The sequence below is a fragment of the Rufibacter soli genome (genome assembly GCF_054781795.1).
In genome coordinates, this window is sequence record NZ_BAAGTS010000002.1 from 400842 (window position 1) to 631527 (window position 230686).

General features: G+C 51.4%; 186 protein-coding genes, 1 tRNA gene, 1 pseudogene and 1 riboswitch (2 of these 189 only partly in view). Of the genes and pseudogenes, 76 read left to right on the forward strand and 112 right to left on the reverse strand.

The genetic code is table 11. The features are described from left to right. From ACYVJQ_RS03700 to ACYVJQ_RS03710, 3 genes are all read right to left on the reverse strand, one after another. On the reverse strand, nt 1-770 hold the 5' portion of the coding sequence (locus tag ACYVJQ_RS03700) for a TIGR01777 family oxidoreductase (RefSeq protein WP_460891709.1). It extends 145 nt beyond the left edge of the window; the window shows 770 of its 915 coding nt (coding positions 1-770); the start codon lies at nt 768-770; its stop codon lies off the left edge, out of view. Nucleotides 771-916: 146 nt separating this feature from the next. Beyond that, complete coding sequence (folE, locus tag ACYVJQ_RS03705; RefSeq protein ID WP_460891710.1) at nt 917-1582, reverse strand: GTP cyclohydrolase I FolE; 666 nt, start codon at nt 1580-1582, stop codon at nt 917-919. Then, nucleotides 1575-1982, reverse strand: a complete 408-nt coding sequence (locus ACYVJQ_RS03710; protein WP_460891711.1) for a 6-pyruvoyl trahydropterin synthase family protein — start codon at nt 1980-1982, stop codon at nt 1575-1577. Before ACYVJQ_RS03710 ends, folE begins: the two co-directional genes overlap by 8 nt. Before the next feature lie 128 nt (nt 1983-2110). On the opposite strand from ACYVJQ_RS03710, the gene ACYVJQ_RS03715 reads away from it, so the two are divergent. Next, a complete protein-coding gene (locus ACYVJQ_RS03715) occupies nt 2111-2869 on the forward strand; it encodes a DNA repair ATPase (protein ID WP_460891712.1) in 759 nt (252 codons plus the stop codon). A 107-nt stretch (nt 2870-2976) separates the two neighbouring features. Here the strand turns inward: ACYVJQ_RS03715 and ACYVJQ_RS03720 are convergent, their stop codons facing one another. The 6 genes from ACYVJQ_RS03720 to ACYVJQ_RS03745 form a co-directional block, all read right to left on the reverse strand. Next, on the reverse strand, nt 2977-3831 hold the full coding sequence (locus tag ACYVJQ_RS03720; protein ID WP_460891713.1) for a pirin family protein: 855 nt from the start codon (nt 3829-3831) through the stop codon (nt 2977-2979). Nucleotides 3832-3921: 90 nt separating this feature from the next. Then, nucleotides 3922-4746, reverse strand: a complete 825-nt coding sequence (locus tag ACYVJQ_RS03725; RefSeq protein WP_460891714.1) for a Cof-type HAD-IIB family hydrolase — start codon at nt 4744-4746, stop codon at nt 3922-3924. A 372-nt stretch (nt 4747-5118) separates the two neighbouring features. Then, nucleotides 5119-5634 carry a YdeI/OmpD-associated family protein gene (locus ACYVJQ_RS03730; RefSeq protein ID WP_460891715.1) on the reverse strand — a complete coding sequence of 172 codons (516 nt, stop codon included), beginning with the start codon at nt 5632-5634 and terminating at the stop codon, nt 5119-5121. A gap of 102 nt (nt 5635-5736) precedes the next feature. Then, nucleotides 5737-7395, reverse strand: coding sequence for a glucose-6-phosphate isomerase (gene pgi / locus ACYVJQ_RS03735; protein ID WP_460891716.1), 1659 nt, complete (start codon nt 7393-7395; stop codon nt 5737-5739). Between the two features lie 154 nt (nt 7396-7549). After that, entirely contained in the window at nt 7550-8170 is a 621-nt protein-coding gene (locus ACYVJQ_RS03740; RefSeq protein WP_460891717.1) for an inorganic diphosphatase, read from the reverse strand. A 282-nt stretch (nt 8171-8452) separates the two neighbouring features. Then, nucleotides 8453-11395: a M1 family metallopeptidase gene (locus tag ACYVJQ_RS03745; protein WP_460891718.1), complete on the reverse strand. Its 2943-nt coding sequence runs from the start codon at nt 11393-11395 to the stop codon at nt 8453-8455. 201 nt (nt 11396-11596) lie between these two features. Here ACYVJQ_RS03745 and ACYVJQ_RS03750 point away from each other — a divergent pair, with 201 nt between their 5' ends. After that, nucleotides 11597-12910 carry an amidohydrolase gene (locus ACYVJQ_RS03750; RefSeq protein WP_460891719.1) on the forward strand — a complete coding sequence of 438 codons (1314 nt, stop codon included), beginning with the start codon at nt 11597-11599 and terminating at the stop codon, nt 12908-12910. A gap of 144 nt (nt 12911-13054) precedes the next feature. Beyond that, complete coding sequence (locus ACYVJQ_RS03755) at nt 13055-13924, forward strand: ATP-grasp domain-containing protein (protein ID WP_460891720.1); 870 nt, start codon at nt 13055-13057, stop codon at nt 13922-13924. Between the two features lie 196 nt (nt 13925-14120). Here the strand turns inward: ACYVJQ_RS03755 and ACYVJQ_RS03760 are convergent, their stop codons facing one another. From ACYVJQ_RS03760 to ACYVJQ_RS03785, 6 genes are all read right to left on the reverse strand, one after another. Continuing rightward, nucleotides 14121-14894: an SDR family oxidoreductase gene (locus ACYVJQ_RS03760; RefSeq protein WP_460891721.1), complete on the reverse strand. Its 774-nt coding sequence runs from the start codon at nt 14892-14894 to the stop codon at nt 14121-14123. Between the two features lie 301 nt (nt 14895-15195). Continuing rightward, the gene (gene rplS / locus ACYVJQ_RS03765) at nt 15196-15549 is read right to left on the reverse strand and encodes a 50S ribosomal protein L19 (RefSeq protein WP_460891722.1); all 354 of its coding nucleotides are present in this window, start codon (nt 15547-15549) and stop codon (nt 15196-15198) included. Nucleotides 15550-15621: 72 nt separating this feature from the next. Further along, nucleotides 15622-16320, reverse strand: a complete 699-nt coding sequence (trmD, locus tag ACYVJQ_RS03770; protein ID WP_460891723.1) for a tRNA (guanosine(37)-N1)-methyltransferase TrmD — start codon at nt 16318-16320, stop codon at nt 15622-15624. Further along, nucleotides 16307-16900, reverse strand: coding sequence for a ribosome maturation factor RimM (gene rimM, locus ACYVJQ_RS03775; RefSeq protein WP_460891724.1), 594 nt, complete (start codon nt 16898-16900; stop codon nt 16307-16309). The genes trmD and rimM overlap by 14 nt, the downstream gene beginning before the upstream one ends. A gap of 11 nt (nt 16901-16911) precedes the next feature. Next, complete coding sequence (locus ACYVJQ_RS03780) at nt 16912-17478, reverse strand: 30S ribosomal protein S16 (RefSeq protein ID WP_460891725.1); 567 nt, start codon at nt 17476-17478, stop codon at nt 16912-16914. A gap of 292 nt (nt 17479-17770) precedes the next feature. Next, entirely contained in the window at nt 17771-19414 is a 1644-nt protein-coding gene (locus tag ACYVJQ_RS03785; protein ID WP_460891726.1) for a sulfatase-like hydrolase/transferase, read from the reverse strand. A 36-nt stretch (nt 19415-19450) separates the two neighbouring features. On the opposite strand from ACYVJQ_RS03785, the gene ACYVJQ_RS03790 reads away from it, so the two are divergent. Further along, nucleotides 19451-20599, forward strand: a complete 1149-nt coding sequence (locus ACYVJQ_RS03790; protein ID WP_460891727.1) for a DUF418 domain-containing protein — start codon at nt 19451-19453, stop codon at nt 20597-20599. A 35-nt stretch (nt 20600-20634) separates the two neighbouring features. Here ACYVJQ_RS03790 and ACYVJQ_RS03795 read toward each other — a convergent pair whose 3' ends face one another. The 4 genes from ACYVJQ_RS03795 to ACYVJQ_RS03810 form a co-directional block, all read right to left on the reverse strand. Further along, entirely contained in the window at nt 20635-21369 is a 735-nt protein-coding gene (locus ACYVJQ_RS03795) for an acyl-CoA desaturase (RefSeq protein ID WP_460891728.1), read from the reverse strand. Nucleotides 21370-21548: 179 nt separating this feature from the next. Continuing rightward, entirely contained in the window at nt 21549-22232 is a 684-nt protein-coding gene (locus ACYVJQ_RS03800) for an RluA family pseudouridine synthase (RefSeq protein ID WP_460891729.1), read from the reverse strand. A 120-nt stretch (nt 22233-22352) separates the two neighbouring features. Further along, nucleotides 22353-23171: a 3-methyl-2-oxobutanoate hydroxymethyltransferase gene (gene panB, locus ACYVJQ_RS03805; protein ID WP_460891730.1), complete on the reverse strand. Its 819-nt coding sequence runs from the start codon at nt 23169-23171 to the stop codon at nt 22353-22355. Between the two features lie 174 nt (nt 23172-23345). Further along, nucleotides 23346-26060, reverse strand: coding sequence for a putative LPS assembly protein LptD (locus tag ACYVJQ_RS03810; RefSeq protein WP_460891731.1), 2715 nt, complete (start codon nt 26058-26060; stop codon nt 23346-23348). Between the two features lie 67 nt (nt 26061-26127). Between ACYVJQ_RS03810 and ACYVJQ_RS03815 the strand changes: the two genes are divergently transcribed. From ACYVJQ_RS03815 to ACYVJQ_RS03835, 5 genes are all read left to right on the forward strand, one after another. Next, nucleotides 26128-26904 (forward strand): N-acetylmuramoyl-L-alanine amidase family protein, encoded by a 777-nt coding sequence (locus ACYVJQ_RS03815; protein ID WP_460891732.1) that lies wholly within the window; start codon nt 26128-26130, stop codon nt 26902-26904. A gap of 14 nt (nt 26905-26918) precedes the next feature. Continuing rightward, on the forward strand, nt 26919-27920 hold the full coding sequence (locus tag ACYVJQ_RS03820; protein ID WP_460891733.1) for an MlaD family protein: 1002 nt from the start codon (nt 26919-26921) through the stop codon (nt 27918-27920). A 193-nt stretch (nt 27921-28113) separates the two neighbouring features. Next, nucleotides 28114-29742, forward strand: coding sequence for an acyl-CoA carboxylase subunit beta (locus ACYVJQ_RS03825; RefSeq protein ID WP_460891734.1), 1629 nt, complete (start codon nt 28114-28116; stop codon nt 29740-29742). A gap of 250 nt (nt 29743-29992) precedes the next feature. Then, nucleotides 29993-30919, forward strand: coding sequence for a transglutaminase-like domain-containing protein (locus ACYVJQ_RS03830; RefSeq protein WP_460891735.1), 927 nt, complete (start codon nt 29993-29995; stop codon nt 30917-30919). Between the two features lie 258 nt (nt 30920-31177). Then, the gene (locus ACYVJQ_RS03835; protein ID WP_460891736.1) at nt 31178-32401 is read left to right on the forward strand and encodes a pyridoxal phosphate-dependent aminotransferase; all 1224 of its coding nucleotides are present in this window, start codon (nt 31178-31180) and stop codon (nt 32399-32401) included. A gap of 83 nt (nt 32402-32484) precedes the next feature. Here the strand turns inward: ACYVJQ_RS03835 and ACYVJQ_RS03840 are convergent, their stop codons facing one another. Next, the gene (locus ACYVJQ_RS03840) at nt 32485-33726 is read right to left on the reverse strand and encodes a M16 family metallopeptidase (protein ID WP_460891737.1); all 1242 of its coding nucleotides are present in this window, start codon (nt 33724-33726) and stop codon (nt 32485-32487) included. A 231-nt stretch (nt 33727-33957) separates the two neighbouring features. Here ACYVJQ_RS03840 and ACYVJQ_RS03845 point away from each other — a divergent pair, with 231 nt between their 5' ends. Then, nucleotides 33958-35199 carry a DUF2254 domain-containing protein gene (locus ACYVJQ_RS03845; protein WP_460891738.1) on the forward strand — a complete coding sequence of 414 codons (1242 nt, stop codon included), beginning with the start codon at nt 33958-33960 and terminating at the stop codon, nt 35197-35199. A gap of 103 nt (nt 35200-35302) precedes the next feature. Here the strand turns inward: ACYVJQ_RS03845 and ACYVJQ_RS03850 are convergent, their stop codons facing one another. Together ACYVJQ_RS03850 and ACYVJQ_RS03855 are read right to left on the reverse strand one after the other, a co-directional pair. Next, nucleotides 35303-36430: a glycosyltransferase family 4 protein gene (locus tag ACYVJQ_RS03850; RefSeq protein WP_460891739.1), complete on the reverse strand. Its 1128-nt coding sequence runs from the start codon at nt 36428-36430 to the stop codon at nt 35303-35305. A 219-nt stretch (nt 36431-36649) separates the two neighbouring features. After that, nucleotides 36650-38170 carry a S8 family serine peptidase gene (locus ACYVJQ_RS03855; protein WP_460891740.1) on the reverse strand — a complete coding sequence of 507 codons (1521 nt, stop codon included), beginning with the start codon at nt 38168-38170 and terminating at the stop codon, nt 36650-36652. Between the two features lie 188 nt (nt 38171-38358). Here ACYVJQ_RS03855 and ACYVJQ_RS03860 point away from each other — a divergent pair, with 188 nt between their 5' ends. Both ACYVJQ_RS03860 and ACYVJQ_RS03865 read left to right on the forward strand, forming a co-directional pair. Further along, nucleotides 38359-39648: an aminopeptidase P N-terminal domain-containing protein gene (locus ACYVJQ_RS03860; protein WP_460891741.1), complete on the forward strand. Its 1290-nt coding sequence runs from the start codon at nt 38359-38361 to the stop codon at nt 39646-39648. Nucleotides 39649-39754: 106 nt separating this feature from the next. Beyond that, nucleotides 39755-41302 (forward strand): TolC family protein, encoded by a 1548-nt coding sequence (locus ACYVJQ_RS03865; RefSeq protein WP_460891742.1) that lies wholly within the window; start codon nt 39755-39757, stop codon nt 41300-41302. A gap of 326 nt (nt 41303-41628) precedes the next feature. Here ACYVJQ_RS03865 and ACYVJQ_RS03870 read toward each other — a convergent pair whose 3' ends face one another. The 5 genes from ACYVJQ_RS03870 to ACYVJQ_RS03890 all read right to left on the reverse strand — a co-directional run bounded on the left by ACYVJQ_RS03870 (nt 41629) and on the right by ACYVJQ_RS03890 (nt 45807). Beyond that, complete coding sequence (locus ACYVJQ_RS03870) at nt 41629-42552, reverse strand: aspartate carbamoyltransferase catalytic subunit (protein WP_460891743.1); 924 nt, start codon at nt 42550-42552, stop codon at nt 41629-41631. Continuing rightward, entirely contained in the window at nt 42539-43111 is a 573-nt protein-coding gene (gene pyrR / locus ACYVJQ_RS03875) for a bifunctional pyr operon transcriptional regulator/uracil phosphoribosyltransferase PyrR (protein ID WP_460891744.1), read from the reverse strand. Before pyrR ends, ACYVJQ_RS03870 begins: the two co-directional genes overlap by 14 nt. Nucleotides 43112-43277: 166 nt before the next feature. Then, nucleotides 43278-44882, reverse strand: coding sequence for a hypothetical protein (locus ACYVJQ_RS03880; protein WP_460891745.1), 1605 nt, complete (start codon nt 44880-44882; stop codon nt 43278-43280). A 55-nt stretch (nt 44883-44937) separates the two neighbouring features. After that, entirely contained in the window at nt 44938-45342 is a 405-nt protein-coding gene (locus ACYVJQ_RS03885; protein WP_460891746.1) for an EVE domain-containing protein, read from the reverse strand. A gap of 69 nt (nt 45343-45411) precedes the next feature. Next, the gene (locus ACYVJQ_RS03890; protein ID WP_460891747.1) at nt 45412-45807 is read right to left on the reverse strand and encodes a hypothetical protein; all 396 of its coding nucleotides are present in this window, start codon (nt 45805-45807) and stop codon (nt 45412-45414) included. A 560-nt stretch (nt 45808-46367) separates the two neighbouring features. Here ACYVJQ_RS03890 and polX point away from each other — a divergent pair. Next, entirely contained in the window at nt 46368-48077 is a 1710-nt protein-coding gene (polX, locus tag ACYVJQ_RS03895; protein ID WP_460891748.1) for a DNA polymerase/3'-5' exonuclease PolX, read from the forward strand. Nucleotides 48078-48242: 165 nt separating this feature from the next. Here the strand turns inward: polX and ACYVJQ_RS03900 are convergent, their stop codons facing one another. Continuing rightward, entirely contained in the window at nt 48243-49115 is an 873-nt protein-coding gene (locus ACYVJQ_RS03900; RefSeq protein ID WP_460891749.1) for a helix-turn-helix domain-containing protein, read from the reverse strand. A gap of 65 nt (nt 49116-49180) precedes the next feature. After that, on the reverse strand, nt 49181-49585 hold the full coding sequence (locus tag ACYVJQ_RS03905) for a DUF983 domain-containing protein (protein ID WP_460891750.1): 405 nt from the start codon (nt 49583-49585) through the stop codon (nt 49181-49183). Between the two features lie 397 nt (nt 49586-49982). On the opposite strand from ACYVJQ_RS03905, the gene ACYVJQ_RS03910 reads away from it, so the two are divergent. Further along, nucleotides 49983-51320 carry a M16 family metallopeptidase gene (locus tag ACYVJQ_RS03910; RefSeq protein ID WP_460891751.1) on the forward strand — a complete coding sequence of 446 codons (1338 nt, stop codon included), beginning with the start codon at nt 49983-49985 and terminating at the stop codon, nt 51318-51320. Between the two features lie 64 nt (nt 51321-51384). Beyond that, nucleotides 51385-53484: an insulinase family protein gene (locus ACYVJQ_RS03915; protein ID WP_460891752.1), complete on the forward strand. Its 2100-nt coding sequence runs from the start codon at nt 51385-51387 to the stop codon at nt 53482-53484. A gap of 191 nt (nt 53485-53675) precedes the next feature. Here ACYVJQ_RS03915 and ACYVJQ_RS03920 read toward each other — a convergent pair whose 3' ends face one another. Next, on the reverse strand, nt 53676-54797 hold the full coding sequence (locus tag ACYVJQ_RS03920; protein WP_460891753.1) for a hypothetical protein: 1122 nt from the start codon (nt 54795-54797) through the stop codon (nt 53676-53678). Between the two features lie 248 nt (nt 54798-55045). Between ACYVJQ_RS03920 and ACYVJQ_RS03925 the strand changes: the two genes are divergently transcribed. Together ACYVJQ_RS03925 and ACYVJQ_RS03930 are read left to right on the forward strand one after the other, a co-directional pair. Then, nucleotides 55046-56455 carry a high affinity choline transporter 1 gene (locus tag ACYVJQ_RS03925; protein WP_460891754.1) on the forward strand — a complete coding sequence of 470 codons (1410 nt, stop codon included), beginning with the start codon at nt 55046-55048 and terminating at the stop codon, nt 56453-56455. 151 nt (nt 56456-56606) lie between these two features. Continuing rightward, nucleotides 56607-57605 (forward strand): NADP-dependent oxidoreductase, encoded by a 999-nt coding sequence (locus tag ACYVJQ_RS03930; RefSeq protein ID WP_460891755.1) that lies wholly within the window; start codon nt 56607-56609, stop codon nt 57603-57605. A 314-nt stretch (nt 57606-57919) separates the two neighbouring features. Here ACYVJQ_RS03930 and argH read toward each other — a convergent pair whose 3' ends face one another. The 9 genes and pseudogenes from argH to ACYVJQ_RS03975 all read right to left on the reverse strand — a co-directional run. After that, nucleotides 57920-59251, reverse strand: coding sequence for an argininosuccinate lyase (gene argH, locus ACYVJQ_RS03935; RefSeq protein ID WP_460891756.1), 1332 nt, complete (start codon nt 59249-59251; stop codon nt 57920-57922). A gap of 1 nt (nt 59252) precedes the next feature. Further along, nucleotides 59253-60317: a M20 family metallo-hydrolase gene (locus ACYVJQ_RS03940; RefSeq protein ID WP_460891757.1), complete on the reverse strand. Its 1065-nt coding sequence runs from the start codon at nt 60315-60317 to the stop codon at nt 59253-59255. Between the two features lie 151 nt (nt 60318-60468). After that, nucleotides 60469-61290, reverse strand: a complete 822-nt coding sequence (proC, locus tag ACYVJQ_RS03945; protein ID WP_460891758.1) for a pyrroline-5-carboxylate reductase — start codon at nt 61288-61290, stop codon at nt 60469-60471. A 318-nt stretch (nt 61291-61608) separates the two neighbouring features. After that, nucleotides 61609-62406 carry an acetylglutamate kinase gene (gene argB / locus ACYVJQ_RS03950; protein ID WP_460891759.1) on the reverse strand — a complete coding sequence of 266 codons (798 nt, stop codon included), beginning with the start codon at nt 62404-62406 and terminating at the stop codon, nt 61609-61611. Between the two features lie 299 nt (nt 62407-62705). Further along, nucleotides 62706-63662, reverse strand: coding sequence for a Rossmann-fold NAD(P)-binding domain-containing protein (locus ACYVJQ_RS03955; RefSeq protein ID WP_460891760.1), 957 nt, complete (start codon nt 63660-63662; stop codon nt 62706-62708). 85 nt (nt 63663-63747) lie between these two features. After that, the gene (locus ACYVJQ_RS03960; protein WP_460891761.1) at nt 63748-64875 is read right to left on the reverse strand and encodes an aspartate aminotransferase family protein; all 1128 of its coding nucleotides are present in this window, start codon (nt 64873-64875) and stop codon (nt 63748-63750) included. Between the two features lie 418 nt (nt 64876-65293). Further along, entirely contained in the window at nt 65294-66283 is a 990-nt protein-coding gene (argC, locus tag ACYVJQ_RS03965; RefSeq protein WP_460891762.1) for an N-acetyl-gamma-glutamyl-phosphate reductase, read from the reverse strand. Then, a complete protein-coding gene (gene argG / locus ACYVJQ_RS03970; RefSeq protein ID WP_460891763.1) occupies nt 66273-67469 on the reverse strand; it encodes an argininosuccinate synthase in 1197 nt (398 codons plus the stop codon). The genes argC and argG overlap by 11 nt, the downstream gene beginning before the upstream one ends. Before the next feature lie 130 nt (nt 67470-67599). Beyond that, nucleotides 67600-68145: pseudogene (locus tag ACYVJQ_RS03975) on the reverse strand (GNAT family N-acetyltransferase); the annotation flags it as partial. Nucleotides 68146-68929: 784 nt separating this feature from the next. On the opposite strand from ACYVJQ_RS03975, the gene ACYVJQ_RS03980 reads away from it, so the two are divergent. Next, entirely contained in the window at nt 68930-72145 is a 3216-nt protein-coding gene (locus ACYVJQ_RS03980; RefSeq protein ID WP_460891764.1) for a SusC/RagA family TonB-linked outer membrane protein, read from the forward strand. A 10-nt stretch (nt 72146-72155) separates the two neighbouring features. After that, nucleotides 72156-73586, forward strand: a complete 1431-nt coding sequence (locus ACYVJQ_RS03985; RefSeq protein ID WP_460891765.1) for a SusD/RagB family nutrient-binding outer membrane lipoprotein — start codon at nt 72156-72158, stop codon at nt 73584-73586. Nucleotides 73587-74103: 517 nt separating this feature from the next. Here ACYVJQ_RS03985 and ACYVJQ_RS03990 read toward each other — a convergent pair. The 7 genes from ACYVJQ_RS03990 to ACYVJQ_RS04020 all read right to left on the reverse strand — a co-directional run bounded on the left by ACYVJQ_RS03990 (nt 74104) and on the right by ACYVJQ_RS04020 (nt 83819). Continuing rightward, the gene (locus tag ACYVJQ_RS03990; protein ID WP_460891766.1) at nt 74104-75924 is read right to left on the reverse strand and encodes an ABC transporter ATP-binding protein; all 1821 of its coding nucleotides are present in this window, start codon (nt 75922-75924) and stop codon (nt 74104-74106) included. Between the two features lie 149 nt (nt 75925-76073). Beyond that, nucleotides 76074-77573 (reverse strand): sodium:solute symporter, encoded by a 1500-nt coding sequence (locus ACYVJQ_RS03995; RefSeq protein WP_460891767.1) that lies wholly within the window; start codon nt 77571-77573, stop codon nt 76074-76076. A 216-nt stretch (nt 77574-77789) separates the two neighbouring features. Next, nucleotides 77790-79262 carry a sodium:solute symporter gene (locus ACYVJQ_RS04000; protein WP_460891768.1) on the reverse strand — a complete coding sequence of 491 codons (1473 nt, stop codon included), beginning with the start codon at nt 79260-79262 and terminating at the stop codon, nt 77790-77792. Between the two features lie 180 nt (nt 79263-79442). After that, entirely contained in the window at nt 79443-80057 is a 615-nt protein-coding gene (locus ACYVJQ_RS04005) for a hypothetical protein (RefSeq protein ID WP_460891769.1), read from the reverse strand. Between the two features lie 546 nt (nt 80058-80603). Further along, complete coding sequence (locus ACYVJQ_RS04010) at nt 80604-82436, reverse strand: M61 family metallopeptidase (protein WP_460891770.1); 1833 nt, start codon at nt 82434-82436, stop codon at nt 80604-80606. Between the two features lie 69 nt (nt 82437-82505). Beyond that, the gene (locus ACYVJQ_RS04015) at nt 82506-83225 is read right to left on the reverse strand and encodes a class I SAM-dependent methyltransferase (protein ID WP_460891771.1); all 720 of its coding nucleotides are present in this window, start codon (nt 83223-83225) and stop codon (nt 82506-82508) included. A 99-nt stretch (nt 83226-83324) separates the two neighbouring features. Continuing rightward, nucleotides 83325-83819 carry a CinA family protein gene (locus ACYVJQ_RS04020; protein ID WP_460891772.1) on the reverse strand — a complete coding sequence of 165 codons (495 nt, stop codon included), beginning with the start codon at nt 83817-83819 and terminating at the stop codon, nt 83325-83327. A gap of 161 nt (nt 83820-83980) precedes the next feature. Here ACYVJQ_RS04020 and ACYVJQ_RS04025 point away from each other — a divergent pair, with 161 nt between their 5' ends. The 4 genes from ACYVJQ_RS04025 to fabV all read left to right on the forward strand — a co-directional run bounded on the left by ACYVJQ_RS04025 (nt 83981) and on the right by fabV (nt 87206). Next, nucleotides 83981-84700: a phosphatase PAP2 family protein gene (locus ACYVJQ_RS04025; RefSeq protein ID WP_460891773.1), complete on the forward strand. Its 720-nt coding sequence runs from the start codon at nt 83981-83983 to the stop codon at nt 84698-84700. Between the two features lie 216 nt (nt 84701-84916). Continuing rightward, nucleotides 84917-84998: transfer RNA gene (locus ACYVJQ_RS04030), tRNA-Leu, on the forward strand. Nucleotides 84999-85147: 149 nt separating this feature from the next. Beyond that, nucleotides 85148-85858 (forward strand): phosphatase PAP2 family protein, encoded by a 711-nt coding sequence (locus tag ACYVJQ_RS04035; RefSeq protein WP_460891774.1) that lies wholly within the window; start codon nt 85148-85150, stop codon nt 85856-85858. A 154-nt stretch (nt 85859-86012) separates the two neighbouring features. Further along, nucleotides 86013-87206 carry an enoyl-ACP reductase FabV gene (gene fabV / locus ACYVJQ_RS04040; protein WP_460891775.1) on the forward strand — a complete coding sequence of 398 codons (1194 nt, stop codon included), beginning with the start codon at nt 86013-86015 and terminating at the stop codon, nt 87204-87206. 850 nt (nt 87207-88056) lie between these two features. Here fabV and ACYVJQ_RS04045 read toward each other — a convergent pair. The 8 genes from ACYVJQ_RS04045 to ACYVJQ_RS04080 all read right to left on the reverse strand — a co-directional run bounded on the left by ACYVJQ_RS04045 (nt 88057) and on the right by ACYVJQ_RS04080 (nt 99171). Next, a complete protein-coding gene (locus tag ACYVJQ_RS04045) occupies nt 88057-88590 on the reverse strand; it encodes an O-acetyl-ADP-ribose deacetylase (protein ID WP_460891776.1) in 534 nt (177 codons plus the stop codon). 207 nt (nt 88591-88797) lie between these two features. Further along, nucleotides 88798-91125 carry a GAF domain-containing protein gene (locus tag ACYVJQ_RS04050; protein WP_460891777.1) on the reverse strand — a complete coding sequence of 776 codons (2328 nt, stop codon included), beginning with the start codon at nt 91123-91125 and terminating at the stop codon, nt 88798-88800. 165 nt (nt 91126-91290) lie between these two features. Further along, a complete protein-coding gene (locus ACYVJQ_RS04055; protein ID WP_460891778.1) occupies nt 91291-91863 on the reverse strand; it encodes a fasciclin domain-containing protein in 573 nt (190 codons plus the stop codon). A gap of 227 nt (nt 91864-92090) precedes the next feature. Then, nucleotides 92091-93707, reverse strand: coding sequence for a M16 family metallopeptidase (locus ACYVJQ_RS04060; RefSeq protein ID WP_460891779.1), 1617 nt, complete (start codon nt 93705-93707; stop codon nt 92091-92093). Further along, nucleotides 93707-95068 (reverse strand): M16 family metallopeptidase, encoded by a 1362-nt coding sequence (locus ACYVJQ_RS04065; RefSeq protein ID WP_460891780.1) that lies wholly within the window; start codon nt 95066-95068, stop codon nt 93707-93709. Before ACYVJQ_RS04065 ends, ACYVJQ_RS04060 begins: the two co-directional genes overlap by 1 nt. 712 nt (nt 95069-95780) lie before the next feature. After that, complete coding sequence (locus tag ACYVJQ_RS04070; protein WP_460891781.1) at nt 95781-96941, reverse strand: MFS transporter; 1161 nt, start codon at nt 96939-96941, stop codon at nt 95781-95783. Nucleotides 96942-97136: 195 nt separating this feature from the next. Next, on the reverse strand, nt 97137-97709 hold the full coding sequence (locus tag ACYVJQ_RS04075) for a thioredoxin family protein (protein WP_460891782.1): 573 nt from the start codon (nt 97707-97709) through the stop codon (nt 97137-97139). A gap of 82 nt (nt 97710-97791) precedes the next feature. Further along, complete coding sequence (locus ACYVJQ_RS04080) at nt 97792-99171, reverse strand: dicarboxylate/amino acid:cation symporter (RefSeq protein ID WP_460891783.1); 1380 nt, start codon at nt 99169-99171, stop codon at nt 97792-97794. 396 nt (nt 99172-99567) lie between these two features. Here ACYVJQ_RS04080 and ACYVJQ_RS04085 point away from each other — a divergent pair, with 396 nt between their 5' ends. The 5 genes from ACYVJQ_RS04085 (at nt 99568) to ACYVJQ_RS04105 (ending at nt 103521) form a co-directional block, all read left to right on the forward strand. Further along, complete coding sequence (locus ACYVJQ_RS04085; protein ID WP_460891784.1) at nt 99568-100569, forward strand: enolase C-terminal domain-like protein; 1002 nt, start codon at nt 99568-99570, stop codon at nt 100567-100569. A 398-nt stretch (nt 100570-100967) separates the two neighbouring features. Beyond that, nucleotides 100968-101420, forward strand: coding sequence for a hypothetical protein (locus tag ACYVJQ_RS04090; RefSeq protein WP_460891785.1), 453 nt, complete (start codon nt 100968-100970; stop codon nt 101418-101420). An 86-nt stretch (nt 101421-101506) separates the two neighbouring features. After that, nucleotides 101507-102037 carry a hypothetical protein gene (locus ACYVJQ_RS04095; RefSeq protein WP_460891786.1) on the forward strand — a complete coding sequence of 177 codons (531 nt, stop codon included), beginning with the start codon at nt 101507-101509 and terminating at the stop codon, nt 102035-102037. A 110-nt stretch (nt 102038-102147) separates the two neighbouring features. After that, nucleotides 102148-102768, forward strand: coding sequence for a dihydrofolate reductase family protein (locus tag ACYVJQ_RS04100; RefSeq protein WP_460891787.1), 621 nt, complete (start codon nt 102148-102150; stop codon nt 102766-102768). Between the two features lie 369 nt (nt 102769-103137). Next, nucleotides 103138-103521: a hypothetical protein gene (locus tag ACYVJQ_RS04105; protein ID WP_460891788.1), complete on the forward strand. Its 384-nt coding sequence runs from the start codon at nt 103138-103140 to the stop codon at nt 103519-103521. Nucleotides 103522-103619: 98 nt separating this feature from the next. On the opposite strand, the gene ACYVJQ_RS04110 is transcribed toward ACYVJQ_RS04105, so the two are convergent. Beyond that, nucleotides 103620-104201 carry a DUF6799 domain-containing protein gene (locus tag ACYVJQ_RS04110; RefSeq protein WP_460891789.1) on the reverse strand — a complete coding sequence of 194 codons (582 nt, stop codon included), beginning with the start codon at nt 104199-104201 and terminating at the stop codon, nt 103620-103622. 71 nt (nt 104202-104272) lie between these two features. Beyond that, the gene (locus ACYVJQ_RS04115; RefSeq protein WP_460891790.1) at nt 104273-104920 is read right to left on the reverse strand and encodes a DedA family protein; all 648 of its coding nucleotides are present in this window, start codon (nt 104918-104920) and stop codon (nt 104273-104275) included. Nucleotides 104921-105079: 159 nt separating this feature from the next. On the opposite strand from ACYVJQ_RS04115, the gene ACYVJQ_RS04120 reads away from it, so the two are divergent. Both ACYVJQ_RS04120 and ACYVJQ_RS04125 read left to right on the forward strand, forming a co-directional pair. Further along, nucleotides 105080-105523 carry a MarR family winged helix-turn-helix transcriptional regulator gene (locus ACYVJQ_RS04120; RefSeq protein ID WP_460891791.1) on the forward strand — a complete coding sequence of 148 codons (444 nt, stop codon included), beginning with the start codon at nt 105080-105082 and terminating at the stop codon, nt 105521-105523. 49 nt (nt 105524-105572) lie between these two features. Beyond that, nucleotides 105573-106283 (forward strand): YceI family protein, encoded by a 711-nt coding sequence (locus ACYVJQ_RS04125; protein WP_460891792.1) that lies wholly within the window; start codon nt 105573-105575, stop codon nt 106281-106283. 136 nt (nt 106284-106419) lie between these two features. On the opposite strand, the gene ACYVJQ_RS04130 is transcribed toward ACYVJQ_RS04125, so the two are convergent. Next, the gene (locus tag ACYVJQ_RS04130; protein ID WP_460891793.1) at nt 106420-106647 is read right to left on the reverse strand and encodes a hypothetical protein; all 228 of its coding nucleotides are present in this window, start codon (nt 106645-106647) and stop codon (nt 106420-106422) included. A gap of 165 nt (nt 106648-106812) precedes the next feature. After that, nucleotides 106813-106910, forward strand: a riboswitch (TPP riboswitch). A gap of 60 nt (nt 106911-106970) precedes the next feature. Between ACYVJQ_RS04130 and ACYVJQ_RS04135 the strand changes: the two genes are divergently transcribed. Next, nucleotides 106971-109406, forward strand: a complete 2436-nt coding sequence (locus ACYVJQ_RS04135; RefSeq protein ID WP_460891794.1) for a TonB-dependent receptor — start codon at nt 106971-106973, stop codon at nt 109404-109406. Nucleotides 109407-109711: 305 nt separating this feature from the next. After that, complete coding sequence (locus ACYVJQ_RS04140; protein ID WP_460891795.1) at nt 109712-110890, forward strand: acyl-CoA dehydrogenase family protein; 1179 nt, start codon at nt 109712-109714, stop codon at nt 110888-110890. A 250-nt stretch (nt 110891-111140) separates the two neighbouring features. Here the strand turns inward: ACYVJQ_RS04140 and ACYVJQ_RS04145 are convergent, their stop codons facing one another. The 3 genes from ACYVJQ_RS04145 to ACYVJQ_RS04155 all read right to left on the reverse strand — a co-directional run bounded on the left by ACYVJQ_RS04145 (nt 111141) and on the right by ACYVJQ_RS04155 (nt 113827). Next, entirely contained in the window at nt 111141-111755 is a 615-nt protein-coding gene (locus tag ACYVJQ_RS04145; RefSeq protein WP_460891796.1) for a YceI family protein, read from the reverse strand. A gap of 83 nt (nt 111756-111838) precedes the next feature. After that, nucleotides 111839-113170, reverse strand: coding sequence for a hypothetical protein (locus ACYVJQ_RS04150; protein ID WP_460891797.1), 1332 nt, complete (start codon nt 113168-113170; stop codon nt 111839-111841). A 45-nt stretch (nt 113171-113215) separates the two neighbouring features. Further along, the gene (locus ACYVJQ_RS04155) at nt 113216-113827 is read right to left on the reverse strand and encodes a YceI family protein (protein WP_460891798.1); all 612 of its coding nucleotides are present in this window, start codon (nt 113825-113827) and stop codon (nt 113216-113218) included. A gap of 652 nt (nt 113828-114479) precedes the next feature. Here ACYVJQ_RS04155 and ruvB point away from each other — a divergent pair. Both ruvB and queG read left to right on the forward strand, forming a co-directional pair. Then, nucleotides 114480-115523 carry a Holliday junction branch migration DNA helicase RuvB gene (ruvB, locus tag ACYVJQ_RS04160; RefSeq protein WP_460891799.1) on the forward strand — a complete coding sequence of 348 codons (1044 nt, stop codon included), beginning with the start codon at nt 114480-114482 and terminating at the stop codon, nt 115521-115523. Nucleotides 115524-116341: 818 nt separating this feature from the next. Next, on the forward strand, nt 116342-117313 hold the full coding sequence (gene queG, locus ACYVJQ_RS04165) for a tRNA epoxyqueuosine(34) reductase QueG (protein WP_460891800.1): 972 nt from the start codon (nt 116342-116344) through the stop codon (nt 117311-117313). On the opposite strand, the gene ACYVJQ_RS04170 is transcribed toward queG, so the two are convergent. The 3 genes from ACYVJQ_RS04170 to ACYVJQ_RS04180 form a co-directional block, all read right to left on the reverse strand. Then, entirely contained in the window at nt 117278-117472 is a 195-nt protein-coding gene (locus ACYVJQ_RS04170; RefSeq protein ID WP_460891801.1) for a hypothetical protein, read from the reverse strand. The genes queG and ACYVJQ_RS04170 overlap by 36 nt on opposite strands. Before the next feature lie 177 nt (nt 117473-117649). After that, the gene (locus ACYVJQ_RS04175) at nt 117650-118501 is read right to left on the reverse strand and encodes a ferritin-like domain-containing protein (RefSeq protein ID WP_460891802.1); all 852 of its coding nucleotides are present in this window, start codon (nt 118499-118501) and stop codon (nt 117650-117652) included. Between the two features lie 19 nt (nt 118502-118520). After that, nucleotides 118521-119282: a ferritin-like domain-containing protein gene (locus ACYVJQ_RS04180; RefSeq protein WP_460891803.1), complete on the reverse strand. Its 762-nt coding sequence runs from the start codon at nt 119280-119282 to the stop codon at nt 118521-118523. A gap of 274 nt (nt 119283-119556) precedes the next feature. On the opposite strand from ACYVJQ_RS04180, the gene ACYVJQ_RS04185 reads away from it, so the two are divergent. Then, complete coding sequence (locus tag ACYVJQ_RS04185) at nt 119557-120984, forward strand: hypothetical protein (protein ID WP_460891804.1); 1428 nt, start codon at nt 119557-119559, stop codon at nt 120982-120984. After that, nucleotides 120981-122063, forward strand: coding sequence for a chorismate synthase (gene aroC, locus ACYVJQ_RS04190; protein ID WP_460891805.1), 1083 nt, complete (start codon nt 120981-120983; stop codon nt 122061-122063). Before ACYVJQ_RS04185 ends, aroC begins: the two co-directional genes overlap by 4 nt. Before the next feature lie 160 nt (nt 122064-122223). On the opposite strand, the gene ACYVJQ_RS04195 is transcribed toward aroC, so the two are convergent. Beyond that, nucleotides 122224-123600 carry a sodium:proton antiporter gene (locus ACYVJQ_RS04195; RefSeq protein WP_460891806.1) on the reverse strand — a complete coding sequence of 459 codons (1377 nt, stop codon included), beginning with the start codon at nt 123598-123600 and terminating at the stop codon, nt 122224-122226. Nucleotides 123601-123809: 209 nt separating this feature from the next. Between ACYVJQ_RS04195 and ACYVJQ_RS04200 the strand changes: the two genes are divergently transcribed. Then, complete coding sequence (locus tag ACYVJQ_RS04200; protein ID WP_460891807.1) at nt 123810-124427, forward strand: NifU family protein; 618 nt, start codon at nt 123810-123812, stop codon at nt 124425-124427. A gap of 87 nt (nt 124428-124514) precedes the next feature. Here ACYVJQ_RS04200 and ACYVJQ_RS04205 read toward each other — a convergent pair whose 3' ends face one another. The 6 genes from ACYVJQ_RS04205 to ACYVJQ_RS04230 all read right to left on the reverse strand — a co-directional run bounded on the left by ACYVJQ_RS04205 (nt 124515) and on the right by ACYVJQ_RS04230 (nt 129156). Next, complete coding sequence (locus ACYVJQ_RS04205; protein WP_460891808.1) at nt 124515-125444, reverse strand: YitT family protein; 930 nt, start codon at nt 125442-125444, stop codon at nt 124515-124517. A 186-nt stretch (nt 125445-125630) separates the two neighbouring features. After that, on the reverse strand, nt 125631-126038 hold the full coding sequence (locus ACYVJQ_RS04210) for a hypothetical protein (protein ID WP_460891809.1): 408 nt from the start codon (nt 126036-126038) through the stop codon (nt 125631-125633). Nucleotides 126039-126201: 163 nt separating this feature from the next. Next, entirely contained in the window at nt 126202-127476 is a 1275-nt protein-coding gene (locus ACYVJQ_RS04215) for a NupC/NupG family nucleoside CNT transporter (protein WP_460891810.1), read from the reverse strand. Nucleotides 127477-127496: 20 nt separating this feature from the next. Then, complete coding sequence (locus ACYVJQ_RS04220) at nt 127497-127895, reverse strand: ExbD/TolR family protein (protein WP_460891811.1); 399 nt, start codon at nt 127893-127895, stop codon at nt 127497-127499. Then, nucleotides 127876-128562: a MotA/TolQ/ExbB proton channel family protein gene (locus tag ACYVJQ_RS04225; RefSeq protein ID WP_460891812.1), complete on the reverse strand. Its 687-nt coding sequence runs from the start codon at nt 128560-128562 to the stop codon at nt 127876-127878. Before ACYVJQ_RS04225 ends, ACYVJQ_RS04220 begins: the two co-directional genes overlap by 20 nt. A 216-nt stretch (nt 128563-128778) precedes the next feature. After that, nucleotides 128779-129156 carry a hypothetical protein gene (locus ACYVJQ_RS04230; protein ID WP_460891813.1) on the reverse strand — a complete coding sequence of 126 codons (378 nt, stop codon included), beginning with the start codon at nt 129154-129156 and terminating at the stop codon, nt 128779-128781. A 235-nt stretch (nt 129157-129391) separates the two neighbouring features. On the opposite strand from ACYVJQ_RS04230, the gene ACYVJQ_RS04235 reads away from it, so the two are divergent. After that, the gene (locus ACYVJQ_RS04235; RefSeq protein ID WP_460891814.1) at nt 129392-130804 is read left to right on the forward strand and encodes an APC family permease; all 1413 of its coding nucleotides are present in this window, start codon (nt 129392-129394) and stop codon (nt 130802-130804) included. Nucleotides 130805-131099: 295 nt separating this feature from the next. On the opposite strand, the gene secDF is transcribed toward ACYVJQ_RS04235, so the two are convergent. From secDF to ACYVJQ_RS04255, 4 genes are all read right to left on the reverse strand, one after another. Beyond that, nucleotides 131100-134081 (reverse strand): protein translocase subunit SecDF, encoded by a 2982-nt coding sequence (gene secDF / locus ACYVJQ_RS04240; protein ID WP_460891815.1) that lies wholly within the window; start codon nt 134079-134081, stop codon nt 131100-131102. 173 nt (nt 134082-134254) lie between these two features. Beyond that, nucleotides 134255-134614, reverse strand: a complete 360-nt coding sequence (locus tag ACYVJQ_RS04245) for a hypothetical protein (protein ID WP_460891816.1) — start codon at nt 134612-134614, stop codon at nt 134255-134257. Between the two features lie 104 nt (nt 134615-134718). Next, on the reverse strand, nt 134719-135348 hold the full coding sequence (locus ACYVJQ_RS04250) for a uridine kinase family protein (RefSeq protein WP_460891817.1): 630 nt from the start codon (nt 135346-135348) through the stop codon (nt 134719-134721). A 76-nt stretch (nt 135349-135424) separates the two neighbouring features. Next, nucleotides 135425-136021, reverse strand: a complete 597-nt coding sequence (locus tag ACYVJQ_RS04255) for a non-canonical purine NTP diphosphatase (RefSeq protein ID WP_460891818.1) — start codon at nt 136019-136021, stop codon at nt 135425-135427. Nucleotides 136022-136447: 426 nt separating this feature from the next. Between ACYVJQ_RS04255 and ACYVJQ_RS04260 the strand changes: the two genes are divergently transcribed. The 3 genes from ACYVJQ_RS04260 to ACYVJQ_RS04270 are packed head-to-tail and all read left to right on the forward strand — an operon-like array spanning nt 136448 to nt 139155. Next, nucleotides 136448-137260 carry an MlaE family ABC transporter permease gene (locus ACYVJQ_RS04260; RefSeq protein WP_460891819.1) on the forward strand — a complete coding sequence of 271 codons (813 nt, stop codon included), beginning with the start codon at nt 136448-136450 and terminating at the stop codon, nt 137258-137260. Nucleotides 137261-137274: 14 nt separating this feature from the next. Beyond that, nucleotides 137275-138048, forward strand: a complete 774-nt coding sequence (locus ACYVJQ_RS04265; RefSeq protein WP_460891820.1) for an ABC transporter ATP-binding protein — start codon at nt 137275-137277, stop codon at nt 138046-138048. Further along, on the forward strand, nt 138049-139155 hold the full coding sequence (locus tag ACYVJQ_RS04270) for an MlaD family protein (RefSeq protein WP_460891821.1): 1107 nt from the start codon (nt 138049-138051) through the stop codon (nt 139153-139155). Nucleotides 139156-139231: 76 nt separating this feature from the next. Here the strand turns inward: ACYVJQ_RS04270 and ACYVJQ_RS04275 are convergent, their stop codons facing one another. Beyond that, nucleotides 139232-139741: a phosphoribosyltransferase family protein gene (locus ACYVJQ_RS04275; RefSeq protein WP_460891822.1), complete on the reverse strand. Its 510-nt coding sequence runs from the start codon at nt 139739-139741 to the stop codon at nt 139232-139234. Nucleotides 139742-139912: 171 nt separating this feature from the next. Here ACYVJQ_RS04275 and ACYVJQ_RS04280 point away from each other — a divergent pair, with 171 nt between their 5' ends. From ACYVJQ_RS04280 to ACYVJQ_RS04330, 11 genes are all read left to right on the forward strand, one after another. Beyond that, nucleotides 139913-140155 carry a type B 50S ribosomal protein L31 gene (locus ACYVJQ_RS04280; protein ID WP_460891823.1) on the forward strand — a complete coding sequence of 81 codons (243 nt, stop codon included), beginning with the start codon at nt 139913-139915 and terminating at the stop codon, nt 140153-140155. Nucleotides 140156-140224: 69 nt separating this feature from the next. Beyond that, nucleotides 140225-141436 (forward strand): GlmU family protein, encoded by a 1212-nt coding sequence (locus tag ACYVJQ_RS04285; RefSeq protein WP_460891824.1) that lies wholly within the window; start codon nt 140225-140227, stop codon nt 141434-141436. Nucleotides 141437-141588: 152 nt separating this feature from the next. Then, nucleotides 141589-142713 carry a DNA polymerase III subunit gene (locus tag ACYVJQ_RS04290; RefSeq protein WP_460891825.1) on the forward strand — a complete coding sequence of 375 codons (1125 nt, stop codon included), beginning with the start codon at nt 141589-141591 and terminating at the stop codon, nt 142711-142713. A gap of 9 nt (nt 142714-142722) precedes the next feature. After that, a complete protein-coding gene (gene hemC / locus ACYVJQ_RS04295; protein WP_460891826.1) occupies nt 142723-143667 on the forward strand; it encodes a hydroxymethylbilane synthase in 945 nt (314 codons plus the stop codon). 75 nt (nt 143668-143742) lie between these two features. Then, nucleotides 143743-144363: a peptidylprolyl isomerase gene (locus ACYVJQ_RS04300; protein WP_460891827.1), complete on the forward strand. Its 621-nt coding sequence runs from the start codon at nt 143743-143745 to the stop codon at nt 144361-144363. A gap of 7 nt (nt 144364-144370) precedes the next feature. Further along, nucleotides 144371-145270, forward strand: a complete 900-nt coding sequence (locus ACYVJQ_RS04305) for an SDR family oxidoreductase (protein WP_460891828.1) — start codon at nt 144371-144373, stop codon at nt 145268-145270. Nucleotides 145271-145407: 137 nt separating this feature from the next. Further along, on the forward strand, nt 145408-146361 hold the full coding sequence (locus ACYVJQ_RS04310) for a ComEA family DNA-binding protein (RefSeq protein ID WP_460891829.1): 954 nt from the start codon (nt 145408-145410) through the stop codon (nt 146359-146361). Between the two features lie 432 nt (nt 146362-146793). Further along, a complete protein-coding gene (locus tag ACYVJQ_RS04315) occupies nt 146794-149859 on the forward strand; it encodes a sensor histidine kinase (protein WP_460891830.1) in 3066 nt (1021 codons plus the stop codon). A gap of 355 nt (nt 149860-150214) precedes the next feature. Beyond that, on the forward strand, nt 150215-154213 hold the full coding sequence (locus tag ACYVJQ_RS04320; RefSeq protein WP_460891831.1) for an AAA domain-containing protein: 3999 nt from the start codon (nt 150215-150217) through the stop codon (nt 154211-154213). Beyond that, the gene (locus ACYVJQ_RS04325; RefSeq protein WP_460891832.1) at nt 154203-155129 is read left to right on the forward strand and encodes a hypothetical protein; all 927 of its coding nucleotides are present in this window, start codon (nt 154203-154205) and stop codon (nt 155127-155129) included. Before ACYVJQ_RS04320 ends, ACYVJQ_RS04325 begins: the two co-directional genes overlap by 11 nt. A gap of 292 nt (nt 155130-155421) precedes the next feature. Then, nucleotides 155422-156291 carry an SDR family oxidoreductase gene (locus tag ACYVJQ_RS04330; protein WP_460891833.1) on the forward strand — a complete coding sequence of 290 codons (870 nt, stop codon included), beginning with the start codon at nt 155422-155424 and terminating at the stop codon, nt 156289-156291. Nucleotides 156292-156598: 307 nt separating this feature from the next. Here ACYVJQ_RS04330 and ACYVJQ_RS04335 read toward each other — a convergent pair whose 3' ends face one another. From ACYVJQ_RS04335 to ACYVJQ_RS04350, 4 genes are all read right to left on the reverse strand, one after another. Next, on the reverse strand, nt 156599-158572 hold the full coding sequence (locus tag ACYVJQ_RS04335) for a hypothetical protein (RefSeq protein ID WP_460891834.1): 1974 nt from the start codon (nt 158570-158572) through the stop codon (nt 156599-156601). 660 nt (nt 158573-159232) lie between these two features. Continuing rightward, entirely contained in the window at nt 159233-160333 is a 1101-nt protein-coding gene (locus tag ACYVJQ_RS04340; protein WP_460891835.1) for an endonuclease/exonuclease/phosphatase family protein, read from the reverse strand. Between the two features lie 155 nt (nt 160334-160488). Then, entirely contained in the window at nt 160489-160971 is a 483-nt protein-coding gene (locus tag ACYVJQ_RS04345; RefSeq protein WP_460891836.1) for a gliding motility lipoprotein GldH, read from the reverse strand. Next, nucleotides 160972-162732, reverse strand: a complete 1761-nt coding sequence (locus tag ACYVJQ_RS04350) for a PSP1 domain-containing protein (protein ID WP_460891837.1) — start codon at nt 162730-162732, stop codon at nt 160972-160974. 669 nt (nt 162733-163401) lie between these two features. On the opposite strand from ACYVJQ_RS04350, the gene ACYVJQ_RS04355 reads away from it, so the two are divergent. Further along, a complete protein-coding gene (locus ACYVJQ_RS04355; protein WP_460891838.1) occupies nt 163402-164106 on the forward strand; it encodes a hypothetical protein in 705 nt (234 codons plus the stop codon). A gap of 44 nt (nt 164107-164150) precedes the next feature. Then, nucleotides 164151-164699 (forward strand): GNAT family N-acetyltransferase, encoded by a 549-nt coding sequence (locus tag ACYVJQ_RS04360; RefSeq protein ID WP_460891839.1) that lies wholly within the window; start codon nt 164151-164153, stop codon nt 164697-164699. Between the two features lie 163 nt (nt 164700-164862). On the opposite strand, the gene ACYVJQ_RS04365 is transcribed toward ACYVJQ_RS04360, so the two are convergent. After that, the gene (locus tag ACYVJQ_RS04365; protein WP_460891840.1) at nt 164863-166932 is read right to left on the reverse strand and encodes a T9SS type A sorting domain-containing protein; all 2070 of its coding nucleotides are present in this window, start codon (nt 166930-166932) and stop codon (nt 164863-164865) included. Between the two features lie 391 nt (nt 166933-167323). Between ACYVJQ_RS04365 and ACYVJQ_RS04370 the strand changes: the two genes are divergently transcribed. Together ACYVJQ_RS04370 and ACYVJQ_RS04375 are read left to right on the forward strand one after the other, a co-directional pair. Then, on the forward strand, nt 167324-167989 hold the full coding sequence (locus tag ACYVJQ_RS04370; protein WP_460891841.1) for a YdcF family protein: 666 nt from the start codon (nt 167324-167326) through the stop codon (nt 167987-167989). A gap of 168 nt (nt 167990-168157) precedes the next feature. Further along, nucleotides 168158-169246 carry a WG repeat-containing protein gene (locus tag ACYVJQ_RS04375; RefSeq protein WP_460891842.1) on the forward strand — a complete coding sequence of 363 codons (1089 nt, stop codon included), beginning with the start codon at nt 168158-168160 and terminating at the stop codon, nt 169244-169246. Nucleotides 169247-169386: 140 nt separating this feature from the next. Here ACYVJQ_RS04375 and ACYVJQ_RS04380 read toward each other — a convergent pair whose 3' ends face one another. After that, the gene (locus ACYVJQ_RS04380) at nt 169387-169890 is read right to left on the reverse strand and encodes a hypothetical protein (RefSeq protein ID WP_460891843.1); all 504 of its coding nucleotides are present in this window, start codon (nt 169888-169890) and stop codon (nt 169387-169389) included. A 12-nt stretch (nt 169891-169902) separates the two neighbouring features. After that, the gene (locus ACYVJQ_RS04385) at nt 169903-171060 is read right to left on the reverse strand and encodes a zinc-dependent alcohol dehydrogenase (protein WP_460891844.1); all 1158 of its coding nucleotides are present in this window, start codon (nt 171058-171060) and stop codon (nt 169903-169905) included. Nucleotides 171061-171455: 395 nt separating this feature from the next. Between ACYVJQ_RS04385 and ACYVJQ_RS04390 the strand changes: the two genes are divergently transcribed. After that, nucleotides 171456-171998, forward strand: a complete 543-nt coding sequence (locus ACYVJQ_RS04390) for a GNAT family N-acetyltransferase (RefSeq protein WP_460891845.1) — start codon at nt 171456-171458, stop codon at nt 171996-171998. 709 nt (nt 171999-172707) lie between these two features. On the opposite strand, the gene ACYVJQ_RS04395 is transcribed toward ACYVJQ_RS04390, so the two are convergent. From ACYVJQ_RS04395 to ACYVJQ_RS04405, 3 genes are all read right to left on the reverse strand, one after another. Next, nucleotides 172708-173487, reverse strand: coding sequence for a LytR/AlgR family response regulator transcription factor (locus ACYVJQ_RS04395; protein ID WP_460891846.1), 780 nt, complete (start codon nt 173485-173487; stop codon nt 172708-172710). Continuing rightward, nucleotides 173487-174548 carry a sensor histidine kinase gene (locus ACYVJQ_RS04400; RefSeq protein ID WP_460891847.1) on the reverse strand — a complete coding sequence of 354 codons (1062 nt, stop codon included), beginning with the start codon at nt 174546-174548 and terminating at the stop codon, nt 173487-173489. The genes ACYVJQ_RS04395 and ACYVJQ_RS04400 overlap by 1 nt, the downstream gene beginning before the upstream one ends. A 136-nt stretch (nt 174549-174684) precedes the next feature. Next, entirely contained in the window at nt 174685-175314 is a 630-nt protein-coding gene (locus ACYVJQ_RS04405) for a hypothetical protein (RefSeq protein WP_460891848.1), read from the reverse strand. Between the two features lie 160 nt (nt 175315-175474). On the opposite strand from ACYVJQ_RS04405, the gene sugE reads away from it, so the two are divergent. Beyond that, nucleotides 175475-175801 carry a quaternary ammonium compound efflux SMR transporter SugE gene (gene sugE, locus ACYVJQ_RS04410; RefSeq protein WP_460891849.1) on the forward strand — a complete coding sequence of 109 codons (327 nt, stop codon included), beginning with the start codon at nt 175475-175477 and terminating at the stop codon, nt 175799-175801. Nucleotides 175802-176499: 698 nt separating this feature from the next. Here sugE and ACYVJQ_RS04415 read toward each other — a convergent pair. The 5 genes from ACYVJQ_RS04415 to rsfS are packed head-to-tail and all read right to left on the reverse strand — an operon-like array spanning nt 176500 to nt 181306. Continuing rightward, entirely contained in the window at nt 176500-177321 is an 822-nt protein-coding gene (locus tag ACYVJQ_RS04415; RefSeq protein ID WP_460891850.1) for a hypothetical protein, read from the reverse strand. Beyond that, nucleotides 177302-178081 carry a UDP-2,3-diacylglucosamine diphosphatase gene (locus ACYVJQ_RS04420; RefSeq protein ID WP_460891851.1) on the reverse strand — a complete coding sequence of 260 codons (780 nt, stop codon included), beginning with the start codon at nt 178079-178081 and terminating at the stop codon, nt 177302-177304. The genes ACYVJQ_RS04415 and ACYVJQ_RS04420 overlap by 20 nt, the downstream gene beginning before the upstream one ends. Next, nucleotides 178065-178715: a LutC/YkgG family protein gene (locus tag ACYVJQ_RS04425; protein WP_460891852.1), complete on the reverse strand. Its 651-nt coding sequence runs from the start codon at nt 178713-178715 to the stop codon at nt 178065-178067. The genes ACYVJQ_RS04420 and ACYVJQ_RS04425 overlap by 17 nt, the downstream gene beginning before the upstream one ends. 36 nt (nt 178716-178751) lie before the next feature. Then, nucleotides 178752-180860, reverse strand: a complete 2109-nt coding sequence (gene ftsH / locus ACYVJQ_RS04430; protein WP_460891853.1) for an ATP-dependent zinc metalloprotease FtsH — start codon at nt 180858-180860, stop codon at nt 178752-178754. 47 nt (nt 180861-180907) lie between these two features. Continuing rightward, entirely contained in the window at nt 180908-181306 is a 399-nt protein-coding gene (gene rsfS / locus ACYVJQ_RS04435) for a ribosome silencing factor (protein WP_460891854.1), read from the reverse strand. A gap of 91 nt (nt 181307-181397) precedes the next feature. On the opposite strand from rsfS, the gene ACYVJQ_RS04440 reads away from it, so the two are divergent. From ACYVJQ_RS04440 to ACYVJQ_RS04460, 5 genes are all read left to right on the forward strand, one after another. After that, complete coding sequence (locus ACYVJQ_RS04440; protein ID WP_460891855.1) at nt 181398-182114, forward strand: biotin--[acetyl-CoA-carboxylase] ligase; 717 nt, start codon at nt 181398-181400, stop codon at nt 182112-182114. A gap of 176 nt (nt 182115-182290) precedes the next feature. Beyond that, nucleotides 182291-182926, forward strand: coding sequence for a T9SS type A sorting domain-containing protein (locus ACYVJQ_RS04445; RefSeq protein ID WP_460891856.1), 636 nt, complete (start codon nt 182291-182293; stop codon nt 182924-182926). 122 nt (nt 182927-183048) lie between these two features. Beyond that, complete coding sequence (locus ACYVJQ_RS04450; RefSeq protein WP_460891857.1) at nt 183049-186051, forward strand: glycosyltransferase family 117 protein; 3003 nt, start codon at nt 183049-183051, stop codon at nt 186049-186051. 288 nt (nt 186052-186339) lie between these two features. Further along, nucleotides 186340-187155, forward strand: a complete 816-nt coding sequence (gene rlmB, locus ACYVJQ_RS04455) for a 23S rRNA (guanosine(2251)-2'-O)-methyltransferase RlmB (RefSeq protein ID WP_460891858.1) — start codon at nt 186340-186342, stop codon at nt 187153-187155. A gap of 192 nt (nt 187156-187347) precedes the next feature. After that, complete coding sequence (locus ACYVJQ_RS04460; RefSeq protein ID WP_460891859.1) at nt 187348-187758, forward strand: hypothetical protein; 411 nt, start codon at nt 187348-187350, stop codon at nt 187756-187758. An 83-nt stretch (nt 187759-187841) separates the two neighbouring features. On the opposite strand, the gene ACYVJQ_RS04465 is transcribed toward ACYVJQ_RS04460, so the two are convergent. Beyond that, a complete protein-coding gene (locus ACYVJQ_RS04465; RefSeq protein WP_460891860.1) occupies nt 187842-188918 on the reverse strand; it encodes a mannose-1-phosphate guanylyltransferase in 1077 nt (358 codons plus the stop codon). Between the two features lies 1 nt (nt 188919). Continuing rightward, nucleotides 188920-189888 carry a KpsF/GutQ family sugar-phosphate isomerase gene (locus tag ACYVJQ_RS04470; RefSeq protein WP_460891861.1) on the reverse strand — a complete coding sequence of 323 codons (969 nt, stop codon included), beginning with the start codon at nt 189886-189888 and terminating at the stop codon, nt 188920-188922. Between the two features lie 73 nt (nt 189889-189961). Between ACYVJQ_RS04470 and recQ the strand changes: the two genes are divergently transcribed. From recQ to ACYVJQ_RS04485, 3 genes are all read left to right on the forward strand, one after another. After that, complete coding sequence (gene recQ, locus ACYVJQ_RS04475) at nt 189962-192139, forward strand: DNA helicase RecQ (RefSeq protein WP_460891862.1); 2178 nt, start codon at nt 189962-189964, stop codon at nt 192137-192139. 171 nt (nt 192140-192310) lie between these two features. After that, the gene (gene purD / locus ACYVJQ_RS04480; RefSeq protein WP_460891863.1) at nt 192311-193615 is read left to right on the forward strand and encodes a phosphoribosylamine--glycine ligase; all 1305 of its coding nucleotides are present in this window, start codon (nt 192311-192313) and stop codon (nt 193613-193615) included. A 129-nt stretch (nt 193616-193744) separates the two neighbouring features. Continuing rightward, nucleotides 193745-195034 carry an acetyl-CoA hydrolase/transferase family protein gene (locus ACYVJQ_RS04485; protein ID WP_460891864.1) on the forward strand — a complete coding sequence of 430 codons (1290 nt, stop codon included), beginning with the start codon at nt 193745-193747 and terminating at the stop codon, nt 195032-195034. A 175-nt stretch (nt 195035-195209) separates the two neighbouring features. Here ACYVJQ_RS04485 and ACYVJQ_RS04490 read toward each other — a convergent pair whose 3' ends face one another. Then, on the reverse strand, nt 195210-195626 hold the full coding sequence (locus tag ACYVJQ_RS04490; protein WP_460893582.1) for a BrxA/BrxB family bacilliredoxin: 417 nt from the start codon (nt 195624-195626) through the stop codon (nt 195210-195212). Nucleotides 195627-196207: 581 nt separating this feature from the next. Here ACYVJQ_RS04490 and rpsT point away from each other — a divergent pair. Next, a complete protein-coding gene (gene rpsT / locus ACYVJQ_RS04495) occupies nt 196208-196465 on the forward strand; it encodes a 30S ribosomal protein S20 (protein ID WP_048919543.1) in 258 nt (85 codons plus the stop codon). 383 nt (nt 196466-196848) lie between these two features. Here rpsT and pyk read toward each other — a convergent pair whose 3' ends face one another. Both pyk and ACYVJQ_RS04505 read right to left on the reverse strand, forming a co-directional pair. Further along, complete coding sequence (gene pyk / locus ACYVJQ_RS04500) at nt 196849-198279, reverse strand: pyruvate kinase (protein ID WP_460891865.1); 1431 nt, start codon at nt 198277-198279, stop codon at nt 196849-196851. A gap of 3 nt (nt 198280-198282) precedes the next feature. Next, a complete protein-coding gene (locus ACYVJQ_RS04505; protein WP_460891866.1) occupies nt 198283-198708 on the reverse strand; it encodes an IPExxxVDY family protein in 426 nt (141 codons plus the stop codon). A gap of 177 nt (nt 198709-198885) precedes the next feature. On the opposite strand from ACYVJQ_RS04505, the gene ACYVJQ_RS04510 reads away from it, so the two are divergent. The 5 genes from ACYVJQ_RS04510 to ACYVJQ_RS04530 all read left to right on the forward strand — a co-directional run bounded on the left by ACYVJQ_RS04510 (nt 198886) and on the right by ACYVJQ_RS04530 (nt 204186). Further along, nucleotides 198886-199122 carry an acyl carrier protein gene (locus ACYVJQ_RS04510; RefSeq protein ID WP_048919546.1) on the forward strand — a complete coding sequence of 79 codons (237 nt, stop codon included), beginning with the start codon at nt 198886-198888 and terminating at the stop codon, nt 199120-199122. 78 nt (nt 199123-199200) lie between these two features. Further along, nucleotides 199201-200454, forward strand: a complete 1254-nt coding sequence (gene fabF, locus ACYVJQ_RS04515) for a beta-ketoacyl-ACP synthase II (RefSeq protein ID WP_460891867.1) — start codon at nt 199201-199203, stop codon at nt 200452-200454. A 74-nt stretch (nt 200455-200528) separates the two neighbouring features. Beyond that, entirely contained in the window at nt 200529-201209 is a 681-nt protein-coding gene (gene rnc, locus ACYVJQ_RS04520) for a ribonuclease III (protein WP_460891868.1), read from the forward strand. A gap of 251 nt (nt 201210-201460) precedes the next feature. After that, a complete protein-coding gene (gene nadE / locus ACYVJQ_RS04525; RefSeq protein WP_460891869.1) occupies nt 201461-203326 on the forward strand; it encodes an NAD(+) synthase in 1866 nt (621 codons plus the stop codon). 227 nt (nt 203327-203553) lie between these two features. Next, nucleotides 203554-204186, forward strand: coding sequence for an HD domain-containing protein (locus ACYVJQ_RS04530; protein WP_460891870.1), 633 nt, complete (start codon nt 203554-203556; stop codon nt 204184-204186). A gap of 144 nt (nt 204187-204330) precedes the next feature. Here the strand turns inward: ACYVJQ_RS04530 and ACYVJQ_RS04535 are convergent, their stop codons facing one another. The 6 genes from ACYVJQ_RS04535 to ACYVJQ_RS04560 form a co-directional block, all read right to left on the reverse strand. Then, nucleotides 204331-206871, reverse strand: coding sequence for a TonB-dependent receptor (locus tag ACYVJQ_RS04535; protein ID WP_460891871.1), 2541 nt, complete (start codon nt 206869-206871; stop codon nt 204331-204333). A 697-nt stretch (nt 206872-207568) separates the two neighbouring features. After that, nucleotides 207569-210154, reverse strand: a complete 2586-nt coding sequence (locus tag ACYVJQ_RS04540; RefSeq protein WP_460891872.1) for a TonB-dependent receptor — start codon at nt 210152-210154, stop codon at nt 207569-207571. A 416-nt stretch (nt 210155-210570) separates the two neighbouring features. Further along, entirely contained in the window at nt 210571-211338 is a 768-nt protein-coding gene (locus ACYVJQ_RS04545) for a LuxR C-terminal-related transcriptional regulator (protein ID WP_460891873.1), read from the reverse strand. A 936-nt stretch (nt 211339-212274) separates the two neighbouring features. Beyond that, nucleotides 212275-213042 (reverse strand): LuxR C-terminal-related transcriptional regulator, encoded by a 768-nt coding sequence (locus ACYVJQ_RS04550; protein WP_460891874.1) that lies wholly within the window; start codon nt 213040-213042, stop codon nt 212275-212277. A gap of 459 nt (nt 213043-213501) precedes the next feature. Further along, the gene (locus tag ACYVJQ_RS04555) at nt 213502-213825 is read right to left on the reverse strand and encodes a 2Fe-2S iron-sulfur cluster-binding protein (protein ID WP_460891875.1); all 324 of its coding nucleotides are present in this window, start codon (nt 213823-213825) and stop codon (nt 213502-213504) included. A gap of 3 nt (nt 213826-213828) precedes the next feature. Next, nucleotides 213829-214842, reverse strand: a complete 1014-nt coding sequence (locus ACYVJQ_RS04560) for an NAD(P)/FAD-dependent oxidoreductase (protein WP_460891876.1) — start codon at nt 214840-214842, stop codon at nt 213829-213831. A 215-nt stretch (nt 214843-215057) separates the two neighbouring features. Here ACYVJQ_RS04560 and lgt point away from each other — a divergent pair, with 215 nt between their 5' ends. After that, a complete protein-coding gene (gene lgt, locus ACYVJQ_RS04565) occupies nt 215058-215897 on the forward strand; it encodes a prolipoprotein diacylglyceryl transferase (protein ID WP_460891877.1) in 840 nt (279 codons plus the stop codon). A 91-nt stretch (nt 215898-215988) separates the two neighbouring features. On the opposite strand, the gene ACYVJQ_RS04570 is transcribed toward lgt, so the two are convergent. The 7 genes from ACYVJQ_RS04570 to yidD all read right to left on the reverse strand — a co-directional run bounded on the left by ACYVJQ_RS04570 (nt 215989) and on the right by yidD (nt 220702). Beyond that, the gene (locus ACYVJQ_RS04570; protein ID WP_460891878.1) at nt 215989-216792 is read right to left on the reverse strand and encodes a hypothetical protein; all 804 of its coding nucleotides are present in this window, start codon (nt 216790-216792) and stop codon (nt 215989-215991) included. Nucleotides 216793-217063: 271 nt separating this feature from the next. Continuing rightward, nucleotides 217064-217633: a metal-dependent hydrolase gene (locus ACYVJQ_RS04575; protein WP_460891879.1), complete on the reverse strand. Its 570-nt coding sequence runs from the start codon at nt 217631-217633 to the stop codon at nt 217064-217066. 219 nt (nt 217634-217852) lie between these two features. Next, nucleotides 217853-218293, reverse strand: coding sequence for a nucleoside deaminase (locus ACYVJQ_RS04580; RefSeq protein ID WP_460891880.1), 441 nt, complete (start codon nt 218291-218293; stop codon nt 217853-217855). Nucleotides 218294-218527: 234 nt separating this feature from the next. Then, a complete protein-coding gene (locus ACYVJQ_RS04585; RefSeq protein WP_460891881.1) occupies nt 218528-218932 on the reverse strand; it encodes a hypothetical protein in 405 nt (134 codons plus the stop codon). Nucleotides 218933-218938: 6 nt separating this feature from the next. After that, a complete protein-coding gene (locus ACYVJQ_RS04590; protein WP_460891882.1) occupies nt 218939-219313 on the reverse strand; it encodes a globin family protein in 375 nt (124 codons plus the stop codon). 523 nt (nt 219314-219836) lie between these two features. Beyond that, nucleotides 219837-220250, reverse strand: a complete 414-nt coding sequence (locus ACYVJQ_RS04595) for a hypothetical protein (RefSeq protein ID WP_460891883.1) — start codon at nt 220248-220250, stop codon at nt 219837-219839. A 221-nt stretch (nt 220251-220471) separates the two neighbouring features. Continuing rightward, nucleotides 220472-220702: a membrane protein insertion efficiency factor YidD gene (yidD, locus tag ACYVJQ_RS04600; RefSeq protein ID WP_460891884.1), complete on the reverse strand. Its 231-nt coding sequence runs from the start codon at nt 220700-220702 to the stop codon at nt 220472-220474. 69 nt (nt 220703-220771) lie between these two features. Here yidD and ACYVJQ_RS04605 point away from each other — a divergent pair, with 69 nt between their 5' ends. From ACYVJQ_RS04605 to ACYVJQ_RS04615, 3 genes are all read left to right on the forward strand, one after another. Continuing rightward, nucleotides 220772-223078, forward strand: a complete 2307-nt coding sequence (locus tag ACYVJQ_RS04605) for a S46 family peptidase (RefSeq protein WP_460891885.1) — start codon at nt 220772-220774, stop codon at nt 223076-223078. 249 nt (nt 223079-223327) lie between these two features. Then, complete coding sequence (locus ACYVJQ_RS04610; RefSeq protein ID WP_460891886.1) at nt 223328-224125, forward strand: hypothetical protein; 798 nt, start codon at nt 223328-223330, stop codon at nt 224123-224125. 44 nt (nt 224126-224169) lie between these two features. Further along, nucleotides 224170-226203 (forward strand): ComEA family DNA-binding protein, encoded by a 2034-nt coding sequence (locus ACYVJQ_RS04615; RefSeq protein ID WP_460891887.1) that lies wholly within the window; start codon nt 224170-224172, stop codon nt 226201-226203. A gap of 30 nt (nt 226204-226233) precedes the next feature. Here the strand turns inward: ACYVJQ_RS04615 and ACYVJQ_RS04620 are convergent, their stop codons facing one another. The 4 genes from ACYVJQ_RS04620 to ACYVJQ_RS04635 all read right to left on the reverse strand — a co-directional run. Further along, on the reverse strand, nt 226234-226674 hold the full coding sequence (locus ACYVJQ_RS04620) for a hypothetical protein (RefSeq protein ID WP_460891888.1): 441 nt from the start codon (nt 226672-226674) through the stop codon (nt 226234-226236). A 1120-nt stretch (nt 226675-227794) separates the two neighbouring features. Continuing rightward, entirely contained in the window at nt 227795-229378 is a 1584-nt protein-coding gene (locus ACYVJQ_RS04625; protein WP_460891889.1) for an NAD(P)/FAD-dependent oxidoreductase, read from the reverse strand. Nucleotides 229379-229599: 221 nt separating this feature from the next. Further along, entirely contained in the window at nt 229600-230223 is a 624-nt protein-coding gene (gene sigZ / locus ACYVJQ_RS04630) for an RNA polymerase sigma factor SigZ (RefSeq protein WP_460891890.1), read from the reverse strand. Between the two features lie 80 nt (nt 230224-230303). Then, nucleotides 230304-230686, reverse strand: partial view of a GNAT family N-acetyltransferase gene (locus tag ACYVJQ_RS04635; protein WP_460891891.1) — the 3' portion only. The gene runs 127 nt beyond the window's last position; 383 of the gene's 510 nt are visible here — the last part of the coding sequence; the start codon falls outside the window, past its right edge — the gene reads right to left on this strand; the stop codon is at nt 230304-230306.

A 230686-nucleotide genomic window follows, 5' to 3' on the forward strand; every position in this document is an offset into this window, starting at 1 on the left:
CCAAATGCCGGAATGTTAGGGAAAACCAAAGGCTTGTTCATTACTTTGGCCAGGGTTTTGGTAACCTCCTCATTGGTGGCTGGGTGGGGCGCCACCGCATTGTAGACGCCCTGCATGTGGCGGTCTTCAATGGCTTTGATAAACAGGCGGCACATGTCATCAATATGTATCCAGGACATGTACTGCTTTCCAGAGCCCAAGGCAGAGCCAGCCAGCATTTTAATAGGTTTGGCAATCTGGGGCAGCGCACCGCCTTTGTTGCTTAACACAATACCAATCCGGAAGATAACGGTCCTGATGCCCAGGCTATGCACCTGCCAGGAAGCGTTCTCCCAATGCTTGCAGACCTCAGCCAGGAAGTCAGAGCCGTAGCTGCTTTCCTCCATCATGAGTTTATCTCCGGAGTTGCCATAAATACCCACCGCCGACGAGGCCAGATAGCCTTTCACGTGGTGGGGCGTTTTCTCCAGGTATTGGCATAAGAGGTTGGTGCTTTGGACCCGGCTATTTAAAATATCCTTCTTGCGGGCAGCCGTCCATTTCTCACCGGCCACACTGGTGCCGGCCAAGTTAATGATGTAATCTGCGTATTTAATGGCATTTTCATCAATCTGCGCTTTGCCAATATCCCACTTAAAAGTTTTATAGGAAGCGTACTTATCAGGGGTTCGGCTCAGGTGGGCCACTTCATACCCGCTGTCAATCAGCATCTCTGATAAACGTGATCCCAAAAGTCCGGTACCACCGGCAATCAATATCCTTTCTGACATGCTGCTTTCTCTACAATCTAGGCGTGACCTACTTATACGGTTTTCTCTAAGAGGGGATGAAATGGCCCCGGCCCATTATAAAGTAGTGAAAAAGGAAACACCTGCCGCGTCTGAAAGATTCATCTGTCGCCTTGTTACTGCCGCTTTCATTTTTGGTTTCTGATGGCCTGCAGAAACTCCAGCCGGTAGGCTTCCTGCTCAAACAACCCAGAGTACTCAGAGGTGATGGTGCTGCTGGTTACGTCATTTACGCCCCGGCTCATCACGCACAGGTGATCTGCCTCTATGAGCACGGCTACGTTGTCTGAGTGGAGCACGTCACGCAGTTCCTGGGCAATCTGGCGGGTAAGGCGCTCCTGCACCTGCGGCCGGCGACCATAGTACTGAACAATGCGGTTCAGCTTGGAGAGGCCAATCACATGCTCATTTGGAATATAGGCCACGTGGGCTTTGCCAATAATAGGAACAAAATGGTGCTCACAGCTGGAGTACAGGGTAATATTACGCTCTACCAGCATCTGGCGGTACCCATACTTGTTCTCAAAAAGGCGGGCCACCGGACGGTTCTTGGGGTTGAGGCCGTCAAAGATTTCCTTCACGTACATTTTAGCCACCCGGCGCGGGGTTCCCTTCAGGCTGTCATCTTCCAGGTCAAGGCCCAGCAGCTGCATAATGTGGGAGAAATGGTGGGCAATGCCCTCTATTTTCTGGTCATCTGTGAGGTCAAACGCATCTGGGCGCAGGGGTGTATCTAAAGAACCAGCTACGTGCTCTTCTTCGGGATCTTCCTCATTCCAATCCCTTCTATCCATGGTATTCAACAAAGTTTCTTTCGGTTTCAAATAAGGTAACGGACAAGGCAAAGCTTTCCGGTAAGTGGGGGCGTAAACGCTGCCAGGTAATGATGGCTATATTCTCAGCGGTGGGATTCAGGTTTTTAAACTCCTCAGTGTCCAAATTTAGGTTTCTGTGGTCAAATTTATCTAAAATTTCGGCTTTTATCAGCAGGCTCAGCTTTTTCATATCATAGACATAGCCCGTGTCTGGGTCAACGGGCCCCGTTAGCTTAACCACCAGGGTGTAGTTGTGCCCATGGTAGTTGGGGTTGTTGCAAAGCCCAAAAACCTTCTGGTTCTGCTCCTCACTCCAGGCGGGGTTATGCAGCCTGTGCGCCGCGTTGAAGTTTTCCTTTCTACAGATGGTAACGTTCATGCAGGTTAAACCCTTAAGAGGGCGTTTTGGTTTTCAGACTTTTGCCGGCGGGTAAGCGATAGGCGCTGGAACCCGGCTACTTCTGTTTTTTTGCCTAATTTAGCGGTCTAATTACAGAGTAGCTTACCATGCGCGTAAAACGTACTAATTTTTGGGCCATCGCCCTGCTGATGGCTTTTTTGGGGTTTACCTCCAGTGCTCAAGCCCAACGGGCGAACGTAGAAGAAACTGAGCAGGAAGTCAATGCCATTAAATACAAAGGCCAAAGCCTGCTTATCCAGCTGGACACTAAAACCGTGGAGAAAGCCTGGGCTGCTTACCTGAAAGAGAAATCTGGCGGGGCGGTGAAAGGACCTTCCTTGCTGCCTACCGCCAAGGGGCAGGCCACCAAAGGCATTTACACCGTAGAGCAGGGCAAAATAGACACCATCACCAGTAACAACATTCGCATTGTTTCCAAAATTGAAGGAACCCGCGAGGGGACCAGGGTTTGGTGGACCTTTGACATGGGCAACGCTTACCTCAGCAAAAAGGAAACCGCCAAAGAGTGGGGCGCCGCTGAAGCACTCTTGCAGCGCTTCGCCCGCAATCTGTACCTACAGGATGTGCAGCAACAGATCTCAGACGCTGAAAAAGTAGTGGCCAACACCCAGGCAGAAGCAGACCGTGTGGTGCGACAAGCCGATGACCTTAAAAGCAAGGTGGCCAAAAACCAGCAGAAGAAACTGGACCTGGAGGCCGCCCTGGCCGCGAATGCCCAGGAACTGGAACAACTGAACAAAGACATTGAGAACAACCTTGCCCAACAGAAAGCCGCCCAGAAAGAGGTGGAGAAAATGCGCCACGCCGTAGAATTGGTGAAAGGCAAGCTGGACAAGGTGAAGTAAATTTTCTTTCTATAAAATGAAACAGCGGGGTCTGATGTTCCAAAACATCAGACCCCGCTGTTTTGAGGGTGTTTTTCTAAAAACGGGCTTAAAACGCCAGCGCGGGATTAATGCTTCCAGGAACCGAATTTGCCTGCCTGGTAATCTGCGTAAGCCTGGTGGATCTCGGCCTGGGTGTTCATGACAAACGGGCCCTGCGCCACCATTGGTTCTTTAAACGGCACCGCGTGCCCAAAAAGTAGAATACTGTCTTCAGAAGCCTCTACCGTAAGGTCCGTACCGTCATTATTAAACTCCACCAGGTTGCGGAACGCTACGGGCTGGCCGTTTACGGTAAGGGTGCCTTTAATAATATAGAAGAAGATGTTCCGCTCAGCGGGCACGGGTATGGTCAGTTTTGCGCCGGGCTGGAAATAGATAGTGCTTAGCAGAATATCAGAGAGGGTCTCAAAGGCGCCTTGTTGGCCGTTCCAGCTGCCAGAGACCAGATTCACGGTGACTTTGCCTTCGTCTACCGTGAAGCTGGGGATCTGTTCTTTCTGGAGGCCCTCATAGCGGGGCTCGGTCATTTTGTGTTTGGCCGGCAGGTTTACCCATAACTGCAGAATCTCCAGCGGACCGCCGTTTTGCTTGAACTCCTCAGAGGAGACCTCGGCGTGGATCAACCCGCGGCCGGCCGTCATCCACTGTACCCCGCCGGCCGTAATCACGCTCTCATGACTGCCCGAGTCTTTGTGCATGATGTCACCGGCCAGAATAAAGGTGACGGTTTCCATGCCGCGGTGCGGATGCGGCCCAAACGGCAAGCCCCGGTTATGGGGTTTGTACTCCTGATAGCCGTGGTGGTTGAGAAACAGAAAGGGGTCTATCTGTTGCAGGCTTCGGCTGGGTAGCGGTGAATAAGTGACCAGATCCGCGATAGGGGAATATTCGGCTTTATGGACTTTCTTGATGGTTCTCATGTAGGTGTTATTGGTGCCTTGCTATATACGCAGACAGACGAAGATGTGTAAACCGCGGTTTCCTGTAGGAAAGTGACTCCCGCCAATTTGCTATAAGAGGTATTTCTCTATGGCCAAAGCCACCCCGTCTTCCACGCTAGGGGTGGTCACTTCCTGAGCTACGGCTTTTACCTCTTCTCGGGCGTTGCCTACGGCTATACCCAGCCCCACGGCCTGCAGCATCTCAATGTCATTGTAATTATCCCCGAAGGCCATCACTGCCTCCAGCCCGAAATCATATTGGTGGGTAAGCAGTTTCTCCAGTGCCGAGGCCTTGGAAATGGATTTTGGGGCAATCTCCAGGTACGTGTTTTTAGACCGGTACACATGCAGCTGGTCATCAAAGGTCTGGGTGAGGTTTTGGTAGATGCGCTGGATTTCCTCTTCGGGGCCCATGCACATGACCTTGTGCGCCCCGGTGGCGTGGCGTTGCCACTCCTGCACCACCTGCTCAGTGGCGCCAATGGTGGGAGTTACTTTGGTGTTCCTGATTTCGCGCTGGGTCCAATGGTCATCTTGCGGGGCATGCCAGGCATCATTCTGGTAAAGGCTCACGTGCACGTCTGTGTTTTTGGCTAAGTCCTGAATATAGCTACACACCGGGGCCGGAATCTGGACCGTGTCCAGCACCTGCGGTTCCTGGGTGCTGTCCTCAAAGAGGAGCACGTACCCACCGTTAAAGCAGATCATGGGGTGGTTTAAAATGCCTAGCTGTTCCTGCAAATGCCGCATGGCACTGGGCATTCTTGACGAAGCCAGAATAAACGGCATGTGTTGGGGCAGGCGTTTAACGGCGGCAATGGTCCTTTCGGAAAGCTCACGGTTGCTGTCTAGCAGCGTACCGTCAATATCAGTGCAAATAGCGCGAATGTTCATCTTTGTAAGGGGAAGCGTCATGTTATTCAGCCAAAGGTACGGCAGTTGCCGCGTGATTTAGCAAAGAGGAAAGTGAAATGCGTTTTAGGCACGTTTTTCTAAAAACAGGCTCAAAACGCATTTTGTGTAAGACAGCCGCAAGATGTATTTTCTGTTAAACAGCCTCAAAACGAAACTCCGCTGAATAACCGCAGACTCCCCCCCTTGAGGGGGGCGGAGGGGGGTGTTTACAACGGAGAGCACGCATTGAATGGGTATCGGCACAGACGCTAGTAGGAGCTGCGCACACTACGAGGTCTTTTGAGCTAGCAGTATAGCGCTATTTTCCAAATTCCAACTCAGGACTCAAGACTCGGAACTCAGAACTCCCTTTCAAATTTCCCGCTTCTCCATCCCCAGAATCTCCCTGAAGGTTTCCTGGCCGGGAGTAAGGCGTTTCAGGTTTTCCAGGAGGGTAATGGACCGGTCAATTCTCAGTTGCGAGCTTTTCACGGCACCCACGTGCTGGATAATGTAGCGCTTCATGCCCGGCTTGAGTTGGTCAAAGCGGGCCTTACCCGCCTCATCCTGCTTAAACAACTCAGTGAGTTCCTCGGGTACGGGCGTTCCGTACTGGCTTTGGTCCTTGGCCAGAGACACGGCCACCGGACTGCCTAGTTGCAGGCCCAACTGTTTCAGGCGCTGTTTGGTAAGGGTGATGTAGCCCCGGCCCTGGCCCAGTGCTACAATACCGCCCTGGTAAGTGAGGGTATTGTTGACTGTTACCAGTAGCCGCACATTGAACTTGCCGCCCAATTCCTGCACTACCTCCGCCGGTATCTCAAGGTAGTGGGTGCCCATAAGGTATTCCAGCTTTCCTATGTGCGTGTTGAAGTGAAGGGGAGTCATGGCAGTTAGGTTAAGGTTAGGAAGGGAAAAATCCGTTTTGAGGCTGTTTTCTGAAAAACGGACCCAAAACGGATTTTAGATATTCATGCAATAATAATAGTTCTATGCTTCCTGCCGGAACGCTTTGAACTGGTTAATGAGTCCGTTGGTAGAGCTATCATGGCTGGTCACCTGCTCTCCCGAGGTCAACTCCGGAAGGATTTTCTTGGCCAGTTGCTTACCTAGCTCCACGCCCCATTGGTCAAAGCTGTACACGTTCCAGATCACGCCCTGCACAAAGATCTTATGCTCATACATGGCAATCAGGCTACCTAAGGTTCTAGGGGTCAATTGCTTAAACAAAATAGAGTTGGTAGGCCGGTTTCCTTCAAAGACTTTAAAGGCTTTCAGGTTTTCAATGTCCTGCTGGGTAGCGCCCTGCTGCTCCATTTCCTGAGTGACTTCTTCCTCGGTTTTGCCGTTCATGAGGGCCTCTGTCTGCGCGAAGAAGTTGGCCATCAATTTGGCATGGTGATCACCTATGGGGTTATGACTGAGGGCCGGCGCCAGGAAGTCACAGGGGATAAGCTTGGTGCCCTGGTGGATGAGCTGGTAAAACGCGTGCTGGCCGTTGGTGCCGGGCTCGCCCCAGATGATAGGTCCGGTTTGGTAGGTCACGGCCTCGCCGTTGCGGTCTACGTACTTGCCGTTGCTTTCCATATCGCCCTGCTGGAAGTACGCGGCAAAGCGGTGCATGTATTGGTCATAAGGCAGCAGGGCGTGGCTCTGCGCGCCATAGAAGTTATTGTACCAGATACCAAGTAAGGCCAGAATTACGGGCAGGTTCTGCTCCAGCGGGGCCTTTCTAAAATGATTGTCCATGGCGTGGGCACCGGCCAGCAATTCCTTGAAATTTTCAAAACCCACGGTGCAGGCAATAGACAAACCAATGGCAGACCACAGCGAGTAACGGCCACCCACCCAGTCCCAGAACCCGAACATGTTCTGGGTGTCAATCCCAAACTCGGCCACGGCCGATGCATTGGTGGAAAGCGCTACAAAGTGTTTTTTGATGTGCTCCTCATCACCGGCCTGCTCTAGGAACCAGCTGCGCGCGCTGTGGGCGTTGGTCATGGTCTCCTGGGTGGTGAAGGTCTTGGAGGCGATCATGAAGAGCGTAGTCTCCGGGTTGATCTTTTTGAGGGTCTCGGCAATGTGTGTGCCGTCTACGTTAGAGACAAAATAGGTGGTGATGTTTGGTTTCTGATAGGCTTTGAGGGCTTCAGTGACCATGACCGGGCCCAGGTCAGAGCCGCCAATGCCTATGTTCACAATGGTGTTAATGGGCTTGCCGCTGTAGCCTACCCAGGCGCCGTTCACTACGGCATTGGAGAATTTCTCTACCTGCGCCAGCACCTCGTTCACCTGGGGCATCACGTCTTTCCCGTCTTCCAGAATAGGCGTTCCCGACAGGTTGCGCAGGGCCACGTGCAACACGGCGCGATCTTCGGTGAAGTTGATTTTCTCGCCGGTGAACATGGCCTCTATGGCCTGCTGCAAACCGCACTCTTCGGCAAGCTGCACGAGCAGTTGCACCGTCTCCTGGTTGATTCTGTTTTTAGAGTAATCCAGCAGAATGTCTTCAAAAGTGACGCTGAATTTCTCAAACCGCTGCGCGTCTGCCGCAAACGCATCTCTTAAGTGCTGGTCTTTGGTTTGCGCGTAATGCTGCGTCAGTTTTCCCCAGGCTTGGGTGGTGGTAGGATCTATAGATGGAAACATGCGTGAGTTCTTTAAATCAATAATAAGAAGGGCGAAGATAGGGATTGTGCGTAGTTTAGGAAACCGTTGGCGAAAGTATGGCCATACCAAAAGGAATGGAGTACCTGTTTTAGGCCCGGTTTTTATAAAACAGGCTTAAAACGCCTTTACCTGTTTACAGTGCCCATTTCTGGATCAGTTGATCAGCGTAGGCTTCGTCTTTCCAGCCTACCAGGCGCGTGGGTGTGCGGGCATCTACATTCAGATACCACTGTTGCAAAATGCTCTTGACCGCCGGGTAACGCGCTGAGAAATCACTGTAAGAGTTAGGCGAAATGGTCTGCTCACTGGGCCGGGCCGGCACACTTACCACCACATGCCGTAGCTCCCCACCGCTTTCTAGAATCAAAACGCCCACGGGCAGAATCTCCAGCACCGTGCCTGGCTCTTTCTGGTTGCACAGCACCATTACGGGCACCGGGGCGGCGGGTCTTCCGGTCACGGAGTCAACCAGGGTAGAGGGAATAAAGCCTTCATTGCCGGGGTAAGGAAGGAACTCTAATTTGCGGGGTTGTCCGGCTTCCAGTTGCGGCACAAACTTCTTTTCCTGCTGGTCATACACCTGCGGAAGCGTAGACCCAGAGGGTGTTTCTATGACTGCCTGCCACTGCTTGCTTTCGGCAATGGCCGGTAACTCCTGATAACTGGTGGAACAGCCTGCAGCGGAAAAAAGCGCCAAAAGCACCAGCAAAGGGCGCCAGGCTTTGAAGAGGGTCGGTAGCAAGAACGTGGACATGAGAAAAGGACGTGTTTTGAGCCTGTTTTCTCTAAGTTAGGCTAAAAACAGCACTTCATACCAACCAAATCAGGAGAATCAGCTTCAATTTTTAAGGCTAAGACCAGAAATATTTTCAAGGGCCTTTAGGAAGACTACCTATCCTTCCTGACCACTCCCAAAGAACTCCGAAATCAAGCCGTCATGGCCTTTACTCCTACCATTAAAACCTTCGTTCCTCAGGGAACATATGAAACCGTCTCATTCTCTCAATCTCTCAATCATTCAATCACTCAATGTTATCTACTGCATCTCGTCCAGTAACCGGAAAGGATTTAGTTTCTGCAGGTTCACGGAGTACCGGATGCTGCGGGTAAAGTCTTTAAAGCTTTTGGGGAGGTTATCTGCGTAATTGCTGCCGGCCACCGGGAAGAACACGCGCACTGCCTGGTTCAGGAAGGTCCATTGCAGGCCAGTACCATAAAACAGTCTGTCTTGTTCCTGCACACGTCCCAGGTCCAGATAGGCCGCCAACGGGATGACCGGCAAATCGGCGGTGAGGTTAAGGGTGGCCATCCATTCTTTGCTCACTATCGGCACGCCGTTGCGGAAACCACCGTCCTGGCGGTCAGTTTGCCGAATAGTGGCCGGGTTGCCGGAGCTGGGCGTGAACATGTCCTGGCGGTTGAAGAATGGCGTCTGTTTCAGGTAATCGGGGCTGCCGGCCAGGCCCAGCACAAAGAGGTCTTGGGGCGGTTGGTTACCCGTCATCATCCCCCAGAAGCCGCGCACCCTTATTTCCTTGTCTTCTTGGTATTTCCGCCAGGTCTCCACAGCAAAACGAAGCCTTAGAGGGTTATAGGAAGTGAAGCCCTTTTCAAAAAGGATTACCGGAGAGGAGGGAATCAACCGGTACCGGAACATGGTGGCGTCTACATTAACCTGGGTTCCAGTCAAAGCGTTTTCCGCCAGAAACTGGTAGGCTACGCGGGGCGCCTCCAGGTCTGGCAACTGGTCATCTAAAACAATGTGGTAGGCCAGGGAAAGCTGCTGGCGCGGCGTTTCTGGGGTGTGCAACCGGTTGTGAAAAGTAAGGCTGGGCGTGTAAACCTTGAAGGAAGCAAACCGTTGGGCCTGCACCCCCAGGTCTACTTTCCTGAGGAAGCCCTGCGAAGGAATCCGGAACCGGACATCGGCTAGACCCGTCAGGCGCTTACTCCCGAAGCCGTACATAGGCATGACCAAGTAATTGAAGGTATGCTCGGTGAGGAAGGAATTATAGAAGGCGGCGCCCACCTGCAACTTGTCTATGCTATTATAGCCAGCCGTAGGAGCCCAGAAAAGCTGTTTGCGGTCGGTGCGGTCCACGCCGGCCAGCGGCTGCAGGTGCAGAGGCTCGGCTTTGGGGAACAGGCGGCCCAAGCGGTATTGGTTGTCACGGCGGTCCAACTCCGGGAACAGGTAGGCGGGGTCCAGTACTATGCGGTCAATGCCCGGGGCGGTAAAGCTGACCGTCTGCTCCCGTTGGCCGGGCTTGGTCCAGTGAGATTCCAGAACTTGCCCCTCGGCGTTGAGCGTGGCTACCTGCACGGGCAAGGCCAGCTTTCCGGTCTGCGTGACCACCACCTGCGTTTCATGGGCAGAAGGATAAACCGCCTTCAAATGCGCATCAGGAATGGTGGTGGATGGCAGCAGCTCCTGGAAAAACCAGCCCAAAGGCTCTCCAGTAGATTTTTCCAACGCCGCCTGCAAGTCCTTGGGGGCCGGGTGCCGGAACTGCCATTGGCGGTAATATTGGTGCATGGCACTATCCATTCGGGCCGTGCCTAGGTACTGCTCCAGATACAAAAACAGCTGGGCGGTCTTCAGGTAAACGCCAGTACCGTAGTTTAAGGTTCTGAACTGGGCAGCCGGGGAGGTAATAGGTTGGTCCAGCCCACGGCTCGCCGCCGAGAGATAGGCCGGGGCATCAATAGCGCTGGGCGGAAGGTCATCCACGGAAAACAGTTTGCCAAAAAAGTTCTGGTTCACCTCACTGGAGACCATGCCCGCATACGGGTTGCGCTTGGCCTTGGTCCTGAACTCATAGTAAGAATTGATGCCTTCGTCCAGCCAGGGATGCTCGCGCTCATTGCTGCCCAGGATACCGTAAAACCAGTTGTGCCCTACCTCATGGATAATAGCGGCCGGTTCGGTCACGGTCACCATGGGGTACTCCATGCCCGCGCCCGCGCTTAAGGCCGCATCTACGGCCGTGGCCTGGCTGTAGGGATAATCTCCTAGCCACAGGGAGTACTGGTACACCGCGTCATTGATGTCTTGCACAGATTTCACCCATTCATTGGCGTCTTTGTTGGTGAACAGCAGCCAGGTAGTCACCGCCCGCTTTGAGTAGGGGAGCGTTACCTCGCTTTTGAGCACGTTAAAGCGCTTGTCAGCGAACCAGGCAAAGTCATGGATGCGGTCTTGCTTGTAGTGCAGGGTCTTGGTGGCCGTGGCCGAGGGCGGAAAGGCCAGATCCTCCGGGTTGAATTCTTTTCTGGCGGCCGTAACCTGAGCCAGGCTATCCAGGCGAGCCTGTTCAGAGGCGTTTTGCAATACCCCGGTAGCGCCTACGGTGTAGTTAGCGGGCAGGGTAATGCGCACGTCAAAACTCCCGAACTCAGAATAGAACTCGCCCTGGTCCAGGTACGGCATGGGGTGCCAGCCGTCCTTATCAAACACCGCCGGCTTGGGGTACCACTGCGAAATCTGATACGATTGCCCCACGTGCCCCAGCCGGGAGAAAGAATCTGGCAACTTCACCTGGAACGGCGTGCTGATCATGATGCGGGCACCCGGCGCCAGGGGCTGGTTCAAGGTAAGCTTCATGATGTCTGGGTTCTTGGGGTCCAGCGCCCATTTCACCGGCTGCCCGTTTACCTTGAAATCCAGGCCTGAGATAGAACCCCGGGCCTGCTTAGGGGCGAAGTGGAATTCAGTTTCGTTGTTCAGTAACTGTTGTTTGGCAAAGGCAGTAGTGCGGTCCGGATACGCGTTGGGCCACAGGTGGAAGTACAGGAACGTGAGCGTCTCGGGGGAATGGTTCACGTATTCCAGCTGCTCAGCGCCCGTGAGGGTATGGTTCTGGTCGTTGAGGGCGACTTCAATTTTGTAATTCACTTCCTGCTGCCAGTATGGTTGCTGGGCTAAGGCGAAAAACGGAAACAGGATCAGTAGAGAAAGAATAAACCGGCGAGGCATCATCAGCAGAAAGATTTGCCTGAAATTACGATTATTAGAGCTAGGGGCAATCCCTTGTGGTTGCCCTTTGCATTTATTGCCGCCAAAGGGCCTGGAGAAAAGAGAGGCCAAGCACGGCCCGGTTTGAAGTGTTTTTGCCCTGTTTCTCAGAAATAATGCTTAAAATAGGATGGCGAAACTTCCCACTCATCCTAACCAAACAACATGAACGCATTCCAAAAATGGGCATCGGCGGCAGCGCTGTTGGCTCTTACCCATACTGCTCAGGCCCAAACCAACAACCTGCACGCCCAGATTGACTTAATGGCGAATAAATTGGAGCCTAAGGTCATCCAGTGGCGCCGCGATTTCCACCAGAACCCTGAGCTTAGCAACCGTGAGGTCAAAACGGCCGAAAAGATTGCCAAACACCTCAAAAGCCTGGGGCTGGAGGTGAAAACCGGCGTGGCCAAGACGGGCGTGATAGGTATTCTCAAAGGCGGCCAGCCAGGGCCCGTAGTAGCTCTGCGCGCCGACATGGACGCTTTGCCCGTGACCGAGCGCAACAGCCTGCCGTTTGCCTCTAAAGTGCGCACCACCTTCAACAACCAGGAGGTAGGGGTGATGCACGCCTGCGGCCATGATGCGCATGTGGCCATGCTCATGGGCGTGGCCGAGGTGCTGAGCAGTATGAAGAAAGACCTGAAAGGCACGGTCAAATTCATCTTCCAGCCCGCTGAGGAAGGCTCGGCTCCCGGGCAGGTGGGCGGCGCGAAGCTCATGGTGCAGGAAGGCGTGCTGGAAAGCCCCAAGGTAGACGCTATTTTTGGGATGCACATTCGGTCAGATGTGGAAGTGGGCACCATCACCTACCGCCCGCAGGGCATGATGGCCAGCTCAGATAATTTCAAGATTACCGTAAAGGGCCAGCAGGCGCACGGCGGTACCCCCTGGATGGGCGTGGACCCTATTGTAACCTCCGCCTATATTGTGACCGCCCTGCAGACCATTGTGAGCCGCCAGTTGGACGTAACTAACGCCGGCGCGGTTGTGACCGTGGGGGCCATCAACGGCGGCGTGCGCGCCAACATCGTGCCCAGCCAGGTAGAGATGATTGGCACTATCAGGGCCCTGGACGTGCCCATGCAACAGCAGATCCATGAGCGCCTGAAGAAAACCGTCACCAGCATTGCCATCGGGGCCGGGGCTACCGCCGAGGTACAGATCCAGGAAATGACCCCGGTCACCTATAACCACGAGAAACTCACCGCACACATGCTGCCCGCGCTCCAGCGCGTGGCCGGGCAAAACCAGGTAAAACTGACCAAGCCCGTGACCATTGCCGAAGACTACGCTTACTTCCAGCAGAAAGTGCCGGGGCTATACTTATTCCTAGGCGGCATGCCCAAAGGGCAGGATCCCGCCAAAGCGCCCTCGCACCACACCCCAGATTTCTACATTGACGAAAGCGGCCTGAAGCTGGGTGTGAAAGCCATGTCGGCTTTAGCTCTGGAATATTTAAATAACCCCCTGAAGTAGCGTTTTGAGGCCATTTTCATGAAAACGGCCTCAAAACACAGGACCGCCTTACAGGAAGAGACTTTTTTTTGTAGCTCCGGCAGAAGTCCGCTTCAGGCGTATTACCCATAGAGTTAACGTATTTACTTATACCCGTTCCCAATTTTGAAACTAGCATTAGTTACCTATGAGGCCATCAACAGCTATGGCTCAATAAGCAGCGCCGAAGATGGCCTGCTCACCGATTTCTTAAAAGCCAAAGGCCTGGATATTACCCCTGAGGTGTGGGATAACCCAGACGTGAACTGGCAGCAGTATGACCTGGCCATCTTCAAGTCGCCCTGGGATTATTTTGACAAGTTTGAGGCGTTCCGGGCTTGGTTGGACCAGATGGAAGCCCAGGGCCTCCGCTCCTTGAACCCCCTCTCCATTGTGAAATGGAACGCAGATAAGCATTACCTGCTAGAGGTGGCTGCGGCCGGCCTGCCCATAGTGCCCACCGCCTTGCTGAAGAAAGGAACTACCGTGCACCTCCATGAGTATTTTACCCAGTTCCAGACCGAGAAGCTGATTATCAAGCCCAGCGTGAGCGGCGGCGCGAAGAATACCTTTATCGTGCCCCGGGAAGAAGAAGAGCTCGCCATTCCCAGGCTGCAGGAATTACTGGCGTCAGAGGATTTTTTGGTGCAGCCGTTCATGCCGCAGATTCAGGAAGAAGGGGAGTGGTCTTTCCTTTTCTTCAACGGCAAGTACAGCCACTGCCTGCTCAAGTCTGCCAAGCCCGGGGATTTCAGGGTGCAGCATTTCTTCGGGGGAACCATTCACCCGCAGGAGGCGCCGGCGCACTTGTTGCCCCAGGCCCAGCAACTAGTGGACCAGTTCGCCAAAGGCTGCCTCTATGCCCGCGTAGACGGCGTGGCGGTAGGCCAGGAACTGCAACTGATGGAGCTGGAACTGATTGAGCCCTTCCTGTTCCTTCACACCAACCCCAACGCCCTGGAAAACTATTACCAGGCCCTGACGGAGTTAATGTAAGGATTTGCCATTAGCAAAAAAGGAGCTTCCGTTTTAGGCCTGTTTTTTGAAAAACAGGCCTAAAACGGAAGCTCCTTTTTTGCTGGGGATTCTTGAAGTAGAGGCAATCCCTTGTGGTTGCCCAAAAGCTTAAGCAAACGTATCAGGGCAACCACAAGGGATTGCCCATACATTTCCCGCAGGACTTTGCTCAGGTTTACCCAAACAGGTTAATGCTCATGCCGCCGTCTACGGCAATGCACTGCCCGGTAATGTAGGCCGCCGCCGGCATGCACAGGAAGGCCACCGCAGCCGAGACATCTTCGGGGTTACCGATGGTGCGGGTAGGCGTGCGGCTCAACACGCTTTCCAGGTATTCTGTGTTCTGAAGCACCTGCTCCGCCAGGGGCGTTCTGATGTACCAGGGAGCCACGCAGTTCACCCGTATGCCGTCAGGAGCCCACTCGCCGGCCAGGTTCTTGGAGAGTTGGATTAAGGCCGCCTTGGTCATGCCATAGATGGCGCCCGTGCGCACATGCCCCAATCCCGCCACCGACGACACATTCACCACGTTGCCCTGCACGGAGGCCTTCAAGAAAGGGTGCGACAGCCGGCAAAGCTCGAATGCCGAGGTGAGGTTGGTCTGCAGTAGGTAATGATATTCCTCGGGGGTATACTCGCCTATTTTACGGCGGATGTTGGTGCCTACATTGTTCACCAGAATGTCCAGCGCGCCCCAAGTGTTTTCCACCAACTGGAGGAGGTTGTGGCGGTCGGCGGGTTGGCTTACGTCTGCCACCATGCCCGAGGCCAGCAAGCCGCGGCCGCGCCATTCGGCTACCGCCTGGTTCACTTCCAATTCTTTGCGCGCCACTATCAGGACCTCGGCGCCCAGGTTTAATAACTCTTCCGTTATAGCGGCCCCTATGCCTTTGGTTCCTCCGGTCACCAAGGCCTTGCGGCCCTCTAAACTCCAACGGTTATTCTGCATTTGTTCTTAATAGAAGAAGGTAGAATGAAAAAACAAGTGTACGCAAAAATTGAGAGATTGCTCATTGGGTTATTGCTGATTGTTCAATTGCTGATTGCTCCAGGGTTATTTACTGATGAGAAAAGTAGGAGGGAGCCTGCCTTACTGTTAGAGCCCAAATTTCTTTGGTAAGTTGGGTTACACCTGAAGAAAAAATAACAATCAACAATAGAGCAATCAACAGTCTGCTAAGGGAAACGAAAAAAGCCGATCGGTGAGGATCGGCTTTTTGAAACTATAGGAAAAACTGTCTTTTAAAAGACTAGCTTCTTTTTTCTTTGATACGGGCAGCTTTACCAGAAAGGCCTCTCAGGTAGAACAGACGGGCTCTTCTAACTTTACCTCTGCGGATTACCTCAATTTTCTCAATGTTTGGAGAAAGAAGTGGGAAAATACGCTCGGTCCCGATTTGGTTAGACACTTTTCTTACAGTGAAAGTCTCGCTTACACCAGAGTTTCTGCGTTGCAATACCACGCCTTGGAATTGCTGGATACGCTCTTTGTTACCCTCACGGATTTTAACGTGAATGTTCACGGTATCGCCAGCAGCAAAAGTAGGAATAGAGGCACGCTTATCTGTGTATTCCTGCTCTACTAATTTAATTAAATCGCTCATGACTATAATATAGTGTCTATTTATCTGCAAAATTCGGAGTGCAAATATAGACGTTATTTTTGTAATTGTAAATCAGTCAGTACTTTTTTTATTGTCGGCCAGTAAATCTGGCCGCAAATGCTTGGTCCGCTTAATGGCCTGCTCAAATCGCCACTCCTCTACTTTAGGCGTATTGCCAGACAAAAGAATGTCTGGTACGGTATGCCCCTCAAAGTCAGCGGGTCTTGAATAAACCGGAGGCGCCAGCAGGTTGTCCTGGAACGAGTCTGAAAGCGCACTGCTCTCGTCATTCAACACACCCGGTATAAGCCTGATCAAGGAGTCTGCCAAGACCGCCGCGGCCAGTTCACCGCCAGACAAGACATAGTCACCTATGCTGATCTCATGGGTGATGAACATGTCCCGCACGCGCTGGTCCACGCCTTTGTAGTGGCCGCACAGAATGATCACGTTCTCTAGCAGTGACAGCCGGTTGGCCATAGGCTGATTCAGCGTCTGGCCGTCTGGGGTCATGTAGATTACGGCGTCATAGGTACGCTCGGCCTGTAGTTCCCGTATGCAGGTGGCAATAGGCTCAATCATCAAGACCATACCGGCGCCTCCGCCGAAGGCGTAGTCGTCTATCTGGCCATGCTTGTTGATGGCGTACTTGCGTAGGTCATGCAGGTGCACTTGCACCAGGCCTTTGTCCTGGGCTCTTTTTAGAATAGAGTGGTCAAAGGGGCCGGTGAGCAGGTGCGGCTGGCAGGTGATGATATCAAACCGCGTCATCGTCCTCTTCTTCCTCGCCGGGCAGGGGCGGTTCTTCCAACTGGCGGTTAGAGGGTTGGGTATAGACTTCCAGCAGGCCCTCAGGCAGGTTCACGTAGATCTTGCGCTCCTCTTTGTTGGTGCGCAGCACAATCTCGTCCTGCACCGGAATGAGCACCTCATGGCCCTGGTAGTCCATAGCCAGCAGATCCTGGTTAGGCAGGTCAAAGAAGGTCTGCACCGTGCCCAGTTCGCCCAGGTTCTCGTCTACCACCGTGTAGCCAATCACCTCATGGAAGTAGAATTGATCTTCTTCCAGCTCGGGCAGTTGGTTTAATGGGAGGTAAATAGCGGTGCCTTTGAGTTTCTCGGCATCGGCCACGGTTTTCACATCTTCAAACCTGATGATGCTGCGGCCGCGGTCTTGCGGGTTGAGGTCATCAATGAAAAAAGGAACCAGCTTCCCGTTGATTAACAGGAAAACTGATTCCAATTCATCGTACTCTTCCGGAAAGTCAACGTCAAAAAACGCGACTACCTGGCCTTTGGTGCCATGCGTCTTCATTATGTACCCCAGCTGAAAGCAGGCGTCTAACGTCATGGCCGGTAAAATTAAGCTTGAGCTTCTTCAGTAGCGTCAGCGGCAGGAGCCTCAGCAGCACCTTCAGTGGCTTCGCCTTCGGCAGCCGGAGCTTCTTCTTCTACTGCTGCAACTGGCTCAGGCGTGTTTTTCAAACGGATAGCCTCTGCACGGGCAGCGTTTACTTTAGACTCAGCCTCCAAAGCAGCTTTTTGCTTAGCAGCTTTGTCAGAACCTAATTTCTCTACTTTGCCAGTGATTTTAGCGTCTTTGGCAGCTTTCCACTCTTGGTAACGGCTGTCAGCCACTTCCTGAGTGATAGCACCTTTGGCAACACCAATCTGCAAGTGTTTTCTGAACATAACACCGGTGTAAGAAAGCATGGCTTTCACGGTGTCAGTTGGTTGCGCGCCTTTCAATACCCAATCCAACGCTTTGTCTTCGTTGAAGTTGATAGTGGCAGGGTTGGTTAATGGATTGTAAGTACCCAGTTTCTCAATGAAACGACCATCACGTGGTGAGCGGGCATCTGCAACTACGATATCATACATCGCAGCTTTCTTGCGGCCTCTGCGGGCCAGTCTGATTTTAACAGCCATAGTAAACTTTGTTAAAGCGCCGGAACCCGTCCGGCATTGGGGTGCAAAGGTACAGCAATAATTTTGAATCTGCCAATGGTTTGTGATGTGAAGATTTGAAAATGAGGGGATTTGGGATTTGGAAGATCTGAAAATTTGGGAAGGAGGAGATTTGGAGAGAAGGAAAGACTTTACGTTTTAAGCCCGTTTTTCTGAAAACAGGCTTAAAACGCAGGGAAGTTATCCGGAAATTCCTTGTGGCCAGAGCCGTTTTGGGCCTGTTTTTGAAAAAACAGGCCCAAAACGGCAGGCATTACTTGAAAGGAACCAGGCTGTAGGAACCGCGCCCAAATACATCGCCGGCCAGGAAAAACCTTTGGGGAGGGGAGGGCGGCAGGGTGTCTAGCAAGGAGAGACCGTATTTTTCCTTTACCCAAGCGGGGGCATAGCCCTGAAGCCGCAGCAAAGTGGGGAAGATGTGCTCATGGCTGAATCCCTTCTGAGGACGGGTCGTAGCCCCGGAAAACCGGGAGGGATCCCAGATCCATAGGGGCACGGCCGCCTCCTGCGGTGAGGTCTCATGCACCGAGGCGTGTGTGAGGCTAAGGCCGGCCTGGGTCAGGTTCTGGCCGTGGTCTGAAGTGTAGACAATGACAGTGCTATCTGCTACGGCAATAGATGTCATCAATTGGCGCCAGAAGTGGTCTACGGTCCAGCGCAAGGCGTTGTGGTAGGTGTTAAGCGTGCGCTCAGGGTCTTTGTAGATGCTCCGTGCCGAGAGTACCGGGGTGAAAAAGGCCGAGTCTGCCGGATAAGTGCGGGCATAGGGCCAATGGGCGCCCACCTTCACTACGTAGGCAAACACCTTCTCAGGACTTTTGGCCAGCTGTGCCAGGCGCCGGGCCACCCACAGGTCCTGCTCATGATAAGGCGCCGCGGGTTGCAGGTTGGCCGGGCGCTCCACATGGTCAATGTATTTTAGATCTTCGGGAGACATAAAGTTCTGTAGCACCTGGCCGCCCTGCTGGGCATCTATGTAATATGTGGTGTAACCAGCCCGCTGCGCGAACTGAAAGATGCTGGTGCGGGAAAGGGTGGCGTAGGTTTTATCTGGCAGCTCGTGCAGGCGCGTGCCGCTCATCAGGGCAATGTTGGAGCCACCGCTCTGGTTGGTCATGGAACTGGCCACCCCAAAATCCAGCAGCTGGCCCCGCACCGAATATAGAAATGGCGTGGTATCCAAACAGGGGTTCTGCAGCGTGAGCTCGGTGGCGGTGATGCTCTCATCCACCACCAGGAACAGGTGCGGTACGCCTCCGGTCACGGGGGGCACCGGCACGGGCATGCGCACTGGCTGCGGCAGCTGATCCGTGACGGCCGCCAGGATAGTCAGCGGTACCCGGTAGGCCGCCGGGAAATCATCCACCACGCCAGTAGTGTGCTTGATCTGGAAGAAAATGGCTGCCGCCGCTATCAGGAAGAGAAGGGCTGTCCTGGGTGCTGCCCGCCAGGCTATTTTCCTGCGGGCCCAGACTACCAATGTAACAATAGCTATAGCTGAGGCAAGGGCGGCTGCCACCTGCCAGCTATAGTTTTGAAGCGCGGTTTGTGCCAGGGGGAGATTGTTCCAGGCCAGCACCGCATCTGTGTACATGAAGTTATAGCCCGTGACTAACCGGAACGTAAGACTAACCCATAAGCAAGGGAGAAGCAGCGTCAACAGGCAAAAAAACAGTGTTTGGCTTCTGTTGAAGAGCAGCGCCAAAAGCCCGGCCAGGGAGGTGGTAAGTAGAAGGAAGTAGAAGGCCAGGTGTGCCACACTATCCTGAAACAGCAGGAAGGAAGTGATGAAGTAGAAACGGCCGGGCCGCATCTCCACCAGCAGCACAAACAAAGCCAGCACGCACCCCAATATGAAAGGAGTATACCACAACAAGCGGCGCCTCCCGGATTTCATGTAACTTGCTCTCTCAACCATCAAGAACCGAAGGTAATGGAACTCACGCAATCTGCCAATCTAAAGGACTCATCGGCTAGGCGCATAGACGCCTTGGATGTGCTGCGTGGCTTCGCCTTGTTAGGTATTGGCCTGGAGAACGCCTTTTCCATGCACACCCCCAATTCCATTTTTGGCCAGTACGCTGTTACCTACGGGCAGGGCTTGAACCACTTTCTTCTGCTGGGGCTCATGGTGGTGGTGAGAGGCAAGTTCTACCCCATCTTTTCTTTTCTGTTCGGGGCATCGGCCGCTTTGGGTCTGCCAAGCCAGGGCACCGGATTTTTCCTAAGGCGGCTTGCTGGGCTTTTGCTGTTAGGCCTGCTGCAGGTTTTTTTCATCTGGGAGGGAGATGTGTTGGTGCAGTACGCCGTAATGGGCTGCCTGCTACTCCTTCTGAGAAACTGGACCTCTAAGTCGTTGGTGGTAACAGGAGCTATGTTCTCACTTTTTAGCTTTATTGGCAAGGCATGGGAAATCTCCTTGGAGCCCACTGCTCCAGAAAACCTTGCCCTGTTGGAGAACGGTACCTTTTGGCAGATAGCGTCTTTTAGATGGTTGGAATACCAGAAGCATATCTTCACCTGGGGCGCCCTGCTGTTTTATAGCCGCATCTTTGGGTTCATGTTGCTGGGCTTTGCCTTCGTCAAGGGCAAAAGCCTTCAATGGCTTGCCTTGCCCGGCCAGATGAGAAAAATCTTTCTGGGACATTTAGCCTTGGCAGTCACAGTGGCCTTGGTGATGCAGGTGGCCGGTTGGCGGGGAGAGGCCGGGCAACTTTCTTGGTTGAAAGACCTAAGTCTGGGGCTGTATTTTTATGCCTCCGTTATTTGCCTGGCAGCTTTACCCGTGATGCTTTGGCATCTGCCCTGGTTGCAAGCACGACTGGAGCCATTAAAATACCTGGGCAAGCTTACCCTCACGCATTACCTGTTCCAGAACCTGTTGTTCAGCCTGGTGTTTTACCCATATGGTTTGGGGTTGTTTGGGAAACTAGAACCGTGGCAACTGGTCCTTCTTTATGGGGTGGTGATCACCCTGCAACTCACTATATCAGGTTGGGTATTGAGAAAGTGGAAGCAAGGGCCCGCCGAACACCTGCTCAGGTGGGTGGCCGGAAAAAAGAAGAAGGCGCCCCTTGGGTAAGAGACGCCTTTCTGTTGTATAGGTAATTTCAGCGGTTACGCCCGGGCTTTCTTCAGTTTAATAATGCCAATTTTATCTAAAGTCCAGATAACCGGGTAGGTTGGGTCTACTTCCCACCATTTCACCCCGAAGTTCACGCGGTTAGGCAGTTTGTGGTGGTTGTTCTGGAACAGCTCGCCGCCAGTTAAAAAGTCAAAGAACAACGAGTTGCGTGACTTGTCATGGTTGTCAAAGTTCTGGTAGCCGTATTTGTGGCCAGACCAGTTCACAATAGCACCGTGTAGCGGGCCCATTAAGAAGTGCAACGGCAACAACAGGTACATCCACCACTCGGTGGCAAAATTGATGTAGAAAAGCACGTACCCTACGCCCCAAGCCAGGCGGGAACCCCAGTGGTCACCAATGTTCTCAAGGGAGCGCCAGGTAGGATAGTTGCCATCAAAGCGCATCTCGGGTTCCACGCGCTTGTTGAGGAAATCATTGTAGATGTTTTTGGTCTTCCACATCATGGAAAACGCGTTGCCGGAAAAATGCGGGGAGTGCGGGTCCCGCTCTGTGTCTGAGAAGGCGTGGTGCATGCGGTGCATGATGGCATACGCCCTAGGTGACAGGTAAGAGGACCCCTGGCTAAGGTAGGTAAGCAGGAAGAAGAATTTCTCCCAGAACATGTTCATGGTGAACATCTTGTGGGCGGCGTAGCGGTGCAGGTAAAAGGTCTGTACAAACAACGACAGATACCAGTGCGCTACAAAAAAGAGAAGGATAATCATGCTGGGTGATCCAATTAATTAGGTGAAGTCACAAGAAGTGCGGTTGTAAAACAAACAGCCATTCAGTGAATAAGTTCACAAAGCTACAACGTTGGCGGCAAACCCTGCAAAAACAGGCCGTAGAAAAACCAGTTTAATGATGAAAATCATTTTTTGGTTCAGATATGGACTTGCTGGAGCTACGGTTGGAAAGGCCGCCAAATAGATAGGGAAGGGAGCGGGGCCTCCACCAAAATCCAGGTTTTAAGAATAGGGTGCTCAAAGCCCAGGGCCCTGGCGTGCAGGCAGATGCTTTTGTCTGGGTTAGGCGCTGGCGCACCGTATTTAAGGTCTCCCACAATTGGGCACTTGAGCGAGGCCAGCTGAACGCGTATCTGGTGGGGCCGTCCGGTCACGGGCCTTACCTCCACCAGGTGGTGGCTCCCTATGCTCTTCAGCAAGGAGTAGCTGAGTTCGGCGCGCTGGCTACCGGGCTTTTCCTGGGTGAGGGCCTTTGTGACGTTGCGTTCCGCGTCTTTCAGGAGCCAATGCACCAAAGTTCCGCTTTCTGGCTGCGGGGCACGCTGGGTGATAGCCCAGTAGACTTTCTCCGTCTTGCGGGTCTTGAATTGCTCGTTGAGCCGGGTGAGAGCCTTAGAGGTTTTGGCCAGCAGCACCACCCCACTTACCGGGCGGTCCAGCCGGTGCACCACGCCCATGAACACGTTGCCCGGCTTCTGGTACTTCTCCTTCACGTATTCCTTGGCCAGCTCTGAGAGCGGCTTGTCGCCGGTTTCGTCTCCCTGCACCAACACCCCGCTCGGCTTGTTCACCACCAACAGGTGGTTGTCTTCAAAAAGAACGTCAAGCTTTGGGAGGGGCATAAGGCGTTTTAAGGCTGTTTTTACGAAAAGAGGGCTAAACCAGGAAGTAGGCCCATAGGGGATTGCTGATTGTTGATTGCTGATTGTTCTTTCTGATAAAAAGCAATCAACAATCAGCCATTAATATGCTTCCTCAGCGGAAGGGAAGTCCTGTGATTTCACGTCTTTAATATAGCTGGTCACGGCCTCGGTGATGGTCTCGTGCAGTTCGGCGTAGCGGCGCAGGAAACGGGGCTTGAACTCCTTGGTGATGCCCAGTAGGTCATGGATCACCAGCACCTGGCCGTCTACGTGCGGACCAGCGCCAATGCCAATGATGGGGATGTGCAGCTCATCGGCCACACGTTTGGCCAGGGCCGCCGGAATCTTCTCCAGCACAATGGCAAAGCAGCCCAGGTCTTGCAGCAGGCGGGCGTCCTCCAGTAATTTCTCGGCCTCAGCTTCTTCTTTGGCGCGTACGGAGTAAGTCCCGAATTTATAGATGGACTGCGGGGTAAGGCCCAGGTGACCCATCACGGGCACGCCAGCGCTCAGGATGCGGGTCACAGATTCTTTGATCTCCAGGCCGCCTTCCAGCTTCACGCCGTGGGCCCCAGATTCTTTCATGATCCTAATAGCAGAGCGCAGGGCCTCTGAGGAATTGCCCTGGTAAGAACCGAAGGGTAAATCCACTACTACAAAGGCGCGTTTCACGCCCCGCACCACGCTGGAGGCATGGTAGATCATCTGGTCCAGGGTGATGGGCAGGGTAGTCTCATGGCCGGCCATCACGTTAGACGCTGAATCGCCTACCAGTAAAACGTCTGTTCCGGCGGCGTCCAGCAGGGTGGCCATGGAGAAGTCATAGGCCGTGAGCATGGAAATTTTCTCGCCGCGGGCCTTCATGCTGTGCAGCTGGTGGGTGGTAACTATCTTGACTTCGCTTTTGTGAACCGACATAACAATTGATATTGGGGCTGGGCAAAGGTAAGGAGTGCGGGAATAGGAAGTAAGGATTAAGAATCAGAAATTCTGAATTTCTGGCGTACGGCAACTAGTTTCTGTTTTAGGCCCGTTTTCACCAAAACAGGCCCAAAACAGAAAGACCACCGGATTGCGGTGGTCTTTCTGTTGCTAGAACTGGCGCCCGGTGGCGCTTTCGCTCCTTCTTATGCGTAGGTCCTGCAGGATAGAGGACTTGGCGTTGATGTTGATGGAGTACCGCTGCAGAGCACCAAAAGGCACCCAGTCAATGGACATCTGCCAACAGTGCAGGTCACGGGTAATACCTATGTTGGTGTAGCTCAGCAATTGGTTCTTAAAGTCATAGGTGGTGGTATAGGTAAAGGCCCATTTGTCTGTGAGCGTGACCGAACCGTTGAAACCCGCCGAGGTGGCATTGTTCATGAGCTTATCCGTGAGGTTATCCCGGGTGAAGTTAGAGGTAAGGTCCACGGAAAGGGTCCAGGGAATGTCAAACTCCACGTAGTCTGCGGCAGTGAGGTTACGCTGCAAGGCTGGCAGGTTGGTGGTAGGCGCCGCCCCAGACTGGGCTTGCTGCTTGCGGGCGGCGGGATTGAACTCGAAACCGGTATTGAAGAAAACGTTCATGAGTCGGGCGACTTTAAAACCGCCTCCGTTTATCAAGAACTCGTTGCGGCGCTGGCCATTCACGTAACGGTAGGGGTCAAAGGTGGCCCCGGTGGTAAAGGAAAGCGTGTTGAACAGGCGGGTACTCAGGTCAATGTTGATGTTAGACATCTTAAAGGAATCTGCGGCGAAGTTGTAGGCAGACCGGATGGCAAAGCGATCAATCAGGCTTACCTTCTTGTACACCCCGGCGCTGTCTGTTTTCACCTTCATCTCAATGTTGTTGTCAATCCCGAAGGAGAGGGCGCTACTCAGGCCTGCGCCTGGCACGTTTCCTTCCAGCCCCTGAAACCGGGATAGCAGTTGGGTTCTGCCCAGGCTGTCTTGCTGCACCCGCTGGTAGAACCCAAACTCCTCCCGCCCAAAATCTGGCCGGAAGTTATAGGAAACGTTAGGGGTCATGGTGTGCCTGATGGCCTGCACCTTCTTGCCATTGATCTGGGCAATGCCGTACAGGTTGGTGGTTAAGGAAAGGCCTCCGCTGTATTGGTAGGCTCGCTGCAGACCGCCTGTGGTGTCTACTGCCAGCAGGGCAGACCCAGGAATGCTTCGGTACGTATATTTCTTGAAGAACCAGCTCTCACTGTAGTTGGCGCCCGGGGTCAGCTTGAAGTACTTGAACAGACTAATAGTAGGCAAAGTGAGGGGAATGTCATGGTTGATGCTGCGGCGGGCGTTCCTGAAAATCTCAGACAGGTTTCCTCCGTTAATGGCCAACACCGTATCACGCCCCCTGGCCGCCGAAAAAGGGTAGCCCAGACCTTGCGCCCCAGAAAGCCTATTGGACACGTACTGCCGCGAATTAAGGTTATAGCCTATCCGGATGCCTTCAATCCAGCGGCCTGTCAATGTTCCGCCAAACCACTCTATGGGGCTTTGGCTGGCCACGCCAAAACTGAAGTCGGGTAGCGTGAAACTCATTTCCTGTACTGGTACCTGTTTTCCGGCCTCATCTAGCTGCAGGGCTTGCTTTTGCTGCTGGGAAATGGAAATTCCGTAGGTAATAGGCGAGTTGGGGCTGCTTTTTCTATAAGAAAGGCTGGAGTTGAAGTTGGGCGAAAGCGATTGCCGCGGGTCTAAGGAATTACGTTGGTTGTAGAACTGGCTACCGGCGTTCACGCTAGCTGAGAATTGTCCTTTTCCGGGCCGGGTCACGGGGCTGTGGCTCCAGCTAATCCAAATATCACGGGAGTCTGAGGGGTAATTGTAAACCTGGTCTGTGCTTCGGCCTATGTTTACGTCATCACTTCCTTTTATATAGGAGTGGCTGAGCGAGAAATTACCGTTGAATTTATAACGCTTGGTATAGGTAGACTGTACGCGGGCACCGTACCCGCCCAATGAATAGATATCACCGGTTATGCGCAGGTCCATGTAGTCATTCACCGCCCAGTAAAAGCCGCCCTCACGCAGATAGAAACCCTGCTGGGCAGACTCCCCGAACGAAGGAATTATAACCCCAGAACCTCGCTTGCGGGGCGAGGGAAAGAAACCAAACGGCAAGCCGATGGGTGTGGGTACGTCTGCGAACACCAGATGGAAAGGCCCGGCAATGACCCGGTCATTAGGAATCACCTTCATCTTGGTGGCCTTGATGTAAAAGTGCGGGTGCTCCAGGTCACAAGTGGTGTAGCGGGCGTGCTTCCCGTAAATATTGCCTATGGAGTCGCGCTTAATGGTTTCGGCGTGAATATAGCCTTCGCCCTGGGTGGTCACGGCGCCAATCACGCGGCCCTTCTTTGATTTGTAGTTGTAGGCAATGCGCTCGGCCTGGTAGGTTTCGGCACCGTTTTTGAACAGGGGCTTTTTCTGCAGCACGCCGGCAGAGTCCAGAATACCGTCGGCGGTAAGAATATTGGTTTTCCAATTAATCTGGATGAGGGCCGCGTCCAGGGAGATCTCGCCGTAGTCTATGTGGGCATCACCGTACAGGTACATGATCTGGTTGATGGCATCATACCTGATGGAATCTTTGGCGTTATAATTGATAGTGGTCTCAATAGCACCGGTAGGCTTTCTTTTGACGGTATCTTGGGTAACGGCAGAAGATGTTGTGGGCTTACTGCCGGCGGGGAGCGTACCCGCGCCGGTGGGGGCACGCTTGGGCACTACCTGGGCAAATCCCTCCTGGACGGAGAAAAAGGCAGCCACGTAGAAAAGGGCAATTGCCAAATACTGGAGGGATCTCTTCTGATTCAAGTAAAATTTTTGTTATTTTGTTAATTAGGACAAAGTTATTAACAATAGCTTTTAACTAACGCATCTCGTGAAAAATATTGTCTCTCTCTCCGTGTTTGCTTTTTTATTGTTTACCTCTTTCACCACTTTTGAGCGGAAGGAGGTAAGGGTACGCACCATAGTGATTGATGCTGGCCACGGCGGAAAAGACACGGGGTGTAACGGGGTTTCTGCCCGGGAAAAGGAAGTAGCCCTTAAAGTAGCCTTACAACTGGGTGAGCTGATTGAAAACAACCTGCCAGACGTAAAAGTGATCTTCACCCGTAAGACTGATACGTTTGTAGAGCTGATTGATAGGGCTGGCATCGCAAATAAAAACCACGCCGACCTTTTTGTCTCCATTCACTGCAATTCTGGCCCCAGCGCGGCATACGGCACAGAGACCTACACCATGGGTCTGCACAAGTCCAGCGGCAACCTGGCGGTGGCCACCCGTGAGAACTCCGTTATCTTGCAGGAAGACAACTACAAAGAAAAATACAACGGCTTTAACCCTAACTCGCCTCAGAGTCACATCCTTTTCAGTTTATACCAGAGCGCCTACTTAGACAACAGCCTGCGGTTTGCCCAAAAGGTAGAGGAGCAGTTCAAGCACAAGGTGGGCCGCAGCAGCCGCGGGGTAAAGCAGGCTGGCTTTCTGGTACTCTGGAAGTCGGCTATGCCCAGCACCTTAATTGAGATTGGTTTCCTGACTAATCCGCAGGAAGAGCGTTTCCTGAACGATAAGACCAACCAATCGTATATGGCATCAGGCATCTACCGCGCTTTCAAAGAGTACAAGCAGGAGCTGGAAGCCATGAACTAAATAACCTTACCTCTGTGAAATTTTCCAAAGAACTCAAAGTGGCGCTACTGGGCATTGTGGCTCTGGTGGCGCTCTACGTGGGCTTCATGTTCCTGAAAGGAACCAATATACTTTCCTCCAACAAAACCTATTATGTGGTCTATGACTCAGTAGAGGGCTTGGCGGTGTCTAACCCCGTGCTGGTGAATGGGTACCGGGTGGGTCTGGTAAAGGAAATGAAGCTGGACCAGAAGAAAGGCAACAAGATCCTGGTCACCCTGGACATTGAGCAGGACATAGCCATAGGAGACTCCACCATTGCCATGTTGGTCAGCTCAGATTTACTGGGGAGCAAAGCCATTGACCTGTACATGGGCCGCAACAACAAGCGCTACGAGGGCGGCGAATTCCTGATCCCATATGTAAAGCAAAGCATCACCGACATGCTTTCAGCCAGGGCAATGCCGGTTCTTGGAACGGTAGATTCCACTCTTCAGCGCCTGAACATGTTCCTGGACAAAGACGCCAAAAAAAGCATCCAGTCTATCTTGCTGAACGCCGAGGCCACGTCTGAAACCCTGCGGGCTATCATGTTGGCTAACCAGGGAAACATCAATGAGATTACGGGTAACCTGGCACAGCTTACCGCCGCGCTGCGCGGTACAGAGGCTAAGTTCAACCAGTTGGCCGGCAACCTCAACACCATTACAGACACCCTGGATGTGAATTCCATGAACAGCGCCATTAGGGGGTTGGATAGCACCATCTATCAGGCGCAGATGACCATGCAGCGCCTCAACCAGAACAACGGTAGCCTGGGCAAGCTCATGAACGACGACTCCCTTTACAGCAACCTGAACGCCTCAAGCGCCAGCCTGAACGCCCTGTTAATGGACCTCAAAGCCAACCCTAAACGCTACGTACATTTCTCGCTCATAGGCGGGGGTACCAAAGTAAAGGAAGCTGATACCGTAAAAGAGGCCACTAAAGTTAAAAAGGCGAATACCGTGGAGAAGGCAGGCACCGTAGACCAATAGTGCCAACCTCTTCTGTGTAAAACCCGTTTTACCCCTGTTTTAGAGAAAGCAGGCGTAAAACGGGTTTTTCGTTTTAAGGGCCTTGGAAATATTTGCCTAACACTTGTTAGGCAAGGCTTGGTTTTCCTATATTTGTACAGTACGCATACCACTCCAACCTAACCTAACCTAACCTAACAGCAAATTCTCCCGCATGGATTTAGAATTCAACAAAAACGAAGACAGCCTCAAACAGCTTTGTTTCCAACTCAAAAGCAGGCACAGCAAGGTAGCCCTGGGCGGCGGTGAGAAAGCCATTGCCAAGCAGCACGAAAAAGGCAAGCTCACTGCCCGCGAAAGAATAAAGTACCTGCTGGATGAAGATTCTGAGTTTCTGGAAATTGCCACCTTCGCCGGGGAGGGCATGTACCAAGAGTACGGCGGCTGTCCGGGCAGCGGGGTAGTGGCCGGTATTGGCTACGTGAAAGGTCGGCAGTGTATGGTAGTGGCCAATGACGCCACCGTGAAAGCGGGCGCCTGGTTTCCTATTACCGCCAAGAAAAACCTGCGCGCCCAGGAGATAGCCCTTGAAAACCGTTTGCCAGTTATTTACTTGGTAGACAGCGCTGGGGTATTCCTGCCTATGCAAGATGAGATCTTCCCAGACAAAGAGCATTTTGGCCGCATGTTCAGAAATAACGCCATCATGAGTTCCGAGGGCATTGTGCAGATCTCGGCTATCATGGGTTCCTGTGTGGCGGGTGGTGCGTATTTGCCCATCATGAGCGATGAGGCCATGATTGTGGAAGGCACCGGCTCCATCTTTCTGGCGGGTTCTTACCTGGTGAAGGCCGCCATTGGCGAAACCATTGACAATGAAACCCTGGGCGGCGCCTCTACCCACTCAGAAATCTCAGGCGTAACTGACTATAAATTTGAAACCGACCAGGAGTGCCTGGACCACATAAGGAACATCTTTGACAAGATGGGTGAGAATCCCAAGGCCGGTTTCAGCCGCACGGCCCCTGCTGTGCCCAAGCTCGACCCCAAAGAAATCTACGGTCTGCTGCCACAGGACCGCGTAAAGCCCTATGACATGATGGACATCATCCTGCGCATGGTAGACCACTCTGAGTTTGAGCCTTACAAAGACCTTTACGGCCAGAGCCTTATCTGCGGTTTGGCGCGCATTGACGGCTGGGCCGTGGGCATTGTGGCCAACCAGCGCAAGATTGTGAAAAGCAAGAAAGGCGAGATGCAGATGGGCGGCGTGATCTACTCAGACAGTGCAGACAAAGCCGCGCGCTTTATCATGAACTGCAACCAGAAAAAGATTCCATTGGTGTTCCTGCAAGACGTAAGTGGGTTCATGGTGGGCAGCAAAGCCGAGCACGGCGGTATTATCAAGGACGGCGCCAAAATGGTGAATGCCATGAGCAACAGCGTGGTGCCCAAGTTCACTATCTTAATAGGTAACAGCTACGGCGCGGGCAACTACGCCATGTGCGGCAAGGCCTATGACCCGCGCCTGATCTATGCCTGGCCCACGGCCCAACTGGCAGTGATGAGCGGCGCCTCGGCGGCCAAAACGTTGCTCCAGATTCAGGTGGCCTCGCTAAAAGCCAAGGGCGAAGTGATTACTCCAGAAGCCGAGAAAGAACTATTGGACAAGATCACGGCCCGTTATAATGAGCAATTGAGCCCCTATTACGCCGCGGCCCGCCTTTGGGTAGACGGCATCATTGACCCCCTGGAAACCCGCAAGGTCATTTCCATGGGCATTGAGGCGGCCAACCACGCGCCTATCACCAAGCCCTTCAACGTGGGCGTAATCCAAACGTGATGGTGATTAAGAATTAAGAGGAGCGATGCTGTCGTTCCGGAAGGAGGGCCGCGCTCAGTCCAAGTTCATTCTTACCCGGTGTTCAATGTCAAAGCGTTTCGGGCCTGTTTTCCCAAAAACAGGCCCGAAACGCTTTGGTGCTAATTCCCGTTTTCAGGAAAGGGAAGGGAGAAACCGGCCGTGGTGGTATAAAATTGATAGGGCAGTTTCAATTCTTAATTCCTACTTTTAAATTCTTAATTACCCTACCTTGACCAATAAAGAATTAAAGGCGCTTATTTCACTGCTGGACGATGAAGACCCGGATGTGGTGGCGCATGTGCAACAGAAAATAGTAGAACTGGGAGAAACCATTACTCCCTTTCTGGAAGAGGCCTGGGAAGAAAGCTTGGACCCCGAGCACCAGAAAAAGCTGGAAGACCTCATTCATGACCTTCAGTTTGAGGCGCTGCTGCGCCGCCTGAAAGCCTGGAAAGAAGAAGGCGCCGAAGACCTGCTCTACGGCATGTGGCTGGTGAACACCTACCAGTACCCAGACGTGAGCCTGGAGCAACTCAAGCAAACCCTAGCCGAGATCTATTATGAGGCCTGGGTCAACGTGCGCCCCGAGATGCACCCCTATGACCAGGTAAAAGCCCTTAACCACGTGCTCTTTAAGCTGCACCATTTCGGGGCCAATACCAAGAACTTCCATGCGCCGGCCAACTCCATGCTCAACCAGGTGCTGGAAAGCAAGCGCGGCAACCCGCTCACCCTGTGCGTTATCTACATGACTCTGGCGCAGAAACTGGGTTTGCCGGTGTACGGCGTGAACCTGCCCAACCTGTTCATTCTCACCTTTAAGGGAGACATCTTGCCGCAGTTTTACATCAATGTGTACAACCGGGGCCTCATTCTTTCTAAAAGTGATATTGACAATTACCTGCTGCAGCTCAACCTTAACCCCATTGACATCTTCTATGAGCCTTGCGCGCCCATAGACATTGTACGACGGGCCCTGCGCAACCTCTCCCTGTCCTATGAAAAGCTGAACGAACTGGAGAAAGCCACCGAGATAGAAAAACTGTTGGATGTGTTAGGCGTGGAACCCACCACCTCCAACAGAACCAGTGAAGACGACGAGGACGGAGACGAAGAAGGTTCTGTGGGCGATGATTTCACCGATGAGGACGAATAACGTTTTGAGGCTGTTTTAGCAAAAACGGCCCCAAAACAGAAATAGACCCTACCGTAGCAGCAGGCCACCCAAAAAGGGTGGCCTGCTGCTTTTTTATACAACCCTGTTTAGGTACTAAATAGGAGTAACGCCCTGCCTGAATGCGCACGCTTCTGATTTTCCAATTCACCCGTTTTGAGCCTGTTTTCCCAAAAACAGGCTCAAAACGGGTGGAGCATTCGCGCATCTTTCTATCTTTAGCGCTTCATTTACAGCAGCATGATACAGAAGAGTACCCGCTTAGAGAATGTTTTCTACGAGATCAGGGGGCCCATCTTTGAGAAGGCCATGGACCTAGAAAAGCAAGGCTACCGCATTACCCGCCTTAACATTGGCAACCCGGCGCCCTTCGGGTTTGATACCCCAGATGAGATTGTGCATGACATGATTGTGAACCTGCGCAACGCCCAGGGCTACACAGACTCCAAAGGAATATTTGCCGCCCGCAAGGCCGTCATGCACTACGCGCAAAGCAAATACATAAAAGACGTCACCGTAGACGATATAATCATTGGCAATGGCGTGAGCGAGCTTATCCTTATGGCCATGCAGGCGCTGCTCAACCCAGACGACGAGATCCTGATCCCATCGCCGGATTACCCGCTCTGGACCGCCGCCGTGACGCTGTCTGGGGGCAAGCCAGTGCACTACGTCTGTGACGAAGCCTCAGGCTGGTACCCAGACCTAGCGGATATAGAAAGTAAGATCACTCCGCGCACCAAAGGCCTGGTGCTCATTAACCCCAATAACCCCACCGGCGCCGTGTACCCCGCAGAGGTGCTGGAAGACTTGGTGCGGTTAGCCGAAAAGTACCAATTAATCGTGTTCTCAGACGAGATCTATGACAAGATTCTCTATGACGGCACAGTGCACCATTCCACGGCCGCTTTCTCCAATGAGGTGTTGTTTCTTACGTTTGGGGGCTTGTCCAAGAATTACCGCGCCGCCGGGTTCAGAGCAGGGTGGGTGATTATCAGCGGCAAAAAACACGTGGCCAAATCTTACATTGAAGGCTTGAACGCTTTGGCAAGTATGCGCCTGTGCAGCAACGCGCCGGCGCAGTTCGCTATCCAAACCGCCCTGGGCGGCTACCAGAGCATCAATGACTTGGTCTTGCCCAGCGGAAGGTTGCACAAGCAGCGCGAAGTATGTTATGAGAAACTGACGGCCATACCCGGTATCACCTGCGTGAAGCCTACGGGGGCGTTCTACATGTTCCCCAAAATTGATACCCGTAAATTCAACATTGTCTCAGACGAGAAACTGGTGCTGGACTTGCTCATTGACCAACACGTGCTGCTGGTGCAGGGCTCGGGCTTTAACTGGAAACAGCCCGACCACTTCCGGGTAGTGTACCTGCCTACGGTGGAAGAACTAAGCACCACGCTTGGCAAACTCCGGCACTTTCTAACCGATTATAATCAAAGTCTGCTAGACGAGTAAAAGGTGGTGTTTTGGGCCTGTTTTTTCAAAAACAGGCCCAAAACACCACCTTTAAAATTAATCCTAAGGCACGTTTTCAGCCCTTACGCCGGCACATACTGCAGAAAGCTAAGGTTTTCTTCGCGCAGCGTGTCATGAGCCATTTCTGAGAGGTTGTTGGCAGTCACGGCCCTGATTTGGCTAAAGATGTCATTGAGGCCTTCTACGGTGTTCAGGTCCAGAATGCTTTTACCCATCATCATCATAAAGCCCATGTTGCTTTCCTCAGCCATGGCCAGTTGCCCCATCAATTGCTCTTTGGCTGTGTGCAGCTGCACTGAGCCCATGGGTTTCTCTCGGAGCAGTTTCATCTCTTTCAAGACCAGCCCAATGGTGCGTTTGAGTTGCTTTTTCTCGGTGCCAAAGTAAATCCCGAACAACCCAGTGTCTATATAGGTAGAATAGTTGGCGTCAATAGTGTACACCAGGCCATGCTTTTCCCGCACGGCCAGGTTCAGGCGGGAGTTCATACCGGGCCCGCCCAAGATATTCACCAGCATGAAGAAGGTAAGCCGTCGTGGGTCTGAGAGCGGATAGGCGGGGCAACCAATCACACAGTGGGCCTGCTGAATGGCCTTTTCCACCTCCAGCGTCTGGGGAGTATAATTGTCAAAGGTAAGTCGCTGCCGGGGCTGGATCTTCTCTGGTATCTGGCCCAGGTACTTCTCAGCTAGCTTTACCACCCGCTCCAGAGGCCAGTTGCTCACCGAACAGAAGACCAGTTTATCGGTGCTGAGATTGCGGGCAATGAAGGCCTGGAAGTCTTCGCGGGTGAAGCCACTCACGCTCTCGCGGGTGCCCAGAATGTTATAGCCCAGCGGGTGGTTTTTGAAGACCACGCTGTCAAACTCGTCAATGATGGCGTCCTCAGGAGTGTCCAGGTACATGGCCATCTCCTCCAGAATCACGCCGCGCTCTTTCTCAATCTCCTTGGTAGGGAAGGTGGAGTGAAAGGTAATGTCGGTGAGCAGTTCAAAGGCCTTCTCAAAGTGGTTTTCCAGGACCGAGGCGTAGAAGCTGATCTTCTCTTTGGTGGTATAGGCATTGAGCTCGCCGCCCACGCTTTCCAACCGGTTTAAGATATGGAACGACTTCCGCTTTTGGGTGCCTTTGAAGGCCATGTGTTCCCAGAAGTGGGCCAGGCCCTGTTCATGCGGTAATTCGTCACGGGAGCCAATGTCCATCATGAAACCGCAATGCGCGATCTTGGTGTGGGGCACCTGCTTGTGCAGCACCCTGATGCCGTTGGCTAAGGTATGGATATGGTAATCAGGTAATTTCGTCAAAGTCAATCTGTTTTATCAAGGGATAAACCCACTTGCCTATGGTTTGTTTTTAAACCGCGGCAAGCAGCCTGCAAAGGTACGGAGGAATCAATTAAGAATTACGAATTAGGAATTGGCGCCGAAGAAAGGGGGCTTTTGTTTTAAGCCTGTTTTTACAAAAACAGGCTTAAAACAGAAAGGGTATTCTTCTGCCCCTTGCTAACCCTTCCTGAAGTCTGCGTATAGTTGGTTATGAGAAAGAGGGTACTGCAGTATGTGCGCAAGTATTACAATTTGGTGATCAACAGTATTGCCCTTTATCCTGCGCTTATCTCGCTCGCGTTTCTTTTGGTATCTTACCTCATGCTCACCATTGATTTTTCCCCCTACGGGAAATCCATAAAGAGCCAGTGGGATTTCCTGACCCTGAAAGACGCCAGCACGGCCCGTACCATTGCCGCCACCATTGCCGCCGGCATTCTGTCTTTGACGGTTTTCAGCTTTTCAATGGTCATGATTCTGCTAAACCAGGCGGCCTCCAACATGAGTAACCGGGTGCTGGATAGTATGATAGGAAACCGGTTTCAGCAATGGGTACTGGGGTTTTACATAGGAACCATTGTGTATGCCCTGTTTCTGTTAAGCACTATCCGTGACCTTGATACGGGCATCTACGTGCCTGCCCTGAGCGTGTATCTGCTCATTCTGCTCACCGTGGTAGATATTTTCCTGTTTATCTATTTCCTGCATTACGTGACCCAATCTGTGAAATATGAGGTCATCATAGAGCGCATCCACAGGCAGACTCGACAAATATTAGAACAGCAGTTTCCGCTGCCTCAAGCCCCTGGTGAGGATCTGCCGCCCTTAGAACAGGCTCATGATGTGAAAATGCAGGCCTCTGGATACTTTCAGGGGTTTGACCAAAAACAACTGCTTGCCTACTGTACCCAAAAGAACTGGACCTTTGTGTTTCTGTACCCAGTTGGCTCGTTTATCTTGCAGGGCAGACCCTTTGGGAAAGTCCTTTCCCCGCAGCCAATTACCCAGGAGGAATACAAGCAAATTCAGTTGCTGGTAGATTTTTACCGAGGCGAACCCATTGAGAAAAACCCTTTTTATGGGTTTAAACAGTTGGCGGAAGTGGCCATTAAAGCCCTAAGCCCCGGCATTAATGACCCTGGGACGGCTATCCTGAGTTTGCATGTGCTGGGCGACCTGCTATCCTTTTACCTTATCCATTTTGCCCATCAGTTTTTTTATGACAAGGAGCAGGTGCTACGTATTGTCACCAGGGAGACAACCTTTCAGGAGCTTATCCAGGCTACCCTGCTCCCTATCTGGGACTATGGCAAAGAAGATAGACTACTAAGAGAGGCTATAGATAAAACCTTAAGCCAACTGCAGCAGCTGGAGTTAGGCTCAGAAGAAAACAAAGAGGTTTTGAGTGCGCTGTTACTGCGGGTGAGGGCGCAAAAGGAAACCAGTACCTAGAAAAAGAAAAGCCAGAAAAGCAGTTAACGCGAAGGTTATACTGTGCGGCAAGCATAAGATATGAGGTTGGTATAGGCAGCACCACTTATGTTTGTCCCTTAAATTATCCCTTCAATACCTGCTCATACACCCCATGCAACTGCGGAATGGTTACCTCAGGCCGGAAGATCTGGGCATGTTCCAGTCCCTGCTGCACCATTTGCTTCTGTAGGTCTGTGGTGGAGAGAATTTCCTGGATTGCCTGGGCTAGAACATCTACATCCGTAGGTGACACATAACGAGTAGCGGGGCCGCCGGCTTCAGAGAAGCAGGAACCGGTAGAGGTAATCACGGGTACGCCGCTGTTCAGGGCCTCTACAATAGGTATCCCGAAGCCTTCAAAGATAGACGGATACACAAACAGCGTAGCCAACTGGTAAATGACAGGCAGCTCCTGAAACGGGATGTAAGGCAGAAACAGCACCTTCTCCTGTAGGCGATGCTGGGCAATAAAGGCCTGCATCTCTTTGTAATACTCGGTCTTGCGGCCAATGAACACCAGCGGCGCGGGAGCCCCGGCGGCATGCCAGCCTTTTAGCAGGTGCAGTTGGTTCTTGCGGCGTTCCAGCGTGCCTACGCACAGGATAAACTCTTGGGGCAAGGCATACTTTTCCCGAATGGCTTTCTGGGCCTGTTTTTCGGGAATCAATTGAAAAACGGGATCACAGTCCTGGTACACCACCTGTACCTTATTGCGGCCCACGCCAAAGAACTCTTCCAAATCCTGCGCAGTCTGCTCACTAATGGCCACAATCTGATGCGCCATATCACAAGCGTCTTTGAACTTCTTGCGGTAAATGTAGCGGTCAATGGTAGGGTAGAGCTCCGGGAACCGCAAAAAGATCAGGTCATGGATAGTCACTACCAGTTTGGTACGGTTGCGGTCCAGGCCGTAGGGAAGTTCATTGCTGAGGCCGTGGTAGACCTGCACGCCGTGTTTGGGCAGGGCAGCCCGCAGCCCGAAGGTGCGCCACAGAGAGGAGAAGCGCTTGCCCAACCCATCTGGCTGCACTACCTGCGTCTTGGCCACCGGCGGAAAAAAATCCTGGAACAACGCGTTCTTGCGGGGCGTGAACAAGGCATACTCTTCCTGGGGGAAGTGCGTCATCATGCCTGAGATGACAAAGCGGCTGTAATTGCCCAGGCCAGAGGTATTAGTAAAGGCGCGCTTGGCGTCAAATCCTATCTTCATATAACAGACTGCAAGGTAGGCTTAATTCTCTTTTTCTGCCACTTTTAGGAGAAGCGTGTCGCCTTCAGGAGGTAGTCTGCCTTGATGACCTTTACCCGGGCTAATGAGTTTTTATCAGCTAATGCTAGAGCAGTCTACTTTTTGATTGTTCGCTCTGGGAAATAATTCCAGGATTGAAGACTGCCTTTCTAAGATAAGTTTCAGTTGCTTAAGAAAAGCCTACCGCCACACCAATTCCATGACCGTGGTGCCCACCTGCACCGTAGTGTAGGCCTCGCCGGGCAAGCGCTTTACTACTATCCTTTTCACGCGGGAAGAAAGCTTCTGCTGGGCCATGACCAGGGTAGGAGATTCTTTCCGGAATAGCACAATGCCGCCGTTATCTGCAATGTTGGTCCTTGATTTGGGCTTATAGATAAACCGGGAGCCGTGCACTTCCAGGGGCACGGCGGTGGGGAAGGCGGAGAGGTTGTGTGCCAGCTCCAGGGCCTTGCCGGCATTGGGTACCCCGTAGCCCACGTAGTTATTCCCGAAGGGGTAAAGGTGGCTGCTGCGGTGCAGGATATGGGTGAGTTGGGCAGGGGTCAGGCGTGGGTTCTCTTCCAACAGGCAGGCAATGAGGCCCGTGATAATGGGCGCTGAAAAAGAGGTGCCCGAACTGGCAAAACAGGCCACGTCTGGTTTGAGGTACGGCAGAAAACCGGGTCCGATACCGCTGTAGCCTTGTTTAGCCCAGGTAAAGTAATCGGTGGCGCCAACGGTGATAACGCCGGGGGCATCAGCGGGGGTGTTCAGGATTTGCCATTTTTTGTTGCCGCCGTCATTGCCAGCCGCAATCACCAAGAGCATACCTTTCTGTTCCACGGCCATCTGCACGGCCCGAGCAATAAAGCTGCCCCCATTCATCTGGTCTGGCCGGTAATTCTCGGCGGGGTTATCAAAGCCGGTTCCGTAGCCTAGGGAGGAATTTACCAGGCGCACGCCCAGACTGTCCATCCATTCCAGGGCCCGTACAAAATACTCTTCCTCCACCCGGGACTCGCGGCTGCCGTGGTCGGTGCGGGCCAGGTAATAGTCGGCCTCGGGGGCCAGCCCACTGATTACTTTTTCATGGGGATCGTTCCCGCCCAAGCAGAGCAGCACCTCGGTGCCATGGTCATCTAAACTGCTCTCCTTTTCGCCGTACAGGTCTTGGCGGGCGGGGTTGACAAAGTCTCTGTAAAGTTTTATGCGCCCGCTCTCAAACAAAGGGGCCAGGCCCGGCTTTTGGGGCGCCTCATAGAACCCGGCGTCAATCACCCCAATCTTCACGCCTCGGCCAGTAAGGCTTTGCACAAAAATTGCTTCAGACTTTAACTGAGACAGGGCTTTGGCTATGTAGTTGGGCTGTAAGGGAGCCGTGGCGGCAGCTTGAAAGTAACCGGTGATAGGTTGAATCTCTTGCACGTAAGCAGCCTGCTGCAAGGTAGATGCCTGACCGGGTTGGGCGGTGACTACAGCAGCATTGAGCCACTTGGAAACAGAAGAGACCGTGAAGCCGCGCCGGGCCAAACTGTCCAGGTAGGGTTGGTGCACCGGCGCATCTGTTTCCTGGGTAGGCGGAAGGTGCTGCAGACGGCGCTGGGCGGCCGTGGCTTCACTTACCCATTGCCCGGCCGCAGCCGCTGGTTTGTCTTTGAAAAGGACCCAGTACCGTTGTTGCGCCAGGGCCGCCGGAGAGAAAAACCCGGAGAAAGCCAAGACACACAGAAAAATTAATTTAGTACCAGTACCCACGTGGGAAAGATTAAATGAAGCCTTTTACCCTGCAAATTACCATTTAATATCATACATTTAAGCTTTCAAAAGGTACCTGTTTTTCGCTCGTTTTCTGAAAAACAGGCTCAAAACGCCTGCTGCCCGCCGGGTGGCACACAAACGCTACTGCCATGAAATACGAGTCTATCGGGAAAGACCTCTACATCCACAACCGCCAGAAGTTTGTTCCTTACCTCAAGCCCCAGTCGCTGGCCATTTTCCACTCCAATGACGTGATGCCCACCAACGCAGACGGTACCATGCCCTTCCGGCAGAACAACGATCTGCTCTGGCTTAGTGGTATAGACCAAGAGGAAAGCGTGCTCATCCTTTTCCCCGATGCCCGCGAGGAGCGCCTGAAGGAAATCCTGTTTGTGCGGGAAACCAATGACCATATCCTTACCTGGGAAGGCTACAAACTCACCAAGGAGCAGGCCCGCGAAGTGTCTGGTATTGAGACCATCTTCTGGACCCATGAGTTTGACAGCATCTTAAACTCGCTCATGCCCTACGTGGAGAACGTGTACCTCAATTCCAACGAGCATCTGCGCGCTGTGGTAGAGGTGGAAACCCGTGACGCCCGCTTCATAAAGAAAATACAAGCCAAATATCCGCTGCACAACTACTGCCGCAGCACCCAACACCTGCATTACTTGCGCTCTATCAAGCACCCGCGGGAGATTGAGCTTATGCGCACCGCCTGCAACATCACCGAGAAAGCGTTCCGGAGGCTGCTCAAGTTTGTGAAGCCTGGGGTGATGGAGTATGAGATTGAAGCCGAGATAAGCCATGAGTTCCTGCGCAACCGCTCCCGCGGACCAGCCTATGGGTCTATCATCGCCTCTGGTGCCAACGCCTGCATCCTGCATTACGTGGACAACTTCAGGGAGTGTAAAGACGGTGACGTGCTCTTGATGGACTTTGGCGCCGAGTATGCCAACTACGCCGCAGACCTTACCCGCTCCATACCGGTGAACGGCAAATTCACCCCGCGCCAGGCCGATGTGTACAACTCTGTGCTGCACGTCATGGACACGGCCAAAAAGATGCTGGTGCCTGGCAACACCCTGGACCAATACCACAAGTTTGTAGGTAAGGTGATGGAAAATGAGCTTATCAAACTGGGGCTGCTGAACGAGAGTGACGTGCACCACCAGAACCCAGACGCCCCGCTTTACAAGAAATACTTCCCGCACGGCACCTCGCACTTCCTGGGCTTAGACGTGCATGACGTAGGTGATAAATACCGTCCGTTTGAGGAAGGCATGGTCTTTACCTGCGAGCCTGGTATCTACATCAGGGAAGAAGGCCTGGGCATACGCCTGGAGAACGACTTCCTGGTAACCCACAACGGGGCAGTAGACCTGATGGGGAACATACCATTGGCGCTGGAAGACATTGAGCGCGAGATGCGCAGTTAAGCAAAAGTTTAGTTAACCTGTTTTGGGGCTGTTTTCTAAAAAACAGCCCCAAAACAGTATGTGCTTTTACCAAGGGCCCCTACCCTTAAAGTTTTTAAGAGTGAACGTGAGTACCAAACAACAAGTAGCCAAAACCAGACGCACCGTTGCCTTTTTCTGGGTCTGGAGTTTCTTTTGGGTGGCCTTTTCTGCGGCCGGGCAAACGAAAGCACTTCCGTTAGCAGAGGGCCAGGAAGACCCAAACACCCGCCGCCTGAGCCTGGTGGAAGTCATTAAAATGGCCAAGGAACAATCGCCCAGCTACCAGCAGGCATTGACCCAACTGGAGAACCGTACCTGGCAGTACCAGACCTACAAAAGCAATTACCTGCCCCAGCTCAAGCTGAACGCCACCCTGCCAGACTATACCAAAAGTATTAACCCCATTGTGCAGCCTTCCGGTAACATTGAGTTCCGGCGCCAGCACGTGGCCACTACTTACACTGAACTGGCCCTGAGCCAGAACATTGGCCTGACCGGCGGCGTGGTCTCCGTGAACTCCAACCTGAAAAGGATTGACGACTTTATGCGCCCCAGCAACGTAAGCCGTCACTCGTATTCTTCGGCCCCGGCGGTGATTACCTTGAGCCAGCCCATCTTCCGGTCTAACTACCTTAAGTGGGACCGCCGCATTGAGCCCCTGCGCTATGAAGAGGCCAAGCGTAGTTTCTGGGAGGAGATGGAGCGCATCGCCATTCGGGCCACCGACCTGTATTTTTCCCAGCTGCAGAGCCAGATAGGGTTTGATATTGCCTCTAAAAACGTAGCCACCAATGACACGCTTTTCAAGATTGCACAGAACCGGTTTTACCAGGCCAAAATCAGTGTAAACGAGTTGTTGCAACTGGAACTGAGTTTATTGACGTCGCGGCAAAGCCTGGAACAGGCCAAACTGGATATTGAGACCAGTACCCTGCGCCTGAGGTCGTATTTGGGCATTACAGATGATTACCCCATCAGGCTTTCTACACCAGACGCTATTCCGCAATTTGACGTGAACGAGGAATTTGCACTGCAACAAGCCAAGGAAAACCGGTCCAGAGTGGTAGGCCTTAAACGGGAGGAATTAGAGGCAGACCGAAACATGGACCAAGCCGAAGGTGACGCCGGCGTCAATGCTAATCTGTACCTGCAATACGGTCTTGTACAACAGTCTAATGCCATAGGCGAAGTGTACCAGGACCCCTCTGAGCAGCAACGGGTAGTGATGACCGTGAGTGTGCCCATCATGGACTGGGGCCGCACCAAGTCTAAGCTGGGGACTGCCCGTGCCAACCAGAAACTGGTGAAAGCCAACCTGGAGCAGCAACGCGCCAACTTTGAACAGGACGTGTACCTGCAGATCAAGCGCTTTAAGATGCTTCGCGAGCAGATGAAAATTGCCCAGCAAGCCAACGGCTTGGCTGAACGCCGTTTCCTGGGGGCCAGAGACCGTTACCTCACGGGTAAGATAGGGATTCTGGAGCTGAACCAGGCTGCCACGGAGCGGGATTCGGCCCGCCGAAGCTACGTGAGTAACCTCCGCAATTTCTGGGACGCCTATTTCAACGTGCGCCTGCAAACGCTCTATGACTTTGAGATGAACCAGCCGCTGGTGCTGCCGCTGCCGTTTTAAGTAAGGTTGTTGTTGATGACAGGAGGTGAGGCTTTTCTTGGAAGGATGCGGAAGTGTTTAAGTTGAAAGTAAAGACGCATTTTTAGTAGGGGCAATCCCTTGTGGTTGCCCTATTACGTTTGCATCCGCATTAGGGCAACCACAAGGGATTGCCCCTACCTCTGGAACGCTTGGCTGGCAGTCTATATCATTCCAATATCCTTTAAAAGAAATGCGTTTTAGGCCTGTTTTTAGAAAAACAGGCTTAAAACAGAAATCCCCGCAAGATTCCTTGCAGGGATTTCTGTTTTATAGGAAGGTCCTTAAACAATACTTTAAAACAAGACTTACCCTTTACTGGCCAACAGATATAAGACCGCCATTCTAATGGCTACTCCATTTTCTACTTGGTCCAGAATAATGGAATGGTGCGAGTCTGCCGCATCTGAGGTAAGCTCTACGCCGCGGTTAATGGGGCCTGGGTGCATGAGCACTATTTCCTTGTTCAGTTCATCCAGCATCTTTTTGTTGATGCCAAAGTACAAGGCATATTCGCGCAAAGACGGGAACAGCTTGCCTTGCTGGCGCTCCAACTGGATGCGCAACACGTTGGCCACATCACACCATTGCAGGGCCTCGCGCACATTCCAGAAAACCTTTACTCCTAGCTCGCCAATGAACTTGGGCAGTAGGGTAGGAGGCCCGCAGACGGCTACTTCTGCACCTTGCATCTGTAGCGCGAAAATATTGGAAAGGGCTACGCGGGAGTGGGTGATATCACCAATGATGGCTATTTTCTTGCCGGCTACTTCGCCTAGTTTCTGCCGGATGGAAAAGGAGTCCAGTAAAGCTTGGGTGGGGTGCTCGTGGGTGCCGTCGCCGGCGTTGACGATGTTGGCGTTGATCTTGCGGGAAAGGAAATGCGGGGCGCCGGGGCTGCTGTGGCGCATCACAATCATGTCTACCTTCATGGCCAGGATGTTGTTGACCGTATCCAGGAGCGTCTCGCCTTTCTTTACAGAGCTGCCCGAGGCCGAGAAGTTGATCACATCCGCCGAGAGGCGTTTTTCTGCCAGCTCAAAGGAAAGCCGGGTGCGGGTGGAGTTCTCGAAGAAGACGTTGGCAATGGTGACATCGCGCAGCGAGGGTACTTTCTTAATGGGACGGTTCAGCACCTCTTTGAACTGATCAGCGGTCTCAAAAATCAACTGAATGTCCTGGGGGGTAATCTCTTTGATGCCCAACAGGTGCCGGACGCTAAGCTGTTGCATGAGGTTGTTCTTGGTCTGGGGTAATATCTAAAAGCCAAATGGCGTCTTCACCGGATTCTGGGCCTTGCCAGGTGACTTCTACCCGCTGGGAGTGCTGGGAGTCTACCTGCTGCCCAATATAATTGGCCTCAATGGGAAGGTCGCGGGTATACTGGCGGTCAATGAGCACCAGCAGCTCTACCTGCGCGGGGCGGCCGTAGGAGATCATGGCATCAAGGGCGGCCCTTACGGAGCGGCCGGTATACAGCACATCATCTACCAGAATCACGCGCTTGCCTTCCAGGGAAAAGTCTACGTGGGTGGCGTTGGGGGCCAGGGGTGTGGCGCGGCGCCGGAAATCATCACGGTGGAAGGTGATGTCCAGGTAGCCGGTCTGCACAGTCACGCCCAGAATGTCCTGGAGGGTTTGCTTGAGCCGGTCGGCCACGTAAATGCCGCGGGGCTGCAACCCCAGGATCACAGAATCAGAGAAATCATGGTGCGTTTCTATCAACTGGTGCGCCAGCCGCCTGATCATGATCTGGAACAGCGCGTGCGGAACAATGAGGCGTTTATGCATGACCCGGGTTTTGGGCAAATATAAAGACTTACCATTTGCCGCGGCACTAAAAAATGATTTATCTGCGCAGGCAGGGCGCTACCGGTCAGGTGGAATTTGGTTAATTGAACAGGGGTGGTTTCCCACCTCTGGGTGGAGACCCGCCCCAGAGCCTAAGGAATACTTTCTATTTTACAGCCGCTGCCTCACCCCCGGCTGCGGGTGGCTCAAAGGAAATGTTTTGCAAATAAAACACTGTACGGCCGTCTCCGTTGGCAGGCTTGATGCGCTGAAACCCGAAGGCTACGAAATTGCCGCCGTACCAGTGGCTAATGCCCTCATGGTTACTGGAGACCATTTTCTCGGCTTCTTCGCGGACCCGTACTTCTACTTTCTCCTTGTCTGAGTAGGTGGTGTTGGGGCTTAGCGTCTTATACCAGAGGAATTCATCTTCGGGGTAAAGGAGGGCAATGGAGCCATCTGGGGCTACGCCGGCCTCTACGGTGGGGCCCAGGGTGGGGTAGGTCTTGTTCTGGAGCTGGTAAGAATTATCCCAAAGCAGTTTTCCCTCTTTGTCAAAAACGGCGGCAATCACATGGCTAAACCGGTACCCCTGGGCGCGGTCCAGGTCTCTCCTGGACTCAGGGGCTATGCCATAGGGCAACTGTCGGCCGTAGTTCAAATAGGCGTTATTATCGCCGCGGTACTGCGGGTAGTAGATCTCGCCCACCAGGGCATAGCCTTGTGGGTGGGGCATGACAGGGTGCAACAGCATTCTATACCTTAGCACCAGCGGTTTTTCCTTGGCTTCCTGGCGGGCTAGTTTCGCTTTCATGCGGCGCTGGGCCCGTGGCCCCAGGTAATCAAAGAAATGGTTTAGTTTGCTGAAATCATGGTAGTTGATATCGCCGGTAAGGCCACTGGTATACAAACCTTTCGCAAAAACAGAGGTACGGTAGCCAAAGGTGCCCACCAGGAGTTTACTTAGGGTGTCACCGGGGGTAAGGCGGGCCGCCTGCAGCACGTTGTCTACGCGTTTCTGCGGTTCGGGCTGAATGAAATAGGTACCCATGACCTCTCCCTTGGTGTTCATGCGCTTGGCCTGCACTCGAGATCTAATGCCGTTAGACTCCGCCACCACAAACTCAACGGCGTTGGTGAGGGTGTCTACCCTAAACTCGCCAAGGTCTTCCTCCATGCCAAAGACGGCGGGCAGTATTTTGATGTCCTCCTGCGCAGGGTCCAGTTGTAGCATGTTCAGGCTGAATTTCTCTACGCCGCTAATAAACACCTGACCGTTTAGGGCCTTTATCTCATTGATATTGATATAGGTGGAGGGCAGCACGTGCTCACTGGACGTAATGGCACCGGTTTTGGTGTTTACCTGGTAGAGCAGCAGCTTTTTGTTGGAGGAGGTGGTAAAGAGCAGGTAGGCTTTGTTGCGCTCGGCCGTCACCAGGAACAGGTCATGGTAGGGTTTGTGCTCCTGCTTGGCCTGCCAAACCTGTTTCAACTGCCGGTCATACCGGGTTAAAACAAAGTCATTCTTGCCAAACCAGCTGTTCCGTTTGGTGGTGATCAACAGCAGGGTGCTATCTGGCAAGGGTTGTACCCAGTGCTCTTCGTCAAAGGAGTCGCTCTCTATCTCGGCCCGGTACGTTTGGGCAGGGGGTGCCGGCTTCTCCTTGTCTTTGTCTTTTTTCCTCTGTTGGGCATAGGCAGCAGAGGCCACTCCCCAGCAAAGCAGGAGCAGAAGCAACTTTCGGATTTCTCTTTTGAACAGGACAGACATAAGGCTCTTTTAGGAGGTTCAATGAAACGCCCGCTGCTGCCCCAATAGTACCCGATTACTGGCCCAGGGCCATCAGAATATCAAATTCTTCTGGCGTTAGGGGCATAACAGATAAGCGAGACTGGCGCAGCAACGCGATATTCTGTAAACGGTCATCTTTCTTGATTTGGTCCAGGGTCACGGGCCGGGCAAAAGGCTGCTCGGGTTCCAGGGTGACCGCTACCCAACGCGGGTCATCGGCGGAAGGGTCTGGGTAGGCCTCCTGGCTTACCCGGGCAATACCCATGATGGCCTTCTCTGAAACGCTGTGGTAATACAAAACCAGGTCACTGGCCTGCATTTGCTGTAAGTTGTTTCGGGCCTGATAATTACGGACGCCGTCCCAGGTGGTTTTGCCATCGCGGGTCAAGTCCGTCCAGGCGTATTTCTCAGGTTCAGTTTTTACTAGCCAATACTTCATATACGGGTGAAAAGCAGCGCAGGTCCAGCTGGTCTGGGCTGTAAGAGGTTTGGGTAAAAAGGTAAAGGGTTAAAGCAGGTCTTTTTTTACACGAAGCGTGATTTTATCTTCTGTAACGGAGATAATCTCCAGGGTCTCTGGTGCATTGGAAGGGTTGTCATACTGCACCTGGATCTCGTTTTTGCCATGGGCTTTCCAGCGGCCAGGCTGTTCTTCCAGGCCATCTGTGGGGGCAATGCCGTAGCGTACAAACGTGCCGTTCTCCAATAATGAAAAACCGGTGCGGCCCCTTGACGGCGGAAAATCAAAGGTGTTGGGCCGGTAAGAACGCACTTCGGCAGAGTCTTCCTCATAGGAATGTAACCACGTCTTGCCATATACCGCGGCGGGAAGGTTGGCCGTAGACCCACACTTTGCCGCCACCAGAAGAAGGACCACCAGGCCCAGCCAGAAATAATGTTTCATGCTCTGTAAGACGTACCTCTGCATTCACTCAAAGGCTATCCAGGCCCAATATACAAAAAAGAGTCCTGACTTCAGAGGGTTGTCGTTTTGGAGGTGTTTTTGGAAAAACGGGCTGGAAACGGTTAAGTGATGGTGATTCCTGAGTTGACCTGCAGAAGATCGTCATCCCCCTACCCCCTTCAAAGGGGGACGAAATGCGTGGGGTGAGGCCAAGGCCTCAGGGAAGTTGGAAACTTCCCGAATAGTAGGTCCAAGTTGGAAACTTGAACCAGGAAAGACCTACTGGTGTAAACACCCCCCTTCGCCCCCCTCAAGGGGGGAGTCTGATGTTATTTATTGTTATTGGGGATTTTGAGGAAATAGGGCGTTTTGAGAGCGTTTTCTGAAAAACGTGCCTAAAACGCAAAAGCGCGGTTCCTTCTCCCTGAGGGAGAAGGGTAGGATGAGGGGGACGTCTCCAACTTCATCAGCCTAAGCCGCAAGCAGATTAGAAAATAGAGAAGCGGCACAACTCAAAAGGATGTTCTTATCTTTGTTCAAACCACAATCCCTAACGCCCCGTGGAGAACAAAGACCTCATTCGTATGTTCCGGCTTACGGCTTCCTTGATGGAGCTGCATGACGAGAACCCGTTTAAAATAAGATCCTATACTAACGCTATTGCGGTGTTGGAGCGCCTGGAGTCGCCTATTCACCAGATGAGCCAGGCCCAGCTGGAGAAGCTGGACGGTATTGGCAAAGGCATGGCCGCCAAAATCATGGAAGCCATCCAGACGGGTGGCTACGCCGATCTGAGCCGACTACTGGAAACCACCCCCGAAGGCGTGGTGCAGATGCTCAACATCAAGGGCATCGGGCCCAAGAAAATACGCACCATCTGGAAAGACCTGGGCGTGGAAACGTCAGAAGGCTTGCGCGAGGCCTGTGAGAAAAACGAGTTGTCCAAGTTGAAAGGCTTCGGGGCGAAAACGCAGGAAACTATTCTGCAGGCACTGCAGTACTCAGACGCCAGCAAAGGCAAACTGCTCTGGGCCGAGGCCGAGCCTCTGGCGCTGGATTTGCTTCAGTTTCTGAAAAACAGGCCCGAAACGGTAGCTGCCGAAATGGTGGGCGATCTGCGCCGCAACCTGGAGGTCATCGACACCCTGCAATACCTCATCAGCCTGAAAGACGACAGCCACTGGCCGCTTTTCCTAGAGGAACTTCCGGGAGTAACGCCGGTGGCTGCCTTCTCGGGGCCATTTGTGTGGCGCGGTCAATTAACAGAAACCGGGCTTAAGCTGGAAGTTAGGCTGGTGCCGGAGCGCCGCTTCGCCAACCAGGTGCTGCTGTACTCGGCGGCCCCGCAGTGGCTCACGCAGCTCCTGAACGCCGCCGGCGATACCCTCATGGCTGAAGCCTACGGGGAACCGGCCGCCTCTGAGGAGGAGATCTTTGCCCGGGTGAATCTGCCGTTCATTGCCCCGGAGCTTCGGGAAAGCGTTCGTGTGCTGGAACTGGCCCAGGAAAACAAGCTGCCCACTTTGCTGCAAGACCAGGACCTCAAAGGCATTCTGCACAACCACAGCACCTACTCAGACGGGGCTCACACTCTGGAACAGATGGCGGTGCACTGTAAGCAACTGGGCTATGAGTACCTGGGCATCTGCGACCACTCCAAATCGGCGTTTTATGCCAACGGGTTGCAGGAGTTCAGAGTGCAGGCGCAACAAAAAGAGATTGAACAGCTTAACCAGCAGCTGGGACCGTTCAAGATTTTTAAAGGCATTGAGTCTGATATTCTGGCAGATGGTTCTTTGGATTATGACCCTGAGATACTGGCCAGCTTTGATTTCATTGTCGCCTCTATTCACAGCAACCTGAAAATGGACCTGGTCAAAGCCACTGACCGTTTGGTGACCGCTATCCATAACCCGTACACCACCATCTTAGGCCACCCCACCGGCCGGTTACTGCTGCGCCGCGAAGGATATCCCATTGACCATAAGACCGTGATTGATGCCTGCGCCACCAACGGCGTGATTATAGAAATCAACTCCAATCCCCGTCGGCTGGACCTGGACTGGCGTTGGGTGGAATACGCCCTTAGCCAGAACGTAATGCTCAGCGTGAACCCAGATGCCCACAGCATGCGCGGTTATGAAGACATGCGCTACGGTGTACTGGTAGGCCGTAAAGGCGGCTTAACTTCTGAGATGACTTTCAATGCCAAAAGCAGAAACGAGGTAGCCGCGTATTTCGCGGAGCGGAAGAAGGCGAAGGGAATTTAACTAGTACGATAGGAGGGGCGGTACCCATTTGCGGCGCTACTTTTCTGCCAAGTTCTGGTAAAGGAGCGGCGTTAGGTCATGGTATTGAGAATCAGCTTTTTGCAGACTTACAGAAGCTAACCGGTGGTGCAAACCCTGTCTATCTAACACAGATCCAGCGCAGTTTTACCCTTGCCGCCTGAATTGTTCAGGGGTAAGCCCTACCTCTTTTTTAAAGAACCGGCTGAAGTACGAATTGTCTTCAAACCCAAGGATCTGGGCAATCTGTGCAATATTAAGGTGTGGCGAATGAATGAGTAGGCGTTTCGCCTCTAGTACCAGCCGTTCTTGCAGTAAATGGGTGGTGGATTTGCCTAAGTTCTGCCGGCAAAGGTCGTTGAGGTGCTTGGCAGAGAGATGCAGTTCATTGGCGTAAAAGCTAACAGGCCGGTGCTGCCGGTAGTGCTCTTCTACCAGCGTCTCAAGCAGATATAGCTGGAAGGGCCACGAACTGCTGCCTGGCAAAGCCGGGGCTACAGGGTACAGGCGGGTTAGTTGAATGAGCAACAAGTGCAGATAGGCGCGTAGGGCGTTTGACTGTAAAGGTTGCGCGGTGGCATATTCCTGCAGAATGGCTGTAATCAATCCTTGCACGGGCACTAACGCCGGGGCAGTAGTATAGAGCACCGGAGGGTACTGCCAGGCCCTGAAAAAGGGATAACTCCTAAGGTCTTCCGGGGACATGCCCGACTGGTAAAACTCTGGGGTAAAGAAAAGCAGCGTGCCCTGGGTATCATCTGTGAGTTGCCAGGCATGCACTTGGCCAGGCGTAAGGAAAAATACGCAGTTGTGTTTTACCTCATAGGTAGTGAAATCAATGGTGTGGCTACCGCTTCCACTCTGGATATGGAGCAGCAGATAAGAATCATGCTTATGCGGCGCCTGCACAAATGCGTGTTTCTGCAGGTGCGTCTGCAGATCCACCACATGAAAGCCGTGGCTGAGCGCCCGAGCGGCTGTGAAGTCTAAGATTCGGTAAACAGGTAACTTTTCAGGCATAGCCGGGCGGTGTGCGCCGCGCTGGTTTCTGCCCAAATTAGGAAAAATAGCCCAGTTACCGCAGGCTAATGTCCGCGCGCCTGAGGAGACTTAGCTGCGGTGGGGCTATAGCTAATAAAAATATTGATCCAGATGGCGCGGGAGAGTTTAAAGATGGCCGGCAGAAACAGCAGCAGCGCCAGTACTAACGCACCCGTGAACATCCAAACGGTAATCTCATCAGAGAAAAGCATCATGAGGGCTACAATAGCCAGCGTAGGGCCAGTGGTGAGCGCGTAGCTGACAAACATAGCCCCGTAATAGTACCCAGGTTCAGGCTCATACACCTGCTGGCACACCGGGCAATGGTCTTTCATCTGTGAGAATCTGCTCCAGCTCAAGAGACTGTTATTTTCAAACAAATCACCTTCCTGGCACCTGGGGCACTTCAATTTGGCAATACTATATAGTTTAGAACCTTTCCCAAACATGGCTTTCCAACATTAATCTATTGCAAAGGTACGTGCTTTCCTTACTTATGGATAGGACAAAAGGCGGATGTTGCGGTGATTTTGTTTTGGAGACCGGCTCCGTTTTGGGCCCGTTTTTCTAAAAACAGGCCCAAAACGGAGCCATGAAACTGGCTCCTCCAAAAAAACTATGCTTAGGGCCATTGTCACCTGTAATAAAAGCAGGGAGTTGGCTACTAACGCTTGTGAGGTATTGTCTTAAAAGAGGCCCCAAAAAAATGGACTTCAGAGCAAGGGAAGAAGATAATGCTCTTTTCAAACCCCAGATTCATACCCGCTGGCTGGGTTACTCCTGCCATCGCTTAAAACACACGCACTACCTAAGTTACCTTTTAGATATTTTCAATTTAAATCCAGTATGTTTTCAAAGAAGCATTTTTTAGTTGCGGCAGCAACAGCCTTGCTCTCTTCTACGGCTGTGCAGGCACAGAAAGTAGAATTCACGGAGTATGATTTACCCAATGGCCTGCACGTGATCCTGCACCAGGACAAATCTGCCCCGGTGGTAGCGGTGTCTGTCATGTACCACGTGGGGTCTAAAAACGAGCAGGAAGGCCGCTCAGGCTTCGCCCACTTTTTTGAGCACCTGTTGTTTGAAGGCTCAGAGAATATCAAACGGGGGCAGTTCATGAAACTGGTGTCCAGCAACGGCGGGCAGAACAACGCCAATACCTCCCATGACCGCACCTTTTACTATGAGGTGTTCCCCAGCAACCAGCTGCAGCTGGGCCTTTGGCTGGAAAGCGAGCGCATGCTGCACCCGGTCATCAATGAGATTGGCGTGAAAACCCAGAACGAGGTAGTGAAGGAAGAAAAACGCATGCGCATTGACAACCAGCCGTACGGCCAGTTCAGCAATGAGATCTTCAAGCGCCTGTTCACCAAACACCCGTACCGCTGGCAGCCCATCGGGTCTATGGCCGACCTGGATGCCGCCAAGCTGGAAGAGTTTCAGGCCTTCTTCAAGAAATACTACGTGCCTAACAACGCGGTGCTTTCCATTGCCGGCGATATTGACATTGCCAAGACCAAAGAACTGGTAAGCGCCTATTTCAGCGCCGTACCCAAGGGCGAACCTGTCGTTTACAAGAAAGTGGTGGAGGCTCCTATCACCAAAATGATCGTAGACACCGCCTATGACGCCAATATCCAGATTCCAGCCATCATGTCGGCGTACCGGGTACCGGGCATGCCCGAGAAAGACGCCAAGGCCATGCAGATGATCTCGTCTATTTTATCTGGCGGGGCCAGCTCCAAGCTGTACAAGAAAATGGTAGACGAGAAGAAAAACGCCTTGCAGGTAGGGGCCATTAACCTTACCCTGGAAGACTACGGCGCTTACATCACCTTCGCCCTGCCCAATAATAACACCCCGCTGCCTACTTTATTGAAAGACATAGACGAGGAAGTTGCCAAGCTGCAGAATACCCTTATCTCTGAGGAGGATTACAAGAAAATCCAGAACCAGTTTGAGAACAACTACGTGACCGCCAACTCTACCATGTTGGGCGTGGCCGAGAACCTGGCCAGTGGCTACACTTTCCACAACAAGAACACCAACAACATTAACCAGGAACTGGACAAGATCAGAAGCATTACCCGCCAGGACATTCAGGCCGCCGCCAAGAAATACCTGCAGCCCAACGCACGGGTGGTTCTGTACTACTTACCGGCTTCCGCAAAAGCGGCTAAATAATTTTTAAAGCATTGACTCCTGCCTGTATCAGCGTTTGCTACCCGGCAGGCCTACTATAGAAATCATGATGAAAAAATATTTATTACTGTTTGCCAGCGCCCTGGTTCTGTTCACAGCAGAGGGACAGGTGAAAATAGACAGAACCCAAAAGCCCGCCGCCGGTCCGGCCCCAACCATTACGTTCCAGGACCCGGTTACCTTCCAACTTAAGAACGGCATTACCGTGCTGGTGGTGGAAGACCATAAACTGCCGCGGGTGTCTGCTACTTACTTTATTGATGCCGGCCCCATCACCGAAGGCCAGAAAGCCGGCGTGATGAGCCTTATGGGCCAGATGCTGAATGAGGGCACCAAAGACATGCCAAAAGCGGCCTTTGACGAGGCCACTGATAAGATTGGTGCTACTGTGAGCCTAGGTTCTAGCGGCGGCAGTGCGGCCGCTCTTACCCGCTACTTCAAGGAGGCATTTACGTTGATGGGCAAGGGACTTAAAAACCCAGCCTTCACCCAGGAGTCGTTTGACAAGATCAAGTCGCAGGCGCTTACCGGAATCAAGAGCAATGAGAAAAACGTGAAGGTGGTCTCTGGCCGCGTGATCAATGCCCTGGCCTACGGCAAAAACCACCCTAGCGGGGAATTCACTACCGAGGAGTCTCTCAAGGCCCTCACCCTGAATGATGTAAAGGAGGCTTACAATAAATTTATCACCCCGTCCAGAGGTTACCTGACCATTATTGGCGACATCAAACCCAATGACGCTAAAAAACTGGCCGAGGAAGTTTTGGGTGACCTGAAAGGCCCTAAGCTCACCTTGCCAGCCCTGTCGTCGGTGGCAAACCCTGCCAAAACGGAGATTAACGTGGTAGACATGCCTAACGCGGTACAGTCTGAGATCACGGTGACCAACCTGGTAGACCTGAAGATGAATCACCCAGACTATTTCCCGGTGCTGTTGGCCAACCAGATCCTGGGTGGGGGTTCAGAAAGCCGCCTGTTCAATAACCTGCGTGAAAAACACGGCTTTACCTACGGGGCCTATTCCAACATTGGGGCCAGCCGTTTCCAGAGCGCGTTCTCAGCCTCGGCCTCGGTAAGAACCGCCAAGACTGACAGTGCCGTGGTGGAGTTCATCAAGGAGATCAACCAACTGCGCAATGAAAAGGTATCTGACCAGGAACTGAGCAGCGCCAAGGCCTTGTACAACGGTTCGTTTGCGCTTGGGCTGGAGAATAAAGGCCGTACGGCTACATTTGCCCGTAACATCTTAATCAATGACCTGCCCAAAGACTTCTACCGCACTTACCTGCAGAAGGTGAATGCCGTGACCAAGGAAGACATTCAGCGCGTGGCCCAGAAATACTTCAACAGCGCCAACACCCGCGTGGTAGTGGTAGGCAATACCAGCCAGATGTTGAATGACCTGAAAAAACTGAACTACCCGGTAAAACAGTTTGACGTGTATGCCAACCCCGTGACCGCAGGTTCGGCCTCTTCTTCCTCAGCGGCAACCACCAACGTAAAGGCCACAGATGTGTTCAACAACTACATTAAGGCCGTAGGCGGTGAGGCTGAACTGAGAAAGATAAAGAGCATTACCTCTAATGCCACCATGAGCATGCAAGGCGCTACCCTGGCTGTGGAGGCCAAGCAAATGGCCCCAAACCTGGAAGCCATGACTATCTCCATGGGCGGTAACCCAGTTATAAAGACCCGTTTCAACGGCAAAGCCGGCTACCAGGAGCAAATGGGCCAGAAGAAGGAAATGACGGCAGATGAGATTAAGGCGAAGGCAGACATCACCGGTCTGTTTGAACAACTTGATTATGTGAAAAACCCAGCCTTCAAAGCCGAAGTGAAAGGCATTGAAAAGGTAAACGGCTCTGATGCCTACAAAGTGGTAGTCACCTACCCGTCTGGCAAAACCAAAACCGAGTTCTATGACCTGGGCAGCAAACTTCTAGTGAAGACCGAGGAATCCACTACCACCAACAACATGACCGTGATGAACAGCACAGAGTTTGGTGACTACAAAAAAGTAGGGGCTATTCTCTATCCAAACACCGTAACCATTACGGTATCTGCCGCAGGCCAGCAGCAGGTTATGGAGATGAAAGCACAGTCTGTGAAATTGAACGAAGGAGTAGCGGCCGCTGATTTCAACTAAGAGACGCCAGCAGTATAACTAAAAAAAGAGGGAGTGGACGTAAGTCTTCTCCCCTCTTTTTTTGGTTAGCTTTTGAACAAGTGCAGACCTCTTGGCCCAGGGGAAGCTTCTGTTAGCTTCAGTCCCTGAAGGAAAGCGGAAAACTGTTTTAAGCCCGTTTTTCAGAAAACAGCCCTAAAACAGGCAAGTAGCTACCGGTGTATTACCACCTTTTGTACCATGTTGCCATGGGATGTTTGCAGGTGTAAAAGGTACATGCCACCAGGCAACCCCGCTACGGGAAACGCCCATCCGTCCTGAGATTTACTAGGGATTGGCAATAACACCGGCGCACCCATCGCCGTGAAGAGGTAGCTGCCCCGCAGTTGTATGTAGGCTGGTAATTTCAGGTTTAAGGTAGAGGTGGCCGGGGTAGGGTACGTGGAAACCAATTGGTGCCAATCCTCAGAAATACCGGTAATAACTGGTGCTGGCTGACTATAGAGCAACATGTCTCTGGTCACTATGCCTATCAGGCGACCGTTTCGCCACTCTTCTACTAAAATAGCAAGATTGAAAATGCCTTGTTGGCCCGGCGTGTTCCAGGTCAATAGGCCCGTCTCCCGGTGCAGGTTCAGGCCCGCGGGGGCCGCAGGGTTGGCAGGGCCCAGAAAATTTTCAAGGCCACTGAATCCGGGCGTCTGTATTCCAATCGGGTTCCCGCAGGCGGTTTGCCTATTGGAAGTGGCAGGTAGTACTAGTTTATAAGCGAGACTGTCGCCATCTGTGTCCATGGCCCTTGAATTATGTATAAAAAGCTGGTTCTGGTACGGGATGTCCAGAAGAGGCTGCTGAAATACCGGTGAGCGGTTCGTGCCCAGCAGGCGGTCTACCGTGATAGTGCTCTGGAGGAAAAAATATTCCTTAATGGAAGACGCAATATTCACCACCCCGCCCTGGTAACTCATGTCTTCAAAGGTGACAAGAAAGGTTCCTGGCCCGGAGTAGGTATGCTCAAATTGATAGGTATTTACAAAAGTATTCAAGGGAGAGTTGAGCACCAATACTCTGGAAGATCGGGCCACCCGTTGACTGGAGCAGTCTCCAAAGTAGAGGGTAGCCTCAAGATCTTCAAAAGCAGGTGGTGCCACACTGTAGGTAACCAACGTGAAGAAGAACCTTAAAGGATTACGCGCAGCCGTAGTATCGCTTTTGTAGTAAATCTGTCCGCCCCTGATATGTGAGGCCTGAGCTGCTTGTCCCCAAGCCAAAAAAGCCAGGAAGAAAAAGGGCAGCAGAAACGACTTTCTGGTTTTGGTAAAAGTAGGGATCATCTTAAGCCGGGGATATAGGTGGATATAATATTGGATAAGATTATGGATAGAAATAATTGTACGGATATCTAACTTAAATGTAGTGAAAAAAATCATTGGGAACAGGTGTAAAGAACAGAGTTACAGAAAGTAATCAGCTATTTAATGGGCAGGATTTAAAAAGAGGAAGAAACAGGAAACTAGTATCTTGCTTTCTGTTTTAAGCCCGTTTTTCAGAAAAGCAGGCGAAACCAGCCATTGTATCTTCTATGCTTATTTTTCTAGTACTGCTGTACCTGGGCCTCAACGTGGCGCTGGGCCTGTGGGCTGCCAGGCGGGTGCATAATTCCGCTGACTTTATGCTGGCGGGCAGAGCGCTGCCCTTGCCCATGGCCACCGCCGTGGTCTTTGCCACCTGGTTTGGCTCAGAGACCATTCTGGGCGCCTCTGCCGAGGTAGCCGAAGAAGGCCTGATGGGCATGGTGGAGGACCCGTTAGGCGCGGCACTTTGCCTGGTGTTGGTGGGCCTGTTCTTCGCCCGGAAGCTGTACCGCATGAACCTTCTCACCTTCGGGGACTTTTACCGAGTTACCTTTGGCCGCTCCGCCGAGGTGGTCGCTTCCTTCTGCCTGGTCATTTCGTACTTTGGTTGGGTGGCGGCGCAGATGGTGGCCTTGGGTATTGCCTTTAATCTACTGTTAGGCACCACGCTCACGCAGGGCATCTTGATGGGCAGCTTTCTGGTGGTACTATACACCTATTTTGGCGGCATGTGGAGCGTGAGCGTGACCGATTACGTGCAAACCATCATGATTATCCTGGGCCTGCTCATTGTCACGGCCTGGGTCATGCGCGAAAAACCCCTTTCTGAAGTCACGGCTACGCTTCCCGCAGATTTCTACCGCATCACGCCCAAAAACGGCACCTCATTTAGCGGTTGGCTCAACTATCTGGCCCTCTGGATGACCATTGGCCTGGGCTCTATTCCGCAGCAAGACGTGTTCCAACGGGTCATGGCCTCCAAGTCTGAGCGGGTGGCGGTAAGAGCCTCTTTGCTGGCGGCTTTCCTGTACGTGACGGTAGCCCTATTACCCTTGGTCCTGGCCCTGTACGCCAAGTTGCTGCACCCGCAGTTGGTGGGCAATGATGCGCAGCTGCTGGTGCCCAGCCTTATTTTGGGGTACAGCCCGCTGCTCATAAAAGTGCTTTTCTTTGGGGCGTTGATCTCGGCTATTATCAGTACGGCCAGCGGGGCTATTCTGGCGCCGGCCTCCATTCTCAGTGAAAACCTGCTGAAGCCCTTGTTAGATGACATGACCGATAAAAAGCTTTTGGCCTTATCCAGAGGCAGTGTATTGGTGGTGGCCGCTGTCTCACTTGCGTTTGCCTTGTCCAAAAGCAACATCCATGAACTGGTGAGCGAGTCCTCGGCGTTAAGCCTGGTAAGTCTGCTGGTACCGCTGGTGGCGGGCGTGTACCTCAAGAAACCCTCGGCCACGGCCGCTATGCTTTCCATGGTAGGGGGTATGGGTACGTGGTTGCTTTGCCTTTGGCTAGACACTGCCGTGAACCCCATGCTTTATGGCTTGGCCGGAAGTATAGCCGGGTACCTGTTGGGCTTGCTCTTGCCCCTTAAAGAAGTGCCCGTTTCTATGGAACACGAAAAAGCCTATCTATAACCGTTTCGGGACTGTTTTTCTAAAAACAGGCCCGAAACGGATGGGTGGTTTCCCTAAGGCCACTTACCCTTGCTGTACCTTTTCTGGGGCAGGCGCGTTTTTGTAAAGAGACAAAGCGGTTGCCTAGTCATTTCATTGAAATAAGAAACCCATGGAAGTCACCCAGATCGTCTTGGCCAGTCGGCCGAAAGGAAACCCTACGCCAGAGAATTTCAGGTTTGAGAAAACGGCCTTGCCCGAGGTACAGGAAGGCCAGGTTAGATTAGAACCGCTGTACATTTCCGTTGACCCCTACATGCGCGGCCGCATGAACGATGCCAAATCGTACACGCCGCCGTTTCAGGTAGACGCCCCGCTGGAAGGTGGGGTAGTGGCCAAAGTACTGGAATCTAAGAGTGAGCATCTTGCCGAAGGGGATGTGGTGCTTGGTGCTTTGCCTTGGGCCACCCAAACCATAGCCGATGCTAAAAAGCTCCAAAAGATTGACACGAATCTGGCGCCCGCCAGTTACTATTTGGGTATTCTGGGTATGCCCGGCCTAACCGCCTACTTCGGGTTGCTGGACATTGGCCAGCCGAAGGAAGGCGAGACGGTGGTGGTGTCTGGCGCAGCCGGGGCTGTGGGCGTAGTGGTAGGCCAGATTGCCAAACTCAAAGGCTGCCGAGTGGTAGGCCTGGCCGGTTCAGATGAAAAGGCCCAACTGCTGAAAAAGGAATTCGGGTATGACGAGGTCATCAACTACAAAACCACCCAAAACCTACGCGCTGATTTAAAAGCCGCTTGCCCCAACGGCATAGACGTATATTTTGACAACGTGGGCGGTGAAATCACTGATGCCGTTATCTCGCTCATCAACTTCCACGCCCGCCTGGCCATCTGCGGCCAGATTGCCCATTACAATGATGAAAAGCCCCAAATGGGACCACGTTTCCTGCCGCTGATCTTAACCCGTAGCGCACTCATTAAAGGCTTTATCGTGAGTAACTACCACGCCCGCTTCCCGGAGGCCATGCAAGAACTAGCCACCTGGGTGAAAGAGGGCAAACTCCATTACCAGGAAACCATTGTAGAAGGCTTTGACAAATTGCCTGAAGCTTTTCTGGGATTATTTACTGGTCAGAACCAAGGTAAAATGCTGGTGAAGGTGTAAGCGTTTATTTCAAGAAGAAAAGAAAAGCCCTCACAGGATTACAGTTCCTGTGAGGGCTTTAGCGTTTTAAGCCCGTTTTTCTGAAAACAGGCCAAAATGTAGAAAGGGATTTTCTTTTATAGTTTCACGCATTTCGTCCCCCTTTGAAGGGGGTAGGGGGATGACCAAAGGCAGTTGTTTATAGCGGAGGCTTCCTGTCTGGGAGCTTCTTCCCCCATCATCCTAACCTTCTCCCTCAGGGAGAAGGAACTGCGTTTTTCTGTTTTGGGCCTGCTTTACAGAAAACAGCCTTAAAACAGGTTACGCCAGAAAGATTACGCCAACAACTCCGCAATAGCCTTGTCCACCTTCTCAAACTGGAAGCCGTCCAGCACCTCGTCCATCAGCCCTTTAATCTCTGCCGTGCACAGGTTGCCAATGCTGCCTTCGTGCGTGTGATGCACTTTTTCAGGCCGTTCAAACTCACCTTTCTCAATGGCGAGGCCCACGTTTTTGTAGGCATCTCTAAACGGCACGCCGCTCAAGACCTGGTTGTTCACCACTTCCACGCTGAAGAGGTACTGGTATTTCTGGTCTTGCAGAATGTCTGGGTTCAGTTTGAGATGCGGCAGCATGAAGGTCATCATCTCCAGGCAGTTCCTGATTTCAGTGAAGGCCGGGAAGAAACTTTCCTTGAGCAATTGCAGCTCACGGTGATAGCCCGAGGGCAGGTTGCCCAGCAGCATCTGAATCTCGGTGGGCAGCGCCTGTAGGCGGTTGCACTTGCCGCGCATGATTTCAAACACGTCGGGGTTCTTCTTGTGCGGCATGATGCTGGAACCGGTGGTCAACTCGTCTGGTAAGGTCACAAACGCGAAGTTCTGGCTCATGTACAGGCACACATCCATGGCCATACGGCCGAGGGTGCTGGCCACAGAGGCCAGGCCCATGCTTACGCTCCGCTCGGTCTTGCCGCGGCCCATCTGGGCGTACACCACGTTGTAGTTCAGCGCCTCGAAACCCAGCAAATCCGTCGTCATCTGACGGTTCAACGGGAAGGAGCTTCCGTACCCAGCCGCCGAGCCCAAGGGATTCTTGTTGCTGATTTTGTAGGCGGCCTGCAGGAGTAGCAGGTCGTCTACCAGGCTCTCGGCATATGCGCCAAACCATAACCCAAACGAGGAGGGCATGGCCACCTGCAAGTGGGTGTATCCAGGCAGCAGAAGGTCTTTGTTCTTCTCACTGAGCTCCTGCAAGGTGGTAAACAGCGTGTGCACCGCCTCTACCGTCTGCCGTATCTCATGGCGGATGAACAGTTTGAGGTCCACCAGTACCTGGTCGTTGCGGGAACGGCCGCTGTGGATTTTCTTGCCCGCTTCGCCCAAACGGCGCGTTAACAAAAGCTCCACTTGCGAGTGCACGTCTTCCACGCCCGGTTCAATTTCAAACTCACCGCGTTCAATGCTTTGGTAGATTTCCTTAAGTTCGCGCTGCACGGCGTCCAGGTCTTCCGGTTCCATGAGCCCGATGCTCTCCAGCATACGCGTGTGCGCCAGCGAGCCCAGCACGTCAAAAGGAGCCAACTGTAAGTCCATTTCGGCGTCTTTTCCCACGGTGAATTTCTCAACGTTCTGCGCCACGGAGGTTTCTTTCTGCCAGAGTTTCATGCTAAGCGGTAATTACGGGTGTCAATAATTGTATGTACAGGGCGATGCCCTCTTCCAGTTCTGAAAGGTAAATAAATTCATCGGCGGTATGCGAGCGCGCCGAATCCCCCGGCCCCACCTTCACCGAGGGGATGTTCAGCAGCGCTTGGTCCGAAGTAGTTGGGGAGCCGTACAGCTTCCGGCCCAATTGAATGCCCGACTGCACGATGGGGTGGTTTTGGTCAATGGACGAGGGCCGCAGTCGGGTGGACCGGGGCGTTACCTCACTTTTCACGTGCTCCCTGATGATGCTCAATACCTCCTCAGGCTGGTAAGCATCTGTCATGCGCACATCCACTGTGAAGGTGCATTGGTCGGGCACCACGTTGTGCTGGGAGCCAGCCTGAATAATGGTGACGCTCATCTTCACGGGGCCAAGAAAGCTGGACTCCTTCGAGAAGCGGAACGTGCGGAACCATTCTATATCAGGCAGCGCCTCATAGATGGCATTCACACCTTCCTCGCGGGCCGCGTGTCCGCCTTTTCCGTGGGCCACGCAATCCAGCACCATCAGGCCTTTTTCAGCGACGGCCAGGTGCATTTGGGTAGGCTCGCCTACCATCGCAAACTCTATTTCGCCCAGTTCTGGGTATACCAGTTCAATACCGTTCCTCCCGGAGATTTCTTCCTCGGCGGTAGCGGCCATCACCAGGTTATAGGTTAAATCTGTGCGCTCATAGAAGTGCAGGAAGGTGGCCATCAAGGCCACCAAACAACCGCCCGCGTCATTGCTGCCCAGGCCAAAAAGTTTGCCGTCTTGCACCGTAGGCGTGAACGGGTCAAACGTCCAGCTGGGGTGCGGCTTCACCGTGTCATGGTGTGAGTTCAAGAGCACCGTAGGCAAACTAGGGTTGTAGTACTTGTTAAACGCCCAAACGTTGTTCTGTTTGCGGTGAATCTCCACGCCTCTGGCCTGCAGGAACTGCGCAATCGCATCCGCCGTGCCCGCCTCCTCGCGGCTGAAGGATTGGATAGAGATAAGCTGCTGGAGCACGTGGAGAGCGTCTTGGTATAAAGTGTTGGTCATTTAGTGATTTGATACTCTTGCTAATTCTCACCTTTGAAGGGGCGAAGAGTGATGATTACGTTTGGTAATGTCGTCTTACTGTTTTAAGCCTGTTTTCACCAAAACAGGCTTAAAACAGTAAGACGTATGGAGACCTGGCAATTTCTAGTCTCTACTTCTCGTCAGTATATAACTTCTCGGCTTTCTGGGCCGAGGTCCGGATGCCTTTAATCATGGCGGAGCTGAAGCCGTTGTGCTCCATCTCGTTTAGGCCGGCAATGGTGCAGCCTTTGGGTGAGGTCACTTTGTCAATCTCATTCTCCGGATGACTTCCGAAGTGCAAGAGCAAGGTGGCTGCGCCTTTGGCCGTTTGGGCCGCCATGCGCAGCGCATCGCCGGCATGGAAACCAATCTCGGTGCCGCCCTGGGCCGCTGCCCTGATGGAGCGCAAAAAGAAGGCAATACCGCAGGCCACCAGCGCCGTAGCCGAGGACATGAGTTCTTCCTCAATTTCCACGGTTTCGCCCACGGCAGAGAAGATGTCTTTTACCAGTTCCATGTTCTGCGGGGAGGCGTTCTTGCTGGCAATACAGGTCATAGACTGCTGAATGGCGATGGCAGTGTTGGGCATAGCCCGCACCACTTCCACTACTTTGCCCAGGCGCGTCAGAATGTCGGTCACGGACACGCCGGTCACGATGGAGATGAACAGGTGGCGGCTGGGGGCAATGCTCTCAGAGATGGTATCCAGCACGCTGTCCAGTTGCTGCGGCAGAATACTGAGCACGATGATGTCGGCCTCAGACACAGCCAGGGCGTTGTTGCTGGAGGCGCGGTAGCCCTGGGCCACCATTGCGTCTAAAAGCTTGGTGTTGCGGCGGGTGAGGGTAATGTCCTCGGCACGGTACTTCCCGGAGGCCACCATGCCCTTCGCCAGGGCAATGCCCATGTTGCCGCCGCCCAGGATGGCTATTTTCTTGTACTGTTCACGCATGGTTCACATGGTTGTAGCCGATGTTCTGGCTGAATTTCTACTGTTGTGATTGCAAGGAAACCAATTTCCAGTGGTTAAAGCCGTTTTGGGCCTGTTTTCCGGAAAACAGGCTCAAAACGTTTCTGGCAGAGACACTCGTAGGAGCTGCGCACACTACGAGGTCTTTTGAGTAAGCGCCCGCTGCGTAATGGTTGGCTTAACGGCATAGGTTTTCAAATCCTTGCACATTTTGTGTTTAGCGACTGTTTTTGAAAAGCAGCCCAAAAACTTTATTCTTAGTGCTATGACCTCGTAGTGTGCTTAGCTCCTACGAGTGTCTTATAACGTTATCCGGGTTCCCGCCTTTCCACCGGCAGCGATGTCCTGCAGGTCAGCGGCATCGCCAATAATAACCGCCTTTACGCCTTGCTCCAAAGCGGCAAACGCATTGTCCAGCTTGGGCAGCATGCCCGCGAAGATGGCGCCTTTGTCTTTCAGTTCCTGATAATAACTGGGTTGCAGGTGGTGAATCACGCTGGTTTCGTCGGTTACATCCAGCAGCACGCCTTTCTTCTCGAAGCAGTACACCAGGTTCACCTCAAATTGGCGGCTCAAAGATACGGCCAGGGTGGAGGCAATGGTATCGGCGTTGGTGTTGAGCATGTTGCCTTCGCCGTCATGGGTGAGGGCCGCAAACACTGGCACAATGCCCTGTTGGGCCAGCGACGCCAGAAAGGCCACGTTCACCTGGTCGGGACTTTCCACGTCACCCACAAAGCCGTAATCAATGTCTTTGACCGGGCGCTTGTGGGCAGGAATAACATTGGCATCTGCCCCGGTCAAGCCCAGCGCGTTACATTTACGGGCTTGCAATTGGGCCACCAGGTTCTTATTCAGCAAACCGCCATAGACCATGGTCACCAGGTGCAGGGTGTTAGCATCCGTGACCCGACGGCCATTTATCATGATAGGCTCCATGCCCATTTTCTTGCCTATCTCAGAGGCAATGGTTCCGCCGCCGTGCACCAGCACCTTAAAGCCAGGCACCAGCGCGAAATCCGTCAGGAACCGCTCCAGGTTGTCGGCGTTGTCCAGCACGTTGCCGCCTATTTTGATGACGCTTATTTTTTGAGACACAGGATGTAAGACATAAGATGTAAGACTCTCAAATTTTGCTCTTCCGGATTTCTAATCCGGGAGCATTCGGTCGGGGATTTCCTAATCCCCGTTTCAGCGAATTTTGCTATTGATTCCCAGTGGATTGGAAATCAACAACAGTGAGGTTCGGGATTAGAGATCCCGAACAGCGAATTATCCTTCTCTTTTTCTGTCTTCCTGAAAGGACCTCGGTAGCGAACGGTTATAGCGCTAACTACAATGTCTTTCTAGTTCGCCCAAAAGGTCCTTTCAGGATGACAAGGAGGGGAGGTCTACTGTTACTGAATTCCTTCCAGCAACCGCTTCAGCACTGCTTGCGCAGCAAATTCACGGTTGGCGGCTTCCTGCACTACCAGAGAATTAGGACCGTCCAGAATCTCATCGCTGAGCTCCACGTTGCGTCTTACCGGCAGGCAGTGCATCACTTTGGCGTTGTTGGTATTGACCAGATGCTGATTCGTGAGCATCCAGGAGGCGTCTTGCGTGAGCACCTCTCCGTAGTTAGGCTGGTACGTGGACCAGTTCTTTACGTAGATGAAATCCGCGTCTTGCAGGGCTTCCTGCTGGTTATAGGTGATGGTGGCGCCGTTGGTGAACTGCGGGTCTAGTTCATAGCCTTCGGGGTGCGTGATGACGAAATCCACGTCGGCGGCGCACATCCACTCGGCAAAGGAGTTGGGTACGGCCTGCGGTAAGGCCTTCACGTGCGGCCCCCAGGTCAAGACCACCTTCGGCCGACGGCCTTTGGGGGCATGCTCTGTAATGGTGACCAAATCTGCCAGACTCTGCAACGGGTGGCGCGTAGCCGATTCCAGACTCACGAAGGGCACGTTGGCGTACTGGATGAACTTCTTGAGGATTTCCTCAGAGTAGTCTTCCTGTACATTCTGCAACTTAGGGAACGACCGAAGGCCCAACACATCGCAGTATTCGCCCATGACGGCGGCGGCGTCTTTGATGTGCTCTACGGTGGTGCCGTTCATGATAGCCCCGTCCTGGGTTTCCAGCGCCCAACCTTCCTGGCCCATGTTCATGACCATCACGTTCATGCCCAGGCTCTGCGCGGCTTTCTGGGTGCTGAGACGGGTACGTAAGCTGGGGTTCAGGAAAATAAGGCCCAGCGTTTTATGCTTGCCCAGGCTTTCATGGGCGTATGGATGCTGTTTTAGCACCAGCGCTTCGCGCACCAGGGCATCTAAATCTTCTACGTCGTGAACGGAGGTGAATTGCTTCATATTTTATGTGGATGTTAGACGCTTGATTTTAGATATTAGACTTCGGGTTTAAAAAGTCTAATATCTAAAATCAAGCGTCTAGTGTCTATTTTACTAAGGCTGCAAACGCCTCTAAGAACCGGTCAATCTCGGCTTGCGTCACGTTCAGGGCGGGCAGAATCCGGATGGTATTTTTGTTGGAGGCCGAGCCGGTGAAGATGCGGTACTGGTCCAGCAGGGCCTTGCGGAGCGGGGCGCAAGGGCCTTCCAGTTCAATGCCCACCATGAGGCCCTGACCGCGTACTTCGCGCACGCCCGGTAAGGCTTTGGCTTTCTCCATCAGGTATTGGCCCATGCGGGAGGCGTTTTCTATTAGGTTTTCCTGCTCCATCACTTCCAGCACCGCCAAAGAAGCGGCGCAGGCCAGATAATTGCCTCCGAAGGTGGTGCCCAGCATGCCGTGTTTGGCCGGAAGCTCCGGTGAAATCAGCACGCCGCCCACCGGGAAACCGTTGCCCATGCCCTTGGCGATGGTAATCAAATCTGGCCGGATGCCCGCGTGCTGGTGCGCAAAGAATTTCCCAGACCGCCCGTAGCCCGACTGTACCTCGTCCAGAATCAACAGCGCACCGTGTTTCTTGGCCAATTTTTCCAAATCCTGCAAAAACTGAGGCTCGGGAATCACCACGCCACCCACGCCCTGGATTCCTTCAATGATGATGGCGGCCACTTCATTGGAAGACAAAACTTCCTCCACCGCGGCGGTGTCATTCATGGGCAGGAACACCACATTGCCAGATTCATTGACTGGGGCCACAATGGTAGGGTCATCCGTAGCGGCTACTGCCGCCGAGGTTCTGCCGTGAAACGACTTCCGGAAAGAGATGATTTTCTTGCGGCCGGTATGGAACGAAGCCAGTTTAAGGGCGTTCTCGTTCGCTTCGGCGCCAGAGTTCACCAGAAAGAACTGATAATCTTCGTAGCCACTCAGTTTGCCCAGTTTATCAGCCAGTTCCTGCTGCTGCGGAATCTGCACCGAGTTAGAGTAGAAACCGATATTATTCAGTTGGTCAGAGAGCCGCTTAACGTAATGCGGGTGGCTGTGGCCAATGGAAATCACGGCGTGTCCGCCGTACAAATCCAGGTATTCGGTGCCGTTGGCGTCCCACAGCTTGGAGCCGAGGGCCTTCACGGGCGCTATATCAAATAGGGGGTAAACGTCAAAGAGATTCATGTAGAAGATGCTAGATTTTAGACGTTAGATGTTAGACTTTTCTGTTTCGGGTCTATTTTTCGGAAAACAGGCCCGAAACAGCATTTTATATGTTGCTGGCACGAGGCTTCAGCCTCAGGTACCAATTGCTTTACTATGGCACGGAAGTAACTTCCGCGCCATAGTATTTTGAAAGGCAACTACTCTTTGTCATCCTGAAAGGACCTTGTGAGCGAACTGTATAAGCGTTTACTACAACGCTACTCTAGCTGGCCCACAAGGTCCTTTCAGGATGACAGTAAGGGTGGGTAGCAGTGGGTCAGTTGTCTATTTCAAACCTATTAAGTTTTCAAAACTCACAGGATTTTGCGTTTTAAGCCCGTTTTCCTCAAAACAGTCTTAAAACGCCTCCCCAGAAATCCTTTACACCAATGGGAGGCTAAAACCCGATGGCCTTCAACTGCAAGCCGGCCCTTTCCTCCAACCCAAACAGCAAGTTCATGTTTTGCACGGCCTGGCCACTGGCACCTTTCAGGAGGTTGTCAATGAGGCTGGTGATGACCAGTTGGTCGTTGTGCTTCTCTATATATAGGAGGCACTTGTTCGTGTTCACCACCTGCTTCAGGTCCGGGTTACTATCCGTAAGGATAGTGTACGGGTGTCCTTCGTAGAACTGCCTGAACAGTTGCTGGGCCTCCTCCAAACTCAGGTCAGAGGTGAGGTAGGTGGTACAGAGAATACCCCGGCTGAAGTTTCCGCGGTAGGGCACAAACCGGATGGCCGTGTCCAAATCCCCTTGCAGCGCTTGCAGGCTCTCGGTTATCTCCAGCAAATGCTGGTGCCCGAACACCTTGTAGCTGGAGATGTTGTTGTTGCGCCAGCTGAAGTGCGAGGTCTCGGCCAGTTTCTGGCCCGCGCCGGTAGAGCCCGTGATGCCGCTCACATGTACCTCGGCGGGCAGGGCCCCGTTTTGCGCCAGCGGGAGCAGGGCCAGCTGAATAGCAGTGGCGAAGCAGCCGGGGTTGGCTACGTTGGCGGCGGTCTTAATCTGCTCACGGTTCAGCTCGGGCAGGCCGTACATAAAGGCCCGGTTACCTAGAGAGGACTTCGCCGCGAGGCGGAAATCCTGGCTCAGGTCAATGATTTTCACCGTGTCCGGGAGAGGGTTGGCGTCCAGGAACTTCCGGGCATCGCCGTGGCCTACGCAGAGGAAGAGCACGTCTACGTCGGTGCCCAGTTCATTGGTGAATACCAACTCCGTATCGCCCACTAAATCGGTGTGGGTGGCGGTGACGGGTTTGCCGGCCTGGCTGTTGCTGTGCACAAACCGGATATCTGTGTGCGGGTGGTGCACCAGCAGGCGCAGCAGCTCACCACCGGTGTAGCCTGCCCCGCCTACTATGCCCACGCGTATCTTATTATTTTGCATCCTCTTCGCCGTTGATTAAGCGGTACATCATGGTCTGGTTCCCGAAAATCTTGGAGAAACCTTTCACGTCTTCGCCAGACCAAGCATTGTTCATCTCACCGTAAGACCCAAACTTAGACGACATCAAATCATGGTCTGACTCAATACCTTCTACCTGGAAGCGGTAGGGCGCCAGCCACACGTGTACTTTCCCGGTCACGGTTTTCTGCGTGTCGGTCAGGAAGGTCTCAATGTTGCGCATGGTAGGGTCCAGGAACTGGCCTTCGTGCATCCAGTTGCCGTACCAGGTGGCCAGGCTGTCTTTCCAGTACAGTTGCCACTTGGTGAGGGTGTGTTTCTCCAGGGCGTGGTGCGCTTTGATGATGACCATCGGCGCAGCCGCCTCAAAACCCACGCGGCCTTTGATGCCGATGATGGTGTCGCCCACGTGAATGTCGCGGCCAATGGCGAAGGCCCCGGCAATCTCCTGCAGCTTCTGAATTACGTGCACCGGGTTGTCAAACATTTCATCGTTCAAGCCCACGGGCTCGCCGTTTTTGAAGTGCAGCGTGATGCGCTCGGGCGTTTCTTTGGTCAGTTGGGTAGGGTAGGCTGTTTCCGGCAGTGCCTGGTGCGAGGTCAGGGTCTCCTTGCCACCCACCGAGGTTCCCCAGATACCTTTATTAATAGAGTACTGCGCCTTCTGGAAGTCCATCTCCACGCCCCGCTCTTTCAGGTAAGAAATTTCCTCCTCGCGGGACAGTTTCAGGTCCCGGATGGGGGTGATGATTTCCACGTTGGGAATGAGGATGTTGAACACCATGTCAAACCGCACCTGGTCGTTGCCGGCACCGGTGCTGCCATGGGCCACCGCTTCGGCGCCTACTTTCTGCGCGTACTTGGCAATGGCCATGGCCTGCGAAATCCGCTCCGCGCTTACCGATAGGGGATAGGTGTTGTTTTTCAGCACATTCCCGAAAATGAGGTACTTCAGGCAGGACTGGTAGTAGTTGTCGGTTTCGTCTAAGGTTACGTGGTTTTTCACGCCCAGATTCTCAGCCCTTCGGGCGATTTCCGCCAGTTCCTCCTCAGAGAAGCCGCCGGTGTTCACAATGGCCGAATAGATTTCATAACCTTGTTCCAGCAGGTACTTCACACAGAAAGATGTGTCTAAGCCGCCACTGAACGCGAGAACTACTTTTTTCATATTGGTAATGAGTGATTGAGTGAATGTAAGAATGAGTGAATGTTTGATGAGTGATTGAGTGATAGAGTGAATGAGTGAATAATTAAAAAAATATTCACTCATTCACTCTATCACTCAATCACTCATTGTCTTTGGGCGGCACAAAGAGCATGGCGGTGCAGAGGCAGTTGCTTCTACCTTTGGCGGTCAAGATGTCAAAGTTTACGCAGCTGCGGCAGCCTTTCCAGAACTCCTCGTCGTTGGTGAGCTCTGAATAGGTCACGGGGCGGTAGCCCAGGTCTGAGTTGATTTTCATGACCGCCAGCGCCGTGGTTAACCCAAAAATCTTGGCGTGCGGGTATTTGGTGCGGGAAAGCTCAAAGATTTTCTCTTTGATGCGCTTGGCCAACCCGCTCTTGCGCAGGGTAGGGGACACAATGAGGCCTGAGTTGGCCACGTACTCGCCGTGTCCCCAAGTCTCAATGTAGCAGAAGCCCGCCCAGGTACCGTCGCTTTTAAACGCGATGACGGCTTTGCCTTCGGCCATCTTCTTGGCCACGTAGTCAGGGGAGCGCTTGGCAATGCCGGTGCCGCGGGCCTTAGCCGAGGCTTCCATCTCATCGCAAATCTGCTGGGCGAAGGGCGTGTGCTCTTCCGTAGCCACCACCACCGTGAAGTCGTTTTGAGGAGTTTCCATGGAAACAGGTGCAATGGGCTGCAACTCTACAGCCGAAGCGTACATACGCATTGCTATATGGGTTTGATATAATAAATAAAATGAAAGGGGTGTACCCAATGATAACATTGGCATACAGAGATGAGTCCGGTTTGGTTGTAGTGCACAACCGGGCCAGGGGCCTAGCGCCTGGGTCGGGTAAGGTAAATAGGTTGATTAAAAACTGTTCTGGGAAGAACAGAAAAAAGCGTACTCCCCAGTAGGGAGCGTTTTACCGTTGCCACCACAACTGATAAAAGCGACTTTTTATTCATTTCTAGGGTCTATAATAAACGAGCGGCTTGTGTGTTTTCGCTTCGCCGCAAAGTTTTCATATTAATAATGTGAAAAGCAAGACTTTGGTTCAAAAAAGCTTTACAGTCTAAATTTTATACTATTAGGTATGGTTTGTTAGCAAACCATACCTTCAACTTGCCTTTTATTGAGGAAATACTAAAAGCAGAATAGCCATTTTTGCACAGCCTCACTTCCTGTTTATGAGGAAGAAATATATAAATATATAACTTTTTATATGTTTATAAAGGGCCGTATTTCTGTCACTTTTTGGTGAAATGAAAAAAAATAAGAAAAAAAGCTTTCAAATTTAGGGTTTTTGCTTACTCGGCTGTCATGTAATATGTTACGTCGCGTTTTCTACCAAATTATTACCAATGGCCCTATGGCATTTTTGGTGGAGTTTGGTATTAAATTTCTTTTCATCTATTATTAGCTTTCCAAAACCTATTATTAACTAACTAAAACTAACATGAAGAAACTCTTACTTTTTAGTCTTCTTCTGCTGACAATGGTATTCCAAAATGCCGTTGCCCAGACTAAGACTATCACAGGAAAAGTTACTGAGGCAGGTAACAACCAAGGAATGCCTGGGGTGACTGTATTAGTAAAAGGAACCCAGGTGGCTACCGCTACCGGTGCAGATGGGTCCTACTCGCTTAGTGTTCCGGCAGGGAGCACTACCTTAGTGTATAGCTTTGTGGGCTATAAGACGGCAGAACGTGCCATTGGAAACAACACTACCATTAATGTATCTCTGGCCACAGATTCAGAGCAACTGCAAGAAGTTGTCGTAACAGCTTTAGGTGCAGAAAGAACAAAAAATTCACTCCCCTACTCCGCGCAGCAAGTGCAAGGTGAAGATATCACCATTGCCCGTAACCCCAATGCTGTGAACTCGCTGGCTGGTAAAGTTGCCGGTCTAAACATTACTCAGAATAACACCATGGGTGGCTCTACCAACGTAGTAATGCGTGGTACTAAATCCATTACTGGTAACAACCAGGCCCTATTTGTGGTGGACGGTGTTCCTATCAGTAACGCCAACACCAACAGCTCTAACCAGAGAACTGGCCGTGGCGGTTATGACTATGGTAACGCTGCCGCTGACATTAACCCAGATGATATTGAGTCTATGAGCGTACTGAAAGGTGCTGCTGCTACGGCTCTTTATGGTTCACGTGCTGCCAACGGTGTAATCATGATCACCACCAAAAAAGGCAGAAAAGGTCTTGGTATTACTATGAACAACGGGGTAACCGTAGGTTTTATAGACAAGAGCACCGCTCCTAAGTACCAGAAACAATACGGTGCCGGTTATGGCCCTTATTACGGTCCAGATGAAGAAACCTACTTCAATGAGCGTGATATGGACGGTGACGGCAAAGTGGACTTAGTGGTTCCTTTCACCGAAGATGCTTCTTACGGAGCTCCTTTTGATCCAAACTTATTGGTGTTCCAGTGGAACTCCCTGGATCCAACCTCTCCACAGTACCGCAAGGCTACGCCTTGGGTTGGTGCTAAAAATGATCCTAACTACTTCTTTGAGAAGGCCGTTTCTGTGAACAACAGCGTTGTGCTGGATGGCGGAAATGAAAATGCCAGCTTCAAGTTAGGCTTTACCCGCAATGAGGATAAAGGTATTCTGCCAAACAGTAACCTGACCAAGAACATGATAAACTTTGGAGCTTCTTATACGGTGTCTCCAAAATTGACTACCAATGCTTCTGTTAACTTCACCAAAGTAGAAGGCCTGGGCCGTTACGGAACAGGTTACAGCTCTTTCAACCCTATGCAATCTTTCAGACAGTGGTGGCAAACCAACGTTGACATGAAGGAGCAGAAAGACGCCTACTTCCGTAACAAACAGAACATTACCTGGAACACACGTAGCGCTACAGATTTACGCCCTATCTACACAGACAATGCGTACTGGGTGCGTTATGAGAACTATGAGAATGATGAGCGTTACCGCTATTTTGGTAATGTTATGGCGACCTACAAGTTTACCGAGTGGTTTAACTTAATGGGTAGAGTAACCCTTGATTCTTATGATGAGGTACAGGAGGAAAGAAACGCCATTGGTAGCACTGGAACGCCTTACTATACCCGTTACAACAGAACCTCCAGAGAGTATAACTATGATCTGATTGGTAATTTCAACAAAGTGGTAGCCGGTGGTGATGTGAGCTTATCTGGTTTAGTGGGTGCCAACATCCGCAGAAACTACATCAGCTCTCTTTCTGCTATCACCAACGGTGGTTTGGTAGTACCTAGACTTTATGCCCTTTCTAACTCCAGAAGCCCTATCAATGCTCCGGTAGAGTATGATGAGAAACAAGGGGTAGACGGTGTTTTCGCCAGCGGTACTATTGGGTATAAAGAGACCCTCTTCTTAGATGCCACCATCAGAAGAGATAAGTCTACTACCTTGTTGTCTCCCAACAATGTGTTCTACTATCCTTCCATTGCAGCCAGCTACGTGTTCTCTGAGCACCTGAAGGAGACTTTGCCTTGGATGAGCTACGCTAAAGTTCGCCTGAACTATGCTGAAGTAGGTAATGACGCTCCTCCGTTGTCTATCTATGATGTGTATGACAAGCCTACTGGCTGGGGTTCTATTCCATTGTTCTCCATGCCAGGCACCAAGAACAACCAGGAGTTGAAACCAGAAAGAACCAAGTCTACTGAAGCTGGTCTTGAAATGGCATTCCTGCAAGGCCGTGTTGGTTTTGACTTAACCGTTTACAAAACCAACACCGTTGACCAAATTCTTCCGGTAAGCGTTTCTACCGCCACTGGTTATAACTCAAGATTTGTAAACTCTGGTAATGTTGAGAACAAAGGGGTAGAGGTTTCTGCATTTGTAACTCCTGTCAAGAGAGATGATTTCTCCTGGACCATGAACGTGAACTGGTCTTTGAACAGAAACAAAGTATTGTCTCTTTATGAAGGTGTAGAAAACATCTCCCTGGCCACCTACCAAGGTGGTATGTCTTCAAATGCTACCGTAGGTCGTCCGTTTGGCATGCTGCGTGGACAAGGCTTTGTTTACAAAGACGGTCAGAAAGTAGTGGATGAAGATGGTATTTACCTGCACTCTTCTGCCAGCACTGAAATTGGAGATCCTAACGCCAACTGGAGAGGCGGTGTGTCTAACACCTTAACTTACAAAGGCCTTTCCATGTATTTCTTAGTAGATGTACGCCAGGGTGGAGATGTATTCTCTTTGGATAACTTCTACGGTTTTGGTACCGGTCTTTACGAAGAGACCACCCGCACCAATGACTTAGGAAACCCATCACGTAATACCATTGCTAATGGTGGTGGTGTGATCTTGCCAGGTGTGAATGAAGATGGTACTCCTAACACCACCCGTGTTGAGAACACAGAAGGACTTTTTGGTTACAATATGCCACAGGAAGCTCATATTTATGATGCTAGCTACGTGAAACTGAGAGAGGTTTCTTTGAGCTATTCTCTGCCTGCTGCATTTGTTTCAAAATTGAAACCATTCGGTGGAATTGATGTTTCAGTGGTAGGAAGAAACCTTTGGATCATCCATAAAAACCTGCCTTATGCAGATCCAGAAGATGGATTGAGTTCTGGTAACTTAGGTCAAGGGTATATCTCTGGTAGCTACCCAACTACCCGCAACCTGGGCTTTAACCTTAGATTCAAATTTTAATTAGGACAAAATGAAAAGGATACTATATTTCTGCATCCCAGCTTTGCTATTTCTCGCACCTTCGTGCGTAGACAGCCTGGATGACTACAACATAAATAAGAAAGCTGCTACTGATGCACCGGGCGCAACCCTTGTGACCAGTGCCGAGCGTAGCTTAGCCATCATCACGGCCAGTTCCAGCGTAAACAACAACCCCTTCAGGTTCTATGCGCAGTACTGGGCGGCTACTACCTACCCAGATGAAAGCCAGTTTATCATTGCCACCAGGCAGGTAGACAGAAACTTCTGGGATCCGTTTTACCGTGATGTTCTGGCAGATCTGAAAGAAGCGAAGCGGCTTATCAATGCTGATGCTTTCTTAGACCCTAAGATCAAAGCCAACCAGTTAGCGTCTATTGAGACGTTAGAGGTTCTTTCCTGGTCAATTCTGGTAAATACCTTTGGGGATGTGCCTTACTCTCAGGCGCTGGATATTACCAATGTTTTGCCTAAGTATGATGATGATGCGGCCATCTACGCAGACCTCATTGTGCGTCTGGACAAAGCCATTGGTATGTTTGACGCCTCTGCCACTGGTTTAGGAACCGCAGACTTGATCTACAATGGCAGCACAGCCAGCTGGATCAGATTTGCCAATTCTCTTAAACTGAGATTAGGCATGACCATTGCCGACGTTGATCCTGCCAAAGCTAAAACCATGGTGGAAGCTGCAGCTAAAAATGTGTTTACTTCAAATACTCAGCACGCGACTATCAAGTTTTTGGCCACTACGCCTAACACCAACCCGGTTTACTCTGACCTGGTATTAAGCGGAAGAGCTGACTTTGTAGGCGGAAACACGCTGGTAGACAGAATGAACACCCTCAATGACCCAAGAAGAGATGATTACTTCAAGCCATTGGCCAACGGGACATTCAAAGGTGGTACCGTTGGTGCGCCAAACTCCTATGCTGCTAACTCTGCCCCAGGTACTAAGTTAGAGGATCCTACCTTGCCAGGTGTTCTTTTGTCTTACGCAGAGGTTGAGTTCCTGCTAGCTGAGGCAGTAGAAAGAGGTTTTGCTGTAGGCGGTACCGCTATGAGCCACTATGATGCAGGTGTAACCGCCTCTATCACAGAGTGGGGTGGAACTGCTGCTGAAGCCACTACATACCTGGCACAGCCTAGTGTAAACTACCTGACTGCCGCTGGAACCTACAAGCAGAAGATAGGAACCCAGAAATGGATTGCCCTTTACAGCAACCCAGTACAAGGCTGGACAGAGTGGAGAAGATTAGATGCCCCAGCGTTGGTGAAACCAGCGGCTGCCATCAGTGCTATTCCGCTTCGTTTAACTTACCCAACCACAGAGTTTAACAGTAACGGTACCAATGCCACAGCGGCAGCTACTGCCATTGGCGGTAACACCGTTACTTCTAAAATCTTCTGGGACAAATTCTAAGCTACTACTAAGCTCTTAAGAGCTAAAATTCAAAAGCTCTGGCAGCAATGCCAGAGCTTTTTTTATGGACATACTTTGCAACCTACTTACGTTAAAGCCAACCAGAGAACCTGCCTAAGCCTCTTTGGCTTTGCAAGAAAGACTTATGAATGCGGAATCTAGGCTGATGGCGTACTTTAAATGCTGAGAGTGTCTGTTTGCCTATGGGGTTAGGCAAGGTAGCCACACTGCAAAGGAGGCAAGTTGTGCCTCTATAAGGCGCTAAATACAGCTGAGGAAACCCTGTCATGATTTGCCATCTTAAGTAAAAGGTAGCGCTCTATAGCTAGGTACCACCACCAGTTGTATGGTCTATAAGCACGATGCCCCGCAAAAGAAAAAGTCTTTTGCGGGGCATCGTGCTTAATATAGGAAAGGGTCAAAACAGAAAATGGCTAATAAAAGAGGAGGCCGTTTTGGGCCTGTTTTCTGAAAAATAGCCTCAAAACAGATTCTATTAGGCCAGTAAGCCTTTTATCTATTGGTGGTTGAACTGCAACCGCAACAAGTTAGCATAGATGCCCTCAGGGTTGTAAGCCAGTTCATCATGGGTACCGGCCTCGGCAATCTGGCCGCGGTCAATCACTAGAATCTTGTCTACTTTTCTAATGGTAGCCAGACGGTGTGCAATAATAATGGTGGTACGATCCTTCATGAGCTCATCCATGGCACCCTGCACCAGCATCTCAGACTCAGAGTCCAGGGAGCTGGTGGCCTCGTCCAGGATAAGGATGGCGGGGTCTTTGAGAATGGCGCGGGCAATGGCAATGCGTTGGCGCTGACCACCAGAAAGCTTAATGCCGCGCTCGCCTACCACCGTGTTCAACCCTTCAGGGAAAGACTGGATGAACTGCAGGGCGTTGGCCTTCTGGGCCGCTACCATCACTTCTTCCTCGGTGGCGTTGGGTTTTCCGTAGGAAATATTTTCTTTAATGGTACCGCCAAACAACAGCACCTCCTGTGGCACAATACCCAGGTTGCTTCTGAGCTCATGCAGGTGCATGTGGCTGATGTTCTGGCCGTCAATGAAAATTCCGCCTTGGTCTACCGGGTAGAAGCGCATGAGCAACTGGGCAATAGTAGACTTGCCGGCACCGCTAGACCCCACCAAAGCAATCTTCTCCCCCGACTTAATCTCAAAGTCAATATTCTGAAGCACCTGCAGATCAGGGCGGGTAGGGTAGGAGAAACCCACGTGGTCATAGCGTACGTTGCCGTTGAACCGTACCTGGGAGCTGGCCGTGGCGGCCAGGTCGTGCTGCTCCACGGGCATGTCCAGGATCTCCAGAATACGCTCAGAAGCACCAATAGACACCTGGATCTTGGCGTACAAATCACCTAAACCGGCCACCGAAGCCCCAATAAAGGAAGTATACAGGATAAAGGAGGTCAGTTGGCCAAAGGTTAGGTCTCCGCGCTGTACCAGGGTAGCCCCGTACCAGATCACCAGAATAATGCCGCCGAAGAGCCCAATAATGATAAAGGAAATGAAAGCGCCCCGGTAAAAAGAGGTAGTAATAGCCGTTTTCACGGACCGGTTCAAAGCCTGGCGGTAGCGGTTGATCTCAAACAGCTCATTGGTAAAAGCCTTCACCACCTGAATGGCCTGCAGCGTTTCTTCCACAATCACGTTGGTGATGGCCAGCTCATCCTGGGTCTTGCGCGATAGCTTTTTAAGCCGCTTGCCAAACACCATGGCCAGAATCACCAGCACCGGGAACGTGGCCAGCATGAACAGTGACAGCTTCACAGAGATGAACATGATAAAGCCAATGCCCACCAACAGGGTGGTAACCTGGCGGAACAACTCGGCTAGGGTGATCGAAAACCCGTCCTGGATGTAGCTCACATCTGAGGTGATGCGGCTGGTGATCTCGCCCACGCGGCGGGTCTCAAAAAAGGTGAGGGGCAGCCCCATAAACTGGGAGTAAAGGCTTTTGCGCACGTCGGCAATGGCATTCTCACTTACCTGGGCAAAGAAGTAGACCCTAAAAAAGGAGAAAATGCCCTGCAGCGCGATCACGGCAAACAGCATCAAGGCAATGTAGTTTATGTTCTGGCCCAGAAATGTGGATTTGCCTACTGAGGCATCAATCAACTGGCCAGTTACCGCCGGAAACGCCATAAACGTAAGGCTGGAGAACAGCAGAAACCCCAGGCCTATGTAAAATTTGCCTTTGTAAGGCAACAGGAATCTGAATATCTGAAGGCCACGCTTCAGCTTTTCTTTGCTGAGTTTGGTTTTTCCTTCTGTCTCAAGTTCGGGTGCGGTACCCGGCCCGAAGCCTCGTTTAGCCATGCAATCCTTGTTGTTTGGTAAAAGTCATCCTGCCCAATGGCAGCAATTGCGTTGTTGGAGCGGGCTGTTTTAAGCCTGTTTTTCTAAAAACGGCCTTAAAACAGGCTGGTGGCCGCCTGCCCAAAGAAAGCAACCCGCAAAGGTAGGCATTACCCATGACTTACCACAGCCCCGGTAGAGGCAGATGGCCGAAGGGAGGAAAATTTGTTCTTTTTCCCGGAAAACAGCCATAGGCCAATAAACGTGAGCAAGCCGTTCAGCAGCAAGATCTCAAACCCAAACTGATAGCCCCAGAACCAGTCAGCAGAATTAAGACTGATCACGTAGGTGAGCACCAGGGAGAGTACCGCAATAAAAGGCACGGCTTGGTCCCTCACAGAACGCCTGGTCAGTAACCCAAAGCTGTACAAGCCTAATAAGGGGCCGTAGGTGTAGCCCACCAGCGTGAAAAGCGTGGCAATAATGCTCTGGTCATTGTAGAGCTTAAAAAGTAGAATGACTGCCAGCAACACCACCGAGAAACCTAGGTGTACCCGATTTTTAAGAGGAACTCGTTCCGCCTCAGGGCGGTGCTGGAAGTTCAAAAAGTCCACGCAGAAGGCCGTGGTGAGCGAGGTGAGCGCCGAGTCTGCCGAGGCATAAGTGATGGCGGTAATGCCCAGGATAAAGGCAATGCTGGCCATGGGCGGGAAATGGTGCAAGGCCAGTTCCGGGAAAACGTCATCGCCTTTGGCGGGCAGGGCAATCCCTTTCTGGTTGGCATAGAAGTAGAGCAGAGCGCCCAAGCAGAGAAACAACAAGTTGACTATCACCAGAATAACGGTAAACCAGAACATGTTCTTCTGCGCCTCGGGTAGGCTTTTGCAGCTTAGGTTTTTCTGCATCATGTCTTGGTCCAGGCCAGTCATGGCAATGGTAATAAAGGCACCCGCCAGCAGCTGCTTCACTACGTAGTTAGGCGCCTTGGGGTCCCACTCCCAGAGTTGGGCGTAGCCGCTGCCTTTGATGGTCTGCAGGGTGCCTGCAAAGGAAAGGTGCAGTTCGGTAGACACCAGCCAGATGCTCAGGCCCAGGCACAGCAGCATAGCCAGGGTCTGGAGGGTATCGGTCCAGATGATGGTCTTCATGCCGCCCCTAAAGGTGTAGAGCCAGATAAAGGCAATGGTGAGGGCCACGGTGCCGGCAAACGGAATGCCCAACGGACCGAACACCGCCAGCTGCAGCACGCCCGCCACCAGGTACAGCCGGAGGGCTGCGCTCAGCGTACGTGACAGCAGGAAAAAAGCGCTGCCCGTTTTATAGGACCAAAACCCGAACCGCTGCTCCAGGTACGTATAGATAGACACCAGCCGCAACCGGTAATACAAAGGCAGCAGAAATAACCCGATGACCAGATACCCCAGCGCATAGCCCAGCACCATCTGCAGGTAGGTAAAGCCGGTTTTCTCCACCATGCCCGGTATAGACACGAACGTGATACCCGAGAGGGTGGTCCCAATCATGCCAAAGGCCACCACGTACCACGGCGAGGCCCGGTTGGCCAGGAAAAAGCCCGCCGTAGATTCGCCCTTCTTGCTGGTCACCAAAGAGATGGTCAGCAGCAGGCAAAAGTAAGCGACAATAATACCTAAGATGATAAGTGGCGACATGGATGGGGTGCTTCTGTTTTTAAGAATTGCGCACAAAAATACAGCAAAGGCAGTAAATCACCGGCGTTTTGTTTTAAGCCTATTTTCCAGAAAACGGGCCTGAAACGGAGAGTGAGAAAGAAAGGCGAGCCCCGGACAAAAAGGAAAGCCCCTGTTTTGGGCCCGTTTTACAGAAAACAGGCCCAAAACAGGGGCTAAAAACTTATGGGATATTCGTTATTGGATGGCGGTTACGTCTACAAACTCAGAGTTCTTACGGGAGATGGACAGCAGCCCCAGGAACGTGAGCAGACCGTTGAGCAACAGCACCTCAAACCCGAACTCATAGCCAAAGAACCAATCCACGGAGTTGGCACTGATAATGTAGGTAAGCACCGGCGCCAGCACGCAGATAAACGGCACCAGGTTGTCGCGCACCGGGCGCTTGGTGAACACGCCAAAGGAGTAAAGACCCAGCAACGGACCGTAGGTGTACCCGGCTACTTTAAACACCGCCTGCACCACACTTTCGTCATTTATGATCTTGAAGATAATGATTACCAGGGCCAACAGCACAGAAAAACCAAGGTGGGTCCAATTCTTGTACCTAATGCGTTGCGCCTCGGGGCGGTTCTTGAAATCCAGGAAGTCTACGCAGAAAGAGGTGGTAAGCGCCGTCAAGGCCGAGTCAGCGGAGGCGTACGTGATGGCCGTGATCCCCAAAATGAAGGTGATACCCGCTACCGGCGAGAAGTATTTAAGGGCCAGTTCCGGGAACACCATGTCGCCTTTTTCGGGGAGGGTAATGCCTTTGGCCTCAGCGTACAGGTATAATAATGCACCTAAGCTCAGGAACAGGATGTTCACAAACAGGATAATGATGGTGAAAGAGAACATGTTCTTCTGCGCCTCTTTCAGGTTTTTGCAGCTCAGGTTTTTCTGCATCATGTCCTGGTCAAGGCCCACCATTACAATGGCGATGAACATACCAGAGATAAACTGTTTCAGGAAGTATTTCTGGTCTTGCCACTCCCAGAAGAACACCTGGGAATATTTGCTTTCAGAGATAGTATTCACCATGCCCTGGAAAGAAAGGCCCAGCGCATCATTGATCATGACAATGGTAATGCCCACGCAGATAAGCATAGCCAGCGTCTGGAAAGTATCGGTCCAGATAATTGTCTTCATGCCGCCCCTGAAGGTGTACACCCAGATTAAGGCAATGGTAATCACCACAGATATCTCGAATGGCACGCCCATTCCATCAAACACGGCCAGCTGCAGGACCCCGGCTACCAGATACAGCCGGAAAGCCGCGCCGAGCGTACGGGCCAGCAGGAAGTAAGCCGCCCCCGTTTTATAGGACCAAAACCCGAAGCGCTGCTCCAGGTAGGTGTAAATGGAAACCAGGTTCAGGCGGTAATACAGCGGCATTAATACCAGGGCCACCACAAAATAGCCCAGCATGTTGCCCAAAATAAGCTGTAGATAAGAGAACTGCACTTTCTCCACCATGCCGGGCACTGAGATAAAGGTTACCCCCGAAAGCGAGGTGCCAATCATCCCGAACGCCACCACGTACCACGGCGACTTGCGGTTAGCTAAAAAGAAGCTGTCTGTAGATTCGCCTTTCTTGCTGGTGAGGAAAGAAATGAAAATGAGAACGCAGAAATAAAGGGCAATGATGACCAGAATAAACGTTGAAGACATGCGAAGAAACTAGGGGTTTGTAGTTTGTCTGTAAGGTGCAAGCAAATATAAGTAAAAAAGAATACCCTGTTCCTTTATTGCGGCCTGTTATGAAAGACTAAGCTGGTGCCTAAAAAGAAACCCTTCCGCCAGTGAAGCGAAAGGGTTTGAAAGTTCCAGGAAATAGGGCACTTGGTAGAGTTAATAACCCCAGGGAGAGTTGAACCCGCTGCCGTAATAATCTCCGTACCCGTTGTTAGTTCCCCCGTTGCCGTACTGGATGCCCCCAGACACCGTCACGTTAGGCGCCACCTGGTAGTGGGCCTTAAACTGAAAGCCCTGGCTAGGGTAACTTCCGAAGGTAAAAGGGTTAGGGTTGTAACGGTTGCCCGCCATGGAGGTAAGGTCTTTCCAGACGCTGCCACTTAACAGAAGTTTTTCACTCATGGCGTAAGTACCCCCAACATGCAGCAAGTAGTTTCGGGTGGGGTTTGCCGCCATCACCGCGGTGTTGCCGCCCTCGCGGGTAGAAGTCCTGAACGTAGGCCCGCCCCAGTTCTGCACCATGGTGAGGGAACTGAACACGTGTACCCGGGGCGTTAGGCGGTATTGCACCTGGGGTTCCAGGTAAGAAAAAGAACCTAACCGGCTAAAGCCCGCGCCTGCGTTCAGGCCGTAGCTTACCCTGGGTTGCGCCGCCACAGGTGCCTGCACAGAATCAGGGACCGATGTGGTCTGCGCCTGGCCGGGCAGCGAAAGGCCCCAGCAAACCAGCGTGAGGCTAAAAAAGCCAATAATAGATTTATAGAAGGTCATACAGAAACATTTTGAGGGGAAGGTGCCAAGCCCCGAAGCCTATTATCTCTCCCACTAAGATAGTGTATTAAAGCCACTAACGAAACAACCGTTCTTGTAGTCTGTTGCTTTCTGTCTGTTTTGGACCTGTTCTCAAGAAAACAGGCCCAAAACAGAAGGTCTTCTTTTTTTCTGTGGCAAAAATCCGCACGTGATGGAATGAAAAGTAGGGGCAATCCCTTGTGGTTGCCCTGTTACGATTGTGCCACCTGAGGGGCACCACAAGGGATTGCCTCTACCTATTACTAGCTGCTTAAGGGCAACTTTCTTATGGGATAACGGCAAGACACCTGCGTAAAGGCTTCTCTAGTTCGCCCACAAGATCCTTTCAGGATGACAAAAAAGAGAAAGCCCTTTCCTCTTTGCAGAAAAAGAGATTCAGTCAAGAGGAGAGCCTGAAGAGGCATTATGAGGAATAGCTACAAAAAGCTAAAAAGTCTGTTTTAGGTCTGTTTTCACAAAAACAGACCTAAAACAGACTTCAAGAATTTCTTTTTTGTCGCTCCTTTACTTGGCCTGAGGCCGAAGCCAGGCTTCGCGGCGCGCTTTGGCTTTGGAAGATACTTTCTGACCGGTTTTCTCCAGGGGTACCAGGGTGAACTTAGGTTCTGGGGCCAGTGTAAGGGGAACGGTTTTCTTTTGGCCCTGCTGCACTACTTCCAGTTGAACCTGGTCGCCGGGCTGGTGTTTGGCCAGGAGGCTGTCCAGCATTTTGTAGCTGGTTAGCTTTTGCCCGTTCATGGTGAGTAGGGTGTCGTCGCGGTCCAGGCCAGCCTGGTAGAGGGGGCTGTTGGAAAAGGTGCCCTGCGCAATAACGGCTTTGTCGTTCTGGAATTTAAGGCCTTCCCAACCCAACACCGGCGTTTTAGATTTCTCCAGCTTTAGACCCATCTCCTGGGCCAGCGATTCATACGGCATAGACTCCTTGCCATTGATGTGCTTTTGGAAGAACTCCTGGGCAAAGGTGGCATCTTTGGTGAGGTCAGCTAAGGCTTTCTCCAGGTCGGGCAGGGTGTAGGGTTTCTCTGGTTTACCAAAACGTTGCCAGAGCAGACGCATGTAGTCATCCAGGGTGAGGTTCTTGAACTGGGTACGTAGGGTAAAGTCCAGCCCTAGGGCAATGGCGTTGCCATACGTATAATAGGAGATGTAGGTGTTGGTGCGATTGGTGGCGTCTACAGACCGGGAGGCATCTACAAACGGCGCCTGCTGGCTCATCTCTACCGGAGAGAAATAGGCTTTGCCCGGAGAAATGGCCAAGGCCAAAATAGGGCTGGCGGCGCTTTCCAGGTAATTGGCCTGCTCCGTCACGCCGGCGCGGTGCAGCAGCAGGGTGCCGTAATAACTGGTGAACCCTTCGGCCAGCCAAAGCTCTCCGCTCATGTTGGCATCATTGAAATTGAAGGGTTCCAGGCTTTGGGGCCTGATGCGCTCCACGTTCCAGGCATGGAAAAACTCATGGGCCAGCGTGCCCAAGTTAGGGTTCATACCGGTTTTCAGGGACCGTGAACTGGTAATGACCGTAGAGTTGCGGTGTTCCATGCCATCGCCGGGGGTGGTGGGCAGGTAGCAGGCAATAAAGGTGTAGGTGCCAAAGTCAAAGGCCGGCAGTTCGCCAAACACCGCCTGGCTTTCCTGCACAATACGCTTGGCTTTCTGGGTGTAGTCATCCAGTTCCTGGGCGGTGCCCTGGTGGTGCATGCCAATCCGGATCTTCTGCTCGCGGCCTTTCTCCGTTACCGTCCACTCGCGCCATTGCAGGTTGGCCAGTTCAGTAGGGCTATCCATGAGGTACTGGAAATTGGGCGCCGAAAAAGTAAGCGGGGCGGTTTCTGGTTTTAGCTGGGTGGCGGCGGTCCAGTTGCTACCCGCCGGGGCGATGAACTTCACCTGCACCGGGGCGTTCTCCAGGGCCTGCGCATACATGAAGGTGGCCGGTGCGTTTAGGTGCGCGTGGGTGGTGTTTACCCCAGCGTAGGTACCGTCTGGGTGGTCTGCAAACAGCGTGTATTTGACCGTTACCGTGCCGTCATGGCCGGTAATGTTCCATTGGTGCAGGTTGGGGCGGGTAAAAGTGAGGGGTTGACCTTTGCCATTGGTGACAGAGACACTATAGACGTTTTTGGCGAACTCATGCAAGGCGTAGCGGCCCGGCGAGGAACGGGCCATGCGCACCTCCAGGGTGGGGGAGGTAAGGCCAGTAAAGGTGGCAGTCACGTTGGCCTCATGGTGCAACGCGTTCTCAAACGAAACCTGATAATTTACGCGTTGCTGGGCCAGGGCTGGCAGACAGGCCGTGCAGAAAGCAAGCGCCAAGGCTACCCAAAAGTTTTTCTTCATAGAGGAGGAATATTTGCGGCTCAAGATACACAGGAAAACCAGATTCTGGCATACCCTTCCCGTATGGGGCTACCCGTGGTTTTGGCTTTTCTGCCACACCTGGGCTTTGATAAAGCCATGGAAGAAAAGGGCTTGCCGGGAGGACGTAAAGCCCGCCTGCCTGAAAATCTGGTGCGTGGGCGGCAGGCTTTTCCCAGAGATGCCACTTACCAACCCAAAAAACCGGTACATGGCCCAGAGCATGGATTTCTGCCAAAGCCTTTGAGCAGGGCGCGAGGAAAGGAAGAAATCTGTGTGCAACCAGATCCCTTGCGGAGCTAGCGCCTGGTTTAACCGTTGTACCAAGGTTGTCACTTCCTGGGCCGTGAACAGGTCCAGCACAAACGGCGTGATTATAACGGAAAACGTCTCCTGGGGCAGCAAATCCTGCTCAGTGCCCAGCCTGAACTCCACGAGTCGGGCTTGGGGTAAACCTTGCATTCGTTGGCGGGCTTTTTCCAGCATAGCCCGGGAAGCTTCCAAATACAGTATCTGACTGGGGGTGCTTTTCAGAAATAACTCAGGGAGAATGCAGCCGGTGCCGCCGCCTAAAACCAAGACTGTGGCCCCAACCGGGATTTCGGAAAGGAAATGGTATTGGGCTTTTTTCTGAGCGTCTCTGAAAACCAGTCCCGCCAAGACGTCATACACCGGGGCAATAAAATCAAAGCTGGGTAGGGAGGCGGGCATGAAAGAACTGAGCGAAAAGGCAAAAGCCGTTTTAAGGGTGTTTTTCCAAAAGTAAGCCAAAAACAGGTTTCTCCTTTACTGGAAAGTTATACCCAATTATTAGGAATAGAACTTCCGGTGGAAAACTGTCTTGCCGCTCGCCGGGTTCTTTTCCTGGGTCTAGGCATGGAGGTAATGGCGGTCCAGGGTATCGCGTAGCTTCTGGAAAATAAAGGCGGTAATCTGTTTAAGCATGCTCTCAGCCGAACCCTTAAACTCTTGGCGGTATTCTTCCACCTTGCCCTGGAAAAGCAAGGAGACAAAAGTGGTGCCCACCGGCTTTTCTGGGTTCTCAGAGGCCCCGGCGCCCAGAAGGCCCGTCACGGCAATGCAGACATCGGCTTTGAGGAGTTTCTGCAGGCCCAGTACCATTTCATTGGTGACCTGCTGGCTTTCGGCGGTGTAGAAATCCAGGGTTTTTTTCTTTACCCCCAGCACTTTCTGTTTGGCGGCAATGTCATAGGTGACCATGCTGCCCAGGAAAACCCCGCTGGTGCCCAGGGCCTTGCTAAACTCGGCGGCCAAGCTGCCTCCGGTGCAGCTTTCGGCAAAAGCAACGGTAAGGCCATGGTCTTTCAGGTTCATGACCAGCTGGGTCAGGTCTTTCTTGTTCATAGGGTTGCGCTTTCAATAAATGGTAGTACTGTAGAACCAGGCAATGGGTTGTATCCCTGCAACTCAACACCAACACCGCCGGGTACGTACGTTAAGGAGTTTCCCGTTTAGGCCGGTTTTTGAGAAAACGGGCTTAGAACAGAATATGACTAATTGGAGGTATGAAGAAGACATTCAGGAAATTTGTGGCCTCGCTGGCGCTGTTCACCGTGGAGCTGGTGGTGTTATGGACCGTGTTCATTTTATGCATTATCCTTTTCTTCTGGCTGGCCCGCGCCGTGCTGCCCGGGCATGACCTGGGCTTTGACCGGCAGGCCTTCGCCTGGGCCGATGCCCGCGCCAATCCCTTTCTTACTGAAATTATCAAAGGCGTCACGTTTCTGGCCTCGCGCAATTTTATTACCGGGGCGGGGCTCATGATGATCGGGTATTTTCTATTCGTGAAAAAGCATAAATGGTACTCCCTAAAGGTGCCTGTTATTGCCATTGGCAGTATTTCATTGAACCTGTTGCTCAAATATATCATTAACCGGCCCCGGCCGCTGGTACCGCATCTGGTAGACTCTTACGGCCTCAGTTTCCCCAGCGGCCATGCCATGATCAGTGCCTCTTTTTACGGCCTGCTTATTTACCTGGTCTGGAAACACGTGGAAGTGCCTGCCTGGCGGTTTCTGCTGGTGTTTCTTCTTTCCTTGCTTATCCTGCTCATCGGCTTTAGCCGCGTGTACCTGCATGTGCATTACGCCACAGACGTGGTGGCAGGGTTGGTGGCGGGGTTGGGCTGGGTGATTTTGGCCAATGCCCTTATTAACCGCATGGAGAAATTCTCTAAACGCAACCTTAACCCGGTGGTGAAAGGGCAGGAGCAACCGGTGCCGTAAAAGAAACCAGCTGGAAAAGCTTGCCTTGGTTTTTACGTGGGCCGTAGACTAAATTTTTTTTCTGCCGGGCAGTTTTTATAACCCTCTGGAAATCAAGGAGCATAAAATAGAGGGCTGCCCGAACCGGAAAAATATTTCTAGAAAAGGCTTTTGGGCTATTGGAGTTAAACAAAAAGTAGTATTTTTGTGCTCCCTAAAGCAATGAAGGGAAGTGTTGCGCTGGTGGCGAAATTGGTAGACGCACTGTCTTCAGGTGGCAGCGCTTTCGGGCGTGGGAGTTCGAGTCTCCCCCAGCGCACATAAAAAGCCGGTCTCTTTTTGAGGCTGGCTTTTTTATTTCCATTCCGGCCGTCTCTACTTCTTGTCCTGGCCAATCTTTTCCTGGGCGTGAGGGCTTTTGAATCTTTCTACCGTATCTCTTGCGTACACCCCCCAAAACCAAACCAGATGCAACGCAAAAGGGAACATACAGAAAAGGGGATAGCGTCTTTTTTGGCGGTGCTCTCGCTGGAGGTGGTCATTGCGTGGTTGGTGTTTCTGGGGGCCGCGTTTCTGTTTTTCTGGATGACCCATACCGTGTTTGTGGAGCAGGAGAAGGACCTGGACCAGGCCGCCTTTGCCCTGACCAAGGAAATCACCACGCCGCAGGCCACCAGCCTCATGTATTTTGTCACGTTCTTCGGGTCTAAGGATTTTCTGATAGGCGGTTCTATTGCCCTGGCCCTGCTGTTCCTGCTTTTTGAGCGGTGGCAGTTCTACTCAGTGAAAATCATTGCCATTTCTGCCACCACCACGCTGTTTAACCAGAGCATGAAGTTCTTCTTTGACCGCCCCCGGCCAGAGACCGCTTTTCTGGAGCAAAGCGGCAACAGTTTCCCCAGCGGCCACGCCATGATTGGCGGCGCGTTCTGGGGTCTCATTCTCTATCTGGTCTGGACCAACGTGCGCGACCCCGGGCTAAGGTGGTTTCTGGTCACGCTGGTGGGTCTCTGGATTCTGCTCATCGGCTTTAGCCGGGTGTATTTGAATGTGCACTATGCCTCAGATGTGTTGGCGGGCTGGGGGGCGGGCCTTTTCTGGCTCATGATCGCTATTTTCCTGCTCAGGCGGCTGCAGCTACGGCTGGGCCGAAAGGTGGAACGGCAAATGCAGGAATGAGCCAAAGGTCATATTTCTACCGGAAGGCATTATACTTTTCTGGAATTGCTGCGGCATGTAGCGCCAATCTTCTATTTTTGTGAATAAAATTGCTCAATTTACGTCCGCAAATCTTTAGATAGCCATACAGACGTATTCTGTAAAACATTACTCCATGATTATTACGCCAAAAGTACGCGGGTTCATTTGCCTTACTTCCCACCCACAGGGGTGTGCCCAAAATGTGGTGAACCAGATCAACTACGTGAAATCCAAAGGCCCCATTGACGGACCTAAAAGAGTATTGGTGCTGGGTGCCTCTACCGGCTTTGGCCTGGCCTCCAGAATTACCAGTGCCTTTGGCGCGAACGCCGCCACCATTGGCGTCTTCTTTGAAAAGCCTGCCGCCGAAGGCAAGCCGGGCTCCCCGGGATGGTACAACACCGCCGCCTTTGAGCAAGAGGCCCAAAAGGCCGGCCTGTACGCCAAAAGCATTAACGGCGACGCCTTCTCTGACGAAATTAAAAGAACCACCCTTGACCTGATCAAAGCCGATCTGGGCCAGGTGGATCTGGTGATCTATAGTCTGGCTTCGCCGCGCCGGGTGCACCCTAAGACCGGGGTCATCCATAACTCGGTGCTCAAGCCTATTGGCCAGCCGTTCTCTAATAAGACCGTAGATTTCCATACCGGAAACGTGTCTGAGGTAACCATTACCCCGGCCAACGAAGAAGATATTGCCAATACCGTGGCCGTGATGGGTGGCGAGGACTGGGAAATGTGGATTGACGCCCTTAAAGCCGAGAACCTGCTGGCCCCCGGTGCCACTACTGTGGCCTACTCTTACATTGGACCATCGCTGACTGAGGCTGTGTACCGCAAAGGCACCATTGGTCGTGCCAAAGACCACCTGGAGGCCACTGCCTTCACTATTGCAGATAAACTCAAAGACCTGAACGGCAAAGCCTACGTGTCTGTGAACAAGGCCCTGGTGACCCAGGCCAGCTCCGCAATTCCGGTTATTCCGTTGTACATCTCCTTGCTCTATAAAGTGATGAAGGCCAAAGGCCTGCACGAAGGAACCATTGAGCAGATTCAGCGCCTGTTCCAGGACCGTCTCTACACCGGAGGTGAAGTAGCAGTAGACGAGAAAGGCAGAATACGCGTAGACGACTGGGAAATGCGCAATGACGTGCAAGCCGAAGTGGCCGCCCTCTGGGAAAAAGCCACCACCGAGAGCCTTCCTGAAATAGGTGACCTGCAAGGCTACCGCACGGACTTCTTCAACCTGTTCGGGTTTGAAGTACCAGGCGTGAACTATGACGAAGACGTAAACGAAGTAGTGGAAGTACCCGGCCTGGTAAACTAGCCTTCTTCCTATCAATCTTCCTGAAAGGACCTTGTAAGCAAGCAGCCTGGACTTTGTAAAAAAGCCAGCGCCGTTTGCCTGCAAGGTCCTTTTTGTTTTTTAGTATTTTGATGGGCCTGTGGTAGAGGTTTAACGGGCTTTCTTTTGCTTCGAGAATAAGTGAGACCTTGCTGGCTCTTCCATTTCGAGGCTGTTTTTTGAAAAACAGCCTCGAAATGGAAGAGCCAAATACTCTCTTTTTGTAAGTTCCGTGTGATAGGGCCGAAGGTCCAGGGGGGATCTTTCTATCTGAAACAGCCCTTCACTTTGCTGACGCATTTCGTCCCCCTTTGAAGGGGGTAGGGGGATGACTACTCGTGCAGGTGCTTTTTTTGCCTTTTGAAAGATTTTGTGGCGCTTATTGCATGGGCTTTCGGTTCATTTACTGCTTTGGTCATCGCCTACCCCCTTCAAAGGGGGACGAGGAAGAAGGCAGAGGTTGAAAGAAAAGTAGGGGCAATCCCTTGTGGTTGCCCAAACACGTAGCAAACGCAATAGGGCAACCACAAGGGATTGCCCCTACGATATGCAATGTTTTTAAGTATTCGCCATTACTACTGGAAACATTCCCCTCATCCTAACCTTCTCCCTGAGGGAGAAGGAACTACTACTTTACGTTTTGAGGCCGTTTTTTAGAAAACAGGCTCAAAACGCAGTGCCGGCTGCTCAAAAGACCTCGTAGCGTCTCCCAGCCCTGCGAGCGTCTGTGCCGATGGCGTCTTAAATTCTACCGATGAAAGTTTGGGCACTGAAGCTATTTTACTGTTAGATTCTTTTGCTATATGCCTGAAGTCAGTTGCGAAAATTGGTTTCATTTCAAAACGTATGGAAAGAGCTGTTGGTAGAGGCGCAGGTTTTCTTCATCAAACACCACAAAAGTGACCTGCTCTGGGAGTTCATGATGGGCAAGGAATTCCTGGACGGTCTTTACGGCTACCTGGGCGGCTTTGGCTTTGGGGTACCCGTACACACCCGTACTGATGTTGGGAAAGGCGATGGTCTTTATTCCATGTTCCTGGGCCAGGAGAAGGGAGTTGCGGTAGCAGTGGGCCAGTAGTTCTGGTTCATCCCGTTCGCCGCCGCTCCAGACGGGGCCCACGGTATGGATGACATATTGGGCCGGTAGGTTTCCGGCGGCGGTAATGACCGCCTCACCGGTTTCACAGCCACCCTGGCGCGACACGATTTTACGGCACTCCGCTAGAATGGCCGGTCCGCCGGCCCTATGGATGGCCCCGTCTACGCCGCCGCCGCCCAGCAGGCTGGAGTTGGCCGCGTTGACAATGGCGTCTACCTTCACCTTGGTGATGTCTCCCTTTTGTAATTTTATTCTGGTAGCTTCCATGGCTTGGCTTAAGTCTAGTGGTTGGTTCTCAGTGGTTAGTCGTCAGGAATTATAGATAACGTAATTCTGGCCGGCAGATGTACCTTTTGGAAGTAATATACCTACGGTCTGTTTTACCCCTGTTTTTCAAAAAACGGCCCCAAAACAGAAAGCGCTCCCTGCCACCTACTAACTGATCCCCAACAACTAATTACTAAAAGCAAGCCCCTACACTTTCACCCGTACCCGCAGGGCTTTAAGGCCGCTTACGCCTTGCAGTTCTTCTACTTCCAGGTGTTCCACTTCCTCATGGAGCACGCCTTTGTTCTGTAGGTATTCAATGTATTCCAGATACTCATTGGCTTCCCGGGCCTGGGAGTAGGCAATGGCTATTTTACCCGGCTGGGTAAGGCGTTCCTCAGAATCCCGCACCAAGGCTTTGTCTACCCGTTTTTTCACAATTTCATATCTGATGTTGTAGGCACCGTCTACGTCAAACTTGCGCTCGTCTTGCCTAAACCTAATGGCCAGCGGCTGACTGTGGATTAAGATGAGCTGCGTGGTTTCCAGGGGCACTGCCAATTGAGGCTTAAGTTTATGCGCCAGGCGGGTCACCTCACACATAACCATCAGTTGCCACAGCCGGAGGTTGCGCAGGAACATGATGTCAAACGGCTGCCGTTCCTCCAAAGAGGCCCCCACGTAGATGTTGAACTCCACACCATCGGTCTTGAATTTCTCAAAGTAGTGTGGATACATCTGCTGGGCGTTGAGTTCTTCCTGCTCAATGTACTCAGAGATGGTCTCATTGATGAGGGTAAGGCTTTCTTCAAAGGCTTTGCGGCGCTTGTACAAAATGCCCAGTTGGGGGTCCATGGCCTCACGGTAGTTCTGGATGTAGGGCAGCAGATCTGGGTGGGTAGCCTCCAGAAACTCAAACATAGGTTCTACCTGTGTGCGTAACATCTCAAAAATAAGAATACCGTCCTGGGAGAGAAACCCCTTCTTGAGTTGGCGCAGGTGCTTGGAAACCGAGAAACGCAGTTCGTCCAGGATAGGCAGCGTGTGTACTTCCAGGGCTTTTTTCAAGATGCGTTCGGCCAGTTGCAGGTGCTCAGTGAGGTCACCCAGGATAGCGGTGTTCCGTTCAGTGCTGGAACTGCGCACATCGGCGGCGGCGTAGAGCGGGTAAACATCCGGGAACACGATGGGTTCCATTTCCACGGGCCCGCCAGACGCATTCATTTTATCCAGCATGTTGAGGGCGGCCTCCCTGAACCGCCACTCCAGCACCGGATGGATGGCCGTGAACTTCTCCCGGATAACCGCCTGTACCCGCGCCTCAATCTCCTCTGAGTTTCTGTTTACCGCCACAGAGAAAAGGGGCAGGAACTGGTCCATCTTTGCCAGGGAGAAATTGTCCAGGTCGCCTGGGTTGGGCGAACCTAGTTCCAGGATGCCAATGGGCTCATCGCCGTACCGAAGCAGGGCCAAAACAATGTTCCGGATGCCCATGGCCAGCATTTCCTCACGCACGCCGTCTGGCAACTGCTGGGTTTTGGCCACGTCTTTGATCACCAGCGGCTGCCCGTTCTGCACCAGGCTGTCATAAATGGATTTGAACCCTACGTAACTGCTGCTGCTAGGCTCGCTCTGCAATAAAAAGCTGTGGTTGATTTTGTTCCCGAAGTTCACAAACGTGCTTCGGTTTTTGTAGAACGCCGCTACCCCTAACTGCAGGTGCGGGCGTTTAAAGAAAATGCGCACCTTTTCCTGCAATTGCTCAAAGCGGTCGGCGGCCAGCATCACGTCCCGTTCCAGGAGGTCATTTTTAAGCGAAGACAGCACCTCCTGCACGGTTACGTCCACCAGGTGGAGCGTGTAGAAGCCGTTGATCTCAAACAGGCCGGGCGGCAGGGCCTCCATCCAGATATCCATGTTCCGGATGTTGTCCAGCAGGTATTGGATGTCTTTTTCGGCGAGCTCGGGGAGCGGCTGGGTATGCGTAATGTTCAGGAACTGGGTGTTGATCTCTACATTGAAGTGACGGTAGAGGCCCAACTGGTAGTCTGGGACGGTATAAATCAGGAATTCCTCATGGGGTACCTGCACCTGGTAGAATTTCTCCAGAATAAGAAAGTAGACCATGCGCACCCGGTTAAAGAGCATGCGGTGCTCATCAATGTTGAGGGGGCGCTTAAGCAGGTTCTGGTCCGTGAGGATAATCTGCTTGAAGGGGTCTGTGTAGTAAAAACTGACGTCATACGAAGGGCCCACGGTGCCAATGGCTTCCACGTCACGGGTAGCGGGCGGGAAAATGGCGGTCATGAGCAGGTCAACCAGGCATTCATGCTCTTGCAGCACCTTCAGGTCTGTGATGGGTTGCAGCAATTCAGGCGCCTCTTGCAGTAACCGGTCTATTTCCTGGGCACTTAACAGAAAGCTGGTTCTGCAACCGTCTTGCTGCTGTTGCCAATAGTCTATAATTGGTTTAAAGCTTAAATGAGCCTTGAAGGGGAAGGTAGTGACGGTTATCTGGTGTTCTTGGGAGTGCATACACGGCTTTTAACGCAAAAGGAGCCTGACAGATACAAAATACCTGCTATATAAAGGAAACAATATATTTATTAAGGCAGAGAGCGTGAAACAAGCGTTACTCTGGCCCAAAAACAGAAAAGGCCTGCCGGTGGCAAGCCTTTTCAAAGAGTGGTTTTTAACCGGTTACATGGTAGGCAACACCACGGTGTCAATCACGTGTGTTACGCCATTGCTGGAGATAACATCTGCGGTAGACACGTTGGCGCCATTGATCATGACCATGTTGCCCTTGCGGGTTACGGTTAAGGTCTCTCCATTCACAGTCTTCAGTTTCTGGCCGTTCTTCAGGTCTTTGGCCTGCAGCTTGCCTGGTACCACATGATAGGTCAGCACAGAGGTCAGTTTGGCTTTGTTCTCTGGTTTCAGGAGGGTTTCTACCGTGCCGGCCGGTAACTTGTTAAAGGCGGCGTTGGTAGGTGCAAACACTGTGAACGGACCCGGACCCATCAAGGTCTCTGCCAGGCCGGCCGCTTTCACCGCTGCTACCAGGGTAGTATGGTCTTTTGAGCCCAGGGCGTTGGCTACAATGTTTTTAGAAGGCACCATTAAGGCGCCGCCTACCATTACCCCGTCTTTTTTCTCCATACCGGTGGTTTTGGTGGTTTTGGTTTTTGTGGCAGACGTCTGGGCAGAAACAGAAAGGGAAGTGAAGAAAGTAGCTCCCGCTACCGCCATCATGAGAAAGGTTTTTTTCATTGGTTTGTGTTGAGGTTATTAGGTTTGTAGGTAGATATGCCAGACCTACGAGGACCTACTAACAACTGGATTTCTAAGGATAGAAAATAAATTAAACCCCGTGGCAGAAAAGCAATAGAAAGGCGTTTTGGGCCTGTTTTGGCCAAAACAGGCCCAAAACAGCAAGGCCTGAAAACAGAAAAGCCGAAGCATACGCTCCGGCTTTTCCACTTTAAAAATGCTACTGTCTATTTAAAGGTTTCCTTGGTGTCCACCACTTTCACGTCGGTTACCTTCAGCTTGAAGTTGGCGATCTGGGCGTCTTCATCATTCACGGCTTGCGGCAGGCCTTCCTTCACCACGTTGGAGTAGCTCATGGGCGAAGGCGTGTTGTTGCGCAGGGCTTCGGCCAAGGACTGGGCCTCGCTGTCATCCGTCACAATGGTCACAAACACGTTCTCAGCGGTCCAGTACTTTTTGATGGCGCGGTTCACGTCAGCTACGGTGAGTTTGGCCAGCAGCGCGTCCATTTCCTCAATGTAGTCTTTGCGACCAAAGAAGTGGGAGTCCAGCATGAAGCCGAGGCGTTTCTCGGGGGTCTGGATGTAGAGCTTGTTGTAGGAACGCAGGAACTGGCGGGTAATGTCAAAACTCTCCTGCGTGATGCCGTTCTTCACCATTTGGTCCACTTCGCGCAGCGCCAGGCGCAGGGCGAAATGGGCGTGCCCCACGTTGATGTTGCTCAGCTCTTTGTACTGCTCCTTGAGGCCCTCGGCGGTCTGCACCGGCCTGATCCATAAGGCATGGTAGTTGGAAGTTCTGGGCACCCCGGGCACGGGCAGCATGTTGCCGCCGCCGTTTTCATACCACTCAATGTAGGAGTAGTCCCCGTAGTTCATGGAGCGGGTGCTTCTGATTTTCTCATACAGCTGGCCATAGCTCTTGCGGTGCTCGCCCAGGTAAGAGTTGGCTACCATCAAGGCCGCAAAGTCATCTGAAGACCGGTTAATGGCCAAAGGCGATCCGGTAAAGATAGCCGACCCCAGGGCCTTGGGCTGACTGATGATCTCCACCACAACCCCCTCGGGCTGGCGGGGCTTGCCCGGGGTAGGCAGGGCCGGCTGGGTAGCCGACAAGCCTTCCAGGTCGTCTTTGAGCTGGCGCAGGAAGTCAGAAGAGTAATTGCCCGCAATGCCAATGGTCACGTTGTTACGGGTGAAGAAATTGCTGTAGTGGTTCTTCACGTCTTCCAGGGTAATGGCCTTCACGCCGGCGCTGGTGCCCTGGGCAGTGTGCTGGTAATTGGTACCCCGGAACATGAGATCCTCCAGCGCTTTCTTGCTGTAGTCCTCGTCTGAAGACGTGCGTATCACCTGGTCCACGTAGTTCTGCTGGTTAGACTTTACGCGGTTAAAGTCAGCGGCCTCAAAGCGGGGCGTCATTACCAGACCTTTCAGGATTGGGTAGAAATCCTTTAGGAAGTCTTTATGCACCGCAAACGTGAACACGGTCACCTCTTTGTCTACTGAGGCGCCATAGCGGGCGGCCATGGGGTAGATCTTTTCCTGAATCTGGGTATTGGTAAGCTCGCGGGTACCACCAGAGACAATGGTCTGGGCGGTGGCGTAAGTGAGGCCCTGCTTGCCGGCGGGGTCAGTGATGGAGCCGTTCCGGAACATGAGTTTCACAATCACCTTGTCAGACTCAGGCAGGGAGAGTTCCACCACGTCAATGGGCTTGAGCACCACCTGCTCGGGAGAGGGCGCCACCGGCGAAGGGGCCTGGGCCGTAGATTGGGCTGGTTGTTTCTGGCATGCCGCCAGGCTGAGCGCCAAGGGCAGAAGATAGCTTAAGATCTTTTTCATTATTTCACACCTCCTTTATCATTAGGTGAAATGGTGGCAATGGTAAGGCCGCTTTCCACAAAGTATTTCTTGGCCACGTCCATGATGTCCTGGGGCGTTACCTGGTCATAGAGCGCGTAGATCCGGTTCAAGGACTCCGGGTCGCCGGTAAGCCAGATAAAGCGGGCCAGCGAGTTGGCAATGGCGTCTGGGCTGTCCATGCCCATGGCGAAGCTGTAGCGGTTATTGGACTTGGTGTCGGCCAGTTTCTTGGCGTCTACCGGGGTGGTCTTCATCTGGTTCACAGCCTTTACCATCTCGTCTTTCACGTACTGCAGGTCCTCGGCCTTCACCACGGAGGCCGACAGGCTGATCAGGTTGGGATCACGGGAGAAGCTGGGACCGCCGCCCACAAAACGCGCTTTCTGCTCTTGCAACACCAGTTTCTTGTACAGCTCAGAGGTAGGCGAAAACAGAATGCTGGTCATTAGATCAAGGGCAGGCAGTTCTTTGCTTTTCTCAGAATAGGCCGGGCCTTTGTAGCCCAGCATGAGGTACGGCGGAAAACCGGCCTGTTTCACGTGGGCGTGGCGGGTTTCCTTCTGCACTGGCTCTGTCTCAATCTTAGGCTGGTAAGTACCGCGTTTCCAGTTGCCGAAATATTTCTGCGCCAGGCGGTTCACTTCTTCCTGCTTCACGTCGCCCACTACCACAATGGTGGTGTATTCTGGCCGGTAGAAACGGTTGAAGAAGATTTTGGAGTAGTCAAACTGGTTAGGCATGTCTACCACGTCTTTGAAAAAGCCCATGGTGGTGTGCGAGTAGGTGTGTTTTTTAAAGGCGGTGCTGTACACCAGCTCATTCAGCTGGGCGTAGGGGCTAGCCGAGTTCTTGGTGTACTCGCCTTTCACGGCCCCGGCCTCGGTCTTGAAATCATGCACCGAGTACTTGAGGTTCTGGAAACGGTCTCCCTCTACCTCAAACATCTTCTCCAGCATGCCCGCGTTGCCAGTCATGTGGTAGACGGTTCGGTCAATGGAGGTGTTGGCGTTCGCCGAGGCGCCAATGGATTTCAACACCTCCTCGTACTGCTTGGTGTTGTATTTGTCGGTGCCCCTGAACATCATGTGCTCAAAGAAGTGCGCGAACCCGGTTTTGCCCGGCTCCACTTCCTCCCGGGACCCCGCCCGCACCACAATGTAAAAGGCGGCCAGCCCTGGGCTGTTGAACGGCACCGTGACCACGTTCAACCCGTTGGCCAGCTTTTTCTGCTGAATAGGGTAGGGTAAAATCTTGCTGCTGCTTCCTTGGCCCTGTACCCATTGGCTGGAGACCAGCAAACAGAACAGGAGGAGCAAGCTAAGCCCTGTATGTTTTTTCATGTTTGTGTGTGTTTGGTAAATGGCTCCAGCACATGTGTTGTGCTTGCCGGGTGAAATTTACAAAAGGATTTTGGTTTGAGGATGGTTCTGGAGAAAGGGGGTGGAAAAGGGTTTTCAGTTTGGATAGTCAATTCAGGGCACGCCGTTGTTGGTGTTCCTAGGAGCCAACGACTTGAACTGCCCCTCTATTTCCATTTGATCTTGTGCACGCATTTCCGTTTGTTGCTGGCGTGGTGTCTGCTTATGCCTAAGCCCTTATGCTTTCTTGTTTCATCTTTTCCCTCCGAGCGCTCACGGCCGCGGGGCCCCGTCTTTCCCCCTCGCACTGCCCTTGCGGCCGAGTTGTAGTCTGCCTTTAGCAAAGCTATTACAAGGCCACAAGCGAGGCGCTCGAAGTAAAGACTGGAATCGAGGGAATGCGTAGTGGGGATTGGATAAAGGTGGGTAGCGTTCTAGCCACGTTTTTCCGAAAACAGGCGCAAAACGTTCTTCTGCCCTATAGACCGCAGTACCGCTTACTAAACGCAGACTCCCCCCTTGAGGGGAGCGCAGAGGGGTGTTTCCACTGGAGAGCACGCATTCCGTCCCCCTTTGAAGGGGGTAGGGGGATGATATGCGCATTTCTGACTCTGGACTCAAGACTCAGACCTAATTATGTCCGTTTTGGGCCCGTTATTCCCAAAACAGGCCCAAAACGCAGACGCAAAATTCCTTACTCCCCTTCCGTTTTAATGCGGCTGGAGAGGACAGCGACGGCTACGCCCATCAATGCAATGAGGGCGAAGGAGAAGCGGAGGCTGCTAACGCCGGCAACTAGTCCTATCAACGGCGGGCCTACCAGAAATCCGGCAAAGCCGATGGTGGAGACGGCGGCCAGGGCCATGCTGGGGGCCATGGTTTTGCTTCTGCCGGCTACGCTGTAGACTAGTGGGACTACGGCAGATACACCTGCGCCTACCAGAAAGAAGCCTAGAATGGCGGTCCAGAGGCTAGGGAAAAGGACGGCGATGGCCAAGCCCAGAGTAGTGAGCATGCCGCTGGTCTGGAGCACGCGTTTTAAACCAAAGCGGGTGGTAAGGCGGTCGGCGATGAAGCGGGTGAAGGCCATAGTAGACATGAAGGCGGTATAGCCCGCGGCAATCCAGGCTTTTTCGGCACCCACCACTTTCTGGAAATAGACGCCGCTCCAGTCAAACATGGCGCCCTCGCAGATAAGCGAGCAGAAGGCAATCAGGCCCAGGCCCATCAGTTCTTTGTCGGGTTTCACGAACAGGGGCTGGTCTGCGTCGCGGGGCGCGTCTTGCGGCAACGCGAATTGGTAGGCAAGAGCTACGCTAACCAGCACCAGGCCCATAATCAACAGAAAATGAGGTGTGGGTTCCACGCCCATGCCAATCATGAGCGTGCCAAGGGCAGCGCCCGAGAAACCAGCCAGGCTCCAGAGCCCGTGAAAAGACGCCATGATGGATTTCTTGTACAGGTGCTCTACGCCCACAGCCTGGGTGTTCACAGAGATATTACCCATGTTGCTGGCAAACCCGAAGACAAACAAGGCGATCACCAGGTGCAGCACGTTTTGGCTCATGCCTATCAATACCAAGGTACTGCAGTACAGCAAAAGCGCAAAGGTCACTACCTTGCGGCTGCCTACCTTAGAGGTGAGCCAGCCGGTAAAGGGCAAAGACAGCATCAACCCCACAGGCAACGCAAACAAAACCATACCCAAAGCTGACTCTGACAAATGAAGCCGCTGCTGAAGGGAGGGAATACGGGCTCCCCAACTAGAGAAGCAAAGGCCCAACAGGAAAAAAAGGACGCCTACGGCTATTCGGTGGGCTTTGCGGGAAACGGGGGAGGTAAGGGTAAGCAACATGAATTAAGAAAACTTTCGGCAAAAATAGCCCTTTTGTACGGGCTCCATTCATAAAAGACAAATTAGTGTAGATACATGGTTCTATCTGGGCCTAAAAAAGTACCGCCGCCCCGCCAGAAGAAATGGCAGAGCGGCGGCTATTTATTTTAAGGAAAGGCGTTTTGAGCCTGTTTTGGCTAAAACGTGCCCAAAACGCTATTTTTTATTTGCGGCCTTTAAAATAGTGAGCATGTTCATTTCAAGGGTGGGGTAGGCGGTCTCCACAATTCGGCCCACTTCCTGGCCATTACGGTACAGGATAAAGGTAGGCACGGCCGTGATGTTGGCTGTCTTTTCCTCGCCGCCCAGGCCGGTTTTGTCTTCGCGCAGGCTTACAATCTCTAACCGGGAATAGGGCAGGCGGGCCTGGTCCATGATTTTGTACAGGCGGGGCAGTTCCCGCTGGCTGTCCATGCACCAGCTGCCGGTAAAGCCTTTAATGGAAACTCCCTGTAGCAACGGTTGCAGCTCTTCCATGATCTTAGCGTTGGGCTGGTAGCGCAGGTACGCCGGGTGGAACCAGGTGCTATAGGGCTCTTTCTCATACGCAATGCGGGTGGTGGGTCCTATCAGGATGGTCTCACCGGCTTTGGTCTTTTCCTCGCGGTTCTCATTAGGGTTGATGCCCGATGTCTCTGAGCTGGAATAGGTGGTGGTTTGGCGCGCGCAGGCACTGGCCCCCACCGCCAGCACGGTCACAAACAGCAGACGGAATGATTGTCTCAACATAAGTATGGGTTTAAAGGAAGCCGCCAGGAAAAGGGACCCTTTCACTGGCGGATTTTTATGCTCTTACGAAAATATCAAAGGCCTAGATAACCTCCAGCGGACGGGGAGCCTCCAGGTCCACGAACTCACCTTCCCAGCGGGCAATTACGGCGGTGGCCAGACAGTTACCAATCACGTTTACAGAGGTACGGGCCATGTCCATGAGTTCGTCAATGCCCAGGATGATGAAAATTGGCTCCACGGGCAGATTGAATGAGGCAGCAGTACCCAGCAAGATTACCAGCGAGGCGCGCGGCACGCCCGCAATCCCCTTGCTGGTAAGCATAAGCGTGAAGACCATTAACAATTGATGCTCCCATGACATTTCAATGCCGGCGGCCTGCGCCACAAAGATAGAGGCCAGCGAGAGGTAGAGGGTAGAGCCGTCTAGGTTGAAGCTGTAGCCCATGGGCATGACAAAGGCCACAATCTTGCGGGGTACGCCAATAGACTCCATGGCTTCCATGGCACGCGGCAGGGCGGCCTCAGAACTGGTGGTGGCAAAGGCAATAGACACAGGTTCGGCAATGGCTTTTACAAACATTTTCACCGGTATCCGGAAGGCCAGCGCCACGGGTAATAACACCAATAACAGGAACGCAATCAATGCCACATAGAGCGTGGCCAGCAGTTTGAAGAGGTTCACCAGAATACCAAAGCCCATGTGGCCCACGGTATAGGCAATGGCCGCGCCCACGGCAATAGGGGCGAAGTACATGATGATGTTGGTGAACTTGAACATGGTCTCGGCCAAGCTTTCGGTTACTTCCAGCAAGGGGCGGCGCTTGCGCTCATTCAGCATAGCCAGGCCAATCCCGAAGAGCACGCTGAAGACCACAATCTGCAGAACCTGGCCTTCGGCGATGGATTTGGCAATGTTCTCTGGGAAGATGTGCAGCACTATGTCTTGCCAGGTTTGGGGCGGTGGAGCCTGAATCTCATTGCTGGTCTGCCCTTTGAGCACAATACCGTCGCCGGCCCGGCTCAGGTTAATGGCGGCCAAACCAATGAAAAGCGCCACAGTAGTCACCACCTCAAAGTAAATCAAGGCCTTCACGCCCATTTTGCCTACCTGTTTGAGGTTGGAGTGCCCGGCAATACCCACTACCAGCGTGGCAAATACCAGCGGTGCGATGATGGTTTTCACCATCTTGAGGAAGATCTTGCTGAGCACGTTCAGGTTCTGGGCGGCGTCTGGGAAAGTATAGCCAATCTCAGCGCCAATGACCATGCTGACCAGAATCCAGGTGGTGAGGGACTTCTTCTGAACCGCGAAGAGTACCAACACGATAATGCCGGCCCAGCGGGCAATAGTCAGGGCCAGCGGAGGTAACGCGAAGAGCCCATAATTCTGCGCCAGCGTAAGCACTACCGCCACGGTTAGAATCACAAAGGCCAATAAGGCGAGCGTGGATTTTTTCATAAATGAGTTAAGCGCCCATCCGGCAGGAAAGCGGAGAGGAGAGGGTTTAGTGAATGGTTGAATGCCTGCCAATGGGGCAGTTACGGTCTTCCAATCGACAAATATACTTTTTTCTTCCGGTTCGTAAAACCTCGTTTTCAGGGTCTTTAATTTGCCCTTGACGCTGGAAAAACCTTATTTTTATTGGCCTTTCCTTCTTTTTTGCTAGACTTGGGGCTACGAGCTTGCTTACATTTGCCGCTGAAGCTCCAAAAGTCTGGATCAACAACCTGCGTTTCCGTTTTTCTAGCCTTACAGTGCTGCTAAGGGGCTTTAAGGCGCGCCCGCAGAACCTTGCGCCGCCCTTTTACTGGCAAACCACGGGTCAACAAACACTACTAACCTTTCTTACCGCTTATGCTATCATGGACTATTGAGGCACAGGACCTGGCCCTGCGCTTTACCTGGAAAATCTCCCGCAACGCCTCAGACCTGAAAACCAATCTTTTTGTAACCGTAGGTGACGGCCAGTACCAGGGTCGGGGTGAGGCAGCCCCCAATACCCGCTACGGCGAAACCCCTGACCTTTTGCAGGAGCAATTTGCCCATTTGCAGCGCAACGGCTTACCCACTGTGGAATCTGTGGAAGAACTGCAGCACTTAATGGCGCAACACCCCGTGTTTCCGGCACTCAGATTCGCCATTGAGTCTGCGTACGTGCATTACCTGTGTCGCAAAAAAGGACAAACCGTTACCGAGTTTCTGGGCGTGACACTGGTGGCATCAGCGCCTACCGCGTTTTCTTACCCCATCATGGACCCCGGTAAGATTGCCGCCTTTACCCAAGAGCACGGCCTGCACCGCTTTGAGTACCTAAAGGTGAAAGTGAACCAGGAAAGCGGCCTTGACATGCTGGGAGAAGTGGTGCGGTCTTCGCCCCGGCAAGGCCTGATCATTGACGCCAACGAGGCCTGGCAAGACCCAGATTCTTTGCTCAGGTTCTTTGAAGGCCTCAAAAAATACCAGGTAATCATGATTGAGCAGCCCATGCCCTCGGCGTTGCAAGACGAATACCTATACCTGAAGAAGAAAAGCCCCTATGACCTCTTCGCCGATGAGTCTGTCACCGACCACGCTGATTGGGACCTTTTGCAACAGCAGTTCCATGGCGTGAACATGAAGCTCATGAAGGCCGGCGGCTACCTGAACGGCCTGGCCATTCTCAACAAGACCCGCTCCCTGGGCCTGAAGACCATGATTGGCTGCATGATGGAAACCAGCATGGCTATCTGGTCTGCCCTGCAACTGGCCCACGGCATAGATCTGCTTGATTTAGACGGTATGCTGGTAGTGAAAGACGAGCCTTTTAAGTTAGTGCGCGAAGAAGCCGGCAGGTTATACCCCGTGGAACAGCCATAAGCTGTTTTAAGGGTGTTTTTGGAAAAATAGGCTTAAAACAGGGCACCGGGTTTGGATGTTGTTTTTTACATAGTCCTTATTATCCCCAGAAGAGCAGTAGCCGAAATTAGCCATGTTATTACGCAGGTATACCCGCGTAATAACGCGGCTATGCTAAACTTATATTGTAAAGGCTCTATTGCCTGCAACGGTTTAACAGGCTCAATGCAGCTTTTTAGGCCCTTTTGCAGGTTTTAAAGTTGTTTTGGAGGTGTTTTTCGGAAAACATACTAAATACGTTATCCTTTAAATAGAAGGATGGCCGTTTCAAAAGTATGGGGTGGCAAGGGAAAACCTACGCACATAGTGCAGATAAGCGAATGTTTACGTTTACCCGGTAGTTGTGAAATATAAAAATCATGAAAAAAGGTCTTCTTGCGATTCTTCTACTTACAATGATAGTAGGAACCTCCCTCAGCCAATCGAAGAGAAAGAAGAGCCACTTTTACTTGATAATTGGTAGCTGCTTTAAATCTGATACTGTAGACATTAGCATAAATGGGCAGGGGCTTGTAAGAGACGCAGTTGTTGATTCAAACTTTTCTACTGGTGTAACACAACTAGCCATCTACCAAGATGATGATGGTCTTTGGGTACTAAATGAAAATGAGAAAACAGACCTTGGCAGACTGGAAGTGAATAAAACCCTTGCTCTAAACATTAAGATAAATGGAGTGGCAACGTCTAAAAGTATAGATTTAAGAAAGGGATGGGTTCTAATGCTCGACAACTGCTATACTGAATCTAAGGCAGGTAAGCCAGAAAGAACTATAACTATACAGCAGCACAAGAAAACAGTAGTGCTTGAATAAAATTACATTTCACAACACGGCACAAAAGTCAAGCTGCGGCGACACCTTGCTCGTCTTTTGTACTAAACGTTAGCCTCAAATTGCAAATGACTAATAGACTATTATTTCCAGAAGAATACCAAATTAAAATCACTGGATGTTATGAAACTAAAGATATCAGAGGTGTCTTGGCGCCAGAGTATTCCCCATTAGATAATGACCCCTATTACGGCTTAGACGAAAAGGCAGAAAGAACAATCCGCTCTAAATACATGCTCTACCAAGAGTATGAAACGGTGTTTATCTACTTCTCAAGGGCTTTTTTAGAAATCGATTATACTGGAAAGCCTTTCTTCCCATATTTCAAAGGGAGAATAATAAAAACGAACCAAGGCTTAGAGATTTGTGGGAGCGTCAGATATAATAAGCTATTAAGCTTCTTTTTACCTGTCCTGTTTGCGGTTCTGGTGCTTGCAGTGATTATGTTGAACCTGCCTTGGTTTTACCTGGGCTTACCTATTTTGTTTCCCGCCATCATTAAAATCTCAAGCAGGAACCTTAGGAATGAATTAATGAATGATTTAGAAACTAAAGTTGACTCTATTAACAATAGAACAGCATGTGCTAACAACACCTAAACTTCAGTCTCGGCCGACGGCCTCAACCGCCGTTTAGCCTAGTACGTTGCACCCATTGCAAAACGCCTACCTTCCAGGAAAATAAACTAACAATAAACAGAAGGAAGAATATGTCTAAAATAATCTTTGACAGTGGAATATCTCTTGACGGCTTTTTTGCGGGAGATAACCGAAGCCCTAGGAATCCTATGGGTGGTGTATCAGGGCAACTGCATTCCTGGATGTTTCAACAAAAGGCATTCTGGGAATACTTAGGATTGGAGGGAGGCAAAGAAGATGGTCCTGACGGGAAATTCATAAGGGAGACCATTGCCCGTACAGGCGCGTTCATTATGGGAAAACGAATGTTTGAGGAAGGCGAAGCCAGTTGGCCCCATGACCTGTATAAAGCTGATGTGTATGTTTTAACGCATGAAAAGCGAGAGCCTTGGGTTCAGGAAGGAACCACCACGTTTTACTTCATAAATGACGGCATAGAAAGTGCCTTGGCCAAAGCCAAACAATCAGCTAAGGGGAAGGACATTAGAATACAGGGTGGGGCAAACACGATTCAGCAATTTCTGAATGCGGGGCTGGTGGATGAATTCTTTATTCACATTGCCCCTGTATTTTTAGGAAGCGGAATCCGGCTCTTTGACGGTATGGCCAAGGACAAGTATGCCATACAGATAGAAGAAGTAATCCCCTCAGAACTAACCACCCACCTGAGGTATAAGCTGACCAAGAAATAGCAACAGCAGCAGTGGCTTTATAAATGCTTTGTTCTCTTTTCTTTCTTAGGGAATTTGGGTGGTAAACAGGAATATTAATACACTATAGCAGTCACAAGAGAAAAGCAATTGCTGTATAACAGTTTTAACCGTTGTTGAGCTACAGACGCTGGTAGATGTGCACTGAGGTTTTAAAAGATTTTTCTGCCATGATTGCGCCAACAGAAATATAACCGCAGGAGGGCTGCTTTTCTTAGGCAAATGCCCTTTTAAGGCTGTATCTCAACCAAAGGCAAGTCTAGAAGACAGAGGTAAAGGAAGTGCCTAACCTCTGGGAGAGAAACATAAGGACAACCAAAAAGAGAATCTCATAAATGAAAGCGTGAAGAAATGAAACTAGAAAACCGCAGACAGAAGGTAGTGCCCTTTCCCATCTTCCTGGCAAGGCTGGGGCGCTATGCGCTATTTGCTTTCGGCTTGATTCTAGTCTCAGTCTTAATTGGGTCCGTAGGTTACCATCATTTCGGGACCATCTCCTGGCTGGACAGCTTCCATATGGCTTGCATGATTCTGACGGGTATGGGACCGGTGGTGGAAATGACCACAGCCCCGGCAAAAATCTTTTCCTCGCTGTATGCGCTCTACAGCGGGGTGGCATTCCTAAGTATTACCGCGGTGTTTTTTGCTCCCATCATCCATCGGCTGCTGCACATTTTGCACGTGGCCCAGGACGAGGAAGAGAACCCGCCGGCGGGAAAGAAAAACCAAAAGTAGGAGAGGGTGCTTCAGCGGGCGGAACAGTAATAATTGGGCTTGAGGCGCCCTGTCTAGTTTTTTTGCCCAGGTATTCTGGTTCCCGAAAGCGGTGTTGGTTATTGTCCTTTATTACTCTCCGCATCCAGTTGCTGCTGGGCCTTAGCCAGATCAGCGTCTAGTTTCTGGAGCCGGGCGGCATCTGGTTTGCTCTTCACGGCTTTCTCCAGCAGCCTGTTTTTTTCTTCCAGCAGACGCACTTTTTCCTGTAACAGTTTTTGGCGCTCTTGTTGGTGCTGGGCTTGCATGAGTTGTTTTCCCAGGCCGGCGGTGTCACCAGATACAGTGGTAGTTTTTTGCACCACTACCGTAGAGCGGGTAAGGTTGCCTTTCAGATCAAGGCGGTCGCCTTCCTGCAGTTGCACCACTTCGCCGCCAGGCAAGGTAAGCTGTCCGTTGGGTTGCAGCACCGCTCCGTTTTTATAGCTTCTGGCACTGGCCAACGGCGTGAATTTAGTGCCTTGCACCTCTACCGGTACCCCATTTCTGATGATAATTCCCTGGCGCATGGGAGTGACGCTGGTGGTAGTGGTGCGGCCGCTTACCCGTTTCTGGATAGATGCATTTTGAGCCTGCCCCAGCACTGGAGCCAGCAAGGTGCTAAAGAATACGGTAGCTGAGAATAGAAAACGAAGGGACATAAGGCGGTTTTGATTTTGGTGGTTTTACGCTGTTTTTGGGAAAATGGCTCAGAAACAGAAAGAGGCTGTTTTTAAGTGGACTGCTGGCTTTTCTTCCGCTCTTTCAGGTATTGAAAAATGCCCGGTAAAATAGAAAGGAAGATAATGATAGGAATGGCATAATGCAGGTAATCTTTTAGCTGCGGAAACTGCTGGCCAAGGTAATAGCTGGCCAGTACCAGCGAGCAGATCCAGAGGGTGGTGCCTACCAAACTCAAAATGGCAAACCGGCCTAAGTCCATGCCCGTTACGCCAGAAAGCAAAGGATTAAAGGTGCGTACCACCGGCACAAACTTGCCCAGCACAATGGCAGATTTTCCCTTTTCGGTGTAGAATTTCTGGGCGCGTTCCAGGTGCTTGCGTTTAAAATACCAGGTGTCTTGTTTCTGGTAAAGCTTTTTGCCCATGCGGCGCCCAATAAAATAGCCCATCAAATCGCCGGCCACGCCGGCAATGGTCATGCTCGCCAGTAAAACGGCCAAGGGAACGGGCAGCACATTGGCGCCGGCCAGCAAGCCGGTGGCCAGTAGCAAAGAGTCCCCTCCCGGAATCACCAATCCTATCAAGAGCCCTGTCTCTACAAAAACAACGGCTAGAATAAGCGTGAGCCCACCGTACCGTATCATGTTTTCTGGGCTGGAGAAAAGTTCTGCAATGGAAACTAGAAATACCTCTGACATACCAATTGGGAGAAACGCTAGTTAGGCAGTACGCACAATACAAACCCTATGTTGGTGTATATGCTGTTGATTACCCGTATATTTGGGCCTGGGCTATCTTGCTGGTTTTGCGGCAGGTACCTATCTTTGGCATCCTCCACTTTAATTAGGCGGGCACGCATGAACATAGAAGATGAAATTAAGCAGAGTGCCTTTAAAGACGCATTCCACAAAGCTTTTATCAATATTCTTTATACCTCCAACTGGTTGCAGCAAAGGCAGGCAGCCATGTTCAAGCCGTTTGGTATTACCTTGCCCCAGTACAACGTGCTGCGCATTCTGCGGGGCCAACACCCCAAACCTGCCACCGTCAACCTGCTCATTGAGCGTATGTTAGACAAAACTTCTAATGCGTCTAGAATAGTAGACAAACTGGAAACCAAGAAACTGGTGACCCGTGAGCAATGCCCTACAGATAGGCGCACGGTAGACATTCTCATTACTAAAAAAGGCATGGACCTGCTCAAGGAAATGGATTCTCTTGAAGGCGAAAACCATCTGCAGGCCCTTACCCAGGAGGAGGCCACGTACCTAAGCCATTTACTGGATAAAATAAGAAGCTAAATTTCACTTACCTTACCTGCTCTATCAACCTTCTAACCACCATACTTCCATGAAAAAAGTGTTACTTTCTACGCTGGTAGCCGCCGCTATTGGTGTTTCAGCGTTCCAAATGGCTACCCCGGGTACCACCCGTAAAGCTTCTATTGCCCCAACTGCCGTGGCAGAAAACCTGCAGACGTATAAAGTGAGCATGGAAGAAAGCAAAATCACCTGGATTGGCCGCAAAGTAGGGGGGGAGCATAACGGGAACATTAAACTAGCCACCGGTTCTATGCTTTTTGACCGGTTCACGCTACGGGGCGGTACGTTCATCATGGACATGACCACTATTACCTGCAATGACCTGCAGGGTGGCTCCAATGAAAGACTGGTGAAACATCTGCGTTCAGATGACTTCTTTTCTGTAGACAAAAATCCAACCGCCTCTTTTGCCATCACCAACCTGGCCCCTAAGCAGAATGCCAAGGCAGGTACGGCCAATTATACCGTCACCGGCACACTCACCATCAAAGGCATCAGCAATGAGATTTCTTTCCCGGCGCTGGTAACCGTGAAAAAAGGAGTAGCCACGGCCAAAGCCACTCTTAAGTTTGACCGTACCAAGTGGGACATTAAATTCCGGTCTGGCAACTTCTTTGAGAACATAGGCGACAAAGCCATCCAAGACGATGTGGAACTGCAGCTGGAACTGGTAGCCAAAGAGCAAGTGGCCGCCAAAAAAGAGAAAGCAGACAAGAAAGAAAAAGTAGCCAAGTCATAAGCTACCCTTTTCTAAGAACCGCTAGAGGCAACCGCCTCCAGCGGATTTCCAACGGGGCCCTGCCCCTGAAATACAAAACCCGTAAGCTTGGTTCAAAGACCTGGCTTACGGGTTTTATCATTTACAAAGGAGAAGGCTAAACCAACGGGGTAGATCTTACGCGGGTGTGGTTGTAGTCAGGTTCCCAGTCATTAATGGGCAGGCAAATGCCCGGCGGAAGGTCCAGATCGGGTAAACCGTCGTTGAGCGGCTCACCTCCGTCATCGTCATTGTCATCTTGCGGCGGCACGCTTATTCTTTTGCGGGGCGCCAACGCAAGGAAAGCGATCAAGGCGAACATCGCCAAGGTGTATACGATCATCATAAGATCAAAGGCATTAGAAGTCTCACATCACAGACACAGTCATATCCTAACAGGTAGCACTTCTTGTTTCAACGTAGGGCCGCCATGCTATGTTAGGCCCTTTGGGGAAAAAAATTCACAAACTTGGCAGGGGGGTAGGTTTTGCCAAAAGGGGGGCGTAGTTTTACAGCAGTTTAGGGGTGCCTTAAGATAACGGGCTGAGATCATACCCATTGAACCTGACACGGGTAATGCCGGCGAAGGGAAAAACAAGGGAAACAAAACAAGTGGAAGTGCCGGCCCCTGGTGGCTTCTTAATGTTTTACCAATTTTCACCACTTACCATGAAAAAAGTACTGGCCCTCTTAGCGGGCTGCCTGTTGCCGTGGCTTTCCATGGCACAGGTCACGCTGTCTGGTCGCATCACAGATGCCGCCACCCAATCCCCATTAATCAGTAGTACCGTTTCTGTTTCGCCGGGCAACCGCGCCACTGCCACAGACGCCAATGGCCGCTACAATCTTACCAACATGCCCGCCGGCGAATACACCGTGCAGGTAAGCTACCTGGGCTATGCGCCCGTAAAGCAGACCGTGCAGCTGCAAAGCGCCCAGACCCTTGATTTTGCCCTTACCCGTACCAGCGTAGCCAGCAAAGAAGTGCTGGTGACCGCTACCCGCGCCAACGAGAAAACCGGCACTACTTACACCAATGTGGGCAAGCAGGAACTGGAAGACCGCAATTTTGGCCAGGACCTGCCGTATCTGTTGGAAAACACACCCTCTTTGGTGACTAATTCAGACGCCGGCGCCGGGGTGGGTTACACCAGCATGCGCATACGGGGCTCAGACATTACCCGCATTAACGTGACCGTGAACGGCATACCCGTCAATGACGCCGAAAGCCACGGGGTTTTCTTCGTGAACATGCCAGACTTTGCTTCTTCCCTGCAAGACGTGCAGGTGCAGCGGGGCGTGGGTACCTCAAGTAACGGCCCGGGCGCCTTTGGGGCCAGCCTGAACCTGCAGACCCAGGACGCCCGGCCAGAAGCCTACGCCCGCACCGACAATGCCTACGGCTCTTACAACACCTGGAAAAACAACGTGCAGTTTGGCACCGGCCTTCTCGGCGGCAAGTTTGCTGTAGATGGTCGCCTATCGCGCCTTTCCTCAGACGGCTATATTGACCGCGCCACCTCAGACCTTAAATCCTTCTACCTGTCAGGGGGCTACTATGGCACCAAAGACCTGCTCAAAGTGGTGATTTTTGGCGGTAAGGAAGTGACCTACCAGGCCTGGAACGGGGTTCCTGAGGAAATGCTGGAAACCAACCGCACCTTCAACTCGGCGGGCACTGACTATGGCAAGCGTAAAGACCCTTATGATAATGAGGTAGATGATTACGCCCAGAACCACTATCAATTGCATTACGCCCATGAGTTCTCCCCGGAGCTGTCTTTAAATGCGGCTCTACACTACACCAAAGGCCAGGGCTTCTATGAGCAATACAAGGTGAACGCCCGCTTCTCTGGCTATGGCATCGCCCCGGTGACCATTGGCGGAACTACCATCTCCAGAAGTGACCTGGTGCGCCGCAAGTGGCTGGACAATGATTTCTACGGTATCACGTATTCCTTGCAATACAACGGCAAAGGCAAGCTGTCTGGGATATTGGGTGGCGGCTGGAACCGTTACGCCGGCGACCACTTTGGCGAGGTGATCTGGGCCCGGTACGCGTCCTCCTCAGAGATCAGGCAACGATATTATGACAACAGCGCCGAGAAAACAGATTTCAACGCCTTTGCCAAGGTCATGCTTCAGGCCACCGAGCAGTTAGGCTTCTTCGGCGATGCCCAACTACGGACCATTGATTATACCGTAAACGGCTTAGACGATGACCTGCGCGATGTTACTACCAAAGCCAATTATACGTTCTTCAACCCGAAAGCCGGCGTGACTTTCGCCCTTACGCCACAGCAGAACCTGTACGCCTCGGTGGCGGTAAGCCACCGCGAGCCTACCCGTTCAGACTTCATTGACCGCCCCGCTACCGACCGCGCCAAACCAGAGCGCCTGCTGGACTACGAGGCCGGGTACCGGGTAAACCAGCCGGTGGGTAACCTCAACGGCCAACCGCTGCTCTTAACCGCCGATCTTACCTATTTTTACATGGACTACAAAGACCAGCTGGTCCTCACCGGGAAGATCAATGACGTGGGTACGGCCCTGAGAACCAACATTGACAAAAGCTACCGCACGGGTGTAGAACTCTCTGCGGGTTTGGGTCTGGGTCAAATAGCCAAGTTTTCCAGCAACGTGGCCCTGAGCCGCAACCGCATTCAAAACTTTACTGAGGTGTTGGCCATTGATTACAACCCCGAGGACGTGGTGGTGAATGAGTATGAAGAAACCACCATTGCCTATTCTCCCAGCCTGGTTACGTCTAATCAATTGGAAGTACAGCCTCTCACCGGCCTACGGTTCCAGTTGCAATACAAGACCGTGAGTGAGCAGTTCCTGGATAACACCGCCAGCCAAAGCCGTCGTTTGGCTCCTTATGGCATTGGGGATGCCCGCGTTTTCTACGCCTTCAAGCCGGCCACCTGGCTGAAAGAAGTAGAACTGGGTTTCCTGCTGAACAACGTCTTCAACAAAAAATACGAGGCCAACGGCTACACCTTCACCGAACTTTATGGCGGAGACGCCACCCGCTATGACTACAACTATTATTTCCCGCAGGCCCCCCGCAACTTCCTGGCGCAGGTAAGTTTGCGTTTCTAGCCCGTTTTTCAGAAAACAGCCCCACAACAGAAATGCCCCGCAGTCACTGCGGGGCATTTCTATTTTTAAGTAGGGGGAATCCCTTGTGGTTGCCCTTTTACATTACCAAAGTAGGAGGGCAACCACAAGGGATTGCCCAGTACATAGCAACATTTCTGTTTTGGGCCTGTTTTTCAAAAAACACCCTCAAAACAGAAAAGCCTCTGTCTCCACCCCATGATTTGCTAACAAGTGTTGGCGCTCGCCCAGATTCTTGTTAAGTTTGGGAGAAGACATTTCCCCGCGAGGGGGTTAACCTTACAACTATGGCTACAGACAATTCCGTTGCTCCAGACTATTTCAATATAGATGATCTCCTTACTGAAGAGCACAAGCTCATCAGGCAGTCTATGCGGGAATTCGTGAAACGCGAGATCTCGCCTAATATAGAAAAGTGGGCCCAGGACGCGCATTTTCCCAGTGAGATTGTGCCCAAGTTTGGCGAAGTAGGGGCCTTTGGACCCACCATCCCCACGGAGTATGGCGGCGGCGGCCTGGACTACATCAGCTACGGCATTATCATGCAGGAGATTGAGCGCGGCGATAGCGGCATGCGGTCTACGGCATCGGTGCAGGGCTCTCTGGTCATGTACCCCATCTATGCCTATGGTTCTGAGGAGCAGCGCAAGAAATACCTGCCCAAGCTGGCCTCTGGCGAGTGGCTGGGCTGCTTTGGGTTAACCGAGCCGGATTTCGGGTCTAACCCGGGCGGCATGGTCACCAACATCAAAGACATGGGCGATCATTACCTGCTCAACGGCTCCAAACTCTGGATCTCCAATTCACCGGAGTGCCAGGTGGCCGTGGTGTGGGCCAAAAACGAGCAGGGCCGTATTAAAGGGCTTATTGTGGAGCGCGGCATGGAAGGCTTTACTACGCCAGAGATCCACAACAAATGGAGCCTTCGCGCTTCCTGCACCGGTGAGCTGGTGTTTGACAACGTGAAAGTGCCCAAAGAGAACCTGCTGCCTAACGTTGATGGTTTGAAAGGACCTTTGGGTTGTTTAGATTCCGCCCGGTATGGCATTGCCTGGGGCGCCATTGGGGCCGCCATTGACTGTTATCAGTCGGCGTTGAACTACGCCAAGGAGCGCATTCAGTTTGACCGTCCCATTGCCGGTTTCCAGCTCATCCAGAAGAAACTGGCCGAGATGGTGACGGAGATCACTAAGGCGCAGCTAATGGTATGGCGTTTAGGCGTCCTGAAGAACGAAGGCAAGGCTACCACCCAGCAGATCTCCATGGCCAAGCGCAACAGCGTAGACATGGCCCTGCACATTGCCCGCGAAGCGCGCCAAATCCACGGCGGCATGGGCATCACCGGCGAATATCCTATCATGCGCCACATGATGAACCTGGAAAGCGTCATCACCTATGAGGGTACCCATGACATTCACCTGCTCATTACTGGCGCTGACATTACCGGCATACAGGCATTTAAATAGTTATTAATTGCTCGCTATTAGGGCAGGGGAAAGGCAGTGACGGAAACGTGGCTGCCTTTTTCTTTTGTGCCCATCTGAAGCCTAGGCAGCTAGGCGCAAACCAAATAAAAAGGCACCCGTGTCGCCGGATGCCTTGAAGTAATACGTGCTAAGAAAAGGAGTAACTGGTCAGAAGCCTTCGGAATTGTAGGTTTCCGTTTTAGGCCTGTTTTGCTAAAAACACTCTCAAAACGGCCATCGGCCGGGAGGCCTAAGCGGCTATGGGCTTCAGTTGCAGGTGGAAGGTAATGTTCAGGTCTTCCTTGGTTTTCACCATTCCCTTGAATTTGGTAGGCGGCACCAGGTTAAAATCAGAAAACCTGATTTCGCGCTGCCCAATTAAATGGATGGTCTTGTTGGCGTCTACAGATATTTTGTAAGTCACTTCCACGCGTTTGCGTACGCCCGCCAAATCTATGTCTACCCAGCCGGTGATGTGCTCTGGTTTGCGGCTTAGCTCCGGGAACTTGTTCAGAGACAAGAAGTTAATGCAGAGCTCAGGGTATTGTTTGGCTTTCAGGGTTTTTTGCAGGTCACGGGTCATGACCGGGTTATGGCAGTCAAAGTTCTGGATATCCAGATTGAGACTGCCCCAGAGTTTCACCATTTTGCTGTTCTCTACCACAGACAGGGTATCTACCTGGTCATAGCCGTTTATCTCGCAGACAAAGGTATTGACGTTGGTACTCCCGTTCACCCGCAGATTGCTGCTGGCGCTGATAACCCATTTGGCGCTATTGTACCCTTTGCTAGTGGGGGCCCAGGCTGCCAGGGTGGTAAGGACCAAAGGAAGCAGACACCAGATATATAAGTTTCTACCACGCATAGCCGTTTGGTTTTACTGGTTAAATGAAAAAGCTGGGCGGAAGTTCCACCCCCACCCAGCTTTCTTTAGTTACTTTCTCTTGATTAGAAGCCTACTACTGCCTGGATCACGTAGCCTTTGAACTCAGCGTTGTGTCTTTGGTCTGCGGTGGGGAACTTGTTGTATTCCTGGATCACATATTCACCTTTCAGTAAGATGTTTCTTGTCAGGAACCAGCCAGCACCCAGGGCTTTGCGGTCAATGCTGATGTCTTCAGTGTAAGTGATAGGCGCAGCACCGGTTACGTTGGCTGGTCTGGCTTTCACTTTGTTGTAACGGGCTCCTACGAAGAGGTTCTCAGAGTTACCGAATCTGTAGATCAGGTCAGCGGCGTATTGGCTGGCTTTTCTTTCGTCAGTTTCAGTTTTGGTTCTACCGTTGGCTCTTTCATAGGTACCAAAGAACTCAAGGCCGCTTGCTTTTACAAAGCCGTTGAACTGAAGGGCGTCTACTGCTTTGCTGAAACCTGGGTTGTATCTTCCAGAGGTGAAGTTGGCACTGGCGGTGCTTCCTACTTTTTCTCCTACCATGAAGTAGTTAGAACCGGTACGGTCACCTGCATAGAGGGTCTGTCCGCCAGAGCTGTTGTTCATGTAGTAAGAACCGGTTAACCGTACCCGCACATTGTCCATCACTTCTTTGTCTACACCGGCTTTGAAATAAACGGCCGGAGATTTGCGGGTGTTGTCATCCTGAGGAGTAGGAGCCAGTTCGTCAATGTTCCCTTTGATCATGCCGTTGGTAGCACCTACCAGACCTAAGAACCCATTTTTTCTCACCAGTACCTCACCGCCAATTTCTGTGGTGAAGGCATCCATGATGTAGTTCTCAGCAAATGGGTTGTAGATGGTGTTACCCCCGTCAGAGCGCCGGAAGTGCTGGTCTCCGTAGTTGATTTCCATGTGGCCCACTCTAATGGTAGTCACAGACATGATGTCTTCCCAGATCTGGCCTTTGAACGGCAGCTTGTCAAACTGGATGTATCCGCCTTTTACCCAAGTCTCATTGTGGTGACGGCTAGACAGGTAACTGGTAAGGTTTAGTCTGATACCGTCTGCCAGCTGCACATCCATGAACAGGTTAGCGTTGGCGGTGTTAAAGCCAGGCGTGATTTTGTACAGCGCGTTAGAGGCATTGTTAGGAGTATTGCTGTGTTTCAACCCTTGGAAAGACTGGGTGAAACCTGCCCCAAACTTGATTTTTAGGCCATCATACACTAGGGTATCTTCTTTAGGATCTTCAAAAACATTGATACCTGTTTTGTCATAGGGTCTCAGGTTAGCAACGGGACCCATCACTTGGGCATTGGCTGTTCCGGCAAAGAAGGTACCTGCCAGTAAGAGTGAGCCAATAACGGTGGTAAAGTTAGTTTTCATAATCGTGGTTTTTAATAAGGGTTCTTTTAAGAAGGTTAGAACTATTTATTTTTTATAGTTGAGGGCATATTTGATAGTAAGATCGTTGCCTACTTTCATGGCACCGGCCATAAAGCTGGGAGGTGTCAATTTGTAATCTGTGAGTTTCAGGGGCTCAGATCCGGTAATGGTTAGGGTGTTGTCTGGGTTTACCACCACGTTCACATCCATGGCAATGGGCTGCTTGGCGCCGGCAATGGTCAGATCACCAATGGCTTTTACCAGGAATTTGTTTTTGCTGACAGGGGTTACCTGGGTAGAGCGCAGATTGTAAACTATTTTAGGGAACTCATCTGCCTTAATGGCTTTGTACATGCGGCTGTCCATAGAAGAAGACTCGCTCTTAATGTTTTTGGCAGCTACTGTAAACGAGAAGTTGCTGATAGCCTGAAGGGCGTTGTTGCTGTCAAACTTAAAGTCGCCTTTGCTGTCCATGACGGTAGAAGCCATTTCCCAGTCGTGTACGTTAGAGGTACCCAATACTTTGATAGATCCTTGCTTGCCAGAAACCAGGCCGTAAGTTTGAGCCTGTGAAACCAAAGGAAGCGCAAAAAACAGGATAGCCGCGAACAGGGCTGGTAAAAGGTTTAGGCGGAAAATGGAATTCTGAGTTTTCATGATCGTATGGTTATTTGTGTTGACTGCTTTGATTTGATACAAAAGTAGAGCACAACTGAAGGGTAGAACATGACGGTGGTTAGGATACTGAGTGATGTTTATCAGTTATTGAAAGAACAAGAGAAATAGCTACCAAATTGGTAATGACTAGCGTTTCTTTATCTTCCAGAAGGTAAGGCAGTTATAGGATTTTATCCTTTTCGGTAACCAAGCAGAAGGGCCCAGAAGATTTAATGGAAGAGAAGGTCCTTCTTAATGGAAAGGCTAAATTTTTATCTCTTTGCTAGAAGGCTGAATAATGACCAGTACATGAATCTTAGCGATAAGCTTCCTGCATTGCCACATCGGGAAAAAGCCAGTAATGACAAGGTGAGGTTGTTCTATAGTTAAGGAAATGAGTAAAACGTGCAGTCTTATTTATTTCCCAGGAAGTACCCTGGCGCTTTACAGCTTCAGCAGAAGTAGATGGACACATACAAGCCTAATGCCCAGGACTGGGTTTTAAGATGCTAATGAGATTAGATAAAAAAAGCGTATTGGTAAAAATAATAGCAAAAAGGTGGGCTTTTAGGAGTTGTTCGGGAGCGTTTTTAGCGGTTGATGTGTTATCTTTACAACTGAATCTTTGCTTTACGCCAGGAGATTTTTACACATGAGAGAAGACTATTTAAGCGGCGAAGCCGATAACCTTTCGCCCGCCGAAAAGGAATATGACAAGGCTCTCCGGCCGTTGGACTTCAGCGCCTTCGCGGGGCAGGACAAAGTAGTGGAGAACCTGAAGGTATTTGTGGGCGCGGCCATCATGCGCGGCGAGGCCTTGGACCACGTGCTGCTGCATGGACCTCCGGGCCTGGGTAAAACCACCCTGTCGCATATCATTGCCAATTCCCTGGGCTCTAACATTAAGATCACGTCTGGTCCCGTGCTAGACAAACCCAGTGACCTGGCCGGCTTGCTCACTAACCTGGAGCGCAATGACGTGCTCTTTATAGATGAGATTCACCGGCTAAACCCCATCGTAGAGGAGTACCTGTACTCTGCCATGGAGGATTATCGCATTGACATCATGCTGGACTCGGGCCCTAATGCCCGGTCGGTGCAGATTTCGTTGAACCCCTTTACGCTCATTGGTGCCACTACTCGTTCGGGTCTGTTGACTTCGCCGCTGCGTGCCCGTTTTGGTATCAACTCCCGGCTGGAATACTATGACTCCAAGCTGTTGACCTCCATTGTGCAGCGTTCCTCTGAGATTCTAGGTTCGCCCATCCATGAGGATGCCGCCTTTGAGATTGCCCGCCGGAGCCGGGGTACGCCTCGTATTGCCAACAACCTGCTTCGCCGTACCCGTGACTTCGCGCAGATTAAAGGAGACGGTACTATTACGGTAGAAATTGCCAAGTTCGCGTTGAATGCCCTTGACGTAGACCACAACGGTCTGGACGAAATGGACAAACGCATTCTGCTTACCATCATTGAGAAATTCAAAGGTGGACCGGTTGGATTGTCTACCATTGCCACTGCCTGTGGCGATGAAGCCGAAACCATTGAAGAAGTGTACGAGCCGTTCCTTATCCAGGAAGGCTACATCAAGCGTACCAGCCGGGGCCGCGAAGCCACCGAAGCTGCCTACCGTCACCTGGGCAAGATTCCGCCAAACCACGTGCGGGCCGGCGATCTTTTTGACCAGGCAGACTAACCTGTTTTGAGCCTGTTTTTCTTAAAACAGGCTCAAAACGCAAAGCACAAAATCCTCACCAGCGGTCACGTTGGTGAGGATTTTTTATGGGTGAAGATATGGAGACAGTGGAGTAGTGGGTTTTGGTTTAGAGGTGTTTTGGGAAAAATGGGCTGGAAACGAGATAACCTGCAAGAGAAGTCATCCCCCTACCCCCTTCAAAGGGGGACGGAATGCGTGTCCTTCTGTGTAAACACCCCTCTGCGCTCTCCTCAAGGGGGGAGTCTGCGTTTAGTAAGCGATACTAGGAATTGTCTGGTAGTAGTGCGTTTTGAGCCTGTTTTCCGAAAAACGGGCCTGAAACGCCAACAGCCCAAAATACAATTCACCAAATCTCCTCCACGCATTCCCTCAATTCCAGTCTTTACTTCGAGCGCCTCGCTTGTGGCCCTGCAGAGGCTTTGCTAAGGGAGAACTGCAACTCGGCCGCAAGGGCAGTGCGAGGGGGAAAGACGGGGCCCCGCGGCCGTGAGCGCTCGGAGGGAAACCATGAAACAACAAAGCATAAGGACTTAAGGCGACAGCAGACACCACGCCAGCAGCAGGCGAAGATGCGTGCACAAGGCGTTACCTATGGAAAGACAATCTCGGTTGTTGGCCCCTTAGAATACCAACAAGAGAAAAAAACGACAGAAGTAGAAAGCCATTTGAAAATCGCCATAAGTCTTACCGAATAAAACTCCTTCTCCTGGAAACCAAACCTAAATCAGAAATTATAAAGCAACTGAAATTCTTTTCCGCCAATTTTGTTGAATAAACCAGAAGTCATTCTACTACCTATGTTGAACCTCGCACCAAAACATACCCAACTCATCAAGCAGAAAGCCCTGGAGCTGGGGTTTATGTATTGCGGGGTATCTAAGGCAGATTTTCTGGAGGAAGAGGCACCTAGGCTAGAGAACTGGCTCAACCAGAACAAACACGGCCAGATGCACTACATGGCCAATCACTTTGACAAGCGCCTGGACCCGCGCCTGCTGGTAGAGGGAGCTAAGTCAGTGGTGAGTCTGTTGCTGAATTATTACCCCCAAGAAACCCAACCCGAAGACACCTTCCAGATTTCTAAGTACGCCTACGGCCAGGATTACCACTTTCTCATCAAAGACAAGCTCAAGACCCTGTACCAGTTCATTCAGGAAGAGATTGGTGAGGTGGGAGGCAGGGTGTTCGTGGACTCGGCACCGGTCATGGACAAGGTGTGGGCCAAGAAAAGCGGTTTGGGCTGGGTAGGTAAGAACAGCAACCTCATCAGGCCCGGCGTGGGCAGTTTCTTTTTCATCGCGGAGCTGATCCTGGATCTAGAACTGGAGCCCGACGGGCCTATCAAAGACTACTGCGGTACCTGCACCAAATGCATGGATGCCTGCCCCACTGATGCCATCTCTCAACCTTATGTGGTAGACGGCAGCAAATGCATCTCGTATTTTACTATTGAGTTAAAGGACCAGATTCCGCTGGAAGTAGAAGGGAAGTTTGGGAACTGGGTATTTGGCTGTGATATCTGCCAGGATGTATGCCCCTGGAACCGGTTCAGTAAACCGCACCAGGAACCCTTATTAAAGCCACATCCTGAGCTGCTTCACCTTTCCGCGGGGGATTGGAGGGAGCTAACTCAGGATGTGTTTGGAGAAATTTTTAGAAAATCAGCGGTTAAACGCACTGGCTACGCCGGGCTTACCCGTAATCTGAGATTTGTAGCCAATGAACCGGCCCCGTTAAGCGGCCATCACGTTCCCGAAGACCTTGTCTAAGATGGTGCTGTAAGAAGTAGAGAACCGCTTGTAGCACCAGTCGCGCAGAGTTTCTAACTCAGAGCGCACCAGCATTCGCATGCTTTTTCTCAATTCCTTCTCAAACAACTTAGAATCAAAGCTTACTTTGTCTAAAATCAATTTTACGTACTCCAACATGACTTTTATATAAATAGATATAGGTGAGTGTATTGTGTTAGGATTCCTTATTCAGGATTAAGATATACGCAAAACAGGCACTTTTGTCTAGGAGATTTATACTGAAATTTTAAAATAATACCATAAAAAAAGGCAATCTGTGAAAGATTGCCTTTTAAGGTTTTGGGTAGTAGCTGGTTACCGGATAAACGGTGTCACAATGGCTAATACCTGGTCTTTAGTCAACGGCTCATCAAAGGCTTCAGAGGCGGCCTCTGCGGTAATGTTGATCCCATTGGCGTTCATAATGATGTTCACTGTAGCCTGCGTGGTCAGTTCTTCGCCGTCATAAATTGGCTGGGTAGCGCTGGGTAGACCTCCTCTGTCTTTGAGGGTGATCCATGGCTTAAGGCCTGGAACCGCAATGCCAGGGGTATCACGGCGCATTCTGCGTATGTGGGCCGCATGGCGGGCTTCTACTGAGTGAATCTGCAGGGCAGCCTGTAACACGGTGTTGTTAGCTACCAGATTACCGGCCTGGCCTTTGTAGGCACGTACCCCGGTGTCTTCAAACGCCTGGGCAACCGCCAGCATGGTGCCGTAGTTGGTAAATACATCAGCAAATGCGCCTCTGGCGGTGTAGTCAAAGTTGGCCGCGGTAAAGGTAACCGGGGTACCTTGCAAGCTGGTAATGGTAGTGCGCAGGAAGGCCACGTGCTGGGCCTCATGGTCTCTGATGAGCGTAAGTGCGCCTTGAGCGGCGGCATTGGCGCCTACCACAGGGGCAGCCGTTACGGCTTGCTTGTAAAACTCAGACTCCAGGTACTCCAGCGTAAGCGCGAAGTTCAACACCTCTACAATAGCAGTGTTGTTACCAGTTTGGGCGTAGGCTTTGTTCAGCATGGAGCCAAAGGCCAAGGGAACGGCGGTGGCGGCCAGTTTCTTGCCGAAGCCGGCAAAATGCTTGAAAACGTTCCGGCGAGGATCTAAGCGCTCAAATACCTCTGAGTCTACTTTTTCAATTTCTTTTAATACGTTGAATATATTCATGGCTTTATTTCTCCTTTAATTATTGTGTTGGTAAACCGGTAGCTACAATGGTTTCTTTGATAAACGGTTGGGCGCGTTGCAACACCTCAGAAGGCATTAAGGCAACATCCAGTCCGTTAGAATCCACGATCATTCTGCCTGAGATAATGCCGGAGTCCCCTTTGGCGAAATCTCCGTTGCTGATCAGGTCTCTGATCTCGGCGGCGTGGCGGGCTTCCACAGACACAATCTTGCCGGCCAGGGTGAGGTAGGTAAGGCCGCTACCGGTATCGGTGAAAAGTTTTCCGGCTCCGTTGTAGGCGGCTACGCCCAGGTCTTCAAACGTTTTGGCGGTAGCCAGTACAGAGGCGCGGTCAGAGAAATTAACGGCAGAGAAGTTAGGGGTAAGGTCCTGAATTCTGGAGGCGGCTGGAATGGCGGCTTTGAAGAACTCACGGTGCGCTACCTCATGGTTACGGATGTCTGTTAGAATGGAGCGCTCCAGGGCGCTGGAGAAAGTGGTAGAAAAAGCCGCGCTGGCCACTACCTGGGTATAGAAGGCAGCTTCCAGTTGCTCCAGGGCGTAGGCATAGTTCAGGATCCCTACGTCGCCGGTGCCCAGGTTTACGCTGCCGTTGGTATTGGTGCCCATGTCATCATCGTCGTCATCGCAACCTGCCAGCAGCAGGGCAGAAACAGCTACGCCGGCGCCGGTGTAGCGTAGGAAAGAACGTCGGTTCAACGGATTGTTCAATTCCTGGAGGGTACTTTTCTCAGGAACTGGGGTGGTGTTTTTTGCCATAGTTTTAACTTATTGAGGGTGAAACAAATGCTGCTACCGGAGCCTGCAAACAGCCACGACTGTTTTCTGCAGTTTACTCTGATAGGCCGAAGTAGCGAGACCTACGACAAGGGCTATAGACCCGGATTTCAGGGAAGGAGAAAAAAATCAAAAAAAGCAGGATTATTTTTTGTTAGGCCGGGCCTGCTGCAGATAAGGGTGGGAGCCTTGGCCGGTAATTCGTACTTTTGAAAGAAATGGAACGGCCGTTTTAAGCCTGTTTTCCTGAAAACTAATGAAGAACGCGCTCCTGCTTTTGTTGCTTTTCTGTTGGGCCCCCTTTACTATGGCCCAGGAACTGACCGTGGAGTATGGTGCCGCCACCGTTCCAATAGATCAATATTTTACTATTTCGCTTAAAGCCCCGGCTACCAAACCCACCAAGGTGGAAGGGTTTCCCGAAATTGAGGGCCTGCAGAAAAGCACCCAGAAGTCCTCTACCACCACCTACACCCGGGGCAAGGCCGTTTCAGTGGTCTATACCCTTACCCAGCAGTACGCGCCTTTAAAGGAAGAGGAATTTACCGTGAAGCCCTTTACCCTTACCGTAGACGGCAAAAGCGTGGCCGTACCCGGTTTCAAAGGGAAAGTAGGACCTGTGGTTCCGGCCACCGCTACCCCCGTAGATAGTTTGCTGGCCGCCGCTGCCCCCATTGGTTCCCCCGAGTTTATAGACGTAAAGGAAAATGCCTTTCTCACGCTGCATGTGCCCAAGCAAACGGCCTACGTGGGCGAGGCCGTACCGGTGTCGCTCTGGTTTTATGTGGCAGACACAGACCTGGGCCTGCTGGATTTTTACCAGTTTGAGACCCAGATTGTAGAGATTATCCGTGCCCTCAAGCAGCGCAGTGCTCTGGAAGAAACCGTGCCTCAGGAGGAAATCCTGCCAGAGAAGGTGAAAGTGGGAGACAAGGCCTTTACCCGCTACAAGTTATATGAAGCCATTCTCTTCCCCATCACGCCCCAGGACCTGAGCTTTCCGGTGATCAACCTGCGCATGATCAAATACAAGATCGCGAAGAACCCTTCCTTGCTCACCCAGAACCGCCAGCCAGAATACAAGACCTATGCCACCCAAAGTAAGACCGTCAACATAAAACCATTGCCGCCGCACCCGCTGCGGGACCAGGTGCCGGTGGGGGTGTTCCGACTGGAGGAGCAGGTGTCACGTAGCACTATTGCCTTAAACCAGAACCTGGTCTACCACCTGCGCATTGGCGGCGAAGGCAACATCAAGACTTTGCCGCTACCGCAAAACATAGCTGTCTCCAGCGAACTGGAGATTTACCCCCCCGAGATCAGATTTCAGGAAAATATAAGACTGGGGAGGGTGCTGGGAGACAAGACATTCCGGTACTTTATTGTTGGACGGCAGTCTGGGGAATTTCAGCTACGCGATTTGTTTCAGTGGGTATATTTTAACCCCGTAACCGCCCGCTATGATACCCTCAGGCCCAGTGTAACGGTGCGGGTACGGGGCCAGGAAGATCAAAATACTTTTATAAGGGCCCAAGATGTGGGTGATTTTTACAATATTGCTGACACAGAGAGCAATCAGCTTATTAGTCTGACCCAGTTGAAGGAAGTACGCCTGTACACGAACATTGTGTTGGCTGTGATGTTGGGGGTTAGTTTGTTTATCTTCATACTAAAGAGGAAATGAGTAACACGTACGGGTCCATTTTCCGGATCACAACTTTTGGCGAGTCACATGGTACGGCCGTTGGCGTTATTGTAGACGGTTGCCCCGCGGGCCTGCCTATCACCATAGAAGAAATTCAGGCCGCCCTGGACCGCCGCCGGCCAGGCCAGTCCAAGATCACCACGCCCCGCGACGAGAAAGACCAGGTGCAGATTCTGTCTGGTATCTTCAATGGCCATACCCAAGGCACGCCCATCGCCTTGGCGGTTTTCAACAAAGACCAGGCAAGCCATGACTACTCCCATATAGAGAACGCTTTCCGGCCTTCACACGCAGACTACACCTACACCGCCAAGTATGGCACCCGTGACCACCGCGGTGGCGGCCGAAGCTCTGCCCGTGAAACCTTGGCCCGCGTTGCGGCCGGAGTCCTGGCGCAGAAATTTTTGGCCCAGAAAGGTATTCAGATCACGTCTTATGTCTCCCAGGTAGGCACCATCCATGCCCCCGCAGACTACTCACAACTGGACCTGAACCAGGTTGATAGCAACATAGTGCGTTGCCCGCACCCAGAAACGGCCCAGGCCATGATAAGCCTCATAGAGGAGACCCGTGATAAACTAGACACTATTGGCGGCGTGGTTTCCTGCGTAATCAAAGGCGTACCGGCCGGGTTAGGCGAACCGGTCTTTGACAAACTGCACGCGGAGTTGGGCAAGGCCATGCTAAGCATTAACGCCGTGAAAGGCTTTGAGTACGGTAGCGGTTTTGAAGGTGTGAGCATGTACGGCTCTGAACACAATGACGTCTTCTACACCGATGAAGAGGGCAACGTAAAAACCCGAACCAACCACTCCGGCGGAATTCAGGGGGGCATTTCCAACGGCCAGGACATCTACTTTAAGGTAGCGTTCAAGCCAGTAGCCACCATCTTGCAGGCCCAGACCTCCATTGACAAAACCGGTGAAGAGATAGTGCTGCAAGGTAAAGGCCGCCATGATCCTTGCGTTCTGCCCCGCGCGGTGCCCATTGTAGACGCCATGGCCGCCCTGGTGCTGGCAGATTTCATGCTACGCCAGCGCGCCAATAAGATAGATTAATTCTGTTTTGGGCCTGTTTTTCCAAAAACAGGCCCAAAACAGAAAGAGAACCCAAGCCACCGCTGGTTGGTAGAAGAAATTGGGTATTCACACAAAAGTCGTTTTGAGGCTATTTTTATAAAAATAGCCTCAAAACGACTTTTGTGTTTCTTGCCTTACCTTACAAAATTTCTATAATCCAGATCAGGACCAGAACGGGCAGAAGATAAATAAGCGAATACTTAAAGACATACTGGAAGAAAGGCGGCATTTTCACGCCCGCCTGCTCGGCAATAGACTTCACCATGAAGTTAGGGCCGTTGCCAATGTAGGTCATGGCGCCAAACAGCACCGCACCAGCAGAGATTGCCTCTAAGATCAGACGAGTTTCCGGGAATTGGGCCAGGCCCACGGCAAAGTCATGCACCTGGGTAGTGTTGGCATAATTGAGGTGGTACTTGGCCATACCCAAAGACAGGAAGTTGGCATAGGTAGGCGCATTGTCCAGCACGCCAGAGAGCGAGCCCGTAACCCAGTAAAACACAGAGGGCGTAAGTTGGGCGGCAAAGGCCGGTGAGGAAGCCAGTTCCGCAGATAGCTGCAGGGCCGGCATCATGGTAAAGAAAATCCCGAAGAACAGGAACACCACTTCCAGAATAGGGTCAAAGGAGAAATGGTTACCATTCAAGGCCGTACGGCTGGCAAACTTGAAACACATGAACGCCGCCAGCACCTGGATGATTTCGCGCGCAAATGAAATCTTAATGCCACCTTCCAGCGGAATATATGGCAACCATTCATAGGAGGCCGGGTTCAGGAAGGTGGCGCCAATAATCACCGCCAGCCAAACCAGGTTGCGTTTGCCTTTAAGATAGAACTCAGTAGTGGCCTCGTTTTTGGCTTTCACTGCTGGGTCTGGCACAAAGGTGGGCTTGTTGCGGCTGTCTAATATAAAGAAGATGGTGCACAGCGCACCTACGGCAATAGCCCAGGGCGTGAACAGGTGCTGCAGGGTCCAGAAAAACGGTACGCCCTTCAGGAAGCCAATGAACAAAGGTGGGTCCCCCAGAGGCGTCAGCATTCCGCCGGCGTTACTCACAATAAAGATGAAGAAGACAATCTGATAAGGCTTTATGCGGTGGTTGTTTAACCGGATGAACGGCCTGATGAGCAGGAGCGAGGCCCCCGTGGTGCCTATCACATTGGCAATAACGGCCCCAAACAGCAAGATGGCCACGTTAATGATTGGGGTAGCATTAGCGTTGGCGTTCACATAGATGCCGCCGGCGGCTATATAAAGAGAGCTAAGCAAAATGGCGAAGGAAGCATACTCGGCTAAGGTCTCAATGGGCATGTGGGTGTCATGCAGCACTAACAGGTAATACGTCAGCACCAGCAAGCCTAACCCTACCGCAATGGTTTTATAATATTTATGCCAGAAATGCGGGAAAAAAATGGGGCCGGTGGCAATGAGACCAATCAAAAGAACAAAGGGGGCAATGAGAAAACCAGGCACGTTGGGTAAAGAGGCAGCCAGTAAAACAGTGGCGTTAAGCATAAGGGCACGGTTAATGGAAAAATCTGGAAGGGTAAAGTTACGCTTTCTCCTGAAAACGGAAGACGTTTTTAACCCCCTTTCCGGCAAACGTGCCCAAACCAGACACAGGGTGGTACCCAAGAAGTAAGTGCCAGGTATCGGAAATTCTAACTATTTTTGGAAACTTAATTAAAGACCCATAAGTTTTTACTATATAACTAGATACAGCCATGACTGATAATACAACCAAACCGGTTTCTGTGTACGCAGAGGCCAACCCAAACCCTGAGTCCATGAAGTTTGTCCTGAACTCCACTTTGTTGGGCGAAGGCGGCAGCGTTGATTACCCTAGCGTTGAAGATGCGGCAGAGTCACCGTTCGCGCAGGAGCTTTTCAACTTTGACTATGTTTCTCGGGTGTTTATTGCCAGCAACTTTGTGACGGTCACCAAGAATTCACCCATCCAGTGGGCACAGTTGATCCCAGAGCTGAGAACCTTTATTAAGTCTTATGTAGAGGCCGGCGGACCTATATTCCTGGGAACTCCTACCACTACCACCGCAGCAACTGCCGCTGCTGAGGTATCTGCTGACCTCTCTGAAGAAGACGCCGATATCTCCCAGAAAGTAATTGACCTGTTAGAAAACTATGTACGCCCAGCCGTGGAACAGGATGGTGGTAACATTACCTTCCGTTCTTACAAAGACGGGGTGGTGACCGTTAACCTGCAAGGTTCTTGCAGTGGTTGCCCATCTGCCACCGTTACCCTAAAAGCGGGTATTGAGAACCTGCTTAAGCGTATGGTACCTGAGGTACAGGAAGTAGTAGCTGAAGGCGTAACGCTCTAAGCTCACCCGCTATTCATAACAAAAAAGGCCCTGGTTTTCCAGGGCCTTTTTTGTTGGGCTTGTTTTTCGGCCGGTAGGCCGATGATGCTAATGCAAGGGTCTTCTTTTGACCATGCCACCGTCTGTATCATCAATACTCTGCTGAATTAAGAAGGCTTTGGGGTCAATGGCTTTTATCTCTTTCCGGAGGGCGGGTATCTCCAGGCGGGTGACCACGGTGAAGATAATGTCAATGGCCAGGTTGTTGTCACCGCGTTTGCCAAAACCTCTTTTGCCCTGGTAAATGGTCACGCCGCGGCCTAGTTTTTCTGTGATGGCCTGCCGAATCTCCTCGCTCTCAGAGGAAACAATGGTCACACCGGTGTACTGCTCAATCCCGTGCAGCAGAAAGTCAATCATCTTGGAAGCCGCAAAGTAGGTGAGAATAGAGTAGAGGGCCACTTCTACCCCCAGAAATACGGTAGCCAGGCAAAAGATGAAAATGTTGAGGATTAGAATAACGTCACTTACCTTAAGCAGCGGGTAGTTTTTGCTCACCAATACAGCGGCAATCTCAGTACCGTCCAGCACGGCGCCGCCCCGCATGGCCAGGCCTATTCCTAACCCAATGAATACCCCTCCAAAAATGGCGGTGAGCATTTTATCTGGGGTCACATCTGGGAAAGAGACAAACAGCAACACCATAGCCAGGCCAATAATCGCCAGCGAACTCTTGATGGCAAACAGGTGGCCCACGTACCGGTAGCCCATGAAAATGAACGGCAGGTTCAGGAGCACGATCAGAAGCGACAGCGGGATGCCAAAGATATGGGTCAGCAACATGGAAATACCCGTCACGCCCCCGTCAATAAAGTGGCTGGAAAGCAGAAAGCCTTTCAAACCCATTCCCGCCGACAGAATGCCCAGCATAATCAGGCTAATGTTCTTTGATTCTGCCCGCAGGTTGATCTTGTTAGTGGAAAGAACCTTGGACCCAGGGCCCGTTTTTAAGTAGGAAGTGGGGGATACGGGAATCACAGAGTATAGTCAATTATGGAAAAAACGTAGCAGGGCAAAGGCAGACTTTGTAAATTAGGTAAAAACCAGAAAGCCCGAAAGCATAGGGTAGAAAGAAGTTCTTGCCTGCCTTTTCCCCTAAACAGAAAAGCCCTATTTTAGTTCTAAAGCAGAAACTGAAACAGGGCTTTTTTATAGGACATAGGGTTATTGCAATCGTAGCAAACCAAAGGTCTGCTCTACTTTTTTCCCCTCTACTACTTTGGTGGTTTTCCAGTCAATGTAGTTTTGGGTATTGCTGCTGGTTACTACCTTAATGCTTTGGGCCGGGTCAGAAATAGCCACTTTTTGGGTTTTGGCATCAACCGCGTAAGTAACAGAAGTACCGTCCTGAAACTTTAGCTTGTTTTTGGAGAAAGTCCAGTGGATGCTGCTGGAAGGATACACAATGTCCTCCTTTTCCAGTTTTCCGTCCTGGTCCCATTGGCGGGTAGTCACCTCGCGTACCTCCCAGGTACCTACCAGGAGCGTGGCCAGGGAGTTGGACGGCCCTATGAAACTGGTAAATGAGGAAAGGGCCAGCACCGTAACCAGGGCTAAAAGATATTTCTGCATGGGTAGTGTAATGTTTTTCTTAGTACATCTGGTTGAAGGGTATAATTCCTCCGGGAGACCATTCCTTTGGCGTAGGCAAAGAAAAATGAGCTATCAAAATTAATAAATATCGTTGGTCTTTTGCTGCTCTGTTTGGTTAAAAACTAGAAAAAGACACGGGCTATTACAGTAAGATTCCTGCCAGGGACGCTGACATGTAGGAAGCCAAGGTGCCACAGATCAATGCTTTAAGTCCCAAAGCGGCCAGGTCCTTCCTGCGCTCCGGTACCAGCTGCCCAATACCCCCCACCTGAATGGCAATAGAGCTGAAATTGGCAAACCCGCACAAGGCAAAGGAAGTAATCAGCAGTGTTTTTGGGGCAATGGTTCCCTTAATTGCCGCCAGGTCCAGGTAAGCCACAAACTCATTGATTACAATCTTCGTGCCCATAAGGGACCCAGCAGCGAACATGTCTTGAGACGGAACACCCATCGCCAAGGCGAAAAGGGAGAAAACACTACCTAGAATGCTTTTCAGCCTCAGATTATCCAGAGAAATGCCAATAGCATCCAGGCTTAGGCCGGTACGGGCCAGCATCAATCCCAAGCCGCCCAGCACGTAATCTACCAGGGCAATAAGGGCAATGAAGCCTACCAGCATGGCTACCACATTCAACCCTACCCGTAACCCGTCTGAGGCGCCATGTGAAATAGCGTCTACCAGGTTGGCATCTTGTTTCACCACTTCAATACCTACTTTCCCTTTGGTCTCAGAAACCTCTGTTTCCGGGAACACAATCTTGGAAATCACCAGCGCTCCCGGGGCTGCCATAATACTGGCGGCAATCAGGTATTCGGCGGGTACGCCCAGCGCAATGTACACGGCCATGACGCCGCCCGCAATACAGGCCATACTGCCGGCCATAGAGGCCAGCAGTTCAGAGTTGGTCATGGTGGGCAGGTAAGGCTTGATCATAATTTGCGCCTCTACCTGGCCCACAAACACGCTGGCCACGTTAGACACGGCCTCACTTCCGCTTACCCCCATCAGTTTATGCACGCCCCGGGCCACCACGGCCACAATGCGCTGCATAAGGCCAATGTGATAGGCAATGCTTACCAGTACCGCCACAAAAATGATGGTAGGCACAATCTTAAAGAAGAAAATAACGTCATTCCCTACCCCAAAGGCCCGGTCCATCTGCTCCTTTTTCACCAGGGCCCCAAACACAAACTCGGCCCCCCGGTCAGAGAAGCTAAGGATCTTGGTAATATAATAGCCCAGCTTCTGGAAGAGGACCTGCCCGAAAGGCACTTTCAGGATAAAAAAGGCCAGTACCAGTTGGAGCAGCAAGCCCACTCCCACAAGCCGCAGGTTAATGGCCTTCCGGTTATTGGAAAGCAAGTAGGCAATACCTAAAATAAGCGCAATGCCTATGAGGCCGGTGAATCTGTTCATAAAAAAGGGTTGGTATAGATTTAGTTTGCTTTAGTGGTAGCAATGACCATTGGCAGTTTGTTTTGGTTAATGATGTCTACCACCTTGACCAGTTCACTTACCTGAATGGTTTTATCTACCCGCAGAACCACTGTGGGCTTGGTCTCTTGGCTGGCCAGTTGCGCCAGAGAACTCTCCAGGCCGGCAAAAGAAACCGGCTCTTTCTCCAGAAAATACATCAGGTCTGCGTTTACAGAGATATTTAATAGGTTCTTAGGAATACTCTGGGTGTGCTTGGCCTGGGGTAACAGCAGTTTTATTGCCGTAGGGCTGGCCAGTGTAGAGATAATGAGGAAAAACAGCATCAGAAAAAACAAGATGTCTGATAAAGACGCGGCCTCTACCACCGCCGCCTGCCGCTTAGTTTTCCTGAAGTTCATATTGCGGTACTTTAAAAAGAAGGTCCATGAATTGAATGGAAATCACCTCCAGCTTGTGCACGGTCTTCTCAATCTGCGCGTGCAGCAAGGTATGGAACACAAAGGCCAGCATACCCACCACCAGCCCAGCCGCCGAGGTGATCATCTTCTCATAGATTCCGCCGGCAATAATGCCTATGCTAATGTTGTCGGCTAGGGAAATATGGTAAAAGGCTTTGATCATGCCCGTAACCGTGCCCAGAAAACCCATCATGGGGGCAATGGCCGCAATGGCAGACAGGTACCCCATGTGCCGTTCCATCTGGTAGACTTCCACCTGCGCACTATTCTCAATAGCCGACTCAATGTCACGTACCGGCGAACCCAGGCGGCTCATGCCTTTCTCTAATAGGCGCGCCGCCGGCGATGCCTGGATCTGGCAAAGGGAAATAGCTTCCTGCACCTGGCCCTGCTGTACCTTCTGGCCAACCAATTGAATAAAGGCCTGATCAGTTTTGCCTACCGTTTTTAGAAACAGTAACCTTTCCATAAAAAAATAAACGGCCGCCATGGAAAGCAATAAAATGGGAATCATCACCACGCCGCCTTTCATAAGCATGCTGAAGATGGAGAGACTGGCGCCTCCCTCAGGGGTGGATACCTGCAGTAAAATAGGAATAAATAGCATTTGTAGGCAAAGGATAAAAATGGAGGCGGTTCCGTTTCAGGGCAAGCCACGGTAAAGCTTGCCTGAGAAAACGCCAGAATTATTTCAAATAGAAGGTACTTGGCCCTTGAGATAGTCTGCTTTGTTGGAGCCTGGCCCTACATAGAAGGAACAGGCAAGCAAAAGAAGAGAACCCGGAGAAAACAGGGAGATACCTTAAACAGAAAGGGAATATGCCTACGGGGCGTTGGGGAGGATTCTATAAAACCTGAATATTTTATAGACAGAACTTAAGTAGCGGCTTTTGTGGAGGAGTACATAAACCGGGAAGAGCAAGGGGAGCAACAGCACCAGCATGGGAAGCAGCAGATGCTCAGACTCATGGATGATTCCCGTTGACTCTGTGGGTTCACTGGCCGTGAAGGTAAGGGGAATGGACTCCTTTTGGGCGGTATGAACCTTGCTTTGGCCCAGCTTTAAAGAGCCTGCCTGTTGCTGTACAGATGTGGAATAGGCAAGGAATAGAAAAAATAAAAAGCCAGCAAGCACCTTAATAGATACTACTAGAGAAGCCTTTATATTTTTACCGACCAACATGTTGACAAAAATAACCATATTTAAGCCAATGTTTCAAACAAAAAAGCCTATTCTTTTTAGGACGATGCCATAGCTATTTAGGTAGGTGCTTTTGGTTTGACTCTCCTAAGGCACTGTCTGCCCTCAAACCGCAGGCACCACGCATGGGGCTTTCTTTTGCTGTAACTAATCTACGCCTTTAACACGCTTATTCTTTCTCAGGAAAAACACCCTGGCCAAGTAAATCTTTTATCTGAACGTTGATCTAACCCAAATGAGTGCAACAAAAGAATTGAATAGGTCACTGGGCCTTCGGCTGGTAGTGGTGATAGTGATAGGCAATATTATTGGGTCTGGGGTATACAAGAAGGTGGCTCCCATGGCCGCTGAATTGCACTCACCGGGCTGGGTCTTGATCTGCTGGGCGTTGGGCGGCCTCATTACCTTGTTTGGGGCCTTGAGCAACGCCGAGGTTGCCGGCTTGCTTGCAGATACCGGCGGAGAGTACGCTTATTACAAACGCATCTACAACCGTTTCTTTGCCTTTATCTATGGGTGGTCCTTATTTACGGTTATCCAAACGGCTGGTATCTCGTCCTTGGCCTACGTGTTTGCCCAGTCCTTGCACAGCATAAGCCCCCTTCCTGAGGTGTTGCCTTCCCTGGCCCAGGTGACTCTGGGCGGGGTGTTTTATCCCTTCGCAGACTTGAATGTAAAGCTTACGGCAATCCTGCTCATCATCTCCCTTACCTGGATTAACTCCAAAGGCCTGATAGCCGGAACGGGCCTGAGCACGGGTATTCTGGTGTTGGTGTTTGCCGGTATCTTCCTGATCATTTTCTTTGGCTTAAGCAGCCCCCAGGCTGACTGGAGCCGAAGCTTTGACCTGCAGACTACCTCTAATACCCCCATCACTTTCAGCGGGATTTTTGCGGCCATGTTGTCGGCGTTCTGGGCGTACCAGGGTTGGGCGGCAGTGGGGTTTGTGGGCGGCGAGATAAAAAATCCGCACCGAAATATCCCGCGTGGCATTACCATTGGGGTACTCACCGTCATCTCCATCTATTTACTAGTCAATGCCACTTACCTAGCGGTACTGCCTATTCCGGCCCTGGAAGAGGTCTACACCGCCGGCAATAAGATAGCCGCCATTGAGGCCGTGAAAAGTTTCTGGGAGGCAGGCGGGGTCTTTATCTCCCTGCTCATTCTGGTCACCACCCTGGGTTGTACCAACGCCACCATTCTGGCCAGCTGCCGTACGTACTTCGCCATGGCCCGGGAGGGGCTTTTCTTCCGGAAGGCCGCCCAACTCAACCAGGCCCAGGCCCCCGGCAAGTCTTTGCTGTTCCAGTGCATCTGGGCCTGTGTTCTTGTGCTGTCCGGTACCTTTGACCAGCTTACTGACATGATCATCTTTGCGGTCTTTATCTATTATGGCGCCACCACGCTGGGGGTATTCATTCTGCGTAGAAAAATGCCCGATGCCCCCCGTCCTTACAAAGTATGGGGCTACCCGGTAGTACCGGCCATTATGATCTTGTTCTGTATTGCCCTTTTCTTCAATACCATTATTGTTCGGCCGCGCGAGGCGGGCATAGGAATGGTCTTGATGCTCACGGGAATACCAATGTACTGGTGGTTTAAAAGAAGCATAGCCAAGCAGGAACCTATCCCCGAATTGCCATAGGATCTTAACCAAGCCTACCACGAAGAAAGTCCCGTTCTGTTTTGAGGCCGTTTTTTATAAAACGGCCTCAAAACAGAACGGGACTTTTACTTTTCTCTACCTTTCAGGAATAACGCCCATCCTTAAAGTCAGGTATTAAAAAAGAAGTGGCTTGCGTTTTGAGCCTGTTTTTAGAAAAACAGGCTCAAAACGCAAGCCACTTTAAAAGGCAAGGTCACCCCAAGCCTTTGGATCTTCTACTCCATAAAAAAAGCCAGACCTGAGTCTGGCTTTTTTTATGGAGTATGATTTCTAGTTATTTAGAAACCACCACTGGCTTTACTGCTACCAGTTTCTCTCTGTCAATTTTAGTAGTATCTACTACAATTGGCGCGGCAATAAACAGGGTAGAGTAGGTACCTGTCAAGGAACCAACCAACATGGCAAAGGAGAAGCCTCTCAGGGTCTCACCACCAAACACAAAGAGCACGATCACTACCAGCAACACGGTTAAGTTAGTGATAATGGTACGCCCAAAGGTACTGTTCAAAGCGGGGTTCACAATATCACGGAACTTCACACGTGGGTTCTCCTGCGTGTATTCCCTGATACGGTCAAACACTACCACGGTGTCATTGATGGAGTAACCAATGATAGTCAGGATGGAGGCAATGAACACCTGGTCCATCTCAAAAGAGAACCCAAACAGGTTAGCAATGGTGAAGGCAGAGAATACTACCAACACGTCGTGGATCAAGGCTACTACCCCGCCCAAGCTGTACTGCCAGCGGCTGAACCGGAAGGCAAGATAGATGAAGATACCGGCAAAGGCCAATAACACCGCCAGAACGGCTGTCTTCTGGATGTCGTCTGCCATGGTAGCCCCAACTTTAGAGGAGCTTACAATAGTAGGATTCTCTCCCTGGTATTGCTTCAAGCCTTGTACCAACGCGGCTTTCACGTTTTCATCAGCGGTAGTAGACTCTTCCTGGGCCAGGTAACTGGTGGTGATTTTAAGTCGGTTAGAAGCACCGTAGGTTTTCACCTCCGTACCGGCGCCTTGGAACTCATCATCCAGGGCAGAGCGTACGTCAGAGGCTGGTACGGCATTTTTAAAGTCAACCACGTAAGAACGGCCTCCTCTAAAGTCTACGCCCAATGGCAAGCCGCCTTTCAGGAAAATAGCTACAATACCAAACACGATAAACGCTATTGAGAAGATATAGGCTTTCTTACGGTTACCCAGAATGTCAAAATTGATGTTCTTAAACCAGTTTCTTGACATACCAGTCTCCAGAGACAGGCTGTTGGCATTCTTGCCAGAGGTCATCCACTCAATCAGCAAACGTGAAATGTACACGGCTGTGAAGAAAGAGGTGGCAATACCAATCATCAAAGTAACGGCAAAACCTTTTACCGGGCCAGAACCGAAGAAGTACAGGATGATACCGGCCAATAAGGTAGTCACGTTGGAGTCAAAAATAGCGCTGAACGCTTTGTCATAGCCTTTCTTGATCGCTTCCTTCACGCTTAAGCCAAGCGCCATTTCTTCCTTGATCCGCTCAAAGATCAGTACGTTCGCATCCACAGACATACCCATGGTCAAGATCATACCAGCAATACCAGGCAAGGTAAGGGCCGTGCCAAACTGGGCCAGCACGCCAATAATGAAGAAGATGTTGAAGAACAGGGCAATGTTGGCAATCAGGCCGCCTTTGCTATAGTAGGCAAACATGAATACTACCACCAGCACCATACCGGCCAAAGAGGAAAGCACCCCCTGGTTGATGGCTTCCTGACCCAAAGACGGACCTACAATGGCTTCTTCCACAATACGGGTAGGAGCTGGCATTTTACCGGCTTTCAGGATGTTAGCTAAATCCTGGGCTTCTTCAATAGAGAAAGAACCAGAGATAGAAGAGTTTCCACCGCTGATCTCGCTTTGTACGGTTGGGGCAGAGTATACATAGTTATCCAATACAATGGCTACCTGACGACCAATGTTGTCGCCGGTCAAACGCTGCCATTTCTTAGAACCGGCGGCGTTCATGCCCATGGTGATCTCAGGGCGACCTTGTTGGTCATAATCCTGGCGGGCATCAGAAATGTACTCACCGGTTAATGGGGCTTTGCCGTCACGGCCTCTTTTAATGGCATACAGTTCCAAGAACTCAGAACCGTCGTTAGAGACAATTGGCTTCACGCCCCAAAGGAACTTAAGGTTCTGCGGGAAGATGGCTTTGATCTCAGGAGTGTTGAACAGCGCGTTCACTTTGGCCGTGTCACGCACGTTGGTACCTAAACCACCGGGCAGGGTAGTGAAAAGACGGGCCAGCAGTGAGCTTTGGTTAGGGTTGATAGAGTCTTTCTTGGCACCGGCGCTGTCTGGCTTGCTTAACTGGGCAGCCAGGGCAGAGGTATCTTTACCGGCGGCAGAAGTCAAGGCATTGGCAGAGGTGTCAGCGGCTGAGGCCAGAGAAGCAGAAGTAGTACCTTTCAACTTGTTGGCGGCTTCCTGCTTAACCAGGTAGTCATTCATCTGGGTGAAATAAGGGCCATATTCCTCTATGTTCCATACTTCCCAGAACTCCAGGTTGGCAGTTCCTTGCAATAATTTACGAACGCGCTCAGGGTTGTCTACACCCGGCAATTCAATCTGAATGCGGTTAGTACCTTTCAGGTGCTGGATGTTAGGTTGGTTTACCCCAAATTTATCAATACGGGTACGCAGGATGTTGAAAGAACGGGCCACAGCATCATTCACCTCGCGGTTGATCTCGGCTAACACTTCTTTGTCTGAAGAGTTATAGCTCAGGTTACGGGTGGTGCTGTTGGCGAAGATAGTAGCCAGCTTGGTGTTAGGCTGCAACTCTCTGAAAGAGCGGTAGAACAGGTCTACAAAGTTCTCCTGGCTGTTTACCTGCAATTTCTGCGCTCTGGCAATGGCTTGCTCAAACGCAGGGTCTTTGCGGTTGCCTGCCATGGCTCTGATGATCTCTACCGGAGAAATCTCCAGCGTTACGTGCATACCACCTTTCAAGTCAAGACCAAGGCCTAACTCGCTTTCCTTTACCTGCTGGTAGGTGTACTCAGCACCAAGGAAGTTGAAAACGGGCGCTTTCCAGACAGAGTCCAGGTAGCTTTGTTTTTTGTAGTGGTCTACGTTGCCACTGGCATCAGTGGCATACTGGGCGGCGTCTTTCTCAACGCCTCTGGAAACCAGAGAGAACGATAGATAGTACAGGCATAGCGCCGATACAATCACCGTCAGGAACAGAATAAATCCTTTGTTACGCATTGGTGAATTAAAAATAGATAAAGTTTGAAATGAAGAATTGAAAGGCAAGCAAAAGGCTACGCGTCCTTACCGCAGACCAATAACCGTCTGGCAGAGGAGGTAATGCCCATGAAAATCAAGAGAGAGGGCCCAGGCCAAGGTGCTGGGCGGGCCGGTTACACCGGAAAGAAACGCTAGGGAGCGTTGGGGGAAATAGGTTGGGTAGCCTGCTGCTGAAGGGAAAAGGTCCAGTAAGGTACGCCTAAAGGGATTTTAACGGTCTGCGGAGCAGGAATGTCAAAGGTAAGGGGCAAAAACGCCGCCGGTTCGGCCAGCTGCACGTCTGCCGCAGAGTTGATGGCCTCAAAAGAGACTTTCTGCTTTACGACCGTACCGTCTTTGTCATGACCCAGGTGCTTTACCGCGGCTTTCTCAGAAGGAGCGGCATGGGCATAGGCAGGCAGGGCCCGGTGGTTCACCGTCAGCGCCAACAGCAAAGCAATGCTGGTGCAAAGCAGCCGCCAATTACGTTGTATGTAGTGCCCTGGTTTCATGTCTGTAAGCAAAGGTAGAAGATTCTTGAAATAAAACAAAAGCCTCTGCTGGGAGTGGAACAGCAGAGGCTTTTAAGAAGTGCCCTAACGGGGAAAGTTTATTTCTAGACCTTGGTGTGGACCTTGGAGTTAAGATAGGTAACCAGTACCTCTAACCCGGTGTCAAAGTTCTGGTTGTTGGGGATGATCACATCAGCGTCATACTTAAACGGCTTAATGTATTTTTCATAGGTAGGGGCCACGTGGTTGATATAGCGGTACAGCACATCGTCCAGGTCATAGCCGCGCTCCACCTTGTCCCGGATAATGCGACGCTGCAGCTTGATGTATTCTTTGGCGTCAATGTACACTTTCAGGTCCAGGAGTTTGGCCACGGCCTCAAAATAGAACACGAAAATGCCCTCTACCACCACAATAGGCGCCGGTTTGAACTCCAGCTGGCGCGGAATTACATTGGGGTTGTTGAAAGTGTATTCTTTGCGGTAAACGGTCTCTCCCTGGCTTAGCCGAAGAATGTCATGGGCGTAGGCCTCACTGTCAATAGAGGAAGGCAGGTCAAAATTATGAACGCCCTTCTCGTCACGGTGCTGCTTGTCCCGGTCATGGTAATAATTGTCCTGTGACACCAGGCAAATGTCCTCAGGTGCATACGAAGCCAGTAGTCTGCTCAGGAAAGTGGTTTTCCCAGAAGCGCTCCCTCCCGTAATTCCTACAATAAATGGCTTTTGATGCATAAATACGTATGGTTTACGGGATGCAAAATTAACCTTTTGTCGGCAGGCTGCCTAATGCCGCCAAAAAGATTTTTCATCAGGTGCCGGTTTGCACGTACCGGTGCTGCAGGAAGGAAACCAGTTGCTGAACTGCCCGGCCCCGGTGGCTTATCTCGTTTTTCTCCTGGCCCGTCATTTGGGCAAAGGTGCGGTCATGGCCTTCCGGCACAAAAATGGGGTCATAGCCAAAGCCTTTGTCGCCGCGCGGTTCTTGTATGATGTGTCCTTCCACCACGCCATTGAAAAGATGCTGTTCGCCTTCCTCTAAGATAAGGGCAATGCAGGTTCTAAACCGCGCCTTCCGGCTGGCCTGGCCTTGTAGGTTGTCTAAAACTCTCTGCATATTAGCCTGGTTGTCGCGGGCGGGGCCGGCGTAGCGGGCAGAATACACCCCTGGCTCATTGCCAAGGGCTTCTACCTCCAGGCCGGTGTCATCCGCAAAGCAAAGGACCTGATATTTTTCCCAGACGTAAGAGGCCTTCTGCAGGGCATTGCCTTCCAGAGTGTCTTGTTCTTCTTTCAGTTCCTCCTGGCAACCCAGTTCTTCCAGGCTGATGAGTTCAAACGGTTCTCCCAGCAATTGCTGGATTTCCTGTAGTTTATGGGCATTGTTAGAGGCGAAACATATTTTCATAGCGTATGGGCTTGGTAAAAATGACTGGCAATGATACTACCTGGGGCCGGTAGTTCAAAAGTGAAGCACTGTCCTGTTTTACGGTGAAAGGCCACCGAAGAGGCAAAAGCCAAACAATTTTCAAGCTAGGCCTGGGGCCAGACTGGGGTAATTTGGCTTTCCTGGGTACTTGTTTGAACTCTGCTTTGTTTTTAATAGGTGGTCAGGCTTTTTGATGTAATTTTGCCGCCGTGTTTTCTGCCGGTTGTTTCCTGCTGGAAATGCTAACGGGCCTGGCTGCGTTTTGAGCCTGTTTTTTGAAAAACAGGCCCAAAACAGAAATACCAGAGGGCCGGTGAAAAAATGCCTGCCACACCATCTGGGCAGGGCCTTGCACTGGGTTCTTCCTTTTAAGGTAGGTCACCAGGGGATATATAAAGAGGATAGATGAAGTTTTATAATGATGACGAAAAGCCGGTAAGACGGCCCCGCGGACAGGCTCTCTCCAGAAAGGCGAACCGTTTTTTCGTGGAGCTGGCCAATATCGCGTCGTTTATAGGCCGCTTTTTCAAGGAGGTTTTCCTGCCACCCTATGAGGGCCGGGAGATTGTGCGCCAATGTTTTGAGATAGGCGTAAAGTCCTTGCCCCTTATTTCTTTGACGGGTTTTATCATTGGCATTGTATTCATGAACCAGTCAAGGCCCTCGCTGGCCGAGTTTGGGGCTACCTCTTGGCTGCCGTCTCTGGTATCATTGGCTATTGTGCGGGCCTTGGCTCCTTTGGTAACCGCCTTGATAGGCGCAGGCCGTATTGGGTCTATGATTGGCGCGGAGCTGGGGTCCATGAAAGTGACGGAGCAGATTGAGGCCATGGAAGTATCGGCTACCAATCCGTTCAAGTTTCTGGTGGTAAGCCGGGTGCTGGCCACTACACTTATGATTCCTTCATTAATGATGTACACCATGTTGGTGGCCCTGCTAGGCGCGTTTCTGAACGTGAACGCCAATGAAGGCACCAGTTTTGTCACTTACTTCACGCAGGTGTTTGATGCCATTACCTTTCTGGATATTTTTTCATCGGTGATCAAATCTGCTTTTTTTGGGTTTACCATTGGGGTAGTGGGGTGCTATAAAGGCTATCACTCCTCTAAAGGAACCGAAGGGGTGGGCAAGGCTGCCAACTCATCTGTGGTGACGGCTATGTTTCTGGTATTTATTGAGGAGCTGTTGTCATTGCAGATCATCACGGCGCTCCGTTAACGGTACATGAAGCTATGAAGAAGGAAAAAGCAGTGATAGACAGAGACGCCAAGGTTATCTCCATCAGGGGCCTGGTGAAGTCCTTTGGTGACCTGCACGTGCTCAGAGGGGTGGACCTGGACCTGTACAAAGGCGAAAACCTGGTGGTTCTGGGGAAATCCGGGACCGGGAAGTCAGTCTTGATCAAGATTATCTCAGGGTTGCTCACCCAGGATGCCGGTACCGTGAACGTGCTGGGGCAGGAGGTGAACACCTTGAAAGGGCGGGAGCTGGACCAGTTGCGCCTCAAGATTGGGTTTTCCTTCCAGAACAGTGCCCTGTATGACAGTATGACCATCAGGCAGAACCTGGAGTTCCCTTTGGTGCGCAACCGGCGGGATATGACCCGGGGAGAGGTAAACAAAATGGTGGAGATAGTGCTGGACGCCGTGGGGCTTTCGCAGACCATCAACCAGATGCCCTCAGAGCTTTCAGGCGGGCAGCGTAAACGCATTGGTATTGCCCGCACGCTCATTCTGCAGCCCGAAATCATGCTGTATGATGAGCCCACTGCCGGTCTTGACCCCATAACCTGTATTGATATCAACAACCTGATTAATGAGGTGCAGGCCCGGTTCCACACCTCTTCCATTATTATTACCCATGACCTCACCTGCGCCAAGATGGTGGGTGACCGCGTGGTTATGCTCCTGGACGGGCAGTTCCAGCGGCAAGGCACCTTTGAAGAGGTATTTGCCACGGAGGAGGAACGGGTAAGATTATTTCATGATTACAATTTTATAGACTAAATGAGTGCAACAGATAATAAGCGTGCCGTTATAGTAGGAGTCTTTGTGCTGCTGGCATTGGTAATCCTGGTAGCCGGTATTTTCGTGCTGGGAGGGCAGCAGAAGCGCTTCACCAAGACCATTCAGGTATCGGCGGTGTTTGATGACGTAACCGGACTTAAAACCGGGAACCACGTGATTTTCTCCGGGGTACGGGTGGGGGTAGTGAAAAACATCGCCTTCAACGGGCCTTCCAACGTGGCCATCACCATGGACATTACCGAGGAGTCTCAGAAATACATCCATAAAGACGTGAAAGCCAAGATTGGCTCTGAGAGTTTGATCGGGAACAAGACCATTGTGCTGTACGGAGGATCCCCAGAGGCACCGGTGGTACAAACCGGTGACCGCATTGCCACAGAGACCCAGCTCAGCACCGAAGACATGATGCAGACCCTGCAGGAAAACAACAAGAACCTGCTGGCCATTACCACCAGTTTCAAAGGCCTGAGCGCCAACCTGGCCAAAGGGGAGGGCCTGGCAGGAAAACTGCTTACAGATGAAACCCTGGCCCAGAACTTCAATGCCATTCTGGCCAACCTGCAGCGCACCTCTGCCACCACCATGCGGGTATCACAGTCTCTGGCCCAGTTCTCCTCCAAGCTAAACACCCAGGGTGGCCTGGTAGATGACATGCTCACAGACACGGCCACCTTTAAAAAAATTCAGGCAACGGCCACGCAGTTAGAGGCCGTGATGGCGGCCACCGCAGACCTCACCAGCAAGCTCAACAGCACCTCAGACAAGCTTAATAGCAACAACAATGCGCTGGGGGTTCTGCTCAATGATGAGAAATTCGCCTTAGACATGCAGCTGACCATGCAGAACCTGGAGGCCAGTACTGATAAACTGGACGCCAATATGGAAAGTCTGCAGCACAGTATTCTATTGAACGGCTTTTTCAGGAGAAGGGCCAAACGGGAGGCCAAGCAGAAAGAGCGCGAGCAACAGCGCCTGGAACGCTTGAATAAACTGGAGCTAAACCAGGATAAGAAAACCAAGACGCTGGCCCCGGTCACCGCGCCCAAAGACTCAACCCAACTACGGGATACCTTAAAGAACAAATAAATCCAGGAGTGCTAAAAGAATCGGCCCGGCAGTGCATACTGCCGGGCCGATTCTTTTATAGAATGGGTTAAGAGGGTTAAAGCAAATGCGCTTGCCAGGTGCTGTCTGTTTTAACTACCCTAATGTGTTCGCGCAGCGTAGTGGCCAGGGAATAACCCGTATAGGTAGCGGCAATAGGGTAAGCCGTGTGGTGACGGTTAATGAGCGTGGCAATCTCCAGTTTCTTGCAGTCTTTCTCCAGAAACGCCTTAAGCGTGTAGGCCAGGGTCTTACCGGTGTTCAGCACATCATCTACCAGCACTACCGCCGTTTGGGAAAGCCCGGGCAGTTCCGGTTCCACCTCAATGGGGTGGGTGAGGGGCTCTGTTTTATGCAGTCGCACAGACGTTAACTGAATCTGAATGGGGGAGATCTCCCTTAGCTCCTGCGCCAGCGCCTGGGCCAGAAAATAGCCGTTCTCGTGAATGCCGGCCAATACCAGCTGGGTTTCCTCAAAGTTCTGCTCATAGATTTCAAACGCCATGCGCTTGATTTTCTGCAGGATCTGCTGGTGGGTAAGGATAAGGTTCTCTTTCGTCAAGACCATGGGTACGTGCTGTTGGTGGGCCAAATTACCGAAAATATCGCCAAACCACTGGGGTAGGCGGTGTTATAATAGGTTTTTTGAAAAATTTTAAGAGCAGGGGTTTTAATTCTAAAGGAGATGTGCTAATTTTGCAGTCCTATTCCAGAAATCCGAAGTTAAAAATATAGAATAATGAAAAAGGACATCCATCCTGAATACAGAGAAGTAGTTTTCCAAGATACTTCCAGCGATTTTAAATTCGTGACCCGTTCTACCATGAACTCTAACGAGACCATCACCATGGAAGACGGCAAAACCTACCCAGTAATCAAGGTAGAGGTTTCTTCTGCTTCGCACCCTTTCTACACCGGTAAAAACCTGTTTGTAGATACTGCAGGACGTATTGACAAGTTCAAGCAGCGTTACAAGAAATAAGCGAAATTTGCGGTTATCCGTATAAGAGTCTTCCTGATTTTTCAGGGAGACTTTTTTTATTCACATCCTATGAACATTGTCCTCTTTGACGACCCCACCCTACGGGCCAACCTGCTACCGCTCACCTATACGCGCCCCGTGGCGGAGATCAGGATTGGCATTATGACCATTGCCGAAAAATGGCGGTTCCTGTCTAAAGAGTTGGTGTCTTACCTTACGGAGGAATACCTGCAGGCCAAGTTTGGGCAACTGGTAAGCCAGGAAAACAACGTCTACATCAATGGGGCGGTATGCCCCACAGAAGCGCTGCTGGAGCAGATACGGCAATTGCCGGTAGGCGCTACTCTGTACCTAGATGGTATGCTGGTGGCCCTCAACGCCGACTCCCTGGAATTCAGGACGGTGACAGAACTCTACCAGCATAGCGCCTCTAATAGCAGCCAGGTAGGTGTGCCGGAGGTAACGGTGGTGCGCCATCTCTGGGACATCTTCCGGCAGAACGGCCCGCAGATACGGGCAGATTTCAAGCTGGTTACCCAAGGCCGGATCAGCCAGCCTATCTATGACCCGCACACGGTGACGTACCGCAAAGAGGATATCTTCATTGAGGAGGGGGCTATTTTCAAAGCGGCTATCCTGAACGCGGAGAACGGCCCTATCTATATTGGCCGTAACACCCAGGTGCAGGAAGGAACCGTGATCAGGGGCCCATTTGCTATCCTGGAGGAAAGTGTGATCAATATGGGTGGCAAGATGCGTGGTGACGTGACTATTGGCCCCTACTGCAAAGTGGGCGGCGAGATCAGTAACTGTGTGTTCTTTGGGTATTCCAACAAGGCGCACGACGGATTCATGGGCAACTCAGTGATAGGGGAGTGGTGTAACCTGGGGGCAGACTCCAATACTTCTAACCTCAAGAACAACTACGCCAACGTAAAGCTCTGGAGCATTGCCCAGGATAAATTTGAAGACACGGGCCTGCAGTTCTGCGGGCTCATCATGGCAGACCACGCCAAGTGCGGCATTAACACCATGTTCAATACCGGCACTGTGGTGGGGGTGGGGGCCAACGTGTTTGGCGCCGGCTACCCGCGTAACTTTATCCCTTCCTTTACCTGGGGCGGGGTAACCGAATCAGACACGTTTCAGTTGCCTAAATTCTTTGAGGTGGCAGAAAAGGTGTTGGGCCGTCGGGGTATGGAAGTGACCGTGGAGGAGCGAAAACTGTATCATAACATTTTTGATAGCACCCGTTCTTCCCGCACCTGGGAAACGGAATAGCCTAGTAGCATTACCAGGAAGATTTTAATGGGTCAGGCGTTTTTGCTCTATTTTTCAGAAAACAGGGCAAAAACGCCTGACCCATGTTATCTTTACAGAAGCATAGCGGCCGGGCCTTTCCGCCGCCCTGAATCTTAAATTTACCTCCGTTAGTGTTCTTTTCTCAGATTTACGGCCACCAGGATACCAAGCAACTGCTGTTGAACTCTGTGCAGTCGCAGCACGTGGCCCATGCGCAATTATTCCTGGGCAATGAGGGCGGCGCCAACCTGGCCCTGGCCCTGGCCTATGCGCAATACCTGAACTGTGAAGACCCGCAGCCCCAGGACTCCTGCGGCGTGTGCCCTAGCTGCACCAAGATCAGCAAGCGCATTCACCCAGACCTCAACTTTGTGATGCCGGTGACCAAGACCAAAGACCAGAGCGAGGCCCTGAGCAAGCATTTTGTAAAGCAGTGGCGCACGTTCCTGGACGAAAGCCCCTTCCAGAACCTCAACAGCTGGATGCAGTTCATTGGCGCGGATAACAAGCAGGGTAACATCGCCAAAGAGGAAAGCCGCGAGTTGATCAGGCTTACCTCGCTCAAAGCCTTTGAGTCCAAATACAAAGTCATCATCATCTGGCTTCCCGAGCTGCTGCATGCCACTGCCGCCAACGCGCTTTTAAAGCTGCTGGAAGAGCCGCCGGCCGCCACCGTGTTTCTGCTGGTGAGCAATGCCTCAGACAAGATCCTGCCCACTATTCTATCCCGTACCCAACTGGTGAAAGTACGCTCCTTCACAGACCAGGAAGTGATCCAGTATTTAACGGAGCAGCAGGGCATAGAAAAAGAGCGGGCCTACCAGGTGGCGCAATTGGCCGAGGGCAACCTGCAGGCGGCCCGGGTCCTGAGCCAGGAAATGACCTCAGACTATTTTACCTTTTTCCTGAGCTGGATGCGCCTGTGCTACAACCATAAGTTTGACGGTGTGCTGGAGCAGAGCGAGGATTTCCAGAAGTTGGGCCGCGAGAACCAGAAAAATTTCCTGCAGTTTGCCTTGGGGCTGCTGCGCAAGGTGCTGCTCTATGGCGTGGACCAACAGTTGATTACTTTTCTGCCCGTTCCGGAACTGGACTTTGTTCAGAAGTTCGCCAAGCTCATTCACCAGGGGAATGGCGCCCAGCTTACCCATGAATTAAATGAGGCGCACTACCACATTGAGCGGAACGCACACCCCAAAATCACGTTTTTAAATACCTCTATCCAGATTGCCCAGCTCATTCGGCCGGTTTCTTAACTTTGTTCTATGGAAGCAACTTCAACCACCTCCCCCGTACGCATTGGCACCCGCGGTAGCCGTTTGGCCTTGTGGCAGGCCCACCACGTGGCAGACGCCCTGCGCGCCGCCGGCCTGGAGGTAGAGATCATCACCATCACCACCAAAGGCGACCTGGTGCTGGACAAGTCACTGGACAAGATTGGCGCCAAAGGTGTTTTCACCGAGGAGCTGGAGGAAAGCCTACGCGACGGTAGCATTGACATTGCCGTACACAGTGCCAAAGACGTGCAATCCACCATCCCCGACGATCTGGAACTGCTGGCTTTTATGGAGCGGGAGAAAGTGCACGATGTGGTTATTTCCTTTAACCCGCTGTTTAAACTGGGCGAAGGGCAGCAGGTGATTGGGACTTCTTCTACCCGGCGGCGGTCCATCCTTAAGCGGTTTTACCCCAACGTAATTACTGCTGAGTGCCGCGGAAACCTCCAGACCCGTATCCAGAAGCTGAAAGATGGCCAGTATGATGCCATTCTGTTGGCCTACGCCGGCGTGGCCCGCATGCAGTATGACCACATGATTGCCCAGCACCTTTCTCTGGACGAGTTTATTCCGGCAGCCGGGCAGGGCAGCGTGGCCATTGAGTGCGCCAAGAGTCTGCCGCTGGAACGAAAGCTAGACCTTAAATTGGCCCTGGACCATAAGCCTACCCATATTTGCCTGGCAGCCGAGCGCTCCTACCTGCGTACCATGGAAGGCGGCTGCAGCATTCCGTCCTTCGCGCTGGCTACCCTTGAGGGAGAGCAGGTGAAACTGCAGGCGGGCATCATCAGTTTAGACGGCCAAGAGCTGATTATTGAAAATCTCGCCGCTCCAGCCACAGAGGCAGAATCTTTGGGGGAGCAACTTGCTAATGTAGTGCTGAGCCGCGGAGGAGACCGTATTCTGGAATCCATCCGGAAGGAGAAAGCCTAACAGCCACCCAAAAATAATTTATAAAGAGAACTCTGTTTTAAGCCCGTTTTTGGCAAAACAGCCCCAAATTGAAAAATGAAAAAATACCTGTTCCTGTTTATGCTGGTAGCGTTGTGCCAATCGGTAGGCTTCGGCCAGAAGAAAAGCAAGAAAGACTACCTGGTCACCATCTCCACGCCCCAGGGCGATATGCGCCTGGTGTTGTTTGAAGACACACCCAAGCACCGCGAGAATTTCCTAAAGCTCACCAAGCAGAAATACTATGACGGAACCACCTTCCACCGGATCATTGACGGGTTCATGATCCAGGGCGGCGACCCGAACACCAAGGATTCTGACCCTTCCAATGACGGCGCCGGCAGCCCAGACTATACCATTCCCGCTGAGATCCTTCCTAACCATTCGCACGTGTACGGGGCCCTGGCCGCCGCTCGCATGGGTGACAACATGAACCCCCAGAAAGCCAGCAGCGGCTCGCAGTTTTACCTGGTGGAAAACCAGGAGGGAGTCTCGTTCCTGGATAAGAACTACACCGTGTACGGGCAGGTGATTGACGGTTTAGCGGTCATCAACAAGATTGCCGAACAACCCAAAGACTACCGGGACCGTCCCACCACAGACATTAAAATGACGGTGGCCGCCAAAAAAATGAGCAAGAAGAAAATCACCAAACTTTACGGCTACCGCTACCAATAACCTGCCCATGAAAACCATTCTCATCACCGGTTCCAACGGCCTGCTGGGCCAGAAATTGGTAGACTTGCTCCACCTGGAGCCAGACATTAAGCTGATCGCCTCTTCCCGGGGTACCAACAAACTGGCAGATATCTACCCGCACGTGGCCTTTGTGGCCATGGACGTGACCAATGCTGAACAGGTAGAGGAAGTAGTGGCCAATACGCAGCCTACGCACATCATCCATACCGCGGCCATGACCAACGTTGATGACTGCGAAAGCCAGCGCGAAGAGTGCTGGGCACAAAACGTAGACGCCGTGGAGAACCTTATAAAGGCCTGTGAGCACCACGGTGTGCACCTCATCCACGTCTCCACTGACTTTATTTTTGACGGTGAAAACGGCCCGTATACTGAGGAAGCTGAAGGCAGCCCGGTCAATTTTTACGGCGAAAGCAAACTGGCCGCCGAGGAACTGGTGAAGAACGCCGCCTGTAAGTGGGCTATCCTGCGTACGGTTCTGGTCTTTGGCATTGTGCATGACTACGGTCGTTCCAACATTGTGCTGTGGGTGAAAGGTAGCCTGGAGCAGGGCAAACAAATTAAAGTGGTGAATGATCAGCTGCGTACGCCTACCTTGGCCGAGGACCTGGCCCAGGGTTGCTGGTTGGCCGCTAAACATGACGCCCAAGGCATCTTCAACATCTCTGGCGAGGAACTGCTCACCCCGCACCAGATGGCCCTGCAGGTAGCAGACTATTTCAATCTGGACCAAAGCCTGATTGAGGAAGTAGACGGCTCCATTTTCTCGCAGCCCGCCAAACGCCCGCCGCGCACCGGGTTTGACATCACCAAGGCCAAAACCCAGTTGGGTTATAAACCGCATACTTTTAAAGAAAGCATTGCCATAGTGGCAAGCCAGATCTAGGGAGTAGGTAAACTTTAGTCAAAATCCGTTTTGGGCCTGTTTTTCTAAAAACAGGCCCAAAACGGGTTTTACCTTTTGTAACCAGGCTTTCTGAGCCTGCCTGACACCAAACGCCTGATATTCCGTAGAGTACGTCTATGCTGAACCGGTTCCTCCAGGCCATCAAGACGTATTTCTCCTTCTCTCAGCGAGAACTGAACCAGTTTCTGGTCCTAATCTTTTTGATGGTGGCGCTACTGGTGGCACCCTTTTTCCTGTTCCAGGAAGATGAGCCGTATGACCCCACCACAGATCAACAGATTTTGGATAGCCTGGTAGTACAACTAGACACCAAGGCAGCGGCGGCGGCGGCAGCCCGAACTGAGAAATACCGTCCCAAAGAAATCAAGCTGTACCGGTTCAACCCCAACCAATTAACGGTAGCGCAATGGCAGGAACTGGGTGTGAACAAATATGTGGCGCAGCGAATCCTGAATTACCGTGCCAAGGCCGGCGATTTTAAAAGCAAGGCGCAGCTACAGAAGATCTACGGGCTGCCAGATTCCCTTTTTCAAAAGTGGTACCCGTATATTGACCTGCCCGAGGAAAGCCCAGGGTACGCCAACAGTAAATCTGATGGCCCTGCGTTTAGGGGCTCTTTTGAGAAAAACGGGCTTAAAACGGAATTTCCGCGCAAACGCTGGGCACCAGAGCCCTTTGACCTGAACACCGCAGACACCACCCAGTTACAGCAAATAAGAGGCATTGGCAGCAAATTGTCGGGGCGTATTGTCAGTTTCCGGGATAAGATGGGCGGTTTCCATTCAGAGGAGCAACTTTCTGAAGTATATGGGCTGGCGCCCGAGGTGGCAGACAGCGTAAGAAAGTACGGCTTTATAGGCTCAGCCTTTCAGCCCCGCAAAATCAACCTGAACACGACCACCTTTGAGGAACTTCGGCAGCACCCTTACATAGGCTACGCCCTGGCCCGCGCCATTGTCAACTACCGCACGCAGCACGGCCCTTACGCTACTCTGCAGGAACTCAGGAAGATTAAGGTGCTGCCAGAACCCGCCTTTCAGAAAATGCAGCCATATCTCACAGTACAGTAAAAGGTTGGTCAAGGCTTCTGGAATACTTTGCTAGAATAAGCGAAGGCCAATAGAGTCAGGTAATAAATCGTACCTGGCCTTTGTGTGCGCTCACGGGCTTTCAGGTAAGGGCCCCTTTCATCCTGCTATATTAGGTCCTTTTAGAAGTACAATTACTGGATTTACAGGAAGTTCCGTACCTAGTTGTAGGTAATTTTTATCCATTTTTAAGTTTTATTGTACAAATAGAATATATCATATAACTTAGTTTATGCTTGCCAGATAGAGGCGAAAAAAAATACGTATAAATTCCTGCTCCCCAGTTAGTAATACTCTCCCCCCAAGAGGTTTAATGAAAGTACTTTCTTAAAACTTAATACTACCGCCATGGCCATGAAAACCGTTGGTGCTGGAGTTGTATCTCAAAAAAAGGCTGAGTCAAACCTGAAAGCTTTGCAAAAAAAGCTTCAGCGCCAGAAGCTGACAGAGGTTAAGCTGTCTGAACCAGCAATTTTTTCTGGTATACTGGAAGCCTTGCCAGACGCGTACCTGGTCTTGTCCCCCGAACTACAGATTAAAGGGGCTTCCAACGCCTATCTGGAGACCACGGGTTATACCCGGGAAGCCCTGATTGGCCACTCTATTCTGGATGTTTTTCCGCGGAGTTCTCAGGAGCAGGAGCTTAGCTTTGCAGAGGCCCTGGAAGAGTCTTTAACCCAGGTTCTGGCCACCGGTCTGCCCCATGAAATGAGCCTGCAGCGCATAGAGCAGCCTAGCCACCCGCAAGAGGATGGTGCCTCTAATGTGAAGTATTGGCGGGTGCTCCATACCCCCCTGGTGCAGGAAAACGGGGTAATCCTCCATATCCTCCATAAGATAACAGACGTAACTGCCCAAGTGCAGAAACAGCGCCTGATAGAAGGCCTCACCCTGGAACGCGAAGCCATCCAGGCCGCCCTGGGCCAGGCCCAAACCGTACAGCAGAAATTAAGGGAAGAGCAACGCCGCCTGAAGCAGGCAGAGGCCTCTGGCCACTTGGGGAGCTTTGAGGTGGTGTTCCCAGAGGGAGTGGTGTTCTGCTCAGATGAATTATTCAGGATATACGGGATGGAGCCGCATGAGGAGCCCATCATCTTTGAAGGGTTTTCTTCCTACATCCACCCAGATGACCGCAGCCGCTACAAAGAAGCCGTGCATGGGTTTTACCAGGAGAAAGGCGGCCTTGACTTTATTCATAGGATCATCAGGGAAGACGGCCAAACCCGGATTGTGCATACCCGCAGTGAAAGCGTGCTGGACGTGGAAGGACGGGAAGTAAGGATCTTCGGCACCATGCAGGACATCACGGAGCAAAAGCTGGCCCAGGATAAACTGGAGGCCAGTGCTGCCGTGCTACTGCAGGCTGAAGCCGTGGGCCACACCGGCAGTTATGAGGCAGATGTGGCCACCCAGGCCTTCAGTTGCTCAGATGAGATGTATCGCCTGTTGGGGTTAGAGCCCCAGTCAGTGGCGATTACCCTGGATGTCATAGACTCCATGTCCCACCCCGAAGACGCGGCCAGGATCAGGCAGCAGTTGGAGCAGGTGCTGGCGGCCAGAGGGGCTTACCAATACGTGCGGCGTATTTATTGGCCAGACGGCCAGATGCGCTACATAGAAGGCAAAGGGAAAGTGATCTCTGATGAAAACGGCCAGCCCGTAAAATTTGTGGGGGCCATGCATGACATCACGGACCAGGTACGCACAGACCTTATCCTGGATACCATCAATGAGGTCTGCTTTGAACTGGATGAGCAACTAAGATTCCGGTACGTCAATAAAACGGCCTACACCACCTGGGGCAAGGCGCCGGAGGAAGTGCTGGGAAAAGAGTACCTGGAAGTATTTCCGGAGGCGAAAGACTATGGCTGCTACCAGATGATTATACAGGTGTACCAGACCAAGAAACAAGCCCTTAGGGAAGTCTATAGCCCGGTAGAACAAAAATGGTTGTTTTACAATGTCATGCCCGCCCAGTCTGGCCTCATTGTGCTGTACTTTGACATTACGGAGAAAGTGGAGGCCCTGGAGGCTATTTCCATGAAACAGGAGGAGCTTAACCTGTTGGTGGAAAACGTGCCAGACTTGATCTCGCGCTGGAAAAAAGATGGCACCTGTGTGTACGCCAACTCCAACTTTGAGAATAAGTTTGGCCTGGAGCCAGGAGCGGCAGTGGGCAAGAGCGCCTATGAGATGGGGACACCTTCAGGGCCGATCCTTTCTTTCCTGTCTTGCCTGAAAGAGGTTTTTGCTACGGGCCAGCCCCGTGACAGTGCCTATGAGTTTACCATGCAAGGGAAAACCATTTCACTGGTCACCCATCTTGTGCCAGAACTGGCCCCAGATGGATCTGTTGACACGGCTTTGGCCATTGGCTATGACATGAGCCAGATATGGCAAGCTAAAGCCGAAATCAAGAAGCACCTGCACCTGCTCAAACAGTCTGAGGAGATGGCAGGGTTGGGCAGTTGGGAATATGACATCGCGGCCGGCACCATTACCTGGTCTGAGGGAAGGTGTACCCTGTTCCAGATAGAGCCGGGCAGCGCCGGTCCCCCCGAGCTGTACCTGCAGTACGTGGTGCAGGAAGACATGGAGATTGCCCAGCGCATTGTAGAGAATTTACGAGTGCACCACCAGCCTTTTGAGGAGACACTACACATTAAACATCCGCAAGGCGTAAAGATCCTGAAGATGAAAGGGGTAGTGGTGGAAGACAGTGACGGAAAACCAGCCAAGATCCTGGGGGTGGACTGGGACATCACGGAAATGGAACGGCTGGTAAGTGAAAACGAAAAGATAAAGCTAAGCCAGCAAAATGAACTGCTGTTGGCGGTGCTGGAAACCCAGGAGACAGAACGGCTCCGGATAGCCGAGGCCCTGCATAACGGCATTGCCCAACTCATGTATGCTGTAAAGCTCAACCTGAACCAGGTTATTTTGGACCGGTCGGCTATGCAAGACCGCCAGGTAAAAGAGTGCGTGGGCAAGGCAGATCAGATTTTGGTACAGGCCATACAGGAAGTGAGGACCTTGTCACATGAACTCATGCCCACCCCTTTGTCTGACCTGGGGCTGGAGGCGGCCTTCAAAGATATCTGCGCCACCTTGTCTACCAAGCAACTGAAGCTGAATTGTTGGGCCTATAACCTGCATACCCCATTAGAGAAACACTTTGAACTGGCCGTGTACCGTATTGCCCAGGAACTGGCGAACAACATGGTAAAACACGCCCAGGCTACAGAGGCCAGCCTGTTGCTGCGGGAACAGCGGGGAACCCTTATTCTGGAGGCGGAAGATAACGGCAAAGGCTTTAACCCCGTGCAGCTGCCAGATAAGGGCATGGGCCTGAAATTTATCCAGGACCGCGTAAAACTGCTGAACGGAACAGTAGAAATAGACACCCAGCCAGAGCGCGGCACCACCATCACGGTGTTTATTCCTATTCCGGTCCACACGGCAGACGGTTCTAAAGGATAACATATTTGGAGGCATATAAGGCGGCAGACCGGGCTACTAGAAGTTATATTCTGGTAGCCCGGTCTGCCGCCTTTTGGTTCATGGTTTTTCAGGGCTACGCCAGGAACGTGCAATGGTTTTGTTCCTGATCATTTAGCTCTCCCTGCCTTCCAAATTTGCATTCCCGTTCGCATTGCTTAATTTAACCCCTTGGGCTAAATGTGTCCTAGTGCCCTTTAAAATGCAGCACAGTCTGGGGAAGAAGCGCCTAAATGCACCATTCTGGCAGGGAAATCCGTTTATCCTCCAGAACCGGGCATTTATACTTATTCTTGGCTTGCCCTGCTACCTGATTTCCTGTTCCTGACCATACCTGATGACCGCTACGTCCACGTCACTTCCCCATCTGCTCAAGCAATACCAGCGCCGCCTGCTCAATTTGAGCGGCTCCAACCGTTCTTTGGTGTTGCTGAAACCTTCGGCCAGCCTGCACCTGGATCTGCACGCCCTGGACCACGCCCACAAAGGCCCGTCATTTGGCTACGTGCAGGACCTGATGGCCGGCAAGCAGACCATTACCCTCTGTGAAGTGGCAGATGCCCGTGACGCAGCCTTGGCGCCTTTGACCAAGAGCCTGAAAACCATTCAGCGGCGGGCCAACATGATTTGGGAGGAGCGGGGTGCCAAAGAACTGTTTGTAGGCTGGCCCTTTGTGGAAGGCGCCTTCCCGGACGGCACGCTGGTGCGTTGCCCGCTGGTGTTTTTCCCGGTAGAGCTAAAGGTAAGCGACAAGCGGCAATGGCAACTGGTACGCAGTGAAGATTCCCCAGCCTTCTTCAACAAAAGCTTTCTGCTGGCCTACGCCCACTACTATAACGTGGCGCCAGACGAGAACCTCATGGAAGAGGACTTTGAGGATTTTCCTTCAGATGCCCTGGAGTTCAGGACCAGACTGTATGAGACCTTAAAAGCCAGTAACCTGGAGATCAACTTCAACCAGGAGCTGCTCCAGGACGTGCTCCTGCCCTTTAAGGCCTACAAACGCGAAGACCTGGAAAAGACCTGGAAACCCGGCCAACTTAAACTCCAGCCCGAAGCTGTATTGGGAATTTTTGCCCAAGCCGGCTCGTACCAACTCTCAGACTATGAGGAGCTGCTGGAGAATCCGCCTACAGACTCTCTGGAAGAACTGCTTTTACCCCAGACTGAGGGCAACCCGGCACATGCCCAACTGGAGCAGCAGCTCTTCACCGCCTTTGACGCAGATGCCTCACAGGAATCGGCGCTGCGGCAAGTGAAGTCGGGGCAGAGCGTGGTGGTGCAGGGGCCTCCGGGTACCGGGAAGTCACAGCTCATCTGCAACCTGGTGTCAGATTACCTGGCCCGCGGCAAAACCGTGCTGGTGGTCTGCCAGAAACGCGCTGCCCTGGATGTGGTGTACCAGCGCCTGTCTACCACCGGCCTGGAGCAGTTCTCGGCGCTGGTGCATGACCTCAACCTGGACCGCCCCGCGGTGTTTGCCAAAATACGCCACCAGATTGAGCAGGTAGAAGAGTACCAGAAACAGAACGCCGGCCTCAGCAACATCCAGGCCGAGCGGCAGTTCCTGGAAACCAGCCGCCGCATTAACCAGATCTCAGAACGGTTAAATGATTTAAAAGAAGCCCTGTTTGACACCAGCCTTAGCGGGTGGTCAGCGAAGGAACTGTACCTGCGCAGCAACCCCCGGGCTCCGCACCTGCCCGCTGAGGGGATTTTCAGAGGCCTTTCGGCCAGCACCTGGCAAGAGTGGCGTCCGCGGTTGCTGCATTACCTGCAAGATGCCGTGGCGCTGCAAGACCCAGATTTCCCGTGGAACGACAGACGCTCCTTTCACCTGCACACCTTTGCGGAGCGCCAGAAATTAAACCGACTACTTAAAGACATTCCGGCCACCGTTCAAGCCGCGGCCGCGCAGGTAAGCCCATTGCTACCCGCGCAGGCGGAGCCTTGGGACGGCCTGCAGGCTCTCTTGCAGGAACTACACACGCTGCAGGCGGTACAGACAACGCTGCAGGACAAAGCTGTTTCGAGGCTGTTTTTCGGAAATCTGCTCCAAACCAAGGAATACAAACAACGCGAGGCCCAGCTGCTGCAACTGCAACGAGAAACGGCAGCCTCACAAGTGCCTCTTTCCCACGAAGAGGCGCAGCAGCTCTCCCAACTACTGGCTGCCTATGACCAGGCCCACCGCGGTTTTATTGGCAAGATCGGCTGGAGTTTCTCTTCAGACAAAAAGAAACTGGCCGCCTTCGCCGAAGGCAAAAAACTCACCAACCCAGACTCGGCGGTAGAGCACCTTCGCACGGCCCTAAAAGAATGGGAAACGTTGCAAACCCAGTGGAAAGGCCTGCAGGAACTGGAGCCTATCTTGGAAATTCCAGCGCAGGATTTCTATTCCCCAGAGGCAAAGCAGGAACTGGAGGCGCTGCTGCCCGCCTGGGAGCAACGCAAGGCCCTGCACAAACTCACGGCCTATGAGGTGCTGCCCCATGAAATGCTGCAGCTGGCCCCCGAGCGTTTTAAAGCCGTTTTTTCAGAAACCCTGCCAAAACTTCAGCAACTGAAAGAACAGGTGCGCGAGTGGGAACGCTTGCTCACGCCAACCCAAATAGAGCTGCTGGCCACTGATCCCGCCGCCCCGCAGAATTTCACATTGAGTCTCCAGGAAAACTTTGACCGGCTGGTGGCCTTTGACGCCTTGCTGCAGACCTTCGCCCCGGAACTGAAAGCCTGGCTGGAGGAAGTGCGCACCGCCGTACCCGAAGGCGTGGAGGCGCAACTACAAACCCTGGAAAATAGCGTACTACTGGCCTGGCTCCAGCACATGGAGGCCCACCATTCGGTGTTGACCATGGTGAGCACTGGCGAGCTGGACCGGCTGGAAACCGAGCTGCAGGAACTCATCAAGCGCAAGTCTGACCTCAGCCGCCAGATTATTCTTCTGAACCTGCGCGAGCAGACCTACCAGAACATGGAGTATAACCGCCTGGGCAACCCGGTCACCTACCGGCGGCTGCTTACCCAGGTAAGTAAGAAACGTTTGCTTTACCCGCTGCGCAAACTCAACGCACAGTTCGGCGACGAGATACGGCAGCTGCTGCCGTGCTGGCTGGCTTCGCCTGAGACGGTGTCGGCGCTGTTCCCGTTAGAGCGGGTGTTTGACCTGGTCATCTTTGACGAAGCCTCGCAGTGCTTTGCCGAAGTAGGAATTCCGGCATTGGTGCGTGGCAAGCAGGCCGTGGTGGCCGGTGATGAGCAGCAGTTGGGGCCTTCAGATCTGTACCGCGTGCGGTTTGGCAACGAAGAAGAGGAAACCGAGGAACTGTTGGTGGAATCCTTGCTGCAACTGAGCGCGCTGCATCTGCCGCAGGCCTTGCTCTCTGAGCATTACCGCAGCCAGTACCCAGAACTCATCCAGTTCTCCAACCAGAATTTCTACCAGCATAAGCTGCAGTTGATACCCAGGTTTGAAGCCATGAACGCCGCCGAGCCCGCCATTCAATACCTGAACGTAAACGGTGTCTGGGAAAACCAAACCAATAGGGTAGAGGCAGAGCGCGTACGCGATCTGGTATTTGAACTCATCGCCAGGGGCGAAACCAACATTGGCGTGATTACCTTCAACTTTCCGCAGCAACAGCTGGTGCAGGACCTGCTGGAGGAACAGGCCTTTGCCCAGAATACCACGTTGCCTGAGGAGCTCATCATCAAGAACATTGAGAACATACAGGGTGACGAGCGGCAGTATATTATCTTCTCCATTGGCTACGCGCCCGATGCGCAGGGCGTGGTGCGCGCCATGTTTGGAAGCTTGAACGCCGCCAAAGGCGAGAACCGCCTGAACGTGGCCATTACGCGCGCCATCAAGCGGGTGTATGTGGTGACCAGTCTGTGGCCGGAGCAGTTCCCGGTAGAGAATGCCAAGCACATAGGGCCACGGCTGCTTCGTGACTACCTGGCCTTTGCCCGGCAGGTGAGCGAGAAAGGCTTCACGCCGCAGCCCGCGCCGCCCGCCAACATCCCGTCGGCGTTGCTGTTGTACCCGCTGCTTTTGGCCCGTTTTGGGAAAAACGCCTCCGAAACAGAAATATCCGCAGAACTTCCTTTCGCAGACCTTACTTTCCGCAACGGAGAACGCTACCAGGCCGTAGTGTTAACCGACGACGACCTGTACTACCGTCGGCCCTCCGCCAAGGCTTCTCACGCCGATGTTCCGCTTCGCCTCAAGGCTCGGGGCTGGAAATTTGGGGCCGTATACAGTCGTCAGTTCTGGAGCCAGCCCGAGCAGGTCTGGCAACGACTAAGCGAACTGTACCAACACCATGAAAGATAAATTACTTGAGATCACCGTAGGGCTTTGCCTCTTGATTATGGTAGCCTGTGACACCGGCTCCTCTGCCAAAGAAGAAACCACCGCAGACACCAGCACTAAAAAAGAAGGCAAGAAAAAGAAAGACAAAAACCAGGCTACCCAGGGCTTTGCCGTAAACAACACCTATGACCTGCAAGAGGTAAGCAAGATGGGCAAGAAGACCGTGCCCGAAAGCTCTGGCCTGGAAACCTCTGCCGACGGAAATTACTGGACCCACCCAGACGCCGGCAATGACGCGGTGCTCTACAAAGTGAACCCATCGGGTGAGTTGCTGCAGACCATGACCGTGCAGGGCGGCAAGAACCATGACTGGGAAGACATCGCCCGAGGCGAAGACGGGTTCCTGTACATTGGTGACATGGGCAACAACGAGAACAACCGGAAAGACCTGCAGATTTTGAAGGTAGACGAGAAAGCCCATAAAGTAGTGGGTACTATTCCCTTTAAATACGCCGACCAAACCGAATTCCCGCCGAAAAAGAAGGAGATGAATTTTGACGTGGAGGCCTTTCTCATGCACGGCAATAATTTCTACCTCTTCACTAAGAACCGCGGCAAAGGCGATTGGGTGAAACTCTACAAAGTAGCCAATCAGACCGGCGGCACCCAGACCGTCACTGCCTTGGATAGCCTCCAGATCAGCACTAAGATTACGGCCGCAGACATCTCGCCCAACGGTCGCCATATTGCCCTGCTGGGCGAAGGCTGGGTCTACCTGTTTGACGAACCTAGCCCGGAGCAGGTATTCAAAGGCAAGAAAGAGCAGATACCGTTAGGCAAAGTGGGCCAGGCAGAAGGATTGGTTTTTACCAATGACACGGACATGATGATCTCTAACGAGGCCGGCCGCCTATTCATGCTGACTTTGAAAAAGTAGTGCCAAGCAAGGCCGGGCGCTGGTAAATCCACTACTGGTTGTGCTACCGTCTTCCATGTTGCGCCGCGGATGTTGGGAGAACTCCACATCCCTGTCACGCGACTGGAGACAAGCGCCAGAAGGTTAAAAACCATTGAGGTTAAGTGAAACCTGTGGGATGCTAAGGCCTCACAGGTTTTGCGTTTTAAGCCTGTTTTTCTGAAAACGGCCCTAAAACGCTGGCTTTGATTTTCCGTTGTAAAGAAGCACAAGGGGATCCAGAAACGTGACCCTTCATCAAACCGAAAAGATTATGTCTGACATCATTTTAGTAACGGGTGCCACCGGCACTGTAGGGTCTGCCACCGTAAAGGCACTGGATAGTTTAGGGGCCAACGTACGGGCGGGCGTGCGGTCGCTTATTAAGGGCGAGAACCTGAAACGCCTGCCGGGGGTAGAACTGGTAGAGCTGAATTTCGCCCACCCGGAAAGCTTGCGCGTGGCCTTCACCGGGGTTTCTACGGCATTTCTGATTACCCCTTTTTCTGAGGACCAGGTGCAGATGGCCAAGCAATTGATAGATGCGGCGCAGGAAGCGGGCGTGCGGCACGTGGTGCGCCTGTCAGCCAGCGGGGCAGAGGCGAAGCCCGGTATCCAGCTGGGCCGTTGGCACCGGGAGGCTGAAGAATACCTAAAAGCCAAAGAACTGAACAACACGGTACTGCGGCCGGGGTCTTTCATGCAGAACTTTGTGCACCAGCAAGCCGGCACCATCAAAACTGAAAACGCATTTTACCTGCCCCTGGGTCAGGGACGCGTTTCTTACATTGATGCCCGTGACATAGGCGAAGTGGCTGCTGAAATACTCCTTCGGCCCGAGGGCCATGACGGCAAGGCCTATACCCTTACCGGGCCGCAAGCCCTCACAGGAGACGAGGTGGCCGAAGTATTCTCCTCTGTGCTGGGCCGGGAAATAAAGTACATAGACGTGCCCGAGGGCGCCGCGCGTAATGCTATGCAACAGCAGCAACTGCCCGCCTGGATGATAGACAGCCTTCTGGAATTATATAGCATTTCACGGGCCGGTTATGCCTCTGGCGTGACCAGCGACGTGCAGGCCGTGACTGGCCGCAGCCCGTACAGCTTCCAGGAGTTTGTGGAGACCAACCGTGACTGTTTTTAGATACCATTAAAAGCAAAAAGGAGGGATCTGTTTTGAGGCTAGTTTTTATAAAACAGGCTTAAAACAGATCTTTCCTTTTTTTAAGTAAGCGTCTATTCCTGTGCGCTAGCCATCGCCCGCATTTAGGGATAGGGTAAATAAATAAGCTTGCTTAGAAAACACCGCCCATTCTCCTGTCTCATTTGCCAGGGTTGATTTGGCTAGTGGTTAAAAGGGCATTGTGTATTATGGATGACCTCACTTCTTTACCAAAAAAAAGCCCCGCTGAAAACAGCGGGGCTTTTCTATTAATTGCTAGTGAAAGCGCTTAGTCACGGTCTTCTCTAGAGGAAGAACCGCCACGAGAGGAACGTCCGCTACCGCTGCCGCCTCTGTTGCTGCCACCAGAAGATCTGTCATCATGCTGGGAAGAACGGCCGTAGTCAGAACGGTTTTCATAGCCAGATCCGCCGCCGCCGTACTGTGACTGGCCGCCTTGTCCCTGGCTGCCGTAGCCGCCGCGTGAACCCATGTCTGAAGACGAAGAACCATAGCCGCTAGAGCCGCCGTAGTTGCTTCCGCCCTGGCCATAGCCACCCATACCATAGTCACGGTTCTGGCCGCCATAACCGCCGCCGCTCATAGAGCCGCCTTGGCCTCTGTCTGATCCGGAAGAACCGTACCCGCCACGTGAGCCCATGTCTTGGCCCATGTTGCCGTAGTTAGAGCCGCCGTAGCTTCCGCCTTGTGAACCTTGGCTTGAGCCGTAAGAAGAGCCGCTGCCGTATTGGCCGCCCCCTTGTGAAGAACGTGAACCGAAGTCTCCGCCTTGGGAGTTATAGGTACCGTATCCACCCTGGCCGCTTTGACCACCACGACCGCTCATTGAGCCATAGCCGCTGTTGTCGCCACCTTGGTTAGAGCGCTGCTGACCGCTGTGCCACTCCTGGTTACCGCCTTGTGACGAACCATAACCACCGCGTGAGCCCATGCTGCTGTTATCCATGGAGCCGCCGTAGCCGCCGCGTGAACCCATGTTGCTGCCCATTGAACCAGAGCCGTATTGGCTACCGCCCATGGAGCCAGAACCGCCGCCGTAGCCGCCTTGTCCGTAGTTGGAGCCGCCGCGGTTGCTGCTGCTGCTAAAGTCTGAGTTGCCGTCATAGCCGCCGCCTTGTGAGCCGCCGCGTGAACCGTATTCCTCGCCATAAGAGCCGCCTCTGGAGCCCATTGAGCCGTACTGGCTGTTGCCCTGGTTGCTGAAGCCTTGGCTGTAACCGCCTTGGCCACGGCCTTGGTCGCCGCCGTGCATGCCATAGCCGCTTTCATTGCCATAGCCCATCTGGTTTCCATAGTAGCCAGAGCCACCGTAGTTTGAATAGCCACCGCGGTCAGATTCTGAGCGGCTGGAGTTTCCGGCGTAGCCGCCTTGTGAACTCATGCCGTATGGGTTAGAACCCATGCCTGAGCCACCGCTCATAGAGCCGCCCATGCCAGAGGAACTGCCATAGTTGCCCCCGCCTTGTGAGCCAGAGCCACCCCAGTTTCCTTGTGAGCCGTAGCCACCTTGGTTACCGTAGTTGCTTCCGCCCATAGAACCATAGCGGTTGCTTTGGTCGTCCTGGTTGTTCCAGTTGCCACCGCCTTGTGAGCCGCCGTAGCCACCTTGGTGGCCGTAGTTACCGCCACCGTATTGGCCTCCGCCCTGGTTGCCGTAGCCGCCTTGGCCCTCATTGTAGTTGCCGCCACCAGAGTTGCCGCTCATAGAGGAGCTGCCCTGGCTGCCATAGTCACCTCCTTGGGATCCACCGTAGCCCATGCCGCTGCCCATAGAGGCAGACGAGCCTTGCATGGAGTTGTCTGAGCTGGAAGAAGAAGACTTGCCAGAAGATTTTCCGGAAGAGGATTTGCTGCTGCCAGATTTAGAGGCGGTGGAAGAAGAAGACGCGCCTGTTTTAGAGCTGGCCTTTGGAGTAGAAGAAGATTTGCTGCTTCCTGAAGTGGAGGAAGTGGAAGAGCCTTTTTTAGAAGTACCAGAAGAGCTGCCGGTAGAGCCGCCAGTGGTAGAGGACATGGAAGTTCCAGAGCTGCCTAAGCCAGATCCTGATCCGCTTTCACCCATGTTGCTGGTAGTTGACCCCGTAATGCGTTGTGAACTGAGAGACCCCAGACTAGCATCTGAGTCTGAGCTTTTACCCATGCCTCCAGAGGTAGAAGAAGAAGCGTTTGTACCAGTGTTGCTGCTTGAGCCAGAGGTAGATCCTGTGTTGCTGTTTTGCTGCTCTTTTTGATTGTCTTTCATGGTTAAATCTCCTTTGTTAATGATTGGTGAATGGTTAGTTAGGTATGATGTTTTTCATGCCAGAGAAAATGAAATTTCATTTCTATCTTCTTCAGCAAGTGCTTAATCTATACGAGTACATGTGGGCATGGTTAACTCTACCTATTATGAATTTTTAAATGAGAAGGATTTAAAAGGAAATAAACCGGAACGAAATGGGGGAATTTAAAAGCGCTTTTATGAAAATGATTTTTTTAGGATTTCGCGTGCCATGCCGCTAGGATGAAAGGGCCTAAAAAAAGCCCGGTGTTTCGGGCCTGTTTTTAGAAAAACAGGCCCGAAACACCGGGCGTATAAACGTACTTTTTTGAGGTGGAAATTGCTTTTCGGCTTTCCTGCTTTCCTAGGTAAAAACCTCTCTGGAGAAACAAAGCCAGGGGAAATGCCTAACTCAGGCAGATAGCTACAGTCATGGAATTTCACCTGATCCTAACTCCCATTTCGCTAGGGAAAAGAGGAAGCTTTCACAAGGCTTTTACCAGACCAGCGGCCTACAAAAAAAGCAAAGGAAAACAGGCGGTTTTTGGGGCCAGGACTAGGCCTTTCCATCCAACAACTGCAGGTAAAACAGCGATAAAATTACTGGCCAGACAAAGTTGTTACCCAGGGTAATTTCGTTGGCTAAGATTTGCCCGTGATGGTGGCGGAAGAAGAGTTTTCTACCTTGGGCGGCTTCTCTACCACCGGGTTGTGCAGTAGCTCATAGGCATCTTCTTTTTCTTCCTGGTTTGGTTCTGGTACGTCATGCTCCTCGGCCTCCAGAGGTTCATAGTTTAACCTAATGAAAATAGGGAAGTGGTCTGAGCCAAAGAACCTAAGCGTTTTTATCCTGATTAACCGGAACGCCGGGTCATAGAACACGTGGTCCAGAGAGTACCGGAAGAAAGGGATGTGCGCATTGTAGGTGTTAAAGAACCCACGGCCAATGCGGGGATCCAGCAAGCCGCTTATCTTCCGAAACAAGTTGGTGGTATAAGACCAGGCCACGTCATTCAAATCGCCGGCCACAATGGAGGGGAGCGGCGACTCTTTGGCCATTTTAGCTACCATGAGCAGCTCGGCCTCGCGGGTATCAGTGTCTTTGTTGAGGTGCGGCGGCTGTGGGTGTACCGTGAACAGGTCAAACATCTTTCCGGTGGGCAACACAATCTGCATGTAGAAAGACGGAATTCCTTCTTCCACCAGAAAGCGCACCTCTGTGTTAACCAGCTTGAACTTGCTGTAGAACATCATGCCATAGGTGTTCTCCAGGGGCTGCTTAATACAATAGGGATAGCGTTTGTCCAGCTCAGAAATAGCGTCTGCCCAGCCATGGTCTGGTTCATTGATGAGCAGCATGTCTGGGTCTGTTTCCCGCACCACCTCCAGAAACTTGTGGTATTTTTTGTTAGACATGCGCACGTTGGAGATCATAAACCCGAACGAGTTTTTGGGTGCCTTGATCTTTGACCGCAGCGCCTGCACTTTGGCCAGGGGCGTGAACTGGTACACATGAATGAGTTCATTCATGATGGCTAGGCCAATTAACCCGCCAAAGAGCTGCTGCGACAGGGTGTCAAACCCATAGAACCATCCATAGAGCGCCAGGGTAAGAAACCCAAGCGTTGCCACTTGTACCCTAGGGAAGTCCAGGGCCCTGATCCACCAATAGGTGCTTTTTACAAGGGTAAGCAAAGAGGCAATAATGACAATACTGCCAAGTACCTCAAGGGCCGTTTTCATAATATAGGATTTGGTTCGTTCACATACTCATTTCTGGGTACAGGGTTGCCTGTGTGGAAAGGTTCTGGTCGGGCCTAAAAAGAGTAGTGCTGTTTTGGGACCGTAATCAGAATAACAGACCTAAAACAGCACTACTCTTTTTTGCCGGGAAATGTTTATTCCGTCGCTTTCTCTACCCTAATGCCCACGGCCATAATACCTGGCAAAGGGTCTTGGCGCATGTACTGGTTGAGCTTGAGGCGGTATTTGCCTGCCTGCGGGAACCGCACGTTTTTCAGGGCCTTGAACCGGTGGTCAAAGATATCACCGGCGCCTTTGCCCCGGGGCTCGCCGGTTTTGGGGTCCATGAGGTACATCTCATGCAATTTGGAGCTTAACTGTTTTCCGTCTGGCCCATACAGGTAATGCCGCAGGTACAGGTTGTAGAACGGGTAATGCAAGGCGTTGCGCACGTTAAAGTACACGTTGTATTGCTGCGTGGTGTCTGTAATCTCAAACTCAAAAGCCGGGGCCAGTTTCACCGGCCACTGGTTGTTGGCAATGTCCTGGTTTTCTTCAAAGACCCGGTTGGTGTCACAGCTGGCAGTCAGCATGACCAGGGCGCACAGGCCCAGGAATAGGTGGAGGCGCTTTCTCATTTATCCTTCTGGCGTTGGGGTAGGAGCACTACCTTCTCCGGTGCCCGGTTTACGGTTACGGTGATTGCGGTTGCGGCTTCTGCGGGCACGTTGTTCGCCTTCGGGCCGTGGGGCTCGTTCTTCCTGATCTGGCGCCGCACCGTTTCCATTAATGGCAGTTCCTTCCGGGCTTGCCTGCCCGCGGTTTTGCTGCGGCTGCGGACGCGGACCCTGAGGGCGCTCTGGGCGGGGCGGACGGTTCTCGCCTCTGTTCTCGCCTTTGTTTTCTGGTCTGTTTTCTCTTGGGCCACGGTTACGGTCGCCGCCACGCTCACCCCGGGGTCTGCCCTGGCCTTGCGGTTGCTGGCTTCTGTTCTGGTCGCGCTCTGGTTGCGGTTTACCTTCAAGGGCTTCTGGCTTGGTGGCCGAGCGCTCTGGACGTTGGCGCGGCTCCTGGCCTTCGGGCCGGCGGTTGCCGCGGTCACCACGCTCACTACGGTCACGGTCTGGGCGAGGTCTTCCCTCACCTCCTGCGGGCCTTGTGGCACCGGAAGGACGGTCTCTCCTTACCTCTGGCGTGGCAGCCGTGGCCACGGCCTGGCCGTTGTTTTCACCGGCTGGGGCAGCGCCTTTGTTCTTTTTCTTGTTGCGTTTCTTTTTGCTTTTGCCGTATTGGTCGTCCAGGCGGTCCAGGTTGCCTTCAAGAGCTTCCACAAAGTCCACTACCTCTACTTCCTCTTTCTTTACCTCCTGGGCCAGATTCTCGGGCATTTCGCCGGCGGCGTTCATCTTGATCACCTCATGCACCCGTTCTACCGTTACCGGAAACCAGTTGGAGTCACCGCGGTAGCCAAACCACATGATGCGCCGGAAAATATCTGTCTTCTGCAGGAAGGCATCACCGGCCTTGGTCTGCAGCGGGCGGTTCAGGTTAGGAATGTCTTTGAGGGCATCCATGTAGGTTTCCAGCTCATAGTTGAGGCAGCACTTGAGGCGACCGCACTGGCCGGAAAGCTTACTGGGGTTCAAAGACAGGTTCTGGTACCGGGCCGCCGTGGTAGACACGCTCCGGAAATCTGTCAGCCAGGTAGAGCAGCACAACTCACGGCCGCAGGACCCAATTCCGCCTAAACGGCCGGCCTCATGGCGCAGGCTGATCTGGCGCATCTCAATACGCACCTTGAATTCCTCGGCCAGCTTCTTGATGAGTTCCCGGAAATCTACCCGGTCATCGGCTGAATAGAAGAAGGTGGCTTTGGTTTTGTCTGCCTGGTACTCTACGTCTGAGAGCTTCATGCGCAGCTTGAGTTCCTGCACAATAGCACGGGCGCGGTACATGGTGGCGGGTTCCTGCTCGCGTGCGGCGTTGAACTTCTCCATGTCCTTCTCGGTGGCCACGCGGTAGATAGTGCGCAGCTCGTCATTGTTCTGCACCTTCTTTTTGTTCATCTGCAGGCGCACCAACTCGCCTTTGAGCGACACGTGGCCAATGTGGTGGCCGTTGGGAACGTCTACCACCACGGCATCACCGGTGATGAGCGGCAGGCGGTTTACGTTCCTGAAGAACTCTTTGCGCCCGCCCTTAAAGCGGATCTCTACTATATCAAACTCTTTGAAAGACACGGGTATTTCCATGTCTGAGAGCCAGTCAAATACATTTAATCGGTTACAGCCTCCCGTGCTACAACCGCCGTTGCTTTTACAGCCCGCAACTACCTCGGTGCCATCAGCACTGGTTGTCTTGGTGCCGCAGCCGCCACTAGAACATGAACTACATCCCACAGGTCAATTCCTTTATATAGATAATTCTTGTTTTCAAAAAAGTAAGGGGCTCAGGCCAGGGCTTGTGCTTGAATACCAAGCGATTGTGCCAGGTGCCGGGCGTTGGAAGGAAGGGATTGAAAGCAGTGACAGGGGTCCTTTTTTCTTTACTCACCCGCCTTCCGGTCTTTTATCTGAGACCCTAATTAACAAATATATAAACTAAATCCGAATTGGACGGCACGTTTAGCCAAGTTATCAACATAGCGTTTTGAGCCTGTTTTCCAAAAAACAGGCTTAAAACGCCTGAGAGACAGGGGAGGAGGAAGCGAAGATGGACTTGAAACAAATGAAGAAACGGGAAAGATGCCTGAGGGAATACGTTCTATTCGCGGTGACTCCGGTAGAATATTGGGCAGGGCAAGCTTAGGCCTATCATTCCTTGTAAAAAGCCTTAAAGGGCTATGGCGGGTTTGTTCATGAATAGGTGCCTAAAAGGTATTTTGCTGTTTTAAGCCTGTTTTTGGGAAAACGGGCTTAAAACAGGCGTGTCAATTTTTTCTTACCGGAAGTCAGGTTGAAAGGTCTTTTATGCGGAGGCTTCAGCAACCCAATAGGCAACCCAGCTAATTTTATTAGGAGTTGAAAGGCAATCCTTATAAATTACTTCTATAGGTCTACCCCAATGCCATGAAACTTAAAAACCTCCTGCTGTATCTATTGCTGGCCTGCGTGAATGTATCTTGTTTGCTGCAAGAGGAAGACAAGGATACCTTCATCATGGAAGGCGTTATACGGGATGATATCACCCAGCAACCCGTGGCTAATATTGCCATTTTGGTGATGGCCATGACGCCGGGCGGAATATTTGGCGGTAGCCAGGCTAATGTAGGAGAGGGCAAAACAGACGCTAACGGATATTACAGGATTAGGATCAAGGCCCTGAAAGAAGCTGAGCGGCTAGACTACCACATTAATGGGGCCTACCCCACCCAGGAATACGCCTACAAAACTGCCTCTCTTTACCTAAAGGACCTGAATAGAAACGGGACCAATACCTTTGACGTCTTGTTAAGTGCCACCACGCTTCTCAAAATCAAGTTCAAGAATGTGAATCCGTTTTCAGACACTGACCAATTCTATTTCGGTCATTTCTCAGACGGGAATGGGATAGCATCGCCTAAAGGTGAATTTGTGAATTGCGGTACCGTGCAAGTCACAGAGGCAGGCAACTGGTTTGGCAAAGATGTGTGTGGCATTTTAACCGTCTGGACCCTTGCTGACAGGTACACCACCGTTTATTGGAACGTCCGGAAAAATAATGTGCTCCAACAGAACAAAGAGAAGGTGCTGGTGCAACGAGGCAAAACCAATGAATTCATTATTGATTATTGAATAGGCAGCTTACATTTTATTCAAGAATATACTGGAGACCCGACATGACCTTTACTACCCAGCCCACTTTAGAGAATGACAAAGTACTCCTCTCTCCCTTGCAGGAAAGTGATTTTGAGGCCTTGTATGCGGTGGCATCAGACCCTAAGATATGGGAGCAGCACCCTAACAAAGACCGTTGGCGAAGAGAGGTGTTCCAGACGTTTTTTGAAGGAGCCCTTAAAAGCGGCGGAGCCTTTAAGATCATAGACAAAGCAACAAGCGCTATAGCCGGCAGTACGCGCATCTATGATTACAATAAGCAGGACCGCAGTATCTTGATTGGCTACACATTCTTCGGGACGGCCTATTGGGGCAAAGGCTTTAACCCCGCGGTGAAAAGCTTGCTGCTTGATTACCTTTTCAAGTTTGTTGACCGGGTAGAGTTCCATATTGGCGCCGTGAATATCAGGTCTCAGAAGTCTATTGAGCGGCTGGGCGCGAAGAAGGTAGGAGAGCAGGAGGTGGCTTATTTTGGAGAACTCCCCAAACTGAATTATGTCTACAGAATTGAAAAGGAAGATTGGCTCAAAAATAAGACTACAGATGCCTGACCTGGTAAATGCGACTGACCATTAGAAAACTCGGGCTAAACTCTCTTTTACTAAGGCTTTCCATTGAAATAGCAGCACTGCCCAAGAAGTAAGTTGCTGTCCCATGCAAAAGGCCGCCGGTGTGATACCGGTGGCCTTTTGAATTGAGTAAAAGTAAAATGGCTTACTGCCGCAGGAGTACCATGGTTTGTGCGCCATGCTGGGTAATGAGCCTTACCATATAGAAGCCATTTTCAGCGTGGGTTGGGGTCCAGGTTAACTGTACCGGTTCATTGGCCTTGGCTTTGGCGGCAGACCACCTTTTCATGAGCTTACCGCTGGCAGCATAGATCTCTACCGTGTACTCCTGGGCTTGTTGGAACGTGAACGCCAGGGTAACACTGGTAGTGAAGGGATTTGGGTACGCGCGCCAGGAGGCCAGGAGAGAGGCCTGGGCAGGCTGTGCTTCCGGCCCAGAGCAGTTGCCAAGCCGGTCTTCGGGGTGATGGTCCAGGTGGGCTTTTACGGCCTGAGGGGGCAGGCACAGCATTTTTCCTTTGTGGCAGACCATGACTTTGCTGTTCTGCGGTCCGCAGCGCACATCTATGACCGTAATAGTGACCGAGGCGGTGGCAGAGCATTCCCCTTCCATCACCGTGGCGGTAAAGGTGTAGACCCCTGATTGGGTGGGCGTGAACACGGTTTCTGCGGTGTTGGTGCTGCTTAGCCCCACGGCCGGACTCCAGCTATAGGTGGTGCCCCCACTGGCCGTTAGGGTGACCGTTTGGGGTCCGTAGCCCAGATATAAATTGGTCATGACGCCGCCGGTATAGGTAGTTGTGCTTGGCGTGAGCGCAATGGCCGCGTTTGGCGTTACGCAGGCCTCTTCTGCCATTTTTACTATCCAAAAGTCATACCCGCCTACATTGGCCTCCGTCTTGTCCCCGCTGATAGGAGAATTTGACCTTCCGCCTAAAATAAAGCCGCCGTCATTGGTGTAGTCTAATGACTCAAGGTCATCATTCCCGGTGCCGCCAAAGGTTTTGTCCCAGAGTTTGGTACCAACGGCATCCAATTTCACCACCCAGTAATCACCGTTATTACTGTCAGTATCTCGTCTAGGCTCGGTTTTATCATCGCTTACGTCCGAATCAGACCTGCCCCCCAAAAGGAAGCCACCGTCAGGTGTAGCCACTACCGCCACAGCACTTTCACTTCCATCGCCGCCTAAGGTCCTGTCCCATTGGATTTCGCCGGTGTCATTTATTTTCACGGCCCAAAAGTCAAAGTAATCTGAGTAGGTGCTTTTATTGGGCTCAGACTTGTCATAGTTGGCATCAGAGTCTGAGTTGCCCACCAATAAATAGCCTCCATCCTGGGTTGGGACCATGTCTAATATACTCTGGCCGGTCTCGCCGCCCGTGGCACCGTACGTTTTGTCCCATTCCAAAGTACCGGTGGCGCTTACTTTTACCGCCCAGAAATTAAAGTAGCATTCTTCATCACAGAAAACCTTTTGCGGAGAAGTCTTGTCTCCGCTGATAGGAGAGGTAGACCCGCCACCCAAAAGAAAGCCGCCTTCACTGGTCTGGAGGACGGCATTCAATAAATCATAAGAACTTCCGCCAAGGGTTTTATCCCATTGGGGCATGCCGGTAGCGTTAAGTTTTACAATCCAGAAATCTGTTTGCCCTCTTGACGGCTCTGTCTTATCTCCGGTGCTGCCCGAATTAGAGGCTCCGCCCAGTAAATAGCCTCCGTCACTGGTTTGGATCACATCTTCCAAAAAATCAGACCCATTGCCTCCCACGGTCTGGTCCCATTGTACCTTCCCGTTGGCCTTGATTTTTACCACCCAATAGTCATAGATTCCCCTGGAAGGGTCAGATTTGTCACCGCTTTCACCGGAATTGGAGTACCCACCAAGAATGTACCCCCCGTCTGTGGTCTGCTCCAGGGCCATGAGCCGCTCAGGCCCGTCTCCGCCGTACACTTTGTTCCATTCCACGGCCCCGGTGGCATCTACTTTCACCACCCAGAAATCTGGACCTCCTCTGCTGGCTTTGGTCTTGTCACCGCTTATGCCCGAAGAGGAGGTTCCCCCCATGATGTAACCGCCGTCACTGGTTTGCCTGACAATCTCCAGTTCTTCATCTTCTGTACCGCCGTAGGACTTGTCCCATTGTTTTGCCTGCCCCACGGCCAGGGTGGAGCATACAAGTAAACAAAGCAGAAGGGCGAGCCTTGCTGCCAAAAAGAAGGGCCTGAAACCAATAAAAGAAAGGATTGTGTAGAGAGATACATTTACAACCATAGCTAAAAGATAGAAGGTGAAAGGAAAGATTGTTAGCAATAATCGACGTTGCAAAGGCCCCAACTTTGGGCTTACTTGAACCGGAGGAGAAGTGCAGGAAGTGAAAACTTGACTAGCAGAGAAAACACGAACCCCTACCGCTTTCCCAGCGCATGGAGAATGGTGTACCTTAGGGAGAAATGACAGATACTACAGCCAGTAGGATAATGATATAGTACGAATCTTAAAAATATTAAGATTAAATAAAGAAAGAATAGACTAATAACAAGTATAAAATACCAAATTTTAGGTAGGCACTTTTATTTAGAGAGTTAGTAATAGAGAAGAGACCATGATATTAGATAAAGGAACCCTGGAGCTTAGCCAGCGCATTTGGGAGTATCACCATATGCACCATTCCCTTCAGCCGGCAGATGCTATTCTGGTGCTGGGTAGCCATGACACCCGGGTGGCCGAACGGGGCGCCGAACTTTGGCTGCAAGGCTACGCCCCTTGGCTGGTTTTCTCTGGCGGGTTTGGGCGGTTAACGCACGGAAACTTCCTTGAGGCAGAGGCTGATCTCTTCTCTAAGATTGCCCTGAAAATGGGCGTGCCCGAAAGCCAAATTCTAATAGAAAACCAGTCTACCAATACCGGTGAAAACATTGCTTTCTCTTACCAGCTCTTGCAGGAAAAGAAGGTGCCTCTACAAAAGCTGATTCTGGTGCAGAAACCCTACATGGAGCGCCGCACCTATGCCACCTTCCTGAAGCAATGGCCCGGGCCCGAGTTGGAAATAAGCGTCACCTCGCCGCAGCTTACTTTAACCGACTACTGCCATGAGGAAATATCCATGGAGCAGGTTATTTCTATCATGCTGGGTGATCTTCAGCGCATAAAGCTCTACCCAGCCCTAGGGTTCCAGGTGTACCAGGAGATTCCGGAAGAGGTGTGGGCCGCCTTTGAGCAACTAAAACAAAAAGGCTTCACAGATCATTTACTGCCTGAGAAGAATTAGCTGTTTTAAGGGTGTTTTTAGGAAAACAGGCTTAAAACAGGATGGGCTGTAGTTTTTAGTTACCTTAGGTTTTTAAAGGGAGTACCGCTTTTAATTTGGATTGGGCTACTTCGCATTTAATGCAGATAGCAATAGGTAGTACTGATACCTTATAGTAAGCTATTATCGATGAAGAAACTCTTAATTACATGTCTATTATTCCTTGTTGGGTTTTCTAGCCAAGCGCAATCGCCTGAGAGATGGATTGCCTTTTGGGACAGTAACCATGAGTTGAAGGGATTTAAAGACTCCAAAGGAGTGGTAAAAGTTGAACCCAAGTTTTCTAATCTCCGTGCCAACTACTTTGATAACATTATGGCCGTGTTTGTGAAGGAGAATGGCAAGTATAAATCTTATTATTTAACCAAGGCAGGTAAGATAGTTGGAAGGGACAGCTTATACTATTACGATAATGGGGAAGATTGTGAAAGCGAGGGTTTTATACGTTTCAGAGAAAAGAAAACAGACTTGGTGGGAATGTTTGACAGAAATGGGAAAATAGTTATTCCTGCTGATTACAACGGTTTGTCTAGGGTCCAGAATGGGCATGTTTGGGCGTTAAAAGGAGCTACCAAGAGGTACTTGGACAAAGACGCTGAGCATTTTTCTTATGAAGGAGGGGAAGAGATGCTCCTAAATACCAAAAATGGAGTTGTCTTAAGAAACACTAAGCGGGAAAGCTATCTGAACCTGTTTTCTTTTACAACCCATTTTTCAAAACCTGCTCCAGACCCAATCAGACAATATTTTGAAGGTGCCAACGGACAATTCTACTCCTTCATTGACTATGAGAAAGAGTTCAAGGATTGGCTTTACAACCAATTGCTTGAGTCATTAACCGCGCGTAAACTCCTTAAAGCATCTCATGACAGTATCACCTTTTGGCATGAACCTGATGGCTGGATAAACGAAGCAAAAGCGGACTTCCTGAAAAGAAACCTAAACCTGATCAAAACAAGTTTACTTGTCTTAAAAGAAAAAAAAGCTGACTTCTTTATTTCTATTGATGGATTAAACCCTTTCATATTTAACGGGCCAAGCTTTAGTCGTTACTACAACAACTGTGGGGAAAGCTTAACCGAGAAATACCCTACCATTGATTTGGTTATAAACAGCAGGAGGAATGGTGAATTGTCACAGGATCATTTTGGATTCTTACGAACCGAGAAAGGTTATAAACTCATCAACCTGACCATTAGGGATGCAAAGTTAAAGTAGCAGGCCTTGATTAATTCCAATATAAACGCTCTTGTGTACCCCCAACCTGTTCCATTTTATAGAAAGGCCTTTAAAGCAGGAAAGCCCCGCCGGTTTAACCGGCGGGGCTTTCCTGCTTTAAATCAAACTTAGAGCGAAGGTTAATATTCCCTAGAGCTGCTCTTCTTTCCATAGCGCCAGACCACAATGGCGGCAATGGCTAGAGAGACAATGGCGGCTTTTTCGGCCAGGCCTTTCTTGTCATGCTTCAGGTCTGACTTCATGCCTTTCTCCGCGAAGATATTAGGCACCTTGCCGCTCTTGAAGTCTTCAATAAAGCCTTCCACCACGTTAATGCGGTCAGCTAAGAGCAATGGCAGCCAGTGGCTGTATTGGTTTTCACTGTGCTTAAAGGCCATGCGCCGGAGCATGCCGCTCAAACCAGAGGGTGGGGTAGACGTACCGAAGACGGTGGTTAGGTTTGGCCTTTCGGTGGAGTGCAGCACTTCTACATTTGCCTGCTGTTGGGTAGGTCTATTCCACTCACCATACTTTTCATGGTGGTCATTGGAGCGTTTCCGCATGGGGTACGTAGGGTCGTTTTTGGGGTCAGCGTCAATGCCCCAGCCCTTTATATGTGAATAGTTACTTGCTAAATTTTCCATGTTCCTTTTGGTTTACATTCTGGCAGATGGTGGAATAAGTACGGTCTTGATGCAGTTGTCCTGCTTTTCAGAGAACATGCGGTAGGCATCAGACACTTCTTCTAACGGAATACGGTGCGTAATCAAGCCTTTGGGGTTGAGGATGCCGTTCTGTACGTGCTCAATCAACCTTGGCAACAGGCGTTTCACAGAAGCCTGGTTGGCCCTGATGGTAAGGCCTTTGTTGAGCACATTGCCAATAGGAACCAAGTTGTCTGTGGGGCCATACACCCCTACAATAGAGACTACGCCGCCTTTTTTCACCGAGTTAATAGCCCAGTGCAGCGCCGTAGCAGAACCCGCCTGCAGGAACAGCTTTCTACCCGTAATGGTCTGCAACGCGTTACCAGAAGCCTCAGCGCCCACAGCGTCAATGCAGACATCGGCACCCATCCAATCGGTTTTCTCCTTCAGGAACTGTACCACATCGCCGTCCATTTCCTTAAAGTTGTAGGCTTCGCACTGAGAGTAGTTGCTGGCAAACTCCAGGCGGTAGTCTACCTCGTCTACAATAATTACCCGGCCGGCGCCAAATAACCAGGAGCAGCGGGCGGCCATGATACCAATAGGACCCGCGCCAAACACCACTACCGTGTCGCCGGGCTGAATACCTGCCATCTCGGCGGCCTGATAGCCGGTGGGCACCACGTCAGTGAGGAGCACGGCATCATCTGGGTCCATGCCTTCGGGGATGACGGTGGGGCCTACGTTGGCGTAAGGTACACGTGCATATTCGGCCTGACCACCATTGTAGCCGCCAGCGGTGTGAGAATACCCAAAAATACCGCCAACGGCTGTGGCCTGCGGGTTAGATTCATGGCAGTTGCCGTACATCTCCTGCTTACAGAAAACGCACTCGCCACAGGCAATATTGAAGGGAACCAGTACGTGGTCGCCCACTTTTATCTTGGTTACTTCAGAGCCAACTTCTTCCACTATACCTGTAAACTCGTGGCCAAAGGTCATTCCTACGCGGGTATCTGGCACCGCGCCGTTGTACAAGTGTAAATCAGATCCGCAAATACAAGACCGCGTTACCCGCACAATGGCATCCTGGGGATGCTCTATTTTTGGCATGGGTTTTTCATCTATCCGGACCCGCAGAGGCCCTCGGTAATTCATGGCTAACATAGGTGTTTTCCTTTGGGATTAAAGTGAGACATCATTTTAGGTGGCCCTAAGCCAGATAAAGAGGCGAACCCTGAAAGGCTAACCCCTTAAGGCCTCCAGTACCGCTGCTAAAATGATACTTGCGCCTTTGGTTTAAGTTTCAGGAACGGCAGTAATCCACTTGAATAGCGTATAAATACGTATTATTTTGTAGTAGATACTGACATAAATACTGATTTTTTAGGCGGGTATACTCAAAAAGTAGGTTGTTTTGGGACTGTTTTCCTAAAAACAGGCTCAAAACTGAAAAGAGTACAGCGATATCCACAGGTAATTTAAGACTTGATTGCATCCTGAAAAGGTGCAATTGTCCACCCTTTGCGTATTTTCGCAATCGCGGCATTTAAAGCTAACGCTTGCTTAATTTATTCCCTGTCGCCACTACTTCCTTACTCATGAGTGTCATTATCAGAGCCCTTTCCGAAAAAGACAATGTCCCGCTTGCCCACCTCATCCGGGAAGTGTTCAGGGAATTTAAAATAGACCGGCCAGGTACCGTCTACACAGACCCCACCACCGATAACCTGTATGGCCTCTTCCAGACGCCCGGAAGTACTTATTTGGTGGCGGAACAAAACGGGGTACTACTTGGTGGCTGCGGCGTGTACCCCACAGAGGGCCTACCACCAGGCTATGCTGAACTAGTGAAGTTTTACTTGTCTGCGGACAGCCGTGGGAAAGGAATTGGCGCGAAACTGCTGCAAACCAGCCTGCACCTGGCCCAGGAATTAGGCTACACCCATCTCTACCTGGAATCTTTCCCAGAATTAGCCAAGGCCGTTAGTATGTATGAGAAAGCCGGCTTTACACCCTTGCCCCATGCGCTGGGCAACTCCGGCCACTTCGCCTGCAACATCTGGATGGTGAAAGATTTGCGGGAAGGAGAGGAGGTTCACTAAGAGGGAGATGGTGTTGGTGTGGTTATTACTGGAGTAATATCCAGTAGCGTTAAGTAATGGTATTGACCTTTCTGCTGAGGTTGGATGGTATAGTTGGCTCGCTTTAGGGGCCAGGTAGGGTATATCTGCATTTTAGGGTTGTTTTTCAAAAAACGGGCTGGATACGGAAAAGATCTGCAGGAGAGGGTCATCCCCAACCCCTTCAAAGGGGGACGGAATGCGTTGAATGACCAAAATTTGTTCTCCTGTGTAAACACCCCCCTTCGCCCCCCTCAAGGGGGGAGTCTGCGCTTAGTAAAGGGTATTGGGTATTTTGAGGCATTAGTGTGTTTTGAGCCTGTTTTTGGGAAAACGTGCCTAAAACGCGACAACCTAAAGCTGACAATGAATAACAGTATATCCACGCATTTCCCAGTTCCAGTCTTTACTTCGAGCGCCTCGCTTGTGGCCCTGGATAGACAATAGCTAAGAGAGAAATAAAATAGTAGGCCGCAAGGGCAGTACGAGGGGGAAAGACGGGGCCCTGCGGCCGTGAGCGCTCGGAGGGAAACCATGCAACAACCAAGCATAAGGACTTAGGCAAGAAAAGACACCACGCCAGCAACAGGCAGAAAGGCGTGCACAAGATCAAATGGAGAAAAAGTCTCAATTGTTAAGCCCTATGAACACCAACAACGGCGTGCAACGCAGGAAAATTTAAACTACGCCTCTATTTCCCTAACCATTCCTTAAAGGCAGCAGCGCGCTCATTGCTGATAATGATTTCTTTATCCGTAGCGGGTTTCACGTACACCTTCAGGCGGCCTTTGAGGTAGGGGTGGATCTCATCAATGGAGTGGATGTGGGCAATAAACTGACGGTTGAGGCGGCTGAATTGCTCAGGGTCAAGGAGCTCCTGGAGCGTGTCCAGGGTGAAGTCAGTGATAAAGCGCTGTCCACCGGTGGTGATAAGGAAAACGATCTTATCCTCAGCGTAGAAATAGGCGATCTCCTCCGTAGGAATAGACCTGATTTTCTGCCCGCTTTTCACCAGGAAGCGGTTTTTGTAGTGGTGCGTTTCTACTGTAGTCCGGTTACGATTGAGAAGGGCCATGATCTGCTCCATGTCCAGGCCGGCAGCGGCAGGTTTGCTTTGGTGCAGCGCCTTGAACTTGTCCATGGCCGCGGCCAGGTCTTCATTGCTGATGGGCTTGAGCAGGTAATCTATGCTATTGACTTTGAACGCCTTAACCGCATACTCATCATACGCCGTAGTAAAAATAATAGGGCATTTCACTTCTACCTTCTGGAAAATCTCAAAGCTGTTCCCGTCTGAAAGGTGAATATCCAGAAAAGCCAGGTCTGGGGCTGGGTTGGTCTCAAACCACTTTACCGCGTTCCTGATAGAGTCAATGGTGGTCAGGATTCTGATGCGGGGGTCATAGCGCAACAGCTGGGCTTCCAGTTTCTCAGAGGCCAGGTACTCGTCTTCAATCAGGAGGATGTTCATCAGGCGGCGTTGGTTAGGAGCGGTAATTTAGCAATGAAAGTTTTTTCCGTCACCTCCACGTCCACTTTTTTATCGGTGATGAACTTGTAGCGGTTAATGATGTTTTTGAGGCCCACGCCGGTAGACTCCTCGCGGCTTTCGCGCAGTTGCAGGTTGTTTTTGATGATGATGTAGTCGCCCTCCACAAACACGTCAATGAAAAGGGGCTCGTCCCGGCTTACAATATTGTGCTTGATGGCATTTTCCATGAGCAGCTGCATGGTGAGCGGGGCCACTTGGTGATTGAGCAAATGATCTGGCACGTTCACGTTCACGCGCAAGTTTTCCCGGAACCGGATCTTGAGCAGGAAGAGATAGGAATAAATGAAATCAAGTTCGGTGTGCAGACTGACTAGTTCTTTGTCTTTGTGTTCCAGCACGTACCGGTACACCTTAGAAAGCTGCTCCACAAACTTGCCCGCCATGTCCTGGTCTTTGTAAATGAGCGAAGAAAGCGCATTGAGGCTGTTGAACAGGAAGTGTGGGTTCACCTGTTGCTTCAACGACTCAAACTGCACCTTAATGGTCTCTTTTTTGAGTTTTTCGGCCTGCATGAGGTACCGGTGCCACTGGTTGTAGAAGTAAATACCAGACCTGATGAAATGCACGAACAGCAAGATAATGCTGCCGAATACAAACACTTCCTTGATGTTCTGCACCGCCTCTGCGTCTGTGAGGTTGTAAAACGTGAGGCCCAAAATAAGCCGCGGAAGCACCTCAAACAGTACCATCACCAGCAAAATATACAGCTGCACGGCAATCCACTCGTAGACAAACCGCCTTAGGCCGTACTCGCGCCAGTCATACTTCTTGCTCAGGCGTTTGGCAATCCGGCGGGTACCCTCCAGGATCACGTTGACCATGAGGGCAGTATTAAGCATCCGGTAAATATCCCGGACCTCAAACTCCTGAAAACCTGTGCGATGGATAAAGAAAAAAGTCCAGAAGATGAGCAGGGCAATACCTGTGTTGGCCAGGTAGCGCACTACTTTCTTATGCTTAAAATGGAAGGGTCGCTTCATACGTTGTGAGCCTTACAAGTAGCTCTTATAAAAGTAAATGGTGGCTTAGGATAGCCGATGGTTTAGTTTCCACTAGCCTCTCGTCCTTGGCCTGTTTGGAGGCCGTTTTCTGAAAAACAGGCTTAAAACGCCAGGTCTAGAATTTCCCAAACTTTACAATCAGGGAGAAAGAAGGGGCGCTCATGTCTTTGTCTGTGGAAACCGGTAGGTTGACGCCCTTGGCAAACCGGTAGGTGAATGCCAGGCCTAGGCGCATAAACCTGGCCAGGTTTAGTTCGGCCTGCAGGCCGGGTTCCAGCACAAAAAAGGTGTCTGTGTCATATACCTCATAACTGTAGGAGCCGGTGTTGTTTCTGCCCATGGCATTGTTGGTGTAAGCCGCACCTCCCATGCCAACCACCAGCGGGAAAGAAAAGTGCACTAAGCGCTCTGGGTGCGGAATATATTCCAGCAGCACGCCGCCGTAGCCGGCCTGTAGAAAGGCATTGTTAGACTGGTCAATCTCCCCAATGCTGTTCCTGGACATGAGCCCGAAACCTGCCAAACCCAACCCGAATTTCTGGTTCATCATCCAGGCGCCCTTGCCTCCTATCATCACCCCAGACCGGTCTTGCCAGTGGGTTAGTTGCAGCAGGGGCGCCACATAGTAACTATGCGAAACTTCGCCCGAAAGGAGGGTTTCCTGGACAGGCGTTTCTGACTGTTGTGCCCACCCCGTGGCCAGGCACGTAAAGAAGAACAATACCGTACTGATCCCTTTTTTCATAGATTTGCTGATAGAAATTCCTGCAGGCTCCTGGTTGTTTTAGGCAAAGAAGCGTTTTACCTGTAGGTACACAAGTAATTACTGACCAAAGCGGAGATTACCTTTCTGAAAATGTGTTTCCCTGTACTGGGTATTCTTCCGTCCATTTAAACTGAAATCTATGAATTCTGCCTGGATTTATTTAATACTAGCCGGCCTTTGTGAGATTGTCTGGGCCATTGGCCTCAAATACACGGATGGTTTTACCAAGCTCTGGCCCACCGTGGGCACGGTCATCGTGATGATCTTGAGTTTTATCCTGTTGGCCCAAGCCATGCGTACCCTTCCCGTAGGAACCGCCTATGCCTCCTGGACAGGCATTGGGGCCGTGGGCACCGCGATTCTGGGCATGGTGCTATTTAATGAACCCAAAGATCTGGTGCGTCTGGCTTGTATTGGGTTAATTATAGTTGGGGTGTTGGGGTTGAAGTTTTTAGCGAAAGAATAAGGTTTTTGTCTCTGGCTAGAGAATATATTTTTCTGGCTTCTTATGCTTTTAAGTTGGCCTTTTGAATTGCCTTTCCTATTACATTTTCTTGTGCACGCATTCCCGCCTGCTGCTGGCGTGGTGACCGCTGTCGCCTTAAGCCCTTATGCTGTATTGTTGCATGTTTTCCCTCCGAGCGCTCACGGCCGCGGGGCCCCGTCTTTCCCCCTCGCACTGCCCTTGCGGCCCAATTGCCTTCTTCCTTTAGCTTTGGTATTGCAGGGCCACAAGCGAGGCGCTCGAAGTAAAGACTGGAATCGGGAAATGCGTGATTGAAATTAGCAATAGTGATTGATGGTGTTGGTACTGTCATTTTAAGCATGCTTTTCCAAAACAGGCTCAAAACGGAAGAACCCTTTACTAAGCGCAGATTCTCCCCTTGAGGATTGCCCAAACGAGAGTTTGAGGTAGCGAGCGAAGCTCTGAGGAGGGATGTTTACACCGGCAGACATTCCCTGGTTCAAGTTTCCAACTTGGACCCACCATTCGGGAAGTTTGCAACTTCCCTCAGGCGAAAGCCTCAAATTACGCATTCCGTCCCCCTTTGAAGGGGATAGGGGGATGACGCACTTCTGCCCATCAACTCAATTCTCAGAACTCGGCACAGTCGTTTTGAGCCTACTTTTCTAAAACCAAGCCTAAAACGCTTTTGCTAAAAATTACCTCCAGCGGTAGGCGAAGAGTGCGTCTGGGGTGGTGAGGTAGAGGTATTTGTCTCCGGCTAATACCTGTTGGTAGGGTAAGGCTTGCTCCGGAAGGACCACGGTGCGGGTTTTGAAAGTGTAGAGGTGCTGGAAGTAAAGTTGGTTACCTGATAGGTAATAAAGTTCATCGCCTAGAAAACCCACATAGGTGAGGTTGGGAAGGGCAATCTTCTTCTGGTAATTGCCCATGTTGTCAAACACTAAGATGCCAGACAGGCGGTCTACCATGTAGAGTTTGTTCTGGTACTCCCGCATAAAAGTAATGTCCTGCTGCTGTCGGTCCAGGAGCAACTCCAGCGGGTTTTCATAGACAATCTGGTTGACCCGGGTATCTATTTTCAGGAGCCGGAAGGTGGTTTCGTCAAAAAGCCAAAGCCGATCATCGGCGGCCAGGGTGGCGGTGCGAATGGTGCCTTGGGTGTAGTCGCGCAGGTCTGCCAGGCCCAGGGGGGTTAGAAAGCGATCTAGGAGCTGAACCCGCTGGCGGTCCTCATAAAAAACGGTGATTTTGGCCGGGCTCCAGGCTTCCACCATCGCCACGCGACCCTGCACGGGCGGCGAAAAGGTATTCACGATCTTGCCCAGTGTATCTAGCTGAATGATGTTCTGGCGGGCATCTGAGAGATACAGGCGGTCAAAGCGGTCAATAGAAAGCAGGGTGTTGCCTTTGGCAGGCAGCGTATAAGCCAAAGACCAGGAAGGGGCCTGCGCCACCGCTTGCCAGAGCGGAAGCCAGCAAAGAATCCAGAGGCAGAGACTACGCAGGCTCGTTTTCAAAGTAATTGAGGGTAAGTTCCTGGCCATCATATACGGCATAAGAGCAAAAATTGACCCATTCTCCCAGGTTCAGATAGCGGCTGCGGTCCCCAATAGGTAAGTCTAGCGGCAGGTGGCGGTGCCCGAACACGTAAAAGTCATGATGCTTGGCTTTTTCCACGCGTTGGCAATAATGCACTAGCCATTCATCGTCGCCCAAGAAAACCTCGTCTTGCTTGGTGTTCTGTATCCGGCTGCGGCGCGACCAGAAACTGGCTAGCCCAATACCCACGTTGGGGTGAATGCGCGCAAACAGCCATTGGCTTATCGGGTTGGCAAATACGCGTTTGAGTACTTTGTAGGTATAATCCTTGGGTCCCAAGCCATCGCCGTGACCAATGTAAAAGGTGTGCGGGCCAATCTGGGTGGAAACAGGCTTCCGGATAATGGGAATGTTGAGTTCCTTGGGGAAGTAGTCAAACATCCACATGTCATGGTTGCCCGTGAAGAGGTACACCGGAATACCGCTGTCGGCTATCTCGGCCAGCTTTCCTTGTAAGCGTATGAAGCCCCTGGGAATGGCGTGGCGGTACTCAAACCAGAAGTCAAAGATATCACCCAGCAGGAAAATTGCGTGCGCATCTGTTTTCACCTCATCCAGCCACCGTACTATCTTTTTCTCGCGCGCCAAGCTTTTGTCAGGGGTAGGAACCCCTAAGTGGAAGTCTGAGGCGAAATAAACTTTCTTACCGGCGGGAAGGGGGTTAATCGGTGTGATCATCAATGAGGAAAAGAATGAGTTCTTTGGGCCCGTGGGCGCCCATGACCAAGGTTTTCTCAATATCTGCAGTACGGCTGGGGCCACTTACCAAAGATACCATGGATGGCAGGCGGTTGGCGTATTTCTCCTGCACAAACTGCAGCGCCTGCTTAATGTCTGGCACCAATTGTGACAGCTTTGCCACCACCAGGTGCATAGCAGGGTATACAGACAACCGTCTACCGCTGGCGTTAGCCGATGATACCAAAATGCTGCCGGTGCGGGCCACCAGGGCCTCACACGTGGTAAGGGCGGCCTGGGCATTGTTGATGAAATCGTCTTCGGTGCCGTTGAAGTGGATGCCGCCCGCGTGCAGTACTTTTTTCAGCATGGGTTCCCACACATACAGATTATCCAGGCCACGCTCTTTCTTAAACTCAAAGAGCTGGTCAAAGAAATCTTCCTCGCTTTCACAGTACACAAAAACGCCGCTGTTCCTGATAAAGGCCTCGGCAAACTGCACCGAAAGGTCTTCCAGCAAGGGCCCGTACACAGACGTGCTGAAGTCTGGGGTAGGAGGCAGAAAAGGCGCTGACTTTGCCAGCGCCTCTCTTACCTTCCGGAGCACAATCTCTTTAGATTTGGCTTCGTACATGCGGTATCTGTTTTTAAGCTATTTTTTAGAAAACACCTAAGAACTGAACGTAGTGCCTTCCCCGGTAGAAGAGGGCGTGCCCGTTGGCTCTGCAGCCGGAGGCGTATCTTCCCCGTTTTCCTGGGCACCGGTCGGGTGCGTTACGTGCACTTCAGCGGCTACCTCGCTTTGGGTCTTGCTACGGTCTGTACCGGCAGTATGGGCTTGGTACGTGGTCAATCCAGCAAATGGACGTTTACCTACCAGACGCTCCAGGTCGTTCTGGAAAAGGATTTCCTTCTGCAGCAATTCCTGCGCTACCAATTCCAGCTCTGCACGTTTTTCTGTCAGTAACTGCAAAGTGCGGTTATAGGCATCACTCACCAGCAGGCGTACCTCAGAGTCAATCACCTCAGCGGTGGTTTCTGAATACGGCTTAGTGAAGGTGTTGTCCGGCTGTTTGGAGTCATAGAATGACAGGTTGCCAATACGGTCGTTCATACCATACATGGTCACAATGCTGTAGGCCATTTTGGTAATGCGCTCCAGATCGCTCAGGGCACCGGTAGAGATTTTGCCAAACACAATTTGCTCAGCGGCACGTCCGCCCAGGGCCATGCACATCTCGTCTATCAATTGTTCTGTGTTGTAAAGGAACTGCTCCTTAGGCAAATACTGGGCGTACCCCAGCGCGGCTACCCCACGTGGAACTATGCTCACTTTCACCAATGGGTCACAGTGCTCCATAAACCAACCCACAATGGCGTGGCCGGCCTCATGATAAGCAACAATTTTCTTTTCCTCCGGAGAGATGATCTTGTTCTTTTTCTCCAAACCACCAATCACACGGTCAATGGCGTCATTGAAGTCCTCCATGTCAATAGCTTTCTTGTTACGGCGGGCCGCAATCAGGGCTGCTTCATTACACACGTTGGCAATCTCAGCTCCGGCAAAGCCAGGCGTTTGGGCCGCCAGTTTACGGGCGTCAATATCAGAGGCCAGGGTGAGGGGCTTTAAGTGCACGTCAAAGATCTCGGTACGGCCGTTAATGTCTGGCTTGTCAATGCTAATCTGGCGGTCAAAACGGCCCGGACGCAGCAAGGCAGAGTCCAGAATGTCTGGGCGGTTGGTGGCCGCCAGAATGATCACCCCAGAGTCAGTCGCGAAACCGTCCATCTCTACCAACAGGGAGTTAAGGGTGTTTTCGCGCTCATCGTTACCGCCTGGCATCTGCCCACGGCTACGGCTACGGCCAATGGCGTCAATCTCATCAATAAAGATAATACAAGGCGCTTTGGCTTTGGCTTGCTTGAACAGGTCACGTACCCGGGCGGCACCTACCCCCACAAACATCTCCACGAAGTCTGAACCAGACAGGGAGAAGAAGGGCACGTCTGCCTCACCAGCAACGGCTTTGGCCAGCAAGGTTTTACCGGTACCCGGAGGACCTACCAATAATGCACCTTTAGGGATTTTACCTCCCAGAATCGTGAATTTGGTAGGGTTCTTCAGGAACTCCACAATCTCCTGGATTTCTTCCTTGGCTTCTTCCAGGCCGGCCACGTCTTTGAACGTGATCTTCACCTTGTTGTCGGCGTCAAACAGCGCAGCTTTAGATTTGCCAATATTGAAAATCTGTCCGCCGGCGCCACCGGTGGCCATACGGCGCATCAGGAACCAGAAGCCTACCATCAACAGGATGAAGAATGGCCAGCCCATAAGTAGTTCAAGCAGACCGGTACGTTTCTCAATCTCAAGGGGCACACGCTGCTCACGTGGCACGTTTTCCTGCAACTTGTCCAGGTCTTGCTTAAAAGACTCGGCGGTAATGATAGGGAAGTGGTATTGGGCTCCCTGGCTGCTGCTGGTAATGCCGCTACGGCCTTCCAGTTCTGCCCGGTATTTTTCGTTTTTAAGGGCCTCGTCCTTCAAGGTCACCTCGGCCATGTTGTTGTTGACAACGGCTACCTTTTTCACATCCTGGGCCAGCAACATTTCCTCAAAACGAGGTTGCCGTATCTCTATGGTGGCGTTAAGGTTGTTGTAGTAGGTAAGGCCGAAAATAAAGAGCACGAGCGCCGCCAGCACCCAAATCTGCATAGTGGGGCGGGGCGGAGTGGTGGGGATTATTTTCCTTTTTTTCTTATTCTCTGGTTTTTCTGACATGGATTGTTCTCTTCAATAAAGGGTAAACCACCTGGGCAGGCAGTTGTTTAGACTACCGCCGGCGTAGGGCCTTCGGCGGGCGCTACATGCGTAATTTCAGCATCTCCCCAGAGTTCTTCCAGGGCGTAGAAATCACGTTTTTCCTTGAGAAAGATATGGGCCACTACGTCTACGTAGTCCAATACCACCCACTCACGGTTGGTACGGCCTTCACTTTGCCAGGGATTCTCTTTGGTTAATTTGAAAACTTCTTCCTCAATAGAAGAAGCAATAGCATCTAATTGCGTATCTGAACTTGCAGAACTAATGATAAAGTAGTCTGCAACCGCATTTTTCAGGTGTTTCAGGTTAAGAACAACTATATCGACTGCCTTTTTTTCCTGCATGCCTTTGATGACCAGTTCTGCCAATATGTCGGAATTGTCCTTAATCGTGGTGTGTTTCATTTGGGAAATATAAATTTGATCTTCAAAATTACTAAAGTCTTTGCAAAAGTTCTCTTTTAATACACTCTTTGTAGGGCAACAACTGGTTTTCATGCCAGAATGTGCCTCTACCAACACAGAGGCACAGCTGCTTCTTAACAAAAATGAAGCCACGGACGGTTGTGTCATTGTGGCGGGTGCCCAAACCTCCGGTCGCGGCCAACGTGGCAATATCTGGGAGGTGGAACCTGACAAAAACATCACCTTGTCTGTGATTCTCAAGCCCACTTTTCTGGAGGCCCAGCACCAGTTCGCGCTCAACATTGCGGTGGCGCTTGCCGCGCTTGACCTTCTGGTAGAAGTACTTCCTGCGGGTACCAGCGTCAAGTGGCCCAATGACCTCTACCACCAAGATAAGAAATTGGGCGGTATTCTCATAGAAAACACCATTAATGGCCGTTTCCTGCAGTATAGCGTGGTGGGCATAGGCATTAACGTGAACCAGGTTTCTTTTATGCAGGATCGGGCTACCTCTATGGCTTTACTTTGTGGCAAAGAACTGTCCCTTACGGCCTTAACCGGCAAGTTGTTAGAAAGCCTGGAGCGGCGTTACCTGGCGCTACGGGCAGGAGCAGCCATGGCCCAGAAACAAGAGTACCTGCAGCACCTGTACCGGTACCAGGAGTGGCATGACTTTGAGATCAATGGGCAGGTGGTTCCCGGGCAGATTACCGGAATGGATGCCACAGGGCGTCTGGCGGTACTGGTGGAACAGAAATTGCAGTTCTTCCAGTTCCAGGAGATAAAATTTGTAATTGGCAATCACTGATTCTGGCCTGGTTTTTGAAAAGGAGAGGGAAAGCAGCTTTGGATTGTTAAAAGGCGATATTGTTCTTTTTAAGGATAGCGTTATTAAATATTTACAAGTTTAATTTGGGCCTTTAGCACATGGTTCTTATATTTGACCCAGTCGCAACGTAGGCACCAGCATCTTTCTTATATGGCATGAAAATTTTTACACGCGTTTTCCTAGGCATTTTATCCCTGGGTATAGTTTTAGGTAGTAATGCGGCCACTCTGGGAGTTTTACCCGGAGGATTACCAGCTGGCCGGTACATAGAAACAAATTCAAAGTCAGATACTGCCTTGTTGGGGTGGCGTACGCCCGCCAGCTTGACGGTGACGGATTTTGGTATTCTGTCTGTGTTGCATTTCCCTTCTTATAACCCCAACGCGAAAAAATATTCTCCCTTTCTGGCAGCTTCTAAAAACTCAGGTGGGCTGGTGGCCAAGTTGACCGGCCGGAATGTCTCTACTGCTTTTGCCAGTGTTGCCAGCCTTAAGGGAATGGCCGCTCAAGGAGTGAAAGAACCTAAGTTGATCCCCTCCCTCAATGCGTATCCTAACCCATCCAGGGGGCTGACCAAGATTTCCCTGAGCTCCTTAGGCGATGAAAAGTATAAAATCAGGATCTCCAATGCCATAGGTAAGGTTTACAAAGAGATTCCGGTGATGCAGCCTACCTCTACAGAAACCATTATGGTAGATCTTTCACCGCTTCCTGCCGGGGTATATTTTTACAGCCTTCTGGTGAACGAGAAGATGGTGGAAACCAAACGATTGATCCTGCAGCAACAATAAGTTGCCCTACCTATACTAGAGAAAGAGCCAGCCAAAGCTGGCTCTTTTTTTATTTATTGGCGTAAGCTGCGCCTACGCTTTCAGAAAATTACTAATTTCGAGAGTTCAATACTAAACACATCATGCGTCAATACAATCGGATCAACAATCTGGTAGGCTGGCTGGTATTTGCGGTGGCAACCATCACGTACGTACTCACCTTAGAGCCAACCGCCAGTTTCTGGGACAGCGGAGAGTTCATTGCCTGCTCTTATAAGTTATTGGTACCGCACCCTCCCGGGGCACCATTCTATTTGTTGCTGGGTCGTATCTTCTCCATGTTTGCCGGTGATCCGTCGCAGGTGGCGTGGTGGGTGAACCTTCTTTCTGCCCTTTCCAGCTCCTTTACGGTGCTTTTCCTGTTCTGGACCATTAGCATTCTGGCCCGCAAATTACTAGTACCATCCGTCGCCAAAACCACGGTGGGTACCGCCGTAGTAACCGAGGATGATCATCTGGTGGAGCCAACCCTGGGGCAGACCATTGCCATTATGGGCAGTGCCGCCGTGGGCGCCCTGGCGTTCACTTTCTCTGATTCTTTCTGGTTCTCTGCCGTAGAGGCCGAGGTATATGCGCTTTCCTCTTTCTTTACCGCCTTTGTGGTATGGGCTATGTTGCGTTGGGAGGAGCGTGCCCATGACGCCATGTCAGATAAATGGTTGATTCTAATCGCCTACATGGTGGGTCTTTCCATTGGTGTCCATTTGCTGAACCTGGTAGCCATTCCGGCCCTGGCCTTCATCTTCTTCTTCCGGCTTAGAAAATACTCCAATAAAGGCGCCATCATCACGCTGGTGGTGAGTGCCCTTATCTTAGGCATTGTGCTGGTAGGGATTATCCCGGGTTTACCGTCAGTGGCGGGTTGGTTTGAGGTGTTGTTCGTAAACAGCTTCGGGATGCCGTTTGGCGCCGGGGTTATCTTTTTTGTGGCGCTGTTCATTGCTGCCATTGTGTGGGCGGTACGGTATTCCATCAGAAAGGGCAACCGCACGCTGCATACCGCGTTGCTGAGTTTCATTTTTGTGCTGATCGGTTACTCGTCTTACATGATCATTCCCATCAGGTCTGGGTATGACCCCACCATTGATGAGAATGACCCAGAGAACATTGTGAGCTTTGTCTCTTACCTCAAGCGCGAACAGTACGGGGACCGTCCGTTGCTGTTTGGGCCGCAGTTCAACGCTGAGCCTATTGGCCAGGAGCCGGGCGCTGCCCAGTACATTAAAGGCAAAGACAAATATATTGAGGTAGAGCGCAAGATAGAGGCGGTTTATGACTCTAAAGACAAAACCTTGCTGCCGCGCCTGTACAGCAACCAGCCGGGCCATATTGCTCAGTACAAGAAATGGGTAGACGTGCAGGAAGGCAAAAAGCCAACCATGGGCCAAAACTTCAGCTTCCTGTTCAACTACCAGATGGGCCATATGTTCTGGCGCTATTTTGGGTGGAATTTTGTGGGCCGCGAAGGCGATATCCAGCAGTCTGGTGTGCTTTGGCCGTGGGAGAGCAATGACGGCCTGCCCGAGCGCGTAGCCGAAAGCAAAGCCCGCAACAACTTCTACATGCTGCCCCTGGCCCTGGGTATTCTGGGCTTGATCTTCCAGATCAGGAGAAAGCAACGCGATGCCTTTATCGTGGGCCTGCTCTTCTTCTTTACGGGTATTGCCATTGTCATTTACCTGAACCAGCCGCCTATTGAGCCGCGCGAGCGGGACTACACTTTTGCCGGGGCTTTCTACGCCTACTGCATCTGGATTGGTCTGGGGGTATTGGCCCTTGCTGATTTCCTGCGCAAGCTCTTGAAGTCTGACGTACTGGCCGGCGGAGTGGCTACCTTGGTGGGCTTGCTCATACCAGGCGTGATGGCCGCCCAGGGCTGGGATGACCATGACCGCTCTGACCGCTACCATTCCGTAGATTCGGCTAAAAACTTGTTGAGTTCCGTAGCACCAAACGCCATCCTGTTCACCAACGGCGATAATGACACGTTCCCGCTCTGGTACGCCCAGGAGGTGGAAGGCTTCAGGACCGATGTGCGCGTAGCCGTGCTCAGCTACATGAACACTGACTGGTATCTGGACCAGATGAAACGCCAGGCCTATAAATCTGAGCCGTTCCCTATGATTTTGGAGAACGAGAACTACCGTCAGGGCATCAATGATTACCTGCCATATGTAGAACGCCCTGAAGTGGCTGGCGGTATTGACCTCAAGCAGTACATCCAGTTGGTGAAACAGAACCACCAGGCCCTCCAGATTGGGGACCGCTCTGGCCGTACGTACCTGTCTTTCCCTACCAAGAACTTCTTCCTGAACATAGACAAGCAAGCAGTGATTGCCGCCAACGCTGTACCAGCTGCTTACCAAGATTCTATTGTGAGCCAAATGCGCTGGACCATAAAGCAAGGCGGTCTGGAGAAGAAGCACCTGGCCATGCTGGATCTTATTGCCAATAACAACTGGAAACGTCCGGTCTATTTCTCCACCACGGCAGACAACTCAGACTTCCTGGGGCTGGAGAACTACCTGCAACTGGAAGGCCTGGCTTACCGCATAGTACCGGTACTGGCCAGAGATCCAGAGCAGACGGGCTACATCGCCAAAGACATCATGTATGACAACATGATGAATAAGTTCTCGTGGCGTAACCTGGACCGCGAAGACATCTTCTATGATGAGAACTACCTGCGCTTCCCAGCCAACGCCCGTGACAAATACTACCAGTTGACCGTTGAGTACCTGAAGGCTGGAGACAAGGCCACCGCCAAGAAAATCATGGACTACGTCTTCACTAAACTGCCAGACAAGTCTATCCCGTATGACTATTACATTCCGCCGTATGTGGTGCCGTTGTACCAGGTAGGGGAACAGAAGCGGGCCCAGGAAATCGTGAATGTGATGTCAGCGCGGTCTGACAAGGCCCTGCGGTACTTCCTGAACCAGAGCTCTGTGTTTGAGACCGAGATCAGGATCAACCTCTTTATTATGCAGCAACTCATTCAGGTGGCCCGCCAAGTTGGCATGAATGAAAAGGCCGCCGAGATAGAACAGAACTTTATGCAGCATTACAGCCAGATGGGCAGATAATGCACTTGTATTACAGAAAAAGGCCGGTAGCAATACCGGCCTTTTTTGTAGCCAGCTTTTTTGTGAGCATTCCTGTTTTAAGCCTGTTTTGGCCAAAACAGGCTTAAAACAGGAATGGACCTCCTGGCTATTCACTCTGATATTGACCCAGGCCAAGGGGGTAGAATTGGCGTTCCAGAGAAGAGGAAAGCGGACTGCTTTTCAGGAGTATATTTTTCTGCGGAAATACGGCTACCTTTGTGGAGTAGGCAGGGAACAAGTTTGTCTGCCCCGCATAATAGCATATTCATGGAAAACAGAAATTACAGAGATAGGGAAGGCGGCGGAAAGCCCCGTCATTTCACCCAGCCCAAGGCAGATAAAATGGAAATGGTTTTTGGGCTTCGGCCTATTCTGGAAGCGTTGCACGCCGGAAAAACCATGGAAAAGATTTATCTGTTAAAAGGGGTGAAGCACAGCATCAGCCAGGAAATCACGGAGTTGGCCAAGGCCGCCGATATTCCTATTTCCCTGGTGCCCGGCGAAAAGCTGGACCAACTCACCCGCAAAAACCACCAGGGCGCAGTAGCCTATCTTTCTGCCATTTCCTACTCGCCGCTAGATGAGATTGTGGCCTCACTCTTTGAGAAAGGCATTGATCCGCTGCTGGTAGTCCTGGACCGCATAACTGACGTGCGTAACTTTGGCGCCATAGCCCGTAACGCCGAGTGTATGGGCGCCCATGCCATTGTAATCCCCAGCCGTGGGGCTGCCCAGATCAACGCCGATGCCCTGAAGACTTCGGCAGGCGCCTTGAACCTGATTCCGGTTTGCCGCGAGCCTAACCTGAAAGATACCCTGCATTTCCTGAAGCAGTCTGGCATACGGGTAGTAGCCTGTACCGAGAAAGCCGAAGATAACCTGACAGATGCGGGCGTTGACCTGACCGGCCCCATTGCAATATTAATGGGCTCTGAAGAAGACGGTATCTCCCCGGAGTACCTGAAACGCGCCGATGTACGCGTGAAGATACCCATGGTAGGCCAGATACAGTCTTTGAACGTGTCGGTGGCCAGTGGTATTGTTTTGTTTGAGACCATGCGCCAGAGAAAGGCAGGCTATTAGGTTAGTCTGATTGCTATAAAGATTTTTTCTAATCAAGCAAAAGCCGTTTTGGGCCTGTTTTTAAGAAAACAGGCCCAAAACGGCTTTTGGCATTTAATTGCGTTACCCCGATTCGCGTTATTAATCTTACATTAGGGGAGGCAGATGCAGCCTTTTTGCCTGGCAAAGGGTCTGTTAAGAAAAGCCGTGGCTATGAAAAACATGTTCCTCTTTCTTTTGCTCGCCTTCCTTTTCGCTTCCTGTTTGGAGAAAGATGATGATCCCGCTACTCTGCCAGAAGGCACCTATACCGGAACCTTTAGCAGAACAGACCCTCAAACCAAGTCACCGCCTAAAGTAGCCCAGGTAACGCTGATAATAAAAGGAAACACGTTCAAAGGCAACAGCGATACGCCTACGTACCCGGCTATTGGCTCCGGTACCTACCAGATAAAGGGGAAAGACATTACGTTTGAAGATGAGAACTTCTGGACGGCAAACTTTGACTGGACCCTCATCCTGAAAGGCACCTATTCTTTGCAAAGCACTGGCGGCACTGTTACGCTCACCCGCCAGCAGGGAACCCAAACCGATGTCTACCAATTAACCAGGAAACAGGAGTAAACTTGAAAATAGTACATAAAAAGAGCGGGTTTCCTGACACCAGGAAACCCGCTCTTTTTAGTTTTTAGAAAGAACTGATTACGTTAAATGTAGTTCTGGCCTTTTATGGCTTTGGCATCAGACACAAAGTCCTTTACTTTCTGCTCCTCCTCGCGGCGGCAGATCATAAGAACATTGTCATGTTCGGCTACAATGTAGTTTTCCAGGCCCTGCAAGACTACTAATTGGTTCTGGGGCGTCTTTACAATACAGTTATGCACGTCATAGAGCAGCACGTTGCCGTCTACCACGTTCCCCTCCGGTGACTTCTCAGACAGGCTATAAAGTGAGTTCCAGGTGCCCAGGTCAGACCAGCCAAAATCGCCTAGAATCACATATACGTTGTTGGCTTTCTCCATAAGGCCGTAGTCAATGGAGATGTTGCGGCAGTGAGAGTACGCTTTATTGATGAAGGCCTCTTCCTGGTCAGTATCAAAAGCGGCATTGCCTTCTTCAAACGTTTCCGCCATGTCACTGAGGTATTCCCTGAAGGCCTGTAGAATGGTTTGGGCGTTCCAGATAAAAATACCGGCGTTCCAGACAAACTCGCCGCTGTCAATAAACATCTGGGCAATCTCCAGTGACGGTTTTTCTGTGAAGGTCTTTACCTTTTTAAGCACATGGTCAGTATCTGTCAGGAACTGGATATAGCCATAGCCGGTGTCTGGCCGGGTGGGTTTAATGCCCAGCGTGACTAAAATATTGGAGGTAGCCGTGGCTTGCAGTCCTTCCTGAATGCAACTTATGAAGGCCTCTTCGCGCAGGATCACGTGATCTGAGGGCGCGATCACGATGTTGGCGTTGGGGTTCTTCTTGGCAATCTTAAAACAGGCGTAGGCAATGCAAGGCGCCGTGTTGCGGCCAATAGGCTCCTGCAGAATCTGGTGCTCAGATAACTCAGGTAAATGTTCCCGTACCAGGGCGGCATAATCACGGTGCGTGACCACGTAAATATTCTCAGGAGGGCAAATTTTCCTAAACCGCTTGGCAGTGGTCTGGATCATGCTTTCGCCGGTGCCTAAGACATCATGGAACTGTTTGGGGTGGTGTACCCGGCTAAAGGGCCAGAAGCGGCTGCCAATTCCCCCCGCCATGATCACGACAAACGTATTATTGTTCATGTTATACAAGTCCTTCTTTAAGTAAGTCATGCAGGTGCACGAATCCTGCAAAGGTACCGCCTTTCGTGACAATTAACTGGGTAATGTTTTTTTGCTGCATGGTGGCCAGGGCTTCCACGGCGTAGGCGTCACAGTCAATGGTCAGCGGCGAAGGAGTCATAATGTCCTTGGCGATAATGCCAGAGAGGTTGTCAAAGTTAGAAAGCATGCGCCGTAGGTCACCGTCGGTGATGATACCGGTTAAGGTACCAACCTTATCCAACACGGCGGTGGCGCCTAATCTTTTGGAAGAGATCTCAATGATGATTTCCTTAAGGGTGGCGTCTTCCGTTACCTGGGGTGCGGCATTCAGGCTATAGATGTCCTCTACTTTCAGGTAAAGCTTTTTGCCAAGTGATCCGCCCGGGTGCAGGGCGCCAAAATCCTCTTTGCTAAAATCGCGGGCTTCCAGCAGGCAAACGGCCAGGGCATCGCCTAGGGCCAGGTGTGCTGTGGTGCTGGTAGTGGGCGCCAGGTTGTTGGGGCAGGCTTCGCGCTCAATGGTGGCATTTAACACAAAATCGGCCTGCTGGGCCAGGTAGGAATCAACGTTAGACACTAGAGCGGCTAGTTGGGTGCCCTTGCGTTTGAGTAGCGGCACCAGTACTTTTATTTCTGGGGTGTTGCCGCTCTTAGAAAGGCAGATCACGAAATCATTGGCCTGGATCATGCCCAGGTCCCCGTGAATGGCATCTGCGGCGTGCATGAACAGGGCCGGGGTGCCGGTAGAGTTAAGGGTGGCCACAATTTTGGCGGCTATGTTGGCGCTCTTGCCTATACCCGTTACTACCACTCTTCCGTGTAAATTCAGGATGGCCTGTACGCAGTGCTCAAAATCATCATTGATGTAGTCTGTTAGCTTAAGAAGGGCAGCAGCTTCTTCTTGCAAGACATTTTTTGCAATGCTTTTGATATTTTTCGTGATATTCAAGTTAGATTTGTATTAGACAAGACAACAAAAGGATAGTACTTATAACACTTGTTTGCAACAACAAGCTCTTTTCATGTTAGTAAAACAAGAATCATTAAAGGACAAATTAAAGGAAGTTTTCGGCTATAGTCAATTCAGGGGAAACCAGGAGGCGATTATCCAGAACATCATGGAAGGCAAGAACACGTTTGTGATCATGCCTACCGGCGCCGGTAAATCACTTTGCTACCAGTTGCCCGCCCTGGCAATGGAAGGTACCGCCATTGTGATCTCACCCCTTATTGCGCTTATGAAAAATCAGGTGGACCAGTTGAACGCCTTTGGGGTGAATGCCCAGTTCCTGAACTCCACACTCTCCAAAGCGGAGATGAACAAAGTGAAGAAAGAGACCGTGAGCGGTGATGTACGGTTATTGTACGTGGCCCCTGAGTCTTTAACCAAAGAAGACACCCTTGATTTCCTGCGCCAGGCCAAGGTTTCTTTTGTAGCCATTGATGAGGCGCACTGTATTTCTGAGTGGGGCCATGACTTTAGGCCTGAGTACCGCAAGATCAGGGGCATTATTGACAACATAGGCAACCTGCCTATCATTGCGCTTACGGCCACGGCCACCCCTAAGGTGCAGCTGGACATCCAGAAAAACCTGCAGATGGATGACGCCTCAGTGTTCAAGTCTTCTTTTAACCGTACCAACCTGTATTATGAGGTGCGGCCCAAGCACAACACCAAGAAGCAGCTCATCCAGTACATCAAGAAACACAAAGGAAAGAGCGGGATCATCTATTGCCTCAGCCGCAAGAAGGTAGAGGAGATTGCTGAGTTGTTGCAGGTGAATGACATTAAGGCCCTGCCGTACCACGCCGGCCTGGACGGAAACGTGCGCATGGCCAACCAGGACGCGTTCCTGAACGAAGACGTAGACGTGATTGTGGCTACCATCGCCTTTGGCATGGGCATTGACAAGCCAGACGTACGCTTCGTGATCCATTATGACACGCCTAAGTCCATTGAGGGCTACTACCAGGAAACCGGCCGGGGCGGCCGTGATGGCCTGGAAGGCAACTGCCTCATGTTCTACAGCTATGATGACATTGTCAAGCTGGAGAAATTCAGCAAAGACAAACCCGTAACGGAGCGTGATAATTCCAAACTCCTTTTGCAGGAAATGGCCTCTTACGCCGACTCTGCGGTTTGCCGTCGCCGGCAGCTTTTGCATTACTTTGGCGAGCAGTATGACAAAGACTGTGGTTTCTGTGACAACTGCGTGCACCCCAAAGAGAAGTTTGAAGCCGAGCAGGAACTCACCTATGCCCTGAAGGCCGTGGTGCAGACCAACCAGCGCTTCGGGATTGAGCATCTGGTCCATGTGCTTATCGGGCTGAAAGACCAATATGTAGAAAGCTACGGCCATGACCAGATAGAAGTGTTTGGCGTGGGCAAAGAGCAGGAACCCCAATTCTGGAACTCCATTGTGCGCCAGGCCCTGCTGTTTGACTACCTGGAGAAAGACATTGAAGCGTTTGGCGTGTTAAAACTCACCGAGAAAGGCGAGAAATTCCTGAAAAGCCCTCACGCCATCAAATTCTCCAAGGACCACAACTTTGACGAGGAAGTGCAGCAGGAAGAAGAGAAAGAGGAAACCCAGGCTGCGGCCGGGCATGACGCCGTTCTCTTTGACATGCTCAAGGCCCTGCGCAAGAAGTTGGCCAAGGACATGAACCTGCCGCCTTACGTGCTCTTCCAGGACCCGTCTATCAAAGAGATGGCCACTACCTACCCAACCACCAGAGAAGACCTGGCGCATATTGCCGGGGTGGGCATGGGCAAGGTGCAGAAGTTCGGGAAGCCATTCCTGGAGCTCATTGCCAAGTACGTGGAGGAGAATGACATTGTCACCGCCGCAGACGTGGTGGTGAAAACCACGGTGAACAAGTCAAAGCTCAAGATCTACGTGATTCAGCAGATAGACAAGAAAATGGACCTGGAGGAAATTGCCTCTTCTAAAGGTATTACCATGTCTGAGCTGATTGAGGAGATAGAGCACATCTGCTATTCCGGCACCAAACTCAACCTGGACTATTATATTGACGGGGTTCTGGATGATGACCGCCAGCAGGAGGTGATTGACTATTTCATGACCGCTTCTACAGACAGCATGGCCACCGCCATTAAAGAACTGGGCACCGATGATTACACGGAGGACGACCTACGCCTGATGCGCATCAAGTTCCTCTCAAAGTACGCCAACTAAAAAATGGACGTGGTTCTATAGAAAAATGAAAAGCAGGTGTGTGAGCACCTGCTTTTTTGTTTCCTTTGTAAACCTCTCTGTTTTGGGCCTGTTTTCCTGAAAACAGGCCCAAAACAGAAAAACACCTATTTGTATTGCCTGGGCAATGGCCCGGGTCTTAACCATGATAGTATGAATGTTCTGATTATTGGAGCGGGTGGCCGCGAGCATGCCTTGGCCTGGAAATTGGGTCAAAGCCCTTACAGTGAGCATATTTACGTGGCCCCCGGTAACGCCGGAACAGCCCAGGTAGCGACCAACGTAGATATTTCCATCACCAACTTTGAAGAGCTGGCCAAATTCGCGACCGATTTCAACATTATGATGCTGGTGGTGGGGCAGGAGGCCGCGCTGGTAGAAGGAATAGCCGATTACTTCGCCGAGAAGGAATACCTGAAGCATATTCTGGTGGTAGGGCCTTGCAAGGCCGGCGCCCAGCTGGAGGGTAGCAAAGATTTCTCCAAGCAGTTTCTTCTAAAGTACGGCATTCCTACGGCCCGTTACCAGACCTTCACCGCCGAGACCCATGACCAGGCTTTGCAGTACCTGCAGGCGCATGCGTACCCCGTGGTACTAAAGGCAGATGGCCTGGCTGCCGGAAAAGGGGTGGTCATTGCCAAGGATTATGAAGAAGCCAGTTTCGCACTTACGGGCATGCTCAAGCACCACAAATTCGGTGCCGCCGGCCATAAAGTGGTGATTGAAGAGTTTCTGCAAGGGATTGAGCTCTCAGCATTTGTCTTGACCGATGGCCAGGAATACGTAATGCTGCCCGAGGCTAAGGATTACAAGCGGATTGGCGAGGGTGACGTGGGCCTGAACACGGGCGGAATGGGCGCCGTCTCGCCGGTGCCGTTCGCTAATGAGGCCTTCATGCAGAAAGTGCGCGAACGCGTCATAGAACCTACTTTAAAAGGCCTGCAGCAAGAAGGCATTCCTTACAGTGGATTCCTGTTCATTGGCCTCATGAATTACAACGGTGACCCCTTTGTGATTGAATACAACGTGCGCCTGGGCGACCCGGAAACCGAAGCGATTCTGCCCCGCATCAAATCAGATCTGTTTGAGTTGTTCAAAGCCCTGCATGACCATGAACTGGGGCAATACCAAATTGAGGTAGACCCGCGCTCTGCTACCACCATCTTCCTGGTTTCTGGCGGGTACCCCGAGGAATACGAAACAGGCAAGGTGATCAGTGGCTTAGATAAGGCGCTGCCCGAGGACACGCTTTGTTTTCATGCCGGCACCAAGCAGCAACAGGATGGCAGCGTGGTGACAGATGGCGGCCGCGTGATTGCCGTGACCGGATTAGGCCTGAACATGGAAGAAGCCCTCAAGAAAGCCAACGCCGCCGCCGCCCAGGTCAAGTGGCAAGGCCGTTACTTCAGGCATGACATTGGGTTTGACCTGAAGAAATTGCCCGCTTCCAAGTTTTAGCGTTCAGCTGGGGCCCAGATAGCGGGGTCTAAAATGACAAAGGCCGGTAATGTTACCGGCCTTTGTCATTTTAGACCCCAAGCAGGAGCCTGACCTTTGTGGTAGAAGCAAGAACCTTATTTCATTCCCATGATACCGCCTCCAGGTCCTGACTATACCACTGCCGAAGAAGCAGTAAAGCTGATAAAATCTGGTGACCGTGTGTTTGTGCACGGGGCCGCCATGACTCCGATCCGGCTCATAAACGCATTATCAGCGCGCGGCGAAGAACTCCGGGACGTGGAGGTCATGCATGTGCACACAGAGGGCCCGGCACCCTACACCCAGCCGGAGCACAGTGGCCATTTCAGAACCAATGCCTGCTTTGTAGGGAGTAACATCCGGTCAGCGCTGGTGGCAGGAACGGCAGATTATATTCCTATTTTCCTGAGTGAGATATCCTTCCTGTTCCGGCGTAATATTCTGCCCCTGGACGTGGCCCTTGTACAGGTGTCGCCGCCAGATAAGCATGGGTTCTGCACGCTGGGGTCTTCTGTAGACGTGGCTTTGTCTGCGGTAGAAACCGCCAAGATTCTGATCGCCCAGGTAAACCCGCGGGTCCCGCGCTCACACGGTGACGGAGTGGTGCACATTAGCAGGTTCCAGGCTAAGGTATGGGTAGAAGAACCCCTTATTGGTCATTGCAGCAAGGCCCCAGGCCAATTAGAGGCGCAGATTGGTAAACTGGTGGCAGAACTGGTAGAAGACGGGGCAACGCTCCAGATGGGCATAGGCGGAATTCCAGACGCGGTGCTGGCGCAGTTAGGCAACCACAAAGATTTAGGCATCCATACAGAGATGTTCTCAGATGGCATTATCCCGTTGGTGGAGAAAGGGGTGATTACCGGGGCCAGGAAGAAAATCCTGAAGAACAAGATTGTCTCCTGCTTTGTGAACGGCTCCCAGAAAGTGTTTGACTTCCTGGATGACAACCCCATGGTGGTCATGAAGGAAGCCGCTTATACCAATGACACCGCTATTATTCGGCAGAACCCCAAGGTGACGGCCATCAACAGCGCCATAGAGGTAGACCTTACCGGCCAGGTCTGCGCCGACAGCATTGGAACGTACCAATTCTCTGGGGTAGGTGGCCAAATGGATTTCATGCGCGGGGCCGCCCTCTCTGATGGTGGTAAACCCATCATCGCGCTGCCTTCCATCACCAGCAAAGGCACCTCTAAGATCGTGAGCATGCTGCAGGCAGGCGCCAGCGTTACCACCACCCGGGCGCACGTACGCTATATTGTCACCGAGTTCGGCATTGCCGATTTATATGGCAAGAACCTGCGGCAGCGGGCCAGGGAACTGATTAGGATCGCGCACCCCACGCACCAAGCGGAATTAGAGCGTTTGGCCTTTGAGCGGTTCAAGGTTCTTTAATTGTTGATTGCTGGTTGCTGATTGTTTATTGTTTGATCAGCAATGAACAATCAGCAACCAATAATGAACAATCAACTATAAATACGTTTTAAGCCTTTTTTTCTAAAAACGGCCCTAAAACAGAAAGGCCTGACTTTTTACGGTCAGGCCTTTCTGTTTTAGGAAACCGGGCTGCTTAGCAGTACTCCTGGAAAGCGCCTTGCAGGTTGTCTACAATACGGGTAAGGTCGTTGCCTTCAATGTGGTGGCGTTCAATCATGTGTACCAATTCACCGTCTTTGAATAAGGCAATGGAGGGTGAGGAGGGAGGGTAGGGCAGCATAAACTCACGGGCTTTGGATACGGCGTCTCCTTCCATACCGGCAAACACGGTTACCAGTTTGGCGGGTTTTTGGTCAGTGCTGGCCACTGCCATTTTAAGGGCTGGGCGGGCCTTGGCGGCGGCACAACCACACACAGAGTTGATGGCTACCAATACGGTGCCTTCTTTTTGGTTTAATACAGCCTCTACTTCTTCAGGGGTCATTAACTGCTCAAAACCAGCAGAGGTAAGGTCTTCCCGGATAGGGGCTACCATATATTCAGGGTACATTGCCATGGGTACAGATACTATTAAGGTGAATTCTGTTTATGCCGTAAAATTACGAAATCAAGGGCAAAACACCACACCCACCTTTCTGGTTTCCAAAAGGATAGTTATTCTTTGCCCGGAAACTGGTCTGGCTTTGATAAAGAGCGGGAACGGACCTGACAAGTGAGTGGCGGTGTAAGGGAAATTTGGAAGAGAGAAAGCCTGTAAATTGGCCGTAGTTTTTCTGCCTCAAGCAAAAAGGTAAACGCGGGGTTACCTCTAAAAAAGCAATATTGTTAAGTAGCTCTCTGGACGAACTTTTCCAGGCGGCACGGTCTGCCTTAGGAGCCCGTCAAGGCAAATGTGGAAACCTTTCTTAAAACTTTTGTGGCAAAGCTAGAACCACATTTGCAGAAATGTTACCTTTGCAGGGCAAAACGGGGATCAAGGCCCATTTGCCGTTGCATGCTCCTTGCATAGGGCAGAAACAAGCGGACCCGGATTAAATTTTAAGGAAGTTTCTTGGAATTTAAGGGGCAAGCTTGTAGTTTTGCAAACTCATTTAGAATCAGAGTCAAAAGCATTTATCTATATTCACAACCATGGCTAACCATAAGTCAGCATTAAAGAGAATCAGATCTAACAACGCGAAACGCTTGCTGAATCGCTATCAGGCGAAAACTACCCGTACCTTTGTAAAGCGTTTAAGAAACACAACCGACAAAGCTGAGGCGCAAGAGCTGTTCAAGACGGTATCTGGTATGCTGGATAAGCTGGCCAAGAAAAATGTTATCCACAAAAACAAAGCGGCCAACAACAAATCAAAGCTGGCTAAATTTGTAAATAGCTTAGCTGCCTAGTTTCTTTAGGTAGTATTTACCGTTCTTGGGTAAACCATTAGAAGCCTTGCTATATGCAAGGCTTTTTGTGTTGGGGCAATTTCTGTTTTAAGCCCACTTTTTGAAAAGTAGGCTTAAAACAGAAAGGATGAAGAGTAGTGGTTTCGTTTATCCTAGGTGAGCTTTCGGGCTATTTTGGCTACTCGTGAAGGCTGTAAGGTGTAAGGTTGCCTGAACGGAAAGTCTTGCCTGTGGCTATAAAAGCACAGAAGATTTAGGCGTCGCCCCTACGCAGAATCTAAATCACCTTAACCATATTAAAAGAAGAAGGCCAGTCTCTCTAAGGAAACTGGCCTTCTTCTTTTATAAAAAGTCTGGCTACTAAATCTAGCAGCTACCGTCTTCTAATGGACAATGCTCAACTTGATCATGTTGGCACGTTTCTTCTCCATTACCGGCATAGAACCGATGTTGATGAACACGTCACCTCTTTCCAGGTGGCCTTCGCGCAGCAGAATCTCCTTCAGGTCAGAGATGGTGTCATCTGTAGACACGAAACGGTCATAGTAGAATCCTCTAATGCCCCAAACCAGGTTTAGAGTGTTCAACAGCGCGCGGTTATCGGTGAAAATGAAGATATGCGATTTGGGGCGGTGCTTGGCCAGTTGGAAAGCAGTGTAGCCAGATTTGGTCAAGCCGATGAGGGCCCGGGCGTTCGTGTCGCGAGCCAGGCCTACGGCGCTGGCTACTACAGTGTCATTAAAGAACGTGTCAGCCTCTGGGTTATAGACAAAGTTGCGGTGAAACACCTCGGCCTGCGACTCTACAGACTGGATGGTGCGGTTCATGCTCCGGATGGTCTCAATAGGGTAGGCACCGGCGGCAGTCTCTGCGCTCAGCATCAAGGTGTCAGCCCCGTCCATAACGGCGTTGGCAATGTCATTGGTCTCGGCGCGGGTAGGGCGCGGATTGGTGATCATGCTTTCCATCATCTGGGTGGCAATGATCACGGGCTTGCCAATGGCTTGGCATTTCTCCACAATCATCTTCTGTAGCATAGGCACTTCTTCCATGCCTATTTCTACCCCAAGGTCACCACGGGCCACCATGACGGCGTCTGTAGCTTCAATGATAGAGTCAATGTTCCGGATGGCTTCAGGTTTCTCTACCTTGGCAATCACGCGGGTGTCTTTGCCGCGCTCGGCAATAATGCGCTTGATCTCATGGATGTCTTCTACCTTGCGCACAAAGGAAAGCGCCACCCACTCCACGTCATTATCTAACCCGAAGTGCAGGTCCTGAATGTCTTTCTCGGTAAGGGACGGGGCCGTTACTACGGTGTCTGGCAGGTTAATGCCTTTGCGGGGTTTTACCACGCCACCGTATACTACCTCCGTCAAAACTTCTTTGTCGCCGTCGGTGCTGATAACGGTCAGTTCCAGTTTGCCATCATCAATCAGAATGGCGTCACCAGGGCGAACATCATGCGCCAGGCGCAGGTAACTGGTAGATAGGCGGGTTGAAGTGCCTACAGATTTATCGCAGACAATGGTTACTTGCTGGCCGGCCACAATTTCTACGGCTCCGTTCTCAATGTCGTTCAAACGGATCTTGGGGCCCTGTAAGTCCTGCACCAGGCAGATATTAAAACCTTCTTCGGCGTTGATGGCCCGTACGGCCTCAATTACCTTTAAGTGCTCTGGATGGGTGCCGTGAGAAAAGTTCAGGCGGAAAACGTCTACCCCTTCCTGAATTAGGGCGCGAAGGCGCTCAGGGGTGTTGCTGGCGGGGCCAACAGTGGCAATAATCTTGGTTTTGTTGAAATGGATAGCCATGCGCTAAAAAAGCAGGTTTTCTTTAAAACGTAAACAATGTGGGTCAAAGGAGCGCACGTACTGCACCAGCGGTACGGCGTTTAGGGTTTGGAGGAGTTCTTGCTGTAAATGGGTGAGCCCGCCAGTTATCTGAATAACGTAGTCATACTCTTTAATATCTGGAACCAGAAAAGGAGAGGCCAGCGTGCTGGTGCCCACAGACCGGTTGCGCAGCAAGCGTAGGGTGCCGTGGTCGGCGCGGTGCAGGTAGTTAGAAATAACCAAACGGCCCTTATGCAGAAAGTCAATGCAGAGGTCGGCTTGTTTTACCAGCCGTATCTTAAAACATTGGTTAAGGGCCCAGGCCAGGGTATACTCTTTACTAGAAGAAACCACCCCGTAAAGATTGAAATCAAAATCATGTTCTATGTCTAGACGGAAAGATTTCATGGAATGGGGTACTCTGTTGTGAAGTTGGTAATTAGGATGGCAAGTTAAAGAAGGGAATTGGAAACACAAGTACCCGTTACAGAAATGTGCCATAATAAAACTATTGCGCACAATTTGTTTGACATTGTGTTGCCAAATCTATTTCTTTGCATTGTGTTTTAAAAAACTTCTAAAAAAATGTCAGAAATCGCAGAAAAAGTAAGAGCTATCATTATTGACAAATTAGGCGTTGAAGAATCTGAGGTAACGCCTGAGGCTAGCTTTACAAACGACCTGGGTGCCGACTCTCTTGATACCGTAGAATTGATCATGGAATTTGAGAAAGAATTCAATGTGTCTATTCCAGATGATCAAGCTGAGAATATTGCAACGGTAGGCCAAGCGATCAGCTACCTGGAAGAGCACGCAAAATAGTTTTTGCACCTTCTCCTTTTCTTTTATTGATCCAATTTTACCTATTCAATACAGGTTCTTTCCCTCTACTAGCAGCGTATGGAGCTTAAGAGAGTTGTCGTGACTGGCCTTGGTGCAATTACCCCCCTGGGGATAACTGTTTCTGAATACTGGAACGGCCTTGTGAACGGAGTGAGTGGGGCAGCGCCCATTACTCGCTTTGACGCATCAAAATTCAAAACCCAATTTGCCTGCGAAGTAAAAGGGTATGATCCGGAGCAATACTTTGAGCGTAAAGAGGCCCGCAAGATGGACCTCTTTACGCAATTTGCTGTTATTGCCGCCGACCAAGCAGTGAAAGACGCCAATCTGGAGGATGAGTCTCTGGACAAAGACCGCATTGGCGTAATCTGGGGCTCCGGCATTGGCGGACTCCGCACCTTCCAGGAAGAGTGCGTGAACTTTGCCAACGGTGACGGTACCCCACGCTTCAATCCCTTCTTCATTCCCAAAATGATCGCCGACATCAGCGCCGGTCATATCTCTATTAAATACGGGTTCAGAGGTCCCAACTTCGTAACTGTGTCTGCGTGTGCGTCTGCTACCAACGCGCTTATTGACTCTTATAACTATATCCGGTTGGGTATGGTAGATATTGTCATGAGTGGTGGTTCTGAGGCAGCCGTAACCGAGGCCGGAGTAGGTGGTTTCAATGCCCTGAAAGCCCTATCTGAGCGCAACTCATCTCCAGAGACCGCTTCCCGCCCCTTTGACAAAGACCGTGACGGTTTTGTGCTGGGTGAGGGAGCCGCGGCCATTGTGCTGGAAGAGTATGAGCACGCCAAAGCCCGAGGTGCTAAAATCTACGCCGAGATTATTGGGGGCGGCATGTCTGCCGATGCGTACCACATCACCGCGCCGCACCCTGAGGGGTTAGGCGCCTTGAACGTGATGAAAAACGCGTTGAAAGATGCCGGCATCAAACCAGAGCAAGTAGACTACATCAACGTGCACGGCACATCCACACCACTGGGTGACGTAGGAGAAGCCAAAGCCATTGAGGCTGTTTTTGGCGAACATGCCTATAACCTGAACATTAGCTCTACCAAGTCAATGACCGGTCACCTTCTAGGGGCAGCCGGCGCCATTGAGGCAGTAGCATCTATCCTGGCTATCCAGAATGGTATTGTTCCGCCTACCATCAACCACTTTACAGATGATGAGCAGTTTAATCCTAAGCTGAACTTCACCTTTAACAAAGCACAGGAGCGCGAGGTAAACATTGCCTTGAGCAACACCTTTGGGTTTGGAGGCCACAACACATCTGTGATTTTCAAAAAGTTCAGTGAGTAGTGTTGAGCCCGATCAGACCGGTCTTTCGCGCAATCAATAAATTCTTTTACAAAGATAAGGCCTTTGTCAATGCCGTGACCCATATTACGGGCATGGCACCTGACAACCTGCACCTGTACCAATTGGCGTTCACGCACACATCCTTTGTGCGCCAGAACCTCAAGGGCAACCAGGAAACCAATGAGCGCCTGGAGTTTCTGGGAGACGCCATTCTAGGGTCAGTCATTGCCGAATATCTTTTCAAAAAGTACCCCTACAAAGACGAAGGTTTCCTCACCGAGATCCGGTCCCGCATGGTGAACCGGGAGTCTCTGAATAGCCTGGCCGTAAAGGTTGGGCTTAACTCGTTGATCAAGGTAGACAACATCTCTGGGGTAACCCGGCACAAGTTCATTAACGGCAATGCCTTAGAGGCTTTGGTTGGCGCCGTTTACCTGGACAAGGGCTATGAAGACACCAAAAGCTTCATCCTAAAGAAACTGGTCAAGCCCCATTTTGACCTGCACCAACTCACCACTACCACCAGCAACTTCAAAAGCAAGCTCATTGAGTGGGCCCAGGGTCAGAACCGTAGCATTAGGTTTGAGATTGTAGGGCAGAAGCAATCTGGCAGCACCACTGAGTTTACCGCCGCCGTGGTGGTAGATGATGACATCATTGCCTCTGGCAGCGGCCTCTCCAAAAAGAAAGCCGAGCAAGCCGCCGCCGAAAAAAGCATGGAAGTGCTCAAGGCGGCTGGTACCCAACTCCCGTAACCCTTTTCTGTTTTACCCCTCTTTTCCTGAAAGCAGCCCCAAAACAGGCTGGCTAGAATTGCTGTGCCCTAGGAAAGCCAATCCTCCTTCTTTCCCTTTTCGAGCGCCCATTTCCCGGCAAAGAATTGCTTCTGCCGGTAAGGTTCTTAGTTTTGCAGCAGCCAGAGGCCTTGCTTGAGCAGGGCCAACAGGCACTATTCTAACTTGAGGCCCTATTCCTGCGTTAGAAAGGCCATTAACTGATCTACACTATGAAACTTGCCGGCGCCGCCCTTAACCAGACTCCCCTTGACTGGGATAATAACCTACTTAACATCAAAACGGCCATTGAGCAGGCCAAAGCACAGCAGGTAGATATTCTTTGCCTGCCAGAGATGAGTATTCCCGGGTATGGCTGCGAGGACCTCTTCCTGAGTGAGTGGTTCCCCGCTGAGTGTTTTGAGAAGCTGTTGGAGATAAAGGAGTGGTGCGAGGGCGTGATTGTCTGCGTGGGCCTGCCTATCCGGCTGAACGGCATTACCTACAACACCGCCTGCGTGATTAGAAACAAGGAGATTGTAGGCTTCACGGCCAAGCAGTTCCTGGCCAATGACGGCGTGCATTATGAAACCCGCTGGTTCAGCTCCTGGCCAGCCAACACGGTGCAAGACTTTGAGATGCTGGGCCAGACCTACCAGATAGGCGATATCATCTATGAGCACCAGGGCGTAAAGTTTGCCTTTGAGATCTGTGAAGACGCCTGGCGCAATGAGAACCGACCCGCCTACCGGCACAAGCCCAAGGGCGTGCAACTCATCATCAACCCCAGCGCCAGCCACTTTGCCATGAGCAAGACAGACGTGCGCTACCATTTGGTGGTAGATGCCTCTAAGCAGTTTGAATGCACCTACCTGTACGTGAACCTGCTGGGCAATGAGGCGGGTAAGATGATCTATGACGGCGAGATCCTGATCGCGCAGAACGGCAACGTGGTGCTACGTAACCAATTGCTTTCCTTCAAGAGCGTGGACTTTGAGTGTGCTGAGGTTTCTTTTGACGCCCCGCTGCCCGTGGTAGACGTGACGCCCTTGCCGCCGGTAGATGAGAATGTAGAGTTCATTTCGGCTATCACAGTGGCTCTGTTTGACTATCTGCGCAAAAGCCGCAGCCGGGGTTTTGTGCTGTCGTTGAGCGGCGGCGCCGATTCTTCTTTGGTGGCGGTGGCCGTGGCTGAGATGGTGCAACGCGCGGTGAGCGAGATTGGCCTGGAGGAATTTGTGCGCAAGACTAACTGCTGCACCCCCAATGAGCTTTCTGACTTTAAACAACTTTCCGGGAAAGAGCTTAGGAATGCGTTGGTAGGTAAACTGCTGGTCACCGCCTATCAGGGTACGGTCAACTCCTCAGACAACACTTTCCAATCGGCGCAGGAACTGGCCAGGTCTATTGGGGCAGTCTTCTACCACTGGGGTATTGACGAAGAGGTAAGAAGCTACCAAGGCAAAATTGAGCACGCCATCGGCCGTAGGCTTACCTGGGAACATGATGATATCACGCTGCAGAACATACAGGCCCGCGTTCGGGCCCCCGGCATTTGGATGCTGGCTAACCTGAATAATTCGCTGTTGCTGGCCACCTCTAACCGGTCAGAGGCCTCAGTGGGTTATGCCACCATGGACGGGGACACCGCCGGAAGTATCTCACCTATTGCAGGCGTTGACAAAGCCTTTGTGCGGCAGTGGCTAGTGTGGGCCCAGAAAGAGCTGGGCTATGAAGGCCTGCAGTATGTGAACAACCTACAGCCTTCGGCGGAGCTAAGGCCCCTGGCCAATACCCAAACCGATGAAGAGGACCTGATGCCGTACCCACTCCTGAACCAGATTGAGCGTATGGCTTTTTATGACCGCCTGTCTCCGCAGCAGGTATTCAGCAACCTGCGGGGCACGTACCCAGATGAGCAATTAAAAGGCTTTGTACAACGGTTCTACACCCTCTGGAGCCGCAACCAGTGGAAACGCGAACGCTACGCCCCGGCCTTCCACTTGGATGACTACAACGTAGACCCGCGCAGCTGGCTTAGGTTCCCTATTCTAAGCGGAGGCTTTAGGGAAGAGTTGAGTGAAGTAGGCATTAGATAACCTGGTGAACTTCTGCTTCTGTTATGGGCCTGTTTTTTAGAAAACAGGCTCAAAACAGAAGCAGAAGTTTTTTGTGTCAGATTTTACTTTTGGCCCAGGTTGCCGTCTATATCTGTGGTTTGGCGTGGGGAGCAAAATCTTGTTTTAAAGGCGTTTTTCAAAAAACAGGCCTAAAACGTGACCTGCCTTGGTGAAGGAGAAATGCCCAATAGAACCTAGAAACGTACATGGAACAGCTGCAATGCCCCCCTTCCTTTAATGCGCTGGAGCAGAAAGCCTGGGCCTTTGCCGTAGAGGCGCACGGGGAGCAGCAGCGCAAGTTCAACTTTGAGCCTTATGTGCGGCACCTGGAGCGCGTGGCTCAGACGGTGATGGCCTACGGCGGAACCACCGGCATGGTCATGGCCGCCCTGCTACATGACGTGCTAGAAGATACCCCTGTCACCGCCCCAGAAATGGAGGCCTTCCTTTCCGAAACATGTGCCGGTACCATCACTAACCCTGCCGAGGTGCTACAGATGGTGCTTGACCTCACCGACCAGTTTACAAAAGCCCAGGCCCCGGGCCATAATCGCAAACGCCGCAAGGAAATGGAACGCCAGCGGCTGGCCGCTATTTCGCCGCGCGCCCAGACCATCAAACTCGCTGATATCATTGACAACACTCGGGACATCATTGCCTATGACCTTAGCTTCGCCCGCGTGTATGTTCCTGAGATAGTAGCAGTACTGGAGGTTTTGAAACAGGCAGAGCCGTTCCGGCTGTATTTGTTGGCCTGCTATGAGGCCCAGAAAGCACTGTACCTATTGGAAGACCAGAGAGCCAATACCAGTCAGCAAGAAGAAGAGTTGGGTTTCTAAGGCGTTTTTAGAAAAGCAGGGCCAAACCAGAAATCCTCTGGTGGAGTCGTGATTAAGTGTCAATACATGGGTTTATGCATCAGTACAAAAAAGAAGCACCCGTAAAGCGGGTGCTTCTTCTATTATAATTCTACTAAATAAACCTTAGTTGGACTCACCAGCCTTGGCGTCATCATTTCTGATGGACTTCTTGCTGCGGCGCGGCTGCTGGTTCATCTCCATTTTCCCGAAACGGTAAGAGAAGCTCAAACGCACGCCTCGGTTGTAGTTCTGGTTGATGCTGTTCTGCTCAAAATTGTTGTTGGCCAATTCTGAGGTGAACTTGATGGATTTGGAGAAGGGGTTGTCTACGCCCAGGCTCAAGGTGCCTTTCTTTTTCCAGAGTTCCTGCCGGATGCTAAAGCTGGAGAAGTAGTAACCAGAGAACTTGCCTTGGATGGTAGGTCTAGGGGAGCTGTAGTTCCCGAAGAACTGGGCCGCCAGGCCTTTGCCAAAGTCATAGCCGGTATTCACGTTCACGTTGTACTGCCAGGCGGCGTTGTTCTGGAAGGAACTCTTCAGGTTAATGTAGTTCAGGTTAAGCGACCCGCCCACATTCCATTTAGGCATAGGCTTGGTGTTCCCTGAAAGGCTCAGCCCGTAGGTGGCGTTTTTACCAATATTGCTGTAGGTGGTGTAGGCCACACCCTGTTTTTGCCAGGTAGCCTCATTAATAGGCAAAGCCCCCGGTTCCCCCACAATGTTCCGGATAGACTCAATGGCGTTGTTGGTCTGGCGCCAGTACACAGACATATTGATGGAGCTGGTCTTAAAGTAGTTACTGTAGCCTACCTCATAGGAGTGCGTCAGTTCCGGCTCCAGCTCAGGATTCCCGAAGGAAACGTTCTTGGGGTCTGTCTCATTCACATACGGGTTCAGGTACCAGATCTGTGGGCGTTGAATCCGCTGAGTGTACCCCACCCGGAAGGTGTGGCTCTTAATAGTGCGCGACAACATCACGTTAGGGATGAAGTTGCCATAGGTGTCTTTAAAGGACGGACGGAAAGGCGCCAGGTAATTGCCCTGCAGGTTGGTATACTCATAGCGGGCGCCGCTTTTTACATTGTAGTTCTTAGCCAGTTTAAAGCCGTAGGAAGCGTAGGTAGAATACACGTCTTGGTCATAGGTGAAGGCATTGGGCTCCGCTTCCTCATTGGGGTTACCGGCGAAGGTTCTGCGGTAAAGGGCGTCACTTTCGGCGCGGCGCAAGATGGCTTTGGTCCCTATCTCCAGCATCGTCTTGTTCTGGAACGGGTGGGTGTAGTCTACCTGTAGGGTTGCCTCACGGCTAGCGCCCTCATTGGTGTTGCGCAGGGTTTGCAGTAACCTGGGGTTGCCGCTGTAGCGTTGCAGAATGTCATTGTCCTGGTTTGAGCTGTTGTCCATGCTGCCCTTGGTCCACTGGCCCAGCACGGCTAGTTCTTGCTGCGGCTTAAAGATATGGGTGTAGCCCATGTTCAGGTCCAGGGAACGGTTTCTGTTTTTGCTGCTGGTAGAAGACTGTAGTTCCTCGGTGCCGTCTTTGTAGGTGGTAAGCGAATGCTGCCCGCCTCTGTTGTTGAAGTTTCCCTGGTACAGGTTCACACCCGCCGAGATGCTGTTGGTGGAATCCAGGTCGGCGTCAAAGCCCACTTGGCCAAATACCCCGCCGCCTTTTCTGCTGGAAGAGCCATTCTGGGTAAGGGAGCTGGAAAAGCCTTCTCCAGATGACCCTGATTTGATGAAACGCTCTAACTCGCTTTCATTTTTATTGTTGTACTGCTGGTGCGTGCCCAGGTTGGCGTTGAAGCCTATTTTGCCGCGGCGCACGTTCACGTTGGTGTTGCCATTGGCGCTGCGGTTACCCACTGAGGTGCTCACGCTTCCGTTTACGCCCGTGATGGAGTTTTTCTTGGTGATGATGTTAATGATGCCGGCGGTGCCTTCGGCGTCATATTTGGCCGAAGGGCTGGTGATTACCTCAACCGTCTTGATCATGTCTGAGGGAATCTGCCGCAGCGCGTCTGCCACGCTGTTGGCCATGATGCTGGAGGGCTTGTTGTTGATGAGCACCCGCACGTTAGAGGAGCCGCGCAGCTGCACGTTACCGTCTAAATCTACCGTAAGCGAAGGTACTTTCTTGAGCACGTCTGAGGCGTTACCCCCAATGTTGGTGATGTCCTGCTCGGCGTTGTACACCATGCGGTCTACTTTGTCTTCCACCAGCGGTTTTTCCCCTACCACGGTTACTTCCTTGAGTTTATTCTGGACAGGTTTGAGCGTAATGTTGCCTAGCACCAGTTCATTCTCCTTGTCAGAAAGCGTAACGCCCGGGCGCGAAACAGTTTCATACCCAATAAAGGAAACCGACACGGAGTAAGTACCAAAAGCCACCCTTGACAGGGTGAACCGCCCACGGTCATCCGTCACGGTGCCGTCTATGGGTTTGCCGGTAGCCGTACTAACCAAAGAAACCGTGGCGAATTCTACTGGTTTTGAGGTAGAGGCATCTGTGACCACCCCGGTGATTTTGCCGGTAGCCATCCGCTGTCCGCCGCCGCCCGCTGCTGTGGCGGTTGAGGGAAGGGGAAGATGTGAGGACGTTTGGGCCAGAAGGCAGGCGGCCGAAGCCAGACCCAACAGGGCCGTAAGGAAAAGGTGACGCATGAAAGAGTTTTTCAAGAAAGGTTATAGAAGGATAGAAGTATAGAATATGCTGGTATAAAAGGCTTTTCAGCTATTGAATAAGGTGAATTCGGCTGGCGAAATCACCTGGGAAAGTTTTGGGATAGGAGCGGCGGAGGTGAAGGAAAGAAATAGAATCTTTGATAAGAATAGGTAAGTAAACTATGGACAATGATTTAAGGTGATGGTTGCACCCTTATTTCCTGAATAAGGCTTTTCTTCTGAAAAAAGCTAAACCCACCCATTAGTAGCCCAATTCAGTAGTTTATTACAAAGCATTCTGCCTCTGGTTTCTGCGGTAGGCTCTAGGTCCTGAACCTGGGCGTAAACGGCGGTAGTCTGTTAGCAGAAGTAGTGGCACAAGTCTATCATTATATAAGTAGGTAATGGTGCAAATTAATGTTTTGGTAAGCTTAGGTCCTTGCAGGTTCTAATAGAAACTACCTTATCTGAACTGGGAAATAAGCGGGGTTCATCTTTTTATACTGCTACCTCAGAAGGTGTTGGTATGGTAACGGGCCTAAATATTCAAGTATTGTATATAGTGAGTTTAATATTTCTAATCCCCAAGTACCTCCTTGCGTTTTGAGCACGTTTTTGGAAAAACAGGCCCAAAACGGAAAAAGAAAAGGCGATGCCATTGCTGACACCGCCCTTCTTCACTAACTAAACCTAACTCTTACTGAACGCCTGCGCCGGTATCACCCTGCTTGGCGTCGTCATTCTTTATGGATTTCTTGCGGCGCGGCGGTCCTTGCTGCTGCAACTTGCCAAAGCGGTACTCAAAGCTCATTCTAAAGCCGCGGTTGTACTGCGTCACCAAGGCGTTGGTGCTGAAAGGAAGGCCAGTGGTTTGGTTGTAGCCTGCCATCTGATTCTCAAACTTAATGGCTTCCCTGAACGGATTGTCCATGCCCAAGCTGATAGAGCCTTTCTTCTCAAACAGCTCTTTTCTGATGGCCAGGTTATGATTAGAGAAAGAGGAGTTCTGCCCTTGCAAGGAAACCCTGCGGGAGTTGAACCCGCCAGAGAACTGTGCACTAATTCCTTTCCCAAAGGTATAGCCCGAGCTCACGTTGATGTTGTACATCACCCCGGAGTTAGAGGCGAACGGCGCGTTCAGCTCCACATAATACACGTTCACGTTTCCGTTCACGTTCCAGGCCGGCACCGGTTTGGTAGAACCAGAAAGCGTTATCCCGTAAGTTTTATTCTTGGCGATATTATTGAAGGTCACAAACGTAGTGTCATTGGTTACCTGAGAGATCTGCTCAATGGCATTGTCTGTAATGCGCATATAGGCGGCGGCGTTGAAAGAGGTAGTCTTGAAGAAGGTGCTGTAGTTCAGTTCATAAGAATCTGTTAGCTCAGCATCCAGTCTGGGGTTACCAAACACCACCAGGTTAGGTCCCTGCTGCTGGCGGTACGGGTTCAGGAAGAACAACTGGGGCCGCTGTATACGCTGGGTAAAGGTGGTGCGCAACTTCATGTTGGGCTTTAAATCATATGCCAGCGTGATGTTGGGGATGAAGTTGTCATAGTTGGTGGTGAAATCCTGGGCGGGGTTCACAAAATCACCAGCCACGTCTGTGTACTCATACCGGCCACCAAATTTCAGGGCGGTTTTCTTGTTCAGGTTAAACCCATAAGACAGGTAAGAGGCTAATACGTTCTGGTCATAGGAGAAATCGCCGTTCAGGTCTACGCCGTTGTAGAGAGACTCACTGGACACATCGCGCAGAATGCCTTTGGCCCCGATTTCCAGCAGGGTGTTTTTGGGCATAGGGTGGGCGTAATCTGCCTGGAAAGTGAGTTCCTGGTTAAGACCTTCGTTTTCATTGAGGGTAATGGCGCGTACCGGACCTTCCATCTCATATCTGGTCTGGTTTACGTTGTTGTCTTGCTGGGTTTGGCTGTACAGGGCCAGTAATGTCAATTCCTGCTGTGGTTTTTTGAACAGGTGGGTATAGTCCAGGTTCAGGTCCATGCTCAGGCGCTTGTTGTTGTTCTTCATAGACAGGCGGTACTGGTCCAGCAACCTAGGTTGGGTAAAGCCGGTTTTTCCTTCGTTCTGGTCTGCCTGGCTGAATTCTGCCTGTTGGTGCGACCGCAATTTAAAGCTTCCCGAGTTCACGCGTATGCCGGCAGACAGGGTGTTCTTTTCATTGATGTCATAATCCAGGCCTAATTGCCCAAACCCAAACATGCCGTCTACTGTGCTGGTGCCAAGCTGGCTGGTGGTATTCTCAGTGATGCGTTCCTTCTCAATGAACAGGGTATTGGGGTTGTCGCCTTCTTCCTGAAGTGTTTTGGGGTTGTCTTTGTAAATGGCCTGGTTGATCTGGGTCATGTCCATGCCGCCTTTGCTGTAGAAACGGTTGGCGCCGGCGTTCACGTTAACCCCTATTTTGCCCTGCTTCATGCTGAGGTTGGTATTGCCGTTGCTGGAACGGGTACCACCGGTCAGGGAAACCGAGCCAGTTACTCCTTGCAGGCTGTTTTTCTTAGTGACGATGTTCACAATGCCGGCCGTTCCTTCGGCATCATACTTTGCGGAGGGGCTTGAAATCACCTCTACACTCTTGATCACGTCGGCGGGGATCTGCTTGAGCGCGTCTGCCACGCTGCCCGCCATCACGGTAGATGGCTTGCCGTTAATAAGTACGCGCACGTTTGAGGAACCGCGCATCTGTATGTTGCCGTCCTGGTCCAGGGCAATGGAAGGCACTTTCTGCATCACGTCGGCGGCGGTGCCTCCGGTATTGGTCAGGTCCTTGTCGGCGTTGTACACTAACCGGTCTACTTTGTCTTCAATGAGGGGTTTTTCACCCACTACGGTTACTTCCTGAAGCCTGGTCTGCGAAGCAGCCAATAAAATACGGTTCAGGTTGGCTTCCTGGTCTTGCCCGGAAATGGTGACGTTTTTCAGTTCCTTGGTGTCAAAACCGATAAAACTGATGTTAAGCGTATAACTGCCGTTGGCTACCCGGTTGAGCGTGAAACGGCCTTTTTCATCGGTAACGGTGCCATCAACGGTCTTGCCGCTGGCATTGATAAGGGCAATGGTCGCAAACTCTACGGGTTTGCTGGACGCAGAGTCCACCACCACACCGCTTATTCTGCCGTTTCCTTGCGGGGCAGGGGCCGATGGAAGGCCGGCGCCTTGCGGGGCCGCCGACGCAGGCCGGGTAGTGGTGGGAGCCTGTGCCCAAAGTGGGGCAGAAGAGGCGCAGCTTAAAAGGGTAAGCAGTAACAGCTTTTTCATAAAGGTGTAAAAGGAAATAAGTAGCTAGGTTGCCAGGGAGAGGGAAGGCCACAGGGAATTTTCAACCCCTCCAGCCAGATACCCTTACCTGAACAATTGAAGCATTAGTATGTTTGCGCAGGAGAATATTACAGCCGTTAAGACAAAAAGAAATGTTTTAACAAAACCTTAACTTCTGCAGGAAAAAGCAGGAAAAAAGAAAACAGAGAGGCAATGGCCGGTAAGGAGCCCGGCGGAAAGTGGGGAAAAAAGTAAAATAGGACCTTAAACACCTGCCCTAGACGCACATCTGCCCACTGACTGGGGCAACCACAGGTAGGGTCTTAGGCTGAAACAACAGCGGGAGGAATGAACAAAAAACAGAGACCCCGGCTAATTTGCCCCCGGTGAAGAAAGGGAGGGAGCCTTTTGGCAAGCTACACCCAGCCTTCTTTAATGGCTTTGGCCACCAATTCAGAAGAGCTGGCTACCTGGGCTTTGGCCAGAATGTTTTTACGGTGGGTATTGACGGTGTGCATGCTTATGTGCAGCTCCTCGCTTATTTTGCGACTGGGTTTGCCGTCAATGACCATGCCCAGGACTTCTTTTTCGCGCTTGCTTAGCACTTCCTTCTGCGGAGAGAAGGCTTGTTTAGGTTTTACGTCTATATAGGAGGGTTCCCCCTCCATCCCTATGAAGGAGAGCATGGGTTTGCCTTCCAGTTTAAGATGCGTAATGTCTGTGTGCATGCCCAGTGCCCGCAGCGGCAGGTGTGCCTCTTCCCCAACTTGGGCACAAACCGACTGTTGGAGAATCCTGAGGTAATTTCCATCTGCATGTTGGAGACGGTAATCATATCTAACTTTATACTTAAGGCATTTCTCAGGGGCCATTTGTTTGAAGAAATCCACCTTGGTGGCCTCAAAGTTCAGGAAGAAAGGCCGGTCTTCGGGGTGGATTTTCTCCACCATAAAAGGAACAGTGAATTCCTCTGGTTGGTACCCCAGGATAGTGCTCATGTTCTCGCTTACATATTCAATGGAAGCCTCTAGGTTATTGAATATAAAATAATAGTAGTCCCCTAGGTGAAAGGTGTTCATCAGGCGCTTGTGGATCCTCAACTCCAAGTCTAAGGGGCGGTGAGAGGAGTCTTCATGGATAGCCTGCCATATTTTTTTTGCTTCGTCGTAAATTATAAATTCCATTATTGAATTTAGGTATTTTATGCTTTAGTTAATAATGACCAATGGTCCGCCTTATTCCTTTTTTATCATTATTTTATGAATAGTAATGGCGCTTTTGTTACTGATCTGGGTATGCCAATCAGACAATGCTAAGTCTAATAATAAAAAACAGGAGCAGGATTTTCAGCCCGATTTACGGAGATTAAACCCAAAATAGAAGGGTTGTTTTTATGAGTCTCAGGCAAAATCCTGATCTTGAGGAAGTTCCTGGTGCTTGTGCCGTATTAAAAAGGAAACCTGCTAGAGGGGGAAGAAGCAGAAAACCACCAACCCTTCTAATTTAAAGATAGAAAGCGGTTTTAGCAATAATTCATTCACTTCCATTGAAAGGGTAGACGGCTGACCCGCAAATCAGATTAGGACTTTCCTGAGAAAGACACTCTAAAAGAAGCCCTGGCTGGAATACATACAGCTGGGGCTTTTATATAGGTATTCAGGGGCTTAGTGGTTGGCCATAAGCTGAAGTACAGTGTCATCCAGGTCTGGGGTGATCTTTAACAGGCAGGATAGGCGGCTGCCGTCCCGCATGTTGGGCAGGCTCTCCAGCATGTACAGGTCGTCATCAGAGGGCTCTGGTAAGGCAGGGGGCCTCTACCAGTTCCACGTGGCAGGTAGCGCAAAGGGCCAAGAGGTATACATAGTAAAAGAATATTTTCATGCGCTTTTCAGGAGAAACCCAAAGAGGCAAGGTAACAGGCTGCTACAGGAACTACCCTTGCTACTATTTAACCTGTAGGCAGCGGGGATAAAGCTCCCTTCTCCCTCACCTGCGAGGGCTGCCTTTAGGTAAAGACAATTATTTTTAGCTAAAACTCTTAGTTTGGGTGATAAACTTCTTGTTTCCCTGCTGTGGCAGGTGCCAGCGCTTGCGGGGAGGCTCAGGTTATGGCCTTACCGTTACACCCAGCCTTCTTTAATGGCTTTGGCCACCAATTCAGAAGAACTGCCAACCTGGGCCTTGGCCAGAATGTTTTTACGGTGCGTATTGACGGTATGCATACTAATGTGCAACTCTTCACTTATCTGGCGGCTGGGTTTTCCGGAAATAATCATGGCCAATACTTCCTTTTCCCGTTTGCTTAAGACCTCCTTCTGCGGAGAGAAAGCCTGCTTTGGTTTTACGTCAATATAGGAGGGCTCGCCTTCCAGGCCAATAAAAGAAAGCATGGGCTTGCCCTCTGGCTTCAGGTGTGAAATGTCTGTGTGCATGATAAGGCTGCGCATGAGGCTGCCCTTTACATCACCTACCTGGAAGAAAATGCTTTGCTGGAGAATTCTGATATACTCGCCGTCTGCCTTCCTTAGCCGGTAATCATACCGTACCTTATACTTCATGCATTTCTCTGGCTCCAGTTGGTTGTAAAACTCTACCAAGGTGGCCTCAAAATTCAAAAAGTAAGGAAGATCCTCGGGGTGAATCCTTTCTATGGCGAAGGGAGTGGTGAATTCTTCGGGTTGGTACCCTAAAATAGACGTGATACTCTCATTCACATATTCAATCGTAGCGTTGGTGCTGTTGAATATGAAGTAGTAATAATCCCCGGCCTGAAAGATGTTAAACAGTTTTTTATGAATCTCTAGCTCGCGCTCCAAGGCTGGGAGAGCAGAACCTTTATTGATTTCTCTCCAGATTTTCTTCGCTTCATCATAAACTATTAATTCCATAGACAAGGTAGTTATTACTATTCTTTCTGGTATAAATGGCACAAAGCCGTTTTTATTATTCTATAAATATTTAATATTTCTAATCTTTGGATAAGTAGTATGAGTTATCCGCCCCTTAGAGAGTAACAAGACAGAACAGTTAAACACTTTTTACTCTTTTTTTTGCCTTCCCAGAGCCTTTTTGCAAAATATTTGTAAGCTGTTGACAGAGAAGAGGTTTAAAAAGCCGAAGGTTTAAGCAAATTCTGAAGTTCTTTTCACTTTGGTTGATTTTTGGATGTCAAGACCCTAATATAAAAATAGTAAGTGGTTTTAGCAATAATTCCCGCGGTATATATATAATTGTAAGGATGGTGAAAAAAATGGTTTAGGACTATTTTTATAAAAACGCCTCTAAAACGAAAAAGCCCCGGAGGTAGGAGTTCTACCGCCGGGGCTTCAAAACAAGAGTAGTTTGATTTAGTGGTTAGCCATAAGCTTAAGCACCGCCCCGTCCAGTTCTGGGGTTATTTTGATCTGGCATGAAAGGCGACTGCCATCCCGCAGATTGGGTAGGTTTTCCAGCATGTACAGCTCGTCATCAGAAGGTTCTGGCAAAGCAGGAGATTTGACCAGTTCCACGTGGCAGGTGGCACAGAGGGCCATGCCGCCGCAGGTAGCCATAATATCAAACTCATTCGCCTTAAGGCCTTCCATCAGGCTCAGGCCCATATCTGTGGGGAGAGAAACGGCAACCCGGTCACCGGCCTCATTTTCTACGTAAACAGTGATGTCTTCTTGCATGGCTTACATGGTGGGCACCCCGTTCACGGTAGTGTATTTAAGAACGAATTTCTTGTCTGGATAAATGAGCGCGTACGCGCTCTGCGCCATAAGGGCCGCCTCATGGAAACCACAAAGAATCAATTTGAGCTTGCCGGGATAGGTATTGATGTCACCAATAGCGTACACGCCCTCTATGTTGGTGCTGTAGTCTACGGTGTTCACCACAATGGCAGATTTTTCCAGCTCCAGTCCCCAGTTCTCCAGCGGGCCTAACTTAGGCACCAACCCGAAGAGTGGGATAAAGTAATCTGTTTCTACGGTGTAAGGCTCTCCGCCGTCTGGCACAATGGTCACGGCACTTAGTTGGCCGTCACCATGCACCTCCGTTACGTTTGACTTTAAAAGCAGGCTCATGTGGCCTTCCTCAGAAAGGCTGGTCACGCGGGCCGCAGATTCTGGGGCTCCCCGGAAAGTAGTACCGCGGTGTACCAGGGTGAGCTCCTTGGCCACATCTGCCAGGAAAATGGCCCAGTCCAATGCAGAATCTCCGCCGCCGGCCAGCACCACGCGCTTGTCACGGTAATGCTCAGGGTCCAGGATCATGTAGTTCACGCCTTTGCCGCCTTCATAGTCGGTGAGTTTGTCAATGGCAGGTTTGCGGGGCTCAAACGAACCCAGGCCGCCGGCAATCACGACCACCTTGCAGAAAATCTCGGTGCCTTCAGAAGACACTACTCTAAAGGAACCGTCTTCCAGTTTATCCAGCGTTTCCACGCGCTCACCCAGGGTGAAGGTGGGGTGGAAGGGCTTGATCTGCTCCATTAAATTAGTGACCAACTCACCGGCCAGAATGGAGGGGAAGCCCGGAATATCATAGATAGGTTTCTTGGGGTAAATCTCAGAAAGCTGACCGCCCACCTGGGGCAGGGCATCTATCACGTGGCACTTCATCTTGAGCAAACCTGCCTCAAACACCGCAAACAGGCCCACTGGCCCGGCGCCAATAATACAGATATCAGTAGTTACAGTTGACATAATAAGTAAAAGTTGCAAAAGGGGCCGCCAGGTTTTCTAACCTATAGGTCCGTAAGTAAATAGCAAAGACCTGCTTTGGTAAAAGCAATGACGTTTGCGCCTGCAAAGTAACATGTTTTTAGCCTAAAGTGTTTCCCCCAAAGTCAGAGAACCAAAAGTGATTCTTGTCACTTTTGGATTAAATTGTAATTTTAGCCATTCTAACCTGTTACTACATGCTAAACTATATTACCTGGGACGTTTCTCCCGACATCTTTTCGCTGGGGCCGGTGACCGTGCGCTGGTACGGCTTACTCTTCGCCATGGCCTTTGTGGCCACCCAGCCCATTGAAAAATACATTTACCGCAAAGACGGCCGCAAAGACGAGGATGTAGACATTCTCACCATGTACATGATTGTGGGTACCGTCATCGGCGCGCGCCTGGGCCACTGTCTGTTTTATGACCCGGTGTATTATCTGTCTAACCCCCTGGAGATTTTTAAGATCTGGGAAGGCGGCCTGGCCAGCCACGGCGGTACCATTGGTATTCTGCTGTCACTGTACCTGTTCTGCCGCAAATACAAGTTTGATTACCTCTGGGTGCTGGACCGCATTGTGATTGTGGTGGCCGTGGGCGGGATGTTCATCAGGTTAGGAAACCTCATGAACTCTGAGATCATTGGCAAGCCCACAGACCTGCCCTGGGCCTTTAAGTTTATGCGCAACAATGAGCTGTTCAATGGCGTGCCGGCCTATATGGATCCCCGCCACCCTAGCCAGTTATATGAAAGCCTTTTCTGTCTGGTGTTGTTCATTTTGCTATACACGCTCTGGAAGCGCGGGGCCGGCCAGATTAGAGGATTCCTGTTTGGGCTGTTTGTGACGTTGCTCTTCACTTTCAGGTTCCTGATTGAGTTCACCAAAGAGAACCAGGAGAAGTTTGAAGACGAACTACCGTTGAACATGGGCCAATGGCTGAGTATTCCGTTGATCTTGATTGGCATTGCCGTCCTGATCTATTCGTTACGGCAACCCCGGCAGCCCAAAATGGTAGCCAACAGCAAGGCGGTTTAGGCCTGTTTTGCCAAAAACACCCTTAAAACGCCCGGGCCCCGCTCTAAACAGAGAGCGGGACCCGGGCGTTTTATATGATAAGCAAGGTGTACTACAAACTGAACTGGAAGAGATTTCCTTCCTCGTTGCTGATGATCAGGTTGCCGTTATCCTTGAAGAGCACGGCCTCGGCCTGGCCCACCTTGGGTAGATCCAGCACCTGGGGTTCTTGCGCGAAAAATTGGTTTGACCCTTTGGTAACCGGATACAGGTAAAGCTTGCCATAGGTCAAAACCGCCAGGTGCCTGCCGTCGGGGCTAAGGTCAGCGGAAGTAACCAGGCCGGGCAGTTGCTGCTTGCGCAGGAGTTTGGCCGTGTGGGTGCCGGGCGTGTCTTCCAGTTCATAGAGTTTGGCGTACCTGGAGGCGCCGCGGTCTTTGGAGATGAGGTACAGCTTGCTGTTGTGCCAGAAAAATGCCTCGCAGTCAAAATTGCGGTCGCGTTTCTCTAGGTTACCGCTGGGCTGGTCTTCATACTTGAAATGGATTTCCTGGGCCTTGAACCCATTTTTAGGCGACACTTTGTAGATGTGCAGGTCTCGGCGTTTGTTGCTGTTGTTGCCCGTGTCGCCTATGTAGAGAAAGCCTTTGGTGTCTTGGGCCAGGTCTTCCCAATCTGTGTTGGTGGTACCGTTCACCGTTACTTCGCGCAGCAGTTTTCCCTTCTCGTTGATCTTGTAAAGCACAGGTCCGTTGCCGGCGTCATTGTGGGTCCAGTAGGTGTTGGGTTCATCGGCTAGCTCCAGCCCCGAACTCTCAACAATAGCCTCTGGCAATTGGGCCAGGTGGCGCAAAGGGCCGGCCGGCGCCAGGGCGGGCGCGTTACTGCTTAAGACAAAGGCAACGGATAACCCCAAAAGGGCGCATCGTCTAGAAAAAGAAACATGTTTCATTCTGGTTCCTGTAAAGTGGGTAAAAGTCCTGGCCGGTTGGCGGCGGAACTTTATTTAACGAAACCAGGAAAGCAGGGGTTGAGAAAAATGTGATTTACGCCCTTTCTTCTGTTTTGAGCCTGTTTTTAGTAAAACGGGCTCAAAACAGAAATGCCAATTGGCTGGGCAGAAATGTACTACCTAGCCGGTTTGTGATAGGTGAGTTGGAAACGAATCTGGAACCAGATGTTCGCCTTTACCTTTTGGAAGGAAAACTGTTGGCCTGGGGTTTTAAGCTCGGGCGTACCAGGTAAACCAAAAGCAGATAGGCCAGGCTAGGAAGACCCACCCACAGGAACTCACTCTTAAGCACTGCCAGCCCCCGGCTACTAAAGAAATTCTTTACCCCAATAGGCGATACCTGAATTGGGCGCCAGGGCAGAAAGTACCGTGTATTGTCAAACGGGGAGAAGATGGCCACACCCAGGCCCCCGGTGGTCATGGCGTCCAGGAGGGGGTGAGAGGCTGTGCAAAGGAAAAAGAAAAGCACGTATTTTAGGCCGCTGGCCGAAAAGAGAGGCGTGCGCCGGTAAAACAGAGACGTGATGACTAATCCCAGGAGCAGCGCAAAGACCAGCGAATGGGAGAAACCCCGGTGGCCCAGAAAATGCTGGTAAGGAACGCCAAATTTAAACATGACCACGTCAGCATCTGGAAACACCGCGCAGAAAGCCCCCAAGGCCAAAAGTTTAACGGTCTTTCCTTTAAGCCTGGTGCCTTTCCCTAGGGCCACCGCTACCAGCGCATGGGCAAATGCTGATGCCATTCTGTGTTTTGCGTTAAATAGTTAGCTGGTAAAGAAACGCATTCTCAGGCAAGAAACAACTTCAAAAAAGGTCCCGAAGCAGAATAAGCAGGCTTTACCTATCGGACTTGTTCCTCTTATAAAACATGCCTAAAGCAGCAGTGCCGCCACTTGACCAGGTGGCGGCACTGCTGCTTTAGGCATGTTTTGCCAAAAACGGGCTTAAAACGCTAGTGCGGATTATACGCCAATATCTTCGTTCCAAAGGGCGGGCTTTTCCTGGATAAATTGTTGCATGAGAGCGTAACATTGATGATCATCTACCACCGTCACCTCCACGCCCCGCGAGCGCAATAATTCTTCCTCTCCCATAAAGGTTTGGTTTTCGCCCACCACCACTTTGGGTATGCCATACAGCAGAATGGTACCCGAGCACATAGGGCAGGGCGAAAGGGTGGTGTAAATGGTACACTCGCGGTAGACGGCCGCCGGTTGCCGACCTGCATTCTCCAGGGCATCCATTTCGCCGTGCAGAATGGCGCTGCCTTGCTGCACCCGTTTGTTGTGGCCCCGGCCAATGATCTGGCCGTTGTGCACCAAAACCGATCCAATGGGAATTCCCCCTTCAGCGTATCCTTTTTTAGCCTCCTCTAGGGCGGCCTGCATAAATTGATCTGTCATAGCGTATGTTTATAAGGGTACTGCCAATCTGGAGCACCTACGGCATGGTACGTGGCGGCAGCCGGAAGAGATATCACCCAGCGCCAAAGGAGACCATGAAACAGGCACCCCGGTAAGGGAATGGGTAAAGCGATGGGTTATTGAGGCAGGAAAGAAAAAAACAGGCTTCCGTTTTGGAGGCGTTTTTTGGAAAACACCCCCAAAACGGAAGCCAAAAGAAAAGCCATGCAGGGTTTACCGGTGGTTGAAAAACCCCATATGGGGTATGTCTACCTGGCCTTTATGGTCTAAGGCGGCAAACTTCTCTTTTACCAGTTGGGCCAGAAGACCGGTAAACTGCTGCTCAATGGCCTGGTGGAGTAAATGCCTCCACTGGCGGCTTATGAAAGAGTGGGAAAGCTTAAGGGAGGTGTAGATGCTTTCGGGCATTTCACCGCTCTGGCCAAGCAAAAGCCAGCTGAATAAGGCAAAAAGCCCACCCATCATTTTCTCTTTTTCTGGGAGCGGAAGCTGGTGGCAATACATGGAACGCAATGGGTCGTGTTCCACTGCGTCACAGAAAGATTCCACCAATTGCTTAATGTCTTCTTCCTGTATGAGTCCGTTGAGCACCTGCTCCAGCTTTACGGTAGCGGTCATGGTTTCTTAGGCTGGAAGTTGAAAATGTAACGAGGTATGCCTGGCCAGAATTGACGCGCTCGCCTTCGCCACCTCGGCTTTGCGTCCTTTAAAGTTTTCCTCCAGGACCTGGTAGAATAAGTGGATCCATCTGCCAATATGAGTGGTGGGCAGATGCAGAAATGCGTAACTGGCCAGTGGGTGACGCAGAAACGGGGAAGCCTCCAGCAGCACAGACTGCCAGAAACGCAGCATGAGTTCTTGGTTGTGCGCTATTTCTTTTTCCACTGAGGGCGGAAGCAGGTTTTGAAGGCGACCTTTCTCCTCAAAGGCTTTTACCAGCAGCACGATGTCTTGCTCTGAGATGATATCAGATTCAGGAATGGGAGTGATAGACGGCATTGGGTGGTAGGGTTTAGGGTGGGTGCGCCACACAAGATGGCTCAGAAACGGAAACTCTGCGCGTAGATCCCTTTCCCTTTGTCATTTTAGGGCTGCTTGGGATTACTGCAGGAGAGCATAGGAAAGCGCCATACAAAGCGCTTCAGTATCTTACCAATTGATCGCTTTTTCCAGGGAAGGAAGAAGATACAGGTACAAGCCTACTGGCGGGCAAATACCGGTCACAGAGGAGCCAGAGCGTTAAGAGGAGCAAACGAAACGTTTACCAACTACACCTTAAAAGAACAGGTGCCACTAAAAAATGCTTTAATGCAAAGATAGAACGGTGATGCACTGATTTTATTAATGAATATACGAATCTATAATTAAAAATACTAACGAATTAGGGTAACAAGTAGGATATCTTTAATGAAATAGATTAAAATTATCGAATTTGGTTTTCCTGTTTAAAAGGAATAGTTACCCGTGAACCTGTCCTTCTCGCTTGGGGCTAGCACAGAAGGTTCACCCACCAACCCTTAGGTTAAATGTAGCGTTCGGCAAACCGGAAAAAGTCGCCCTTGTACTCGCTGAAGTCTTTGGAGAAGGCGGCCATCTGGTTTTTATGTTTCAAGTGTACCTCGCGGTAAAGCTGGTCGTTGACTGGTAATCCGTCCTGGACAAGCCGCTGAAGATACGCCTCGTGCCGCCTGATACCTTGTCGGTACTGGGGCAGGAGTTCTCCCTGGAAATAGATGATCAGTTGCTGGAAATGGTCCAGGTGCCTTTTGTCATCGGCGGTAGCCTGTTGGGTGATTCTTTCCAAAAGCCTTTGGTAAAAGTTAAGCTCAAACCCCCAGAACGCAATATCCTGCAGCCAGGCTTTGCTTTCCTGGTGCAGATCAGAGATCCCAATTTCAAGCAGGTGGTTCGGTGAAATGGTGTGCTGGGTTTCCATCTTTTTCTGAGTTTTAGGTAGACGAAGAACAGAACTTTTGCTAAGACGAATTTCACTAAACTCTACACCAAAAGCAAAATTAATTGGTGTTAAAATAATAAAAAATTTAAATAAATTGATAAGATAAAGAGTTGTTTCTCTCTTATGGTGTTGGATTGCCCAATGTGGAACCAGTCATACAGAGGTAAGCCAACGATTGTGTGAATAGTGGGAAGAAATAACTAGGGGACAGGATCATACCCATGACCACCCCAGGGATGGCAGCGGCCAATCCGCTTTAGAGCCATCCAGCCGCCTTTAAAGGGACCGTATTTTACAATGGCCTGCTGCGCGAAGGCTGAGCACGTAGGCGTGAAGCGGCAGCTGCCGGGGGTAAGTGGGGAAATGGTATAGCGGTAAACCCAGACAATGCCCAAAAAGAGTTGCCGGAAAAGCCATTTCAAAAGCGTCATAATACGTCTAGTATCGCGAAAAAAAGTGACAAATCATTACCTTTGCCCTATAACAAACGAACAATTGTAATGATGAAAAAAGTTTATACCATACTTCTGGCCCTGGTGGTAGCCTCTGGTTTTACCGCCCGCGCCGATGAGGGAATGTGGTTGCCACTGCTGGTAAAGCGCCTCAACCACGTAGATATGCAGAAACAAGGCCTGCAACTAACCGCCGAGGAAATCTACAATGTGAACAACGCCAGCCTCAAAGACGCCATTGTGCAGTTTGGCGGTTTCTGTACCGGTGAGTTCATCTCTAAGGAGGGCCTGTTGCTGACCAACCACCACTGCGGCTATGATGCCATTGCCAATAACTCCACGCCTCAGGACAATATCCTGAAGAACGGCTGGTGGGCCATGACAAAGGAGCAGGAAAAGAAAAACGAAGGCCTTTTTGTAGACATTCTGGTGCGCATGGAAGACGTGACCGGCCAGGTGTTGCAGGGCATTACCCCGCAAACCCCAGAGCAGGAACGCACCAAACTGGTTGCCGAACGCTCCAAGGCCATTGCTGACGCTGCCAAGAACAATGGCCAGTATGTGAGCTACGTGCGTGATTTCTTCAATGGCAATGAGTATTATATGTTCGTATACGAGCGTTTCTCAGACGTGCGCCTGGTAGGCACACCGCCAGAGAGCATCGGTAAGTTCGGGGGCGATACAGACAACTGGATGTGGCCCCGCCACACCGGCGACTTCTCTATGTTCAGGGTATACATGGCGCCAGACGGTAAGCCGGCCACTTATTCTGAGAAGAACGTGCCTTACCGTCCTAAACACCACCTGCCTATCTCTATGAGCCCCGTAAAAGAAGGAGACTTCTCCATGGTGTTCGGGTTCCCGGGCCGTACTACCCGTTTTATGGCCGGTTCTGGTTTGGGCATGGCCGTAGACCAGTCTAACCCCATGCGCATTAAGCTGCGCGAGCGCCGCCTGGCCCTTATGAAAGAAGCCATGGACGCCTCTGCGGCAGACCGCCTGAAACTGGCCTCTAACTACGCCAGCATCAGCAACTACTACAAATACTACATTGGGCAGAACGAGGGCATCAAGCGTATGAAAACCCTTAACAAGAAAGCCTCAGAAGAAAAAGCGTTCCAGACCTGGGCGAACGCCGATGCCAACCGCAAAGCCCTGTACGGCAGCGCCCTGGCTGACATCAACGCCTCTTACGCCGGCCAACGCGACTACAACCTATCCGCTATCTATCGCACAGAGGCCGCTTTCGCACCCCAATTGATCGCGCATGCCTACCAGTACACCCCGCTATACAACTACCTCAAAGAAGGCAAGGTTGATAAGACCAAGCTAGACCAACTGGTGAAAGGCTACCAGGACATGAACAAAGAGTTCTACGCCAACTACGTGCCGTCTTCTGATCAGAAAATCTTTGCCGAGCTGATGAAGATGTACTACACAGACGTTCCAAAGTCACAGCACGCTGCTATCTTCAAAGACCTGACCACAACGTACAAAGGTGATTTCAAGAAATGGGCCGCCGATGTGTATGGCAAATCTTTCCTTGCCTCAGAGGCCAAAGCCAACGCGTTCCTGGCTAACCCTACCCTGAAAGCCCTGGAAGCTGATCCTGCGTTCAAGTTCATGCGCGCCGTGCAGACCAACTATCAGGAGAACATCATGCCTAAGCTGAATGAGTACAATGCTTCCCTGGCCAGAGCCAACCGCCTGTACGTGGCTGGCCTGCGCGAGATGAACCCTAACAAGGTGTTCTACCCAGACGCTAACTCTACCCTGCGTCTGAGCTACGGTACCGTGAAAGACTATGAGCCCCGTGATGGTGTGAACTACAAGTACTACACTACCCTGCAAGGTGTGGCGGAAAAAGAAGATCCTACTAACCCAGAGTTTGAGGTACCAGCCAAGCTGCTGGAACTGTACAACAAGAAAGACTACGGGCGCTACGGCCAGAACGGTGAATTGCGTGTGGGCTTCATTACCAACAATGACATCACGGGTGGTAACTCTGGTTCACCAGTGATCAACGGTCGCGGTGAATTGATTGGCCTGGCCTTTGATGGCAACTGGGAAGCCATGACCGGGGACCTGGTGTTTGACCCCGAGTACAAGCGCTGCATTAACGTAGACATCAAGTACGTTCTCTTTATCATGGACAAATTTGCCGGGGCCGGCCATCTGGTAAACGAGATGACCCTGGTAGACAAAGGCAATCCTAATACCGCCTTCAACCCGGCCATCAATGATGTGAAAATGGACGGCAAGATGGAAATAGAAACTCCGGAAGGCGAAATTAAAATCAAGAAGAAAGGCAACGAGACCAAGATCAAGAAGGAAACCAAGAAAAAGAAAAGCTAAGCTGGTTTCGGCCTGTTTTCAGAAAAACACCCTTGAAACGCCCGGTGCACCTGCGCCGGGCGTTTTTTTGTATAGGTAAACCAAAGGCAAGTGTCAAGGACCAATCTTTAGAGCTGTCGAAGTCTTTGTTAGTCTGTAAAATAAATAGTTTATGCTTAATACTTTAGACACACTTCTCCGTAGTACATGCGTTGGCCATTCCCCTAGCCTATGCAGCAAATCTTACGCGTTAGCCTGCTTCTTTTTTGCTTGTGTTGTCCTTGTATTGGCAAGGGGCAAACCAATAACGCCGCTGTTGGGGCTCGGGCCGTTGGCTTGGGCGGGGCAGCCGTTACATTGGCAGATAGCTGGGCCCTCAGCAATAACCCAGCAGGCATAGCCACCCTTAAGCAAGTACAATTAGGGGCTTATGCCCACAACCGCTTTTCCTTAAAAGAGCTTACCACCGTGGGGCTTTTGGCCGTTTTGCCTACCCATAGATGGGGAACCGTAGGCCTTGACGCGCAACGGTTTGGCGGGGATCTCTATAATGAGCAACGGCTGGGCATTGGGCTGGCCCACCAACTAGGCGTGGTCCGCCTAGGCCTAAAGGCCGATGTATTGCAGGTGCGGGTGAAGGAGTGGGGCAGCCGGAAAACGGTAGCCTTGAGCCTGGGCGGGCAATCTGAATTAGTACCAGGGCTAACGTTTGGGGCCCTCATCTATAACCTGAACCAAGCCAAGCTAGCCCAGTTCCAGGATGAACGCGTGCCCACCGTCATGAAAATGGGGCTGGGCTACCAGGCCACTGCCAAGGTCCTGCTGGTGGCTGAAGCCGAAAAGGAACTGGAACACCCGGTGGCTGTAAAAGCGGGAATTGAGTACCAGGTGCTGCCAGCTTTAGCCCTCAGGACCGGATTCAACTCCGGCACCCGAGCAGGCACCGCAGGCGTGGAAGTGGCCTTCGGGCAGTTTCAGGTGGGGTATGCGGCGGGCGCGCAGCACCGGTTGGGGATGAGTCATTACCTGTCTTTAGGCTATTTGCCACTGAAAGGGAAGCAGCCATGAGATTCCGTTTCTGGCCCGTTTTTTTAATTTTAGCCCTAAACCAGGTGGCTACTGCTCAGGAGGTTCCCAGGCCACCCGTAGATGTGGAACTACTGGTCCAGGAGCTTTTCGCGCAGCAGGATGATGAGAACGCCGTGGCTTATGAAGACCTTTACGAGAACCTGCTCCAGTATTACCGCCAGCCTCTGGACCTGAACCGCGCCTCCCGCGAGGAACTCCGCAGCCTTTTTCTTCTTTCCGAAAGCCAGATCTCAGCGCTTCTCCTGCACCTTCAGGAAAATGGCCGTTTGGTCAGTCTTTATGAGCTGCAATCTATTCCCGGCTTTGATTTGTTGAGCATCCGGCGGCTGTTGCCCTTCGTGACGGTGCAGGCGCTGGGGCAAATAGGGCAGCGCACTTGGCAGGAAAGGCTCAAGAATGCCGATACTCATACGCTCCTGCTCCGTTATGACCGCACTGTGCAGCAACGCCGCGGCTACACCCCGCCCGAAGGCCGTTCCGTGACCCGGTACCAGGGTTCCCCAGATAAATACCTGGTTCGGTATCGGCTGAGCCAGCCCAAAGATTTCAGTTTTGGCGTGACCGCCGAAAAAGATGCGGGGGAGGCCTTCACGTGGAACCCCAGCCAACGCACCTATGGATTTGACTTTCTTTCGGCGCACGCCCAGTTGTATGACCGTGGTCCTTTCAAAACCATTGCCTTAGGTGATTACCAGCTGCAGTTTGGGCAGGGGTTGTTATTGTCGGGTGGGTTGGGGGTGGGCAAAGGCAGCGAAACCATCACTACCGTCCGGCGCAGCCAACTAGGCATTAGGCCGCATACCTCTTCCCTGGAAACCGGTTTCTTCAGGGGTGCCGCCGCTACCCACCGCTGGCGCGGGCTGGAATCTACGCTGTTTCTGTCTAGCCGGCGGGTAGACGCTTCAGTAGGAGAGACGCTCGCGGAAGATACCACGCAGTTCACCTTAGGAGGCCTGCAGACCTCAGGACTGCACCGCACCCCCACCGAGGTGGCGAACCGGCAACGTACGCGAGAACAGGTAGTTGGAGGGAATATCACCTATCGGAATCCTGGCCAAACCTATAGCTTAGGAGTGACCGTGGTCCATACTGATTATGGGCTACCCTTACAACAGCGCCCCGAACCGTACAACCTTTTCACCTTCAACGGCACCAAAAACACTGCCGTGGGCCTGCATTACAGCTATCTCTGGCAGAACCTGAATTTCTTTGGTGAAACCGCCCGTTCTGGAAATGGCGGGTTAGGCACCGTGAATGGATTGCTGCTGAGCCTTTCTGAAAAAGTGGAAGTGGCCATGGTCTACCGCTACTATGGCCGTCATTTCCAGACGCTGTACGGCACCGCCTTTGGGGAAGGCAGCCGTAACCAAAACGAGAGCGGGCTTTATACGGGCGTTAAATTGAAACTAGGCAACCGCTGGCAGTTAACGGGTTATTATGACCGTTTCTCGTTCCCCTGGCTCCGCTACCGCATAGACGCCCCCTCCGCCGGGGAAGAATACCTAATGCGCCTGCAGTTTATGCCCTCCAAAACCACATTGCTTTACGGGCAGTACCAATTTGAACACAAAGACCGCAATGAAACGCTACCGGGAGAAGCGCTCACCCAGGTAACCGAAACACAGGCGCACCGCTTTCTATTGCTCCTGGATGTAAGTCAACTGCTCAGTTTACGGCTTCGGTCCAGGGTGCAGGCCAGCCAGTTCGGGCAGGGTAGCCGAACCCGTACTGGTTACTTTATGGCGCAGGATATTAGCTGGGAGTTTAGGCAGACCCGCCTCAGCGCCCGCTACGCCCTCTTTGACACCGATGATTATGATACCCGCATCTATGCCCCGGAGCAGGATGTGCTCTACGCCTTTTCCATTCCGGCTTTTGCGGGCCGTGGTACGCATCTTTACTTCCTGGCGCAGCAACGCCTCACCAAAAGCCTGGATCTCTGGGTCAAACTCAGCCACACCCATTACCGTGGGCAAAGTACCGTCAGCACCGGGCTAGAGGAAATCAAAGGCCCCCGGCGCACCGATGTGCGGGTACAGGCGCGGTACCAGTTTTAGGTTGTTTTAAGAAAAGTAGGCTTGAAACACTTAGCGCAAAGTTGCGGGGTTGCCGGCTACAAATTCTGTTGGGGCAACTGGGAGTGGGTTTATCTGGTAAAGGTAAATATGCTTGTCAAACAGCAGGATGTACTCCCTTTCAAATGACTTCAGGTGCTTCACCGGATAAGGGGTGAATTCCAAAGGTAAATAGGAAGAAGAGATCAGAATTACCGGTTGTTGCTGTTTCTGGGCTAAGGCCTGGGCCCATTGCAAGTTCTGAAAAGGGGTAAGGGTGTTATGAGATTCTTCATCAAAACCAAAGAAAGTCCTGAAGCGTCCTCTTACAAGATTGTAAATTGGCTTTTTCAAGTAGGCACCAACGGTAGAAGCATTGAACTCATCTGAAGAAGCCAGAAGGTAATCTGGATAATTGGCCTTTAAAAAAGCCGCCACGTCTTTACCTGGGCTAAATGAGTACCTGTAATCCATGGATACAGCATACAAACCAGTCAAGAATTGCGAGACAGTAGCCAAGAGTAAAAGGAAACTGAAAAGCCTGGCTTTCCCCCCTGGAATAGAAAAGAAGAATCTTGATGAAGGAGGCCCTGAAGAAGCTTTGTAATAAGTAGAACCTAGCCAGAACAAGGCCACGGCATACAGAAAGAAGTGCGCGTGGTGGCGTAGGTACAACTCGTATTTAAAAGCGAAGAAGTGGAAAAGCGCGGCAAACAATAAGAGCAGACAGATTAAAAGCCTGTAGGGTCTTAAGGAGTAAATAAAGAAAAGAACCAGAATAAAAGAGAGAATTATTTCCTGCCTGGTTTTCAGGTAGGAGGTATTCCAAAAATGGAAGGTCATATCCGGAACCGGGAAAAAAGCCTGCCAGATACGGGTAGCCGCTTGCTGTATTTTGTAAGGGTCCCACATAAGACTGTGGCCTAGGCCTAAGTAATGGGTAATGCTCCAAAATGAGAACCCACAGCCTACCAACCAAAGCAAAAAACCAAGGCCAAACTTGCCTGCACCTATTTTCTGCCATCCTGTTATGTTGTCCCAGCCCTTGTAGGCTTCCGCAAATAAGAGCAAGCCTAAAATACCCGAGAAGTAAAGGCCAAATAAATGCGTTTGCGCGTTCAGGGCCAATAATCCAATATATAGGTACCAATGTGAAAAGCGCCTTTGGTAAAAGGCACAAAGCAAAAACATGGTGAATAATTCTAATGCATAAAGCCTACTGAGAATACCATATTCAAATAACCCATAGTACCCAAAGCAGAATAAAAGCCTGGTTACTTTAGAAAAAGGCGCGTACCGCAGGAAAAGAAACACAAAGCCTACCGCAAAAAAATATTGCGAGACTTTCAAGGCCTGCAGGTTATCTGTAAACCTGGTGACTACATACAGAATGCTGTACCAAAGGTTAGGGTGCCCTTCAAACCGCTTATTATACAGTAGTTCGCTGTAAGAATTACTATGCAAGGCCAATAACCAAGGCTCTGTTTCATCAGACCATAGTTCATGGAATGGCATTAGATAAGCCAATAGCAACCCATAAAGCACTACAAAAAACAAAGCAAACGCGCTGTTGCGCTGTAAAAGCATAAACGGTTTACTTTGAATCATTTGACTGTTCATGGTACTCTTGTTCAGTATTTACGTCCCAGATATTGGCCTTGTCTGTGCGGCCCTGGGCAATGTTCTCTACTGCTAGCATAGCCGTAAGCATGGAATGGTCCTGGTTGTTGTATTTGTGCATACCGTTGCGGCCCACCAAAAACAGGTTCTCAATTTGGTCCAGGAAGGCCTGCACCTTAGGGAACTCGCTATAGGAGCCAAAGTAGGCAGGGTAGGCCTTGGGCATTTTTACCACCGTACCGTCCAGTACCTGGTCTTTGGAGATGATGCCCAGTTTATCCAACTCTTCAATAGCCAGTTGCTTTAAGTCTTCTTCTGCCATGTGCCACAATACATCTTCCTCCTGACAGAAATATTCTACCCCCAGCCATACTTTGCCCGGGTCAGTTACCAGATAGGGGCTCCAGTTGTTGAAAAGCTGCAGGCGGCCAGCCTGCACATCTGGTTCCTGTATATAAATCCAATTGTCCTGAATCAAAGGATGGTCTTTTTCCTCAATGGCCAGTTTGTTCAAGAGCAAGCCCACAGAGATAAAATTGCGGTAGGGAAGATGTTCGGCAATCTCGCGGACCTCTGACGGCACTACATTCCCCAAGGCCCGTATCAGGCTTCGGATGGGCATGGTGGAAATCACGTAGTCAGGATTTACCTGGTGAGTGATTCCAGAAACCATATCCTGGATAGTAGCAGAAATGATTCTGTTATCCTTCAGTTCCAGTCCTACCACCTTTTGCTGCATGTGCACCTCGCCTCCTTTCTCCTTTACTTGGCGGGTAACTACTTCCCACAGGTGCCCGGGGCCCAACTTGGGGTAGAGGAATTGCTCAATGAGAGAGGTCTGCACGTTCTTCTGCATAAAATCTGCTGAAGGCGAGAAGAACTGTTGTTTGAGGAAGTGCTTTACCGCTTGGGTAATGGAAAGGGCTTTAATGCGTTGTGCGCCCCATTCGGCACTGATCTGGTTACAGGGTACGCCCCAGACTTTCTCTGTATAGGCCTTGAAGAAAGTGCGGTAGAGGTGTTCGCCAAAGCGGTTAATGAAAAACTCCTCCAGGTTCTTCTCCTGTTTAATAGGCTTTACCACCTGTTTCAGGTAACTGAATACGGCCTTGGTAGACCAACCTATCCCTAATTGCGAAAGGGTGCCCACGGTAAAGGAAAGCGGGTAGTCAAAGAATTTACGCCTGAAGAAAATGCGAGACTTCCGTTGGCGAAGCAACATGACGTCATCTGAGGAAGGTGCAGCCGTAGAGGCAATTGCCGGAACTGTCCTGATCTTTCCCTGATAGGCCAAGTTGCCCACCGTTTGCCCTGGCTCCAGTTGCAGGGGCAGGATAGAAAGCCACCATTCCATTACCCGGTCAGATTTGGAAAAGAACCGATGACCACCAATGTCCATTCGGTTGCCTTTGTAGTTGATAGTAGCAGAGATACCGCCAATGCGATCTGTGCTTTCCACTACAATTGGATGCAAGTTGGTCTGCTGCAGAAATTCAAAGGCGGCCGTTAAACCAGCCGGGCCAGCGCCAATAATGAGGGCTGTAGAGGGTGAAGACATAGTGGCCAAAAAAGTCGTAACCCAAAGATAGCAGGAGAATACTGATTTTCTATTGGACACCCCTGCCAACCCTACTAAATGACGTTGATTACCGGTGCGTTAAATGATCTCCTTTGGTTTTAGGGAACAGGAATTTTAGTAATGCAGACAGCCTGCTGTTTTAAGCCTGTTTTTCTAAAAACAGGCTTAAAACAGCAGGCTGCAATGAATAGGCTTAAAAATTAGGCAGATTTAATGACCGAGCAGGTGGGCTTAAGCCGGGCACTGAGGAGCTTCCCTTTCCGGTCCAGTTCCACTTCACAGCATTCCAGAAAAACAGATTTCAATTTCTCCCGCCCCCTCTGAATACGGGATTTAGTTCCCGAAAGCGTTAAACCCAACTGGGTGGCTATTTCTTGCTGCGGAAGCCCTTCCAGGTCGCTAAGACGAAGAGGTACGGCGTATTTGGCCGGTAATATTTGGAGCAGAGGCAGAACGAAGGGCTCCAGCTCCTGAAAAGGGTTCTCCTCTTTAGGATCCATGGTCAGATCGGTGTCTTCTGGGAGATGGGTTTCGCGCTGGCGTTCTCTGTAAAAATCAACTACCACCTTGCGGGTAATCCCATAAAGCCAGGCTTTCGTATTTCTTACCCGGGGCAGCGCTTCACAGTGCCGGTGAACCTTAAGTAAAACCTGTTGCGTCAAGTCTTCGGCGTCTGCCAAGTTCTGTACCCGCTTCCGGATAAAGCCCTGCAGCGCTTCCTGGTACAGGAGGAATATCGGTGCCACTGCTTCGCAAGGATCAGAGATGGTGCTATCTGAATCCCAGGGGCTTTTGGCGGAACAGGAAGGAGATTCAACAGACATAAGGCATATAAGTATAATTGATTATGTGTTTTGAGCCTGTTTTACCAAAAACAGGCTCAAAACGGGTAAGAGTTAAATCTTTAAAGGCCTACCACCAAACTGCGGCGCTCTAGAAGAAGGATGTCCCGCCACTGGCCTTTCAACTGGCCCAACCGTTCCCGCAGACCCACTACCCTGAAACCGCATTTTTGGTGCAACCGCACACTTGCTTCATTTTCCTTGAGAATCCCTGCCTGCAGAGTCCAGATTCCCTTTGCTTCAGAAGTAGAAATAAGGGCCTGAAGCAGGGCTTTCCCTATTCCCTGGCCTTGATAATTTGTGCGAACGTAGACGCTTACTTCTGCTACCCCGCCATAAACGCATCTGCCGGAGACCGCGCTGAGAGCGGCCCATCCTGTCACATCCCCCTCTGGGGAGAGGGCAACCAGGCGGCTGTGAGGCAGATGGCCCTGGTCCCAGGTAG

What these genes read in the sequence shown, in the direction of transcription:
- ACYVJQ_RS04070 (WP_460891781.1), bottom strand. Translation starts at nt 96,941, where the DNA reads ATGTTGCTTACCCTTACCTCCCCCGTTTCCCGCAAAGCCCACCGAATA.
- ACYVJQ_RS04585 (WP_460891881.1), bottom strand. Translation starts at nt 218,932, where the DNA reads ATGACCGCTACCGTAAAGCTGGAGCAGGTGCTCAACGGACTCATACAG.
- ACYVJQ_RS03845 (WP_460891738.1), top strand. Translation starts at nt 33,958, where the DNA reads ATGAGAAAGAGGGTACTGCAGTATGTGCGCAAGTATTACAATTTGGTG.
- ACYVJQ_RS04420 (WP_460891851.1), bottom strand. Translation starts at nt 178,081, where the DNA reads ATGATCACACCGATTAACCCCCTTCCCGCCGGTAAGAAAGTTTATTTC.
- ACYVJQ_RS04235 (WP_460891814.1), top strand. Translation starts at nt 129,392, where the DNA reads ATGAGTGCAACAAAAGAATTGAATAGGTCACTGGGCCTTCGGCTGGTA.
- ACYVJQ_RS04400 (WP_460891847.1), bottom strand. Translation starts at nt 174,548, where the DNA reads ATGAAGCGACCCTTCCATTTTAAGCATAAGAAAGTAGTGCGCTACCTG.
- ACYVJQ_RS03990 (WP_460891766.1), bottom strand. Translation starts at nt 75,924, where the DNA reads ATGGCTAAACGAGGCTTCGGGCCGGGTACCGCACCCGAACTTGAGACA.
- ACYVJQ_RS04075 (WP_460891782.1), bottom strand. Translation starts at nt 97,709, where the DNA reads ATGTTGAGACAATCATTCCGTCTGCTGTTTGTGACCGTGCTGGCGGTG.
- ACYVJQ_RS04440 (WP_460891855.1), top strand. Translation starts at nt 181,398, where the DNA reads ATGCCAGAATGTGCCTCTACCAACACAGAGGCACAGCTGCTTCTTAAC.
- ACYVJQ_RS04115 (WP_460891790.1), bottom strand. Translation starts at nt 104,920, where the DNA reads ATGTCAGAGGTATTTCTAGTTTCCATTGCAGAACTTTTCTCCAGCCCA.
- ACYVJQ_RS04555 (WP_460891875.1), bottom strand. Translation starts at nt 213,825, where the DNA reads ATGCAAGAAGACATCACTGTTTACGTAGAAAATGAGGCCGGTGACCGG.
- ACYVJQ_RS04625 (WP_460891889.1), bottom strand. Translation starts at nt 229,378, where the DNA reads ATGTCTTCACCCTCTACAGCCCTCATTATTGGCGCTGGCCCGGCTGGT.
- ACYVJQ_RS04105 (WP_460891788.1), top strand. Translation starts at nt 103,138, where the DNA reads ATGAAACTAGAAAACCGCAGACAGAAGGTAGTGCCCTTTCCCATCTTC.
- ACYVJQ_RS03785 (WP_460891726.1), bottom strand. Translation starts at nt 19,414, where the DNA reads ATGAAATCCGGGAGGCGCCGCTTGTTGTGGTATACTCCTTTCATATTG.
- ACYVJQ_RS04330 (WP_460891833.1), top strand. Translation starts at nt 155,422, where the DNA reads ATGTCTGACATCATTTTAGTAACGGGTGCCACCGGCACTGTAGGGTCT.
- ACYVJQ_RS04425 (WP_460891852.1), bottom strand. Translation starts at nt 178,715, where the DNA reads ATGTACGAAGCCAAATCTAAAGAGATTGTGCTCCGGAAGGTAAGAGAG.
- ACYVJQ_RS03730 (WP_460891715.1), bottom strand. Translation starts at nt 5,634, where the DNA reads ATGACTCCCCTTCACTTCAACACGCACATAGGAAAGCTGGAATACCTT.
- ACYVJQ_RS04195 (WP_460891806.1), bottom strand. Translation starts at nt 123,600, where the DNA reads ATGCTTAACGCCACTGTTTTACTGGCTGCCTCTTTACCCAACGTGCCT.
- ACYVJQ_RS04460 (WP_460891859.1), top strand. Translation starts at nt 187,348, where the DNA reads ATGAAAAACATGTTCCTCTTTCTTTTGCTCGCCTTCCTTTTCGCTTCC.
- ACYVJQ_RS03850 (WP_460891739.1), bottom strand. Translation starts at nt 36,430, where the DNA reads ATGAAGATAGGATTTGACGCCAAGCGCGCCTTTACTAATACCTCTGGC.
- ACYVJQ_RS03860 (WP_460891741.1), top strand. Translation starts at nt 38,359, where the DNA reads ATGAAATACGAGTCTATCGGGAAAGACCTCTACATCCACAACCGCCAG.
- ACYVJQ_RS03920 (WP_460891753.1), bottom strand. Translation starts at nt 54,797, where the DNA reads ATGATCCCTACTTTTACCAAAACCAGAAAGTCGTTTCTGCTGCCCTTT.
- ACYVJQ_RS03915 (WP_460891752.1), top strand. Translation starts at nt 51,385, where the DNA reads ATGATGAAAAAATATTTATTACTGTTTGCCAGCGCCCTGGTTCTGTTC.
- ACYVJQ_RS04620 (WP_460891888.1), bottom strand. Translation starts at nt 226,674, where the DNA reads ATGGATTACAGGTACTCATTTAGCCCAGGTAAAGACGTGGCGGCTTTT.
- ACYVJQ_RS04055 (WP_460891778.1), bottom strand. Translation starts at nt 91,863, where the DNA reads ATGAAAAAAACCTTTCTCATGATGGCGGTAGCGGGAGCTACTTTCTTC.
- ACYVJQ_RS04200 (WP_460891807.1), top strand. Translation starts at nt 123,810, where the DNA reads ATGACTGATAATACAACCAAACCGGTTTCTGTGTACGCAGAGGCCAAC.
- ACYVJQ_RS04085 (WP_460891784.1), top strand. Translation starts at nt 99,568, where the DNA reads ATGCTATCATGGACTATTGAGGCACAGGACCTGGCCCTGCGCTTTACC.
- ACYVJQ_RS04180 (WP_460891803.1), bottom strand. Translation starts at nt 119,282, where the DNA reads ATGGCAAAAAACACCACCCCAGTTCCTGAGAAAAGTACCCTCCAGGAA.
- ACYVJQ_RS03795 (WP_460891728.1), bottom strand. Translation starts at nt 21,369, where the DNA reads ATGATTATCCTTCTCTTTTTTGTAGCGCACTGGTATCTGTCGTTGTTT.
- ACYVJQ_RS04120 (WP_460891791.1), top strand. Translation starts at nt 105,080, where the DNA reads ATGAACATAGAAGATGAAATTAAGCAGAGTGCCTTTAAAGACGCATTC.
- ACYVJQ_RS04065 (WP_460891780.1), bottom strand. Translation starts at nt 95,068, where the DNA reads ATGAAAAAACATACAGGGCTTAGCTTGCTCCTCCTGTTCTGTTTGCTG.
- ACYVJQ_RS03750 (WP_460891719.1), top strand. Translation starts at nt 11,597, where the DNA reads ATGAACGCATTCCAAAAATGGGCATCGGCGGCAGCGCTGTTGGCTCTT.
- ACYVJQ_RS04285 (WP_460891824.1), top strand. Translation starts at nt 140,225, where the DNA reads ATGAACATTGTCCTCTTTGACGACCCCACCCTACGGGCCAACCTGCTA.
- argH (WP_460891756.1), bottom strand. Translation starts at nt 59,251, where the DNA reads ATGAAACTCTGGCAGAAAGAAACCTCCGTGGCGCAGAACGTTGAGAAA.
- ACYVJQ_RS04505 (WP_460891866.1), bottom strand. Translation starts at nt 198,708, where the DNA reads ATGAAATCTTTCCGTCTAGACATAGAACATGATTTTGATTTCAATCTT.
- ACYVJQ_RS03905 (WP_460891750.1), bottom strand. Translation starts at nt 49,585, where the DNA reads ATGTTTGGGAAAGGTTCTAAACTATATAGTATTGCCAAATTGAAGTGC.
- fabF (WP_460891867.1), top strand. Translation starts at nt 199,201, where the DNA reads ATGGAGCTTAAGAGAGTTGTCGTGACTGGCCTTGGTGCAATTACCCCC.
- ACYVJQ_RS04220 (WP_460891811.1), bottom strand. Translation starts at nt 127,895, where the DNA reads ATGAACTTCAGGAAAACTAAGCGGCAGGCGGCGGTGGTAGAGGCCGCG.
- ACYVJQ_RS04080 (WP_460891783.1), bottom strand. Translation starts at nt 99,171, where the DNA reads ATGAAAAAATCCACGCTCGCCTTATTGGCCTTTGTGATTCTAACCGTG.
- ACYVJQ_RS04245 (WP_460891816.1), bottom strand. Translation starts at nt 134,614, where the DNA reads ATGAAACCAGGGCACTACATACAACGTAATTGGCGGCTGCTTTGCACC.
- ACYVJQ_RS04090 (WP_460891785.1), top strand. Translation starts at nt 100,968, where the DNA reads ATGAAAAAAGGTCTTCTTGCGATTCTTCTACTTACAATGATAGTAGGA.
- ACYVJQ_RS04000 (WP_460891768.1), bottom strand. Translation starts at nt 79,262, where the DNA reads ATGTCTTCAACGTTTATTCTGGTCATCATTGCCCTTTATTTCTGCGTT.
- ACYVJQ_RS04025 (WP_460891773.1), top strand. Translation starts at nt 83,981, where the DNA reads ATGAAGAAGACATTCAGGAAATTTGTGGCCTCGCTGGCGCTGTTCACC.
- ACYVJQ_RS04270 (WP_460891821.1), top strand. Translation starts at nt 138,049, where the DNA reads ATGAGTGCAACAGATAATAAGCGTGCCGTTATAGTAGGAGTCTTTGTG.
- fabV (WP_460891775.1), top strand. Translation starts at nt 86,013, where the DNA reads ATGATTATTACGCCAAAAGTACGCGGGTTCATTTGCCTTACTTCCCAC.
- lgt (WP_460891877.1), top strand. Translation starts at nt 215,058, where the DNA reads ATGCTAAACTATATTACCTGGGACGTTTCTCCCGACATCTTTTCGCTG.
- ACYVJQ_RS04395 (WP_460891846.1), bottom strand. Translation starts at nt 173,487, where the DNA reads ATGAACATCCTCCTGATTGAAGACGAGTACCTGGCCTCTGAGAAACTG.
- ACYVJQ_RS04335 (WP_460891834.1), bottom strand. Translation starts at nt 158,572, where the DNA reads ATGAAAGACAATCAAAAAGAGCAGCAAAACAGCAACACAGGATCTACC.
- ACYVJQ_RS04375 (WP_460891842.1), top strand. Translation starts at nt 168,158, where the DNA reads ATGAAGAAACTCTTAATTACATGTCTATTATTCCTTGTTGGGTTTTCT.
- ACYVJQ_RS03800 (WP_460891729.1), bottom strand. Translation starts at nt 22,232, where the DNA reads ATGCCCCTCCCAAAGCTTGACGTTCTTTTTGAAGACAACCACCTGTTG.
- ACYVJQ_RS03995 (WP_460891767.1), bottom strand. Translation starts at nt 77,573, where the DNA reads ATGTCGCCACTTATCATCTTAGGTATTATTGTCGCTTACTTTTGCCTG.
- ACYVJQ_RS04150 (WP_460891797.1), bottom strand. Translation starts at nt 113,170, where the DNA reads ATGAAAACTAACTTTACCACCGTTATTGGCTCACTCTTACTGGCAGGT.
- ACYVJQ_RS03720 (WP_460891713.1), bottom strand. Translation starts at nt 3,831, where the DNA reads ATGAGAACCATCAAGAAAGTCCATAAAGCCGAATATTCCCCTATCGCG.
- pgi (WP_460891716.1), bottom strand. Translation starts at nt 7,395, where the DNA reads ATGTTTCCATCTATAGATCCTACCACCACCCAAGCCTGGGGAAAACTG.
- ACYVJQ_RS04325 (WP_460891832.1), top strand. Translation starts at nt 154,203, where the DNA reads ATGAAAGATAAATTACTTGAGATCACCGTAGGGCTTTGCCTCTTGATT.
- argG (WP_460891763.1), bottom strand. Translation starts at nt 67,469, where the DNA reads ATGAAAAAAGTAGTTCTCGCGTTCAGTGGCGGCTTAGACACATCTTTC.
- ACYVJQ_RS04530 (WP_460891870.1), top strand. Translation starts at nt 203,554, where the DNA reads ATGGAACAGCTGCAATGCCCCCCTTCCTTTAATGCGCTGGAGCAGAAA.
- ACYVJQ_RS03910 (WP_460891751.1), top strand. Translation starts at nt 49,983, where the DNA reads ATGTTTTCAAAGAAGCATTTTTTAGTTGCGGCAGCAACAGCCTTGCTC.
- queG (WP_460891800.1), top strand. Translation starts at nt 116,342, where the DNA reads ATGTTGAACCTCGCACCAAAACATACCCAACTCATCAAGCAGAAAGCC.
- ACYVJQ_RS04060 (WP_460891779.1), bottom strand. Translation starts at nt 93,707, where the DNA reads ATGAAAAAGATCTTAAGCTATCTTCTGCCCTTGGCGCTCAGCCTGGCG.
- ACYVJQ_RS03710 (WP_460891711.1), bottom strand. Translation starts at nt 1,982, where the DNA reads ATGAACGTTACCATCTGTAGAAAGGAAAACTTCAACGCGGCGCACAGG.
- ACYVJQ_RS04550 (WP_460891874.1), bottom strand. Translation starts at nt 213,042, where the DNA reads ATGGAATTAATAGTTTATGATGAAGCGAAGAAAATCTGGAGAGAAATC.
- ACYVJQ_RS03880 (WP_460891745.1), bottom strand. Translation starts at nt 44,882, where the DNA reads ATGTCTGTCCTGTTCAAAAGAGAAATCCGAAAGTTGCTTCTGCTCCTG.
- hemC (WP_460891826.1), top strand. Translation starts at nt 142,723, where the DNA reads ATGGAAGCAACTTCAACCACCTCCCCCGTACGCATTGGCACCCGCGGT.
- ACYVJQ_RS04465 (WP_460891860.1), bottom strand. Translation starts at nt 188,918, where the DNA reads ATGAACAATAATACGTTTGTCGTGATCATGGCGGGGGGAATTGGCAGC.
- ACYVJQ_RS04300 (WP_460891827.1), top strand. Translation starts at nt 143,743, where the DNA reads ATGAAAAAATACCTGTTCCTGTTTATGCTGGTAGCGTTGTGCCAATCG.
- ACYVJQ_RS03760 (WP_460891721.1), bottom strand. Translation starts at nt 14,894, where the DNA reads ATGCAGAATAACCGTTGGAGTTTAGAGGGCCGCAAGGCCTTGGTGACC.
- ACYVJQ_RS04575 (WP_460891879.1), bottom strand. Translation starts at nt 217,633, where the DNA reads ATGGCATCAGCATTTGCCCATGCGCTGGTAGCGGTGGCCCTAGGGAAA.
- ACYVJQ_RS03870 (WP_460891743.1), bottom strand. Translation starts at nt 42,552, where the DNA reads ATGCAACAGCTTAGCGTCCGGCACCTGTTGGGCATCAAAGAGATTACC.
- rimM (WP_460891724.1), bottom strand. Translation starts at nt 16,900, where the DNA reads ATGACGTTAGACGCCTGCTTTCAGCTGGGGTACATAATGAAGACGCAT.
- aroC (WP_460891805.1), top strand. Translation starts at nt 120,981, where the DNA reads ATGAGTAACACGTACGGGTCCATTTTCCGGATCACAACTTTTGGCGAG.
- yidD (WP_460891884.1), bottom strand. Translation starts at nt 220,702, where the DNA reads ATGACGCTTTTGAAATGGCTTTTCCGGCAACTCTTTTTGGGCATTGTC.
- proC (WP_460891758.1), bottom strand. Translation starts at nt 61,290, where the DNA reads ATGCGTGAACAGTACAAGAAAATAGCCATCCTGGGCGGCGGCAACATG.
- ACYVJQ_RS03745 (WP_460891718.1), bottom strand. Translation starts at nt 11,395, where the DNA reads ATGATGCCTCGCCGGTTTATTCTTTCTCTACTGATCCTGTTTCCGTTT.
- ACYVJQ_RS04360 (WP_460891839.1), top strand. Translation starts at nt 164,151, where the DNA reads ATGACCTTTACTACCCAGCCCACTTTAGAGAATGACAAAGTACTCCTC.
- ACYVJQ_RS04050 (WP_460891777.1), bottom strand. Translation starts at nt 91,125, where the DNA reads ATGCACTCCCAAGAACACCAGATAACCGTCACTACCTTCCCCTTCAAG.
- ftsH (WP_460891853.1), bottom strand. Translation starts at nt 180,860, where the DNA reads ATGTCAGAAAAACCAGAGAATAAGAAAAAAAGGAAAATAATCCCCACC.
- ACYVJQ_RS03980 (WP_460891764.1), top strand. Translation starts at nt 68,930, where the DNA reads ATGAAGAAACTCTTACTTTTTAGTCTTCTTCTGCTGACAATGGTATTC.
- ACYVJQ_RS03835 (WP_460891736.1), top strand. Translation starts at nt 31,178, where the DNA reads ATGATACAGAAGAGTACCCGCTTAGAGAATGTTTTCTACGAGATCAGG.
- ACYVJQ_RS03740 (WP_460891717.1), bottom strand. Translation starts at nt 8,170, where the DNA reads ATGTCCACGTTCTTGCTACCGACCCTCTTCAAAGCCTGGCGCCCTTTG.
- ACYVJQ_RS04225 (WP_460891812.1), bottom strand. Translation starts at nt 128,562, where the DNA reads ATGCTATTTATTCCTATTTTACTGCAGGTATCCACCCCTGAGGGAGGC.
- ACYVJQ_RS04280 (WP_460891823.1), top strand. Translation starts at nt 139,913, where the DNA reads ATGAAAAAGGACATCCATCCTGAATACAGAGAAGTAGTTTTCCAAGAT.
- sigZ (WP_460891890.1), bottom strand. Translation starts at nt 230,223, where the DNA reads ATGTCTGTTGAATCTCCTTCCTGTTCCGCCAAAAGCCCCTGGGATTCA.
- recQ (WP_460891862.1), top strand. Translation starts at nt 189,962, where the DNA reads ATGTTAGTAAAACAAGAATCATTAAAGGACAAATTAAAGGAAGTTTTC.
- trmD (WP_460891723.1), bottom strand. Translation starts at nt 16,320, where the DNA reads ATGACGCGGTTTGATATCATCACCTGCCAGCCGCACCTGCTCACCGGC.
- ACYVJQ_RS04045 (WP_460891776.1), bottom strand. Translation starts at nt 88,590, where the DNA reads ATGGAAGCTACCAGAATAAAATTACAAAAGGGAGACATCACCAAGGTG.
- ACYVJQ_RS04310 (WP_460891829.1), top strand. Translation starts at nt 145,408, where the DNA reads ATGCTGAACCGGTTCCTCCAGGCCATCAAGACGTATTTCTCCTTCTCT.
- ACYVJQ_RS04255 (WP_460891818.1), bottom strand. Translation starts at nt 136,021, where the DNA reads ATGAAAATATGTTTCGCCTCTAACAATGCCCATAAACTACAGGAAATC.
- ACYVJQ_RS03900 (WP_460891749.1), bottom strand. Translation starts at nt 49,115, where the DNA reads ATGCCTGAAAAGTTACCTGTTTACCGAATCTTAGACTTCACAGCCGCT.
- ACYVJQ_RS04260 (WP_460891819.1), top strand. Translation starts at nt 136,448, where the DNA reads ATGAAGTTTTATAATGATGACGAAAAGCCGGTAAGACGGCCCCGCGGA.
- pyrR (WP_460891744.1), bottom strand. Translation starts at nt 43,111, where the DNA reads ATGCATAAACGCCTCATTGTTCCGCACGCGCTGTTCCAGATCATGATC.
- ACYVJQ_RS04130 (WP_460891793.1), bottom strand. Translation starts at nt 106,647, where the DNA reads ATGATGATCGTATACACCTTGGCGATGTTCGCCTTGATCGCTTTCCTT.
- ACYVJQ_RS03825 (WP_460891734.1), top strand. Translation starts at nt 28,114, where the DNA reads ATGGATTTAGAATTCAACAAAAACGAAGACAGCCTCAAACAGCTTTGT.
- ACYVJQ_RS04305 (WP_460891828.1), top strand. Translation starts at nt 144,371, where the DNA reads ATGAAAACCATTCTCATCACCGGTTCCAACGGCCTGCTGGGCCAGAAA.
- ACYVJQ_RS04320 (WP_460891831.1), top strand. Translation starts at nt 150,215, where the DNA reads ATGACCGCTACGTCCACGTCACTTCCCCATCTGCTCAAGCAATACCAG.
- ACYVJQ_RS03885 (WP_460891746.1), bottom strand. Translation starts at nt 45,342, where the DNA reads ATGAAGTATTGGCTAGTAAAAACTGAACCTGAGAAATACGCCTGGACG.
- ACYVJQ_RS04005 (WP_460891769.1), bottom strand. Translation starts at nt 80,057, where the DNA reads ATGACCTTCTATAAATCTATTATTGGCTTTTTTAGCCTCACGCTGGTT.
- rlmB (WP_460891858.1), top strand. Translation starts at nt 186,340, where the DNA reads ATGGAAAACAGAAATTACAGAGATAGGGAAGGCGGCGGAAAGCCCCGT.
- ACYVJQ_RS04185 (WP_460891804.1), top strand. Translation starts at nt 119,557, where the DNA reads ATGAAGAACGCGCTCCTGCTTTTGTTGCTTTTCTGTTGGGCCCCCTTT.
- ACYVJQ_RS04155 (WP_460891798.1), bottom strand. Translation starts at nt 113,827, where the DNA reads ATGAAAACTCAGAATTCCATTTTCCGCCTAAACCTTTTACCAGCCCTG.
- ACYVJQ_RS03890 (WP_460891747.1), bottom strand. Translation starts at nt 45,807, where the DNA reads ATGAAACATTATTTCTGGCTGGGCCTGGTGGTCCTTCTTCTGGTGGCG.
- ACYVJQ_RS04450 (WP_460891857.1), top strand. Translation starts at nt 183,049, where the DNA reads ATGCGTCAATACAATCGGATCAACAATCTGGTAGGCTGGCTGGTATTT.
- ACYVJQ_RS04510 (WP_048919546.1), top strand. Translation starts at nt 198,886, where the DNA reads ATGTCAGAAATCGCAGAAAAAGTAAGAGCTATCATTATTGACAAATTA.
- argC (WP_460891762.1), bottom strand. Translation starts at nt 66,283, where the DNA reads ATGCAAAATAATAAGATACGCGTGGGCATAGTAGGCGGGGCAGGCTAC.
- nadE (WP_460891869.1), top strand. Translation starts at nt 201,461, where the DNA reads ATGAAACTTGCCGGCGCCGCCCTTAACCAGACTCCCCTTGACTGGGAT.
- ACYVJQ_RS04385 (WP_460891844.1), bottom strand. Translation starts at nt 171,060, where the DNA reads ATGTTAGCCATGAATTACCGAGGGCCTCTGCGGGTCCGGATAGATGAA.
- ACYVJQ_RS03715 (WP_460891712.1), top strand. Translation starts at nt 2,111, where the DNA reads ATGCGCGTAAAACGTACTAATTTTTGGGCCATCGCCCTGCTGATGGCT.
- ACYVJQ_RS03780 (WP_460891725.1), bottom strand. Translation starts at nt 17,478, where the DNA reads ATGGCTGTTAAAATCAGACTGGCCCGCAGAGGCCGCAAGAAAGCTGCG.
- ACYVJQ_RS04535 (WP_460891871.1), bottom strand. Translation starts at nt 206,871, where the DNA reads ATGCGTCACCTTTTCCTTACGGCCCTGTTGGGTCTGGCTTCGGCCGCC.
- ACYVJQ_RS04485 (WP_460891864.1), top strand. Translation starts at nt 193,745, where the DNA reads ATGATACCGCCTCCAGGTCCTGACTATACCACTGCCGAAGAAGCAGTA.
- ACYVJQ_RS04380 (WP_460891843.1), bottom strand. Translation starts at nt 169,890, where the DNA reads ATGGAAAATTTAGCAAGTAACTATTCACATATAAAGGGCTGGGGCATT.
- panB (WP_460891730.1), bottom strand. Translation starts at nt 23,171, where the DNA reads ATGTCGGTTCACAAAAGCGAAGTCAAGATAGTTACCACCCACCAGCTG.
- ACYVJQ_RS04035 (WP_460891774.1), top strand. Translation starts at nt 85,148, where the DNA reads ATGCAACGCAAAAGGGAACATACAGAAAAGGGGATAGCGTCTTTTTTG.
- purD (WP_460891863.1), top strand. Translation starts at nt 192,311, where the DNA reads ATGAATGTTCTGATTATTGGAGCGGGTGGCCGCGAGCATGCCTTGGCC.
- ACYVJQ_RS04250 (WP_460891817.1), bottom strand. Translation starts at nt 135,348, where the DNA reads ATGCATCAAAAGCCATTTATTGTAGGAATTACGGGAGGGAGCGCTTCT.
- ACYVJQ_RS04490 (WP_460893582.1), bottom strand. Translation starts at nt 195,626, where the DNA reads ATGTACCCTGAATATATGGTAGCCCCTATCCGGGAAGACCTTACCTCT.
- ACYVJQ_RS04590 (WP_460891882.1), bottom strand. Translation starts at nt 219,313, where the DNA reads ATGCCGTCTATCACTCCCATTCCTGAATCTGATATCATCTCAGAGCAA.
- ACYVJQ_RS04605 (WP_460891885.1), top strand. Translation starts at nt 220,772, where the DNA reads ATGATGAAAAAAGTTTATACCATACTTCTGGCCCTGGTGGTAGCCTCT.
- ACYVJQ_RS04210 (WP_460891809.1), bottom strand. Translation starts at nt 126,038, where the DNA reads ATGCAGAAATATCTTTTAGCCCTGGTTACGGTGCTGGCCCTTTCCTCA.
- ACYVJQ_RS04145 (WP_460891796.1), bottom strand. Translation starts at nt 111,755, where the DNA reads ATGCGTGGTAGAAACTTATATATCTGGTGTCTGCTTCCTTTGGTCCTT.
- ACYVJQ_RS04095 (WP_460891786.1), top strand. Translation starts at nt 101,507, where the DNA reads ATGACTAATAGACTATTATTTCCAGAAGAATACCAAATTAAAATCACT.
- ACYVJQ_RS04010 (WP_460891770.1), bottom strand. Translation starts at nt 82,436, where the DNA reads ATGAAGAAAAACTTTTGGGTAGCCTTGGCGCTTGCTTTCTGCACGGCC.
- ACYVJQ_RS04175 (WP_460891802.1), bottom strand. Translation starts at nt 118,501, where the DNA reads ATGAATATATTCAACGTATTAAAAGAAATTGAAAAAGTAGACTCAGAG.
- ACYVJQ_RS04595 (WP_460891883.1), bottom strand. Translation starts at nt 220,250, where the DNA reads ATGGAAACCCAGCACACCATTTCACCGAACCACCTGCTTGAAATTGGG.
- ACYVJQ_RS04230 (WP_460891813.1), bottom strand. Translation starts at nt 129,156, where the DNA reads ATGGTTATTTTTGTCAACATGTTGGTCGGTAAAAATATAAAGGCTTCT.
- ACYVJQ_RS04215 (WP_460891810.1), bottom strand. Translation starts at nt 127,476, where the DNA reads ATGAACAGATTCACCGGCCTCATAGGCATTGCGCTTATTTTAGGTATT.
- ACYVJQ_RS04100 (WP_460891787.1), top strand. Translation starts at nt 102,148, where the DNA reads ATGTCTAAAATAATCTTTGACAGTGGAATATCTCTTGACGGCTTTTTT.
- ACYVJQ_RS04545 (WP_460891873.1), bottom strand. Translation starts at nt 211,338, where the DNA reads ATGGAATTTATAATTTACGACGAAGCAAAAAAAATATGGCAGGCTATC.
- ACYVJQ_RS04370 (WP_460891841.1), top strand. Translation starts at nt 167,324, where the DNA reads ATGATATTAGATAAAGGAACCCTGGAGCTTAGCCAGCGCATTTGGGAG.
- ACYVJQ_RS04580 (WP_460891880.1), bottom strand. Translation starts at nt 218,293, where the DNA reads ATGACAGATCAATTTATGCAGGCCGCCCTAGAGGAGGCTAAAAAAGGA.
- ACYVJQ_RS04560 (WP_460891876.1), bottom strand. Translation starts at nt 214,842, where the DNA reads ATGTCAACTGTAACTACTGATATCTGTATTATTGGCGCCGGGCCAGTG.
- ACYVJQ_RS03960 (WP_460891761.1), bottom strand. Translation starts at nt 64,875, where the DNA reads ATGAATCTCTTTGACGTTTACCCCCTATTTGATATAGCGCCCGTGAAG.
- ACYVJQ_RS04140 (WP_460891795.1), top strand. Translation starts at nt 109,712, where the DNA reads ATGGCTACAGACAATTCCGTTGCTCCAGACTATTTCAATATAGATGAT.
- ACYVJQ_RS04340 (WP_460891835.1), bottom strand. Translation starts at nt 160,333, where the DNA reads ATGAAAACGGCCCTTGAGGTACTTGGCAGTATTGTCATTATTGCCTCT.
- ACYVJQ_RS03925 (WP_460891754.1), top strand. Translation starts at nt 55,046, where the DNA reads ATGCTTATTTTTCTAGTACTGCTGTACCTGGGCCTCAACGTGGCGCTG.
- sugE (WP_460891849.1), top strand. Translation starts at nt 175,475, where the DNA reads ATGAATTCTGCCTGGATTTATTTAATACTAGCCGGCCTTTGTGAGATT.
- ACYVJQ_RS04345 (WP_460891836.1), bottom strand. Translation starts at nt 160,971, where the DNA reads ATGAGAAAGCGCCTCCACCTATTCCTGGGCCTGTGCGCCCTGGTCATG.
- ACYVJQ_RS03940 (WP_460891757.1), bottom strand. Translation starts at nt 60,317, where the DNA reads ATGACCAACACTTTATACCAAGACGCTCTCCACGTGCTCCAGCAGCTT.
- secDF (WP_460891815.1), bottom strand. Translation starts at nt 134,081, where the DNA reads ATGCGTAACAAAGGATTTATTCTGTTCCTGACGGTGATTGTATCGGCG.
- ACYVJQ_RS03985 (WP_460891765.1), top strand. Translation starts at nt 72,156, where the DNA reads ATGAAAAGGATACTATATTTCTGCATCCCAGCTTTGCTATTTCTCGCA.
- ACYVJQ_RS04355 (WP_460891838.1), top strand. Translation starts at nt 163,402, where the DNA reads ATGAAACTTAAAAACCTCCTGCTGTATCTATTGCTGGCCTGCGTGAAT.
- ACYVJQ_RS03725 (WP_460891714.1), bottom strand. Translation starts at nt 4,746, where the DNA reads ATGAACATTCGCGCTATTTGCACTGATATTGACGGTACGCTGCTAGAC.
- ACYVJQ_RS04110 (WP_460891789.1), bottom strand. Translation starts at nt 104,201, where the DNA reads ATGTCCCTTCGTTTTCTATTCTCAGCTACCGTATTCTTTAGCACCTTG.
- rpsT (WP_048919543.1), top strand. Translation starts at nt 196,208, where the DNA reads ATGGCTAACCATAAGTCAGCATTAAAGAGAATCAGATCTAACAACGCG.
- ACYVJQ_RS04445 (WP_460891856.1), top strand. Translation starts at nt 182,291, where the DNA reads ATGAAAATTTTTACACGCGTTTTCCTAGGCATTTTATCCCTGGGTATA.
- ACYVJQ_RS04405 (WP_460891848.1), bottom strand. Translation starts at nt 175,314, where the DNA reads ATGAAAAAAGGGATCAGTACGGTATTGTTCTTCTTTACGTGCCTGGCC.
- ACYVJQ_RS04170 (WP_460891801.1), bottom strand. Translation starts at nt 117,472, where the DNA reads ATGTTGGAGTACGTAAAATTGATTTTAGACAAAGTAAGCTTTGATTCT.
- ACYVJQ_RS03790 (WP_460891727.1), top strand. Translation starts at nt 19,451, where the DNA reads ATGGAACTCACGCAATCTGCCAATCTAAAGGACTCATCGGCTAGGCGC.
- ACYVJQ_RS03955 (WP_460891760.1), bottom strand. Translation starts at nt 63,662, where the DNA reads ATGAAGCAATTCACCTCCGTTCACGACGTAGAAGATTTAGATGCCCTG.
- ACYVJQ_RS04020 (WP_460891772.1), bottom strand. Translation starts at nt 83,819, where the DNA reads ATGAACAAGAAAGACCTGACCCAGCTGGTCATGAACCTGAAAGACCAT.
- ACYVJQ_RS03930 (WP_460891755.1), top strand. Translation starts at nt 56,607, where the DNA reads ATGGAAGTCACCCAGATCGTCTTGGCCAGTCGGCCGAAAGGAAACCCT.
- folE (WP_460891710.1), bottom strand. Translation starts at nt 1,582, where the DNA reads ATGGATAGAAGGGATTGGAATGAGGAAGATCCCGAAGAAGAGCACGTA.
- ACYVJQ_RS04540 (WP_460891872.1), bottom strand. Translation starts at nt 210,154, where the DNA reads ATGAAAAAGCTGTTACTGCTTACCCTTTTAAGCTGCGCCTCTTCTGCC.
- ACYVJQ_RS04125 (WP_460891792.1), top strand. Translation starts at nt 105,573, where the DNA reads ATGAAAAAAGTGTTACTTTCTACGCTGGTAGCCGCCGCTATTGGTGTT.
- ruvB (WP_460891799.1), top strand. Translation starts at nt 114,480, where the DNA reads ATGAGAGAAGACTATTTAAGCGGCGAAGCCGATAACCTTTCGCCCGCC.
- rplS (WP_460891722.1), bottom strand. Translation starts at nt 15,549, where the DNA reads ATGAGCGATTTAATTAAATTAGTAGAGCAGGAATACACAGATAAGCGT.
- pyk (WP_460891865.1), bottom strand. Translation starts at nt 198,279, where the DNA reads ATGGCTATCCATTTCAACAAAACCAAGATTATTGCCACTGTTGGCCCC.
- ACYVJQ_RS04135 (WP_460891794.1), top strand. Translation starts at nt 106,971, where the DNA reads ATGAAAAAAGTACTGGCCCTCTTAGCGGGCTGCCTGTTGCCGTGGCTT.
- ACYVJQ_RS04275 (WP_460891822.1), bottom strand. Translation starts at nt 139,741, where the DNA reads ATGGTCTTGACGAAAGAGAACCTTATCCTTACCCACCAGCAGATCCTG.
- rsfS (WP_460891854.1), bottom strand. Translation starts at nt 181,306, where the DNA reads ATGAAACACACCACGATTAAGGACAATTCCGACATATTGGCAGAACTG.
- ACYVJQ_RS04265 (WP_460891820.1), top strand. Translation starts at nt 137,275, where the DNA reads ATGAAGAAGGAAAAAGCAGTGATAGACAGAGACGCCAAGGTTATCTCC.